The organism is Citrobacter sp. CK198, from assembly GCF_030333295.1.
GTDB lineage: Bacteria > Pseudomonadota > Gammaproteobacteria > Enterobacterales > Enterobacteriaceae > Citrobacter_B > Citrobacter_B koseri.
The window spans coordinates 1-230,686 of sequence record NZ_JAOWGE010000023.1 but is presented as its reverse complement, the minus strand read 5'-3'; the positions used below and the strand labels follow the sequence as shown (position 1 = coordinate 230,686).

At 54.8% G+C, this 230,686-nt stretch carries 201 protein-coding genes, 1 tRNA gene, 1 other RNA gene, 3 pseudogenes and 1 riboswitch (1 of these 207 cut by a window edge); of the genes and pseudogenes, 100 read left to right on the top strand and 106 right to left on the bottom strand.

What is annotated here, in order from left to right; all coding sequences use genetic code 11:
• On the bottom strand, nt 1-1,223 hold the 5' portion of the coding sequence (gene waaA, locus OGY62_RS03540) for a lipid IV(A) 3-deoxy-D-manno-octulosonic acid transferase (protein WP_012135770.1). The gene continues 55 nt to the left of window position 1, outside the view; 1,223 of the gene's 1,278 nt are visible here — the first part of the coding sequence; it begins with the start codon at nt 1,221-1,223; its stop codon lies off the left edge, out of view.
• 422 nt (nt 1,224-1,645) lie between these two features.
• Here waaA and OGY62_RS03535 point away from each other — a divergent pair, with 422 nt between their 5' ends.
• Genes OGY62_RS03535 through OGY62_RS03520 form a run of 4 tightly spaced genes read left to right on the top strand, consistent with a single transcriptional unit; the run spans nt 1,646 to nt 5,641 of the window.
• Nucleotides 1,646-2,770, top strand: a complete 1,125-nt coding sequence (locus OGY62_RS03535; protein WP_047460257.1) for a glycosyltransferase family 4 protein — start codon at nt 1,646-1,648, stop codon at nt 2,768-2,770.
• Nucleotides 2,763-3,560 carry a lipopolysaccharide core heptose(I) kinase RfaP gene (gene rfaP, locus OGY62_RS03530; protein ID WP_071259183.1) on the top strand — a complete coding sequence of 266 codons (798 nt, stop codon included), beginning with the start codon at nt 2,763-2,765 and terminating at the stop codon, nt 3,558-3,560. Before OGY62_RS03535 ends, rfaP begins: the two co-directional genes overlap by 8 nt.
• A gap of 31 nt (nt 3,561-3,591) precedes the next feature.
• Nucleotides 3,592-4,611, top strand: coding sequence for a glycosyltransferase family 8 protein (locus OGY62_RS03525; protein WP_012135766.1), 1,020 nt, complete (start codon nt 3,592-3,594; stop codon nt 4,609-4,611).
• Nucleotides 4,612-4,648: 37 nt separating this feature from the next.
• Complete coding sequence (locus OGY62_RS03520) at nt 4,649-5,641, top strand: glycosyltransferase family 8 protein (RefSeq protein ID WP_047460263.1); 993 nt, start codon at nt 4,649-4,651, stop codon at nt 5,639-5,641.
• Between the two features lie 25 nt (nt 5,642-5,666).
• Here OGY62_RS03520 and OGY62_RS03515 read toward each other — a convergent pair whose 3' ends face one another.
• The 7 genes from OGY62_RS03515 to rfaD are packed head-to-tail and all read right to left on the bottom strand — an operon-like array spanning nt 5,667 to nt 12,936.
• Complete coding sequence (locus tag OGY62_RS03515; RefSeq protein ID WP_286459095.1) at nt 5,667-6,611, bottom strand: glycosyltransferase family 8 protein; 945 nt, start codon at nt 6,609-6,611, stop codon at nt 5,667-5,669.
• A complete protein-coding gene (gene rfaQ / locus OGY62_RS03510) occupies nt 6,612-7,667 on the bottom strand; it encodes a lipopolysaccharide core heptosyltransferase RfaQ (protein ID WP_112001405.1) in 1,056 nt (351 codons plus the stop codon).
• 1 nt (nt 7,668) lies between these two features.
• Nucleotides 7,669-8,682, bottom strand: a complete 1,014-nt coding sequence (locus tag OGY62_RS03505; protein ID WP_101744167.1) for a glycosyltransferase family 2 protein — start codon at nt 8,680-8,682, stop codon at nt 7,669-7,671.
• On the bottom strand, nt 8,675-9,958 hold the full coding sequence (locus OGY62_RS03500) for an O-antigen ligase family protein (protein WP_175479751.1): 1,284 nt from the start codon (nt 9,956-9,958) through the stop codon (nt 8,675-8,677). Before OGY62_RS03500 ends, OGY62_RS03505 begins: the two co-directional genes overlap by 8 nt.
• An 18-nt stretch (nt 9,959-9,976) precedes the next feature.
• On the bottom strand, nt 9,977-10,945 hold the full coding sequence (rfaC, locus tag OGY62_RS03495) for a lipopolysaccharide heptosyltransferase RfaC (protein WP_060815899.1): 969 nt from the start codon (nt 10,943-10,945) through the stop codon (nt 9,977-9,979).
• 3 nt (nt 10,946-10,948) lie between these two features.
• Complete coding sequence (gene rfaF, locus OGY62_RS03490; protein WP_286459093.1) at nt 10,949-11,995, bottom strand: ADP-heptose--LPS heptosyltransferase RfaF; 1,047 nt, start codon at nt 11,993-11,995, stop codon at nt 10,949-10,951.
• Nucleotides 11,996-12,003: 8 nt separating this feature from the next.
• Nucleotides 12,004-12,936: an ADP-glyceromanno-heptose 6-epimerase gene (gene rfaD, locus OGY62_RS03485; protein ID WP_286459091.1), complete on the bottom strand. Its 933-nt coding sequence runs from the start codon at nt 12,934-12,936 to the stop codon at nt 12,004-12,006.
• A gap of 215 nt (nt 12,937-13,151) precedes the next feature.
• On the opposite strand from rfaD, the gene kbl reads away from it, so the two are divergent.
• Nucleotides 13,152-14,348, top strand: a complete 1,197-nt coding sequence (gene kbl, locus OGY62_RS03480) for a glycine C-acetyltransferase (protein WP_071259194.1) — start codon at nt 13,152-13,154, stop codon at nt 14,346-14,348.
• Between the two features lie 9 nt (nt 14,349-14,357).
• Nucleotides 14,358-15,383, top strand: coding sequence for an L-threonine 3-dehydrogenase (gene tdh, locus OGY62_RS03475; protein WP_012135756.1), 1,026 nt, complete (start codon nt 14,358-14,360; stop codon nt 15,381-15,383).
• A gap of 53 nt (nt 15,384-15,436) precedes the next feature.
• Here the strand turns inward: tdh and rfaY are convergent, their stop codons facing one another.
• Entirely contained in the window at nt 15,437-16,123 is a 687-nt protein-coding gene (gene rfaY, locus OGY62_RS03470; protein WP_049011061.1) for a lipopolysaccharide core heptose(II) kinase RfaY, read from the bottom strand.
• Nucleotides 16,124-16,302: 179 nt separating this feature from the next.
• Here rfaY and OGY62_RS03465 point away from each other — a divergent pair, with 179 nt between their 5' ends.
• Complete coding sequence (locus tag OGY62_RS03465; protein ID WP_012135754.1) at nt 16,303-17,337, top strand: glycosyltransferase; 1,035 nt, start codon at nt 16,303-16,305, stop codon at nt 17,335-17,337.
• On the opposite strand, the gene OGY62_RS03460 is transcribed toward OGY62_RS03465, so the two are convergent.
• From OGY62_RS03460 to gpmM, 3 genes are read right to left on the bottom strand one after another with little or no spacing between them, the layout of a single operon-like run.
• Nucleotides 17,324-18,289, bottom strand: a complete 966-nt coding sequence (locus OGY62_RS03460; protein ID WP_047460278.1) for a divergent polysaccharide deacetylase family protein — start codon at nt 18,287-18,289, stop codon at nt 17,324-17,326. The two genes, OGY62_RS03465 and OGY62_RS03460, sit on opposite strands and share 14 nt — an antisense overlap.
• A gap of 3 nt (nt 18,290-18,292) precedes the next feature.
• The gene (gene envC / locus OGY62_RS03455) at nt 18,293-19,552 is read right to left on the bottom strand and encodes a murein hydrolase activator EnvC (RefSeq protein ID WP_230012564.1); all 1,260 of its coding nucleotides are present in this window, start codon (nt 19,550-19,552) and stop codon (nt 18,293-18,295) included.
• Nucleotides 19,553-19,585: 33 nt separating this feature from the next.
• On the bottom strand, nt 19,586-21,130 hold the full coding sequence (gene gpmM, locus OGY62_RS03450; RefSeq protein ID WP_200031400.1) for a 2,3-bisphosphoglycerate-independent phosphoglycerate mutase: 1,545 nt from the start codon (nt 21,128-21,130) through the stop codon (nt 19,586-19,588).
• 247 nt (nt 21,131-21,377) lie between these two features.
• On the opposite strand from gpmM, the gene OGY62_RS03445 reads away from it, so the two are divergent.
• The 5 genes from OGY62_RS03445 to cysE all read left to right on the top strand — a co-directional run bounded on the left by OGY62_RS03445 (nt 21,378) and on the right by cysE (nt 24,521).
• Nucleotides 21,378-21,809, top strand: coding sequence for a rhodanese-like domain-containing protein (locus OGY62_RS03445; protein WP_012135748.1), 432 nt, complete (start codon nt 21,378-21,380; stop codon nt 21,807-21,809).
• Nucleotides 21,810-21,836: 27 nt separating this feature from the next.
• Entirely contained in the window at nt 21,837-22,088 is a 252-nt protein-coding gene (gene grxC, locus OGY62_RS03440) for a glutaredoxin 3 (RefSeq protein ID WP_047358806.1), read from the top strand.
• Between the two features lie 47 nt (nt 22,089-22,135).
• A complete protein-coding gene (secB, locus tag OGY62_RS03435) occupies nt 22,136-22,603 on the top strand; it encodes a protein-export chaperone SecB (protein WP_003024155.1) in 468 nt (155 codons plus the stop codon).
• Nucleotides 22,603-23,622 carry an NAD(P)H-dependent glycerol-3-phosphate dehydrogenase gene (gene gpsA, locus OGY62_RS03430; RefSeq protein WP_012135746.1) on the top strand — a complete coding sequence of 340 codons (1,020 nt, stop codon included), beginning with the start codon at nt 22,603-22,605 and terminating at the stop codon, nt 23,620-23,622. The genes secB and gpsA overlap by 1 nt, the downstream gene beginning before the upstream one ends.
• A 77-nt stretch (nt 23,623-23,699) precedes the next feature.
• Nucleotides 23,700-24,521 (top strand): serine O-acetyltransferase, encoded by an 822-nt coding sequence (cysE, locus tag OGY62_RS03425; RefSeq protein WP_012135745.1) that lies wholly within the window; start codon nt 23,700-23,702, stop codon nt 24,519-24,521.
• A gap of 82 nt (nt 24,522-24,603) precedes the next feature.
• On the opposite strand, the gene trmL is transcribed toward cysE, so the two are convergent.
• The 5 genes from trmL to OGY62_RS03400 form a co-directional block, all read right to left on the bottom strand.
• Nucleotides 24,604-25,077: a tRNA (uridine(34)/cytosine(34)/5-carboxymethylaminomethyluridine(34)-2'-O)-methyltransferase TrmL gene (gene trmL, locus OGY62_RS03420; RefSeq protein WP_286459087.1), complete on the bottom strand. Its 474-nt coding sequence runs from the start codon at nt 25,075-25,077 to the stop codon at nt 24,604-24,606.
• A 140-nt stretch (nt 25,078-25,217) separates the two neighbouring features.
• Nucleotides 25,218-26,408 (bottom strand): quinone-dependent L-lactate dehydrogenase, encoded by a 1,191-nt coding sequence (gene lldD / locus OGY62_RS03415; protein ID WP_047460285.1) that lies wholly within the window; start codon nt 26,406-26,408, stop codon nt 25,218-25,220.
• Entirely contained in the window at nt 26,405-27,181 is a 777-nt protein-coding gene (gene lldR / locus OGY62_RS03410; protein WP_012135741.1) for a transcriptional regulator LldR, read from the bottom strand. Before lldR ends, lldD begins: the two co-directional genes overlap by 4 nt.
• Nucleotides 27,178-28,833, bottom strand: coding sequence for an L-lactate permease (gene lldP / locus OGY62_RS03405; RefSeq protein ID WP_047460287.1), 1,656 nt, complete (start codon nt 28,831-28,833; stop codon nt 27,178-27,180). The genes lldR and lldP overlap by 4 nt, the downstream gene beginning before the upstream one ends.
• A 271-nt stretch (nt 28,834-29,104) precedes the next feature.
• A complete protein-coding gene (locus OGY62_RS03400; RefSeq protein WP_012135739.1) occupies nt 29,105-29,467 on the bottom strand; it encodes a YibL family ribosome-associated protein in 363 nt (120 codons plus the stop codon).
• A gap of 290 nt (nt 29,468-29,757) precedes the next feature.
• On the opposite strand from OGY62_RS03400, the gene OGY62_RS03395 reads away from it, so the two are divergent.
• Nucleotides 29,758-29,967 (top strand): hypothetical protein, encoded by a 210-nt coding sequence (locus tag OGY62_RS03395; RefSeq protein WP_012135738.1) that lies wholly within the window; start codon nt 29,758-29,760, stop codon nt 29,965-29,967.
• 12 nt (nt 29,968-29,979) lie between these two features.
• Here the strand turns inward: OGY62_RS03395 and mtlR are convergent, their stop codons facing one another.
• The 3 genes from mtlR to mtlA all read right to left on the bottom strand — a co-directional run bounded on the left by mtlR (nt 29,980) and on the right by mtlA (nt 33,771).
• Nucleotides 29,980-30,570 carry a mannitol operon repressor MtlR gene (gene mtlR, locus OGY62_RS03390; protein WP_012135737.1) on the bottom strand — a complete coding sequence of 197 codons (591 nt, stop codon included), beginning with the start codon at nt 30,568-30,570 and terminating at the stop codon, nt 29,980-29,982.
• The gene (mtlD, locus tag OGY62_RS03385; RefSeq protein WP_024131058.1) at nt 30,567-31,715 is read right to left on the bottom strand and encodes a mannitol-1-phosphate 5-dehydrogenase; all 1,149 of its coding nucleotides are present in this window, start codon (nt 31,713-31,715) and stop codon (nt 30,567-30,569) included. The genes mtlR and mtlD overlap by 4 nt, the downstream gene beginning before the upstream one ends.
• Before the next feature lie 142 nt (nt 31,716-31,857).
• Nucleotides 31,858-33,771 (bottom strand): PTS mannitol transporter subunit IICBA, encoded by a 1,914-nt coding sequence (gene mtlA / locus OGY62_RS03380; protein ID WP_286459082.1) that lies wholly within the window; start codon nt 33,769-33,771, stop codon nt 31,858-31,860.
• Between the two features lie 531 nt (nt 33,772-34,302).
• On the opposite strand from mtlA, the gene OGY62_RS03375 reads away from it, so the two are divergent.
• From OGY62_RS03375 to OGY62_RS03340, 8 genes and pseudogenes are all read left to right on the top strand, one after another.
• Nucleotides 34,303-34,686: a DUF3302 domain-containing protein gene (locus tag OGY62_RS03375; RefSeq protein ID WP_200093278.1), complete on the top strand. Its 384-nt coding sequence runs from the start codon at nt 34,303-34,305 to the stop codon at nt 34,684-34,686.
• A gap of 2 nt (nt 34,687-34,688) precedes the next feature.
• Complete coding sequence (locus OGY62_RS03370) at nt 34,689-35,825, top strand: HlyD family secretion protein (protein ID WP_012135732.1); 1,137 nt, start codon at nt 34,689-34,691, stop codon at nt 35,823-35,825.
• A gap of 174 nt (nt 35,826-35,999) precedes the next feature.
• Entirely contained in the window at nt 36,000-36,608 is a 609-nt protein-coding gene (locus OGY62_RS03365) for a glutathione S-transferase (protein WP_047460300.1), read from the top strand.
• A gap of 99 nt (nt 36,609-36,707) precedes the next feature.
• The gene (selA, locus tag OGY62_RS03360) at nt 36,708-38,099 is read left to right on the top strand and encodes an L-seryl-tRNA(Sec) selenium transferase (protein ID WP_286459080.1); all 1,392 of its coding nucleotides are present in this window, start codon (nt 36,708-36,710) and stop codon (nt 38,097-38,099) included.
• Nucleotides 38,096-39,943 carry a selenocysteine-specific translation elongation factor gene (gene selB, locus OGY62_RS03355; RefSeq protein WP_286459078.1) on the top strand — a complete coding sequence of 616 codons (1,848 nt, stop codon included), beginning with the start codon at nt 38,096-38,098 and terminating at the stop codon, nt 39,941-39,943. The genes selA and selB overlap by 4 nt, the downstream gene beginning before the upstream one ends.
• Nucleotides 39,944-40,129: 186 nt before the next feature.
• Nucleotides 40,130-41,281: an L-threonine dehydrogenase gene (yiaY, locus tag OGY62_RS03350; protein WP_114848108.1), complete on the top strand. Its 1,152-nt coding sequence runs from the start codon at nt 40,130-40,132 to the stop codon at nt 41,279-41,281.
• Nucleotides 41,282-41,491: 210 nt separating this feature from the next.
• Nucleotides 41,492-43,030, top strand: a pseudogene (aldB, locus tag OGY62_RS03345) (aldehyde dehydrogenase AldB).
• A gap of 579 nt (nt 43,031-43,609) precedes the next feature.
• Entirely contained in the window at nt 43,610-44,023 is a 414-nt protein-coding gene (locus OGY62_RS03340; RefSeq protein ID WP_012135723.1) for a winged helix-turn-helix domain-containing protein, read from the top strand.
• Between the two features lie 85 nt (nt 44,024-44,108).
• On the opposite strand, the gene araD is transcribed toward OGY62_RS03340, so the two are convergent.
• From araD to yiaK, 8 genes are all read right to left on the bottom strand, one after another.
• Entirely contained in the window at nt 44,109-44,804 is a 696-nt protein-coding gene (araD, locus tag OGY62_RS03335) for an L-ribulose-5-phosphate 4-epimerase (RefSeq protein WP_012135722.1), read from the bottom strand.
• Nucleotides 44,798-45,658 carry an L-ribulose-5-phosphate 3-epimerase gene (locus OGY62_RS03330; RefSeq protein ID WP_012135721.1) on the bottom strand — a complete coding sequence of 287 codons (861 nt, stop codon included), beginning with the start codon at nt 45,656-45,658 and terminating at the stop codon, nt 44,798-44,800. The genes araD and OGY62_RS03330 overlap by 7 nt, the downstream gene beginning before the upstream one ends.
• Nucleotides 45,651-46,313 (bottom strand): 3-keto-L-gulonate-6-phosphate decarboxylase UlaD, encoded by a 663-nt coding sequence (ulaD, locus tag OGY62_RS03325; protein WP_058668274.1) that lies wholly within the window; start codon nt 46,311-46,313, stop codon nt 45,651-45,653. Before ulaD ends, OGY62_RS03330 begins: the two co-directional genes overlap by 8 nt.
• Nucleotides 46,310-47,815 carry an FGGY-family carbohydrate kinase gene (locus OGY62_RS03320; RefSeq protein ID WP_110493659.1) on the bottom strand — a complete coding sequence of 502 codons (1,506 nt, stop codon included), beginning with the start codon at nt 47,813-47,815 and terminating at the stop codon, nt 46,310-46,312. Before OGY62_RS03320 ends, ulaD begins: the two co-directional genes overlap by 4 nt.
• 90 nt (nt 47,816-47,905) lie before the next feature.
• Complete coding sequence (locus OGY62_RS03315; protein WP_115626033.1) at nt 47,906-49,225, bottom strand: MFS transporter; 1,320 nt, start codon at nt 49,223-49,225, stop codon at nt 47,906-47,908.
• Between the two features lie 105 nt (nt 49,226-49,330).
• Nucleotides 49,331-50,260, bottom strand: a complete 930-nt coding sequence (locus OGY62_RS03310) for a DUF4862 family protein (protein WP_104868035.1) — start codon at nt 50,258-50,260, stop codon at nt 49,331-49,333.
• A 22-nt stretch (nt 50,261-50,282) separates the two neighbouring features.
• Nucleotides 50,283-50,747 (bottom strand): YhcH/YjgK/YiaL family protein, encoded by a 465-nt coding sequence (locus tag OGY62_RS03305; RefSeq protein ID WP_286459074.1) that lies wholly within the window; start codon nt 50,745-50,747, stop codon nt 50,283-50,285.
• A gap of 11 nt (nt 50,748-50,758) precedes the next feature.
• Entirely contained in the window at nt 50,759-51,757 is a 999-nt protein-coding gene (yiaK, locus tag OGY62_RS03300) for a 3-dehydro-L-gulonate 2-dehydrogenase (RefSeq protein WP_071259234.1), read from the bottom strand.
• Nucleotides 51,758-51,975: 218 nt separating this feature from the next.
• Here yiaK and yiaJ point away from each other — a divergent pair, with 218 nt between their 5' ends.
• Nucleotides 51,976-52,791 carry an IclR family transcriptional regulator YiaJ gene (gene yiaJ, locus OGY62_RS03295; RefSeq protein ID WP_200075943.1) on the top strand — a complete coding sequence of 272 codons (816 nt, stop codon included), beginning with the start codon at nt 51,976-51,978 and terminating at the stop codon, nt 52,789-52,791.
• 117 nt (nt 52,792-52,908) lie between these two features.
• Nucleotides 52,909-53,382: a 4Fe-4S dicluster domain-containing protein gene (locus OGY62_RS03290; RefSeq protein ID WP_114848106.1), complete on the top strand. Its 474-nt coding sequence runs from the start codon at nt 52,909-52,911 to the stop codon at nt 53,380-53,382.
• Between the two features lie 35 nt (nt 53,383-53,417).
• On the opposite strand, the gene avtA is transcribed toward OGY62_RS03290, so the two are convergent.
• On the bottom strand, nt 53,418-54,668 hold the full coding sequence (avtA, locus tag OGY62_RS03285) for a valine--pyruvate transaminase (protein WP_024131054.1): 1,251 nt from the start codon (nt 54,666-54,668) through the stop codon (nt 53,418-53,420).
• Nucleotides 54,669-54,843: 175 nt separating this feature from the next.
• Nucleotides 54,844-56,874: an alpha-amylase gene (gene malS / locus OGY62_RS03280; protein ID WP_286459072.1), complete on the bottom strand. Its 2,031-nt coding sequence runs from the start codon at nt 56,872-56,874 to the stop codon at nt 54,844-54,846.
• Nucleotides 56,875-57,190: 316 nt separating this feature from the next.
• Here malS and OGY62_RS03275 point away from each other — a divergent pair, with 316 nt between their 5' ends.
• Nucleotides 57,191-58,015 carry a protein bax gene (locus OGY62_RS03275; RefSeq protein WP_024131053.1) on the top strand — a complete coding sequence of 275 codons (825 nt, stop codon included), beginning with the start codon at nt 57,191-57,193 and terminating at the stop codon, nt 58,013-58,015.
• A 102-nt stretch (nt 58,016-58,117) separates the two neighbouring features.
• Here the strand turns inward: OGY62_RS03275 and xylR are convergent, their stop codons facing one another.
• The 4 genes from xylR to xylF form a co-directional block, all read right to left on the bottom strand.
• A complete protein-coding gene (xylR, locus tag OGY62_RS03270) occupies nt 58,118-59,296 on the bottom strand; it encodes a D-xylose utilization transcriptional activator XylR (RefSeq protein ID WP_012135707.1) in 1,179 nt (392 codons plus the stop codon).
• 82 nt (nt 59,297-59,378) lie between these two features.
• Complete coding sequence (gene xylH / locus OGY62_RS03265) at nt 59,379-60,560, bottom strand: xylose ABC transporter permease XylH (RefSeq protein ID WP_012135705.1); 1,182 nt, start codon at nt 60,558-60,560, stop codon at nt 59,379-59,381.
• Nucleotides 60,538-62,079 (bottom strand): xylose ABC transporter ATP-binding protein, encoded by a 1,542-nt coding sequence (locus tag OGY62_RS03260; RefSeq protein ID WP_219936434.1) that lies wholly within the window; start codon nt 62,077-62,079, stop codon nt 60,538-60,540. The genes xylH and OGY62_RS03260 overlap by 23 nt, the downstream gene beginning before the upstream one ends.
• 77 nt (nt 62,080-62,156) lie before the next feature.
• Nucleotides 62,157-63,149 (bottom strand): D-xylose ABC transporter substrate-binding protein, encoded by a 993-nt coding sequence (gene xylF / locus OGY62_RS03255; RefSeq protein ID WP_012135703.1) that lies wholly within the window; start codon nt 63,147-63,149, stop codon nt 62,157-62,159.
• A 366-nt stretch (nt 63,150-63,515) separates the two neighbouring features.
• Here xylF and xylA point away from each other — a divergent pair, with 366 nt between their 5' ends.
• The 3 genes from xylA to OGY62_RS03240 all read left to right on the top strand — a co-directional run bounded on the left by xylA (nt 63,516) and on the right by OGY62_RS03240 (nt 66,875).
• A complete protein-coding gene (gene xylA, locus OGY62_RS03250) occupies nt 63,516-64,838 on the top strand; it encodes a xylose isomerase (RefSeq protein WP_110493665.1) in 1,323 nt (440 codons plus the stop codon).
• 54 nt (nt 64,839-64,892) lie between these two features.
• The gene (xylB, locus tag OGY62_RS03245) at nt 64,893-66,347 is read left to right on the top strand and encodes a xylulokinase (protein WP_112001416.1); all 1,455 of its coding nucleotides are present in this window, start codon (nt 64,893-64,895) and stop codon (nt 66,345-66,347) included.
• A 174-nt stretch (nt 66,348-66,521) separates the two neighbouring features.
• Nucleotides 66,522-66,875 carry a YiaA/YiaB family inner membrane protein gene (locus tag OGY62_RS03240; RefSeq protein ID WP_115180989.1) on the top strand — a complete coding sequence of 118 codons (354 nt, stop codon included), beginning with the start codon at nt 66,522-66,524 and terminating at the stop codon, nt 66,873-66,875.
• 7 nt (nt 66,876-66,882) lie between these two features.
• On the opposite strand, the gene OGY62_RS03235 is transcribed toward OGY62_RS03240, so the two are convergent.
• Complete coding sequence (locus tag OGY62_RS03235; RefSeq protein WP_286459068.1) at nt 66,883-67,878, bottom strand: acyltransferase; 996 nt, start codon at nt 67,876-67,878, stop codon at nt 66,883-66,885.
• Between the two features lie 189 nt (nt 67,879-68,067).
• Here OGY62_RS03235 and OGY62_RS03230 point away from each other — a divergent pair, with 189 nt between their 5' ends.
• The 3 genes from OGY62_RS03230 to glyS all read left to right on the top strand — a co-directional run bounded on the left by OGY62_RS03230 (nt 68,068) and on the right by glyS (nt 71,456).
• Nucleotides 68,068-68,370, top strand: coding sequence for a YsaB family lipoprotein (locus tag OGY62_RS03230; RefSeq protein WP_012135698.1), 303 nt, complete (start codon nt 68,068-68,070; stop codon nt 68,368-68,370).
• Between the two features lie 95 nt (nt 68,371-68,465).
• Entirely contained in the window at nt 68,466-69,377 is a 912-nt protein-coding gene (glyQ, locus tag OGY62_RS03225; RefSeq protein WP_001168544.1) for a glycine--tRNA ligase subunit alpha, read from the top strand.
• 9 nt (nt 69,378-69,386) lie between these two features.
• Nucleotides 69,387-71,456 (top strand): glycine--tRNA ligase subunit beta, encoded by a 2,070-nt coding sequence (gene glyS / locus OGY62_RS03220; protein WP_058668264.1) that lies wholly within the window; start codon nt 69,387-69,389, stop codon nt 71,454-71,456.
• Nucleotides 71,457-71,571: 115 nt separating this feature from the next.
• On the opposite strand, the gene cspE is transcribed toward glyS, so the two are convergent.
• Both cspE and OGY62_RS03210 read right to left on the bottom strand, forming a co-directional pair.
• Complete coding sequence (gene cspE, locus OGY62_RS03215; RefSeq protein WP_000014594.1) at nt 71,572-71,784, bottom strand: transcription antiterminator/RNA stability regulator CspE; 213 nt, start codon at nt 71,782-71,784, stop codon at nt 71,572-71,574.
• 280 nt (nt 71,785-72,064) lie between these two features.
• Nucleotides 72,065-72,355, bottom strand: a complete 291-nt coding sequence (locus OGY62_RS03210; RefSeq protein WP_058668263.1) for an HTH-type transcriptional regulator — start codon at nt 72,353-72,355, stop codon at nt 72,065-72,067.
• 356 nt (nt 72,356-72,711) lie between these two features.
• On the opposite strand from OGY62_RS03210, the gene OGY62_RS03205 reads away from it, so the two are divergent.
• Nucleotides 72,712-73,422 carry a DUF3053 domain-containing protein gene (locus tag OGY62_RS03205; protein ID WP_024131051.1) on the top strand — a complete coding sequence of 237 codons (711 nt, stop codon included), beginning with the start codon at nt 72,712-72,714 and terminating at the stop codon, nt 73,420-73,422.
• 93 nt (nt 73,423-73,515) lie between these two features.
• Here the strand turns inward: OGY62_RS03205 and ghrB are convergent, their stop codons facing one another.
• The 6 genes from ghrB to OGY62_RS03175 all read right to left on the bottom strand — a co-directional run bounded on the left by ghrB (nt 73,516) and on the right by OGY62_RS03175 (nt 79,449).
• Nucleotides 73,516-74,490, bottom strand: a complete 975-nt coding sequence (ghrB, locus tag OGY62_RS03200; RefSeq protein ID WP_115180991.1) for a glyoxylate/hydroxypyruvate reductase GhrB — start codon at nt 74,488-74,490, stop codon at nt 73,516-73,518.
• Nucleotides 74,491-74,511: 21 nt separating this feature from the next.
• The gene (locus tag OGY62_RS03195) at nt 74,512-75,792 is read right to left on the bottom strand and encodes an MFS transporter (protein ID WP_286459066.1); all 1,281 of its coding nucleotides are present in this window, start codon (nt 75,790-75,792) and stop codon (nt 74,512-74,514) included.
• Between the two features lie 68 nt (nt 75,793-75,860).
• Entirely contained in the window at nt 75,861-76,799 is a 939-nt protein-coding gene (locus tag OGY62_RS03190; RefSeq protein WP_012135690.1) for a sugar kinase, read from the bottom strand.
• Between the two features lie 3 nt (nt 76,800-76,802).
• On the bottom strand, nt 76,803-77,552 hold the full coding sequence (locus OGY62_RS03185; protein ID WP_286459063.1) for a sugar phosphate isomerase/epimerase family protein: 750 nt from the start codon (nt 77,550-77,552) through the stop codon (nt 76,803-76,805).
• A 100-nt stretch (nt 77,553-77,652) separates the two neighbouring features.
• Nucleotides 77,653-78,669 carry a LacI family DNA-binding transcriptional regulator gene (locus OGY62_RS03180; RefSeq protein ID WP_071259408.1) on the bottom strand — a complete coding sequence of 339 codons (1,017 nt, stop codon included), beginning with the start codon at nt 78,667-78,669 and terminating at the stop codon, nt 77,653-77,655.
• 117 nt (nt 78,670-78,786) lie between these two features.
• Nucleotides 78,787-79,449 carry an OmpA family lipoprotein gene (locus OGY62_RS03175; RefSeq protein WP_049008917.1) on the bottom strand — a complete coding sequence of 221 codons (663 nt, stop codon included), beginning with the start codon at nt 79,447-79,449 and terminating at the stop codon, nt 78,787-78,789.
• A 166-nt stretch (nt 79,450-79,615) separates the two neighbouring features.
• Here OGY62_RS03175 and OGY62_RS03170 point away from each other — a divergent pair, with 166 nt between their 5' ends.
• Nucleotides 79,616-81,949 (top strand): molybdopterin guanine dinucleotide-containing S/N-oxide reductase, encoded by a 2,334-nt coding sequence (locus OGY62_RS03170; RefSeq protein WP_286459062.1) that lies wholly within the window; start codon nt 79,616-79,618, stop codon nt 81,947-81,949.
• On the opposite strand, the gene OGY62_RS03165 is transcribed toward OGY62_RS03170, so the two are convergent.
• Both OGY62_RS03165 and tag read right to left on the bottom strand, forming a co-directional pair.
• On the bottom strand, nt 81,927-82,358 hold the full coding sequence (locus tag OGY62_RS03165) for an N-acetyltransferase (protein WP_200024260.1): 432 nt from the start codon (nt 82,356-82,358) through the stop codon (nt 81,927-81,929). The two genes, OGY62_RS03170 and OGY62_RS03165, sit on opposite strands and share 23 nt — an antisense overlap.
• Complete coding sequence (tag, locus tag OGY62_RS03160; protein ID WP_058668258.1) at nt 82,336-82,917, bottom strand: DNA-3-methyladenine glycosylase I; 582 nt, start codon at nt 82,915-82,917, stop codon at nt 82,336-82,338. The genes OGY62_RS03165 and tag overlap by 23 nt, the downstream gene beginning before the upstream one ends.
• 158 nt (nt 82,918-83,075) lie before the next feature.
• Here tag and OGY62_RS03155 point away from each other — a divergent pair, with 158 nt between their 5' ends.
• The 11 genes from OGY62_RS03155 to OGY62_RS03105 all read left to right on the top strand — a co-directional run bounded on the left by OGY62_RS03155 (nt 83,076) and on the right by OGY62_RS03105 (nt 95,271).
• Nucleotides 83,076-83,780: an autotransporter outer membrane beta-barrel domain-containing protein gene (locus tag OGY62_RS03155; RefSeq protein ID WP_047460372.1), complete on the top strand. Its 705-nt coding sequence runs from the start codon at nt 83,076-83,078 to the stop codon at nt 83,778-83,780.
• Nucleotides 83,781-84,032: 252 nt separating this feature from the next.
• The gene (locus OGY62_RS03150) at nt 84,033-85,235 is read left to right on the top strand and encodes an L-lactate MFS transporter (RefSeq protein WP_071259261.1); all 1,203 of its coding nucleotides are present in this window, start codon (nt 84,033-84,035) and stop codon (nt 85,233-85,235) included.
• A gap of 213 nt (nt 85,236-85,448) precedes the next feature.
• Entirely contained in the window at nt 85,449-87,140 is a 1,692-nt protein-coding gene (gene eptB / locus OGY62_RS03145) for a kdo(2)-lipid A phosphoethanolamine 7''-transferase (protein WP_286459059.1), read from the top strand.
• A 91-nt stretch (nt 87,141-87,231) separates the two neighbouring features.
• A tRNA-Pro gene (locus OGY62_RS03140) sits at nt 87,232-87,308 on the top strand.
• Nucleotides 87,309-87,341: 33 nt separating this feature from the next.
• Nucleotides 87,342-87,475: non-coding RNA, RtT sRNA (locus OGY62_RS03135), on the top strand.
• A 708-nt stretch (nt 87,476-88,183) separates the two neighbouring features.
• The gene (gene dppA, locus OGY62_RS03130; RefSeq protein WP_012135678.1) at nt 88,184-89,791 is read left to right on the top strand and encodes a dipeptide ABC transporter periplasmic-binding protein DppA; all 1,608 of its coding nucleotides are present in this window, start codon (nt 88,184-88,186) and stop codon (nt 89,789-89,791) included.
• A gap of 196 nt (nt 89,792-89,987) precedes the next feature.
• Nucleotides 89,988-91,007 carry a dipeptide ABC transporter permease DppB gene (gene dppB, locus OGY62_RS03125; RefSeq protein ID WP_286459057.1) on the top strand — a complete coding sequence of 340 codons (1,020 nt, stop codon included), beginning with the start codon at nt 89,988-89,990 and terminating at the stop codon, nt 91,005-91,007.
• 9 nt (nt 91,008-91,016) lie between these two features.
• Nucleotides 91,017-91,919 carry a dipeptide ABC transporter permease DppC gene (dppC, locus tag OGY62_RS03120; protein WP_012135676.1) on the top strand — a complete coding sequence of 301 codons (903 nt, stop codon included), beginning with the start codon at nt 91,017-91,019 and terminating at the stop codon, nt 91,917-91,919.
• Nucleotides 91,920-91,929: 10 nt separating this feature from the next.
• Entirely contained in the window at nt 91,930-92,913 is a 984-nt protein-coding gene (dppD, locus tag OGY62_RS03115; RefSeq protein ID WP_012135675.1) for a dipeptide ABC transporter ATP-binding protein, read from the top strand.
• Nucleotides 92,910-93,914: a dipeptide ABC transporter ATP-binding subunit DppF gene (dppF, locus tag OGY62_RS03110; RefSeq protein ID WP_012135673.1), complete on the top strand. Its 1,005-nt coding sequence runs from the start codon at nt 92,910-92,912 to the stop codon at nt 93,912-93,914. The genes dppD and dppF overlap by 4 nt, the downstream gene beginning before the upstream one ends.
• 154 nt (nt 93,915-94,068) lie before the next feature.
• Nucleotides 94,069-95,271 carry a sigma-54 interaction domain-containing protein gene (locus OGY62_RS03105; RefSeq protein WP_049009742.1) on the top strand — a complete coding sequence of 401 codons (1,203 nt, stop codon included), beginning with the start codon at nt 94,069-94,071 and terminating at the stop codon, nt 95,269-95,271.
• Between the two features lie 33 nt (nt 95,272-95,304).
• On the opposite strand, the gene OGY62_RS03100 is transcribed toward OGY62_RS03105, so the two are convergent.
• The 5 genes from OGY62_RS03100 to bcsE form a co-directional block, all read right to left on the bottom strand.
• On the bottom strand, nt 95,305-96,603 hold the full coding sequence (locus OGY62_RS03100) for an aromatic amino acid transport family protein (RefSeq protein WP_110493675.1): 1,299 nt from the start codon (nt 96,601-96,603) through the stop codon (nt 95,305-95,307).
• A gap of 115 nt (nt 96,604-96,718) precedes the next feature.
• Nucleotides 96,719-97,915, bottom strand: a complete 1,197-nt coding sequence (gene megL / locus OGY62_RS03095; RefSeq protein WP_115181000.1) for a methionine gamma-lyase — start codon at nt 97,913-97,915, stop codon at nt 96,719-96,721.
• 282 nt (nt 97,916-98,197) lie between these two features.
• Entirely contained in the window at nt 98,198-99,877 is a 1,680-nt protein-coding gene (gene bcsG / locus OGY62_RS03090; protein ID WP_114647204.1) for a cellulose biosynthesis protein BcsG, read from the bottom strand.
• Nucleotides 99,874-100,065 carry a cellulose biosynthesis protein BcsF gene (bcsF, locus tag OGY62_RS03085; RefSeq protein WP_012135666.1) on the bottom strand — a complete coding sequence of 64 codons (192 nt, stop codon included), beginning with the start codon at nt 100,063-100,065 and terminating at the stop codon, nt 99,874-99,876. The genes bcsG and bcsF overlap by 4 nt, the downstream gene beginning before the upstream one ends.
• Complete coding sequence (gene bcsE / locus OGY62_RS03080) at nt 100,062-101,621, bottom strand: cellulose biosynthesis c-di-GMP-binding protein BcsE (RefSeq protein WP_112001424.1); 1,560 nt, start codon at nt 101,619-101,621, stop codon at nt 100,062-100,064. The genes bcsF and bcsE overlap by 4 nt, the downstream gene beginning before the upstream one ends.
• A gap of 290 nt (nt 101,622-101,911) precedes the next feature.
• Here bcsE and bcsR point away from each other — a divergent pair, with 290 nt between their 5' ends.
• From bcsR to OGY62_RS03035, 9 genes and pseudogenes are all read left to right on the top strand, one after another.
• A complete protein-coding gene (bcsR, locus tag OGY62_RS03075; protein WP_012135663.1) occupies nt 101,912-102,106 on the top strand; it encodes a cellulose biosynthesis protein BcsR in 195 nt (64 codons plus the stop codon).
• 11 nt (nt 102,107-102,117) lie between these two features.
• Nucleotides 102,118-102,870, top strand: a complete 753-nt coding sequence (gene bcsQ / locus OGY62_RS03070; RefSeq protein ID WP_230009620.1) for a cellulose biosynthesis protein BcsQ — start codon at nt 102,118-102,120, stop codon at nt 102,868-102,870.
• On the top strand, nt 102,867-105,473 hold the full coding sequence (gene bcsA, locus OGY62_RS03065) for a UDP-forming cellulose synthase catalytic subunit (protein ID WP_104868057.1): 2,607 nt from the start codon (nt 102,867-102,869) through the stop codon (nt 105,471-105,473). Before bcsQ ends, bcsA begins: the two co-directional genes overlap by 4 nt.
• A gap of 10 nt (nt 105,474-105,483) precedes the next feature.
• Nucleotides 105,484-107,569: pseudogene (gene bcsB / locus OGY62_RS03060) on the top strand (cellulose biosynthesis cyclic di-GMP-binding regulatory protein BcsB).
• A 3-nt stretch (nt 107,570-107,572) separates the two neighbouring features.
• Nucleotides 107,573-108,682, top strand: a complete 1,110-nt coding sequence (gene bcsZ / locus OGY62_RS03055; protein WP_080975444.1) for a cellulose synthase complex periplasmic endoglucanase BcsZ — start codon at nt 107,573-107,575, stop codon at nt 108,680-108,682.
• Nucleotides 108,664-112,248 carry a cellulose synthase complex outer membrane protein BcsC gene (bcsC, locus tag OGY62_RS03050; protein ID WP_286459050.1) on the top strand — a complete coding sequence of 1,195 codons (3,585 nt, stop codon included), beginning with the start codon at nt 108,664-108,666 and terminating at the stop codon, nt 112,246-112,248. Before bcsZ ends, bcsC begins: the two co-directional genes overlap by 19 nt.
• A 196-nt stretch (nt 112,249-112,444) precedes the next feature.
• Nucleotides 112,445-114,451 (top strand): biofilm formation regulator HmsP, encoded by a 2,007-nt coding sequence (hmsP, locus tag OGY62_RS03045; RefSeq protein ID WP_024131042.1) that lies wholly within the window; start codon nt 112,445-112,447, stop codon nt 114,449-114,451.
• A 157-nt stretch (nt 114,452-114,608) separates the two neighbouring features.
• Complete coding sequence (gene dctA, locus OGY62_RS03040) at nt 114,609-115,895, top strand: C4-dicarboxylate transporter DctC (protein WP_012135654.1); 1,287 nt, start codon at nt 114,609-114,611, stop codon at nt 115,893-115,895.
• 219 nt (nt 115,896-116,114) lie between these two features.
• The gene (locus OGY62_RS03035) at nt 116,115-117,608 is read left to right on the top strand and encodes a M16 family metallopeptidase (RefSeq protein ID WP_112001427.1); all 1,494 of its coding nucleotides are present in this window, start codon (nt 116,115-116,117) and stop codon (nt 117,606-117,608) included.
• 86 nt (nt 117,609-117,694) lie between these two features.
• Here the strand turns inward: OGY62_RS03035 and kdgK are convergent, their stop codons facing one another.
• Nucleotides 117,695-118,624 (bottom strand): 2-dehydro-3-deoxygluconokinase, encoded by a 930-nt coding sequence (kdgK, locus tag OGY62_RS03030; RefSeq protein ID WP_012135652.1) that lies wholly within the window; start codon nt 118,622-118,624, stop codon nt 117,695-117,697.
• 232 nt (nt 118,625-118,856) lie between these two features.
• Between kdgK and pdeH the strand changes: the two genes are divergently transcribed.
• Together pdeH and OGY62_RS03020 are read left to right on the top strand one after the other, a co-directional pair.
• On the top strand, nt 118,857-119,624 hold the full coding sequence (pdeH, locus tag OGY62_RS03025; RefSeq protein WP_012135651.1) for a cyclic-guanylate-specific phosphodiesterase: 768 nt from the start codon (nt 118,857-118,859) through the stop codon (nt 119,622-119,624).
• Nucleotides 119,625-119,745: 121 nt separating this feature from the next.
• On the top strand, nt 119,746-121,803 hold the full coding sequence (locus OGY62_RS03020) for an AsmA family protein (RefSeq protein WP_115614330.1): 2,058 nt from the start codon (nt 119,746-119,748) through the stop codon (nt 121,801-121,803).
• Nucleotides 121,804-121,862: 59 nt separating this feature from the next.
• Here the strand turns inward: OGY62_RS03020 and OGY62_RS03015 are convergent, their stop codons facing one another.
• From OGY62_RS03015 to OGY62_RS03005, 3 genes are all read right to left on the bottom strand, one after another.
• Nucleotides 121,863-123,185: an MFS transporter gene (locus OGY62_RS03015; protein ID WP_049011539.1), complete on the bottom strand. Its 1,323-nt coding sequence runs from the start codon at nt 123,183-123,185 to the stop codon at nt 121,863-121,865.
• 302 nt (nt 123,186-123,487) lie between these two features.
• Nucleotides 123,488-124,516 carry an inner membrane protein YhjD gene (gene yhjD, locus OGY62_RS03010; RefSeq protein ID WP_286459048.1) on the bottom strand — a complete coding sequence of 343 codons (1,029 nt, stop codon included), beginning with the start codon at nt 124,514-124,516 and terminating at the stop codon, nt 123,488-123,490.
• Between the two features lie 47 nt (nt 124,517-124,563).
• Complete coding sequence (locus OGY62_RS03005) at nt 124,564-125,463, bottom strand: LysR family transcriptional regulator (RefSeq protein ID WP_012135645.1); 900 nt, start codon at nt 125,461-125,463, stop codon at nt 124,564-124,566.
• Nucleotides 125,464-125,582: 119 nt separating this feature from the next.
• On the opposite strand from OGY62_RS03005, the gene OGY62_RS03000 reads away from it, so the two are divergent.
• Together OGY62_RS03000 and OGY62_RS02995 are read left to right on the top strand one after the other, a co-directional pair.
• On the top strand, nt 125,583-126,341 hold the full coding sequence (locus OGY62_RS03000) for an SDR family NAD(P)-dependent oxidoreductase (RefSeq protein ID WP_286459047.1): 759 nt from the start codon (nt 125,583-125,585) through the stop codon (nt 126,339-126,341).
• A 281-nt stretch (nt 126,342-126,622) separates the two neighbouring features.
• Entirely contained in the window at nt 126,623-128,212 is a 1,590-nt protein-coding gene (locus tag OGY62_RS02995) for an STY4199 family HEPN domain-containing protein (RefSeq protein ID WP_286459046.1), read from the top strand.
• A 5-nt stretch (nt 128,213-128,217) separates the two neighbouring features.
• On the opposite strand, the gene OGY62_RS02990 is transcribed toward OGY62_RS02995, so the two are convergent.
• On the bottom strand, nt 128,218-129,867 hold the full coding sequence (locus OGY62_RS02990) for an alpha,alpha-trehalase (protein ID WP_012135642.1): 1,650 nt from the start codon (nt 129,865-129,867) through the stop codon (nt 128,218-128,220).
• Nucleotides 129,868-130,294: 427 nt separating this feature from the next.
• On the opposite strand from OGY62_RS02990, the gene OGY62_RS02985 reads away from it, so the two are divergent.
• Nucleotides 130,295-131,689, top strand: coding sequence for a cytochrome-c peroxidase (locus tag OGY62_RS02985; RefSeq protein ID WP_286459044.1), 1,395 nt, complete (start codon nt 130,295-130,297; stop codon nt 131,687-131,689).
• Nucleotides 131,690-131,844: 155 nt separating this feature from the next.
• On the opposite strand, the gene gorA is transcribed toward OGY62_RS02985, so the two are convergent.
• Nucleotides 131,845-133,197, bottom strand: a complete 1,353-nt coding sequence (gene gorA / locus OGY62_RS02980; RefSeq protein ID WP_047460436.1) for a glutathione-disulfide reductase — start codon at nt 133,195-133,197, stop codon at nt 131,845-131,847.
• Nucleotides 133,198-133,301: 104 nt separating this feature from the next.
• Nucleotides 133,302-134,144, bottom strand: a complete 843-nt coding sequence (locus OGY62_RS02975; protein WP_012135639.1) for a 23S rRNA (adenine(2030)-N(6))-methyltransferase RlmJ — start codon at nt 134,142-134,144, stop codon at nt 133,302-133,304.
• 206 nt (nt 134,145-134,350) lie between these two features.
• Between OGY62_RS02975 and prlC the strand changes: the two genes are divergently transcribed.
• Both prlC and rsmJ read left to right on the top strand, forming a co-directional pair.
• Nucleotides 134,351-136,393, top strand: coding sequence for an oligopeptidase A (prlC, locus tag OGY62_RS02970; RefSeq protein WP_081353211.1), 2,043 nt, complete (start codon nt 134,351-134,353; stop codon nt 136,391-136,393).
• Nucleotides 136,394-136,401: 8 nt separating this feature from the next.
• Nucleotides 136,402-137,160: a 16S rRNA (guanine(1516)-N(2))-methyltransferase RsmJ gene (gene rsmJ, locus OGY62_RS02965; RefSeq protein WP_286459042.1), complete on the top strand. Its 759-nt coding sequence runs from the start codon at nt 136,402-136,404 to the stop codon at nt 137,158-137,160.
• A 72-nt stretch (nt 137,161-137,232) separates the two neighbouring features.
• Here rsmJ and OGY62_RS02960 read toward each other — a convergent pair whose 3' ends face one another.
• Complete coding sequence (locus OGY62_RS02960) at nt 137,233-138,435, bottom strand: NAD(P)/FAD-dependent oxidoreductase (RefSeq protein ID WP_012135635.1); 1,203 nt, start codon at nt 138,433-138,435, stop codon at nt 137,233-137,235.
• Nucleotides 138,436-138,668: 233 nt separating this feature from the next.
• Here OGY62_RS02960 and OGY62_RS02955 point away from each other — a divergent pair, with 233 nt between their 5' ends.
• A complete protein-coding gene (locus OGY62_RS02955; RefSeq protein ID WP_012135633.1) occupies nt 138,669-139,172 on the top strand; it encodes an RrF2 family transcriptional regulator in 504 nt (167 codons plus the stop codon).
• 65 nt (nt 139,173-139,237) lie between these two features.
• On the opposite strand, the gene nadS is transcribed toward OGY62_RS02955, so the two are convergent.
• The 4 genes from nadS to uspA form a co-directional block, all read right to left on the bottom strand.
• Nucleotides 139,238-139,525, bottom strand: coding sequence for a NadS family protein (gene nadS / locus OGY62_RS02950; protein ID WP_012135632.1), 288 nt, complete (start codon nt 139,523-139,525; stop codon nt 139,238-139,240).
• A complete protein-coding gene (locus OGY62_RS02945) occupies nt 139,522-139,863 on the bottom strand; it encodes a type II toxin-antitoxin system RelE/ParE family toxin (RefSeq protein ID WP_048902455.1) in 342 nt (113 codons plus the stop codon). Before OGY62_RS02945 ends, nadS begins: the two co-directional genes overlap by 4 nt.
• Nucleotides 139,864-139,975: 112 nt before the next feature.
• Nucleotides 139,976-141,448, bottom strand: a complete 1,473-nt coding sequence (gene dtpB / locus OGY62_RS02940) for a dipeptide/tripeptide permease DtpB (protein ID WP_047460450.1) — start codon at nt 141,446-141,448, stop codon at nt 139,976-139,978.
• 299 nt (nt 141,449-141,747) lie between these two features.
• On the bottom strand, nt 141,748-142,182 hold the full coding sequence (gene uspA, locus OGY62_RS02935) for a universal stress protein UspA (protein ID WP_000323571.1): 435 nt from the start codon (nt 142,180-142,182) through the stop codon (nt 141,748-141,750).
• A 391-nt stretch (nt 142,183-142,573) separates the two neighbouring features.
• On the opposite strand from uspA, the gene uspB reads away from it, so the two are divergent.
• On the top strand, nt 142,574-142,909 hold the full coding sequence (gene uspB, locus OGY62_RS02930) for a universal stress protein UspB (protein ID WP_012135627.1): 336 nt from the start codon (nt 142,574-142,576) through the stop codon (nt 142,907-142,909).
• 142 nt (nt 142,910-143,051) lie between these two features.
• Here the strand turns inward: uspB and pitA are convergent, their stop codons facing one another.
• Entirely contained in the window at nt 143,052-144,548 is a 1,497-nt protein-coding gene (gene pitA, locus OGY62_RS02925; RefSeq protein ID WP_012135626.1) for an inorganic phosphate transporter PitA, read from the bottom strand.
• Between the two features lie 230 nt (nt 144,549-144,778).
• On the opposite strand from pitA, the gene OGY62_RS02920 reads away from it, so the two are divergent.
• Entirely contained in the window at nt 144,779-145,972 is a 1,194-nt protein-coding gene (locus tag OGY62_RS02920; RefSeq protein WP_047460455.1) for a BaiN/RdsA family NAD(P)/FAD-dependent oxidoreductase, read from the top strand.
• Between the two features lie 37 nt (nt 145,973-146,009).
• On the opposite strand, the gene OGY62_RS02915 is transcribed toward OGY62_RS02920, so the two are convergent.
• Entirely contained in the window at nt 146,010-147,023 is a 1,014-nt protein-coding gene (locus OGY62_RS02915; RefSeq protein ID WP_049011520.1) for a magnesium transporter, read from the bottom strand.
• A 56-nt stretch (nt 147,024-147,079) separates the two neighbouring features.
• Nucleotides 147,080-147,263, bottom strand: a riboswitch (M-box (ykoK) riboswitch).
• 413 nt (nt 147,264-147,676) lie between these two features.
• Here OGY62_RS02915 and OGY62_RS02910 point away from each other — a divergent pair.
• From OGY62_RS02910 to OGY62_RS02900, 3 genes are read left to right on the top strand one after another with little or no spacing between them, the layout of a single operon-like run.
• Nucleotides 147,677-148,744, top strand: a complete 1,068-nt coding sequence (locus OGY62_RS02910; RefSeq protein WP_012135621.1) for an HlyD family secretion protein — start codon at nt 147,677-147,679, stop codon at nt 148,742-148,744.
• Nucleotides 148,741-151,488, top strand: a complete 2,748-nt coding sequence (rbbA, locus tag OGY62_RS02905) for a ribosome-associated ATPase/putative transporter RbbA (protein ID WP_286459039.1) — start codon at nt 148,741-148,743, stop codon at nt 151,486-151,488. Before OGY62_RS02910 ends, rbbA begins: the two co-directional genes overlap by 4 nt.
• Nucleotides 151,488-152,612 carry an ABC transporter permease gene (locus OGY62_RS02900; protein ID WP_049011518.1) on the top strand — a complete coding sequence of 375 codons (1,125 nt, stop codon included), beginning with the start codon at nt 151,488-151,490 and terminating at the stop codon, nt 152,610-152,612. Before rbbA ends, OGY62_RS02900 begins: the two co-directional genes overlap by 1 nt.
• Before the next feature lie 104 nt (nt 152,613-152,716).
• Here the strand turns inward: OGY62_RS02900 and nikR are convergent, their stop codons facing one another.
• The 26 genes from nikR to OGY62_RS02770 all read right to left on the bottom strand — a co-directional run bounded on the left by nikR (nt 152,717) and on the right by OGY62_RS02770 (nt 175,423).
• A complete protein-coding gene (nikR, locus tag OGY62_RS02895) occupies nt 152,717-153,118 on the bottom strand; it encodes a nickel-responsive transcriptional regulator NikR (RefSeq protein ID WP_012135616.1) in 402 nt (133 codons plus the stop codon).
• Between the two features lie 5 nt (nt 153,119-153,123).
• The gene (gene nikE / locus OGY62_RS02890) at nt 153,124-153,930 is read right to left on the bottom strand and encodes a nickel import ATP-binding protein NikE (RefSeq protein ID WP_012135615.1); all 807 of its coding nucleotides are present in this window, start codon (nt 153,928-153,930) and stop codon (nt 153,124-153,126) included.
• Nucleotides 153,927-154,691 carry a nickel import ATP-binding protein NikD gene (gene nikD, locus OGY62_RS02885; protein WP_012135614.1) on the bottom strand — a complete coding sequence of 255 codons (765 nt, stop codon included), beginning with the start codon at nt 154,689-154,691 and terminating at the stop codon, nt 153,927-153,929. The genes nikE and nikD overlap by 4 nt, the downstream gene beginning before the upstream one ends.
• Nucleotides 154,691-155,524, bottom strand: a complete 834-nt coding sequence (nikC, locus tag OGY62_RS02880) for a nickel ABC transporter permease subunit NikC (RefSeq protein WP_012135613.1) — start codon at nt 155,522-155,524, stop codon at nt 154,691-154,693. Before nikC ends, nikD begins: the two co-directional genes overlap by 1 nt.
• A complete protein-coding gene (gene nikB / locus OGY62_RS02875) occupies nt 155,521-156,465 on the bottom strand; it encodes a nickel ABC transporter permease subunit NikB (protein WP_012135612.1) in 945 nt (314 codons plus the stop codon). Before nikB ends, nikC begins: the two co-directional genes overlap by 4 nt.
• A complete protein-coding gene (gene nikA, locus OGY62_RS02870) occupies nt 156,465-158,039 on the bottom strand; it encodes a nickel ABC transporter substrate-binding protein (RefSeq protein ID WP_286459167.1) in 1,575 nt (524 codons plus the stop codon). The genes nikB and nikA overlap by 1 nt, the downstream gene beginning before the upstream one ends.
• Nucleotides 158,040-158,214: 175 nt before the next feature.
• Nucleotides 158,215-158,802: a 4'-phosphopantetheinyl transferase AcpT gene (gene acpT / locus OGY62_RS02865; protein WP_012135610.1), complete on the bottom strand. Its 588-nt coding sequence runs from the start codon at nt 158,800-158,802 to the stop codon at nt 158,215-158,217.
• 1 nt (nt 158,803) lies between these two features.
• A complete protein-coding gene (locus tag OGY62_RS02860; protein ID WP_047460483.1) occupies nt 158,804-160,033 on the bottom strand; it encodes a beta-ketoacyl-ACP synthase in 1,230 nt (409 codons plus the stop codon).
• Nucleotides 160,030-160,761, bottom strand: coding sequence for a 3-ketoacyl-ACP reductase FabG2 (locus tag OGY62_RS02855; protein WP_012135608.1), 732 nt, complete (start codon nt 160,759-160,761; stop codon nt 160,030-160,032). The genes OGY62_RS02860 and OGY62_RS02855 overlap by 4 nt, the downstream gene beginning before the upstream one ends.
• Nucleotides 160,758-161,234 (bottom strand): hotdog family protein, encoded by a 477-nt coding sequence (locus OGY62_RS02850; RefSeq protein WP_286459035.1) that lies wholly within the window; start codon nt 161,232-161,234, stop codon nt 160,758-160,760. Before OGY62_RS02850 ends, OGY62_RS02855 begins: the two co-directional genes overlap by 4 nt.
• The gene (locus tag OGY62_RS02845) at nt 161,231-162,400 is read right to left on the bottom strand and encodes a beta-ketoacyl-[acyl-carrier-protein] synthase family protein (protein WP_286459034.1); all 1,170 of its coding nucleotides are present in this window, start codon (nt 162,398-162,400) and stop codon (nt 161,231-161,233) included. The genes OGY62_RS02850 and OGY62_RS02845 overlap by 4 nt, the downstream gene beginning before the upstream one ends.
• 1 nt (nt 162,401) lies before the next feature.
• Complete coding sequence (locus OGY62_RS02840; protein ID WP_286459166.1) at nt 162,402-162,953, bottom strand: DUF3261 domain-containing protein; 552 nt, start codon at nt 162,951-162,953, stop codon at nt 162,402-162,404.
• A gap of 122 nt (nt 162,954-163,075) precedes the next feature.
• The gene (locus tag OGY62_RS02835; RefSeq protein WP_286459032.1) at nt 163,076-165,400 is read right to left on the bottom strand and encodes an MMPL family transporter; all 2,325 of its coding nucleotides are present in this window, start codon (nt 165,398-165,400) and stop codon (nt 163,076-163,078) included.
• Nucleotides 165,369-165,974, bottom strand: coding sequence for a LolA family protein (locus tag OGY62_RS02830; RefSeq protein WP_047460500.1), 606 nt, complete (start codon nt 165,972-165,974; stop codon nt 165,369-165,371). Before OGY62_RS02830 ends, OGY62_RS02835 begins: the two co-directional genes overlap by 32 nt.
• Nucleotides 165,971-166,393, bottom strand: a complete 423-nt coding sequence (locus OGY62_RS02825; protein WP_012135602.1) for an acyl-CoA thioesterase — start codon at nt 166,391-166,393, stop codon at nt 165,971-165,973. The genes OGY62_RS02830 and OGY62_RS02825 overlap by 4 nt, the downstream gene beginning before the upstream one ends.
• Before the next feature lie 3 nt (nt 166,394-166,396).
• Nucleotides 166,397-168,088, bottom strand: coding sequence for a glycosyltransferase family 2 protein (locus OGY62_RS02820; RefSeq protein ID WP_286459029.1), 1,692 nt, complete (start codon nt 168,086-168,088; stop codon nt 166,397-166,399).
• Nucleotides 168,079-168,432 (bottom strand): ApeI family dehydratase, encoded by a 354-nt coding sequence (locus tag OGY62_RS02815; RefSeq protein ID WP_049011356.1) that lies wholly within the window; start codon nt 168,430-168,432, stop codon nt 168,079-168,081. The genes OGY62_RS02820 and OGY62_RS02815 overlap by 10 nt, the downstream gene beginning before the upstream one ends.
• The gene (locus OGY62_RS02810) at nt 168,419-169,780 is read right to left on the bottom strand and encodes a class I adenylate-forming enzyme family protein (RefSeq protein WP_286459027.1); all 1,362 of its coding nucleotides are present in this window, start codon (nt 169,778-169,780) and stop codon (nt 168,419-168,421) included. The genes OGY62_RS02815 and OGY62_RS02810 overlap by 14 nt, the downstream gene beginning before the upstream one ends.
• On the bottom strand, nt 169,777-170,358 hold the full coding sequence (locus OGY62_RS02805) for a COG4648 family protein (RefSeq protein WP_024131036.1): 582 nt from the start codon (nt 170,356-170,358) through the stop codon (nt 169,777-169,779). Before OGY62_RS02805 ends, OGY62_RS02810 begins: the two co-directional genes overlap by 4 nt.
• A gap of 6 nt (nt 170,359-170,364) precedes the next feature.
• Nucleotides 170,365-170,616 (bottom strand): acyl carrier protein, encoded by a 252-nt coding sequence (locus tag OGY62_RS02800; protein ID WP_012135597.1) that lies wholly within the window; start codon nt 170,614-170,616, stop codon nt 170,365-170,367.
• Nucleotides 170,617-170,628: 12 nt separating this feature from the next.
• Nucleotides 170,629-170,886: a phosphopantetheine-binding protein gene (locus tag OGY62_RS02795; protein WP_024131035.1), complete on the bottom strand. Its 258-nt coding sequence runs from the start codon at nt 170,884-170,886 to the stop codon at nt 170,629-170,631.
• Nucleotides 170,867-171,637 carry a lysophospholipid acyltransferase family protein gene (locus tag OGY62_RS02790; protein ID WP_228096617.1) on the bottom strand — a complete coding sequence of 257 codons (771 nt, stop codon included), beginning with the start codon at nt 171,635-171,637 and terminating at the stop codon, nt 170,867-170,869. The genes OGY62_RS02795 and OGY62_RS02790 overlap by 20 nt, the downstream gene beginning before the upstream one ends.
• 41 nt (nt 171,638-171,678) lie before the next feature.
• The gene (locus OGY62_RS02785; protein ID WP_114848077.1) at nt 171,679-172,401 is read right to left on the bottom strand and encodes a beta-ketoacyl synthase chain length factor; all 723 of its coding nucleotides are present in this window, start codon (nt 172,399-172,401) and stop codon (nt 171,679-171,681) included.
• 57 nt (nt 172,402-172,458) lie between these two features.
• Nucleotides 172,459-173,520, bottom strand: coding sequence for a class I SAM-dependent methyltransferase (locus OGY62_RS02780; RefSeq protein WP_286459022.1), 1,062 nt, complete (start codon nt 173,518-173,520; stop codon nt 172,459-172,461).
• A gap of 151 nt (nt 173,521-173,671) precedes the next feature.
• The gene (locus tag OGY62_RS02775; protein ID WP_198448758.1) at nt 173,672-174,049 is read right to left on the bottom strand and encodes a hypothetical protein; all 378 of its coding nucleotides are present in this window, start codon (nt 174,047-174,049) and stop codon (nt 173,672-173,674) included.
• 324 nt (nt 174,050-174,373) lie between these two features.
• Nucleotides 174,374-175,423, bottom strand: a complete 1,050-nt coding sequence (locus OGY62_RS02770) for an AI-2E family transporter (protein ID WP_047460519.1) — start codon at nt 175,421-175,423, stop codon at nt 174,374-174,376.
• A 131-nt stretch (nt 175,424-175,554) separates the two neighbouring features.
• Here OGY62_RS02770 and OGY62_RS02765 point away from each other — a divergent pair, with 131 nt between their 5' ends.
• Nucleotides 175,555-176,772: an MFS transporter gene (locus OGY62_RS02765; RefSeq protein WP_012135588.1), complete on the top strand. Its 1,218-nt coding sequence runs from the start codon at nt 175,555-175,557 to the stop codon at nt 176,770-176,772.
• Between the two features lie 3 nt (nt 176,773-176,775).
• Here OGY62_RS02765 and OGY62_RS02760 read toward each other — a convergent pair whose 3' ends face one another.
• Together OGY62_RS02760 and OGY62_RS02755 are read right to left on the bottom strand one after the other, a co-directional pair.
• A complete protein-coding gene (locus OGY62_RS02760) occupies nt 176,776-177,333 on the bottom strand; it encodes a DcrB family lipoprotein (protein WP_286459021.1) in 558 nt (185 codons plus the stop codon).
• A gap of 72 nt (nt 177,334-177,405) precedes the next feature.
• Entirely contained in the window at nt 177,406-178,071 is a 666-nt protein-coding gene (locus OGY62_RS02755) for a 7-cyano-7-deazaguanine/7-aminomethyl-7-deazaguanine transporter (RefSeq protein WP_012135586.1), read from the bottom strand.
• A 170-nt stretch (nt 178,072-178,241) separates the two neighbouring features.
• Here OGY62_RS02755 and tusA point away from each other — a divergent pair, with 170 nt between their 5' ends.
• Nucleotides 178,242-178,487 (top strand): sulfurtransferase TusA, encoded by a 246-nt coding sequence (tusA, locus tag OGY62_RS02750; RefSeq protein WP_012135585.1) that lies wholly within the window; start codon nt 178,242-178,244, stop codon nt 178,485-178,487.
• A 176-nt stretch (nt 178,488-178,663) separates the two neighbouring features.
• Nucleotides 178,664-179,647: a TRAP transporter substrate-binding protein gene (locus OGY62_RS02745; RefSeq protein WP_286459020.1), complete on the top strand. Its 984-nt coding sequence runs from the start codon at nt 178,664-178,666 to the stop codon at nt 179,645-179,647.
• A gap of 90 nt (nt 179,648-179,737) precedes the next feature.
• On the opposite strand, the gene zntA is transcribed toward OGY62_RS02745, so the two are convergent.
• On the bottom strand, nt 179,738-181,936 hold the full coding sequence (gene zntA / locus OGY62_RS02740) for a Zn(II)/Cd(II)/Pb(II) translocating P-type ATPase ZntA (RefSeq protein WP_104868085.1): 2,199 nt from the start codon (nt 181,934-181,936) through the stop codon (nt 179,738-179,740).
• Nucleotides 181,937-182,012: 76 nt separating this feature from the next.
• Nucleotides 182,013-182,639, bottom strand: coding sequence for a lysoplasmalogenase (locus OGY62_RS02735; RefSeq protein WP_286459018.1), 627 nt, complete (start codon nt 182,637-182,639; stop codon nt 182,013-182,015).
• A gap of 141 nt (nt 182,640-182,780) precedes the next feature.
• On the opposite strand from OGY62_RS02735, the gene OGY62_RS02730 reads away from it, so the two are divergent.
• The 4 genes from OGY62_RS02730 (at nt 182,781) to OGY62_RS02715 (ending at nt 185,257) form a co-directional block, all read left to right on the top strand.
• Nucleotides 182,781-183,140 carry a DUF2500 domain-containing protein gene (locus OGY62_RS02730; protein ID WP_286459016.1) on the top strand — a complete coding sequence of 120 codons (360 nt, stop codon included), beginning with the start codon at nt 182,781-182,783 and terminating at the stop codon, nt 183,138-183,140.
• A gap of 238 nt (nt 183,141-183,378) precedes the next feature.
• Nucleotides 183,379-183,858, top strand: coding sequence for an Hcp family type VI secretion system effector (locus tag OGY62_RS02725; RefSeq protein ID WP_047460562.1), 480 nt, complete (start codon nt 183,379-183,381; stop codon nt 183,856-183,858).
• Nucleotides 183,859-183,867: 9 nt separating this feature from the next.
• Nucleotides 183,868-184,746 carry a hypothetical protein gene (locus OGY62_RS02720; RefSeq protein WP_286459014.1) on the top strand — a complete coding sequence of 293 codons (879 nt, stop codon included), beginning with the start codon at nt 183,868-183,870 and terminating at the stop codon, nt 184,744-184,746.
• 1 nt (nt 184,747) lies between these two features.
• On the top strand, nt 184,748-185,257 hold the full coding sequence (locus OGY62_RS02715) for a DUF1240 domain-containing protein (RefSeq protein ID WP_049011344.1): 510 nt from the start codon (nt 184,748-184,750) through the stop codon (nt 185,255-185,257).
• A gap of 47 nt (nt 185,258-185,304) precedes the next feature.
• Here OGY62_RS02715 and OGY62_RS02710 read toward each other — a convergent pair whose 3' ends face one another.
• Entirely contained in the window at nt 185,305-185,580 is a 276-nt protein-coding gene (locus tag OGY62_RS02710; RefSeq protein ID WP_115614344.1) for a DUF1145 family protein, read from the bottom strand.
• Nucleotides 185,570-186,166: a 16S rRNA (guanine(966)-N(2))-methyltransferase gene (gene rsmD / locus OGY62_RS02705; protein WP_012135578.1), complete on the bottom strand. Its 597-nt coding sequence runs from the start codon at nt 186,164-186,166 to the stop codon at nt 185,570-185,572. Before rsmD ends, OGY62_RS02710 begins: the two co-directional genes overlap by 11 nt.
• Before the next feature lie 136 nt (nt 186,167-186,302).
• On the opposite strand from rsmD, the gene ftsY reads away from it, so the two are divergent.
• The 6 genes from ftsY (at nt 186,303) to livJ (ending at nt 193,440) form a co-directional block, all read left to right on the top strand.
• The gene (gene ftsY / locus OGY62_RS02700) at nt 186,303-187,805 is read left to right on the top strand and encodes a signal recognition particle-docking protein FtsY (protein ID WP_286459011.1); all 1,503 of its coding nucleotides are present in this window, start codon (nt 186,303-186,305) and stop codon (nt 187,803-187,805) included.
• Between the two features lie 2 nt (nt 187,806-187,807).
• Nucleotides 187,808-188,476, top strand: coding sequence for a cell division ATP-binding protein FtsE (gene ftsE, locus OGY62_RS02695; RefSeq protein WP_012135575.1), 669 nt, complete (start codon nt 187,808-187,810; stop codon nt 188,474-188,476).
• Nucleotides 188,469-189,527 carry a permease-like cell division protein FtsX gene (gene ftsX, locus OGY62_RS02690; RefSeq protein WP_024131031.1) on the top strand — a complete coding sequence of 353 codons (1,059 nt, stop codon included), beginning with the start codon at nt 188,469-188,471 and terminating at the stop codon, nt 189,525-189,527. The genes ftsE and ftsX overlap by 8 nt, the downstream gene beginning before the upstream one ends.
• A gap of 258 nt (nt 189,528-189,785) precedes the next feature.
• The gene (gene rpoH, locus OGY62_RS02685; RefSeq protein WP_012135571.1) at nt 189,786-190,640 is read left to right on the top strand and encodes an RNA polymerase sigma factor RpoH; all 855 of its coding nucleotides are present in this window, start codon (nt 189,786-189,788) and stop codon (nt 190,638-190,640) included.
• 224 nt (nt 190,641-190,864) lie between these two features.
• Nucleotides 190,865-192,130: a 4-aminobutyrate--2-oxoglutarate transaminase gene (locus OGY62_RS02680; protein WP_286459009.1), complete on the top strand. Its 1,266-nt coding sequence runs from the start codon at nt 190,865-190,867 to the stop codon at nt 192,128-192,130.
• A gap of 206 nt (nt 192,131-192,336) precedes the next feature.
• Complete coding sequence (gene livJ, locus OGY62_RS02675; RefSeq protein WP_024131030.1) at nt 192,337-193,440, top strand: branched chain amino acid ABC transporter substrate-binding protein LivJ; 1,104 nt, start codon at nt 192,337-192,339, stop codon at nt 193,438-193,440.
• 110 nt (nt 193,441-193,550) lie between these two features.
• Here livJ and panM read toward each other — a convergent pair whose 3' ends face one another.
• Nucleotides 193,551-193,934 (bottom strand): aspartate 1-decarboxylase autocleavage activator PanM, encoded by a 384-nt coding sequence (gene panM, locus OGY62_RS02670; RefSeq protein WP_024131029.1) that lies wholly within the window; start codon nt 193,932-193,934, stop codon nt 193,551-193,553.
• Between the two features lie 543 nt (nt 193,935-194,477).
• Between panM and livK the strand changes: the two genes are divergently transcribed.
• The 10 genes from livK (at nt 194,478) to ugpQ (ending at nt 204,522) form a co-directional block, all read left to right on the top strand.
• Nucleotides 194,478-195,587, top strand: a complete 1,110-nt coding sequence (gene livK, locus OGY62_RS02665) for a high-affinity branched-chain amino acid ABC transporter substrate-binding protein LivK (protein ID WP_286459007.1) — start codon at nt 194,478-194,480, stop codon at nt 195,585-195,587.
• Between the two features lie 61 nt (nt 195,588-195,648).
• Nucleotides 195,649-196,575, top strand: coding sequence for a high-affinity branched-chain amino acid ABC transporter permease LivH (gene livH, locus OGY62_RS02660; RefSeq protein WP_012135564.1), 927 nt, complete (start codon nt 195,649-195,651; stop codon nt 196,573-196,575).
• Nucleotides 196,572-197,849 (top strand): branched chain amino acid ABC transporter permease LivM, encoded by a 1,278-nt coding sequence (livM, locus tag OGY62_RS02655; protein ID WP_012135563.1) that lies wholly within the window; start codon nt 196,572-196,574, stop codon nt 197,847-197,849. The genes livH and livM overlap by 4 nt, the downstream gene beginning before the upstream one ends.
• Entirely contained in the window at nt 197,846-198,613 is a 768-nt protein-coding gene (gene livG / locus OGY62_RS02650; protein WP_047460588.1) for a high-affinity branched-chain amino acid ABC transporter ATP-binding protein LivG, read from the top strand. The genes livM and livG overlap by 4 nt, the downstream gene beginning before the upstream one ends.
• Nucleotides 198,614-198,630: 17 nt before the next feature.
• Entirely contained in the window at nt 198,631-199,344 is a 714-nt protein-coding gene (gene livF / locus OGY62_RS02645; RefSeq protein ID WP_047463875.1) for a high-affinity branched-chain amino acid ABC transporter ATP-binding protein LivF, read from the top strand.
• Between the two features lie 206 nt (nt 199,345-199,550).
• Entirely contained in the window at nt 199,551-200,867 is a 1,317-nt protein-coding gene (ugpB, locus tag OGY62_RS02640; protein ID WP_024131025.1) for a sn-glycerol-3-phosphate ABC transporter substrate-binding protein UgpB, read from the top strand.
• A 100-nt stretch (nt 200,868-200,967) separates the two neighbouring features.
• Nucleotides 200,968-201,855, top strand: a complete 888-nt coding sequence (gene ugpA, locus OGY62_RS02635) for a sn-glycerol-3-phosphate ABC transporter permease UgpA (protein ID WP_286459006.1) — start codon at nt 200,968-200,970, stop codon at nt 201,853-201,855.
• A complete protein-coding gene (gene ugpE / locus OGY62_RS02630; protein ID WP_286459005.1) occupies nt 201,852-202,697 on the top strand; it encodes a sn-glycerol-3-phosphate ABC transporter permease UgpE in 846 nt (281 codons plus the stop codon). Before ugpA ends, ugpE begins: the two co-directional genes overlap by 4 nt.
• A gap of 8 nt (nt 202,698-202,705) precedes the next feature.
• Complete coding sequence (locus OGY62_RS02625) at nt 202,706-203,776, top strand: sn-glycerol-3-phosphate import ATP-binding protein UgpC (protein WP_012135556.1); 1,071 nt, start codon at nt 202,706-202,708, stop codon at nt 203,774-203,776.
• Entirely contained in the window at nt 203,773-204,522 is a 750-nt protein-coding gene (gene ugpQ, locus OGY62_RS02620) for a glycerophosphodiester phosphodiesterase (RefSeq protein WP_114848071.1), read from the top strand. Before OGY62_RS02625 ends, ugpQ begins: the two co-directional genes overlap by 4 nt.
• Here the strand turns inward: ugpQ and OGY62_RS02615 are convergent.
• Nucleotides 204,503-204,883 (bottom strand): DUF2756 family protein, encoded by a 381-nt coding sequence (locus OGY62_RS02615; RefSeq protein WP_286459004.1) that lies wholly within the window; start codon nt 204,881-204,883, stop codon nt 204,503-204,505. The genes ugpQ and OGY62_RS02615 overlap by 20 nt on opposite strands.
• Nucleotides 204,884-205,003: 120 nt before the next feature.
• On the opposite strand from OGY62_RS02615, the gene ggt reads away from it, so the two are divergent.
• Nucleotides 205,004-206,749 carry a gamma-glutamyltransferase gene (ggt, locus tag OGY62_RS02610; RefSeq protein ID WP_049009224.1) on the top strand — a complete coding sequence of 582 codons (1,746 nt, stop codon included), beginning with the start codon at nt 205,004-205,006 and terminating at the stop codon, nt 206,747-206,749.
• Nucleotides 206,750-206,824: 75 nt separating this feature from the next.
• On the opposite strand, the gene OGY62_RS02605 is transcribed toward ggt, so the two are convergent.
• From OGY62_RS02605 to yhhY, 4 genes are all read right to left on the bottom strand, one after another.
• Nucleotides 206,825-207,079 (bottom strand): MarR family transcriptional regulator, encoded by a 255-nt coding sequence (locus OGY62_RS02605; protein WP_110493711.1) that lies wholly within the window; start codon nt 207,077-207,079, stop codon nt 206,825-206,827.
• Between the two features lie 63 nt (nt 207,080-207,142).
• Nucleotides 207,143-207,379 (bottom strand): hypothetical protein, encoded by a 237-nt coding sequence (locus tag OGY62_RS02600; protein WP_223849110.1) that lies wholly within the window; start codon nt 207,377-207,379, stop codon nt 207,143-207,145.
• A 1-nt stretch (nt 207,380) separates the two neighbouring features.
• On the bottom strand, nt 207,381-208,481 hold the full coding sequence (gene tssD, locus OGY62_RS02595; RefSeq protein WP_286459001.1) for a type VI secretion system tube protein TssD: 1,101 nt from the start codon (nt 208,479-208,481) through the stop codon (nt 207,381-207,383).
• A gap of 208 nt (nt 208,482-208,689) precedes the next feature.
• On the bottom strand, nt 208,690-209,178 hold the full coding sequence (gene yhhY, locus OGY62_RS02590) for an N-acetyltransferase (protein ID WP_071259337.1): 489 nt from the start codon (nt 209,176-209,178) through the stop codon (nt 208,690-208,692).
• Nucleotides 209,179-209,695: 517 nt separating this feature from the next.
• Here yhhY and OGY62_RS02585 point away from each other — a divergent pair.
• The 5 genes from OGY62_RS02585 (at nt 209,696) to gntU (ending at nt 214,855) form a co-directional block, all read left to right on the top strand.
• A complete protein-coding gene (locus OGY62_RS02585; RefSeq protein WP_049012101.1) occupies nt 209,696-210,733 on the top strand; it encodes an oxidoreductase in 1,038 nt (345 codons plus the stop codon).
• Between the two features lie 124 nt (nt 210,734-210,857).
• On the top strand, nt 210,858-211,553 hold the full coding sequence (gene yhhW, locus OGY62_RS02580; RefSeq protein WP_286458999.1) for a quercetin 2,3-dioxygenase: 696 nt from the start codon (nt 210,858-210,860) through the stop codon (nt 211,551-211,553).
• A gap of 296 nt (nt 211,554-211,849) precedes the next feature.
• On the top strand, nt 211,850-212,845 hold the full coding sequence (gntR, locus tag OGY62_RS02575; protein ID WP_024131020.1) for a gluconate operon transcriptional repressor GntR: 996 nt from the start codon (nt 211,850-211,852) through the stop codon (nt 212,843-212,845).
• A 139-nt stretch (nt 212,846-212,984) separates the two neighbouring features.
• Nucleotides 212,985-213,515 (top strand): gluconokinase, encoded by a 531-nt coding sequence (gene gntK / locus OGY62_RS02570; RefSeq protein WP_024131019.1) that lies wholly within the window; start codon nt 212,985-212,987, stop codon nt 213,513-213,515.
• Nucleotides 213,515-214,855: a gluconate transporter gene (gntU, locus tag OGY62_RS02565; protein WP_047460635.1), complete on the top strand. Its 1,341-nt coding sequence runs from the start codon at nt 213,515-213,517 to the stop codon at nt 214,853-214,855. The genes gntK and gntU overlap by 1 nt, the downstream gene beginning before the upstream one ends.
• 83 nt (nt 214,856-214,938) lie before the next feature.
• Here the strand turns inward: gntU and yhgN are convergent, their stop codons facing one another.
• The gene (gene yhgN / locus OGY62_RS02560) at nt 214,939-215,532 is read right to left on the bottom strand and encodes an NAAT family transporter YhgN (protein WP_012135540.1); all 594 of its coding nucleotides are present in this window, start codon (nt 215,530-215,532) and stop codon (nt 214,939-214,941) included.
• 191 nt (nt 215,533-215,723) lie between these two features.
• Here yhgN and asd point away from each other — a divergent pair, with 191 nt between their 5' ends.
• The 6 genes from asd to glgP all read left to right on the top strand — a co-directional run bounded on the left by asd (nt 215,724) and on the right by glgP (nt 226,563).
• Nucleotides 215,724-216,830 carry an aspartate-semialdehyde dehydrogenase gene (gene asd, locus OGY62_RS02555; RefSeq protein WP_012135538.1) on the top strand — a complete coding sequence of 369 codons (1,107 nt, stop codon included), beginning with the start codon at nt 215,724-215,726 and terminating at the stop codon, nt 216,828-216,830.
• Between the two features lie 363 nt (nt 216,831-217,193).
• Entirely contained in the window at nt 217,194-219,380 is a 2,187-nt protein-coding gene (gene glgB, locus OGY62_RS02550; RefSeq protein WP_012135537.1) for a 1,4-alpha-glucan branching enzyme, read from the top strand.
• A complete protein-coding gene (gene glgX / locus OGY62_RS02545) occupies nt 219,377-221,350 on the top strand; it encodes a glycogen debranching protein GlgX (RefSeq protein WP_286458997.1) in 1,974 nt (657 codons plus the stop codon). Before glgB ends, glgX begins: the two co-directional genes overlap by 4 nt.
• 17 nt (nt 221,351-221,367) lie before the next feature.
• A complete protein-coding gene (glgC, locus tag OGY62_RS02540; RefSeq protein WP_024131017.1) occupies nt 221,368-222,663 on the top strand; it encodes a glucose-1-phosphate adenylyltransferase in 1,296 nt (431 codons plus the stop codon).
• Nucleotides 222,663-224,096, top strand: coding sequence for a glycogen synthase GlgA (gene glgA, locus OGY62_RS02535; RefSeq protein ID WP_012135534.1), 1,434 nt, complete (start codon nt 222,663-222,665; stop codon nt 224,094-224,096). Before glgC ends, glgA begins: the two co-directional genes overlap by 1 nt.
• A 19-nt stretch (nt 224,097-224,115) precedes the next feature.
• A complete protein-coding gene (gene glgP, locus OGY62_RS02530) occupies nt 224,116-226,563 on the top strand; it encodes a glycogen phosphorylase (RefSeq protein WP_049012094.1) in 2,448 nt (815 codons plus the stop codon).
• Nucleotides 226,564-226,770: 207 nt separating this feature from the next.
• On the opposite strand, the gene OGY62_RS02525 is transcribed toward glgP, so the two are convergent.
• The 3 genes and pseudogenes from OGY62_RS02525 to OGY62_RS02515 all read right to left on the bottom strand — a co-directional run.
• Nucleotides 226,771-227,055, bottom strand: a complete 285-nt coding sequence (locus OGY62_RS02525) for a type VI secretion system PAAR protein (protein WP_214319288.1) — start codon at nt 227,053-227,055, stop codon at nt 226,771-226,773.
• A 216-nt stretch (nt 227,056-227,271) separates the two neighbouring features.
• Entirely contained in the window at nt 227,272-227,892 is a 621-nt protein-coding gene (locus OGY62_RS02520) for a hypothetical protein (RefSeq protein WP_214319290.1), read from the bottom strand.
• Nucleotides 227,893-228,724: 832 nt separating this feature from the next.
• Nucleotides 228,725-230,686, bottom strand: a pseudogene (locus tag OGY62_RS02515) (type VI secretion system Vgr family protein); the annotation flags it as partial.

Here is a 230,686-nt window from a genome sequence, read left to right as displayed (position 1 = left end):
GCACCCTGGTTTTGGTACAGCACTTCAACGGCGTGTCGACCGTAGAAATTACGATAATCCGCGTCGGTCAGTAAAGACGAAACCTCTTTTACCAGCGTTGTGGCATCGGTTACGGTAATCAGCCCGCTTGCCTGCTCCAGTCGGGCGCAAATATCTTTGAAGTTAAAGGTATGAGGGCCCATCAATACCGGTATCGCGTGTGCGGCAGCTTCCAGCGGGTTATGTCCTCCGCGTTCAACCAGCGAACCGCCGACAAATGCGAGATCCGCAATACCATACAGTAGCATTAATTCGCCCATTGTATCGCCAATAACAACCTGGGTACTGGCGGACGGCACCTCTCCTGAAGAACGCGTGGTATAGCTGAGCCCTGCCTGGCGCACGAGGTTAATCGCATCCGGGAACCGCTCTGGATGGCGAGGAACCAGAATCAGCAGCAGGTTAGGGAATTGATGCAGCAATGCCTGATGGGCGGCGATAACAATACTCTCTTCGCCGTCATGCGTACTGGTGGCGATCCACACCGGGCGGTGCGGCGCCCACTGGCGACGTAGCGTAACCGCTTTTGCTGCAAGCTGCGGCGTCACGGAAATATCAAATTTCAGACTGCCGGTGACGGTGAGCTGGTTATTTTTCGCACCCAACGCGATAAAACGCGCGCCATCTTCTTCATTTTGCGCAGCGATTAGCGTAATGCGGCGCAGCAGTCTGCGAACAAATTTCCCCAGCTTTGTATAGCCAGCAGCCGACCGGGCGGAAAGGCGCGCGTTGGCGATAACCAACGGAATATGACGTTTATGCAGCGCGGCAATCAGGTTCGGCCAGAGCTCGGTTTCCATAATCAACACCAGTTTAGGGTCAACTTTATTCAGGAAACGGTTGAGCGCATCGGGCAAATCATAAGGAAGATAGACGTGCTGAACATCGCTGCCAAATGCGGACTGTACGCGCTCTGAGCCGGTAGGCGTCATGGTGGTGACGGTAATCGGCAAATCAGGATAACGGTGTCGCAGGGCGCGAACTAAAGGAATTGCCGCCAGTGTTTCACCCACAGAGACGGAATGCAGCATGATCCCGCCAGGTTTAAGCGGATGACGGTAAAAACCGTAACGTTCGCCCCAGCGTTTACGGTAGGCTGGCGCTTTACGTCCACGCACCCAAAGCCGTATCCAGATCAAGGGCTGAATAAGGTAGAGAAGGGCGGTGTAAAGCAATTCGAGCATAGTAAATAGCTGACTGATGGATGTGCTGGGGATTCTATGTATTTAGCCTGGGCTTTACCATCATTTTTATCCTTGTTGCACTAAAACACCTGAATTGACAATACATTATTTGCGGTAGGTGTTTTTCTCCAGATACATCAAAACAGGCTGTTAACGCCGAATAACGCGTGAAATCGTACTCTGTCCTTCAATAGTAATGGTTTACATCTTATTGTTTTGAAATTAAAAATTAACTTTTTGCTTAAAAAACATTCATTTCGGTTCGGGAGCTAATCAATGGTATACTACTGCGCAAATTCAGGCAGCCATCAGCCTTCAGGGCGCCGGGAATATGGAGGGTAGTCTTTGTTTGCAGACAAAGATTACGGCGCTTTTACCTGCCTGGCCTGGGATGTTTGGCGACGTAACGCGGATATTATTGCATGACCATTGCTTTTTGTTTGTACAAATATTTTCCCTATGGCGGGTTGCAGCGTGATTTCCTGCGAATAGCGCATACGGTTGCGGCGCGTGGCCATCATGTTCAGGTATTGACTCAACAGTGGCAGGGCGAACGTCCCTCCGACCTTGAAATTATCCTTGTTCCGGTGACTGCCAGAACTAATCATGGAAAAAATGAGCAGTATTATCAGTGGGTTCAGAGTTACCTGAGCCAACATCCCGTCGATCGCGTCGTTGGGTTTAATAAAATGCCCGGGCTTGATGTCTATTATGCGGCAGATGTGTGCTACGCGGAAAAAGTCGCCCGTGAAAAGGGTTTCTTTTATAAGCTGACCAGTCGTTATAAGCACTATGCAGCTTTTGAAAAAGCGACCTTCCAGCAAGGTGCTCATACCGAGCTTTTAATGTTAACAAATAAGCAAATCGGTGACTTTAAGCATCATTATCATACTGAGGATCGCCGTTTTCATATTTTGCCGCCAGGGATATACCCGGACAGGAAATACAGCCAGCAACCTGAAAACAGCAGACAGATTGTCAGAGAAAAAAATGGCATTGGGTTAGATCAGTTCCTGCTTTTGCAGGTAGGTTCGGATTTTAAACGCAAAGGCGTACCAAGAACGTTACTGGCGGTAGCTTCTTTACCTGAAGCAATACGTCAACGTACGCGATTGATGGTTGTCGGGCAAGACAAGGCCGACCGGTATCAGGCCCAGGCGCGTCAATTAGGGATTGAGAAGCAGGTGCAGTTTTTTTCAGGGCGCGATGATATTTCAGCGCTGATGTCTGCTGCTGATTTGCTGCTTCATCCTGCCGTTCAGGAAGCGGCCGGAATCGTATTATTAGAGGCGATTGTCGCCGGGCTACCCGTGCTGACCACCGAAGTTTGTGGATATGCGCACTATATCAATGCTGCGCAGTGTGGCGTTGTTATACCGGAGCCTTTTGCACAGGAAGTCCTGAATGCTTCCCTCTGCGATGCGCTGGAGAAAGGTGAGCAGCGAAGTGAATGGGCAAGTCATGCAAGACACTTTGCCGATACAGAAGATCTCTACAGTCTGGCTGATAAAGCGGCTGATATCATTTTAGGTTTTGAGAATGATTGAATTAAAAGAGCCATTCACTACGCAGTGGCAAGGTAAAGATCCGTTTGTCGAAGTAACGAAACTGGACGGAGAGGTTTTCCGCGCTCTGGAGACCCGGAGGACGCTGCGTTTTGAGATGATGGGTAAAGGGTATTTCCTGAAATACCATCACGGAACCACGCTGAAAGAAGTGCTAAAAAACCTCATTTCCTTGCGTATGCCCGTTCTTGGCGCGGATCGTGAGTGGCTGGCTATTCACCGTCTGCAATCACTGAATGTTGATACCATGACCGGCGTCGCGTTTGGGCAAAAAGGGTTTAATCCGTTGCAGCGGACATCGTTTATCATCACGGAAGACCTCTCGCCGGCAATAAGCCTTGAAGACTTTTGCGCCAGGTGGAGTGAAGAACGTCCTGACCTCACCTTAAAACGAACCATTATCACCCGACTGGCGGAGATGGTGGGGAAAATGCATCGTGGTGGGGTGAATCATCGGGATTGTTATATTTGCCATTTTTTACTACAGCAACCGTTACCGGCTGATGTGGCTGATATAAAACTTTCCGTGATTGATCTGCATCGCGCGCAAATTCGTCGCCGGGTGCCGCGTCGCTGGCGTGATAAGGATCTGATTGGACTCTATTTCTCCTCACTCGAAATTGGCCTGACCTCGAGAGATATTTATCGTTTTTTACGCGTTTATTTCTCGATGCCACTGCGTGAAATTCTTCGCAAGGAAGCCAGTTTGCTTGAACAAGCGGCGGCGAAAGCACAAAAAATCAAACAAAGAACGATAAGAAAAGCGTTATAAAATCACATACAGGGTTTGAGGTGATCTCATCATGAACATTGATTTTGAAAACGTAATAATTCAAAAAAAGGTTATCGACAACGCTACACACCAGAAAAGCAAAAAGTTGAATATTGCATATGGTGTAGATCGAAATTTTTTATTTGGCTCTGGAATTTCAATGACATCAGTGTTGGTGAACAACCCTGATATTGATATCCATTTCTATGTTGTGACGGACTATGTTGATGATGAGTACCTGGAAAGCGTGGAACGACTCACGCAAATGTATGGTACAACGGTAACGGTCTTAGTTTTTGATAATGAGGCGTTTCGCAAGTTGCCGAGTACTAAAGCATGGACCTATGCGATGTACTATCGCTATTTTGCGTTCGAGTATTTAAGTCGTGAACTGGATTCTGTGCTGTATCTGGATGCCGATATCGTTTGTAAAAATTCGCTGCGGGAACTGACGGATATTCATTTTGCCGGAGAATATGCGGCTGTTGTTAATGATATTGATCGAGTACGTTTAAAATCCGGGCAGAGGCTGGGTATTCCTGAGTTAGCTCGTGACTATTTTAATTCAGGGGTGGTATTCGCTAATCTCCATGTCTGGAGAGAAAAAAAACTGTTATCCAAAGCCTTTGAAGTTTTGCATGAGCGTCAGAAAGAACTGCTTTATTTTGACCAGGATATCCTGAATATCTTATTTGTTGGGCATGTGATCCTGCTGAGGCGTGATTTTAATTGTATTTATGGCGTAGACCAGGAACTGAAGAATAAAAATGAATATCGTTATCAGGACTTTATCACTGAGAGTACGGTATTAATTCATTATGTCGGCGTGACAAAACCGTGGCATACGTGGGCTAACTATCCGGTTTCTAAGTACTTTATTGAGGCTTATAAAAAATCGGCATGGGCCGAAAAATCGTTACTCAATGCAAATACGGCAAAATTATATAAGCGTAAGTCACGCCATGAAAGGATACAGCGAAAATATATTCGTTCTATATTTAGCCATATAATGTATATTAAAAATAAGCTACACGGCGCTAAAGTGCATTGAGTGGCTTGTTGAAAATAAATTTAAATAGGTGTAGTGAATGATTTTTGATTGCCATCAGTCTATAAAAAAGATACTTGATTTTAATCAAGCACCAGCCGGGGAGAGTCCACAGCTCAATATCGCCTGGGGTGTTGATAAAAACTTCATGTTTGGCGCCGCGATTTCGATGACATCAGTGTTGATACATAATAAAGACATCAATATCCATTTCCATCTTTTTACTGATTATGTGGATGATGATTATCAACAGAAAATAAGTATGCTGGCGCAGCAATTCTCTACTAACATCTCAATATATGTTATGGATGCCGAGGGGCTAAAGGTATTGCCCAGCGGTAATGCCTGGTCTCATGCGATGTATTTCCGCTTTATCGCATTTGAATATTTAGGCGAAAAAGTTGATTCACTCCTGTACATTGATGCAGACGTGATATGTAAAGGCTCACTTGTTGAATTGAGTCATCTCAACCTTGATGAGCATGTTGCTGCGGTAGTAAGGGACGTCGATGATAGTCCTGCCAGAGATATTGAGAAAAATAGTGATTATTTTAACTCTGGTGTGATCTATGCGAATCTTAAAAAGTGGAAAGAGCAGAACTTTATTGGTGCTGCATTTGATATCCTCCTGGATAAAAATCAGAAACTCTCTTTCCCCGATCAGGATGTTTTAAATATTCTTTTCTTAAATAAGGTGATCTTTTTACCGCGTATCTACAATGCGATATATGGTATAAAACAAGAGTTAAAAAGCAAAGATATATCACGCTATAAAGAATATATAACGGCGGATACCATTCTTATTCACTATATTGGGGTAACTAAACCCTGGAATTCCTGGGCAAATTATCCGTCTGCACAGTATTTTGTGGAGGCATGGAAGGCTTCACCATGGGCGAATGTGCCGTTGTTGCCTGCCAGAACGCCAAAGCAGTATAAGAAGAAGTCACGTCATGAAAGGCTACAGGGTAAATATATTGCTTCAATTATCAGCTACATAGGCTATCTGGCCGAAAAAGTCAAAGGTAAGTAAAAAAGCTCCCCTCGGGGAGCTTTTTTTAATGAATCTTGGTTTTGAGGTACTTTGCGTACCATTTTATGGAGGTAAAATAATTACCTTTTTTTGCCGCCTGACGGGAGTACACCCGATAATCGGTAGGCCTCATACGAGGGGCATAAGAGCGTAACTCTGCATTCCGCCAGGGCGTGAAATGGTGGTAGAAAACATAAAGCTGTTGCGACAGCCCCGTATGTTCTTTATACCACGGTTTTCTTCCGCCCGTAAAATGAATGATTCTTGGCAGCGTGTCACTGTGATAGAAGAAATTTTCTTTCTGTTCGTCAGTAAACCAGTTAAACAGGAAATTCCAGCGGTTATCAATAAACGTAATATTGCCGTTTATTGCAATGTTGAGGGCATCCTGATCAAAGTAAGGCAATGATTTTCCTTGCTCAAATAACACGGTATTTGCCTTATGTTCAATGTCATGCTTAATCCAGTTCGCGACATTAATATAGAGGAAACCAGCGTTAAAATAGTGATCGATGCTCAGCCCTAATCGCCGGGCGTGTTTATTATCATGAATGTTGAGAGAGTCATGGCTGACGGCGCAAACAACATTATCAATATCAACGCTGTTAATCTCACTGAGTGAATCAAAGCATAGCGTATCGGCATCAAGATAGATAAAACGCTCTACTTTGTCTTTAAGTAAACGGGGCACAGCCAGACGCATATAAGTTGAGCGATTGAGATGTTTTATCGCAAAATCATTGTTATATTTTTCAATATCAGCCTTATCGATCGTGATAACCTGAATTTTATTACTGGTCGACTGTAGCTTTGCAATGTCTTCATCACTGACATCATAGACAAAGACAAAAAATGCGAGAGATTGCTCAGGGTTATTCATTATGACAGACATAATGGATACGGCAACATACTCCAGATAATTAGCATCTGTGCAGTAGGCAATATTAATTACGTTAGTTTTGTTATCCATTTACGCTGTCTCATTTCCTTCAACCGGGTTGCTATCATGGAGCACAGTGTCGATAGCGTCAATAACTGCGTGTTCTGGTATCCAGGTCAGGTATTTCCGGGATCTGTCCAGTTCTGCCCGGGTCGGCATTGGATGATAATCGCCTGCCCAGATCAGCGCAGCTTTATCTGACCAGGGTTTCCACTGTTGATAATTTGTGGCGCCAAACAAACATACCTGCGGCGTACCTAATGCGGCAGCCATATGCATGGGGGCGGAGTCCACGCCGATATACAGTACTGCATGATCGATTAACGCCGCCAGTTGCAGGAAGGTCGTTTTACCTGCCACCGTCAGGTCTGGTGGTGATTGACACAGTCCGGCGATACGCGCTACCTGCTGCTGTTCTTGTACTGCGGGCCCACAGGTCAGGTAAACATGCAGACCGCGTTGCTGCAAATAATCTATGACATGTGCAAATTTCTCGTCATCCCAGCACTTAAAGGACTGTCTTGCAGTGGGTTGAATCACAACGTATTTTTGCGTGGGAAGCGCGGGGAGTTGGGTCAGTAAATATTGATAGTCACTCTCGCGATAGCAGAGCAACATCTCTTTTTTGAGCTCGCTTTCACTAAAGTCGAGGCCTTTTAGAATGGATAAGTTTTGCTCAACAATATGAGTTCCGGTTGTTGGTGTGACTTTTGTAAAAAGGCAATTCCACTGCTTCTTGTCCCTTTTAAAGGCAATAGAGGGGCGGCGTAGGGAAGCGATAAGTGCGCCAATAGGCCATTGCTCGGTTAAGTTGACAATAAGGTCATAGTGGTTTTTTTTCAGCTGGCGGCGTACCGATATATAATTTTTAATGGTTTCCAGCAGACCTTTCTTTTTTTCAATAAGGTAAAAGTTGTTGATTCTCTCATCAGCAGCCAAAATTGCCCTGGTGTCTTTATAAAGAAGAAGATCAATTTTTGCGTGCGGATAACGTGCCTGGAGACTGGCAATAACAGGGGTAATGAGCAGAACATCGCCATAAAACTTAAGCTTGCAAATAAGAATTCTTTCTACTTTATCAAACATATTAACTTTCCTTGCTAACAAATAACATTTTGCAAGCGTTTATGGCTTTAAATCGTATTTTTGAAATAAAACGATCAATGTGTGGGTACTTCATTTTATAAATAACTTTTCTTTTAACGATGCTTGTATCACAGCATGTTAGTGCATCTTGAATGTCACTGATCATATCTTCTTCGTAGCGATAATAACCTTTCTTCTTGCGCAGCAACTTGCGTCCCTCAAGGAAGCAGTTAATGATCATTAATGTGGCTACAGTTCGTTTTTCATCATTTTCTTTTATATAGTCACACATTTTACGCATGGCGAAGAAAATATATTGCGCATCATTTTCAAGAATATTCTCGGTAATGCTCCGATCGTTTATTCGATAATAATATAGCTTGTTATCTATTTTTAAGATCTTATGGCATTTAAAGTATTGAAATGGACAAAAAATAATGTCCTCATAACGATGATGTTCTTCGAAGCGGTCTTGCCCAATAATGTCACGGCGAAAGAATTTTGTTACAAGGTGCCATTGACCCGCACGGAAAGTGGGTAATAACTGCGTTAAATTTTCATCAGTTAACGTAATTTCACTCTGTTTTACCGCATCCGGCTTATCTTTTTTGCATTGATAGAGATTATTAATGTCACGGGTTAAGTTGAATTCAACGATATCATATTTCTCTTCTCTTAATTTAGGGAGAAGAACCGAAAAATAATCCGGGCTAATAATGTCATCGCTGTCAACAAAGCCAATATACTTCCCTGTCGCATGTGACAACCCGACGTTGCGGGCAATCGCAACACCATGATTTTCCTGGTAGATGTATTTCACGTTATTGCAATGATGTTCGCGATAAAACGCATTTATGCGTTCTTCAGTCAAATCCGTTGAGCCATCATTAATAATGATTACTTCTACCTCATTAGTGATGCCCTGATGTAAAGACGCCAGCGTATCCGTAATGAATTCGGCATTGTTGTATGCCGGTATAATAATGCTCAGCAAATAATCTGAAGCGTTAATCATGGCATAACTCTCTCATCGTGCCTGGTGTCAGCATCATCGCCGCGCATAATGCCAGCATACTGCTCAGAGTTTCACCTTTGGCGTATAATAATAAGTCGCTTAAACCATAGATAACTATAGCACTGGAAATGATGAATAACAGAGGGCTACGTTGTGTATAAGCTTTTAAAAACATCGCCAGATACAAAAAGAGCAGAGCGATGACGCCAGAAATCCCTTTAAGAGAAAAAGTATCAATGAATTCGTTATGCAAATGGATGTCGACGAACCCAAGTGCTCCTCTTAACGAGGTATCCTGTCGGGCAAAATCCCGCATTCCAGCATCGCGTTGTTCAAGTGATTGGCCCCAGTAGTGGTTTTTTCCAGCATCAATACCCGCTCGTTGCATCGCGAGTCGGGCGCCAATCGAGGTATTACTGTTATTCTTACTGTAAGAATGCATATCGGTTACGAAGCTGTTATAGCGCTTTTCAATCACCGATTTTAAAGGGATTGCTGCCAGCCCCGCGAGAACAATAAAGGCCAGTAACGTACGCAGCAAAACGGTGCGGTTATGCCGATAGTGTAAGAAAAATAGCCCTATGCTCAGAACCGGATAGACCAGAATGGCGGCGCGGGTTTGCGTTATAGTGATAACCGCCAGTGATACCAAAAAGTGTAATAAATAGAGCAGGATTGTATGCTTCAGCCGCAAGTTGATGATGGCCTGTGACGCGAGCAATGCGACAAACGTCAACGCATAAGCCGCTCCTGTCGGATGTTCAAAACCCAGTTCGACACGGTAGTTAAGCGGATCTGGTGAGGTGAGGAGTTGATAACCCGCAAAAAGATACAAACCAACAGCCGTCGCAATCACCCAGTAGCGGGTTATACGATCTTTCATCGCACATGCGATTGGCGATTGCAGGGCTGTGACAATCAGTGCGGCAAAGATCATCACCTTACCGCCGTTCTGATATGAGCGATAAGCGCCAGTAAAGGATGAGCCCGGTTCTTTAAAGATCTCAACCCAAATAATTTGTACTAAACCGAAGAGCAGCAGCATCACGGGTAACAGCAGGTTTTTCTTATCACTCAGAAGTGACTTGCTGTGTTTACCGATAATCGGTAGCGACAGAACCGCACATGCAATAAAAACTTTTAAAGCTTCGTCTGGATTGATCAGCAGCATCGCCAGGGTCGTCAGGCACCCGGCATAAAATAAAAAATAGATAACGTTAAACGGATTATTTTGCGTGCTGCGGATAAAGCGAGAAAACGTGTGTCCACGAAGCATGATTAATCTCTTTAAAAGTTATAGCAAATTAAAATCAAGCAATGATACTTTGACGGCATCCGCACTCAGAGTTGACATCTTCCCTGAATGACTCTTTTGCGCGCACTGATTCTTCCCATATCCCCCAATCAGTCCCGGATCGGTCGGGCCATACAGCGTGATATTAGGTCGATCAAGGGCGGCGGTTAAATGGCTAAGTCCGGTATCAACGGACACTACAAATTTTGCCCCCGCCAACTCGCGTGCGACCTCTTCCAGACTCATTCGTGGTAAAACATCCACATAATCAAATCCTTCCGCTAATCTTTTTGCCCGTGCTTCTTCATGGGGCGCACCCCAGGGCAGCTTAATGCGTACACCCGCATCACGCAGTTGGCCGATCAGATCTCGCCAGTTTGCTTCCGGCCAGTGCTTATCGTCTCGGGTGGTCGCGTGTAAAAATACCGCATATTGCCCTGCGTCTGCATTCAGATTGCTCAGGAAATGTTGCGCAATCGCATAATCGCCCTGGGACTGTGGCTTGCTGTACCCCAGGCTTTTGGCGAACAGCTCGCGGGTGCGTTCAACAGCATGCTGCGCTTTAGCGATGTGATGCTTTCGGTTGTAAAACAGGCTGGCCAGGGGCTCCCGGGCCGTACTCCAGTCCATGCCGTGCTTTACGCCGCGTCCCAGTCTTGTGACCAGCGCCGCGCTTTTTACCAGCCCCTGGGCATCAATAATCGCATCGTATTGCTGTGCCTGTACGGCATCGCGAAAGGCTTTACGTTCAGCTTTGATGGGCGCGGAAAACCAGGCCTTACGCCAACGGCGAATAGCGACGGGAATCACGCGATCGACAGCATCGTGCCAGGATGGAATTTGCGCGAATCCTTCTTCTACCACCCAATCAAACTGAATACCCGGGATGACTTGCTGTGCGTCAGTCAGTGCGGGCAATGTGTGTAACACATCCCCCATTGATGATGTTTTGACTATCAGAACCCGCATCCGTCAGGCTTCCTCTTGTAATAACAGACTATTGAGTTCTTCCAGGACACGCGTCGGCGTGATGTCAATCAGGCTCTGATGATACCCCTCCGCAGCATCCCCTTTGCGCACCTTGTGATAACCCGTAATCAGACGGATAACCCGCGATTTATGCGAAAGTGGAGGAGTAAAGTCCGGGCTGCTGGGGCCGTACAGCGCGACCAGCGGACGGTTCAGCGCAGCGGCGACGTGCATTAAACCAGAGTCATTCGTGACAACGGCTTTGCAGGCAGATAGAAGGATAACAGCTTGTTCCAGCTGCGTTTCTCCCGCCAGATTGCGGCACCAGGCCTGCTGCTCAGTATTCAGTGTAGCCAGAATTTCATTTCCGGCGTCATGATCTTTTGCTGAGCCAAACAAGACGATCTGGTGGCCTTCATCGATGAGCTGCTTTGCCAGTTCCGCATAGTGATAATGCGGCCAGCGTTTCGCCGGGCCAAATTCCGCGCCGGGGCAAAAACCGATCATCGGACGTTCAGCGGAAAGAGAAAATTCGTTGCAGATGAGGGACTTTTCGCCCTCGCTCACCTGTAGCTGCGGCCATAACAGAGGCTGCGGCAGATCCTGGGCAGTACGCATAACGCCTTTGTCGTAGGCCAGCGCCACATAGCGTTCCACCATTAATGGCCAGGCCTCTTTATCTAATACGCGCGCGTCGTTGAGCAGGCCGTAGCGCATCTCGCCGCGCCAGCCGGTGCGATGCGGAATGCCGGCAAAGAAAGGAACGAGTGCGGATTTAAACGAATTCGGCAAAACATAGGCGCGGTCATAGCGCTTTTCACGCAGACGATGACCGAGCTTGCGCCGCTCGCCAATTTCCAGCGCTCCGTGGCCAAGCGGCATGGGGATCGCGTCGCTGACCTCCGGCATACGCGACAATAACGGGCGGCACCACGCGGGCGCCATCACGTCGATTATCGCCTGGGGATAGCGCGCCTTGAGCGTGCGATAGAGACTTTGCGACATCATCATGTCGCCTACCCAGGACGGACCAATCACCAGTATTTTCATGTTTCTTCTTACGCGTCGCGATTCAGCCAGGCCATATACTCCGTTACGCCTTCGGCAACGGTCTTGAACGGTTTGTCATAGCCTGCGGCGCGCAGATTGGTCAGATCCGCCTGCGTGAACGCCTGGTAACGGCCTTTCAGTTTTTCCGGGAACGGAATGTACTCAAGGTCGCTTTTCTTGTGATAAGCCAGCGCGGCATCCGCCACGGCCTGGAAGGATTCCGCGCGCCCGGTGCCCAGGTTAAAGATGCCGGACACGCCGTTTTCCCAGAACCACAGGTTTACATCAGCCACGTCGCCGACGTAGACAAAATCGCGTTTGAAGTTTTCGCTGCCTTCAAACAGTTTCGGCGTTTCACCGTTGTTGAGCTGAGTATTCAGATGGAAAGCGACGCTCGCCATGCTGCCTTTATGGCCTTCACGCGGTCCGTAAACGTTGAAATAGCGGAAACCTACAATCTGCGAGCTGGCTTCAGGCAGGATCTGGCGTACATACTCGTCGAACAGGAATTTAGAGTAGCCGTAAACGTTTAGCGGTTTCTCATATTCACGAGACTCAATGAAGTCAGAGGTGCGACCGCCGTAAGTTGCCGCAGAGGAGGCATACAGGAACGGAATGTCACGTTCCAGGCAGTAGTGCAGCAGCTCTTTGGAGTATTGATAGTTGTTGTCCATCATATACTTGCCGTCCCACTCGGTGGTGGAAGAGCAGGCGCCTTCGTGGAAAACCGCTTCGATATCGCCGAACTCTTCTCCGGCCATAATCTGGATCAGGAAGTCTTCCTTATCCATATAGTCAGCAATATTCAGGTCCACCAGGTTGACGAACTTGGTGCCGTCTTTCAGGTTGTCTACCACCAGAATATCGGTGATGCCTTTATCATTCATGGACTTAACGATGTTGCTGCCGATAAAGCCCGCGCCGCCGGTAACGATGATCATAACTGTAACCTTCGAATTATGGAGTCAGAGACAATCTCAGACACGAATACTTCTTATCATATCACTACACGGCCCAGGCTTCAGCCATTCACCGATAAGCTGTGCGGGTACGCGTGATTTATGCTGCATTTTCAAGAAGTGATGATGCGTCATCTCGTATCAATGTATAGCTTTGGGTAATATGTGCTGAAATTTGCCCAGTCTGGAGAATCGCAATGCGTGGGGATTTTTATAAGCAGTTAACCAACGATCTGGAAACCGCCCGTGCGGAAGGATTGTTTAAAGAAGAGCGCATTATCACGTCTGCGCAGCAGGCGGACATCACCGTGGCAGACGGAAGCCACGTCATCAACTTTTGCGCCAACAACTATCTGGGGCTAGCTAACCATCCCGAACTGATTGCGGCAGCAAAAGCGGGAATGGATTCTCACGGGTTTGGCATGGCTTCAGTGCGCTTTATCTGCGGCACTCAGGACAGCCATAAACAGCTGGAGCAAAAACTGGCGGACTTCCTCGGTATGGAGGACGCTATTCTGTACTCTTCCTGCTTCGACGCCAACGGCGGCTTGTTCGAAACCCTGCTGGGCGCAGAAGATGCGATTATCTCGGATGCGTTAAACCACGCCTCGATTATTGATGGCGTTCGCCTGTGTAAAGCGAAGCGTTTTCGCTATGCCAACAACGATATGCAGGAGCTGGAAGCGCGTCTGAAAGAGGCCCGTGAAGCTGGCGCTCGTCATGTGCTGATCGCCACCGACGGCGTGTTCTCGATGGACGGCGTTATCGCCAACCTGAAAGGCGTCTGTGACCTGGCAGACCTTTACGGCGCGCTGGTGATGGTTGATGACTCCCATGCTGTCGGTTTTGTCGGGGAGAACGGTCGCGGTTCTCACGAATACTGTGACGTAATGGGACGCGTGGACATCATTACCGGTACGTTAGGCAAAGCGCTGGGTGGGGCATCTGGCGGTTATACGGCGGCGCGTAAAGAGGTGGTGGAGTGGCTGCGTCAGCGTTCCCGTCCGTATCTGTTTTCTAACTCCCTGGCGCCTGCCATTGTTGCGGCCTCCCTTAAAGTGCTGGAGATGGTTGAGGCGGGGAGCGAGCTGCGCGATCGCCTGTGGGCGAATGCGCGTCAGTTCCGTGAGCAAATGTCCGCTGCGGGCTTCACGCTGGCTGGCGCCGATCACGCTATTATTCCAGTGATGCTGGGTGATGCGGTGGTTGCGCAGCAATTTGCCCGCGAGCTGCAAAAAGAGGGGATTTACGTGACCGGATTCTTCTATCCGGTTGTACCGAAAGGTCAGGCGCGTATTCGTACCCAGATGTCTGCGGCGCATACCCCTGAGCAAATCACGCGTGCGGTTGAGGCGTTCACACGTATTGGTAAACAACTGGGCGTTATTGCCTGAGGATGTGAGATGAAAGCGTTATCCAAACTGAAAGCGGAAGAGGGCATCTGGATGACTGACGTTCCGGTACCGGAAGTCGGGCATAACGATCTGCTGATTAAAATCCGTAAAACAGCCATCTGCGGCACTGACGTTCACATCTATAACTGGGATGAATGGTCGCAAAAAACCATCCCGGTTCCGATGGTGGTAGGGCATGAATATGTCGGCGAGGTGGTCGGTATCGGTCAGGAAGTTAAAGGCTTCAGGATTGGCGATCGCGTTTCCGGCGAAGGCCATATTACCTGCGGCCATTGTCGTAACTGTCGCGGTGGCCGTACGCATTTGTGCCGCAATACTCTGGGTGTCGGTGTTAACCGTCCCGGTTGTTTTGCGGAATATCTGGTACTTCCGGCGTTTAACGCCTTTAAGATCCCGGATAACATCTCCGATGATTTAGCCTCTATCTTCGACCCCTTCGGCAATGCTGTACACACGGCGCTGTCGTTCGATCTGGTCGGTGAAGATGTGCTGGTTTCCGGTGCCGGCCCGATCGGCATCATGGCGGCGGCGGTAGCGAAACATGTGGGCGCGCGTCATGTCGTGATCACGGATGTGAATGAGTACCGTCTGGAACTGGCGCGTAAAATGGGCATCATCCACACGGTGAACGTCGCGAAAGAGAACCTGACCGACGTGATGGCTAATCTGGGCATGACCGAAGGGTTTGATGTCGGCCTGGAGATGTCCGGTGCGCCGCCTGCGTTTCGCGCCATGCTGGATACCATGAACCACGGCGGTCGTATCGCGATGCTGGGGATTCCGCCTTCGGATATGTCTATCGACTGGACGAAGGTGATCTTCAAGGGGCTGTTTATTAAAGGTATTTACGGTCGTGAGATGTTTGAAACCTGGTATAAGATGGCGGCGCTGATTCAGTCTGGCCTGGATCTGTCTCCGATCATCACCCACCGTTTCTCCATCGATGAGTTCCAGAAAGGCTTTGATGCAATGCGTTCAGGCCAGTCAGGAAAAGTGATTCTGAGCTGGGACTGACAGCATCCTGCTGGCGGCCAGGTTTTCCCGAACCTGGCCGTAAAATGGCGTTTTTATTTTCCGCGCATCTTGCGGGATAAGCGTCTGAATTTCTCTTTAAGCTGAATAAGTTTATAAACCAGACCCTGACCTTCAATATTCATATGGTATTTATTTTGTAATACTAAAATATCATTTGCCTGGCAAATTTTTAGACTTCCTTTGCAGGATAAGTCGATGATGCGCAATTCCCCGGAAGGTGTGCGGATAAAGTTTCCGGCATGAATATCATTGGAGGCCAGACCTGCCCGGTGCAGTTGCTGAATACACGCCTTAATATCTTCTTTATTGCTTTCATTAATATCATTTAATGGCTCCCCTTCAATATATTCATGAAGGGTATACACATCATAGCACTGGCGAAAACGTGTTTTCTCGGCCACACAGTAGAGATCGGCGGTACAGGCACGCACTTGTGGCGCCAGTCTGTCCAGTTTTTGGATCAGCTGAGAATAAAAAGGCCCGGAGAGAAAATTCTGAATCTTTTTCTCAAATCGTGGGTCTATTTCGCGATCGTTTTTGATGATGAACTTCCGTGACTGGTATTCAACAAGTTCTACGCTGCGGAATTCGTTGCCGCTGTTCAGCGGTTTGCCACTGATTTCGTTATTCATATACTTATCCATCAGGGACTTAAGGTCTTTATTTTCCTCTTTGTAATAGACCGTATAGCCCTTTTCATGTGTCTTACTGATGGTCATCACTTCCCTCAAGATAAGTATTCTAAATACGTATAATACGAAGGCGTAGTATACATGGTGAGGCTTCTCATCTGTAGGGTGTTTTGTGCGCCTTAACCATCATCTCCACTGGACTTAATAATTTCTTAATGAAAGCACGGTAGAAAGGGCCAATGTATTAAAGACTGACGGGCCATTCTATGAAAAGCAGCACAAGTACACTGAGTGTTATTATTCCGTTATACAATGCGGGTAATAGCTTCCAGGCATGCATGGAATCTTTGATTGCACAAACATGGAATGCGCTGGAGATCATCATTGTTAACGACGGGTCTACCGACAACTCCGTTGATATCGCAAGGCATTTTGCCGATACCCATTCACATGTTCACCTGTTGCATCAGGATAATGCAGGCGCGTCCGTGGCCCGCAACCGGGGGTTGGCCGCGGCGACCGGCGACTACGTTGCTTTTGTCGATGCCGATGATTTGGTGTATCCGAACATGTATGAAACGCTGATGACCATGGCGCTACAGGATGACCTGGATGTGGCGCAGTGTAATGCAGACTGGTGCATTCTTGAGACGGGGCATACCTGGCCATCCATCCCCACGGATCGCATTCGGTCGACAGGGGTATTAACCGGCCCGGACTGGCTGCGTATGGGGCTGGCTTCACGCCGCTGGACGCATGTTGTCTGGATGGGCGTTTATCGGCGCGCCCTTATTGAAAAACACGCGATTAGCTTTGTTCCAGGATTACATCATCAGGATATCCTGTGGACCACGGAAGTGATGTTCAATGCCACGCGCGTACGCTATACCGAACAGGTGTTGTATAAATATTTTCTTCACGATCAGTCTGTTAGCCGCCTGAAACGACAAGGTGAGCGTAATCTGCATTACCAGCGACACTACATTAAAATCACGCGTTTATTAGAAAAGTTGAATAGTGATTATGCGGATCGCATTCCCGTCTATCCTGAATTTAAGCAACAAATTACCTGGGAAGCGCTGCGGGTGTGTCATGCGGTGCGTAAGGAGCAGGACACGCTTATTCGCCAGCGGATGATCGCCGAAATATTTGCCTCCGGCATGTATAAGCGCATGATGCTTAACATACGAAGCGCGAAGGCGGCTTATCAGGCGCTGTTGTGGTCGGGTCGGTTATACCGGTGGCGTGATAAAACGGCCTCGCACCACCGCGTTGCCCGTAAAGCGATTAATCCGCGTTAGCGTTCTGGGGGGCAGCGATCTTGCCCCAGCCTTGCCACTGATGCCGGAAGTAGTTCACCATCGTGCTCTGCGTAATGCTTTCGCTTAACACGCTAAAGAACCGGCTGGCGTAGACAGGTTCTAACGGTTTCTTCGATTTACACACCTTCACGCCGCGGAACGGATTTCGCGGCGCATCCGGCGTACCGTTTTTCGGCGGCGTCAGATTTGGCGTAGAGGTATCTGTCTGCGGCTCGTCGAGCAGACTGCTCGGACGCACCAGAGTAATATCCGCAGGCAGGTTATAGACCATCTGCTGAAGGACTCGCACCGTTGATGGATGTGGGTGCCCAATCGCGATAGCTGACCCGTTGCGACGGGCTAACTCAATGGCGCGATTAAACTGGCGACGAATATCCGCTTCGTTCTGCGTATCATCAAGGAACACTTTGCGCTTAATCACCTTCACGCCCGTCCCGGAGGCGGCACGCATCGCCTGACTGTTGCCAATGGTCATGCTGTCGAGGAAGTAAAGATTATAACGCTCCAGCGCCTGCATCACTTTTTGCATACCAAACAGGCTGGAGGTCATCGCGCTGCCCATGTGGTTGTTGAGACCCACGGCATACGGCACCTTATTCACCGCATCGCGAATAATGCGTTCAATTTCGTCGCTGCTCATCTCCGGGCGCAGCGTATCTTTCTCCAGCGGCTGCTTGCTCAGCGGCGCCATCGGCAGATGGATCAGCACCTCATGCCCGCTGTTGTGCGCTTTGGTTGCCATTTCACGGGCATGTGGGGCATTGGGCAGGACGGCAACGGAGAGGGCGGACGGCATCGCCAGCACCTGATTTTCATTGTGCGGACGATAACCAAAATCGTCGATTACGATGGCGAGTTTGCCAGCAAAAACAGGGGAGGCGAATGCCAGCAGGCTGGCGAGTGAGAGTATTGTGCGACGAAAGTGAGGCAAAACTTATCTTCCCAACCACGGCTGTGGATTGACGGCCTGACCCTGGCGACGAATTTCGAAATAGAGTGACGGTCGGCCCTGACCGCCGCTGCTGCCTACAAGCGCAATAGGCTGGCCTGCGCGAACCTGTGTGCCAACGCTGACCAGTGCGCTCTGGTTATACCCGTAAAGGCTCATATCGCCTTTACCGTGTTCCACGACGACGACCAGACCGTAGCCCTGCAACCAGTCCGCCAGAATCACCCTGCCGTCCGCAATTGCTTTGACTTCAGTACCTTCAGACGCACCGATAACCATCCCTTTCCAACGTAGCTCACCTTGCAGCTGTTCGCCATAACGATGCAGCGTTGGGCCGCGAACGGGCCAGAATGCCTGACCGCGCGGTGAACCCAGACCGCCGGTACGGGACATCAACGATTTTTCGCTTTCGGTTGGTTTGTAGGTTGTGCCTTTGCGGGTGGCTTCCTGCTGACGATTGCGCACCGCCTGCGCTTCGCGGGCTTCTCGCTCCGCCCGGGCTTTGGCGGCCGCCTCTGCGCGCGCGATGCTGTTGCGCAGGCGGGATTCGTTCGCTCGCAATTCACTTAACTGCTGTTGCCCCTGCTGGATTGACGACTCAAGACCGGCGATCGTTTTCTGACGCTCATTACGCGCCTGCTCCAGCTTCGCCTGTTGGGCGCGTTGTTCATACAGCAGCGTCTGTTGCTGGCTCTGTTTCTCTTCCAGCGCCGCCTTCTGAGACGCCACCTCTTCACGCGTTTGTTTCAGTTCGGCAATGGTGTCCTGGCGCGCCTGGTTCAGATAACCGAAATAGGCCTGTAAACGCTGCCCGCGCTGGCTCTCTTCACCGCTAAGAATGAGCTGAATCCCCGTATGCTCGCCCTGGCGAAACGCCGCATCCAGCTGCGCGGCAAGGCTGCGTTCCTGAATGGCTTTTTGTTGTTCCAGCTTCGCGATAGACGCGTTCATTGCGTCGATCTGCTTATTCAACTGGGCAAGGGTATTCTGGGTTTCACGCAGTTTACGCGCGGCGGCGGAGATGGCCTCTTCCTGCGTTTTGAGCTGTGCGAGCAAACTGGAGCGTTGCTGCTGTTGCTGGCGTACGGCGCGCTCTTTGGCGGCGATATCCGCCTGGATGGATTTGAGCTGATCGCGGTCATCCGCATGGGCGGAAAAGGCGCACAACAATACGCCAGCGCTCAACACGCTGGCGTAAATCATGGGCCTGACTGAAAACCTGCGTGGTTTCACGGCCCGTGTAATGGAATTAAACGCCTTTCCCCTCATGGGGAAGGATTATTCCACGATGAACAGCGGCTTACCAGTCATCTCTTTCGGGATTTCCATACCCATCAGCGTCAACATCGTCGGTGCGATATCAGAAAGTTTGCCGCCTTCGACCGCTTTTACGCTTTTCGCGCCGACATAAATCAGCGGAACCGGCAGGTTGGTATGCGCGGTGTGCGCCTGGCCGGTGGATGGATCGCGCATCTGCTCGGCGTTGCCGTGGTCTGCGGTGATCAGCAGTTGGCCGCCAACGGACTCAACCGCTTTAGCAACCTGCTCAACGCAGTGATCCAGCGCTTCAACCGCTTTAACCGCCGCTTCCATCACGCCAGTGTGACCGACCATATCACCGTTCGGGTAGTTACAGATGATGGTGTCATACTTGCCGCTCCCGATAGCCGCAACCAGTTTTTCGGTCAGTTCTGCGGAACTCATTTCCGGCTGTAGATCGTAGGTAGCCACTTTAGGCGAGTTGATCAGGATGCGTTCTTCGCCTGCAAACGGTTCTTCTACGCCGCCGTTGAAGAAGAAGGTGACGTGGGCGTATTTTTCCGTTTCGGAAATGCGCAGTTGGGTTTTGTCGTTCTTCGCCATCCACTCGCCGAAAGTGTTTGCCAGCGATGCCGGTGGGTAAGCCACGGCAGTTTTGATATCAGCGGCGTACTCGGTCAGCATGACGAAGTTCAGATTAACCACTTTCTTACGGGCGAAGCCGTCGAAATCAGCATTAACGAACGCACGGGTAATTTCGCGGGCGCGGTCAGCACGGAAGTTCATGAAAATCAGCGTGTCGCCGTCTTCCATCGCGGCATCGGCCTGACCTTCCGCGCGAATGACGGTCGCTTTCACAAATTCGTCGTTTTCGTCGCGCGCGTAAGCGGCCTGCAGGCCAGCAACGGCGGTATCGGCCTGGAATTCACCCTGCGCCAGTGTCATCAGGTCATAGGCCTGCTCAACGCGATCCCAGCGGTTGTCGCGGTCCATTGCATAGTAACGACCAATAATGGACGCTACGCGGCCTTTGCCCAGCGCGGCAAACTTGTCTTCGAATTTTTTCAGCGAGGATTCCGCGCTGCGTGGCGGGGTATCGCGGCCATCAAGGAAGGCGTGCAGATAAATTTTCTCTGCGCCGCGTTCTGCGGCCAGTTCGACCATCGCCATGATGTGATCTTCGTGGCTGTGCACGCCGCCCGCAGACAGCAGGCCCATAATGTGCACGGCTTTACCGGTATTTTTCGCCTGATCGACCGCCGCCGTCAGTACCGGGTTAGCGAAGAAGGTACGTTCTTTAATTTCAACATCCAGGCGCGTCAGATCCTGATACACGATACGGCCCGCGCCCAGGTTAACGTGACCCACTTCGGAGTTGCCCATCTGACGGTCCGGCAGACCCACTTCCAGACCGGAAGCGTCGATCAGGGTATGCGGACGTTTTGCCCACAGAGCATCCATTACCGGGGTTTTGGCATTCAAAATGGCGTTATCCTGGCTGTCTTCACGGTAGCCATAGCCATCCAGAATCACCAGTACCATAGGTTTTTTAGAAACCGACATTGCGACAACCTCACACTCAATAGACAAAATAATTGCGTAATTTTACTACAGCTGAATCGATAAAATAGCCTCAGAAGATCAAAGAATGGGGCAGAGAGCGAGCCGGGGACGGCGCGGATCGACGTTTTTTTTCCGTAGCGCCCCGCAAAAATGCAATCCATTGCACGCTCTGGCTGTATTTGCGCCAACGCGCAGGTATACTCCTTTCCTGGTTTTTTAATCACTGAGTCGGGAGTTGTTACCCCCCATGCAAGAAATTATGCAATTTGTTGGCCGCCATCCCATACTGAGTATCGCCTGGATTGCGTTACTGGTGGCGGTGTTGTTCACCACTTTCAAAGGCCTGATGTCTAAAGTTAAGGTTATTACTCGCGGCGAAGCGACGCGTCTTATCAACAAAGAAGACGCCGTTGTGGTGGATTTACGTCAGCGTGACGACTTCCGCAAAGGCCATATCGCGGGCGCGACTAACCTGCTGCCGAGCGAAATCAAGGCCAACAACGTTGGCGAGCTTGAAAAGCATAAAGATAAGCCTCTGATCGTGGTTGATGGTTCCGGTATGCAGTGTCAGGAATCCGCAAACGCACTGATCAAAGCGGGCTTTGAGAAGGTTTTTGTGCTGAAAGAAGGCGTTGCGGGCTGGAGCGGTGAGAACCTGCCATTAGTGCGCGGGAAATAACGCGTTACTCAACACGGGAGATAAGTCATGGCCAACATCGAGATCTACACCAAAGCAACCTGCCCGTTTTGCCATCGTGCAAAAGCGCTGTTGAGCAGTAAGGGTGTGAGTTTCCAGGAACTTCCGATTGACGGCGATGCCGTAAAACGTGAAGAGATGATCAAGCGTAGTGGCCGCACGACGGTTCCGCAGATTTTTATTGATGCACAGCACATTGGCGGCTGTGACGACTTGTATGCGTTGGATGCGCGTGGTGGACTGGATCCCCTGCTGCGTTAAAACATGCCGCAAGTATTTTAAGGACAACACTAAAGGGTTTTCTACACATGTCAGAACAAAATAACACCGAAATGGCTTTCCAGATCCAACGTATCTACACCAAGGATGTGTCTTTCGAAGCGCCAAATGCGCCGCATGTTTTCCAGAAAGATTGGCAGCCAGAGGTTAAACTTGATCTTGATACGGCGTCTACTCAACTGGCAGATGACGTATACGAAGTGGTACTGCGTGTTACCGTAACGGCTTCCCTGGGCGAAGAGACCGCTTTCCTGTGCGAAGTTCAGCAGGGCGGCATTTTCTCCATCAGTGGTATTGAAGGAACTCAGATGGCGCATTGCCTGGGTGCATACTGCCCGAACATTCTGTTCCCGTATGCCCGCGAATGCATCACCAGCCTGGTTTCACGCGGCACGTTCCCGCAACTGAATCTTGCGCCGGTTAACTTCGATGCGCTGTTCATGAACTATTTACAGCAGCAGGCTGGCGAAGGTACTGAAGAACATCAGGATGCCTGATGAACCAAAGTAATGCTTCAATGACTGTGATCGGTGCTGGCTCGTACGGCACCGCTCTTGCCATCACCCTGGCGAGAAACGGCCACCAGGTTGTCCTGTGGGGCCACGATCCTAAACATGTCGCGACCCTTGAGCGAGACCGCTGCAACGTCGCGTTCCTCCCTGATGTGCCTTTTCCCGATACGCTACGCCTTGAAAGCGACTTAGCCACCGCGCTGGCGGCCAGCCGTAACATTCTGGTGGTGGTGCCAAGCCATGTCTTTGGCGAGGTGCTGCGACAGATTAAACCGCTGATGCGTCCTGATGCGCGCCTGGTCTGGGCGACCAAAGGTCTGGAAGCGGAAACGGGGCGCCTGTTGCAGGATGTCGCCCGTGAAGCGCTGGGCGATGACATCCCGCTGGCGGTGATATCCGGCCCGACGTTCGCTAAAGAACTGGCGGCGGGTTTGCCGACGGCAATTTCTCTGGCGTCGACGGACGAAACCTTCGCGGATGATTTGCAGGAACTTTTGCACTGCGGTAAGAGTTTTCGCGTCTACAGCAACCCCGATTTCATCGGCGTGCAGCTGGGCGGTGCGGTGAAAAACGTGATTGCGATTGGCGCAGGCATGTCTGACGGCATCGGTTTTGGCGCAAACGCACGTACCGCGCTGATCACGCGTGGGCTGACGGAAATGTCGCGTCTTGGCGCGGCGCTGGGGGCCGATCCGACCACCTTTATGGGAATGGCGGGTCTGGGCGACCTGGTTCTGACCTGTACTGACAACCAGTCGCGTAACCGCCGTTTTGGCATGATGCTCGGTCAGGGCATGGATGTTCAGAGCGCGCAGGACAAAATTGGTCAGGTGGTTGAAGGCTACCGTAATACAAAAGAAGTTCGTGAGTTGGCGCACCGTTTTGGTGTCGAAATGCCAATAACCGAGGAAATTTATCAAGTATTGTATTGCGGAAAAAACGCGCGCGAGGCAGCATTGACGTTATTAGGTCGTGCACGCAAGGACGAGCGTAGTCGCCACTAGCCGTAAGGATCTGTTTTATTAAATGACCCGGCCCGCGAAGAACGGGCCGGTCGTTAGCCTGATACCTGGAGTCAGCAATGTCATGTGAAGAACTGGATATCGTCTGGAACAATATTAAAGCCGAAGCCCGGGCTCTGGCGGACTGTGAGCCGATGCTGGCCAGTTTCTACCACGCGACGCTACTCAAGCATGAAAACCTGGGCAGTGCGCTGAGCTATATGCTGGCGAACAAACTCGCATCTCCGATTATGCCTGCCATCGCCATCCGTGAAGTGGTGGAAGAGGCCTACGCCGCCGACCCGGAAATGATCGCCTCTGCTGCCTGTGATATTCAGGCGGTACGCACCCGCGACCCGGCGGTAGACAAATACTCGACGCCGCTTCTGTATCTGAAAGGCTTCCATGCTCTCCAGGCCTACCGTATCGGCCACTGGTTATGGAATGAAGGCCGCCGCGCGCTGGCGATATTCCTGCAAAATCAGGTTTCTGTCACCTTCCAGGTCGATATTCACCCGGCGGCGAAAATTGGACGCGGCATTATGCTCGATCACGCGACGGGGATTGTGGTCGGTGAAACGGCGGTAATCGAAAACGATGTCTCGATCCTGCAATCCGTCACGCTTGGCGGGACCGGGAAAACCAGCGGCGATCGTCATCCCAAAATTCGTGAAGGCGTGATGATTGGCGCCGGGGCGAAGATCCTTGGCAATATCGAAGTGGGGCGCGGCGCGAAGATTGGCGCGGGCTCCGTGGTCTTACAGCCCGTACCGCCACACACCACCGCAGCGGGCGTTCCGGCGCGGATTGTCGGCAAGCCCGACAGCGATAAGCCGTCAATGGATATGGATCAGCATTTTAACGGGATTCACCATACGTTCGAATACGGCGACGGCATCTGACTTTATGCCCGGTGGCGCTACCGCTTACCGGGTCTACCAGTTCCGTAGGTCGGATAAGGCGTCAGCCGCCATCCGACAAAAATCAACGACGCAATACCGCGCCAGGATACCCCAACTGGCGCCATGCCTCATACACCACGACCGACACCGCGTTCGACAGGTTCATGCTGCGGCTGTCCGGCATCATTGGAATACGAATTTTTTGTTCTGCGGGCAGAGCGTCGAGAATGGTCCCCGGTAAACCGCGCGTTTCCGGGCCAAACATCAGGTAGTCCCCATCCTGATAGCTCACCGCGCTATGGGCAGGGGTGCCTTTGGTGGTCAGAGCAAACAGACGCTGTGGGTTTTCGGCGGCGACAAAGGCGGCGTAATCGTGATGGCGCTGTACGGCGGCAAACTCATGATAGTCCAGCCCCGCACGGCGCAGACGTTTATCATCCCATGTGAAGCCCATCGGCTCGATAATATGCAGACGAAAACCGGTATTGGCGCAAAGACGAATAATATTGCCGGTGTTTGGTGGGATTTCTGGTTCGAATAATACGATATTCAACATGCTTAACTGCCCCCTTAAGTGCGGGGGGCAGAATAGCAGAAAATACGTTCACCCTCACCCTGTAGGCCTGATAAGCGTAGCGCCATCAGGCTCCCCGATGCACATTACATTGCCGGATGGCGGCTGACGCCTTATCCAGCCTACGCCGCATCACCCTGCGATAGTGGCGCCAGCGCAGCCGGAACAGACTTACCGAGTTCCTGCACCAGCGAATCACGGCTGATCTCGCTGATTGATTTTGCGCCGGTCAGCGTCATGGCGACCTTCATCTCTTTTTCGATCAGATCCAGCAGGTTCGCCACGCCAGCCTGACCCGCCGTCGCCAGCGCGTACAGATACGCACGGCCAAGCAGTACGCTATCGGCCCCAAGCGCAATCATGCGTACCACGTCCAGACCATTACGAATTCCGCTGTCCGCCAGAATGGCGATATCGCCTTTCACCGCGTCGGCAATGGCGGGCAGGGCGCGGGCGGAGGAGAGTACGCCGTCGAGCTGGCGGCCGCCGTGGTTAGAGACCACGATGCCATCAGCGCCAAAGCGTACCGCGTCGCGGGCGTCTTCGGGATCGAGGATCCCTTTGATCACCATTGGGCCGTCCCAGAATTCACGGATCCACTCCAGGTCTTTCCAGGAAATCGACGGATCGAAGTTGTTCGCCAGCCAGCCGATGTAATCTTCCAGCCCGGTCGGTTTGCCAAGGTAGGCGGAGATATTGCCCAGATCGTGCGGACGACCGTTCAGGCCGACATCCCAGGCCCATTGCGGATGGGTTGCAGCCTGCCAGTAGCGGCGCAGGGCGGCATTCGGGCCGCTCATCCCGGAGTGGGCGTCACGGTAACGCGCGCCAGGCGTTGGCATATCGACGGTAAAGACCAGCGTGGAGCAGCCCGCCGCTTTGGCGCGCTCCAGCGCGTTACGCATAAAACCGCGATCGCGCAGGACGTACAGCTGGAACCACATCGGGCGTTTAATCGTCGGCGCGACTTCCTCGATAGGGCAGACAGAAACGGTGGAGAGGGTAAACGGAATCCCTTTCGCATCGGCGGCGGCGGCGGCCTGAACTTCACCGCGACGCGCATACATTCCGCACAGGCCAACCGGAGCCAGTGCAACCGGCATCGACAGCTTTTCGTTAAACAGGGTGGTTTCCAGGCTCAGGTCGGACATATTCTTCAGCACGCGCTGGCGGAGCGCCACCTCTGACAAGTCTTCCACGTTACGACGCAGGGTGTATTCCGCATAGGCGCCGCCGTCGATGTAGTGGAACAAGAAAGGGGGCAGAATGCGTTGGGCTGCGGCGCGATAATCGCTGGCTGCTGAAATGATCATGCTTTGTTCTCCCTGGAAATCTCATTATGGTCACCGGGCAGGCGGGTAATACGCGCCTGGCGGGCCTGGTCTTCATCAAATCGTTTAATGGTGGTGTGGACGAAACTGAGGTGCGCCATCATGGCTTTACGTGCGCCGTCGGCATCACCGGCCAGAATGGCGTCCATCACCGCCTGATGTTGTTCCGTCAGTTTTGAAAACACCGGCGGAACGAGATACATACGCTGGCGGCTCTGCTTCACGGATGATTGCAGGACATCAAAGAAGCCGCGCATGGTCTGCAACAGCACGACGTTGTGCGAGGCCTCCGCAATCGCGAGATGGAAGCGAACATCCGCCTGAGAGGCGAGGTCCGGGTCTTCACTGAGCGTGGCGTCAAAGCAGAGCTTAATTTTCTCTTTATCAGCGGGTGTGGCGCGCATTGCAGCGTGCCACGCGGTGCTGGCTTCAATGGCGTGGCGGGCTTCCAGAATGTCGAAGCTGTAGTCCGGGTCGTCCGCCATCAGCGTTTTCAACGGCTGAACGATATTCTGTTCGGACCAGGTTTCATGCTGCCAGCGAACGAACGTTCCGCCGCCCCGGCGGCTGATCAGCACGCCTTCACTGACCAGTTTCGCCAGCGCCTCGCGCAGAGAATTGCGCGACACGCCCAGTTGTACGGCCAGCTGGCGCTCGGCGGGCAACTTCATGCCCGCCTCCAGCTGTTGTTCTTCAATCAGCGCCCGCACACGAGAAGCGACCTCGTCTGACAGGCGTTTTGGCATCACAATCACGGAATCATCCAGGTTAAGACATAGGCCTGAAGTGTGGTAATCACACCCACCATGCAGGTGAAAATCAGGCTGTGTTTAACGGTAAAGCGGAACAGGTCGGACTCTTTCCCTACCAGACCCACTGCCGCACAGGCAATGGCGATAGACTGCGGAGAGATCATCTTACCGGTTACGCCGCCGGTGGTATTCGCCGCCACCATCAGCACGTCAGAGACGCCGATTTGCTGGGCGGCCGTCGCCTGCAGGGCGGCAAACAGCGCGTTTGATGAGGTATCAGACCCCGTCAGGAATACGCCCAGCCAGCCAAGGAACGGCGAGAAGAAGGTAAAGGCGCTGCCCGTATGCGCCAGCGCTAACGCCAGCGTAGAGGAGAGCCCGGAGTAGTTAGAGATAAACGCGAATGCCAGCACCATCCCGATGGAGTAAATCGGCAGCGCTAACTCTTTCAGCGTGCTGCCGAATGTCTGGATTGCGGCAGATGGTTTCATTTTCAGCCAGACGACGGACAGCAGCGCAGCGAACAGAATGGCCGTACCGGTAGCGGAGAACCAGTCGAACTTATAGACCGCAGCGTAGGCGGTTGCCTCATGCACCACTGGCGGCATACGGGCAACCAGCTTATCGAGATGCGGAACCGGAATATTAATCACCCAGTCGTACAGCGCGCCGCCTGGGGCAAACATCGCTTTAAACGGCGGAACGCTCCAGAGGGTAACGGTCGCTGTCAGGAACAGGAACGGCGACCATGCGCGAACGATTTGACCAACCGTGTAATGGGTGCGGTCCAGCGTCTGATCGACCTGTGAAGCGCCCATATCGCCAAAGCGGAAAATACGTACCGGCTGCCAGCGTTTCAGGAACAGCGTCAGACAGACCAGCGAGACCAGCGACGAGATGATGTCCGGCAGTTCCGGGCCGATAAAGTTAGAGCTGAGGTACTGGGCGATAGCAAATGAACCACCCGCCACCATCACCGCAGGCCAGGTCTCTTTCACGCCGCGCCAGCCGTCCATAATCGCCATGATCCAGAACAGTACGATAATGGTCAGGAACGGCAGTTGACGGCCGACCATCTGGCCGATCTCAAAGCTGTCCAGCCCGGTGACCTGACCGGCCACCAGAATCGGAATCCCCATCGCGCCAAACGCGACCGGCGCGGTGTTGACGATCAGGCACAAACCCGCCGCATACAGCGGATTAAAGCCCAGGCCGACTAGCAGAGCCGCAGTAATCGCCACTGGCGCGCCAAAGCCCGCTGCCCCTTCAAGGAATGCCCCGAAGGAAAAGCCGACGATCAGCATTTGCAGACGCTGGTCAGGGGTAATCGACAATATTGATGACCGGATGATGTCGAATTGCCCGGTTCTGACAGAGATTTTATAGACAAAGACGGCGGCGATAATGATCCAGGCAATCGGCCACAGACCATAGAAGAAGCCATACACCACCGCAGCCAGAGCGTTATCCACCGGCATTTTGTAAAACAGCAGCGCGACAGCCAGCGCGATTGCGACCGTCCAGGAGGCGGCGATGTAGCCTTTCAGCTTGAGCTTAATCAGCGCGAAGAAAAAGAACAGGATCGGAAGCGATGCGATCAGGCTGGAAATCCAGATGTTACCGGCCGGATCGTAGTTTTGTTGCCAGAGATTCATTGCAGGTCTCCTGAGGGCCACACGCATAATGCAATGAGTCTTTTGCTCATCTCTTTGTCACATTATGTGTAAAAGTGGCCCTGCCAATATTGTGATGTAGGGGTAATGACAATGAATGGTTAATCAAATGTTGCTTATTGGCAACGCTAGTGTAGGTGAATTTTAATGAACTGTGAACCAGTGATCGGATTAAGGGATAATTGGTTGGGCCAATTGAGGGGGGGGGAGGGAAAGGGCGGGCCGGGCAAGCGTGCGCGTACCCGGCAGAAGGTTAAAACTCGGTTTTTGCGAAACCGGTCATCTCTTTCAGGCCCATTTCACGGCCTAACGCCGTCATTGGGTGGACGACAACCAGACCGCGCACGCTTTTCTTCAGCTTGCCCATATCGGCCTGTTCTTTTTTGGTAATCGCGCGGCGAAACGGCAGGTTCATCAGCTTTTGCGCTTCTTTACTCAGCTTCTGGCTGTGAACGTCACGCAGGCGCACGATCTCGGCTTCCAGCGTGGCTTTCTCTTTTTCCAGCTCGGCATATTTGTCAGCGGCATCAACAAGGGATAGCGAGGCCTGCTGGTGGCGGATGGCGTCCAGGCGATCGCTCAGACGTTTAATTTCGTTTTTTTCGACTTCTTTCATGGGATAGCTTCTGATGGAACCAGGATGAATTTTCTATAGTATGCGCGCAGAGCGGGATTATTCACAACTAATGGGATAAAAATAATCAAATAAGGCAAGTATTATAATGCTAATTGATTGTGTAACGTCTTGATTTAATACTTATTTAATAAACAAAACGTGATGTTAACGGTTTCTGCATGGCGGTTTGCGATTAAGCACGTTTTCCCCAATAGAAAACCCTGTCTGAGCCTAAACTAAAATTAGCGGCCGCGCATTCCCCGACGCGGAGAATACATGGAGATATCATCATGGTCAAAATAGGTGACAACGTTCCGCTTCTTATTGATAAGGCTGTAGATTTTATGGCTTCGAGTCAGGCATTTCGGGAGTATCTGAATAAAACGCCGCCGCGCGATATGGTTCCTGATGAGGTGCCGAAGGCAAATGCGCAGATGTACCTGCAACGTCTGGAATATTATCGCCAGCTCTATCAGCCGCAGCCGGAAGAAAAACAGTAAGTGGTTGACGGTCTATTTTTGAAAGGCTTTTTTTAAGCTGATTTTAGAAATCAGCTCGGTCAGGGAAAGCACCATCGTTGAGCGTACCGCTTGCTGGTAGCGCTGAATTTGCATGGCGTATAAACCCGGGTCAGAGGTCTCAAAATGCGGCGGCGGCGGTAACGCCGTCACGCAGTGCAGTTCGCCAAACGGCCCGAGAATTTCGTCGTCGGTGAACGCATATTCATTACCGTCGTGATTCAGTTCTTCACGCAACGCCATCAGCAGTTCCGCATCTTCGTATTCAGGGCGACTGAGTACTCCCAGACCGTAGATCAGTTTCAGACGTACCGAGAGATCGCCCAGCGGTCCATCGCCGTCGAGCAACGGTTCCACTGCGTATTTCACCGCATAATCGTCTTTGCGAAACACCTGAAGTACCAGAATATTCACCGCCTCGGTGAGTAACTCTACGGCGGTGATGAGGAAACTTCGTACGGTTTTGCCAGCATTCAGACGCTCAAGCACGCGGTTTTCAAAGGCCTGGGTTTGTTCCATTATTGCCTGCATATCTGACAATCTGTCATTCGGGCGCAGGATGACCTGCGCCGTATTTTGCCTCATTTGGTCGCGTTGTATGCGTTAACCGCCTCCGCTACCACTTCGCTGTTTACATCCAGCCCGGAAATTTGCGCCAGCGCTTCCTGCGGCCCTTTCTCTGCGATCAGCGCAGCCAGTTCCTGGGCCTGCGGATCGTCTTCGCTGGTAAAGTGCATCGCGGCAGCGATACCGTTGACCAGGTTAACGTGCGGCAGGCCGTATTCCAGCGTGCCCAGCAGCGGTTTGATCAGACGGTCGCCCGCACTCAGTTTACGCAGCGGCTGGCGGCCAACGCGCTCAACGTCATCTTTCAGATACGGGTTTTCAAAACGACCGAGGATTTTCTGAATGTATGCCGCATGTTTGTCGGCATCAAAACCGTAGCGTTTGATCAGTACCGCGCCGCTCTCTTCCATCGCCCCTTTTACCACAGCGCGGATTTTCTCATCGAGAATCGCGTCACGGATGGTCTGATGACCGGTTAATTTTCCGAGGTACGCGGTTATAGCATGCCCGGTGTTCAGCGTGAAGAGTTTACGTTCGACAAATGCCATCAGGTTATCGGTTAATTCCATACCTGGAATATCTGGCAGCGCGCCTTTGAACTGCGTTTTATCGACAATCCACTCGCTGAAGGTTTCCACGGTGACTTCCAGCGGGTCGTTCGTGGCGGAGGCGGAAGGCGGCACGATACGGTCGACGGCGGAATCGACAAAACCGACATGCTGTTCAACCCAGGCTTTGTCTTCATCCGCCAGGGCGTTCATCACATGACCTTTCAATTGCGTGGTGCCGCGCACCATGTTTTCGCAGGCAATGATGTTAAGCGGCGCTTCAATTCCTTGCGTTTTACGTTTAACCAGGCCTTTGGCGATGGCCGGAGCAATGCGTTCCAGTACTACTGGCCCAACGGCGGTCGTGACCAAATCGACATGCGCAATCAGCTCAACCACGTCATCGCTGATGCTGCTCACGGCATTAACGCCGGAAACCGTATCAACCTGCTCATTTTCACCCACCACATGAACCTGATAGCTATGACGGGCATTCAGGGCGTCGAGCACGACCTGGTTTACATCCGCGAACGTCAGTTGTATCCCCGCGTCAGCCAGCAGTTTGCCGATAAATCCACGACCGATATTACCTGCGCCAAAATGTAATGCTTTCATAGTGTTAACCTTCATTAATGTTTTTACCCGAGAGGGCTGGGGTGAGGGACCGCATGGCTTCCCCCCTCACCCAAACCCTCTCCCTTGCGGGAGAGGAAACCGTACACCGCAGGCCCGGTAGCAGCGCCACCGGGCAACGGACTTACTTACGACCGGCCAGCAGTTCCAGCACTTCATCCACGCTGGTGGTATGCGCCAGACGCTCGATCACGGACTCATCATCCAGCGCGTTAGTCAGGCTGGTGATGACCTGGATGTGCTCGTTGTTACGCGCCGCGATACCAATGACCAGGCGGGCGATATCGTCTTCTTCTTCACCGAAGCGAACGCCTTCCGGGTACTGGCAGAAGACCACACCGGTTTTCAGCACACGGTCTTTGGCTTCCACGGTGCCGTGCGGTACGGCGATAGACTCACCCAGATAAGTCGGGGTCAGTTTTTCACGTTCCAGCATGGCGTCGATGTATTCTGGCTCAACATAACCGCCTTTCACCAGTTGCTCGCCCGCAAAGCGAATGGCTTCTTCTTTAGTGGCGGCTTTACGACCCAGGAAGATGTTTTCTGCGCCCAGCTTGAACAGGTTGTTATCCCCTTCATCAAAGCTGTCTTTCAGATGGTCGCGTACTTTCTCTTCGTTGGTGTTGTGGCGCTGTGCGGCAACCAGACGTTCGGTCAGGCTGGTGTACAGCCCGCTATCCAGGAAGTTGGTCAGCGAAATGTGCTGCGCTTGCGGAACCTGGCGCATGGCGCGCTCGGTCAGGTCACGGTGAGTGATGACCAGGTCGACATCCGGCGGCAGGTTGTTGATCGCGCTGTTGGTGACGGAAATCTGGCTCAGACCCGCATCCTGAACTTTTTTACGCAGTACGCCCGCACCCATTGCGCTGGAACCCATACCGGCATCACAGGCAACGATGATTTTACGTACATGGCTCAGGTCGTTGGTCACATCGCCAGCGGACAGCGCGGATGCGCCTTTAGATTCCGCTTTCATGTCCTGCACGCGACGGGTTGCCGCGTCGATATCATCATCTTCTTTCACTTTGCTGGTTTTCAGCAGAATGGAGGCAATGATGAAAGAGACCGCCATAGCAGCGATAATCGCCGTGATGTTAGCGAAGTAGGCGCCTTTTGGCGTCATCGCCAGTACCGCCAGGATAGAACCCGGAGACGCCGGAGAAACCAGACCGCCGTTCAGGATGGTCAGCGTAAACACGCCAGTCATACCGCCGAGGATAACGGCCAGGATCAGACGCGGGTTCATCAGCACGTACGGGAAGTAAATTTCGTGGATACCGCCCAGGAAGTGGATGATTGCCGCACCGCCAGCAGACTGTTTTGCGCTGCCGCGACCGAAGAACATGTACGCCATCAGGATGCCCATACCCGGGCCTGGGTTAGCTTCGATCAGGAAGAAGATGGATTTACCCAGCTCATGGGACTGCTGAATACCCAGCGGCGAGAAGATACCGTGGTTGATCGCGTTGTTAAGGAACAGGATTTTCGCCGGTTCAACGAAGATAGACGCCAGCGGCAGCATGTCATGGACAACCATGAAGTTAACGCCGGCTGCCAGCAGTTTAGACAGGACTTCAACCGCCGGGCCAATGCCGAGGAATGCCAGAATCGCGAGGATCATCCCGATGATGCCAGCGGAGAAGTTATTCACCAGCATTTCGAAACCGGATTTGATCTTACCGTCTACCCAGCTATCGAATTTCTTGATGCAGTAGCCGCCCAGCGGGCCTGCGATCATTGAGCCGAGGAACATCGGCATATCCGCACCGACGATAACGCCCATCGTGGTGATAGCACCGACCACGCCGCCGCGCCCGCCGCCTACCAGCTTACCACCGGTATAACCGATCAGCAGCGGCAGGAGGTAGGTGATCATCGGACCAACGAGCTTTGCCAGCGTTTCGTTAGGCAACCACCCTGTTGGAATAAATAATGCGGTGATAATACCCCACGCGATAAACGCGCCGATATTTGGCATCACCATATTGCTGAGGAAACGACCAAAGCTTTGCACTTTGATCTTAATATCGGATGACATAAAAACACCCCTTCTTATGTTTGCTGTCGCGCAGGCTCGAAGCCCGAGGTTTGTTAATGTAGCGGCAGAGGTAGCCGGACCCTGTAGATAGTGCGAAATCTGGCACTGAATCGTTCAACTGTCCAGTTGCTGGCTTGTTGTGTGATTTAGATCACATGAATATAGGGTAGATGGTGGTTATTGATGTGATATTGATCACAAAACAGCTGTGTAAAAAAACAACAAACCCGGAATCACCGATGGAAATAGCGTTTAAATGTGAACTGTTTCACATTTTTGATTTGAGGGTTTGTTGAATTTTTGTGATCTAAATCACAAGATATTTTCATCCGAAACCTGTGTGGTGTGATCTTAAGCAGATTCCGTCTCATGCTTCATTCTGATGTGTAATTGAGCAACCTCTCGCCGTGCAAAATTATCTTTTGGTTTGATGGCGAAAATGGCGGACTCGAATTATGTTCAAAATATCGGTGGAATCGTAATACGCCGCCTGTCATTTAACACTCTTATTAGCGTGAAGCCGGAGCAGGTATGTTTCTAAATTATTTCGCGTTAGGGGTATTGATCTTTGTTTTTCTGGTGATTTTTTATGGAATCATCATGATTCATGACATCCCTTATCTGATCGCTAAAAAACGAAACCACCCCCATGCTGATGCTATTCATACTGCTGGTTGGGTCAGTCTGTTTACGCTTCATGTTATTTGGCCGTTTCTGTGGATTTGGGCCACGCTTTATCAGCCTGAACGGGGCTGGGGCATGCAAGCGCATGTTTCACCACAGGAAAAGGAGCCTGAGCCGGGGTCAGAACCGGAGCCTGACCCGGAACTTATCGCCTTGTCGAAACGTGTGGAAGCGCTGGAGCGAAAGCTGGCTGAGGTACAGTCCCCTGATATTCCCCCGTCGGAGAGCTAATCATGGATCTGTTGATTGTTTTGACCTACGTAGCATTAGCCTGGGCGGTATTTAAAATATTCAGGATTCCGGTGAATCAATGGACACTTTCCACGGCGGCATTAGGCGGGGTATTTTTAGTTAGCGGACTTATATTATTAATGAACTATAACCACCCCTATACTTTTACGGCGCAGAAAGCGGTTATTTCTATTCCCATTACGCCGCAGGTAACAGGTATTGTGAGTGAGGTAACGGATAAAAATAATCAGCTGATTAAAAAAGGCGATGTTTTATTCAAAATCGATCCCGTGCGGTATCAGGCGCGGGTCGACAGGTTACAGGCTGACCTGGTCACGGCCACGCATAATATACATACCCTGAAGGCGCAATTAGCGGAGGCTCAGGCCAATACCACGCGGGTGTCCGCAGAACGCGACCGCCTCTATAAGGATTATCAGCGCTATCTGAAAGGCAGTCAGGCGAGGGTGAATCCGTTTTCTGAAAGCGATATCGATAACGCGCGGCAAAACTATTTAGCGCAGGATGCGATGGTAAAAGGTTCTGTTGCTGAGCAAACGCAGATCCAGAGCCAACTGGACAGCATGGTCGATGGCGAGCAGTCGCAAATCGTCAGCCTGCGGGCGCAGCTGGCCGAGGCGAAATACAATCTTGAACAGACGGTTATTCGCGCGCCGAGCAATGGCTATGTGACCCAGGTGCTCATCCGGCCCGGTAGCTATGCCGCCGCGCTGCCGCTGCGCCCGGTAATGGTTTTTATTCCCGAACAAAAACGGCAAATTGTCGCCCAGTTCCGGCAGAACTCATTATTACGTCTTGAGGCGGGAGATGAGGCAGAAGTGGTGTTCAATGCGCTGCCCGGCCAGGTATTCCAGGGCAAGTTGTTGAGTATTTTACCGGTTGTGCCCGGCGGTTCTTACCAGGCGCAGGGAACATTACAGTCCTTAAGCGTAACGCCGGGGATGGACGGCGTGCTTGCGTTGATTGAGCTGGAGCCGAATAGTGATGTGGATGCCCTGCCTGACGGCATTTACGCCCAGGTTGCGGTTTACTCCGATCACTTCGCCCATGTCTCCGTGATGCGTAAGGTGCTACTGCGCATGACCAGCTGGATGCACTATCTTTATTTGGATCATTAAGCGGGTCGCCACCTGCTTTTTAGTAAAAATGCCTGATGGCGCTATGCTTATCAGACCGACAGGAACAATGTCTGCAATGTGTAGACCGGATAAGGCGCTTGCGCCGCCATCCGGCAAAACTAAGGCAGGATTTATTGATACCACTTTATTTTTTGTTGGCAAAAAGGACACGGCATGAAACTCATCGGCAGCTATACCAGCCCTTTTGTGCGAAAGATTTCGGTTTTATTGCTGGAAAAGGGCATCACTTTCGAATTTGTGAATGAACTTCCCTACAACGCGGAAAACGGCGTGGCGCAGTACAACCCGCTTGGCAAAGTCCCCGCGCTGGTGACGGATAAGGGAGAGTGCTGGTTCGATTCCCCGATAATCGCCGAATATATTGAGTTACTGGATATTGCTCCGGTGATGATTCCGCGTGAACCGCTGGCCTCACTGAAAGTACGGCAGATTGAAGCGCTGGCGGACGGCATTATGGATGCCGGTCTGGTTTCCGTGCGTGAACAGGCGCGCCCGGCGGCGCAGCAGTCTGAAACGGAACTGTTGCGCCAGCGCGAGAAAATCAACCGTAGTCTGGACGCGCTGGAAGGTTATCTGGTGGACGGGACGATTAAGACCGATACCGTGAATCTGGCAACCATCGCCATTGCCTGCGCCGTGGGCTACCTCAATTTCCGCCGCGTGGCGCCGGGCTGGTGTGTGGACAGACCGCACTTAGTCAAACTGGTGGAAACGCTCTTTCAACGCGAAAGCTTTGCCCGCACGGAACCGCCAAAGGCTTGATGCGCATTATGTCCGCCTGAGCAAACTCACGGTACAATCCCCCTCATGTCGATATCCCTCTCCGCACCGGAGGGGGCCACCAACAGCCAGGCCTTTTTCATGACAACCGAAACGCGTTCACTCTACAGCCAGCTTCCTGCTATCGATCGCTTACTGCGTGACAGCACTTTTCTCTCTTTACGTGATACCCACGGGCATACCAGGGTGGTGGATCTGCTTCGCCAGATGTTGGATGAAGCAAGGGAAGCGATTCGCGATACGCAGGCGCTGCCCGCGTGGTGCGAGAACTGGGCGCAAGAGGTGAATATCCGGCTGGCGAAAGAGGCGCAAAGCGCGCTGCGTCCGGTGATTAACCTGACGGGAACGGTGCTGCACACCAATCTGGGGCGTGCGCAGCAGGCGGAAGAGGCGATTGACGCGGTGGCGCAGGCAATGCGCGCTCCGGTCACACTGGAATATGATCTGGATGGCGCCGGGCGCGGGCACCGCGATCGGGCGCTGGCGGATCTGTTATGTCGCATTACCGGGGCGGAAGACGCCTGTATTGTGAACAACAACGCGGCGGCCGTGTTGCTGATGCTGGCGGCGACGGCGAACGGTAAAGAGGTGGTGGTATCGCGTGGTGAACTGGTGGAGATTGGCGGCGCGTTTCGTATTCCTGATGTGATGCGTCAGGCGGGCTGTACGCTGCATGAAGTAGGCACCACCAACCGGACTCACGCGAAAGATTATCGTCAGGCGGTGAATGAAAACACCGGCCTGTTGATGAAAGTGCATACCAGTAATTACAGTATTGAAGGCTTCACCAAAGCGGTGGATGAGGCAGAGCTGGCCGCTATTGGGCTGGAGCTGGATATCCCGGTGGTGGCGGATCTGGGCAGCGGTTCGCTGGTGGATCTCAGTCAGTACGGCTTGCCGAAAGAACCGATGCCGCAGCAGCTGATTGCCGCAGGCGTCAGCCTGGTCAGCTTCTCTGGCGACAAGCTGCTGGGCGGGCCGCAGGCCGGGATCATTGTCGGCAAGAAAGAGATGATTGCGCAACTGCAAAGCCACCCGCTGAAGCGGGCCCTGCGTGCCGACAAAATGACGCTGGCGGCGCTGGAGGCAACACTGCAACTTTATCTGCACCCGGAAGCGCTGGCGGAGAAACTGCCGACGCTGCGGCTGTTAACCCGCAGTGAAGCGGCGATTCAGGCGCAGGCGCAGCGGCTACAGACGGCGCTTGCCGCACGCTTTAGCGCGGAGTTCGCGGTAAACGTGATGCCTTGCCTGTCGCAGATCGGCAGCGGTTCGCTGCCGGTTGATCGGCTGCCCAGCGTGGCGCTGACCTTTACGCCGCATGACGGGCGCGGAAGCCGTCTTGAGGCGCTGGCGGCTCGCTGGCGCGCGCTGCCGGTCCCGATCATTGGCCGAATTTACGATGGTCGCCTGTGGCTGGATATCCGCTGCCTTGAAGACGAGACCCGGTTTATGGAGATGATGTTGAAATGATTATTGCAACCGCCGGACACGTTGACCACGGAAAAACAACGCTATTACAGGCGATTACCGGCGTGAATGCCGATCGCCTGCCGGAAGAAAAAAAACGCGGCATGACTATCGATCTGGGGTATGCCTACTGGCCGCAGCCGGATGGCCGCGTACTGGGATTTATCGACGTTCCCGGTCATGAAAAGTTTCTCTCCAACATGCTGGCGGGCGTGGGCGGTATCGATCATGCGCTGTTGGTTGTCGCCTGTGATGACGGCGTGATGGCGCAGACCCGCGAGCATCTGCAAATTTTACAACTGACGGGTAATCCGCAGCTTACGGTTGCGCTGACCAAAGCCGACCGCGTGGACGACGCGCGAATCGAAGAGGTGCGGGAAGAGATTCTGGCGACGCTGGGCCATTACGGGTTTGCCGACGCGACGCTGTTTGTCACCGCCGCGAATGAAGGGCGTGGTATTGAGGCATTGCGCGAGCATTTACGGCAGTTGACGGGTCGCGCGCATCCCGGCCATCAGAGCTTTCGCCTGGCGATCGATCGCGCGTTTACGGTGAAAGGCGCAGGGCTGGTGGTGACCGGTACGGCGCTCAGCGGCGAAGTGAACGTCGGTGATACGCTGTGGCTTACCGGTGTGAATAAGCCCATGCGCGTGCGCAGCCTGCATGCGCAGAATCAGGCGACTGAACACGCTCATGCCGGACAGCGTATTGCGCTGAATATCGCGGGTGATGCGGAAAAAGAGCAGCTTAACCGTGGCGACTGGCTTCTCTCTGACGTACCGCCGGATGCCTTTTCACGCGTCATCGTTTCGTTAGAACATGCTGCGCCGCTCGTGCAATGGCAACCGCTGCATATTCACCACGCCGCCAGCCATGTCACCGGACGTATTTCCCTGCTGGAGGGCACGCTGGCGGAACTGGTGTTCGATACGCCGCTATGGCTTGCCGATAACGACCGGCTGGTATTACGCGATATTTCTGCCCGAACCACGCTTGCTGGCGCACGCGTGGTGACGCTCAACTCGCCGCGTCGCGGTAAACGTAAACCGGAATATCTGCAATGGCTGTCGGCGCTGGAAAACGCCAGGGATGACAGCGCCGCGCTGGCGACGCATCTCGAACGCGGCGCGGTGAATATTCCTGATTTCGTGTGGGCACGGCAGCTCAACGGCGACGGTATGCGCCAGCTTATTGAACAGCATGGTTTTATTCAGGCGGGTTACAGCCTGTTGAATGCCCCTGTCGCCGCGCGCTGGCAGCGTAAGATTCTGGATACGCTCGCGATGTACCACGAACATCATCGCGATGAACCCGGCCCAGGGCGCGAGCGTTTGCGGCGCATGGTGCTCCCGATGGAAGACGAAGCGCTGGTGCTGCTGCTCATCGACCGTATGCGTGAAAGCGGCGTGATTCACAGCCACCATGGCTGGTTGCATTTACCGGATCACAAAGCCGGTTTCAGCGACGAGCAGCAGGCCGTCTGGCAAAACATTGAGCCGCTGTTTGGCGACGACCCCTGGTGGGTGCGCGATCTGGCGAAAGAAAAGGGCGTGGACGAGCAGGTTATGCGGCAGGTGCTGCGACAGGCGGCACAGCAGGGCATGATTACCGCGATCGTGAAAGATCGTTATTACCGTAACGATCGGATTGTCGCTTTTGCGAACCTGATCCGCGAACTGGATCAGGAGAGAGGCTCGACCTGCGCCGCTGATTTTCGCGATCGGCTGAATGTTGGACGAAAACTCGCCATTCAGATTCTGGAGTATTTTGACCGGACAGGATTCACGCGCCGTCGCGGAAACGATCATTTATTACGCGATGCGTTATTATTTCCGGCAAAAGAATGATACGAATTATTAAAATAGAAAATGAATTAATACAATTATTTTCTTGAATTATATAAAGCACAGCAGGCGATGAACCTAATGTGCTTTTTTATATTTTATAATGGGAAAATAACAACAGCGATCATATTTTCACGACAGGTTCATCCGTATGCTGCCAGCCTTATTTCAGTAATTAAGGATGGTACAATGGCTGCTTCAACATTTTTTATTCCTTCCGTGAATGTAATCGGCGCTGGTGCATTAAAAGAAGCAATGAATACCATGGCGGAATATGGTTTTCGCCGTACATTAATTGTCACGGATAGCATGTTAACAACATTAGGCATGGCTGGAGATATTCAGAAAGCGTTGCAGGAACGCGATATTTTCAGCGTTATTTATGATGGCACGCAGCCGAACCCGACCACCGAAAACGTGGCTGCCGGGCTGAAACTCCTGAAAGAACACGGGTGCGATAGCGTAATTTCGCTGGGCGGCGGCTCTCCGCACGACTGCGCGAAAGGCATCGCGCTGGTGGCGGCGAACGGCGGCGACATCCGCGACTATGAAGGTGTGGATCGCTCCGCGAAACCTCAGCTACCGATGATTGCCATCAACACGACGGCGGGAACGGCATCAGAAATGACCCGCTTCTGCATCATTACGGATGAGGCGCGCCATATTAAGATGGCGATTGTGGATAAACACGTTACGCCGCTGCTCTCCGTGAATGACTCTTCGTTGATGATGGGGATGCCAAAATCGCTGACCGCCGCGACCGGCATGGATGCGTTAACCCACGCCATTGAAGCCTATGTTTCTATTGCCGCAACGCCGATTACTGATGCGTGCGCGCTGAAAGCCATCTCTATGATTGCGGAAAACCTGGCGATTGCCGTGGAAGAGGGCAGCAACGCGCAGGCGCGCGAAGCGATGGCCTATGCGCAATTCCTGGCTGGTATGGCGTTTAACAATGCTTCTCTGGGCTATGTCCACGCGATGGCGCACCAGCTCGGCGGCTTCTACAATCTGCCGCACGGCGTATGTAATGCGGTGCTGTTGCCGCACGTTCAGGTATTTAACAGCCAGGTCGCGGCAGGCCGTCTGCGCGACTGTGCGGCTGCGATGGGCGCTAATGTAACCGGGATGAGTGAAGCCGACGGTGCGAAAGCGTGCATTGACGCTATCCGTCAGCTGGCGCAGCAGGTCAACATTCCGGCGGGTCTGCGCGACCTGAATGTGAAAGAAGAAGATATTTCGGTGCTGGCGACCAATGCACTGAAAGACGCCTGTGGCCTGACCAACCCTATTCAGGCGACCCACGACGAGATCATGGCGATTTACCACGCGGCGATGTAATTGAGTGATTGCCGGATATACGCATCGTGTCATTCCGGCGTCATGCCCGATGGCGCTGTGCTTATCGGGCCTACACTGTGCGGTAAGGTGAAACGGCTTAAACATCCGCTTGTCTATATCGTGACCGCAGTCGTAAAGCAGTAAAAGGCTGGCGAAGATTTCGCCAGTCCCGTCTAACCTTTGTAGTACCCCTACAGTAAGGAGACGGTCATGACCAATAATCCCCCTTCAACGCGTATTCAGCCCGGCGAGTATGGTTTTCCTCTGAAATTAAAAGCCCGCTACGACAACTTTATCGGCGGAGACTGGGTCGCACCGGTAGACGGCGAGTATTACCAGAATCTGACGCCGGTGACCGGGCAACTGCTGTGTGAAGTCGCCTCTTCCGGCAAAAAAGATATCGATCTGGCGCTGGATGCCGCGCATAACGTGAAAGAACAGTGGGCGCATACGTCCGTGCAGGATCGCGCCGCGATTCTGTTTAAGATTGCCGATCGCATGGAGCAAAACCTGGAACTGCTGGCAACGGCGGAAACCTGGGATAACGGCAAACCCATCCGTGAAACCAGCGCCGCCGACGTGCCGCTGGCGATCGACCATTTCCGCTATTTTGCGTCCTGTATCCGCGCACAAGAGGGCGGTATCAGCGAAGTTGACAGCGAAACAGTGGCCTATCACTTCCATGAACCTCTGGGCGTGGTGGGGCAGATCATCCCGTGGAACTTCCCGCTGCTGATGGCGAGCTGGAAAATGGCCCCGGCGCTGGCGGCGGGGAACTGCGTGGTGCTCAAACCTGCGCGTCTGACGCCGCTTTCGGTTCTGTTGCTGATGGAAATCGTTGGCGACCTGCTCCCGCCGGGCGTGGTCAACGTCGTGAACGGCGCGGGCGGATAGATCGGCGAATATCTGGCGACGTCGAAGCGGATCGCGAAGGTGGCGTTTACCGGTTCGACGGAAGTCGGGCAACAGATCATGCAGTACGCGACACAAAACATTATCCCGGTAACGCTGGAGCTGGGCGGTAAGTCCCCCAATATTTTCTTCGCCGATGTGATGGATGAAGAGGATGCGTTTTTCGACAAGGCGCTGGAGGGCTTTGCGCTGTTTGCCTTTAACCAGGGCGAAGTTTGTACCTGCCCGAGCCGCGCGCTGGTACAGGAGTCCATTTATGAGCGCTTTATGGAGCGGGCCATTCGTCGCGTCGAAAGCATTCGCAGCGGTAACCCGCTCGACAGCGTTACGCAGATGGGCGCGCAGGTCTCCCAGGGTCAACTGGAAACCATCCTCAACTACATTGATATCGGTAAGAAAGAAGGCGCGGATGTGTTAACCGGCGGACGGCGCAAGCAGCTGGAAGGAGAGCTGAAAGAGGGCTATTACCTCGAACCGACCATCCTGTTTGGTAAGAACAATATGCGCGTCTTCCAGGAGGAGATTTTTGGCCCGGTGCTGGCGGTGACGACCTTCAGGACGATGGAGGAAGCGCTGGAACTGGCTAACGACACCCAGTACGGGCTTGGCGCCGGAGTCTGGAGTCGTAACGGCAACCTGGCGTACAAAATGGGGCGCGGTATTCAGGCGGGACGCGTATGGACCAACTGCTATCATGCTTACCCGGCGCATGCTGCGTTCGGCGGCTATAAGCAGTCGGGGATTGGCCGCGAAACCCACAAAATGATGCTGGAGCATTATCAGCAAACCAAATGTCTGCTGGTGAGCTATTCCGATAAACCGCTGGGGCTGTTTTAAGCGCCGTATAACCACGTTGCCGGATGGCGGCTTCGCCTTATCCGGCCTACGGGAAATCGCACATGTAGGCCCGATAAGCATAGCGCCATCGGGCATGAGGTTCGCCTTATCCGGCCTACGGGAAACCGCACATGTAGGCCCGATAAGCATAGCGCCATCGGGCATGAGGTTCGCCTTATCCGGCCTACGGGAAACCGCACTTGTAGGCCCGATAAGCGTAGCGCCATCGGGCAGATTTGCCGGGGAGAGTGAAGCCGCTGTTCGGTCGTTGGGAACCCGGCGCAGCATTATTAACTGTAATTTGAGATAAATATATAATATTTAATTGTCACATGCACCGGCCCTGTCTATTTAGCTTATACTGCTAATCGTTTGTCTTTAGTAATTACATTAATTTATACAAATATGTTTTTCAGCTATTAAACCTATACCCCATCAGAAAGGTGTGGGAAAAGAGTTGTGTCGGTTAACTATTGAAAATAAATTGCTTTTTTTTACACTTGAGGCTTACACAATAATCAAGGAGGAGGTGAACATGAGCAGGTATCTCTGGTTTAGCTCAACGTGAGTATCTAAAGTATGGAATATCAGTTACATGGATTTATGATTGGTAGGGAAATATTCCTTGATATTAACGAAGCTCGAATTTTCCGGCTGCCGGTTAATAAAATGGATAGCGTCATCTCTTTCTGTGGAGTGTTTTTTAATCGGACAATGCTCCATCTGTTTGTTTACCTTTTGGTCAATGCACGTTCTCAATATGTCTCAAAGGATGAATTACTCATCAACGTTTGGGAAAAAAATGAATTATGTGCTTCCACGCAGCGTTTATCTAAAGTCGTCAAAAATCTAAATAATAAATTAAGTCTGCTGGGGCTACCGAAGAATTCAATTGTCTGCGTGAAAGGAAGTGGATACATACTGGCACTGGATGATATTCAACCGCTTTATAGTGTGGTGGACAATGTAGATTATCAATACCGATATCGCTGAGGTCAGTAACCGTTTATTCCGTAGCGTGATGTCGCCTTCGGATTCTTACCCTGGACGTTTTACGCCCAGGGATTTTTTTATTGTCTTACTGCCCGTAATAGGCGTTCGCGCCGTGTTTACGCAGATAATGTTTGTCGAGCAATTCTGGCTGCATATCCGGTAGCTGTGGCGTGAGCTGGCGCGAAAACAGCCCCATATAGGCGCACTCCTCAAGCACCACGGCGTTATGCACGGCGTCAGCGGCGTCTTTCCCCCAGGCGAATGGCCCGTGTGAGTGGACTAATACCGCCGGGATTTGCATTGGGTTCAGACCGCGTTCTTCAAAGGTTTTGATGATTACCTCGCCCGTCTGGTATTCGTATTCCCCTTTAATTTCCTCCACGGTCATCAGCCGGGTACAGGGGATTGCGCCATAGAAATAGTCGGCATGCGTGGTGCCCCAGGCGGGCAGGTCAAGACCCGCCTGTGACCAGATCGTTGCATGGCGGGAATGGGTATGCACAATTCCGCCGATCTGCGGATAACGACGATAGAGCGCCAGATGCGTCGGCGTATCGGATGAGGGCTTTTTGCTGCCTTCAACGACCTTGCCGCTGGCGATCTCCACCACCACCATATCGTCGGCGGTCATGACGTCATATTCAACGCCGGAAGGTTTAATGACCATCAGTTTTCGCGTTTCATCTACGGCGCTGACGTTACCCCAGGTGAATGTCACCAGATGGTGTGCCGGAAGCGCCAGATTGGCTGCCAGCACCTCGGCTTTTAACTGCTCTAACATGTGAATCCTCCTTCCTGCATACGCGCTTCTATCCAGCGCCGCGCCTGGATAATTTCCAGCACCGGCTCTTTGGCCTTTTCCGTCCACATCTCAATCAAAAACGCGCCACGGTAGTTCAGCTCATGCAGCGTTTTGAAGATGCCTACAAAATCCACGCACCCTTCGCCGAACGGCACGTCGCGGAACTGACCGGGGCTGTTCTCTGTCACCGGCTGCGTGTCTTTCAGGTGGATGGCGGCGATGCGGTCAATACCGAGCTTCAGCTCAGCGGCGACGTCGTTGCCCCAGGCGCTGAGATTGCCGACATCCGGGTAAACGCTAAACCACGGCGAGGCGAGCAGCGCGTCCCATTTTTTCCATTTGCTGATGGAGTTCATAAAGGCGGTGTCCATGATCTCCACCGCCAGCATCACCTGCGCCGCTGCGGCTTGCTCCACCGCCCACGCCAGCCCTTCGGCAAAGCGTTGTTGCGTACCTTCGTCATGTTCTTCGTAATAGACGTCATAACCCGCCAGTTGAATGGTGCGGATACCCAGATCGCGCGCCAGGTGAATCGCTTTGGTCATGATGTCGCGCGCCCGCTGGCGTACGGCCTCATCGCGACTGCCGAAGGGAAAGCGACGATGCGCGGACAGGCACATTGACGGGATGGCCACGCCGGTTTCCAGCATGGCGGTCACCAGCGACGCCCGCTGCGTGGGGCTCCAGTCCAGGCGCGACAGGCGTTCGTCGGTCTCATCCACCGACATTTCGACAAAGTCAAAGCCGCAGCTTTTCGCCAGCACCAGGCGCTCCGGCCAACTGAGGTCTTTTGCCAGCGCTTTTTCATAGATACCTAACGGATGATTACGCATGCTGCTCTCCCCAGATGGCGTTAATTTGCGCGTGGAACCCGGCAGCAACCTGTGCCGGATGCGCCGCCCCTGCCAGCGCGCGTCCGGCGATAAATGCTTTGACGCGAATATCTTTAAACAACGGCAGATCGGCAGGCGTAATGCCGCCGGTAATCGACAGCTCCAGGCCAATATCAGAAAGCGCCTTCATCCGTGCCAGATCCGCGTCTCCCCACTGCTGTCCGCTGGCCTGCGCGTCGCGCCCACGGTGGTAAATCGCCTGGCGCACACCGGTGCGATACCAGGCGCGGGCATCGTCCAGCGTCCAGTTGCCGAACAGCTCCATCTGAATTTCACCGCCGCAGGATTGCGCGACGGCATGGCCTTTTTCCACCGTGGCGAGCGGCGCCGCACAGATAATCGTCATCCAGTTGGCGCCGGCGGCAAAAGCCTGCTGCGCGAGCGTTTCACCCGCATCGGCCACCTTCCAGTCGGCAACGATGATTTTATCCGGGCACTGGGCGCGCAGCGCTTTCACCGCGCCAAGCCCCTCGGTTAAACAGAGGATGGTGCCAGCCTCAACGATATCGACGTGGTCCTGTAACAGGGCGACATCGTGAAGCGCCGCCTGAAGGTTGGTGTGGTCGAGCGCCAGTTGCAGTAATGGTCGGCTCATAATGCGTGCTCCTTAATGCGGGCGTGGTAGCCCTGTAATGCCTGAATCAAATCCTGGTATTGGTGGTATTTGCGCTGATAAAGACGGTGCGCGGCCATGTCGGGCATCAGCGTGCGTACCGGGTGCCGTAAGGCGTGCTGAGCCTCGCTGAAACTGCGATATACGCCGGTGCCGACGCGGGCGGCGAGCGCGGCGCCAAAGCAGCCGGTCTCTTCAACCTGCGGCAGTTCGATGCGCAGGCCGCTGACATCCGCCAGCATCTGCATCCAGACGTCGGAGTGCGCCGGGCCGCCGGTTACGCGCAGGGTGTGAGCCTCAGTAAAGCGTTCGCGCATACGGTTGAGATGGGTCATGTGGCTGAACACCACCCCTTCGTAAATGGCCTGTAGCAGATGCGCTCGGGTATGCAGCGCCTGCATGCCGTAAAAGCCGCAGGTCATCTCCAGCCCGGCATTGCTGCCGTACAGAAACGGTAGGAAAAAGAGTTCGCCGCTCGCTTTCGGCAGACTGGCGACGGCCTGGTTGATCTCGTCAAAAGAGAGTTCGCCCCACTGGGCGGTAAACCATTCAAGATTGCCGGATGAGGTAGGGCTGGCTTCGTGAACGATGTACTGCCCGTCGTTGACGTAGCGGCCATAGACATAAGGGTGCGCTTCGTGGTCGCGCAACCCCTCGGTGATCCCGCTGGTCACCGCCCAGGTGCCCATCACCGCGTTGAGGGTGAATTCATCTTCAATACCGGCGCAGAGCGCGGTGGAAACCACGTCAAACAGACCGCCGACGACGGGCGTGCCCGCCTTCAGACCGGTGATGGCGGCTGCCTGAGCAGTGATCTCCCCGCATATTTCGGCTGACCCCATAATGGGGGGCAGCGCATCGTCGATTTCACTGATGCCCAACCATTGGGTCAGGCGCGGGTCATACTGCCCGCTGCTCATGTTGTAGAGGTTGGACTCAGAAATGTTGCTCTCTTCGCACCCTTTTATGCCGGTTAAGCGCCAGCGCAGATAGTCATGCCCCATCATCACGCAGCCAATTTGTGCGTAACGTTGAGGGTCGTTCTCTTTAATCCAGCGCAGCAGAGAGGCGGGATGCCCGGTCCACAGCGTCTGACGGGTAACGGGGTAAAGCTGTTCAGGAATGCCGTCCTGCTGCCAGCGCTGGACAATCTTCAGCGCCCGGCGGTCGGAAGAGAGAATGGCGCTGCCCAGCGGCTGATCCTGCCTGTCGAGCAGAAACAGTCCTTTACCCTGAGCGGAGATACCGACGCCTTTAATTTGCTCGCCGGAGATGCCTGTACGCTGCAAAAGCCCGGCAATGGTGGCTGCACACTGTTGCCAGAGCTGGTGCATGTCGCGTTCGGCGTAACCCGGCAGTGGCGTTGCCGTCTGTAACGACTGCCGGTTGATCCCATGCTCATGACCTTTGGCGTCATACAAACCGGCTTTCAGATAAGTACCGCCACAATCGATGCCCAGCCAGAAGGCCTCTTTCTCTCTCATCTTTCATGTCTCATTTTTGCCGGATGGCGCCACGCTTATCCGGCCTACGGGTTTTGTAGGCCCGGTAAGCGCTGCGCCCCGGGCATGGTGTTACGCGGCGTGTTTACGCTGACTCATTGTCTTTGCCGGTGTCGAACCCGCATCGCATTTCGCGGGCAGCAACAACGCCAGCAGCGCGGCCAGCGCCAGGGAGATTGCCAGGCAATAGACGCCCGCATCTTTGCTGTACAACGTGATCAGTACGCCAACCGCGTAGGGGCCGCAGAAGCCGCCGAGGTTGCCAAGCGCGTTGATAACGCCGCGTGCGCCGCCCGCCATCTCGGCGCTGAACAGACGTGCCGGGATCGTCCAGAAAACGCCCGCCGCCGATTGCAGGAAGAAGCCGCAGCCGACCAGCGCGGCATAGGCCAGCCAGATTTGGTTTTTCAGCGCCACCGACAGGAACATGCACAGGGCGAAGCCAATCAGCGGCAGGCAGACAAACAGTTTGCGTTTACCCGTGCGGTCGGAAAGGAAAGAGAACAGGAACATCCCGGCGATCGCGCCGACGTATGGCAAAATGGCGAGCATGCCGACTTGCCCCATGCTGCTGTGGGTCAGCTCTTTGAGAATGGTTGGCAGCCAGAGGGTGTAACCGTAAATCCCGGTCTGATAGAAGAAGTTCAGGGCGATAAGTTGCCACATGGTTTTGTCGGAAAGGACCGCGCTGAGAGAGGCGTTTTTAACTTCGCTTCCGGCAATGGCTTTCTGTTCTGCGGCGAGGGTTTCCACCAGATAGTTTTTTTCCGCCCCGGAGATCCAGCGGGCTTCCTGCGGCCGGTCATAAATGGTGTACGCCCACAGCACCAGCACGACGAGAGAGAGCAGACCTTCAATAATGAACAGCCAGCGCCAGTCGAGTACGGTGATTATCCAGCCGGAGAGCGGGGCGGTGATAATCCCGGCAATCGGCACAAACATAATCACAATGGCGTTCGCACGACCGCGTTCAGCATCCGGGAACCAGTTGCTGATCATCGTCAGTACGACGGGCAGCATGCCGCCTTCCGCCACACCCAGTAAGAAACGCAGGGCAAGCAATTGATACTGGTTGGTGATTAAGCCTGTGAGGACGGAAATAACCGCCCAGGCAACCAGCGACCAGCCGATAAATTTCTTGCCGCTGCCGTGAACGGCGATTTTGCCGCCGGGAACCTGTAAGAACAGATAGCCGATGAAGAAAATCCCGCCAGCCAGACCGGCCATAGTGGCGGAAATACCTAATTCGGCATCCATTCCGCCGGGCATCGCGAAAGCAATATTCACGCGGTCCATATAAGAAATAATACAGGTAATCAGAATGGGCGGAATAATTCGCAGCCAACGCTGACGAGGTATATCTTTTTCTGTAGGGCGAGAGGTCATATTCATCTTCGTATTCTCGTAAAGTAAGTATTCTGGCGATGAAAAGTAAATTATTTAATGCCTGATGACGTTTTGCTTATCAGACCTACGCCGCCATCCGGCAACGTCTTATTATTTGGCGTTATTTAATGCCGTAATGCCGTCGCGTAATATCGCTACGCGGTGACTGACGTCGGCATTAGCGTTAATTTCCAGTAACTTAATACCCATGAATTGCAGAACGTCTGTTCCTGCGCAGGTCAGTAATTCACGGGCATGTTCTTGCGTCATCATGCTGTCAGGGCAGAAAGGCGCGAAAGGCGCATGTAAATCCTGCCATTCGCCGTATTCACCGCTTTGCGTTGTACCGGAGAACATCAGCGCGCCGAGTTTACCGGCCTGTTTTACCTGCTGCGTATGGGTTAGTGGCAGGGTGGTGTTGCGTCCTTCAATGGCGGAACGCGCCCAGTTAATGCAAACGCTGATGTCGTAGTCGGCAATTACCTCCAGCACGTTGTCCAGAGGCAGGAATCCTTTGCGCGGCGCGGCGCTGGTCATCGCGTCGCAGTGTTCCAGCACCAGGTCGCACGGCCAGTCCCAGCCAGCGATCTCTTTCACTGAACGGGCAAATGCGTCCGTTGCCTGCGCGACGTTTGGGTTATCGGCCAGCGGTGCGGCGTGCAGCTCAAGCGCGATCACTTTCCCGGCGCTTGCCGCGTTGATTGTCGTGATCTTCTGGTAAAGGTGGCGATAGTACGCCACACAGGCCTGACGCTGATCTTCATTGCTGGAGGCCAGCCCAAAGCCGCGGTTTTCACCGCGACGGCGCATGGTTTCCATAATCGCCGTCACGACGATTTGCCAGTTGCCTGGCGTATGGCGCAATAACCACGCGTCGCCGAGTGGGTGAAGATGTTCAAGGCAGGGTTGCTCCAGCCCACGAATATCAGGAGTATCGGAGAGTTGCCGCCAGAATTCCTTCTCTTCCTCTTCACTCTTTTGGTGAAATGAGGGTGCACAGGGATACGCACCGATAATATAACCGGTATTGTTCGTTTTCATGTTGTGCTCCAAAGATAACGTTTTATAAAGCGGATATTGCCACTTTAACGACGATTTTCCGTATGGGTGTCGCGACCGTTTTATTGCAGCCAGGGCGATGAACATCCTGCGGGAAAAAAATAGCGTAGCTTCCCGGAACCATTTCAAAGAAAGATTCATGTTCACTGTCGTGATAGAAAATAATATCGCGCTGTTCTAATAACGATTCGCTGATTTGGTTATTACCGGTGTCGATGGCAACCCCTATTTTTTCTTCACCCCAGGCGAGAAACTGAATATCCAGATAACGGCGATGAACTTCTGGACGGTTTTCAGCCGTAGTGCGGGTGGTTAAATCAATTATCTGGGCAAAAATATTTTTGCCGTCGATTTCCACCACCCCAGGGTCCAGCGTGCGAAAGTCGGTGGTGCGTAAGAAATCGAGCGCCTTTTCAATCGCGTCTGGCAGACGACACGGATTGGGCTGTGCGATATGTCCAAATATCATGCTATGCCTCCTTACAGCGCCTGGATTTTGGCCCATACGCTGTCATCGACGGTGATGCCGTTGCGGCGATTTTCATCCCGCAGCCGGGTAAATTCGTGGCCTGGCAGACGGATTGCCACGTTCTCATCGGCGCGCTCAGCGGTGGTGACGAAATCCATAATGCGCTGGAGTTTGGCATCGCGCGTGGCGCCATCAATCAGCTTATCGACCTCAATAGCGATGAAGATCTGCGAAACGCCGTATTCGTCGCTGTTTTCCTGGGTAACTTCGGCAACGGAAGCGCCGTCGGAAAGCAGGGTGGCGATCATATCCAGCACAATCGACAGACCTGACCCTTTCCAGTAGCCCATCGGCAAAATGCGGCGATTTTTTTCGATCACGCCAGGTTCTTTGGTTAAATTGCCTTCATCGTCGAACCCGCCGTCTACTGGCAGCTCACGTCCCGCCAGCCGGTTCACCTCTAACATGCCGTAGGAGAACATCGACATCGACATATCGATCATGGTGATTGGCGATGAAGGGATGGCGACGATCAGCGGGTTCGTGCCAATGCGGCACTCTTTTGACCCCCACGGCGGCATCACGGCGATAGAGTTGGTCCAGCAGATGCCGATGTAGCCTTTTTCCGCCGCCTGCCAGCCGTAGCTGCCGCCGCGCATCCAGTGGTTGGCATTGCGTAACGCCACCAGGCCGATGCCGTGGTCGGAAGCCAGTTCAATGGCGCGATCCATCATTTTTTTCGCCGTCAGATTGCCGATGGATCGCTGAGCATCCCACTGCTCGATGGCGCCAAGGCTGGTGATGCGCTGCGGTCTGGCATCAGGAATGATGTCGCCATTATCCAGTTGCTGAATGAAACGGGGAAAGCGATTAACGCCATGCGAATAGACGCCGGATTCTGTAGTACGGGCAAACATCTCTGCACAGGCGTCAGCCGTTTCCGCCGCAACGCCGCGCGCCAGCAGCACCCGATTGAACGCCTCTTTTAACTGCTCAAAAGTCACTTTCATTCCTGCTTCTCCCGTTTATTTTTGACCGCTTTTTTATCTTTAAATTTCACTATGCGAAATCTGATTTCAAATATAGCGATCAAATTTTGACAGATCAACGGGGTGGTCTATTTTTTAAAATCATCAAAATCAAATAGTTGTGTTTTTTCGGTTCAGATCGTGAACTGAAACACACTTTGCGCTACCATCAGAGCGCGACGAAAAGGGGAGCGGAAGCGATGGGCATAAAAGAGAGCGAAATGACGCAAGAAAAAGAGAGGCCAGCCGGTAGTCAGAGCCTGTTCCGTGGTTTGATGCTGATTGAGATCCTCAGTAACTACCCGAACGGATGCCCGCTGGCGCACTTGTCTGAACTGGCCGGGCTGAACAAAAGTACCGTGCATCGACTGCTACAGGGATTGCAGTCCTGCGGGTATGTCACCCCCGCGCCTGCCGCCGGAAGCTATCGTCTGACCACTAAATTTATCGCGGTCGGGCAGAAAGCCCTGTCATCGCTGAATATCATTCATGTGGCTGCGCCGCATCTTGAGACGCTGAATATCGCCACTGGCGAGACCGTCAACTTCTCCAGCCGTGAAGACGATCATGCCATCCTGATCTATAAGCTGGAGCCGACCACCGGCATGCTGCGCACCCGCGCCTATATCGGTCAGCATATGCCGCTGTATTGCTCTGCGATGGGGAAGATTTACATGGCGTTCGGCCATCCTGACTATGTGGAAACCTATTGGGAAAGCCACAGGGATCAGATCCAGCCGTTGACCCGTAACACCATTACCGGGTTGCCGGCAATGTATGACGAGCTGGCGCAAATTCGTGAAAGCGGTATGGCGATGGATCGCGAAGAGAATGAGCTGGGCGTTTCCTGCATTGCCGTGCCGGTGTTTGATATTCATCATCGGGTGCCATACGCCATCTCTATTTCGCTTTCGACGTCCCGGCTCAAGCAAATCGGCGAGAAGAATCTGCTCAAGCCCCTGCGTGACACCGCGCAGGCGATCTCGAATGAGTTGGGTTTTACCGTGCGCGATTAAGGCAGGCGCCCGGAAGATGATGGGCATCTGACAAAATTTAATCGTTTCCCTCGTCGGATCAAAGCAGCGATCGCGCCCTCTCTGGCACTCTGGGGTTTTACGCAGGTGGAGAGGGCAATGAACCGATTTATCATGGCGGATGCGGCGAAATGTATCGGCTGTCGTACCTGTGAGGTTGCCTGCGTAGTGGCGCATCAGGAGAACCAGGACTGTGCGGCGGTGTCGTCCGGGGAATTTGTCTCCCGCATCCGGGTCATTAAAGACGATGCGTTTACCACGGCGGCGGCATGTCGCCAGTGTGAAGATGCCCCCTGCGCGAACGTGTGCCCAACGCAGGCAATTCGTCGCGATCATGGGCACATCTTCGTGGAACAAGCGCGCTGTATCGGGTGTAAAAGCTGTATGCTGGCGTGCCCGTTCGGCGCGATGAACGTTGTGTCGCGAACCTCACGCGTACAGGCGATTAAATGCGATCTCTGCTGGCACCGTGAAACGGGCCCGGCATGTGTGGAGGCCTGCCCGACTGACGCGTTGCAGTGCCTTGATGTGGAAAACGTGCAGCGACAACGACTGCACGCGCAACCCGCCTGAGTGTCACCCCGGTCAGGCGATGACCGGGGGGGCTGTCAGCCTTCGCGCCAGGCGCGCTCAACCTCTTCAGCAAGAATTTTCACCCCTGCCTCAATTTTTTGCGGATCGGGAACGTAGTTCATCCGCATGCACTGATGCGTATGCGGCCAGGGTTTGTCCAGCCCCGGGAAGAAGTAGTCGCCGGGAACCATCAATACGCCGCGCGCTTTCAGACGCTGGTACAGCAATTCAGTTGAAATCGGCAAATCTTTGAACCACAGCCAGAGGAAAATAGCGCCTTCCGGCTTATGGATCAGGCAGCGATTTTCCGGTAAATACCGGCGAATGGTCGCGATTGTCTCCAGTACGCGTTGGTAGTAGAACGGTTTTATTACCGTTTCCGACAGGCGCAGCAGGTCGTTACGCTTGATCATTTCGCACATCATTGCCGGGCCAATACCGCCAGGCGACAGGCTGATAATGCCGTTCATATTGGTGATGGCGGTGATGATTTTTTCATTGGCGATAATGATGCCGCAGCGGCTGCCGGGCAGCCCCAGTTTGGAGAGGCTCATGCACAGGATGATATTCGGATTCCACAGCGGGCGTGCTTCGCTGAAAATAATGCCCGGGAAGGGAACGCCGTAGGCGTTATCGATCACCAGCGGGATGCCGTGCTGATTGGCAAGGGTATCCAGCTTCATCAGCTCTTCGTCGGTAATCACATTGCCTGTTGGGTTAGTCGGGCGCGACACGCAGATCATGCCGGTCTCTTCCCCGATGCGCAGATGTTCAAAATCAACGTGGTATTTGAACTGACCTTCCGGCAATAGCTCGATATTCGGGCGAGCGGAAACGAAAAGATCCTCTTCCAGCCCGGAATCGGCATAACCAATGTATTCCGGCGCCAGCGGGAACAGCACTTTTTTAGTCGTCCCGTCGGCGCGGCGTCCGGCGAAGAGATTAAACAAGTAGAAAAACGCGCTCTGACTGCCGTTTGTTAGTGCAATATTCTGTGGTTCGATATCCCAACCCAGATTCTCACGCAGCAGCGACGCGAGCGCTGTCAGTAGCTCCGTTTTTCCCTGCGGACCGTCATAATTACAAAGCGCATCAGTGGCTTTGCCGTTTTCCAGCATTTCGCCCAGTAGCGAATGGAAGTAATTCTGCATTTCCGGGATTTGCGCTGGATTACCCCCGCCGAGCATGATTGCGCCGGGCGTGCGTAAGCCGTCATTGAGGTCTTCCATCAGGCGGGTAATGCCTGAATGGCGGGTAAATTTGTCGCCAAAAAGTGAGAATGTCATAGCAGGTGGTCTGTCGAACTCATTATCAAAGTGGCTAACCATAGCGCTACCTATGACAGGGTGCAAATCAGGCGTTAACGCCGAGGTTGATGCTTTATGCTGAAGATTTTTATCTGGCTGGTGTTTTGTTTTGATGAGCCGTCCGGCGGATGGGCACGCCGGACGTCAGGCAGGATTAAGGGCGACCCGCCCAGACGACCATGACCTTATCGTCGTCGTGCTCGCGCACAAAACCGTACCCCTGCTTCAGTGAGAGCGTGGTTTGCTTACCGGCGCCGATGGCAGGGTGTCTGGCGCGGAACTGGCTGATTCGCTGCCAGTGGGCGACGGTGGCGGCGGATTTACCGTTGATATCCTGCCAGTTCATGTCAGAACGGGTGCCTTGCAGCGGATCGGAACCCGTCGGGCCAAAGGGGCGTGCGGATTCGTCGCCATAAAAGATCTGCACGGCGCCGGGCGCCAGCAGCAGAAGCTCTGCGGCCTTATCGCCGCCTTCCCGAAAGAGGCGCGTGTCGTGCGAGGAGAGATAACTCAGCACGTTGAAATCCTGTAATTTCTCTGCCATTTGCTGCCAGGTGGCGTCCATATCCGCCAGGCAATTGACCGCTTTTGCCGCCTGCTCCTGGTAGTCAAAGTTGATCATCGCATCAAAGCCGTGGCGGTAATAATCACTCTGCATGACACCGTGGCCCCAGGCTTCACCGGTCATCCAGAAAGGCGTGTCGTCCAGCGTCTTCTCCGGGTTGGCCTGTTTCCACTCGGTCAACGCCGCGCTGGCCTGGGTTTTCAACTGCTGCCAGGCAGGAAGTTCGACGTGTTTGGCGGTATCTACGCGGAACCCGTCGATACCGTAATCACGCACCCACTGACTGAGCCAGTGGGTCAGATAATCCCGCGGCGTGTAGCCCTCAATGGCTTTTGCACGGGTATCCGGTTTGTTTTTATAGAACACCGGCAGGCCGGAAGGGGTTGTGGATTCCGTTTTAATATCGGGCAGGAAGGCCAGCGACATGGTCAAATCGTCAAAGCCTGGATTGTCATAATCGCCAATATCCGTGCGAATCCATTCTTTCCCCCACCATGCTTCCCATGCCGCTTTGTCGCTGAAGTTGATGTAGTCATTAAAGCTGTGCCAGCTTTGCCCGGCGGCGGGCTTCCAGTCGGTCCAGCGTTCGCCCAGCGTCTTTTTCAGCTCATCGCCTTGCAGATACAGCGCGCCAAACCGGAATGTCTGCATGTCTGCCAGCGTGGCGTAGCCCGTGTGGTTCATCACCACATCAAACAGAATACGGATGCCGCGCTGGTGTGCGCCATCGACTAACGCGCGAAGGTCGTCCTCGCTGCCCATATTGGCGTCCAGCGTGGTCCAGTCCTGGGTGTAATAGCCGTGGTAGGCATAATGCGGGAAATCCCCTTTCGTACCGCCGCCGACCCAGCCGTGGATTTGCTCGAACGGCGCGCTGATCCACAGGGCATTCACCCCCAGGTGTTGCAGATAGTCCAGCTTGTCTGCCAGCCCGCGTAAATCGCCGCCATGAAAGGTGCCAATCTCCTCCATGCCGTCTTTGTGGCGGCCATAGCTTTGGTCATTCGTCGGATCGCCGTTCTGGAAACGGTCTGTCAGCACAAAGTAGACCGTCGCGTTATGCCAGTTGAATGCGGCGGGCGCGTTGGTTTCCGCGCGTTCAAGCAACAAAAGCCCGTTGCTGGTCGCGCCGGGTTGTAGCGTAATCTGACCGTTTTTAACGGTAGCGGTTTGCTGGCTGTAGTAATCGCGCACGACAGCGCCTTCCGGGAAGGTGTGACTCACCTCCAGGGTCAGCGGCGAGCCGTTCCACGTCGGGCACTGGCGCACCGTGCTGGCGACGGGATCGGCGGTGCTTTTTATCGACAGCGTCAGCGTTGGCGTACCGGAGCGGGTATCAATCTCCAGCGAGTAGTCGCCGTCTTTAAACAGTCGCCACTGTGGCGGCGTGCCTTCACACGGTTTGAGCGACAGCATCTGATTGAGTTTTATGGCATCAGCAGGTTGCCAGCACTGTTGGTCAATATGCAGCGTCAAAGGGCGCGTACCTTTCGTCAACGCGGCATGGCTGACAAACTTACCTGTACCTTCCGCCGTAAAGGGCGGGAATCCCTGAGATGTCCATGATGAGGCGAATACGATGCCGGGCATAAGCGCCAGTGCAAAAGCGGTAAGTTTCATTACGCTTTCCTTATTGCTGCGATTTTAGCCAGTATGCCGTTGAAAGATAGCGGATAACTCATCCCTCTGGCGTATTCCGCCAGGCTGAGGCGCGAGGGTGAGCGATCGTGCGCAGAAAATAGCCATGTTTTGCGATAACCACCACATTTTCTTCGTATTAATAGCGTTCTTCGCCATTATTGCGTGACAGGGTTTCGGAATTGGACTATTCCTTGGGGTGCTCTTGACGGTTATTTTTGATATGATTTGAGATTCATCTCTCATTTTTTTGAAAAATATAAGGCGTTGGAATGTATAAATCCGACCAGGAGACCTAATGATATTGACGCCCATACGACGATATGGGGCAATGATTCTTATGTTACTCACCGTAGTATTTTCGGGTGAGGTGCTGGCGAAGGCGCACACGACAACAACGAGTCAAAAGTCCCACGTAACCAAGACAGGTCATAAACAGGTAAGCAGTAAACAAGAGTATTCTCGCAATAGTGCAAAGAGTAGTTCACTTCCTGATTTGCGAAAATACCCTTCCGGAACACCAAGGAAAAAAGCGTTTCTCCGGACGGTTATGCCTTTTATCACCAGTCAAAATGCTGCGATTACTGCGGATCGTAACTGGCTGATTTCAAAACAGTATCAGAACCGCTGGTCGCCTTCTGAGCGTACGCGTATGAAAGATATCGCGGCGCGCTACAAGGTAAAGTGGTCTGGCAACACGCGTAACATTCCGTGGAATACCTTGCTGGAACGCGTAGACATCATCCCGACCAGTATGGTGGCGACGATGGCGGCGGCGGAAAGCGGCTGGGGAACCTCTAAACTGGCGCGCAACAACAATAACCTGTTCGGCATGAAATGCGGAAAAGGGCGTTGTACCAATGCGCCGGGTAAAGTGAAAGGTTACTCGCAGTTCGGCTCGGTTAAAGAGTCGGTTAACGCGTACGTGATTAACCTGAACACGCATCCTGCTTACTCGTCTTTCCGTAAGTCTCGCGCCCAGTTGCGTAAGGCGGATCAGGAAGTTACCGCAAGCGCGATGATTCATAAGCTGAAGGGTTATTCGACGAAAGGGCAGAGCTACAACAACTATCTGTTCGCGATGTATCAGGATAACCAGCGTTTAATCGCCGCGCATATGTAATGACCCAATTTTGTAGGCCGGATAAGACGCTTGCGCCGCCATCCGGCACAAACGCCCGGTGGCGCTTCGCTTACCGGGCCTACAAACGACCACCTGCCACCGCTACAACAACACTTCACTGTACCGATCGCGGTACTCTTTTGGCGTCGTGTCATACTCCTTTTTGAAAACAGAATAGAAATATTGCAGGGATGGGTAGCCGCACATCTGTGATATTTCGTTAATCGGCAGCGTGGTTGAAATTAACAGGCTGCGCGCTTTTTCCAGTTTTTCAGCATGAATAACGGCGTGAATGGTCTCCCCGACGTCTTCTTTAAACCGTTTCTCCAGGTTCGAGCGGGAGATACCGACCGCGTCCAGCACCTGATCGACTTTAATACCTTTGCAGGCATGGTTACGGATGAAATGCATCGCCTGTATGACGGCCGGGTCGGTCAATGAGCGGTAGTCCGTCGAGCGACGCTCAACGACGCGCACAGGCGGAACCAGAATACGTTGCAGCGGCAGCACTTCCTTATCCAGCAGGCGGTGTAGCAGTTTTGCCGCCTGATAGCCCATCTGCCTGGCTCCCTGAGCGACCGATGACAGCGCGACCCGCGACAGATAGCGGGTCAGTTCTTCGTTATCAATACCGATGACGCACAGCTTTTCGGGAACCGGGATATGCAGATGCTCGCAAACTTGCAGCACATGTCTTGCCCGGGCGTCGGTAACGGCGATAATCCCGGTTTGCGGCGGCAGGGTTTGCAGCCAGTCCGCCAGCCGGTTTTGCGCGTGCTGCCAGTTTTCCGGTGCGGTTTCCAGCCCCTGATAGACCACGCCACGGTATTTTTCTTGCGCAACCAGTTGGCAGAACGCGTATTCACGCTCAGCCGCCCAGCGCTTGCCGCTGGAGGCGGGCAGGCCATAAAAGGCGAAGCGATTGATCCCTTTTTCTTTCAGGTGCAGAAAGGCGCTTTCCACCAGAGCGTAGTTATCGGTGGCGATATAATGGACGGATGGATAGTGTGCAGCAAGGTGGTAAGAACCGCCGACGCCGATAATGGGCACATCCACATCGGCAAGCGCCTGAGCAATGTCATCGTCATCGTAGTCGGCAATGACGCCATCGCCCAACCACTCTTTGATGTTATCAATTCGCGCGCGGAAGTCTTCTTCAATGAAGATATCCCATTCCGATTGCGATGCCTGTAAATATTCACCCACGCCTTCCACTACCTGACGGTCGTAGGCTTTATTTGCATTAAATAACAGTGTGATACGGTGGCGTTTCTCAAACATAGTTCTTTCCCTGCTGAATCAGTCATAAAGGACAATGCCGGTACGTGTTGACCGGCATTGAGCATGACCCCTTTTCTGGAATTCAGGAACGACGTTTAGTTGCTGAGTCCATCCATACTGCCAGTAACAAGATCGCACCTTTCACGATGTACTGCCAGAATGTGGGCACGTCCATCATACTCATTCCGTTATCAAGAGAGGCCATAATAAACGCCCCCATGACGGCGCCCGCGACGCTACCCACGCCACCCGCCAGGCTGGTTCCGCCGATCACGCAGGCGGCAATCGCGTCCAGTTCGGCAATGTTCCCGGCGGAAGGCGATCCGGCGCCGAGGCGCGAACTGAGTATCAGCCCTGCAATCGCCACCATCAGGCCGTTGATGGCGAAAACCGCCAGTTTGGTTCGCTCAACGTTAATGCCGGAGAGACGAGCGGCTTCCAGATTGCCGCCAATCGCATAAATTCTCCGGCCAAACGCCGTTCGCGTCGCCATAAACATACCGCCAAGCAGCAGGAATACCAGCAGCAGTACGGGCGTTGGAACGCCGCGATAATCGTTCAGCAGCCAGATTGCGCCCAGGACAATGACGGCGGTCAGCGCCTGGCGACCAACGACCGCAGTAGAAGCCGGGGTGCTAAGCGCCAGAGCCTGCCGACGCATACGCCCGCGCCATTGCCAGCCGATAAACGCCATTAAGCTGATGGCGCCTATTGTGAAGCCCAGACCGTTGGATAAGTAGCTCTGACCAATCTGCGACATCGCCGAGCTGGTGGGCGAGACGGTCGTACCATTCGTGATGCCAATGAGAATGCCACGGAAAGCCAGCATCCCGGCCAGGGTGACGATAAACGAAGGGACTTTCCGGTAGGCGACCCACCACCCGTTCCAGGCGCCGAGCAGTAAACCCAGCGCCAGCGTGACAACAATCGTAAGCGGCAATGGCCAGCCCAGCCAGACGTCGCAGATTGCCGCGACGCCGCCTAATAGCCCCATCATTGAGCCAACGGAGAGGTCGATTTCCGCAGAGATAATCACGAAAACCATCCCCACGGCCAGAATACCGGTGATCGCCGTCTGACGAAGCAGGTTGGAGACGTTGCGCGCGCTCAGGTATGCGCCTTCCGTGGTCCAGGTAAAGAACAGCATGATCACAATAATCGCCGCGATCATGACGAACACCTGTAGGTTCAGTGATTTTAACCCAGGAAAACCGCCCGTCAGAGGGGCTGAGAGTTTCACTTCAGACGGATTGTTTTTCGACATGATATTCGCTCCTTAATGCGGCTTCCATCACCTGTTCTTGAGTCAGGTTATGATTCACCAGGTTGGCTTTCAGTTTTCCTTCGTGCATCACCAGGATGCGATCGCTTAATCCAAGAACCTCGGGGAGTTCCGACGAGATGACGATGACAGCAATACCTTGCTGAACAAGCTGGTTAATGAGTTTGTAGATTTCATATTTCGCGCCGATATCGATTCCTCGGGTGGGTTCATCGAGGATGAGAATGCGCGGGTTCAGCAGGAGACAGCGCGCCAGTATGGCCTTTTGTTGGTTCCCGCCGCTAAGGCGCCCAATCGCTAAATCAGGCGAGGATGTTTTCACTTTCAGGCGTTGTAGCGATTCCAGAATGCATTTTTGCTCTGCGGCATCGTCAAGATGGCTTATCTTCCCGGTGAACCGATCGAGCGCCGCCAGCGTGATATTTTTCCCGACGGCCATAACCGGCACAATGCCGTCGCGTTTCCTGTCTTCAGGCACCATTGCAATGCCATGAGCGATCGCTTGCTGGCAATGACGAATATCCACGGCCTGATTATCGATCATAACCTTTCCTTCCCAGCGCCCGGGCCAGACGCCGAACAGGCATTGCACTAACTCCGTGCGGCCCGCGCCGACCAGTCCTGCAATGCCGAGAATCTCGCCCCGTTTCAGCGAAAAGGAGACATCATTGACGCGTTTGATGTGACGGTTGACGGGATGCCAGGCGGTAAGGCGCTCAACGCGCAAAATCTCCTCCCCGGTAGCATGTGGTTCATTAGGATAGAGCGCCGTCAGCTCGCGACCGACCATCATGGTGATGATATCGTCTTCTTCCATTCCGGCGGCTGCGCGGGTGCCAATATGTTGGCCGTCGCGGATCACGCAGATTGTGTCCGAGATAGCTTTAACTTCATTGAGCTTGTGTGAGATATAAATACACGCAATATCATGCTGTTGCAGATCGCGAATAATTTCCAGCAGCACGGTGGTTTCTTGTTCCGTGAGGGAGGCCGTCGGCTCATCAAGAATCAGCAGCCGAACTTGTTTATTAAGCGCTTTGGCAATTTCTACCAGCTGTTGTTGCCCCAGGCCCAGGTCGCCCACGCGGGTATCCGGTGAGATAGACAAGCTGACCTGGTCTAACAGCTTCTGGCAGCGTAGCGTCATCATGTCGTAATCAAGAATGCCGTTACGGGTGATTTCGCTGCCCAGGAAGATATTTTCCAGCACGGTTAAGTGCTTAACCAGCGCTAACTCCTGGTGAATAATAGCAATGCCCTTACGTTCGGTATCACGAATATGACCGGCTTGCAGTGTTTCTCCCGCAAACAGAATTTCACCTTCATAAGAGCCATGAGGGTAAATACCGCACAGCACTTTCATTAACGTTGATTTACCCGAACCATTTTCACCGCACAATGAAACGATTTCCCCGGCATTAAGCCTGAGGCTGACGTTATCAACTGCCTTCACTGCGCCGAAGGTCTTGGTAATGTTTTTCATTTCAAGTAGATAGGGCATAACTACTCCACATAAGCCAATGCGAGAACCCGGCATGGAGGGTTTGACGCCCTCCGCTGTTGTAGAGGGCGCAACGTTTACAGATCACTCTTTTTGTGGAACCCGTCTTTAATCACGGTTTCGTCAATATTGGTTTTATTAACATCAATTGGAGTAAGCAGGCGGGAAGGGACATCTTTCAGACCGTTATTCAGCGTGGCGTCGGCCTTAGGTTGTTGCCCGTTACCCAGCTCGACGGCGATCTCGGCGGCGGTATTCGCCAGTAGCGTGATGGGTTTATAAACCGTCATGGTCTGCGTGCCTGCGACAATACGTTTAATGCCCGCAAGGTCGGCATCCTGACCGGAAATAGCGACTTTTCCTGATAATCCCTGAGCGCTGAGCGCCTGAATCGCACCGCCTGCGGTCGCGTCATTGGAAGCGACAACCGCGTCAATTTTGTTATTGTTTGCGGTCAGCGCATTTTCCATAATTTTCAGCGCATTTTCAGGCAACCATCCGTCTACCCATTGATCGCCAACGACGTTAATTTTTCCTGAGTCGATATAAGGTTTTAATACTTTCATTTGCCCGGCGCGGAACAATTTTGCATTATTATCTACCGGCGAACCGCCCATCAGGAAATAATTCCCTTCAGGCACTTTATCGACCAACGCCTGAGCCTGTAATTCACCGACTTTTTCGTTATCAAAAGAAATATAAAAATCGATGTCGGCATCATTTATCATACGGTCGTACGCTAATACTTTTATTCCTTCTTGTTTCGCTTCTTTTACGACATTGCTTAATACTTGTCCGTTATAAGGAATAATGACCAGAACATCAACGCCACGGTTGATCATGTTTTCAATCTGCGACATTTGGGTTTCTTCATTACCATTGGCAGATTGTACAAATACTTTTGCGCCGAGGGATTCGGCCTTGCTCACGAAAATATCGCGATCTTTTTGCCAGCGTTCCAGACGTAAGTCATCGATAGCCATACCAATTTTAACTTCTTTGGCATGTCCCGTTATGCTGGTGAGCAGGAGTGAAGTGCAGACGGTGAGTAAGATGTTTTTTATCTTCATAATCGTGATGCCTTTTGTTAGAGGGAACAGCGGTAAAAGTAACAATCACAGCGTGAGACGTAGCAGATTTTTAGCAGTTAATACGCGGAAGGCAATTATAGATTTTTATCTTGCAGTTACGATTTTTGGTTTATTTCGGGAATTATGACCGAGATCGTACTTTTAATGACGCATTACGCCCGTTACATTTCGTTGTTGATGAATAACCATTTTTTGCAGACGGTTACTTTTATTTTGCGAGGCAGCGCACACTTACGAATTATCTAAATAGCAGAGTGAAATAACATAATTGAGCAATGTGAATCGAGTAACCAATATTACGCCATTACCCATCCCTCGCCGTATTACCTGATTATGGAGTTCATTATGCAGGCTTATTTTGACCAACTCGATCGTGTTCGTTATGAAGGCCCTAAAAGCACTAATCCGTTAGCTTTCCGCCATTATAATCCAGATGAAATCGTACTGGGTAAACGCATGGAAGATCATCTGCGTTTTGCGGCCTGCTACTGGCATACCTTCTGCTGGAACGGCGCGGATATGTTTGGCGTAGGCGCGTTCAGCCGTCCGTGGCAACAGCCCGGCGATGCGCTGGAGCTGGCGAAGCGCAAGGCGGATGTGGCGTTTGAATTTTTCCATAAGCTGAACGTGCCTTACTACTGCTTCCACGATGTGGATGTTTCGCCGGAAGGCGCCTCGCTGAAAGAGTATAAAAACAACTTTGCGCAGATGGTCGATGTGCTGGAGTCGAAGCAAGAACAGAGCGGCGTGAAGCTGTTATGGGGCACCGCGAACTGCTTTACCAACCCGCGTTACGGCGCCGGGGCGGCGACGAACCCGGACCCGGAAGTCTTCAGTTGGGCGGCGACGCAGGTGGTGAACGCGATGAACGCCACGCACAAACTGGGCGGCGAAAACTACGTTCTGTGGGGGGGCCGTGAAGGGTATGAAACCCTGCTGAATACCGATCTGCGCCAGGAACGCGAGCAGATTGGCCGCTTTATGCAGATGGTGGTGGAGCATAAACATAAAACAGGTTTCCAGGGCACGCTGCTGATCGAGCCAAAACCGCAGGAGCCGACAAAACACCAGTATGACTACGATGTGGCAACGGTTTACGGCTTCCTCAAGCAGTTCGGCCTGGAAAAAGAGATCAAGGTGAACATTGAAGCCAACCACGCTACGCTGGCGGGCCACTCTTTCCATCATGAGATTGCGTCCGCCATTGCGCTGGGCATTTTTGGTTCTGTGGATGCCAACCGTGGCGATGCGCAGCTGGGCTGGGATACCGACCAGTTCCCGGTAAGCGTCGAAGAGAACGCGCTGGTGATGTATGAAATCCTGAAAGCGGGCGGTTTCACGACCGGCGGGCTGAACTTTGACGCGAAGGTTCGTCGCCAGAGCACCGACAAATACGATCTGTTCTATGGTCATATTGGCGCGATGGACACGATGGCGCTGTCATTAAAAGTGGCAGCGCGCATGATTGAAGATGGCGAACTGGATAAACGCGTGGCGAAACGTTATTCCGGCTGGAATAGCGAACTGGGCCAGCAAATTTTGAAAGGCCAGTTATCCCTGAGCGACGTCGCGCACTATGCTGAACAGCGTAATCTGGCGCCGGTGCATCAAAGCGGCCATCAGGAACTGCTGGAAAATCTGGTGAATCATTATCTGTTCGACAAGTAATCGCCATTGCGCCGCGTTTAGCCAACGCGGCGCATCGATAAAGGAGTGGTCACGATGTATATCGGGATAGATCTGGGCACGTCCGGTGTGAAAGCCATCCTGCTGAATGAGCAGGGAGACGTGCTGGCCTCGCAGACGGAGAAACTGTCCGTCTCTCGCCCGCATCCATTATGGTCGGAGCAGGATCCCGAACAGTGGTGGCTGGCGACGGATCGCGCCGTAAAAGCGCTGGGGCGAGAGCATTCATTGCGTGATGTAAAGGCGCTGGGGATTGCCGGGCAGATGCACGGCGCCACGTTGCTTGATAAACACCAGAAGGTGCTACGCCCGGCGATTTTATGGAATGACGGACGCTGTGGTGAAGAGTGCGCGCTGCTTGAGCAGCAGGTTCCGCAGTCTCGCGCCATTACCGGCAATCTGATGATGCCCGGCTTTACCGCGCCAAAACTGCTGTGGGTTCAGCGCCATGAGCCGGATATTTTCCGCCAGGTTGCAAAGGTGCTGCTACCTAAAGATTACCTGCGTCTGCGTATGACGGGGGATTTTGCCAGCGATATGTCGGACGCGGCGGGAACGATGTGGCTGGATGTCGCAGCGCGTGACTGGAGCGACATCATGCTCAACGCTTGTCAGCTAACCCGTGAGCACATGCCCGCTTTGTACGAAGGCAGCGACATCACCGGTACGGTGTTGCCTGAGGTGGCGCACTCCTGGGGGATGCCTGCGGTGCCTGTTGTTGCAGGGGGCGGAGATAACGCGGCGGGCGCGGTGGGCGTGGGGATGATCAATGCGGGTCAGGCCATGCTGTCGCTGGGAACATCAGGCGTCTATTTTGCGGTGAGCGACGGTTTTCTCAGTAAACCAGAAAGTGCGGTACACAGTTTTTGCCACGCATTGCCTGAACGCTGGCATTTGATGTCCGTCATGCTGAGCGCGGCATCCTGCCTGGACTGGGCGGCGAAATTAACCGGTCAGGCGTCTGTCCCCGCGCTGATTGACGCGGCACGCCAGGCGGATGATAACGCGGATGCCGTCTGGTTCCTGCCTTATCTTTCCGGCGAACGCACGCCGCATAATAATCCGCAGGCGAAGGGCGTATTCTTTGGCCTTACGCATCAGCATGGCCCCGCAGAGCTGGCGCGGGCGGTGCTGGAAGGCGTCGGTTATGCGCTGGCGGATGGCATGGATGTTGTGCATGCCTGTGGCGTGAAACCCGGCAGCGTGACGCTGATCGGCGGCGGGGCGCGCAGTGAATACTGGCGACAAATGCTGGCGGACATCAGCGGGCTACAGCTTGATTACCGTACCGGCGGCGATGTAGGCCCGGCATTGGGCGCCGCGCGTCTGGCGCAAATTGCGATGAATAAAGAGCAACCATTATCTGATTTATTACCGCAGCTTCCGCTGGAGCAGGCGCATTTCCCTGATGCTGAACGCCATGCGCGTTACCTTGAACGTCGCGAAACGTTCCGCCGCATTTACCAGCAGTTATTACCGCTCATGTCTTAATCCGCTATTCCTTCCGGCAGTGGCCGGAAGGAATTCTTATTTCCTATTGATTGCCTCGATATATATCGAAATCAATATGTGTGTTTTCTGATTTTCACGTTATTGTCCGGTTATCGTCTTTTCCATTCTTATTTCTTGTCTTAATGTGAATCGGCAAAGCATAAGGAGAGTGATATGGACGATAAGGTTGCGCGCAGGAAGCGTCTGGCCGGTTTAATCATGCTGGCGGGCGGTGCGCTGGTCTATCTGACAGGGCTGTGGCCTGCTTGCCACTCGTTGAGCGACAAGGGCTATTTTTTTGCGATAATGGTGATGAGTGGCTTTCCCCTGTTAATACGCCAGGAGCCGACGGGAAATGAGCGTCTGCTCACCCGGTGCAAATATCTGTTACTTCTCGCCGCAGGTATGCTTTTTGTCGGTCTATGGAATATTGATTTACCGGTCGCCGTCAAAGTGATGTGCCTTCTGGGGCTGGGCGTGAGTCTGTTGGGTACGGATATGTACGCCACGTATTCTGATGACGAATAAGGGCCGGTCAACTGACCAGCCTGCGCGTATCAATCTTCTGTAGCAATATCGACAGCAGCAAACTTCCGGCCAGGGTGAGGGTAAAAATCCATACGATATCCAGCGGCGGCCAGCGTTTAAACTCCACGCCATTCGTCCGTAGCGCATGGATTATCAGCGCGTGAAACCCGTAAATACCGAGTGAGTGGCGGGAAATCAGCGCCAGCCCGGGAACCGTGCGCGTATTCAGGGTATTTTTGACCAGCGTGAGCAGCGACGCGGCGCAAATAAACACCATTGGGCCGCAATAGACGTACCAGGTATCGGCAAAATTTCCGCGCCAGTTGAGTTCATGTAACGTTCCGCGCGAAATAATCAATACCGCCGTAATGAAAAGCGCGGCGCTTATCCAGGTCAGTGAATGTTTTTGTGTCTCCATCATGCCAATCGCCCGGCCCAGCATGCCATAGAGGATGTAGTAAAACGTGTCGCCGGTGATATACAGGTTAACGGGGAGCCACTCAAATCCGCCGATTTTTTGCGACACGGTATTGGGGTTGGCGACAACGCCAATGACGATCATCAGCACCAGCAGCATTTTGCCGCTGATATTTTTAACCTGTATTAACGGCGATACCAGGTAGATCACCGCGATCGCGAAGAAAAACCACAGGTGGTAGAACACCGGTTTTTGCAGCAGGTTTTGCAGCGATAGCTCTGCGTTAATCGATGTAAAAAGGGTGATATATACCAACGCGACGGCGCTATAGAACAGCAGGCAGAGCGCAATGCGCAGGAAATGTCGCGGCTGGGCGCTACGTTCGCCAAAAAAGAGATAGCCCGAGATCATAAAAAACAGCGGTACGCTGACGCGTGAGGCGGAGTTCAGGACATTGGCAAAATCCCAGCTAAACGGATTGATGCTTTGCGCATTGGTGACGTACCAGGTGGTGGCGTGGATCATCACGACCATTAAACAGGCGATCCCTCGCAAATTATCAATCCAGTATATTTTGGGTTGCATCAGTGCCTCTGCTTCCGTTTTAAATAGGGTCTGACTTGTTTATTGGCGCGGTATCTCACTGGAATATTCTGAGTTTTTACGCTAAAGCTTGTGATGGCCCAGCGAGATTCGCAAAATGCGCCTGTCTTTTGGGCTAAACCCTAACCTTAATAATAATAAGAGCGACCGGCAAATAAGGCGGTAATAAAAATGATGATGAAGTCTGTTTTTCCGGCGCTGTTAACCCTCCTGCTGGTGGGATGCGCGACGACGGCGCAGCCGGTTCAGAAGGCGCAGAAAGTCAACGTGAACCCGGAACGCTCACTGGATATGGAAGCATTGTGCAAAGCACAGGCGGCGCGGCGTTATAACACCGGCACGCAGAAAATTGATGTGACCGGTTTTGAGCAATACCAGGGTAGCTATGAGATGCGCGGCAATACTTTCCGCAAAGAGAGTTTTGTTTGCTCTTTTGACGCAGAAGGGCAGTTTTTACATCTTTCCATGCGCTAAGTTCCCCCTTTTTCCCGTTTCGTACTGTATATCTTGCGGTCAGCGGGTATACTGATCCCTTCCTTTAAATCCACACGTATCCAGCACGAAATAATATGCAAAAGTTTGATACCAGGACCTTCCAGGGCTTGATCCTGACCTTACAGGATTACTGGGCTCGCCAGGGCTGCACCATTGTTCAACCATTGGACATGGAAGTCGGCGCGGGGACTTCTCACCCAATGACCTGTCTGCGCGCGCTGGGGCCAGAGCCGATGGCGGCTGCCTATGTGCAGCCTTCTCGTCGTCCGACCGATGGTCGCTATGGCGAAAACCCGAACCGTTTACAGCACTACTATCAGTTCCAGGTGGTGATTAAGCCATCGCCGGATAACATCCAGGAGCTGTATCTCGGTTCTCTGAAAGAGCTGGGGATGGACCCGACTATCCACGATATCCGTTTCGTGGAAGATAACTGGGAAAACCCGACGCTGGGCGCCTGGGGGCTGGGTTGGGAAGTGTGGCTGAACGGCATGGAAGTGACTCAGTTCACCTACTTCCAGCAGGTTGGCGGTCTGGAGTGTAAGCCGGTTACCGGTGAGATCACCTACGGCCTGGAACGTCTGGCTATGTACATTCAGGGCGTAGACAGCGTTTACGACCTGGTCTGGAGCGACGGCCCGCTGGGTAAAACCACCTATGGCGACGTGTTCCATCAGAACGAAGTGGAGCAATCCACCTACAACTTCGAATACGCCGATGTGGATTTCCTGTTCACCTGTTTCGAACAGTATGAGAAAGAAGCACAGCAACTGCTGGCGCTGGAAAACCCGCTGCCGCTGCCTGCTTACGAGCGTATTCTGAAAGCCGCCCATAGCTTTAACCTGCTGGATGCGCGTAAAGCCATCTCCGTTACCGAGCGTCAGCGCTACATCCTGCGCATTCGCACCCTGACCAAAGCAGTGGCAGAAGCTTACTACGCTTCCCGTGAAGCCCTTGGCTTCCCGATGTGCAACAAAGACAAATAAGAGGCGGCCATGTCTGAGAAAACTTTTCTGGTGGAAATCGGCACTGAAGAGCTGCCACCAAAAGCCCTGCGCAGCCTGGCGGAGTCCTTTGCTGCGAACGTTACTGCGGAGCTGGATAACGCTGGCCTCGCACACGGCAACGTAGAGTGGTTCGCCGCACCGCGCCGTCTGGCGCTGAAAGTGGCGAATCTTGCTGCTTCTCAACCCGATCGCGAAGTTGAAAAACGCGGCCCGGCGATTGCTCAGGCGTTTGACGCGGAAGGCAAACCGAGCAAAGCGGCGGAAGGCTGGGCGCGTGGTTGCGGCATCACCGTGGACCAGGCTGAACGTCTGACCACTGACAAAGGCGAATGGCTGCTGTATCGCGCGCATGTGAAAGGCGAAAGCGCAGAAGCGCTGCTGCCGAACATGATTGCCACCTCTCTGGCGAAACTGCCGATCCCGAAACTGATGCGCTGGGGCGCGTCTGACGTTCACTTCGTGCGTCCGGTACACACCGTAACGCTGCTGCTGGGCGACAAGCTCATTCCGGCAACGATTCTGGGTATCCAGTCCGATCGCGTCATTCGCGGCCATCGTTTTATGGGCGAGCCGGAAATCACCATCGACACTGCTGACCAGTATCCGCAAATCCTGCTGGAGCGCGGTAAAGTTGTTGCTGATTACGAAGCGCGTAAAGCGAAAATCAAAGCCGATGCAGAAGAAGCGGCGCGTCAGATTGGCGGTAACGCTGACCTGAGCGAGAGCCTGCTGGAAGAGGTCACTTCGCTGGTGGAATGGCCGGTGGTGCTGACGGCGAAATTCGAAGAGAAATTCCTCGCGGTGCCGTCTGAAGCGCTGGTTTACACCATGAAGGGCGACCAGAAATACTTCCCGGTTTACGCCGCAGACGGCAAACTGCTGCCGAACTTTATCTTCGTGGCGAACATCGAATCTAAAGATCCGCAGCAAATCATCTCCGGTAACGAGAAGGTGGTGCGTCCGCGTCTGGCAGATGCCGAGTTCTTCTTCAATACCGACCGTAAAAAACGTCTGGAAGATAACCTGCCGCGTCTGCAAACCGTGCTGTTCCAGCAACAGTTGGGTACGCTGCGCGACAAGACCGACCGTATTCAGGCGCTGGCGGGCTGGATTGCTGAACAAATTGGCGCGGATGTTAACCACGCTACCCGTGCGGGCCTGCTGTCGAAATGTGACCTGATGACCAACATGGTCTTTGAGTTCACCGACACGCAGGGCGTCATGGGGATGCACTACGCGCGCCATGACGGCGAAGCGGAAGATGTGGCTGTCGCGCTGAACGAGCAGTATCAGCCGCGCTTTGCCGGTGACGACCTGCCGTCTAACCCGGTTGCCTGCGCGCTGGCGATTGCCGACAAGATGGACACGCTGGCGGGTATCTTCGGTATCGGTCAGCATCCGAAAGGCGATAAAGACCCGTTCGCGCTGCGTCGTGCCGCGCTGGGCGTGCTGCGTATCATCGTTGAGAAGAACCTGAATCTGGATCTGCAAACGCTGACCGAAGAAGCGGCGCGTCTGTACGGCGACAAGCTGACCAACGCGAATGTGGTTGATGACGTTATCGACTTTATGCTCGGTCGTTTCCGCGCCTGGTATCAGGATGAAGGTTACACCGTGGACACCATTCAGGCGGTTCTGGCGCGTCGTCCGACCCGTCCGGCGGATTTCGATGCCCGTATGAAGGCCGTGTCGCACTTCCGCACGCTGGAAGAAGCCTCCGCGCTGGCGGCGGCGAACAAACGTGTGTCCAACATTCTGGCGAAGTCCGACGAAGTGCTGAACGATCGTGTCAATGCGGCAACGTTGAAGGAACCAGAGGAAATTGCTTTGGCTCTGCAAGTTGTGGTTCTGCGTGACAAACTTGAACCCGTGTTTGCTGAAGGTCGTTACCAGGAAGCGTTAGTCGAACTGGCTGAGCTGCGTGAACCGGTCGATACGTTCTTTGAAAAAGTGATGGTGATGGTTGATGACAAAGATCTGCGCATCAACCGCCTCTCTATGCTGGCGAAACTGCGTGAGCTGTTCCTGCAGGTAGCGGATATTTCCCTGTTGCAGTAAGTTTGTCGCAATAAAATAAAACCTGCCATCTGGCAGGTTTTTTTATGGGGAAAAAGGTAAAAAAAATCCCCGCCGATTGGCAGGGATCTTCAATTCTGAGCTTATAAAGCTAAGATTACAGGCTGGTTACGTTACCAGCTGCCGGGCCTTTAGCGCCGCTTTCGATGGTGAAGGAAACTTTCTGACCTTCATCCAGGGATTTGTAACCGTCGTTCTGGATAGCAGAGAAGTGTACGAACACGTCTTTGGAGCCATCGTCAGGAGTGATGAAGCCGAAGCCTTTATCAGCGTTGAACCATTTTACGATACCAGTCATTTTACCGGACATAGTGTATTACCTTTTAAAAAATAAGTGTGCCTTTCGGCGATATGGCGTGCTTTACAGATTTTTTAAGCGTTAAGGAAATGCGCACTACGAGGGGTATCAACGGATAACTCTTGAAGGGGACTGCCTTACTAAACTGCTTTAATGGTCTGTACGTCAAACCGTTGGACGCATTAACTCATGTAACGCTTGTGGATGCAACTTTTATTTTACTTCTTTCGGGTAAGTCTGTCGGGAAACGGCCCCTTAACAGGACCGTTAAACGAAAAAATCAGGCAATAATCTATTTCATCAACTGCTTACTTAAACCTGGGTTGGCCTGGATCAGGCGCATCAGATTTAACTCGGTACTCGACGGTTTTACCCGTCTGGATTCCCATTCCTGCACCATGGCAACGGTTACGCCCATCGCCCGGGCAAAATCATCTGTTTTTAGCCCGGTTCCTCTTCGTAACTGTTCAAACTCTGTAAAAGGGTTGGGCTTGTTTGTCAGGATAATCGTCTGCGATACATCTTTAAAAACAATTTGTTCCAGACTGCTCAGCAGTTCAAACATAGGATCTTTGTATTCCATTGAGAACTCCTATAAATCACACAGCGGGATCGTGAATTTCATCGAAGCTCATTAAGAATAGTCGGGAAACGTGAAGCCGGTTGGAAGCGGCAAAGAAGTGGATTCGTTTCAGCGCATTCCGGTCAGGATCGCGCGTTGGCTAAGGATCTGAAAAAGGCCGACATATCGGATCGACGGCGCGCAATTGTAAAGATAACAAAAATTTTATCACGTAAAAAAGCTGGCCGTTTCTTCGTATAATATTCCACGGCAAGATTACGCAGAAAGGGTATCTTGCAAGGCTGTCCTGGACTATCCTTGTCAGCGTCAGGCACGCGGCATCGTTGTGCGCATTTTTGGGTGAAAGGAGTATTAAAATGGCGACAGGTAAGTCCTGCTCTCGCTGGTTTGCGCCTGTTATGGCGTTATTAATGGTAGTTAGCCTGAGCGGGTGTTTTGATAAAGAAGGTGATCAGCGTAAAGCGTTTATTGATTTCCTGCAGAATACTGCGATGCGTAGCGGGGAGCGTCTGCCGACGTTGACCGCCGATCAGAAAAAACAATTTGGTCCGTTCGTGTCTGATTATGCGATTCTGTATGGCTATTCGCAGCAGGTGAATCAGGCGATGGATTCCGGTCTGCGTCCGGTTGTGGATAGCGTCAATGCGATCCGCGTTCCTCAGGACTATGTCACTCAGCGCGAGCCGCTGCGTCAGGCAAATGGTTCTCTGGGCGTGCTGGGCCAGCAGTTGCAGAATGCGAAATTGCAGGCAGATGCCGCGCACAGCGCGCTGAAACAGTCCGACGACCTGAAACCGGTCTTTGATCAGGTTTACAGTAAAGTGGTGACGGCGCCTTCGGAGGCGTTACAGCCGCTGATTCCGGCTGCGCAAATTTTCACGCAGCAACTGGTGCAGGTCGGCGACTTTGTGGCGCAGCAGGATACGCAGGTGAGCTTTGTCGCGAACGGCATTCAGTTCCCGACGTCACAGCAGGCCAGCCAGTACAACACGCTGATTGGGCCGCTGGCGTCTCAGCACCAGGCATTTAATCAGGCCTGGACCACTGCGGTAAACGCGATCCAGTAACGCTGTTAATGCCCGATGGCGCTGGCGTCGATCGGGCATACGGCTAAGCAACGTTGTAGGCCGGGCAGGGCAACGCCGCCGCCCGGCCATTTATTATCCTGCGACCTGCGGGTTCACGCAGTTCTTCTCCACCTTGCCTTGTAACGCATCAATTAAGTTATCCACCGCGCAGGCGGCCATGTTGTAGCGCGTCTCATGGGTGGCGGAGCCGATGTGCGGCAGCGCCACAACGTTCGGCAGCGACAGCAGCGGCGAATCGACCGGCAGCGGTTCTTGTTCAAACACATCCAGACCCGCCGCATGAATTTCACCGCTTTGCAGGGCGGCAATCAGCGCGTTTTCATCCACGACCGGGCCGCGCCCTGCGTTAATGAAAATGGCGGAGGACTTCATTTTGGCAAACTGCGCCGCGCCAAACAGGTGATGCGTCTCTTCCGTCAGCGGCAGGATCAGGCAGACAAAATCCGCCGCCTGTAACAGGGTGTCCAGATCGCAGTACCGGGCGTTGAAGCGTTCTTCCGCCTCAGGATGATGGCGGCGGGCGTTGTAGAGAATCGGCATGTTAAAGCCGAAGTGAGCGCGTTGCGCCAGCGCAAGACCAATGCGCCCCATCCCGACAATCCCCAGCGTTTTGTGGTGTACATCAGTGCCAAACCAGTCTGGCCCGATGCTTTTTGTCCATTCCCCCACTTTGACGCGTTCGGCCACTTCCACCACGCGGCGGGCGGTGCTCAGCACCAGCGCCATTACCGTATCCGCAACGGTTTCCGTCAGCACGGTCGGCGTGTGCATCAGCAATACGCTGCGCGCGTTGAGGGCAGCCACATCAAAATTGTCATAACCCACGGAGACGGTCGATGCCGCGCGTAGTTTCGGCATCTTCTCCAGCAGCGCGCTATTGACGGTTTCGCTGGAGCCCAACAAACCTTCCGCGCTGGCGAAAGCCTGGGCGTGTTGTTCTACCGTTTCCGGGCGAAGATTTGGCACCTGCGTGACGGTGAAATGCTCTTCCAGGCGATGCAGTAAATCGTCAGGTAACGCTTTGTAGAGAATAATGGACGGCTTCATGCGGATCTCCGTGATTAAGGTTTAAGCGTGGCGTGCGCCAATCGGTAATTGCTGACTGTTAGCAGGCTTAACAATTAAAGTTAGCCATACTGAGGCGAAAAGCGCCACCCCCATAAAAATGTACGAGGCGGCCGGGCTGCCGGTTGCGCCGTTGAGATAGCCGACGAACCATGAACCAAAGAAAGAGCCCAGAGCGCCCATACTGTTGATCAGCGCCATTGCGCCGCCCGCGACGTTACGCGGCAGCATTTCAGGAATAATGGCGAAGAACGGGCCATAAGGGGCATACATCGCCGCACCGGCGATAACCAGCAGGGTATAAGAGAGCCAGAAGTTGTTCGCGCCAACGGCCCATGAGCCGATAAAGGCAAAGGCGGCAATCAACAGCAGCGGCCAGACGAACAGTTTACGGTTTTGCAGTTTATCGGATGCCCAGGAGACAACGATCATCGCGATTGTCGCCGCCAGGTACGGCACTGAAGAGAGCCAGCCGACTTCCACCATACCCATATTCGCGCTGCCGCTACGGATGATGGACGGCAGCCACAGAACAAACCCGTACACTCCGATACTCCAGGTGAAATACTGCATGCACAGCAGGATGACGTTGCGTGAGCGGAATGCCTCGCTGTAATTGCGTACCGCTTTGATGCCCTGCTGCTCTTTTTCCAACTGCGCCTGAAGCGCGGCTTTTTCTGACTCCGTCAGCCATCCAGCTTGTGACGGTTTGTCTTTCACCAGCACCCACCAGAAGAACGCCCAGATGATGGCGGGGAAACCTTCAATAATGAACATTTCACGCCAGCCGAGCGCCTGAATCAGGTAGCCTGAAACTACGGACATCCACAGCACCGTCACCGGGTTGCCGAGAATCAGGAACGTATTGGCGCGCGAACGCTCTGACTTCGTGAACCAGTTGCTGATGTAAATCAGCATGGCGGGCATAACGGCCGCTTCCACGACGCCGAGAATAAAGCGGATGGCGGCAAGCATTGGGATATTACTCACCATCCCGGTCAGCGATGCGCATGCTCCCCATAAAATCAGGCAGATGAAGATCAGCTTACGTACGCTGCGACGCTCGGCGTACACCGCGCCTGGGATCTGGAAGAAGAAATAGCCGAGGAAGAACAGGGCGCCCAGCAGGGAGGAGATCCCTTTCGTGATGCCGAGGTCTTCGTTAATCCCCGCTGCGGAAGCGAAGCTGAAGTTTGCGCGATCCAGGTACGCCAGGCTGTACGTGATGAACACGATAGGCATGATGTACCACCAGCGTTTTGCTGCATTTGTTGAGCTTGTCATAGGCCTGCCTCTGTCACTATGCCGCCGCTGTATGTAGGGTACAGGGGGCTGTTATCATTGCGTGAAGTTTATTCGCCTAACGCTTCACGTGTGGGTAATCCTTCGCTGTCGCCCTGAACCTGAATCGCCAGCGCGCCAATTTTATTGCCTCGCGTCACTGCCTGATGCAGCGTGCGGCCTTCCAGCAGGGCGCTGATCACGCCCACGGCAAAGCCATCGCCCGCACCAACCGTATCGACCACGTTGTCCACTTTCACCGGTGCGACGCAGCCTTGCTCGCCCTCAGCGGTTTTGTACCAGGCGCCATCCGCGCCGGTTTTCAGCACCACCGCTTTCACGCCGTGGCGCAGATAAAAATCGGCAATGCCCTCAGGCGTTTGCTGTCCGGTTAATATCATTCCCTCTTTCAGACCGGGCAGCACCCAGTCGGCCTGGAAGGCGAGGCGGTTAAGTTTTTCCACCATTTCGGCTTCGCTTTTCCACAGCACCGGGCGCAGATTCGGATCGAATGAAATCGTTTTGCCCTGCGCTTTCATGGTGCGGGCGGTATGCGCCAGCAGTTCATAAGAGCTGGCGGAAAGCGCCGCCGCAACGCCGCTTAAGTGCAGATGACGCGCGCCGGAGAAGTACGCATCGTGGTAATCGTCCACGGAAAGGTGGCTTGCAGCGGAACCTTTACGGAAATATTCCACAATGGGATCGGTTCCATTTTCGACTTTAGATTTAAGCTGAAAGCCGGTGGCGTAACGTCCGTCCAGCGTGACGCCCTGCGCATCAATCCCTTCTTTTTCAAGCGACTTAAGGACAAAACGGCCAAAACTGTCATCACCGACGCGGCTTACCCAGCCGACGTTTAACCCCAGGCGCGCCAGGCCGGTCGCTACGTTAAGTTCGGCCCCGGCGACGCGTTTGATAAACGCGTCTACGTCTGCGAGATCGCCCGTTTGCGTGGCGACGAACATCGCCATTGCTTCACCAATCGTGATGACATCCAGAGAATTTTTCATGCGTTACTCCTCACGTAACAAATCGACGTAGCGACGAGTCACCGCCGTCAAATCTTGCCCTTCCAGTGGGAACTCAATACCGCGCGGTACATCAACAGGCAGCGCGTTCAGCAGCGCCAGCCAGCGGGGATCGGCGTCATCCGGCTCAACGGCGCGGAAACTGTCGTGATGGGGCGTGGCGGCTTTAACGTGGATATAGCCGACGGCGGGCGCCAGGTAGCGTGCGGCGTCTTCCGGCGAGTCGCCTACCCACAGCCAGTTCCCCATATCAAACGTCAGTCTGATGGGCAGGTTCTGTACCTGACAGGCGGCATTGAAGCGTTGCATCGGGCGCAATTTCCCGCAGGCGGTTTGATCATTTTCCACCACCAGCGCCATGCCGCTGCTCTCCAGCCAGTCACGCAGGGTGTCGAGCTGATCCTGGCGTTCAAAATGACCCAGCGACACTTTCAGCCACAGCGCTTGCAGCGTACAGGCTTCCTGTAACAGGTCGGGAAGGTGGGGGTTGAGGCTGCCATCCTCCAGGAACAGCGGTTCCGGCGCGGAATAGCAGGCCAGCAGGCCGAAAATGTCAATGGCGGCCGCCAGCAGCGGGAGCGCGTTAAGCTCGGCGTCAGTGAACATTTCACGGCGAATCTCGACGCCATCCGCCCCCGCTCCGGCAATGATGGGCAGCATCGCGGTTTGCCCGCCTGCGGCACGCACCTGGTCGTAGCCATAGGCGGCGGTGACCACCATAATTTTTCTTTGCATGGGAACTCCAAATCTATCGCTCTTGCTATTACGCTAGATGGAACCGGTTCCAAAGAAAAGTGCAGTGTGTCGAAATTATGATCACCATCACGAAGGAAAATTAGCGGGCGGTGGAGCCGCGAACGATCAGCTCGCCGGAGAAAACCTGCTCGTGAATCGCGTCGCTGCCCCCTTCAATGCGGCGTACAACCTGCTCGACAGCGGCAAAACCAATTTGCCAGGTCGGCTGTTTCAGCGTGGTGATGCCGACGCCTGCCAGTTCTGCCCATTCCAGTTCGTCAAAACCGAGCAGGCCGATGTCGCTGCCCCAGTTAAGACCAATGCGTTTGAGCGAACGGGCGACCTGCAATGTGAGCGCGCCGTTAGCGGAGATCACGGCTTTGCGCATCCCCCGGTGCTGCTGGTGAAACTGGCGCAGGGTGTTATCCAGTTGCGTATTTTCCGCCAGCGGCACCTCGGCGTTTTCCGCCACCACGCCAGGGTAACGCGCCAGCGTCGCACGAAATGCGTTCAGGCGCTCGCGGCGGGTATTGACCATACCGAGCGGTTCGCTGAGAAACAGGATCGCCTCGAACCCTTGCTCAATGAGATGTTCGGTGGCGGTTGTTGCCGCCTGGGTGTTATCCAGACCGACGACATCGCAGGCGAAATCAGGGATTTTACGGTCAATCAGAACCATCGGCAGCGCCGACTGTTGCAGGCGGTTCAGCCCCTCCTCGCGCATCCCGACGGCGTTCACCACGATGCCTTCCACCTGGTAGCTGCGCAGCAGATCCAGATAGTGCAGTTCCTGATCCACCTCATTGTTGGTGTTACAGACCAGGGGAGTGAACCCTTTCTCGCGGCAGGCGGCTTCAATGCCGCTCAACACGTTAACGGAATAGGGGTTGGTAATATCGGCGATGATCAGGCCAATCAGGCGGGTACGGCCGCGTTTCAGACCTCTGGCCATCAGGCTTGGGCGATAGTCGAGTTCGGCAATGGCTTTTTCAATGCGCGCCAGCAGGGCATCGGACAGCAAATGCTTCTCACCGTTGAGATAGCGTGAAATGCTGGTTTTTCCGGTTTTAGCGGCTTTCGCCACATCGCTGATGGTTGCCCGTGTTGATTTGCTCATCGCTGATTTCCCTGAATTTGGTGACAACACCTTAACGCGAAAATCAACGATGGCAAGCGCTTCATGCCGGATAAGAATGTAGGCCGGATAAGGCGAAGCCGCCACCCGGCACAACGATTACTGCAACGGACTTAAGGTGATTTCCACGCGGCGGTTTTGCGCTTTACCTTCGGCGGTGCTGTTGCTGGCGATCGGGTTCGCCGGGCCCATGCCGCTGGTGCGGATGCGGTTGGCGGCAACGCCCTGGGTGATCAGCGCGCTGGCCACGGAGTCCGCGCGCTGCTGCGACAGACGCATGTTCAGATCCTGCCCGCCGGTACTGTCGGTGTAGCCCACTACGTTAACGGCGGTTTTGTTGTACTCTTTCAGCACCATCGCCACGCCGGTCAGCGTGTTGGCGCCTGCCGGTTTCAGGGTTGCGCTGCTGCTGTCGAAGGTGACGTTATTCGGCATATTCAGGATGATGTTATCGCCACTTCGCGTCACGCTCACGCCCGTTCCCTGCATTTTGTCACGCAGTTTCGCTTCCTGTACGTCCATGTAATAGCCAACGCCGCCGCCCAGCGCCGCGCCTGCCGCTGCGCCAATCAGCGCGCCTTTGCCGCGATCTTTCTTGGAAGAGGAGAGTGCGCCGACGCCTGCGCCGACCAGAGAACCAATGCCCGCGCCAATGCCGGATTTACCCGCTTCGCGCTCGCCGGTGTAAGGGTTTGTTGTGCAGCCAGATACTGCCAGGGCGCCGCTCACGATAGCAGCAATGACCAAAACACGTTTTTTCATCTTAGTTCCTTAATGACTTTTTTATTTTTTCGCCACAGCGACGGTGGCGGTTGATTATGACGTGCGAACATGAAGAAAATTCCAGGGAAGACTCTTAAATTTGTAAGTAACATTGAGCGGCATAATAAATAAGCCGTCACACCTGCATCGCATTCAGGAGCGCATTTTGATCAACGCACCATCGCACTATTCGGTATTAACCGCCGCCCACTGGGGACCTGTCCGGGTCGACACTGACGGCGAGACGATTCTCGCGTCTCGCGGGGCGCTGCCCACTTCGCATCTCAATTCCCTGCAAACCGTCGTACGCGACCAGGTTCACAGCCCTACCCGGGTGCGTTTCCCGATGGTGCGTAAAGGATTTCTCGCCTCGCCAGAGAAGCCACAGGGCGTGCGCGGTCAGGATGAATTTGTGCGGGTGAGTTGGGATGAGGCGTTGGATCTGATCCATACCCAGCACAAACGTATTCGTGAAACATATGGGCCGTCCTCGATTTTTGCCGGTTCTTATGGCTGGCGCTCGAATGGCGTACTGCATAAAGCTTCCACCCTGTTGCAGCGTTATATGGCGCTGGCGGGCGGGTATACCGGGCATCTGGGGGATTACTCTACGGGGGCGGCGCAGGCCATCATGCCGTATGTGGTGGGCGGAAACGAAGTTTACCAGCAGCAGACCAGCTGGCCGGTTGTGCTGGAACACAGTGACGTGGTGGTGCTATGGAGCGCCAACCCTTTGAATACGCTAAAAATTGCCTGGAATGCGTCGGATGAGCAGGGCATTGCTTACTTTGCCGCGCTGCGCAACAGCGGGAAACGACTGATCTGCATCGATCCAATGCGATCGGAAAGCGCGGCGTTCTTTGGCGATAAGATGGAGTGGATCGCCCCGCATATGGGGACTGACGTGGCGCTGATGCTGGGGATTGCGCATACGCTGGTGAAAAACGGCTGGCATGATGACGCGTTTCTGGCGCGCTGCACGACCGGTTACGAGACATTCGCCGACTATCTGCTGGGCGTGAGCGACGGCGTGGCGAAAACGGCGGAATGGGCCGCAGATATTTGCGGCGTATCCGCCGCTAAAATTCACGAACTGGCGGAACTCTTCCATAAAAACACCACTATGTTGATGTCTGGCTGGGGGATGCAGCGTCAGCAGTTCGGCGAGCAAAAACACTGGATGCTGGTAACGCTTGCCGCCATGTTAGGGCAAATTGGCACGCCCGGCGGCGGTTTTGGCCTCTCGTACCATTTCGCCAACGGGGGAAACCCGACGCGCCGCGCCGCTGTACTGGCTTCAATGCAGGGCAGTCTGCCAGGCGGCACCGATGCGGTAGATAAAATTCCGGTGGCGCGTATTGTCGAGGCGCTGGAGAATCCCGGCGCGCCCTATCAGCACAACGGTATGAACCGCCATTTCCCGGATATCCGCTTCGTCTGGTGGGCCGGTGGCGCGAACTTTACGCATCATCAGGATACCAACCGTCTGATTCGCGCCTGGCAAAAGCCGGAACTGGTGGTGATCTCCGAATGTTTCTGGACCGCTGCGGCGAAACATGCCGATATCGTGTTACCTGCCACGACCTCTTATGAACGTAACGATTTAACCATGACCGGCGACTACAGCAACCAGCATCTGGTGCCGATGAAGCAGGTTGTGCCGCCGCGTGATGAGGCCCGTAATGACTTTGACGTGTTTGCCGAACTGAGCGAGTGCTGGGAAACGGGCGGCCATGCGCGCTTCACCGAAGGGAAAAGCGAACTTGAGTGGCTGGAAACCTTCTACAACATCGCCGGGCAACGCGGCGCCAGCCAGCAGGTGACGCTGCCGCCGTTTGCACAGTTCTGGGAAGCCAACGATCTGATTGAAATGCCGGAGAATGCGGCCAACGCGCAGTTTATCCGCTTTGCGGATTTCCGCCGCGACCCCGACGCGCATCCACTGAAAACGGACAGCGGCAAGATAGAGATCTACTCCCGGCGAATTGCGGACTACGGCTATGCGGACTGCCCAGGACACCCAATGTGGCTGGAGCCAGACGAATGGCACGGCAATGCCGAACCCGGTCAGCTACAGGTGCTGTCCGCCCATCCGGCGCATCGTCTGCACAGCCAGCTTAACTACAGCCAGCTTCGTGAACAGTATGCGGTGGCGGGGCGCGAACCGGTTACTCTGCATCCGCAGGATGCGCAGACGCGGGGCATTGCCGACGGCGACACGGTGCGGGTCTGGAATCACCGAGGACAAATTCTGGCGGGCGCGGTGGTGACGGAGGGCATTAGACCCGGCGTTATCTGCATTCATGAAGGGGCATGGCCGGATTTAGAGGTGTCGGCTGGCGGCATCTGTAAAAATGGCGCGGTAAACGTGTTGACCAAAGATCTCCCCAGTTCGCGACTGGGGAACGGCTGTGCGGGCAACACCGCGCTGGCGTGGATTGAAAAGTATACCGGCCCTTCGCTGACGCTTACGGCGTTTAATCCGCCTGCCAGCCCATAATCCATGTCGGATGCTGTGTATCTTCCTGCCATGCGCTGTCTTCGATACGAAAACCCAGCGCATGGTAGAAATTCACCGCCGACTGATTTTTCTGGTAAACCTCCAGGCTGAGCGCGGTAAAGCGCTGCTGAACATGCTGCACCAGCGCCTTGCCAATCCCGCTGCGGATCGCGTCCGGCGTGACAAACAGCGCGCCCAAAAAGCGCGCTTCCATCACGCTGGCAAAGCCCTTCAGTGAACCTGCTTCTTCCCACACCCAGGTCTGCGCGGCGGGCAGGTACACGTCACGCACTATCGGTTCGCTTTCGCGCCAGTAGCGCGCTTCGATAAACGGGTGGGCATAGATCGTGCTTTCCATCCAGAGCGTCAAAATTGACGCCATATCGTCAGTCCGGGATTCGCGAATCATGCTGACCTCCAGGATGGCAGAAACAGCCCGTGATATGGTCGTTGACCAGCCCGCACGCCTGCATAAAGGAGTAGCAAATGGTGGTGCCGACGAACTTGAAGCCGCGTTTTTTCAGCGCTTTTGCCAGCGCATCCGACGCGGGGGTTGAGGTGGGGATCTCGCTCAGGCTGGCGGCGCGCGTTACCTGCGGCTGGTTTTCGACAAAAGACCAGACGAATTCAGCAAACGGTTCGCCATTTTGCGCCATTGCGAGATATGCCCTGGCATTGCCGATGATGGCCTGAATTTTCCCCCGATGGCGAATAATGCCCGCATCCTGCAACAGACGCTCAACGTCGTCTTCCTGCATCGCCGCGACGCGGACGGGATCAAAGTGGTGGAAGTTTGCGCGATAGTTTTCCCGTTTCTTCAGCACGGTGATCCAGGAAAGCCCCGCCTGCTGGCCTTCAAGGCAGATCATCTCAAACAGCTTTTTGCCGTCGGTTTCGGGAATGCCCCACTCCTTGTCGTGATAGGCGATGTATAGTGGGTCCTGACTGACCCATCCGCAACGCTGCATACTCTTCCTCGCTGTTTTGACTACCGCAAAAATTTCATTCGGCCCGCCTTGACGCGCCAGCTAAAAAGACAATATTTAATACAGGGCTAATAAGCCCTGGAACCGCCAAACAATGACAATAATATCGCCGAATTCGGCTCTTCTCTGGAGTCGCGTTGATGATTATAAAAAAATGCAGTGGTCGCCAGGTGTGGTGCTGCCTGGCGAGCGTTATCGTCTGTGCAATTTTCACTAACACAGCATATGCCTGGCAACAAGAATATATCGCTGATGCCGTATCGGGTCATACGACAGAACGCTATACATGGGACAGCGATCACCAACCAAGTTACAACGATATTCTGGCGGAGCGGATTCGGTCCAGCCAGAATGCGCCTGGCCCTGTGCTGAGTCTGGCCGATCAAACGCCACTGGATGCGACCAGCGGCATGAGCATGGGCTGGAATTTTCCGCTTGCCGGGCGCGTGACGACCGGGCCGGTCGCCAGCCTGCATTACGACGGCTCAACCACCTCGATGTTTAATGAATTTGGCGACAGCGTGACGGCGCAGGCGCTGACCGACCCTCTGTGGCATGCCAGCGTCAGTACGTTGGGCTGGCGGGTGAATTCGCAGTTTGGCGATATCCGTCCCTGGGCGCAAATCAGCTATAACCAGCAATACGGCGAGAACATCTGGAAAGCGCAGTCGGGGCTGAGTCGAATGACGGCGGCGGATCAGAATGGCAACTGGCTGGATGTGACGGTGGGGGCGGATATGCTACTGAACCCGCATATCGCGGCGTATGCGGCGCTCTCTCAGGCAGATAACAGCGCAAGCAATAGCGACTATCTGTACACCCTGGGCGTTAGCGCCAGATTTTAACGAGAATACGCACGTAATAAAAACAAGTTTTTTACAATTAGGTCTCTTTAATAACAAGACGTACAGCGATAGTAGGTACTAACTGACCTTAAAAAAATCACGCCGCGCAGTCTTTGTCTCGTCATTCATTCCGCAATCCAGGCATTTCATTCCGCTCTGATGGCATTTCATGCCGTTTTTCCCCTGCATAAAAAGCACTTCGTTATTGTTATCAGCAGTGAATTTCTCCTTTGTTTATGCAGGAAGACTGCCATGAAAACTTCTGATTATCAGCGTACCCGTTGGCTGACGCTTATCGGCACCATCATCACGCAATTTGCGTTAGGTTCTGTTTACACCTGGAGCCTGTTTAATGGCGCGCTCTCTGCGAAACTGGATGAACCCGTCAGCCAGGTGGCCTTTTCATTTGGCTTGTTGAGCCTGGGACTGGCGATCTCCTCTTCCGTGGCGGGTAAATTACAGGAACGTTTCGGCGTAAAACGCGTCACGATGGCGTCAGGTGTTTTACTGGGCATCGGCTTCTTTTTAACGGCGCATTCCAACAACCTTATGATGCTGTGGCTGAGCGCCGGGGTGCTGGTTGGCCTGGCGGACGGGGCGGGATATCTGTTAACGCTGTCTAACTGCGTAAAATGGTTCCCGGAACGTAAAGGGCTGATTTCCGCCTTCGCGATTGGTTCTTATGGCCTCGGTAGCCTCGGCTTCAAATTCATCGACAGCCAGCTGCTGGCGACGGTCGGTCTGGAAAAGACATTTATGATCTGGGGCGCGATTGTGCTGGTGATGATTGTCTTTGGTTCAACGCTGATGAAAGACGCGCCGAATCAGGATGTTAAAGCGGTAAACGGGGTGGTGGAAAACGACTTCACCCTGGCGCAGTCCATGCGTAAACCGCAGTACTGGATGCTGGCGGTGATGTTCCTGACGGCCTGCATGAGCGGTCTGTATGTCATCGGCGTGGCGAAAGACATTGCTCAGGGGCTGGCGCATATGGATGTTGCTTCGGCGGCCAACGCGGTCACGGTGATTTCCATCGCTAACCTGTCAGGCCGCCTGGTGCTGGGCATTCTGTCTGACAAAATCGCCCGTATCCGCGTGATTACTATCGGTCAGGTTGTCTCGCTGGTCGGGATGGCAGCATTACTGTTCGCGCCGCTGAGTGATGTGACGTTCTTCGCCGCGATTGCCTGCGTCGCCTTTAACTTCGGCGGTACGATCACGGTGTTCCCGTCGCTGGTGAGCGAGTTCTTCGGCCTGAATAACCTGGCGAAAAACTACGGCGTGATTTACCTGGGCTTTGGGATTGGCAGTATTTGCGGGTCGATTATCGCCTCGCTGTTCGGTGGGTTCTACGTCACCTTCTGCGTTATTTTCGCTCTGCTGATCCTCTCTCTGGCGCTCTCGACCACGATTCGCCAGCCTCAGCGCCGCGTCTTTAAAGAGGCTCACGCCTGATTTTATTCATCATTTAACCACTTCCCGGCCCGGATATTTTTGTAAATATCCGGGCCGCTTGCTTATTCTTCCGACACTTTTACGCTTCCCTGTGGTCTACATACCCGCGCGTGTAGACTGTCTGACATCTGCTGTTACCGCATTTATCCACCTGCCCGGTCTGGAATGGCCTTTTGCGGGTGGTTTTTATCCCGATTTCCAGGGTTTGCTTGCATGAAATACATTAAATCGATGACGCAGCAGAAGCTGAGCTTCTTGCTTGCGCTCTATATCGGCCTGTTTATGAATTGCGCAGTGTTTTACCGCCGGTTCGGCAGCTATGCGCAGGAATTTACCGTCTGGAAAGGCCTCTCGGCAGTGGTTGAACTTGGGGCCACGGTTCTCGCCACGTTCTTCTTACTCCGTCTGCTTTCCCTGTTTGGTCGCCGCGCCTGGCGGGTTCTGGCTACGCTGGTGGTGCTGTTCTCCGCGAGCGCCAGCTATTACATGACCCTCCTGAACGTGGTGATCGGCTACGGCATTATTGCCTCCGTGATGACCACGGATATCGATTTATCGAAAGAGGTCGTCGGCTGGCACTTCATTTTGTGGCTGGTGGCGGTGAGCATTCTGCCGCTGGTCTTTATCTGGAGTAACCGCTGTCGTTACACCCTGCTGCGGCAGTTACGCACGCCGGGCCAGCGCGTTCGCAGCGTGGCGGCGGTGGTTCTGGCTGGGGTGATGGTGTGGGCGCCGATTCGCCTGCTCGACGTTCAGCAAAAGAATGTTGAACGAACAACGGGTATCGATTTGCCGAGCTATGGCGGCGTGGTGGCGAACTCTTATTTACCGTCGAACTGGCTATCGGCTTTAGGGCTGTACGCCTGGGCGCAGGTGGATGAGTCGTCGGATAATAACTCGCTGATGAACCCGGCGAAGAAGTTTACCTATGTTGCGCCAGAAGGCATTGATGACACGTACGTTGTGTTTATCATCGGCGAAACCACGCGTTGGGATCATATGGGCATCTTCGGCTACGAGCGGAATACGACGCCGAAGTTGGCGCAGGAAAAAAATCTCGCGGCGTTCCGGGGTGAGTCGTGTGATACCGCGACCAAACTTTCGCTGCGCTGTATGTTTGTGCGCGAGGGGGGCGCGTCGGAGAATCCGCAGCGTATGCTGAAAGAGCAAAACATTTTTGCGGTGCTGAAGCAGTTAGGGTTTAGCGCCGATCTGTATGCGATGCAGAGCGAAATGTGGTTCTACAGCAATACGATGGCGGATAACATTGCCTACCGTGAGCAAATCGGCGCGGAGCCGCGCAACCGGGGTAAGACGGTTGATGATATGTTGCTGGTGGATGAAATGCAGCGTTCGTTAGCGCAAACCCCTGACGGGAAACACCTGATCGTGATGCATACCAAAGGGTCGCATTATAACTATACGCAGCGGTATCCCCGCAGCTTTGCGCAGTGGACGCCGGAGTGTGTCGGCGTTGACGATGGTTGCACAAAAGCGGAGATGATCAACTCTTACGATAACTCGGTGAGCTATGTTGATCACTTTATTACCCGCGTGTTCGATCAGCTGCGCGATAAGAAAGCCATTGTGTTTTACGCCGCCGATCACGGCGAGTCGATCAATGAGCGCGAGCATTTGCACGGCACGCCGCGCAAGATGGCGCCGCCAGAACAGTTCCGGGTGCCAATGCTGGTGTGGATGTCGGATAAGTATCTGGAGAACCCGCAGCATGCGCAGATGCTTGCGCGCCTGCAACAGGCGGCGGCGATGAAAACGCCGCGCCGTCATGTGGAGCTGTATGACACGGTGATGGGATGTCTCGGCTACACCTCGCCAGATGGCGGAATTAACGAAAACAACGACTGGTGCCATATTCCGGCTGAACAGAATGCAGCGGTGCAGTAAGCGGTCTGCTGACTTTCTCGCCGATTGAATGGCATTTTCAAACTAAGGGATTGACGGGCGCGCACCTGAGCAGTAAGATGCGCCCCGCATTCGGTGATTGGCGCAGCCTGGTAGCGCACTTCGTTCGGGACGAAGGGGTCGGAGGTTCGAATCCTCTATCACCGACCAATTCAGAAAAGCCAGCCTACGGGCTGGCTTTTTGCTGCCCGGAATTTAACGAGGATGAGAACCTCCGGGGGCAAGAGGTTCGACTCGAGCGTAGCGAGAGAACGTTGCGCGAGCAACGGCCCGAAGGGCGAGCCACGCAGTGGCGAGTAATCCTCTATCACCGACCAATTCAGAAAAGCCAGCCTACGGGCTGGCTTTTTGCTGTCTGGAATTCAGCATTGTAGGCCTGATAAGCGAAGCGCCATCAGGCAGGATCGGTCGCCCACTTTCGGCAACGCCGGATGGCGGCGCAGGCGCCTTATCCGGCCTACGGCGATTTCGCCATTGGCAAAAAATGTGCATCACTTCTCACTGTTTGTTCACGTTTTTGTGACATATTCCATTGTCTTTTTTTATCTTTGCTTAAATTTTTTTTTGCGTTACTTATGGCTGAGCCCAGCATTTTCCGCTGTGCGTTTTAGCGTTCGTGATATTAATCGCTCAGATATGCAGCATTTCGTCAGAAATTTTTCACAATCTGCACAAACGTTAATCACCAAATGTTGCGAAATATGAAGCGATTAATTCTGGTGTTAACGGAGTAGCACAAATTTCCCTGCTGAAAATAGTCGTTTGAAGTTTTTTTAATCTTTGTTTGTGAATTCTCACCGTTGTTGTAAATCATGGTTGCCTGTATTGACGTTTTCACATTCTGTTGACAGATTGTAGGGCATGAGGGGCATTTCATGGAGAATCCGCACTGCAACTCAGGCGCTTATGTGAACGGAATCCCCATCCTCTTAACGCCGACCCGGCCGGGTAAAAAACAAAAAAGGCCAGGCGGTGCAAACCCACTGCAAAGGGTAAAACAACAACATCACATTTGGAGCAGAAGAATGAGTATTTCCTTGAAGAAGTCAGGGATGCTGAAGCTTGGTCTGAGCCTGGTGGCCATGACCGTCGCAGCAAGTGTACAGGCTAAAACTCTGGTTTATTGTTCAGAAGGTTCTCCAGAAGGCTTCAACCCGCAGCTGTTTACCTCCGGCACCACCTATGACGCCAGCTCAGTACCTATCTATAACCGTCTGGTGGAATTTAAAATCGGTACAACCGAAGTTATTCCAGGTCTCGCTGAAAAGTGGGATGTCAGCGAAGACGGCAAAACCTACACCTTCCACCTGCGTCAGGGCGTGAAGTGGCAGGACAGCAAAGACTTTAAACCGACGCGCGATTTCAACGCCGATGACGTGGTGTTCTCGTTCGATCGTCAGAAAAATGCCGAAAACCCGTACCACAAAGTGTCTGGCGGCAGCTATGAATACTTCGAAGGGATGGGTCTGCCAGACCTGATAAGCGAAGTGAAGAAAGTGGACGATAGCACCGTTCAGTTCGTGCTGACCCGTCCAGAAGCGCCGTTCCTCGCTGACCTGGCGATGGACTTCGCCTCCATCCTCTCTAAAGAATATGCTGACAACATGCTGAAAGCCGGTACGCCGGAGAAAGTGGATCTGAACCCAATCGGTACGGGGCCGTTCCAGCTGTTGCAGTACCAGAAAGACTCCCGCATTCTGTATAAAGCGTTTGATGGTTTCTGGGGCACCAAGCCGCAGATCGACCGTCTGGTGTTCTCCATTACGCCTGACGCGTCCGTGCGTTACGCCAAACTACAGAAAAATGAGTGCCAGGTGATGCCGTACCCGAACCCGGCGGACATCGCGCGCATGAAGCAGGACAAAAACATCAACCTGATGGAGCAGGCGGGTCTGAACGTCGGCTACCTCTCTTTCAACACCGAGAAGAAACCGTTTGATGACGTGAAAGTCCGTCAGGCGCTGACCTACGCGGTGAACAAAGAGGCGATCATTAAAGCGGTTTATCAGGGCGCGGGCGTTGAAGCCAAGAACCTGATTCCGCCGACCATGTGGGGCTATAACGACGACGTTAAAGACTACAACTACGATCCAGAAAAAGCCAAAGCGCTGCTGAAAGAAGCGGGCCAGGATAAAGGCTTCACCGTTGAACTGTGGGCGATGCCGGTACAGCGTCCGTACAACCCGAACGCTCGCCGTATGGCTGAGATGATTCAGGCTGACTGGGCGAAGATTGGCGTACAGGCCAAGATTGTCACCTACGAGTGGGGTGAATACCTCAAGCGTGCGAAGTCAGGTGAACATCAGGCGGTGATGATGGGCTGGACCGGTGATAACGGGGACCCGGATAACTTCTTCGCGACCCTGTTTAGCTGCGCTGCGGCGAAAGACGGTTCCAACTACTCTCGCTGGTGCTACAAGCCGTTTGAAGACTTGATTCAACCGGCGCGCGCCACTGACGACCACAACAAGCGTGTTGAACTCTACAAACAGGCTCAGGTGGTGATGCATGACCAGGCGCCTGCGCTGATCATCGCTCACTCCACCGTGTACGAACCTGTGCGTAAAGAAGTCAAAGGCTATGTGGTTGATCCTCTGGGCAAACACCACTTTGAAAACGTCTCTGTCGAATAATTAAAAGCCAGGGGTGCCTGAGCACCCCATGCCCGGCGGCGCTGCGTTTGCACGAACCTACGATCGTAGGCCGGGTAAGCGCAGCGCCACCCGGCGTAATGCTTTACCCCACGGCGGCGTATGCCGTGGGATAAGATTTGTGAGCAATACAGACGCACTGTCACCAGGCGGCGCGTCATTAGAGAGAATCCGGGTTATGTTGCAGTTCATCCTCCGACGTTTGGGACTCGTCATCCCCACGTTTATCGGTATCACCCTTCTCACCTTTGCCTTCGTCCATATGATCCCGGGCGATCCGGTCATGATCATGGCAGGTGAGCGTGGTATCTCTCCTGAGCGTCATGCTCAACTGCTGGCTGAACTCGGTCTGGATAAACCGATGTGGCAGCAGTACCTCCATTACATCTGGGGGGTGATGCATGGCGATTTGGGCATCTCGCTGAAAAGCCGTTTGCCGGTGTGGGACGAGTTCGTGCCTCGCTTTAAAGCGACGCTGGAACTTGGCGTCTGCGCCATGATTTTCGCCACCGCAGTAGGGATTCCGGTCGGCGTGCTGGCCGCCGTGAAGCGCGGTTCCATTTTCGATCATACCGCTGTTGGCCTGGCGCTGACCGGTTACTCTATGCCTATCTTCTGGTGGGGCATGATGCTGATCATGCTGGTATCGGTGCAATGGAACCTGACGCCGGTTTCCGGGCGCGTCAGCGATATGGTGTTCCTTGATGACTCCAATCCGTTAACCGGCTTTATGCTGATTGACACGGCTATCTGGGGCGAAGAGGGCAACTTTATTGATGCTGTCGCGCACATGATCCTGCCTGCGATGGTGCTCGGTACGATACCGCTGGCGGTTATCGTGCGTATGACCCGCTCCTCCATGCTGGAAGTGCTGGGTGAAGATTATATCCGTACCGCGCGCGCCAAAGGTCTCGCAAGGATGCGCGTCATCATCGTACACGCGCTGCGTAACGCGATGCTGCCGGTCGTGACCGTTATCGGTTTGCAGGTAGGGACGCTGCTGGCAGGGGCGATCCTGACCGAAACCATCTTCTCGTGGCCTGGCCTTGGCCGTTGGCTGATTGATGCGCTGCAACGACGCGATTATCCGGTTGTACAGGGCGGGGTGTTACTGGTAGCGACGATGATTATTCTCGTCAACCTGCTGGTCGACCTGCTGTACGGCGTGGTGAACCCGCGTATTCGTCATAAGAAGTAAGGGGCCATCATGTCACAGGTTACTGAAAATAAAGTTATCTCTGCACCGGTGCCGATGACCCCGTTGCAGGAGTTCTGGCACTATTTTAAACGCAACAAGGGTGCGGTTGTCGGTCTGGCGTATGTCGTCATCATGATCCTGATTGCGGTGTTCGCGAACGTCATCGCGCCGTATAACCCGGCAGATCAGTTCCGCGATGTGCTGCTGGCGCCGCCTGCGTGGCAGGAAGGCGGCAGTATCGCGCACCTGCTGGGAACGGATGATGTCGGTCGCGATGTGCTGTCGCGCCTGATGTATGGCGCACGTCTGTCGCTGCTGGTGGGCTGCCTGGTGGTGGTGCTGTCGCTGGTGATGGGGATTGTGCTCGGCCTGGTTGCGGGTTACTTCGGCGGCATTGTTGATAACATCATCATGCGCGTCGTCGATATCATGCTGGCGCTGCCAAGCCTGCTGCTGGCGCTGGTGCTGGTGGCGATCTTTGGCCCCTCTATCGGTAACGCCGCGCTGGCGCTGACCTTTGTGGCGCTCCCGCACTATGTGCGTCTGACCCGCGCCGCCGTGCTGGTGGAGGTGAACCGCGATTACGTTACCGCTTCCCGCGTGGCGGGCGCAGGCGCGATGCGCCAGATGTTCGTCAATATCTTCCCGAACTGCCTTGCGCCGCTGATCGTTCAGGCGTCGCTCGGTTTCTCTAACGCCATTCTCGATATGGCCGCCCTGGGCTTCCTCGGCATGGGTGCGCAGCCGCCGACACCGGAGTGGGGCACCATGCTCTCCGACGTGTTGCAGTTCGCACAAAGTGCCTGGTGGGTCGTGACCTTCCCGGGTCTGGCGATCCTGCTAACGGTGCTGGCATTTAACCTGATGGGTGACGGTCTGCGTGACGCGCTCGATCCCAAACTGAAGCAGTAAGAGGTTCGAGATGGCGTTATTAAACGTAGATAAATTATCGGTGCACTTCGGTGACGAAGGTACGCCGTTTCGCGCGGTAGACCGCGTAAGCTACAGCGTAAATCAGGGCGAAGTCGTTGGTATTGTCGGTGAGTCCGGCTCCGGTAAATCGGTTAGCTCGCTGGCGATTATGGGGTTGATTGACTTCCCGGGCCGCGTGATGGCGGAAAAACTGGAATTCAACGGCCAGGACTTGCAGCGCATCTCTGAGAAAGAGCGCCGCAACCTGGTGGGCGCGGAAGTGGCGATGATCTTCCAGGACCCGATGACCAGCCTGAACCCGTGCTACACCGTAGGTTTCCAGATTATGGAAGCGATTAAGGTGCATCAGGGCGGCAACAGGAAAACCCGTCGGCAGCGGGCGATTGACCTGCTGACTCAGGTGGGGATTCCCGATCCGGCGTCGCGTCTGGATGTCTATCCGCACCAGTTGTCCGGTGGGATGAGCCAGCGCGTGATGATTGCAATGGCGATTGCCTGTCGTCCGAAACTGCTGATTGCCGATGAACCAACCACTGCGCTGGACGTGACCATCCAGGCGCAAATCATCGAACTGCTGCTGGAATTGCAGCAGAAAGAAAATATGGCGCTGGTGCTGATTACTCACGATCTGGCGCTGGTGGCGGAAGCCGCGCATAAAATCATCGTAATGTATGCCGGACAGGTGGTAGAGACAGGGGCGGCGCACGATATCTTCCGTGCGCCGCGTCATCCGTATACGCAGGCGTTGCTGCGCGCACTGCCGGAATTCGCGCAGGATAAAGCGCGTCTGGCGTCGCTGCCGGGCGTGGTGCCGGGAAAATATGACCGCCCGAACGGTTGTCTGTTGAACCCGCGCTGCCCGTATGCCACGGATAAATGCCGTAGCGAAGAGCCGGATCTGAATCTGCTCGGCGACGGCCGCCAGTCCAAATGCCACTATCCACTCGATGATGCCGGGAGGCCCACACTATGAGTACGCACGAGGCCACCTTGCAACAGCCGCTGTTGCAGGCTATCGACCTGAAAAAACACTACCCGGTGAAGAAGGGGCTGTTTGCGCCCGAGCGCCTGGTAAAAGCGCTGGATGGCGTATCGTTCACCCTTGAGCGCGGCAAAACGCTGGCGGTCGTGGGCGAGTCCGGCTGCGGGAAATCCACGCTGGGCCGCCTGCTGACGATGATTGAAACGCCGACCGGCGGAGAACTGTATTATCAGGGGCAGGATCTGCTCAGGCACGATCCGCAGGCGCAAAAACTGCGTCGGCAGAAAATCCAGATTGTGTTCCAGAACCCGTATGGTTCGCTGAACCCGCGTAAGAAAGTGGGGCAGATTCTGGAAGAGCCACTGCTGATCAACACCTCGCTCAGCAAAGAGCAGCGTCGTGAAAAAGCGCTGGCGATGATGGCGAAAGTCGGCCTTAAAACCGAGCATTACGATCGCTACCCGCACATGTTTTCCGGCGGCCAGCGTCAACGTATTGCTATCGCCCGCGGTCTGATGCTTGACCCGGACGTGGTGATCGCCGATGAACCGGTCTCCGCGCTGGACGTTTCCGTGCGCGCGCAGGTGTTGAACCTGATGATGGATTTGCAGCAGGAACTGGGGCTGTCTTACGTCTTTATCTCGCACGACCTGTCGGTGGTCGAACACATTGCCGATGAGGTGATGGTGATGTATCTCGGCCGCTGCGTGGAGAAAGGGACGAAGGAGCAGATCTTTACCAACCCGCGCCATCCGTATACGCAGGCGCTGCTCTCCGCGACGCCGCGTTTGAACCCGGATGACCGCCGCGAGCGCATCAAGCTGACCGGCGAGCTGCCAAGCCCGCTGAATCCGCCGCCGGGCTGCGCCTTCAACGCCCGTTGCCGTCGTCGCTTTGGCCCCTGCACCCAGTTGCAGCCGCAGCTTAAAGATTACGGCGGTCAACTGGTGGCCTGTTTCGCCGTCGATCAGGATGAGAACCGACAGCAATAACTGTTGGTTATTGCCTCATAACCGGAGCCTTGTGCTCCGGTTTTTTTATATTCCATTTTTGGCTCCACAATGTGAGTCCATCGGCAGAACATTATCCCATAGCGACTAGAATGTAAGCAGATTTCTGATTGCCACAGAAATATCTGGAGCCAACGTGGTCACGATACGCTGGGATATTAAAACAATCGATCGTCTGTCTATGGTTGAGGATGTCCTCAAGGAGTTTTCCTGCCGCGATATTAATATTATCTCCATGAAGGTCACGCCGGGTCGGATTCTGATTAAATCCTGGTGCCGCCATTTGCAGGATATTTCCAGCGTCCAGACCTGCCTCAATCAACATGCCGACATTATTAATGTCGCTTATCTCTCAGAGAATCTTTCTGAACTGACCACGCCCGAACTGACGCGACCGCGCTATTTCTCCGACATTATCTGTAGCAGCCAGAGTATGCAGGTGCTGATTGAAAAAGCGCTAAAAATCGCTGACAGCAAATATACCGTCCTGATCCGTGGTGAGACCGGCACGGGTAAAGAGTTGCTGGCGCGCGCCATTCATAATTCCGGGCAGCGGCGCTTTTATCCGTTTATCCCCGTCAACTGCTCAACGCTGCCTGAGGCATTGATGGAGAGCGAACTTTTTGGTTATGAAAAAGGGGCGTTCAGCGGTGCGGACGGCAGAGGGAAAAAAGGGTTGTTTGAAATGGCGGATAAGGGAACGCTGTTTCTTGATGAATTTGGCGAAATGCCGCTGAATTTACAGGCCAAGCTGCTGCGGGTGCTTCAGGACGGCGGCATCCGCCGCGTCGGCGGGGCGCAGGTGATCCCGGTTAACGCGCGTATTATTGTCGCCACCAACGCGAACCTGGAAGAGATGGTCGAACAGCGCCTGCTGCGCGCCGATCTCTGGTATCGCATTAACGTACTGACGCTCACGATTCCGCCGTTGCGCGAGCGCCCTTCGGATATCACTTTACTGATCCGCCATTTTGTACAGAAATATGCCAAAGAGTTTCAACGGCGGCTGATACTGGACAAAGCCTGTTTTGAGTCACTGCGTCACCACCACTGGCCGGGCAACGTTCGCGAACTGGAGAACACCATTATCCGTCTGATGCTGATGTCAGAAAGTGATGTCATCACCTGCGATGATTTGGGGCTTTCAACGGTGTCACAAGCGTTGCCGGGGCATCCCGACCGTCCCTTCAAAGAGCAGGTGCAACATGCTGAGCGACAGCTGATTGAGCAGATGGTGGAAGAGAATGTCTCCTCCCGGCATATCGCGAAAGCGTTGGGGGTTTCGCACACGACGGTGCTGAATAAAATACGCAGCTACCAACTGGAAGGGGTGAGTTAAGCGCCGCCAGGAATCGACGGCGCACAGAACGCGTTATTCAATCAGCTTCAGGAGCGGAGACAGGCACAGCAAAATCCCATACAGCAGAATCAGCCAGGTTTTCAGGCCGCGCAGTTTTTCCAGTTGCGTGACTTTATAGATCAGGAAAAAAGGGATGATGCACGACACAATGCCGTACAGCGGGCTACCCAACTGGAAGAACACCAGCACCGAGACGCGGAACGATACCCAAATGACCAGCGTGATAACGATAAAGGTACAGATGCCAAGCGTCAGCGCCAGCGGATTGATCTTCTCCACGTCGATAACCCGACTCAGCACGTTGAGAATGATGCCCTTAATCGCTTCATGAAAACCCAGGTAAATACCGAAGAAGGCGGTGAGAACCGCAAAGATATTCAGTACCGTTGAGGTGAAATGAATGATCTGTCCGGGAATGACCTGCGCAGCCAATGCCAGCGCGGAGATATTCTGCTCAAAGGCGGAAACGGCTTCTTCGTGGCTGATGGAGAAGGTAAACGAAAACGAGAAGAACAGGATCACGGCAATCAGCGTGATATAGCTGATGCGGTGGGTACGGATGGCCATGCGCGTCGCCAGCACCCTGTCGGCTTCTCGTTTGCGGTAGGCAATGTTCATTGGGTTCAGCACCTGAATAAACACCGCCGAGAAAAAACAGAAGGGGACGGTGAGCAGCACATCGCGGAAGAAGACCGACGCCTGCGGGAAGGCCGTAATATTGCTGAAGTTCCAGTGCGGAATCATCGCGAAACCGAAGATCAGGATGATGCCTACCTTCACCACCACCATAGGGCCGGAGATTTTAAACAGCAGCTTTTCTCCACCGGAGGCGATAGCGACCAGTACGGCGAAGATCGCCACTTTATAGAGGATGGACTGCGAGAGATCGGCATCGGTCAGACCGAAGGTTTTAATGTACGACGCGCTGTCGAAAACCACGGATAAAGAGTAGATAAAAATGCCGTGGATAATCATCAAAAAGTAGATCACGCCGAGGAAGACGCCCCAGTTTTTCCCCAGGTAATGACTGATAATATCGGTGTAGTCATTACAGGTTTCACTTTCTGATAACGTCTTTAAGTAAATATCCTGCACGATATAGGTTGCGGGGTAGGCGATAATAAACGCGGTGATAAAGACCCAAATTCCTTTTAGCCCAATCTGTACCGGCATCAGCACCGTTCCGGCGCCAATGGCCATGCCGATACATAACAGCACCCAGCCAAAATCGTATTTCGTAAACGGTAGTTTTCCTGAGAACGCTGCGGTGGTCGCTTTACTGTTGCTTAATTGTAATGTGTTGTCCTGCATAGAGCCCCCTGCCCAAAATACGCGTCACCCCGGGAAGGATGATGCGTATAGCCAGGCCGTTGTGCCTTGATTCTCAACAGCCGGAGCCGACGCAGGCCAGCTCCGACCGTAATGGTCAGAATGTCGCCTTTCTGATGGCGTGTTCAAGGTCGTTAATAATATCTTCTGGATCTTCAAGACCCACAGAAAGACGGATTAGCCCGTCGGTAATACCTGCTTTAAGCCGTTCCTCTGGCGCAACAGGCGAATGTGTCATAGACGCAGGGTGCTGAATGAGGGTTTCGGTATCACCGAGACTGACCGCGAGGAGGCATAATTCTACCGAATTGATCATGCGTCTGCCAGCCTCCAGGCCACCCGCGATTTCGAAGCTGATAATGCCGCCGGGCAGGCTCATCTGGCGTCTGCCAAGTTCATACTGCGGGTGCGAAGGAAGCCCCGGATACCAGACGTGGGTAATCTTCGGATGGCTTTCCAGGAAACGGGCGATTTTCAGCGCGTTCTCGCAGTGGCGTTCCATGCGAATCCCCAGCGTCTTCACGCCGCGTAGCGTCAGCCAGGCGTTAAAGGGGCTCATGCAGCCGCCGGTGATATCCTTCAGCCCGATAAACCGCGCCTGATCGACAAACTCCTGCTTGCCGACGATGACCCCGCCAATAACATCCCCGTGTCCGTTGATGTATTTCGTGACGCTGTGAACCACGATATCGGCTCCCTGGAGCAGGGGTTGCTGGCAGTACGGCGACATAAAGGTGTTATCCACAACCAACAGCACGCCCCGCTGATGGGCGATCCCGGCGACTGTTTCGATATCGACCAGGGAGAGCGTTGGGTTGGCGGGCGTTTCGATGTACACCACTTTGGTTTCCGGGCGGATGGCTTCGCGGATCTCATCCGGGTTGGCGGCATTAACGAAACTCACGTCAATACCGAACTTCGGTATGCTGTGCGACAAAAATGCGTGCGTGCAGCCATAAATCGCGCTGGCTGAGACAATGTGATCGCCCTGCTCACAGAGCGTCAGCAGCGTGGTGGTGATGGCGGAAATACCGGACGCGGTCGCCAGCGCCGCTTCGCCTCTTTCCAGTACCGCCAGCTTTTTCTCCAGCGCGTCCGTCGTGGGGTTGCCCAGGCGGGTGTAAATGTACCCGGACTCTTCGAGCGCAAAGCGGGCGGCCCCCTGTTCGGCGCTGTCGAAAACAAACGTCGACGTCTGGAAGATTGGCGTACTGAGCGCGCCAGTTGAAGGATCGGGTTGTTGCCCCGCGTGAACGATCTGGGTGTTGAATCCGTAAGTACGACAGTCAGACATGATATCTCCTTTGATTCGGAACAGAACAGCTCACACTCAAATAGCAATCGCTGTGCCAGAAAAGGAGTTTTTATATATCAAAGAGTTAGTGGGTTTCGTTTTTTACGGGTCGTCAGAAAAGTTGCCAGCTGGCAAGAATCTTTCCAGCGTGTTGCGGCGCTTGCGCGAGTTTTGCCGGATGGCGACGAAAGCGTCTTATCCGGCCTACAAATCGGCATAATTTCAGGAGATTGTGCCTGACCTGTAGGCCTGATAAGCGTAGCGCCATCAGGCCTTTTTCGTTTACTGCGGATAAGGCACCCAGTCGCCGCCGTTCAGACGCACATACGGTTTACCCTGATACTGGATAACCACCGCGTTGGCGTTTTCAGCGACCGGCGCGGTCTGCGGTAACCCACGGGTGAGCTGATCCCAGTTGACGTTGTCTTCGACAAACAGTTTGCCGTCAAGGGCGCGCACCACCAGTTCGGAAATCGCCAGGTAGCTGCTCGGCTGGTCAATCTCAATCGATGCGCCCTGATGAGGCGCTTTCATGCCGAAGAATTTCACCGCTGCCGGTACGTTGGTGATCGACGGGCTGGGGATGTCGCGTAGCCCGGAAACCTGCATTCTGTCGCCTTTGAGCGCGCCGCCGTGTTCCGGGACCATCACCACCATCACTTTACGGCCTGATTTCTCCAGTTCGGTAAAGAAGGCGTCCAGCTCATCGAACAGCTTTTGCGCGCGAATTTTGTAATCCGCCGTTTTGCTGACGCCAGGGAAGTGGTTTCCGTCGTGCAGCGGCAGCGTGTTATAGAACGTTGCGCTACGCGAGTTCTGATCTTTCTCGGTGGTTTCCAGCCAGCGGTTGAGCACGGCGGTGTCGTCATAAACCGGAGAACCGTCAAAGCCCAGCAGCGTGACGGGCAGCCCTTTTTGATCCATCAGCTCCGTCTGCATACCGCCATTCTCACGCACTTCTTTCAGGAAGCCGCCGAATTCGCCGTTATGACCCATCATCAAATGCTGCGTGAAGCCCAGCTTCGACAGGTTATCAAACAGGTAGCAGTCGTTGCCTGCCGGTTGATACAGATTCGTGTGCGACGACTGGCCGCAGCTGGCGCGCAGCAGGCGGATCGCCGCCGGGCCGCTGTAGGAGGTGGCGGAGTTAAAGTGCTTAAACAGAATATCGAAATGCGACCATAACGGATGTGACATCAGGCCTGCGGCTTCAACATCAGACCACGAGAGGGAACAGATGTTGATCACCAGCAGTTCAAACGGCTGCGCATCGGCCGGCAGCGCCGTCGGGAACGGCGTTTTTCGTTTTTCTTCCGCGTTATAGAAGGTGTTCAGCCACGCGTTCAGATTGGCTGAGGTCGGAGGCGCGGTCTGCGCCGGGATATCGCCGACCACCGGGGTGTCTCCTGCCGTTGCGACCGTCGCCGCCGCAGAGCCGCCGGTGGTCGTCACCGTGTCGGTCGGCTGGCCGCCAGGCCACAGCGTAAAGACTGGCCCTGTCAGCGTCAGCACGTTCAGCCAGATCATAATGGCGACAACAAAAAGAGTGACCCGAATCCACTGCGATAAAAACAGCCAGGCGACGAGCAGCACAAACACGGCGCCGATCATCTGCCAGTTGATAAAGCGAGTCACCAGATCGAGCATATAGTCCGCGCTAAAACCCGCGACCTGCGAGCCCTGACTGATAATGCTTTGTGGGCCAGGCAGCCAGGTGTCATGCCAGAAAAGCGCAAAGCCGATTGGGATAGCGACCCAATGGCGCAGGCGGTGCAGGCTGAGTTTGGGGACTGGCATTAACAAAAAGGCCATGAAGACCAGGTTCTGCAACGGATGGAAGTTGAGATATCCCGCCCAGAGCAGGCCAAACTTTACCAGAAAGTAGAAATTCCAGCCTGCAAGGCCGCGCCAGTATTGCCAGAGAGGTGAAGGCATGGATGAGGTTTGAGTATGCTGAGTCATTTTTTGTCTGCCTTGACGTTTGTTGCACGGCGCAAGGTTCCGGCGGGTTTTACATAACGGGGTCTGGCGAATAACAGTCGGGCTGTGTTACGGATGCGGCGAAGCGAATGGCGCGCCAGATAGCCCAGAGGAAAAAAGATCAGCGCGCAAAAGACGATGATCTGGATGATATCGTTGACGTTCATCATTGTGGGCGCTCCACGCTGTCATCCAGCAGTCGTAAGGGTTCGGGAATACGTCGCCAGACCCGCCCGTCATGCTCGGCATTGAGCACAGGGTTCGGCCCCTGGGTCAGCGGCAGCGGTGTGCCCCACAGTTCAGGCGACAGCAGGCGCATTTGCACGAGTTCAGCGCTGATTTGGTTATCTTCGAACCAGACCATGCGGTTGGAAAAGATATCGCCGGTCGGCAGCGGGAAGATATGGTTCAGCGCCGTGTCCAGATCGTTGACCCGACAGAATGATAAAAACAGCACCAGCCGGTTGCCGCCGATAGTCATGATATCGCCGGTACGGTTTGGGCGGCAGAGCGTCAGCGCCTGCTCGATGCGGATACCCGGCACCGGGCGCAATGCGACCATCACGCCTTTCCCGTCAGCGGGCAGCAGCGTGTTGCTCATCATGTTATGTACGGCTTCGCAGAAGACGTCCCATGTCTGGAAACCGCGCAGCTTCATGGGCTGCGTCATCGACAGGAGTGTGGCGATCTCTTCCGGGACGTAGCGGCTGAATTGCTGTCCCTGCACGCTTTCAATCAGCGTCAGGCAGCGGGAAAGCGGCGCATTCCACGGAATAACCATATTCGCGCCGCAGCCTAACAGCAGTCGCTCGTCGGTCGCTCGCAAACTGGCGAGATTTTCGCGGACGATAATTTTCAGCGCGCTTCCGCGCTGGCGGCGCAGCGTATGGATATTTCGCGCCATGGGTTCGATTTGGCTATTTTGCGTCAGGGAGAAGATGATCGTCGCCGCCTGTGCAGTTCGCGCTTCGTTGAACAAGGTTTGGTTATTATCAAAAAGCGCCCAGTGTTCCGACAGCGGCGGAGCGCCTTCAAGAACGGCGATATTGCTGAGGATGCGTTTTTCGTCGCTGCGCGGCTGGATGTTCGCCTCTTCCTTGTGGGCCAGCTCCCAGTGCGCATCTTTATGGCGCAGCGTCAGTTGTTGCCGGGCGCTGACCCCTTTTTCGCTGCACCAGAACGCGATGTCGAACAGATGCTGGTCGCCCTGAAAACGTAAGCTGGCAAGGCCGAAAAGCGAACGATACTCCCCCATCAACAGGGAGAACTGTTTGTCATTATTATTTCCAGGGTTAATAACCAGAAGCGAACAGTGATGGAACCGGGTCCATTTATTCATTTTTTCCAGCCACTGATGAAGGCGTTCCCCTGATATATTTTGCCAGGCGTTATTCGCGCAAAGAAGAATGAAAAAGTAATGTGTAGGATCAACAGAACAAAGCAAATCGCGGGGCAAGAAGTATAACCCCTTTTCAGAATCCGGCATTGAAAATAACTGGATTTTTTCCGGGCCGTGAGATTCATCTAATTTGATTAATTCACCCGGATCGCTGCCCATACAAATGACCGCGACTTTCGCGTTCCCTGCCTGCGAGGCAATCGTTTGATTCACCAGGCTGATGGCATCTTCATTGCGATCAGCGTCAACCCACCAGACACCGCCGGCAGGCATGTGGCGTAGTTCATCCCATAATGATGAGATGCCGATAGAAAATACGGGGTCCACAGCGTCCCTCTTGTCGCTATTTTATCTGTTTATCAGTTTACTAGCGAAAGCTCAGAAATAAACCTAACATTGAAATTAAAACACATCAGATTTAGCATATGAATCAATTCGGCGGGCAGGAAGCCTTGCGACCTCGGTCATGGTGTTTTCTTTACTCTTACAGTTTGCGTAACGGAAAGGCGAGAAATGAACGATCCCCTGCATTGAAGATTAACAGTGAAGAGGGGGGGATGCTGCCAGAAAAATTGTCTGAAGCATGGTGAGTATATTCAAAAGGGACACAATACAGAATGTATAACAACAACGAACCTGACTCTCAGTTTGATTCAGCATTGGGCTATACCTTTCAAAATGATTTTCTGGCGTTAAGTCAGGCTTTCTCCTTGCCCGAAATAGACTATACCGATATTTCCCAACGCGAACAGCTGGCTGCGGCGATTAAACGTTGGCCTTTATTGGCTGAATTTGCGCAACAACCATCATAAGGGAGTCAGGGATGTCCATTCTGGGATTGCAGGGCGTGCGCGGCGGTGTAGGCACCACATCAATCACTTCGGCGCTCGCCTGGGCGCTGCAAATACTCGGGGAAAATGTGCTGGTCGTTGATGCCAGCCCCGATAACCTGCTGCGTATGTCATTCAATGTCGATTTTGCCCATCGCGACGGCTGGGCCAGGGCGCTACTGGACGGTAAAGACTGGCGCGATGCCGGACTGCGTTATACCACCCAGCTCGATCTGCTGCCGTTCGGACAGCTTACGGTGGAAGAACGGGAGAATCCTCAGGAATGGGCGGAAAAGCTGGGAGCTATTTGCGCTGGCCTGCGCGAACTGAAAGAGAGCCGACGCTATTCGTGGATTTTGCTGGATCTTCCCCACGGCGTCTCACCGCTGACGCAACAGTTGGTCAGTCTCTGCGATCATACGCTGGCGGTGGTAAAAGCGGACACCAATTGCCATATCCGGCTGCATCAACAGGGGCTGCCCACGGGCGCGCATATCCTGATTAACGATTTACGCATTGCCAGCCAGTTGCAGGACGATCTGTACCAGGTCTGGCTGCAAAGCCAGCGTCGTTTGCTGCCGATGGTGATCCATCGCGATGAAGCGATGGCGGAGTGTATGGCTTCGAAACAGCCGCTGGGCGAGTACCGTGGCGATTCGCTGGCGGCAGAAGAGGTGCTGACGCTGGCGAACTGGTGTTTGCTGCACTATGCGGGCAATCGCGCCCCTGCCGGGAGCGCATCATGAACATCCTGACCCGGTGGCTTCTCATTCCGCCGGTCGGCGCACGCCTGAGCGAGCGCTATCAGGGGTATCGCCGTCATGGCGCGTCGCCGTTCAGTGCGATGCTGGGCTGCCTGTGGGTGATTCTGGCGTGGATTTTTATTCCGCTTGAGCATCCGCGCTGGCAGCGCATTCGCGCGCAGCATAAAGCGCTCTATCCGCACATTAACGCCAACCGACCGCGTCCGCTGGACCCGGCCCGCTATGCCATTCAAACGCTCTGGTTGATGGCCTTCTCGCCGCGTAAAGAGAAGAAGGTCGAACCGCGCTGGCGGTCGCTCTCCCGCCTGCTGGGCGTGCGCGGTCGCTATCATCAGTGGATGGACACGCTGCCCGACCGCGTCAGTAAAAAGACCACGCATCTGGAAAGCGAAAAAGAGCTAGGCCATCTTAGCAACGGGGTGCGCCGCTTTATCCTCGGCGTCATCGTCACTTTTTCCCTGATTCTGGCGATCATCTGTATTACCCAGCCGTTTAACCCGCTGTCGCAGTTTATCTTCCTGATACTGCTGTGGGGCGTCGCGCTACTGGTGCGGCGGATACCGGGGCGTTTCTCCGCCCTGATGCTGATCGTGCTGTCGCTGACGGTGTCATGCCGTTATATCTGGTGGCGCTATACCTCGACGTTAAACTGGGATGACCCGCTGAGCCTGGTTTGCGGGCTGATTTTGCTGTTTGCGGAAACCTACGCCTGGATTGTCCTGGTGCTGGGGTATTTCCAGGTCGTCTGGCCGCTTAACCGCCAGCCCGTGCCGCTACCGAAAGAGATGGCGCAGTGGCCGACGGTGGACATTTTTATTCCGACTTACAACGAAGACCTCAGCGTGGTGAAAAACACCGTTTACGCCTCGTTGGGCATCGACTGGCCGAAAGACAAGCTGAGCATCTGGATTCTTGACGACGGTGGGCGCGAAGAGTTCCGCCAGTTTGCCCAGACCGTTGGCGTACAGTACATCGCCCGTACCACGCATGAACACGCCAAGGCCGGCAACATCAATAACGCGCTGAAATACGCGAAAGGCGAGTTTGTCTCGATCTTTGACTGCGACCATGTCCCGACACGCTCGTTCCTGCAAATGACGATGGGCTGGTTCCTGAAAGAGAAAAAGCTCGCCATGATGCAGACGCCGCACCACTTTTTCTCGCCGGACCCGTTTGAACGCAACCTCGGTCGTTTCCGTAAAACGCCGAACGAAGGCACGCTGTTTTATGGGCTGGTGCAGGATGGCAACGACATGTGGGATGCGACGTTCTTCTGCGGATCGTGCGCGGTGATTCGCCGTAAACCGCTGGATGAGATTGGCGGCATTGCCGTTGAGACCGTGACCGAAGATGCGCATACCTCGCTGCGCCTGCACCGTCGCGGCTACACCTCGGCCTATATGCGCATTCCACAGGCGGCAGGTCTGGCGACGGAAAGCCTGTCCGCACACATCGGGCAGCGTATTCGCTGGGCGCGCGGCATGGTGCAAATCTTCCGTCTGGATAACCCGCTGTTCGGCAAAGGCTTAAAGCTGGCGCAGCGTCTGTGTTACGTCAACGCCATGTTCCACTTTTTATCGGGTATTCCACGGCTCATCTTCCTGACGGCGCCGCTGGCTTTCCTGCTGCTGCACGCCTATATCATCTATGCGCCCGCGCTGATGATTGCGCTGTTTGTGTTGCCGCACATGATTCACGCCAGCCTCACCAACTCGAAGATTCAGGGGAAATACCGCCACTCCTTCTGGAGTGAAATCTACGAAACGGTGCTGGCCTGGTATATCGCGCCGCCGACGATGGTGGCGCTGATCAACCCGCATAAAGGGAAATTCAACGTTACCGCGAAAGGCGGGCTGGTAGAGGAAGAGTATGTCGACTGGGTGATTTCCCGGCCCTATATCTTCCTGGTACTGCTCAACCTGCTGGGGGTCGTGGTGGGCGTCTGGCGTTACTACTACGGCCCCGCCAACGAAATACTTACGGTGATCGTCAGTCTGGTGTGGGTTTTCTATAACCTGATCATTCTGGGCGGCGCGGTGGCGGTCTCTGTGGAAAGTAAGCAGGTACGCCGGGCGCACCGCGTTGAAATCTCCATGCCGGCGGCCATTGCCCGTGAAGATGGCCACCTGTTCTCATGCACCGTGCATGACTTCTCCGACGGCGGCCTGGGGATTCGGATCAACGGGCAGGCGCAGGTGCTGGAAGGGCAAAAGGTTAATTTATTGCTTAAACGCGGCCAGCAAGAGTACGTCTTTCCTACTCAGGTCGTGCGCGTGCTGGGCAATGAGGTCGGGCTGCAATTGCTGCCGATGACCACGAAACAACATATCGACTTTGTGCAGTGCACATTTGCCCGCGCGGATACGTGGGCGCTCTGGCAGGACAGCTTCCCGGAAGACAAACCGCTGGAAAGCCTGCTGGATATTCTGAAGCTGGGCTTCCGTGGCTACCGCCATCTTGCGGAATTTGCTCCGTCTTCCGTCAAAGTAATTTTCCGTTCTCTGACGACGCTGGTTTCCTGGATTGTGTCGTTTATTCCGCGTCGCCCGGAGCGGCAGCCGGATCAGGTGATGGCTCAACAATGATGATAACGCGATGAAAAGAAAACTTTCCTGGGTTTATGCAGTGGCTATGGGGATAAGCGCTTTCCCCACTTTCATGACGAATGCGACGCCTGCAACGCAACCATTGATCAATGCTGAGCCAGCGCAAGCGCCGACAGCGCCTGCGCCAGAAACGCCGGAGCAGCCGGTCGGCCAGGTAATGCCGGGCGTGCCGGGCGCCGATGCGCCCGTGGTGGCGCAAAACGGGCCTTCCCGCGATGTGAAGCTGACCTTCGCGCAAATCGCGCCGCCGCCGGGCAGCATGGTGCTGCGTGGTGTGAACCCGAATGGCAGCATTGAGTTCGGTATGCGCAGCGATGAGGTGGTGTCGAAAGCGATGCTGAACCTGGAATACACCCCGTCGCCGTCGTTGCTGCCGATCCAGTCGCAGCTGAAGGTCTACCTCAATGATGAGCTGATGGGCGTGTTGCCGGTCACGAAAGAGCAACTGGGCAAAAAGACGCTGGCCCAGATGCCGATCAACCCGCTCTTTATCACCGATTTTAACCGCGTGCGGCTGGAGTTCGTCGGGCACTATCGTGATGTCTGCGAAAACCCGGCCAGCAGTACGCTCTGGCTGGATGTTGGCCGCAGCAGCGTGCTGGATCTGACGTACCAGACCCTGCCGGTGAAAAACGATCTGTCGCACTTCCCGGTGCCATTCTTTGATCCGCGGGACAACCGCCAGGTTACGCTGCCTGTGGTCTTTGCCGGTTCGCCGGATCTGATGCAGCAGCAGGCGGCATCCATTGTCTCTTCATGGTTCGGTTCGCGCGCAGGCTGGCGCGGCCAGCATTTCCCGGTGATGTACAACACGCTGCCGGATCGTAATGCCATCGTCTTTGCCACGAACGACAAGCGCCCTGATTTCCTGCGCGATCATCCGCCGGTAAAAGCGCCGGTGATTGAGATGATCAGCCACCCGGACAACCCATATGTGAAGCTGCTGGTGGTCTTTGGCCGCGACGATAACGATCTGTTGCAGGCGGCGAAAGGCATTGCGCAAGGGAATATTCTGTTCCGTGGCGACAGCGTGGTGGTGGATGAGGTGAAGCCTCTGCTGGCGCGTAAACCTTATGATGCGCCGAACTGGGTACGTACTGACCGTGCGGTGACGTTCGGCGAGCTGAAAACCTATAAAGAGCAGCTCCAGTCCACCGGGCTGGAACCTGCGGCGATTTCGCTGTCGCTGAATCTGCCGCCGGATCTCTATCTGCTGCGCAGCAACGGTATTGATATGAACCTCAACTACCGTTACACCACGCCGCCGAGCAAAGACAGCTCGCGTATGGATATCAGCCTGAACGATCAGTTCCTGCAAGCGTTCAGCCTGAACAGCACCCAGGAAAGCAATCGCCTGCTGCTGCGTTTGCCGGTCTTGCAGGGGCTGATTGACGGTAAAACGGACGTGTCGATCCCGGCGCTGAAGCTGGGGGCGATGAACCAGCTGCGCTTTGACTTCCAGTACATGAACCCGATGCCGGGCGGCTCGGTGGATAACTGCGTGACGTTCCAGCCGGTACAAAACCATGTGGTGATTGGCGACGACTCCACCATTGATTTCTCGAAATATTATCACTTTATCGCGATGCCGGACCTGCGCGCCTTCGCCAACGCGGGCTTCCCGTTCAGCCGGATGGCTGACCTTTCAGAAACCATTGCCGTGATGCCGAAAAACCCGAACGAAGCGCAGATGGAAACGCTGCTGGATGTGACCGGAACGATTGGCGCGCAGACCGGTTTCCCGTCGATTAACCTGAATATCACCGACGATAGCCGCCAGATTCAGGGTAAAGACGCGGATATTATGGTGATCGGGACAATCCCCGACGCACTGAAAGATGACAAACGCATCGACCTGCTGGTACAGGCGACGCAAAGCTGGGTGAACACGCCGATGCGCCAGACGACCTTCCCGAGCATCATGCCGGATGAGGCCGACCGCGCGCCGGATGCGAAATCCACCATCACCTCTGCTGGCGGTACTGGCGGCGGTTAGCGTCGTGCTGTTGGCCTGGGTTCTGTGGCGTCTGCTGCGCATTATCAGCCGTCGTCGACTCGATCCCGATAACGAGTAATCGATGATGAACGCGCTGCGTGGATGGATGTTAACTGCCCTGATGCTGGCGACCGTCAGCGTACAGGCGGCCTGTACGTGGCCGGCATGGATACAGTTCAAAAAGGACTATATCAGTCAGGAAGGACGGGTGATTGACCCCAGCGACGCGCGCAAAATCACGACGTCGGAAGGGCAAAGCTATGCGCTGTTCTTTGCCCTCGCCGCCAACGATCGGCCGGCATTTGACCTGATCCTCGACTGGACGCAAAACAACCTGGCGCAGGGTTCCTTACAGGCGCATCTGCCTGCCTGGTTGTGGGGGCAGAAAGACCCCTCGACCTGGGCGGTGCTGGATGCAAACTCCGCTTCCGACGGCGATATCTGGATGGCCTGGTCGCTGCTGGAAGCCGGGCGCTTATGGAAAACGTCGCGCTATACCGACACTGGCGCCGCGCTGCTAAAACGCATTGCGCGTGAAGAGGTGGTAACGGTGCCGGGGCTGGGTTCAATGCTGCTGCCGGGGAACGTGGGTTTTGCGGAAAAGACGCGCTGGCGCTTTAACCCGAGCTATTTACCCCCGCAGCTGGCGCAATATTTTACCCGCTTTGGCGCGCCCTGGACCACGCTGCGTGAAACCAATATGCGTTTGCTGATGGAAACCGCCCCGAAAGGGTTCTCGCCGGACTGGGTGCGCTATGAAAAAGACAAAGGCTGGCAGCTGAAACCGGAAAAAACGCTGGTCAGCAGTTACGATGCCATCCGCGTTTATTTATGGGCGGGGATGATGCACGACGGCGATCCGCAAAAAGCGCGGCTGCTGACGCGCCTGAAACCGATGGCGACGCTGACGACAAAAAACGGCGTTCCGCCAGAGAAGGTGGATGTCGCCAGTGGTAAAGCCCAGGGCGACGGGCCGGTGGGCTTTTCGGCTTCTTTATTGCCTTTCCTGCAAAACCGTGATGCTCAGGCGGTGCAGCGACAGCGCGTGGCGGACAATTTTCCCGGTAGCGATGCCTACTATAGCTATGTGCTAACGCTTTTCGGACAAGGATGGGATCAGCATCGTTTTCGCTTCACCGCTAAAGGTGAATTACTACCTGACTGGGGCCAGGAATGCGCAAGTTCAAATTAAGTCTCATCCATCTCCTTTTGCCGGGTGGCGGTAACGCCTTATCCGGCCTACGGGATGCCGCTGATTGTAGGCCGGATAAGACGCTAAAGCGTCGTCATCGGGCAGTGCTCGGCCTGACGCTCGGCATCGCCTGGATGCCGTTCGCTGAGGCGGCGCCTTCCGCGCAACAGCAGTTGCTGCAACAGGTTCGGTTAGGCGAAGCCTCGCACCGTGAGGATTTGGTGCGCCAGTCGCTTTATCGCCTGGAACTGATCGACCCGAACAACCCGGAAGTGGTCGCCGCCCGGTTTCGCTACCTGCTGCGCCAGGGCGACAATGACGGGGCGCAGAAACAGCTCGACAGACTTTCCCAGCTCGCGCCGAGTTCCAGCGCGTATCAGTCCTCCCGCACGACGATGATGCTTTCCACGCCGGAAGGGCGCCAGTCCTTGCAGGAGGCGCGTTTACAGGCGACCACCGGTCATACCGAAGAAGCGATTGCCGCTTACGACGCGCTGTTTAAAGGTCATCCGCCGCAAGGCGATCTGGCGGTGGAATACTGGACGACGGTGGCAAAATCTCCCGCGAGACGTAACGAGGCGATTAATCAGCTTAAAAGAATTAACGCCAGTACGCCGGGCAATACCGCCCTGCAAAACACGCTGGCGCAGTTGCTGTTTGACGGCGGGCGACGCGATGAGGGATTTGCCGTATTAGAGCAGATGGCGAAATCCAGCGCCGGGCGCACGACGGCTTCCGCTCTCTGGTATCAGCAGATTAAAGATCTGCCTGCCAGCGACGCCAGCGTAAAAGCGCTGCAAAAATACCTGACGGTGTTTAGCGAAGGCGACAGCGTCAATGCTGCGCGCAGCAAGTTGAGTGAACAGCAGCAACAGCTTTCCGACCCGGCGTTCAGAGCCAGAGCGCAAGGCCTGGCAGCGGTGGAGGCCGGACAGGGCGGCAAAGCCGTAACGGAATTGCAGCAGGCGGTAAGCGCGGATCACCGCGACAGCGAAGCCGTCGGCGCGCTGGGGCAGGCCTATTCGCAGCGCGGCGATCGTGCCCGCGCGGTGGCGCAGTTCCAGAAAGCGCTTGCGATGGACCCGAACAGCAGCAGTCGCGGCAAATGGGAAAGCCTGCTGAAGGTAAACCGCTACTGGCTGGCGATTCAGCAGGGCGACGCCGCGCTGAAAGCGAATAACCCGGACCAGGCGGAACGCCTCTACCGGCAGGCCAGGAGCATCGACAATACCGACAGCTATGCCGTGCTGGGGCTGGGCGACGTGGCGATGGCGCGTAAAGATTATCCTGCCGCCGAGCGCTACTATCAGCAGACGCTGCGAATGGACAGCGGCAACAGCAACGCCGTGCGCGGCCTGGCGAATATCTATCGTCAGCAGTCCCCGGAGAAAGCCTCGGCGTTTATCGCGTCGCTCTCCAGTCGTCAGCGGCAAAGTATTGATGATATTGAGCGTAGCCTTGAAAACGACCGGCTGGCGCAGCAGGCCGAAGCGCTGGAAAACCAGGGGAACTGGGCGCAGGCGGCGGAACTGCATCGTCGCAGGCTGGCGCTGGACCCCGGCAGCGTCTGGGTAACGTATCGTTTGTCCCGCGATCTGTGGAACGCCGGGCAGCGCAGCCAGGCCGATGCGCAAATGCGCGCGCTGGCGCGTCAGAAACCGAACGACCCGGATCAGGTGTATGCCTATGGGCTGTACCTCGCGGGCAACGATCAGGATCGCGCGGCGATGGCGCATATCAATAATCTGCCGCGTAGCCAGTGGAACAGCAACATTCAGGAACTGGCGGACAGGCTGCAAAATAATCAGGTGCTGGAAACCGCCAGCCGCCTGCGTGATAGCGGCAAAGAGCGGGAAGCGGAAACGCTGCTTCGCCAACAGCCCGCCTCTACGCGCATTGATTTAACCCTTGCCGACTGGGCGCAGCAGCGGCGCGATTATTCTTCGGCGCGCGCCGCCTATGATGCGGTTCTGGCGCGGGAGCCGGGTAATGTCGATGCCCGACTTGGCCTGACGGAAGTCTATATTGCGCAGGGCGATAACGCGGCGGCGCGGGCGGAACTGGCGAAACTTCCCGCCCCGGCGACCGGGGAGCCGCTGTCCATCAATATGCAGCGCCGTATAGCGCGGGCCCAGGCGCAACTGGGCGATACCGTCGCGGCGCAGCAGACCTTCAACACGATTGTGCCGCAGGCGAAGTCACAGCCGCCTTCTATGGAAACTGCGATGGTGCTGCGCGACGCGGCGGGTTTTCAGGCGCAAAACGGCGAACCGCAGCAGGCGCTTGAGACGTACAAAGACGCGATGGTGGCTTCCGGCATTACGCCGACCCGCCCGCAGGATAATGACACCTTTACTCGCCTGACCCGTAATGACGCGAAAGATGACTGGTTAAAACGCGGCGTGCGCAGCGATGCGGCGGATTTATATCGACAGCAGGATCTGAACGTCACGCTGGAGCATGATTACTGGGGATCGAGCGGCACCGGCGGCTACTCCGATCTGAAAGCGCATACCACCATGTTCCAGGTTGACGCGCCGTTGTCAGATGGCCGGATGTTCTTCCGTGCTGACCTGGTGAACGTGGATGTCGGCAGTTTCTCGACCCATGCGGACGGCACCTGGGACAAGAACTGGGGCACCTGTTCGCTGCATGACTGTAGCGGCAACCGCAGCCAGTCTGATACCGGCACGAGCGTGGCGGTCGGCTGGAAAAACAAGACCTGGAGCTGGGATATCGGGACCACGCCGATGGGCTTTAACGTTGTCGATGTGGTTGGCGGCGTGAGCTACAGCAATGATATCGGGCCGCTGGGCTATACGCTGAACGCGCACCGTCGGCCAATCTCCAGCTCTCTGCTGGCCTTCGGCGGGCAGAAAGACGCGCCGAGCAACACGGGCACAAAATGGGGCGGCGTGCGTGCGGACGGCGGCGGTGTGAGTCTGAGCTATGACAAAGGTGAAGCCAACGGCGTCTGGGCTTCGCTGAGCGGCGATCAACTGACTGGTAAGAACGTCGCGGATAACTGGCGCATGCGCTGGATGACGGGCTATTACTATAAAATCATCAATGAGAATAACCGTCGCGTCACCGTCGGCCTGAACAATATGATCTGGCACTACGACAAAGACCTGAGCGGGTATTCGCTGGGGCATGGCGGTTATTACAGTCCGCAGGAGTATGTGTCGTTCGCCGTGCCGGTGATGTGGCGGCAGCGTACGGAAAACTGGTCGTGGGAGCTGGGCGGTTCGGTATCCTGGTCGCATTCACGCACCAAAACCATGCCGCGTTATCCGCTGATGAATCTGATCCCGACGGATTACCGCGAAGAGGCGGCCACGCAGACGAATGGCGGCAGCAGCAGTCAGGGCTTTGGTTATACGGCGCGGGCGCTGATCGAGCGACGGGTGACGTCTAACTGGTTCCTCGGAACGGCAATTGATATTCAGGAAGCGAAGGATTATACGCCGAGCCATTTCCTGCTGTATGTGCGTTATTCCGCTGCGGGATGGCAGGGCGATATGGATTTACCGCCGCAGCCGCTGGTGCCGTACGCGGACTGGTAAGCGCCGAACGCCTGATGGCGACGCGTTCGCGTCTTATCAGGCCTACAACTCGCTCTTTCGTAGGCCGGATAAGGCGGTTACGCCGCCATCCGGCACTGATGATTCAGAAAAGTCCTTTTCAGATACGGCCTCTCTTTATGTCTGCGCGATCGGGTATACTCTGGCGGCAGCCTGGGGATAGTCATGGAGAGTCAATTTGCGCGTCAGCCGCTCGTTAACAATTAAGCAGATGGCAATGGTTGCGGCCGTTGTCCTGGTGTTTGTATTTATTTTTTGCACCGTTTTGCTGTTTCATTTAGTACAGCAGAACCGCTATAACACGGCTACGCAACTGGAAAGTATCGCCCGTTCTGTCCGCGAACCGCTGTCTGCCGCAATCCTGAAAGCGGATATCCCTGAAGCGGAAACCATCCTGGCGCGCATTCAGCCTGCGGGCGTGGTCAGCCGCGCCGACGTGGTGCTGCCGAACCAATTCCAGGCGCTACGAATGAGTTTTATTCCTGAGCGCTCCGTCCCGGTGACGGTGACGCGTCTGTTTGAACTGCCGGTGCAGATCTCGCTGCCGGTCTATTCCCTTGAGCGGCCAGCCAACCCACAGCCGCTGGCGTATCTGGTGCTCCAGGCGGACTCGTTCCGCATGTATAAGTTCGTGATGAGCACGCTCTCGACGTTAGTGACCATTTACTTACTTTTATCGCTGATGCTGACGGTGGCGATAACCTGGTGTATGAACCGCCTGATTGTGCATCCTCTACGCAAAATCGCCCGGGAGCTTAACGATATCCCGCCGCAGGAGCTGACAGGCCATCAGCTGGCGCTACCGCGTCTGCATCATGACGATGAGATTGGTATGCTGGTGCGTAGCTACAACCTGAATCAGCAGATTGCCCAGCGTCACAGCATTGAGCAAAACGATCATGCGATGCGCTTTCCGGTTTCCGAGCTTCCCAACAAGGCTTTCCTGATGGGGCTTCTGGAACAGGTTGTGACGCGTCAGCAGACGACGGCGTTAATGATTGTCACCTGTGAAACGCTGCGCGATACCGCAGGCGTGCTCAAAGAGACGCAGCGGGAAATCCTGTTGCTTACGCTGGTGGAAAAACTGAAATCGGTGCTGGCGCCGCGAATGGTGCTGACGCAGGTGAGCGGCTTTGATTTCGCCATCATCGCGCACGGCGTAAAAGAACCGTGGCACGCGATTACGTTAGGTCAGCAAGTGCTCACTGTCATTAATGAACGGCTGCCGATCGAAAGCATCCAGCTGCGCCCCAGTTGCAGCATCGGGGTGGCGATGTTTTACGGCGACCTGACGGCCGAGGCGCTTTATGGTCGCGCCGTCTCCGCCGCCTTTACCGCCCGCCGCAAAGGTAAAAATCAGATTCAGTTCTTTGACCCGGCGCAGATGGAAGCCGCGCAGCAGAGATTGACGGAAGAGAGCGATATTCTCAACGCGCTGGATAACCACCAGTTCGCTATCTGGCTGCAACCGCAGGTGGAGATGTCCAGCGGTAAGGTCCTGAGCGCAGAAGCATTATTACGCGTGCAGCAGCCGGATGGCAGTTGGGAACTCCCGGAAGGGTTAATTGACCGTATCGAATCCTGCGGTCTGATGGTGACGGTCGGGTACTGGGTGCTGGAAGAGTCCTGTCGCCAGCTTTCCGCCTGGCAGGAGCGTGGCGTGATGATGCCGCTCTCGGTGAATCTTTCCGCATTGCAGCTCATGCACCCGAATATGGTGTCGGATCTGCTGGAGCTGCTAAGCCGCTATCGTATTCAGCCGGATACATTGATTCTGGAAGTGACGGAAAGCCGACGTATCGACGACCCGCATGCCGCCGTCGCCATCCTGCGCCCGCTGCGCAGCGCGGGCGTACGCATCGCGCTGGATGACTTTGGTATGGGATACGCAGGGTTGCGTCAGCTTCAGCACATGAAATCGCTGCCGGTCGATATACTAAAAATCGACAAAATGTTTGTTGAGGGATTGCCGGAGGATGACAGCATGGTTACGGCGATTATCCTGATGGCGCGCAGCCTTAACCTGAAAATGATTGCGGAAGGCGTGGAGACCGAAGCGCAGCGCGACTGGCTGGCGCAGGCAGGGGTGGACGTGGCGCAAGGTTTCTTGTTTGCCCGCGCGGTTCCGCCGGATGTGTTTGAAGAACGTTACCTGAAGAACGCGCAGCCTGATTACAAAACTTAAAAAAGGTCAGACTTGTGCGAGCCAGCTCAAAGTTTTTAACATTTTTGTTTCAATTATGATCCAGGTGCATTTCTGTCATGTTGTGTGGGTGTTATTTTAAGGCCGCAGGTTAACCATAACCTTACAAGACCTGTGGTTTTTACTTCAAGGACACCCTATGAAAACCTCTCTGTTCAAAAGCCTTTACTTTCAGGTCCTGACAGCAATTGCCATTGGTATCCTCCTTGGCCATTACTACCCTGAATTAGGCGCACAAATGAAACCGCTTGGCGACGCGTTCGTTAAGCTGATTAAGATGGTCATCGCACCGGTTATCTTCTGTACTGTCGTTACTGGCATTGCAGGTATGGAAAGCATGAAAGCGGTGGGCCGCACCGGTGCGGTTGCGCTGCTTTACTTTGAGATTGTCAGTACGATTGCGCTGATCATTGGTCTCATTATCGTCAACGTCGTTCAGCCTGGCTCCGGGATGAACGTCGATCCGGCGACGCTGGATGCTAAAGCGGTGGCGATCTACGCCGAACAAGCAAAAGACCAGGGAATCGTGGGCTTCCTGATGGATATCATCCCGGGCAGCGTCATCGGCGCGTTCGCCAGCGGTAATATCCTACAGGTTCTGCTGTTTGCGGTGATGTTCGGCTTTGCGCTGCATCGTCTGGGCAGCAAAGGCCAGCTGATTTTCAACGTGATTGAAAGTTTCTCGCAGGTCATTTTCGGCATCATCAACATGATCATGCGCCTGGCGCCTATCGGTGCTTTCGGTGCGATGGCCTTTACTATCGGTAAATACGGCGTGGGTACGCTGGTGCAGTTGGGGCAGCTGATTGTCTGCTTCTACATCACCTGTATTCTGTTCGTGGTGGTGGTGCTTGGCTCGATTGCCCGCGCAGCTGGCTTCAGCATTTTTAAATTTATCCGCTACATCCGTGAAGAACTGCTGATTGTGCTGGGGACGTCCTCCTCCGAATCCGTGCTGCCGCGTATGCTGGATAAGATGGAAAAGCTGGGCTGCCGTAAGTCGGTGGTGGGGCTGGTTATTCCCACAGGCTACTCGTTTAACCTGGACGGAACCTCGATCTATCTGACGATGGCGGCGGTGTTTATCGCCCAGGCGACCAACAGTCATATGGATATCTTCCATCAGGTAACTCTGCTGGTGGTGCTGCTGCTCTCCTCGAAAGGGGCGGCCGGGGTAACGGGGAGCGGATTTATCGTGCTGGCTGCGACGATCTCTGCGGTGGGCCACTTACCGGTTGCGGGTCTGGCGCTGATCCTCGGTATCGACCGCTTTATGTCTGAAGCCCGCGCGCTGACCAACCTGGTCGGTAACGGCGTGGCAACGGTCGTTGTGGCGAAGTGGGTGAAAGAACTGGACCACAAAAAGCTGGATGATGTGCTGAATAATCGTGCGCCTGATGGCAAAACGCACGAATTATCCTCTTAATCTCACCTCTTATGCCCGCAGTCCCTTCCAGGACTGCGGGTGTTTGCGCATAATTGACCCCTGCACCCGAATCACTCAACATGTGGCTTCGGGATTTTTTCACTTCTGGCGTGACATTTTTATGTTCGCGCGGTCTAACACGAAGTGTTTTTAACGTCATATTCAGATAAGCCTTCCAGGCTGTCTTTTTATTACCAGGATTGTTGATCAGGGGTTTACATGCAGGGCACAAAAATTCGACTCTTAGCGGGCAGTCTGCTGATGATGGCTACTGTCGGCTATGTGCAGGCAGATGCGCTCCAGCCTGACCCGGCATGGCAACAGGGGACGCTGGCAAATGGATTACAGTGGCAAGTATTAGCTACCCCGCAGCGCCCAAGCGATCGTATTGAGGTTCGTCTGCTGGTCAATACCGGTTCGCTCACCGAAAGTACGCAACAGAGCGGTTTCAGCCACGCCATTCCCCGTATCGCGCTGACGCAAAGCGGCGGCCTTGACGCCGCGCAAGCACGTTCACTCTGGCAGCAGGGCTTTGACCCCAAACGCCCTGTGCCGCCCGTTATCGTTTCTTATGATTCCACGTTATATAACCTCAGCCTGCCCAACACCCGTAACGATCTGCTAAAAGAGGCACTCTCTTATCTGGCGCATACCTCCGGCAAACTGTCCATCACGCCAGAGACGGTTGCGCATGCAGTCAATAGTGAAGATATGGTTACCACCTGGCCTATGGACACCAAAGAGGGCTGGTGGCGCTATCGTCTGAAAGGGTCTGCGCTGTTAGGCCACGATCCGGCCGAGCCGCTGAAACAGCCTGTGGATGTGGAGAAACTTAACGCGTTTTACCAGAAATGGTACACCCCGGACGCGATGACGCTGATTATCGTCGGCAACGTGGATGCGCGTTCGGTTTCTGAGCAGATCAACAAAACCTTCGGCGAGTTGCAAGGCAAACGTGAAACGCCTGCGCCGGTGCCGACGCTTTCCCCTCTGCGCGCCGAAGCGGTCAGCATTATGACTGACGCCGTGCGCCAGGATCGTCTCTCCATCATGTGGGATACACCGTGGCAGCCCATTCGCGAGTCCGCCGCGCTGCTGCGCTACTGGCAGGCGGATTTAGCCCGTGAAGCCCTGTTCTGGCATGTTCAGCAGGCGCTCAGCAAGAACAACGCCAAAGAGATTGGTCTCGGCTTTGACTGCCGGGTGCTGTTCCTGCGTGCGCAGTGCGCGATCAACGTTGAATCCCCCGGCGATAAGCTGAATCTGAACCTGGGGCTGGTGGCGCGTGAACTGGCGAAAGTCCGTGATAACGGCTTGCCGGAAGAGGAGTTTAACGCGCTGGTGGCGCAGAAGAATCTGGAGTTGCAAAAGCTGTTCGCCACTTATGCGCGTACCGATACCGATATCTTGATCAGCCAACGGATGCGCTCGTTGCAAAATCAGGTGGTCGATATTGCCCCGGAACAGTACCAGCGTTTACGGCAGAACTTCCTGAATAACCTGACCGTTGAGATGTTGAATCAAAACCTGCGTCAGCAGCTATCGCAAGATATGGCGTTGATTCTGCTTCAGCCGAAGGGCGAACCGGAGCTGAATATGAAGGACCTACAGGCAACGTGGGATCAAATCATGGCGCCAGTGACAGCAGCAGCAACAAGCGCAGAAACCGATGATGTCCACCCGGAAGTCACGGATATCCCGGCTGCGCAGTAGCAGTAGGCCGGATAAGGCGGTCACGGCCGCCATCCGGCGAGAATGTCATGCCCGATGGCGCTACGCTTATCCGGCCTACAGTGCGGTTATTGCGGCATCGCATCGCGCGGGATAATCGCCCCGCGATGCTGAATGACCGTGCTGGCGGTCAGGTGCCCGCGCTGTGCGGCCCCGGCAGCGTCGCCGCCGGTTAAACGTATTGCCAGATACCCGGCGCTAAAGGAGTCGCCCGCTGCGGTGGTGTCGATCACTTTCTCTTTTGGCAATTTCACCGCCGGAACGTCAATCACCTCTTCGCCTTTGATGGAAACCAGGCAGGAATCTGCGCCGCGTTTCACCACCACTTCCTGGACGCCTGCGTCGTGCGTGCGGGCAATGACCTCGGCAACCGGCTTTTCACCCCACAACGCGTCTTCATCATCCAGCGTCAGGAACGCGATATCCGTGCATTCCAGCATCTGCTGATATACCTGCTGCGTCTCTTCTTTGCTTGCCCACAGGCGCGGGCGATAGTTGTTGTCAAAAATGACTTTCCCGCCGTTGGCGCGGCATTCGCGCAGCAGCGACAGTAATTTATCGCGGCTGGACGGGCTTAAAATGGCAAGGCTGATCCCGCTCAGGTAGAGGTAGTCGAAGGTCGCCAGCTCTTCGCAGATTGCCGCAGACTGCTCGCTCTCCAGCCAGAATTTCGCTGCCGCCTCGTTGCGCCAGTAATAGAAAGTGCGTTCGCCAGTGCTGTCCGTCTCGATGTAATAGAGGCCCGGTAGACGGTTTTCCATGCGCTGCGTGAGGGAGGTATCGACATTTTCACCTTGCCATGAATCCAGCATTTGCTGGCTGAAGCTGTCAGTGCCCAGCGCCGTCACGTAGTGTACGGACAAGGCCGCAGAATCGACCTGACGGGCGATGTAAACGGATGTATTCAACGTGTCGCCACCGAAACCGCGCTGAACGTCTGCGCCTTTCTGTGACAGCTCAATCATGCATTCGCCAATCACGGCAATCTTTTTGGACATAGTCGTGAACCTGCTCTGAAAAAAATTAGCGTTAGTGTGCGCTGTGGTGTATTCAGCGGTCAACTATATTAAAACATCGTTCCATTATTTTTTTGAGCCAACGCGTATTCTGTGTTGATTTTTGTCATGCTGTTTCTATTTTGCGGGACGCTGAACATAAAGTTCTTTGCCAGAGCGCCGATAACCTTTGACGAGTCCGGGCAGTCACACTCTCATTAACAGGACATCTGAGATGATAAAGCAGGTTATCCAGCAGCTAAGCATTCCTGAGGCAAGCATTGAAAGCTTGCAGGAGCGGCGCTTTTGGTTGCAGTGCGAACGTGCTTACACTTATCAGCCAATCTACCAGACCAACGGGCGATTGATGGCCGTGGAGCTGCTGACGGTTGTGGTACACCCGGATAACCCTTCCCGGCGCGTTGCCCCGGATCGCTATTTTGCCGAGCTGGCGGTAAGACACCGCGTGGATGTGGTGAAAGAACAGCTCCAGTTTCTGGAGCAGAAAGCCGATTTTTTCATGCGTCATGACCTGCTGGCCTCGGTCAATGTCGATGGCCCGACGCTGATCGCGATGCGTCAGCAGCCAGAGGTATTGAAAACGATTGAGCGCCTGCCCTGGCTGCGATTCGAACTGGTGGAACATATTCGTTTACCGAAAGACTCTTCGTTCGCCTCAATGTGTGAATTCGGCCCGCTCTGGCTGGATGATTTCGGCACCGGCATGGCGAATTTCTCTGCCCTGAGCGAAGTGCGTTACGACTACATCAAAGTGGCGCGGGATCTGTTTGTGATGCTGCGCCAGACGCCGGAAGGGCGAAACCTCTTTACGCTGCTGCTGCAACTGATGAACCGCTATTGCCGCGGCGTTATCGTCGAAGGCGTGGAAACGCTGGAAGAGTGGCGCGATGTACAACGTTCGCCCGCTTTCGCGGCGCAGGGGTATTTTCTGTCGCGTCCTGTTCCGCTGGAGAACCTTGAACAGGTGATCCTGATGCTGTAATACCCGCTGTTTCCCGGAATGGCGCGTCTTTCACGCGGTATTCCAGGACGCAGCCTGCCTCCCTTTTCCGTCTGCTGGACTATCTTTAGGACTGGCAAGGAAAGAAGTGAGGAAGTAAAACATGACGAAAGCAGGCAAAATAACCGCTGCCGTATCAGGGACTTTGTTGTTGTTGATCGTCGTACTCATCGTCCTGATTGCGACATTTGACTGGAATCGCCTCAAACCGACCATCAACCAGAAAGTCTCTACAGAACTCAACCGGCCATTCGCCATTCGCGGCGATCTGGGCGTGGTGTGGGAACGTCAAAAACAGGAAACCGGCTGGCGAAGCTGGGTGCCCTGGCCGCACGTTCATGCCGAAGACATTATCCTCGGCAATCCGCCGGATATCCCCGAAGTCACGATGGTGCATCTCCCGCGCGTTGAAGCCACGCTGGCGCCGCTGGCGTTGCTGACCAAAACCGTCTGGCTGCCGTGGATCAAACTGGTGAAGCCTGACGCCCGCCTTATCCGCCTCTCGGAGAAAAACAATAACTGGACCTTCACTCTTGCGGCTGACGAGAAAAACGATCCCAATGCGCAGCCGTCCGCCTGGTCGTTCCGTCTGGATACGATTTTGTTCGATCAGGGGCGTATCGCCATTGACGATAAGGTCAGCAAAGCCGATATCGAGATCCTGGTTGATCCGCTGGGTAAACCACTGCCTTTTAGCGAAGTCACGGGAGCCAAAAGCAACAACGACAACAACGTGGGGGATTATGTTTTCGGCCTTAAGGCGCAGGGGCGTTATAACGGGGAACCGCTGACCGGCACGGGCAAAATTGGCGGTATGCTGGCGTTACGCAGCGAAGGCGCGCCTTTCCCGGTGCAGGCTGACTTCCGCTCGGGCAATACTCGCGTGGCCTTTGCCGGGGTGGTCAACGATCCGCTGAACATGGGCGGCGTCGATCTCCAGCTTAAGTTTTCCGGCGACTCGCTGGGCGAATTGTACGACCTGACCGGCGTACTGCTGCCGGACACGCCGCCGTTTGAAACGGACGGTCGCCTGGTGGCGAAAATCGATACGGAGACATCCTCAGTTTTTGACTACCGCAATTTTAATGGCCGCATCGGCGACAGCGATATTCACGGCTCTCTTGCTTACACCACCGGCAAGCCGCGCCCCAAACTGGAAGGGGATGTGGAGTCGCGCCAGCTTCGCCTGGCTGACCTGGGGCCGCTGATCGGCGTGGATTCCGGGAAGGGGGCGCAACAGTCGAAACGCGCCGAGCAAAGCAAGGGCGAAAAGAGCATCCAGCCTGCCGACAAAGTGCTGCCTTATGACCGCTTTGAAACCGATAAATGGGACGTGATGGATGCCGACGTGCGCTTTAAGGGCGGGCGCATTGAGCACGGCAGCAGCCTGCCGGTCAGCGATCTCTCTACCCATATCATCCTGAAAAATGCCGATTTACGTTTGCAGCCGCTGAAGTTTGGCCTGGCTGGCGGCAGCATTGTCTCCAGCATTCATCTGGAAGGGGATAAAAAGCCGATGCAGGGAAGGGCGAATATCCAGGCGCGTCGTCTTAAACTGAAAGCGCTGATGCCGGATGTCGAACTGATGCAGAAAACATTGGGCGAAATGAACGGCGACGCGGATATCCGGGGAAGCGGCAATTCAGTGGCGGCGCTGTTAGGTAACAGTAATGGCAACCTGAAGCTGCTGATGAACGATGGCGTGATCAGCCGCAACCTGATGGAGATTGTCGGCCTGAACGTGGGCAACTTTATTGTCGGGCAGATATTTGGCGACGATGAGGTACGGGTCAACTGCGCGGCGGCTAATCTTGACATCGTTAATGGCGTTGCGCGCCCGCAAATCTTTGCTTTTGATACGGAAAATGCGCTGGTTAACGTCACCGGAACCGCGAGTTTCGCCTCTGAGCAACTGGATTTAACCATCGATCCAGAGAGCAAAGGGATTCGCATTATTACGCTGCGTTCGCCGCTGTATGTGCGCGGGTCGTTTAAAAACCCGCAGGCGGGGGTGAAAGCCGGGCCGTTGATCGCGCGAGGCGCGGTCGCTGCGGCGCTGGCGACGTTAGTCACGCCTGCCGCCGCGCTTCTGGCGTTGATTTCCCCGTCAGAAGGCGATGCGAATCAGTGTCGGATGATTTTGTCGCAGATGAAGAAATGATGATAGTGCCGGATAGCGGTGTAAACACCTTATCCGGCCTACGGGTGATGGCGGTCAAATCACAACGACTGGTGGCGCGTCTCGTGGGTCAACAGCAGCGCAATCAGCGTCAGGGCGGCCATTGACGCCAGATAGGTGCCGACCGCCGCCAGACCGTAGTTCCCCTGCAACCATGCGGCAATATACGGCGCTACGGACGCGCCAAGAATTGACGACACGTTATACGAGAAGGACGCGCCGGTATAGCGAACCTCTGTCGGGAACAGCTCCGGCAGCAGCGCGCCCATCGGGCCGAAGGTCAGCCCCATCAGACTCAGCCCCAGCAGCAGGAAAACGAATATCAATGCCGGATTACCGGAACCGAGCAACGGTTTAAAGGCAAACAGCGCGAACAGAATGATCATTGTCGTGATAATGACCATGCTCTTACGGCGACCAAAAGCGTCTGCCAGCAGGCCCGCAACCGGCACCATCACGCCAAAGCCGATCACCGCCAGCATCAACATCCACAACACCTCGTTACGCGGTAAACCGAGCCCCGCAGGGGCGGCTGCGGTACTGTACGTCATGGAATAGACCGTCATGATGTAGAACAGCGTATAGGTCGCCAGCATGATGAATGTCCCGAGTACTGTTACGCGTACGTGCCGGGTCAGCAGGGTACCCAGCGGGATTTTCACCTGCTTTTTCGCCGCGGCGACCTTAGCGAATACCGGTGTTTCATGCAGCGAGACGCGGACGTACAGGCCGATAATGACCAGCACCGCAGAGAAAATGAACGGTAAACGCCAGCCCCAGGTCATGAACTGCTCATCGGTCAGCAGCCAGGAGAGGAGCAGGAACGTGCCGTTGGCGAAGAAGAAGCCGATAGGCGCGCCAAGCTGCGGGAAAGAGCCGTACAGCGCGCGCTTGCGCGGCGGGGCGTTTTCGGTCGCCAGCAGCGCCGCGCCGCCCCATTCTCCGCCGAGACCCAGACCCTGGCCAAAGCGCGCCAGCGCCAGTAGCAGCGGGGCGAAAATGCCAATGGTGGCATAGCCCGGCAGCAGGCCGATCACGACGGTGGAGATCCCCATCGTCAGCAATGACGCCACCAGCGTCACTTTACGCCCGACGCGGTCGCCGAAGTGGCCGAATAGCGCAGAGCCAATTGGACGCGCGACAAAGGCGATGGCGAAGGTGGCGAGGGACTGAAGCGTTGCCGCTGCCGGATCGCCCTGCGGGAAGAAAATATGGGGGAACACGATTACTGCGGCAGTCGCGTAAATGTAGAAGTCGAAGAACTCAATGGCGGTGCCGATGAGGGAGGCAACGACGACTTTATTGCGCGAGTTTACTGGAACGTGTTCCTGTTCGTTGTCGAGTGTGGTGGCGGTTGCTTGCATAGTATTTTCTTATTTTTTGGCGAACGAACGGCCATATTACGCACAGCAAAAGCGACATTTCAATCTGTAACAAAGCGGGGTTTTGCTCAAATAATGGTCAAAAAGGGGATAATGTTTAGACCTGCGATTTCACGTCTATGAAATGCTTCACACAATTTTAAACTTAGAGGATAAAACTGGTTTTAGGTTAAATAAAAGTTACGGTCTGGATTTATATGCTGCAATGCGTGCCGTATAAGGCGTAGCGACCTGCCGGGCGGTAGGCCGGATAAGCATCGCGCCATCCGGCATCAAATGATGAACTAGCGGTGGGTTTTCCCTGGCATACGTGGGTCGTCTTTGTATTCGGCGGTGGCTATCCAGGCCGCGCAAAACAGCGTCAGGCGGGCAAAGAAGTAGAAGAACGCCATCAGGCCAAGCACGGAACCGAATGCGGCGCCGGACGGGGATTTCACCAGGGAAGGCAGCGTGTAGGTCATGATGATTTTGATCACCTCAAAACCGATCGCGGCGATAAACGTACCGCGAATCAATGCCTTCTTGCGCGGTCGATGGCGCGGTAGCCGCCAGAAAATCCAGAAGAACAGCAGGTAGTTGGCGAAAATCGAAATGGCCAGCCCAATCAACCGCCAGGCGGGTTTTAGCCACTCAATGCTGTCGAGATACAGCGCGGAGATAATCATCTGCTGCGCAGAACCGGCAATCGAGGTAATAGACAGCGTGATAATCAGCGCAACCAACAGCCCAATCAGCGAGACAAAATCGCGCAGGTATTTTATCCAGATTTTTTCCTGATCCTGCGGGGTGCGCTCCCACACGTCCCGAGACTGGGCGCGAATCGCTTCACGCAGGTTGCCCATCCAGTTGATCCCGGAATAGAGCGCAATGCCCAGCCCCACCAGGCCGACGGTGGTGCGCTGCTGAACGGCGGTGTTGATGGTGCTTTTCAGCGTGGACGCCAGCGTAGGATCGCTGACGTTCATCAGGATTTTATTGAAAATGTCCTCTAATAGCGTGGGATGCGACGCGAGAATAAAACCGGCGGCGGCAAACGACACCATCAGGACAGGGATCATCGACAGAAACGAGAAATAGGTGATAGCGGCGCCAAACTGGTTGCCCAGCCGATCGTTAAAACGCTCTGCGGCGCGGATCAGGTGGGCAATCACCGGCTGACGCTGGATTCTCGCTGCCGTCGTGGAGACCGTTTTGAGCGCCTGGGTGGCCTTGTTGTTTGTTTCTGGTTCGTCATGATCGTGCGTCTCCACTTTGGGCACCGGCGCATGGTCGAGTTCCTGAATAGGGCGTTTTACGTCTTTTTCCTGCGTCATCAGGTCGATAGTCCTTCTTTTGTTAACTCTCAGAACAGTATAGCGTGTCAGTCCACGTAGTCTTTCATTACGCCGGTCAGCCACTCCATAAACAGGTGCACCCGGCGGGAGAGGTTGCGGCGATGCGGGTAGAGCAGGGACACCGGCATTGGGTCAGCGCGATACTGCGGCAGGATCTCGATGAGCGTCCCGGCGCGCAATGCTTCGCGAACGCCGATGCGCGGCACCTGAATGATTCCCAGCCCCGCCAGACAGGCGGCATGGTAGGTCTCGGTGCTGTTGACCGTCAGAATGCCGCCGGTTTTAATCCACTGCGTGCCGTTTGCCGTTGCCACTTCGAATCCTTGCGGACGCGTGCCCAGATTGACGGAATAATGAACCACCGCATGCGAAGCCAGATCGTCCAGACCTTCTGGGTAGCCAAAACGCGCCAGATACTGCGGGCTGGCGCAGTTAATGACCGACAGCTTTCCCAACGGGCGGGCGATCAACCCGGAATCCTTTAGCGCCCCGACCCGCACCACGCAGTCGAACCCTTCCCGTATCAAATCCACCAGGCGATCGCTGCTGCTGAGTTCCAGCTCAATACCCGGATACTGCTGTAAAAACGCGGGCAGGCGCGGTATCACCAGGTTCTTGGCGACCCCAACCGGCATATCGACCCGCAGCTTGCCGCTGATGCTGGCCGGGTCGTGCTGGAATAAACCGTCCAGCTCGTCCAGGTTCGTCAGCAGATCTTTCGCACGTTCGTAATACACCATTCCGTCCTGAGTAAGCTGAACCCGCCGGGTGGTGCGGTGCAGCAACTGCGTGCCGAGGTGGTTTTCCAGCGCCTGTATCTGGCGGGATACGCTACCTTTAGGAAGGCCTGATGTTTCGGCGGCGCGGGAAAAACTCTCCAGTTCAGCGACGCGAATGAACAACTGCATTGCGTGAATTTTATCCATCGCGAGGTCCCGGTGTTGTTCTGAATGAAACAGTGAAGCGCATTTCGCTACATTTATTGTTTTTCTAACACCTAATAAGCTCTTTCTCAATCTTCACAACACCTGAAATGAGGTTTCTTATGACGCAACGTATCGCATTAGTGACCGGCGGCAGCCGAGGGCTCGGTAAAAACGCGGCGCTTAAGCTGGCGAGCAAAGGAATCGGGATCATTCTGACGTGGAACAGCAATGAAAAAGAGGCGCAGCAGGTCGTGCATGAAATTACGCAATCAGGCGGTAAAGCCGCAGCATTGCAGTTGAATGTCGGGGATATTTCGGGATTCCCGGCGTTTGTTGAAAAGGTGCGGGAAACCCTGAAAACGGAGTGGCAGCGTGATTCATTTGATTATTTATTGAACAATGCCGGAATCGGCATCAACGCGCCGTATTCGACCTTCACTGAAGCGCAGTTTGACCAGCTTTTGAACATTCAGTTTAAAGGGCCGTTTTTCCTGACTCAGGGGCTGTTATCCCTGCTGAAGAATGGCGGCAGGATCCTCAATGTGTCGACGGGGCTGGCCCGTTTTGCGTTGCCTGGCTACAGCGCTTATGCCGCGATGAAGGGGGCGATGGAAGTGCTGACGCGTTATCAGGCAAAAGAGCTGGGCGAACGCGGCATCACCGTGAACATCATTGCGCCGGGAGCCATTGAAACTGATTTTGGCGGCGGCAATGTGCGGGACAATGAACAACTGAATGCGTATATCGCGTCACAAACCGCCCTGGGACGGGTTGGTTTGCCGGACGATATTGGTGATGCCATCGCCGCGTTGCTCAGCGATGAACTGGGCTGGATGACCGCGCAGCGTATCGAAGTGTCGGGCGGCATGTTCTTATAATCAGGATGATAATATTAAGCGGGTGGTTTACACCCGCAACATTAATTTAGATTAAGGATAAACTTATTTCAGGAACGCTGTTTTATTCCTGACGTTAATTTTAATATTCCGCGATGACTGTTCATCGACTTCTCTTTATTTCCCTCGCCGCCCAAAATAAATTTCTCAACCTTTGCGTTATAGTCACTGTAATGCCAAAAAAATCTGTTATATCTATCAAAACAGATAATTAAAATAATATTAAAAGCCTTCTTTATGGAGGGGCTTTTTTAGGGACGATCATGACGAATAACGCTTCGCAGGCGATGCATTCGCCTTTTGAACACTGTCTGGGCATCATCCGTCAGGCGTCAGTGGAGATCCTGCTGCTGCTGGGCGTACATGTTGCGGAAGGAAAAGAGCCGCGCTGGTTTATGGAACAACTGGATCAAGCCCGCCTTAATTTAGGCGGCTGGAGCGTGGTGGCAAAAAAATTACATATAAACGATGTGCAACTGAGCCAGTTTATGCTGCATTTGCGACATCTCCAGCAGTATGTTCCGCAATATGACAGCGGGAAGGATGTCAGTGAAAACCAACTGCTTGCCGCCCTGCGTTTTGTGGCGTCGTTGGAACAACTGCGCCAGCGGCAGCCGCTTCTCACTTATCAGACTGATATTGATGCAGGCAATCAGGACGCGCAAATACAGGCCCGGCGTCAGCTGCGGGCGATTGAACTCACGCTGAAAGCGCTTATTTCGCAGGTGTGGCCGGATCGTCACCAGCTGAATAGCTACCTGAAGCTGCATTTTGGCGCCGATCGTCTGCGACGCTGGTTAAAACTCAGCGAAGGACAGGATGCGCTCAGCGCGATGCTGTTCAGCGAGCTGGCATTGATGGTGGTCGATAAAAAGTCGTTTGCCCGTCACTATTCCGCATTTTTCAAAGACGCGTCTGCGCTGACGCTGTTTGTTGAGCCGCGTACGACCCTGCGTATGTTCCTTGAGGATTGCCGTCAGGCGCGTAACAGCATCATCGCCGGGCAGCCGCTCAGTTCCGTACAGTTGTCGCTACTGGATTGTCAGTTCCGGCAGATCACCCGCTCGGTACAGCGGGCGTTTAATGAAAAACGCACTCGCATAAACCCGGCTTCGTTTATGGCGTCCGATGAGGGCGTGGTGGAGAAATTCTGGGAAGAGGCGCGAGAAAAAGACGCGCTGGCGGGGGGAGATAACCAGGAAATTGGCGAGAGTATTGAACCGCCTCACAAGCGACAGCAGCGGACGGCTGAAGAGCGTGAGCAGCTGATTTCCGGGGTGTTGTGGGGCGGGGTTGGCGCAATGGTGTTGGCGATCCTGGTGGGGGCGTTTTGGTTGTTCAGCTCGCCGCCTCCTTCTGCCGCGCCCGTACAACGCGACGAGGTCATGCAGGATGACGCCCGGCTTGAGGCGCCCTCCGCGCGGGAAACCATGAGCCGCATGGGGATCACCTGGGACCCGTTTAATATGCGCTCGGCGATCGACCGTAATGATACGCGCGTTACGGCGTTGTTCTTACAGGGCGGGATGAACTGGCAGCTGGCCTGGACCGAACAGGCGTTTTCGACGGGCAACGCCGATGTGCTGCAACTGCTGCTACGCTACCCTTCGCTGATGGATGAGGTAAAACCCTGCCGACGCTTCCTGACGTCGCTGAGCCACGCCATGCTGAACGGAGCGTCGCTGACGTCGCTGCATAAAAAGTATCTGCAAAGTTTTTGTACCGTTCCGGCGGTGGTGATGCGCCAGCAGCATGATATGGAGCAGGCCCGGCTGCGTGTTCAGGCCGAGCCCAGCGTGGAAAACAAAAAATGGTTAAAGATTCAGACCGCCATTTATAATGTGATTCGGTAACGCCGCTATGGTTCGCCGTATAAACCAATCAAACGGCGAACCACGCCATTGGTCCAGCCAAACCCATCCTGCAACGGATATTCCCCGCCGCCCCCTTCACGCGGCGTGCCGCAGGCAATATGGTACTTTTCGATCAGTTTATGGTGCTGCTGGTAAAAAATATTGACGGTTTTTAACCAGTTGCGGGCAATTTCATCCCCCAGCATATCGTCGCCGTACAGCTTGAATCCCTGGATTGCCATCCACTGTAGCGGCGCCCAGCCGTTAGGCTTATCCCATTGCTCGCCGGTTTCATACTCCGTCGCCATGATCCCGCCAGGCGTCAGCAGACGGCTGCGAACGGCGTTAGCGAGGCGGTCTGCCTGCTCGTGAGTCGCCATGCCGACATACAGCGGCACGATACTGGCGGCGGAAAAGAGCGCCATTTGCTCGCGCCGCCAGTCGTAATCCCGATAGCAGCCATTCTCGTCATCCCACAGATAGCGGTTTACGGCGGCGCGGCGATCGCTGGCTTTCTGGCGAAATGCCGCTTCGGTTTCACGGTCGCCTTTCAGGGCGGAAATGTTGGCAATCGCGCTCTCCAGTTTGTAGAGGAAAGCGTTCAGGTCGATGGGGATGAACTGGGTTGTGCGGATGCTGGCCAGCCGGCTTGCATCGCGCAGCCAGCGTGATGAGTAATCCCAGCCGGAGGCCGCACCGGCACGGAGATCCCGGTATACCTCATTGGCCGGGCGACCCGAATGTTTGGCGGTTTCCACATCCTCCAGCCACGATTCGTCGCGGGGGGTGTCGCGATCGTCCCAGTAGCGGTTGAGCAGGGAACCGTCCGGCATTCTGATGACATGGCGATAGGCCTGGTTGAGCACCAGAGATTCCGCGCCGTCCATCCAGAAGGCGTACTCCATTTTCAGATGATCCAGATAGCGCCGCGCCCCGCGCACGCCATCCTCTTCGAACAGTTCGACCATCAGCGCAAAGACCGGTGGCTGCGAGCGGCTCAAATAATATGTGCGGTTTCCGTTGGGGATGTGGCCGTAATTCTCAATCATCCACGCGAAGTTGTCCGCCATACATTTCAGCAGGTCTTCCCGGCCGCTTTCCGCCAGGCCCAGCATGGTGAAATAGGAGTCCCAGTAGTAGGTTTCGCTAAAACGTCCGCCCGGCACGATATAGGATTGCGGCAGCGCCAGCAGCGAGGACCAGGGAATGTGATCCTGCGGCTCACGCGTCAGCACCGGCCAGAGCTGATCAATATGCTCTTTCAGTGAGTTTTCCGGGTTGGAGACATATTCACTGGACCAGGTTTCCGGTAGCCAGAAGTGATTTTCAACAAAGCGCAGCAGGTCAAAGTCGCGGTGTCGTCTGACCTTACGGTAGCGGATCAGAATATCCAGCGGGTCCATTTTCGGCGCGCAGTCGGGGAAAGTTTTACTGTCGGCAAAAAGCCGGGATGATTGCACATGCTCGAACAGCTCAAGATAGCGATCGGCTGGGGTAAGGGCGTCGGAGGCGGGTAGCCCCTCAATCATCTCAGGTTCCGGTTCTGCCTCGATCATTTCATCCAGCTTTAACTCGCACGGATCCGTTTCATAAAGCAGATCGATTTCGATCGTTAATTCGTCGGATGGGGCGGGGTGTAATTTCTGGTTGAGCATAATGAGAAGGACCTCCGGATTGCGTCGTAAATGATACGGGTGTTGCCCGGCTGTCTATTAAGCGTAGACATTCGCTTCGGTATATGAGGTGCAAACTGTGCGATAGATCACGCTTTGTTAATGCGTGAAAAAGAGTCTTTAAATATAGATTACTGATAATAATATAAAAAATATGGAATAGCCGTAACAGGAAGATTTTCACTTTCAGAACATTCGATTGCAACGAGTTATGAATACCGACGCCGAAAGACCCTGATTATAATAGGGATAAGCTATCTTATCGATAGTTTATCCCCATGTAATTGCTTGATACTTATCAAAAACCCTTCGCCTGTATTTCCTATGATGGCTATGTCTAATAAAGACATACGCCTGATTTATGTTCATCTTCTGGGTCAGAATATCTCACTATAGTGAGGGTAAAATAATGAAAATCATTACCCGTCTTACCGCGATAGCCATAGCAGGCATTGCGATTTGTTATTTAGGATTATCTGGTTACGTCTGGTATCACGATAATCAACGTAGTAAAGAAGCTGATGTGCAAGCCTCAACGCTGGAAGACAATAATAAAATCCTGGGTTTTTTGCGGGAAAAGGGATGCGATTATTGTCATACCCCCTCTGCTGAACTGCCTTTTTATTCCTCTTTTCCCGTTGCTAAGCAGTTGATGAATTATGACATTCAACTGGGCTATAAATCTTTCAACCTTGAAGCAGTACGCGCCGCGTTGGTCGCGGATAAACCCGTCACGCAAAGCGATCTGAATAAGATTGAATGGGTGATGCAGTACGAAACAATGCCGCCAACGCGCTATACCGCGCTGCACTGGGCCGGTAAGGTCAGTGATACAGCGCGGGAGGAGATTCTCGGCTGGATCGCTAAACAGCGCGAGCGTTACTACGCCAGCGCGGATACGGCGGCGGCGCATCGCAATGAGCCGGTTCAGCCTGTCCCCGAAAAACTGCCGGTTGACGATCAAAAAGTCGCACTGGGTTTTACCCTCTACCACGATGCCCGTTTATCGGGTGACAGCACCATCTCCTGCGCGCATTGCCATGCGCTGAACGCGGGCGGTGTGGACGGCAGGAAAACCTCCATCGGCGTGGGCGGCGCGGTAGGGCCAATCAACGCGCCAACGGTGTTCAACTCGATCTTTAACGTTGAGCAATTCTGGGATGGTCGCGCGCCGACGTTGCAGGCGCAGGCTGGTGGGCCGCCGTTAAACCCGATTGAAATGGCCTCTAAATCCTGGGATGAAATCATTGGGAAACTCGATAAAGATCCGGTGCTAAAACAGCAGTTCACGGCGATATATCCGCAGGGCTTCAGCGGAGAAACGATTACGGATGCCATTGCCGAGTTTGAGAAGACGCTGATTACGCCAAATTCGCCTTTCGATAAGTGGTTACGAGGGGATGAAAATGCGCTGACGGCGCAGCAGAAACATGGCTATGAGCTGTTCAAAGAGAATAAATGCGCGACCTGTCACGGCGGTATTATTCTCGGTGGGCGTTCCTTCGAGCCGTTGGGTCTGAAGAAAGACTTTAATTTCGGCGAAATTACCGCTGCGGACATTGGACGTATGAACGTCACCAATGAAGTTCGCGATAAATTGCGTCAGAAAGTGCCCGGATTACGTAACGTTGCGCTGACCGCGCCGTATTTCCACCGGGGGGATGTGCCAACCCTCGACGGAGCGGTGAAACTGATGTTGCGTTATCAGGTGGGGAAAGAGATTCCGCAGAAAGATATTGATGATATCGTCGCATTCCTGGAAAGCCTGAACGGGGTGTATACGCCGTATATGCAAGGAAAATAAAAAAATGCCGGATGACGGCTGAGGTTTTATCGGGCCTACGAAAACCGCACGCGTAGGCCCGATAAGCATAGCGCCATCGGGCATGGCGCCGGATGGCGACGTAAACGCCTTATCCGGCCGACAGGATCGTCACACCATCCGGCGCTTATCGACGATTAACGCATTGTCACGAACTCTTCCGCTGCCGTTGGGTGAATCGCCACGGTGTTGTCGAAGTCTTTCTTGGTGGCGCCCATTTTCAGCGCGACCGCGAAGCCCTGCAACATTTCATCCATCCCGAAGCCGATGCCGTGAATACCGACAATCTTCTCGTCTTCGCCGACGCACACCAGCTTCATTCGGCAGGGCTGACGGTGAGACGTCACCGCAGTGTACATGGCTGTGAACGATGATTTGTACACTTTCACCTGGTCGTCGCCGTACTGTTCGCGCGCCTGCGGTTCGGTCAGGCCCACGGTGCCAATCGGCGGGTGGCTAAAGACCACGGTCGGAATATTGCTGTAGTCCAGATGTTCGTTCGGCTTGTTGTTGAACAAACGTTCGGAGAGACGACGACCCGCCGCCACGGCGACTGGCGTCAGCTCAACCGCTCCGGTGTTATCGCCCACCGCATAAATACCTTCCACGCTGGTATTCTGGAATTTATCGACGACGATGTACCCTTTTTCGTTGGTTTTCACGCCGGTGGCGGCAAGGTTAACGTTGTCTGTTGCCGGTTCGCGGCCAATCGCCCAAATCAGGCAATCCACCGTTTCGCTGCGACCGTCTTCCAGTTGCAGGGTCAGGCTGCCGTCGGCGTTTTTCACCACCGCTTTCGGGATCGCGTGGGTGTGAAGCGTCGGGCCTTCTGTGTTCATCACTTCAACCAGCGTTTCGGTGATCATCGGGTCAAAGCTGCGCAGCGGCGCGTGTTTACGCACGAACAGGTGCGTTTGGGCGCCCAGGCCGTTAATCACGCCAGCCAGTTCTACGGCGATGTAACCCGCGCCGACCACCGCAACGCGCTCCGGCAGCGCAGGCAGCGCAAAGAAACCGTCGGAGTCGATACCGTATTCCGTACCCGGAATGGACGGATGGCTCGGGCGACCGCCGGTGGCGATCAGAATGTGATCGGCGGTGATCGTTTCCCCATTCACTTCAAGGGTTCTGGCATCCACGAAGCGGGCGAAGCCTTTGATCACATCCACGTTATTTTTACCCAGCACGTTGTCGTACGAGGTGTGAATACGGTCGATATAGGCCGTTCGGCTGGCAATCAGCGTGTCCCAGTTGAACGCGTTGATGGTGGTGTCAAAGCCGTAGTCCGGGCCGTACATATGGATCGCTTCGCGAATCTGCGCGGCATGCCACATCACTTTTTTAGGGACGCAACCGACGTTGACGCAGGTGCCGCCCAGCTCTTTGGCTTCAATCAACGCACATTTCTGACCGTACATAGCGGCACGGTTAATCGAGGCAATGCCGCCGCTTCCGCCGCCGATCGCGATGTAATCATAGTGTTTGGTCATGACCGCTCCTTCATGTTCATTGTAGGGCGAATGAGCGCAATGCCATTCGCCAAAATATTCGCGATTGTATACCTGGAATTAAAAGGTTCCACCGATGGCTGTGATTACTCTGGCACGATCCAGCTGACGGAAGCGTGCCCGGTGCCCGCTGGAACCAGCTTGCTGTGCAGCCACGGCAGCACGTTGTTCATCTGCTGTTCCAGCTTCCACGGCGGGTTAATGACGATCATGCCAGAGGCGGTCATGCCGCGCTGGTCGCTGTCCGGGCGTACTGCCAGCTCAATTTGCAGGATTTTGCGGATTCCGGTGTCTTCCAGGTCGTGAATCATGCGTTTAATTTGCTGGCGTAACACCACCGGATACCACAGCGCATAGGTGCCGGTGGCAAAGCGCTTATACCCTTCGCTGATGCCGCTGACGACCGCCTGATAATCGGTTTTCATTTCGTAAGGCGGGTCGATGAGGATCAGGCCGCGACGCGAAACCGGCGGCAGTTTGGACTTCAACTGCATATAGCCGTCGGCACGCTCCACGCGGGCGCGGCTGTCTTTTTGAAACTCAGAACGCAGCAGCGGAAAATCGCTTGAATGCAGCTCCGTCAGTTGCAGGCTGTCCTGCTCACGCAGCAGCTGGCGGGCGATGAGCGGGGAACCCGGGTAGTAACGCAGTTGCCCGTTACGGTTAAAGTGCTCTACCACGCCGATATAAGGCTCCAGCTCGGCCGGTAAATCGTCCTGCTGCCAGATGCGGGCGATCCCTTCCATATATTCACCGGTGCGCTCGGCGTGCTCGCCGCTCAGCTGATAACGGCCAGCGCCAGCGTGCGTGTCCAGATAAAGAAACGGTTTCTCTTTCTCTTTGAGCGACTCGATAATCAGGCTCTGAACAGTGTGTTTGAGGACGTCGGCGTGGTTGCCAGCGTGAAAGCTGTGGCGATAACTGAGCATGGGTAATTAAATTCCGCTGAAATAGACGATTTGTCACAGTTTACAGCAGAAAAGGGCAGATTACCCGTAGGCCGGTAAGCGCAGCGCTACCGGGTATTTTTCCGCTACGCTCGCCATTGAAATTCACTACACTTACCCCCATCTGAAACAAATATGCACAGCGCCGGATGCGCGCTTCATTCACCTCATTCAACAGGACAGCGCTTATGACCAATCCATTACTGACGCCTTTCTCGCTACCGCCGTTTTCCCAAATCCAGCCTGAGCATGTGGTGCCTGCCGTGACAAAGGCGCTGAATGACTGCCGTGAAAACGTGGAGCGGGTAGTGGCGCAGGGCGCGCCGTACACCTGGGAAAATCTCTGCCAGCCGCTGGCGGAAGTGGACGACGTGCTGGGGCGCATTTTCTCTCCGGTCAGCCACCTGAATTCCGTTAAAAACAGCCCGGAACTGCGCGAAGCCTATGAGCAGACGCTGCCGCTGCTGTCTGAATACAGCACCTGGGTTGGTCAGCACGAGGGTCTGTACAATGCGTACCGCGACCTGCGCGATGGCGACCATTACGCGACCCTGAACCTCGCGCAGAAAAAAGCGGTTGATAACGCGCTGCGCGATTTTGAGCTTTCCGGTATTGGTCTGCCGAAGGAAAAACAGCAGCGCTATGGTGAAATCGCCACTCGCCTGTCCGAGCTGGGTAATCAGTACAGCAACAACGTGCTCGACGCCACGATGGGCTGGACGAAGTTAGTGACTGACGACGCGGAACTGGCGGGCATGCCGGAAAGCGCTCTGGCCGCCGCGAAAGCGCAGGCGGAAGCGAAAGAACAGGAAGGCTGGCTGCTGACGCTGGATATTCCAAGCTATCTGCCGGTGATGACCTACTGCGACAACCCGGCATTGCGTGAAGAGATGTACCGCGCCTATGTGACGCGCGCCTCCGATCAGGGGCCGAACGCGGGTAAATGGGACAACAGCCCGGTGATGGAAGAGATCCTCGCGCTGCGTCATGAACTGGCGCAGTTGCTGGGTTTCGACAGCTATGCCTTTAAATCGCTCGCCACCAAAATGGCGGAAAACCCGCAGCAGGTACTGGATTTCTTAACCGATCTGGCGAAACGCGCGCGTCCGCAGGGCGAGAAAGAGCTGGCGCAACTGCGCGCCTTCGCGAAAGCGACGTTCGGCGTCGATGAACTGCAACCGTGGGATATCGCGTACTACAGCGAGAAACAAAAGCAGCACCTTTACAGCATCAGCGATGAGCAACTGCGCCCGTACTTCCCGGAAAACAAAGCTGTGAACGGCCTGTTTGAAGTGGTACAACGCATTTACGGCATTACGGCCAGAGAGCGTAACGATGTGGATGTCTGGCATCCCGACGTGCGCTTCTTCGAGCTGTATGACGAAAACAACGAACTGCGTGGCAGTTTCTACCTCGATCTGTATGCGCGTGAGCACAAGCGTGGCGGGGCGTGGATGGATGACTGCGTCGGCCAGATGCGCAAAGCCGATGGCTCGCTGCAAAAACCGGTCGCCTACCTGACCTGTAACTTTAACCGTCCGGTTAACGGTAAACCGGCGCTGTTCACGCATGATGAAGTGATCACCCTGTTCCACGAGTTCGGCCACGGTCTGCACCACATGCTGACCCGCATCGAAACGGCGGGCGTTTCCGGCATCAGCGGCGTGCCGTGGGATGCGGTCGAACTGCCGAGCCAGTTTATGGAAAACTGGTGCTGGGAGCCGGACGCGCTGGCGTTTATCTCCGGTCACTACGAGACCGGCGAACCGCTGCCGAAGGAACTGCTGGATAAAATGCTGGCGGCGAAGAACTACCAGGCGGCGCTGTTTATTCTGCGTCAGCTGGAGTTTGGCCTGTTCGACTTCCGTCTGCATGCGGAATTTAACCCGGAACAAGGGGCGAAAATTCTGGAAACGCTTTCTGAAATCAAAAAACAGGTCGCCGTGGTGCCGGGGCCGTCATGGGGTCGCTTCCCGCACGCCTTCAGCCATATTTTCGCTGGGGGGTATGCGGCAGGTTACTACAGCTATCTGTGGGCCGATGTACTGGCGGCGGATGCCTTCTCGCGCTTTGAGGAAGAAGGCATTTTCAACCGCGATACCGGGCAGTCGTTCCTCGACAACATCCTGACTCGCGGCGGTTCGGAAGAGCCGATGGAGCTGTTCAAGCGCTTCCGTGGTCGTGAACCGCAGCTGGACGCGATGCTGACGCACTACGGCATTAAAGGCTGATAGCGTACGTGAAGATCTGCTTAGTTGATGAAACAGGCGCCGGAGACGGCGCCTTATCTGTTCTTGCCGCCCGCTGGGGGTTAGAGCATGACGAAAACAACCCGATGGCGCTGGTGCTGACGACTGCGCATCTGGAACTGCGTAAGCGCGATGAGCCGAAGCTTGGCGGCATCTTTGTCGATTTTGTCGGCGGGGCGATGGCCCATCGCCGCAAGTTCGGCGGCGGTCGCGGCGAAGCGGTCGCGAAAGCGGTCGGCATTAAAGGCGATTACCTGCCGGATGTGGTCGATGCGACGGCGGGACTGGGGCGCGATGCTTTTGTGCTGGCTTCCGTGGGGTGTCGAGTGCGCATGCTGGAGCGCAACCCGGTGGTCGCGGCGTTGCTGGATGACGGTCTGGCGCGCGGGTATGCCGACCCGGAAATCGGCCCGTGGTTGCAGGAGCGCTTGCAGTTGATCCATGCCTCCAGCCTGACGACGCTGACGGATATCACGCCGCGCCCGCAGGTGGTTTATCTCGATCCGATGTTCCCGCATAAGCAGAAAAGCGCATTGGTGAAAAAAGAGATGCGGGTGTTTCAGTCGCTGGTCGGGCCGGATCTTGATGCCGATGGTTTGCTGGCGCCAGCGCGCCAGCTGGCGACCAAACGGGTCGTGGTGAAGCGCCCGGATTACGCGCCGCCGTTAGCGGATGTCGCCACGCCGAACGCGGTTGTCACCAAAGGCCACCGGTTTGATATTTATGCCGGTACGGCGTTGGTGGAGTAACGAATTGCCCGATGGCGCTTCGCTTATCGGGCCTACGGTTCATGCAGGGTACGCCGCCATCCGGCAGGCTGACTAAACAAACGGCGCCAGCGGATCGGCAATCTCAAACGCCACGGCTCTGTCGGCCTTCGGTGGATAGATCAGCTCGCTGACAATCGACAGCTTGAGTTTTTTCGCTTCCGCACGCGTCAGTTTTACCTGCTGATCCCAGCCTTCGGTGTAGACCGCGCCCCATGCGCCAAGATCCAGACAGGTGACATAGTTTTCCTGACGATACGGCAGAGGAGCGACCTCCAGCAGGTCAGCGGCCGCGTTATTCCCGGCAAACTTGCCCAGCAGAATAGCGTGCTGGCAGGTCATTAACGCATGGTTGCCTTTGTCATCGGTTGCGGCGTACGCCACATCGCCAGTGGCATAAATGTCATCGTGACCCACCACCTGAAGCTGAGCGTTCACATGTAAACGCCCCTGACGGTCGCGCGGAGCGTCAATCTGCCCGGTCAGATCGTTCGCCTGAACGCCGACGGTCCAGATGACGGTTTGCGACGCGATGGTTTGCCCGTCTTTCAGCGTGATGCCCGTTGCGTCTACGCTTTCCACTTCTGTATTCACCAGCCACTCCACGCCCAGCTCTGCCGACGCTTCGATAATCACGTTGCGCAGTTCTTCGCTGTAGCGAGCGCCAGGCTGCGGGCCGCGTTCAACTACGACTACTCTGGTCTTAGCATCAGCGCCGAGAATATCACGTAAACGGCCAGGCAACTCCAGCGCCATCTCGATCCCGGTAAAGCCGCCGCCGCAAACAACAACGGTATTGCGCGCGTCGCTTTCTTCTTTGTTCGCCAGATCCTTCAGGTGCTGCTCCAGTACGGCGGCGCTTTCCAGTTGATCCAGATCGAACGCATGCGCATCTGCGCCCGTTACGAGTGAACGGTTAACGTGGCTGCCGCTTGCCAGAATCAAACGGTCGTAGCGATGCAAGTGCGTTTTGCCAGAGGCATCCGCCCAGCTCACCTCTTTTGAGTCGGGAAGGATCTGCGCAACCGTCCCGCGCAGGAAGTTGACGCCGGTTTCGTCGAACAGCGGTTGCAGGGGAGCGACCAGCGTCTGGACGGCATTTTCATAAAAGCGAGGGCGTACGCGAAGTTCGGGTTGTGGGGCGATAACGGTGATATCAATTGTGTCATTCTGGTGTTTATCTGCCAGACGGGCGGCGCTCAGTGCGGCCCACATCCCGGAAAAACCTGCACCAACGATCAGAATTTGTTTACGCATTTAGGTTGCACTCAATGTTAACGATGAAGTTATTTACTCGGATTTTATTGGTCGTAGTTAATGAATGCAATGTCATTTGTGCGATCCAGTGGAAAATGATCCAGATCTGTTGGTTATCATTATGATAAATAATGAATTAAATTTTAATTCCTGATGTGCTGTGGTTCTCTGTCTGGCAAGCGCCTGTCGAAAAAGCTACAATAACTCAGAATTATTTTGGCTGAGATAAGAGCATGGCATTCTACAGTTCCGGGGTTGAGTACGGCATCCATAGCCTGATGTGTATGGTGGACAGCAAAGGCGACGCCCGCGATATGAGCGTTCGCGAAATTGCTGACCTGCAAAGCGTGCCCTACGACTATCTGGCCAAGATTTTTACCCGTCTGTCGAAAGCGGGCCTGGTGCGCAGCATCGAAGGCAAAGGCGGTGGTTTTCAGCTCGCCAGGCCTGCTGAACACATCACGGTGCTGGATGTGGTCAACGCCATTGACGGTGACAAGCGCATCTTTGAATGCCGCGAAATTCGCCAGCGTCTGGCTGTTTTTGATGAGCAGCCTCCGGCGTGGGCCTGCGAAGGTATCTGCGGCGTGCGCTCGGTAATGGACATGGCGCAGCAGCGTATGGAAGAAGCGTTAGGGCAGCATACCATTCTCGATCTGGCGCGTAAGATGTACCGTAAAGCGCCAGAGACCTTTGTGGTTGAAGTGCAGGAATGGATTGACGCGCGTAAAGGGTAAATGCCCGAACGCAGGCCGGATGCGGCTATGTCCGATAGCGCTGTGCTTATCGGACTATGTTGCGATTAGACTGTTTTGAAAAGATTAACCATCTCTGGATTACGCTCTATCACCCGAAGAACCTTAAGATAAGTTCCGGTAGGGATACGCCTTTTCTGCTCCCAGGCCTGAATCAGGGAAGATGAGACGCCTATTGCCTGTGCAAACTCATTCTGCTTCATATTGGCTTTCTTCCTGATAGCTTTGACATCTGGAAGTTCATATCGGGTGATTCGGGCAGCAGGTTTGCGACCCTGGCTGATTTCAACGGCCTCGCTTGCAGATTCCATCAGCTCTTTAAAGAAATCGTTCATAACGAGCCCTCTTTTAGTTGGTGAATGATGGATTTGAGGGCGTTTTTTTCTTCGCCGCTCAGACTATCCTTTTTGTTCTTAGGGTAAGCCATGAAAAGCCAGATACGCCCTTCGCTATTTTGAAAATAGTAAATACTACGAATCCCGCCGCTTTTTCCCTTACAGTGGCTCGCTGGAGCAAAACGAACTTTCCTGCAACCACCTGTACCCTGAATTAAATCACCTTCCAGCGGGTTTATAATGAGCATTTCCTGAAATGCGCGATATTCATCCTCGGTGAGCAGGGCTTCCCGCTGGCGGGCAAAGACAGAAGTCTCAATAAATTCAATGTAGTTCATGGTCATGTCCGTCCATGATGACCTGTTTGTTCAAATTATACTCTTACATTGTAAGAGTTAACAGATAAAAAAAACCGCGATGTTACTCGCGGTCAGAACTAAAAGTTGACGCTTATTTACTGCTATCCGGCGTATTAATCATCCGGTTCAACCACGGCACCATAATTGCCATCACAACGGTGACCGCCAGTGTGACGAGGCCTATTTTGCTGAACACGCCGGTGTAGATAGGCAGCGTCTGGAGCGGGTCGGTGATGTTTTCCGGTACGGCGGTGAAGGTTGCGACATAGCCGCCCAGCAGGAAAGCCGCCGCCTGCGTCAGGAACCACATCCCGAGAATAAAGCCCATCAGGTGCTGAGGCACCAGCGCGGCAACCATTGCCAGCCCCAGGGCGCTAATCAGCAACTCACCCAGACTCTGGAACAGGTACACCAGCACGATAAACCACGGTGAAGTCAGCCCCTGCGCATCGGCGAACCACATGCCTGCGGCGGCGGCGGTCAAAAAACCCAGCGAACAGAGGAACATGCCCAGCGTAAACTTCATCGGCATGGTCAGATCTTTGCCTTTGCTCCCCAGACGCGTGTAAATCGCCGCCAGTACCGGACTGGCCACCACCACCCAGAACGGGTTCAGCGCCTGGAAGCTGACCGGGTTAATGGTAAAACCGAGAATATCGTGATGTACGTTATTGATTGCGAAGAAATTCAGCGATGTAGGCATCTGTGCGTACAGAATATAAAACAGCACCGCTTCAAGCATCAGGATAAAAGCGACGAACATTTTGTTGCGTCCGGTTTTATCCAGACGAAACGCTTCACGGAAGAAGAAAATGATGACCACAATCGACAGGACGATCAGCACCAGGTTGGCGATTTTTACGTTATGCATCAGCCAGGCGCAGAGGAAAATCATGGCGACGGTGCCGATCAGTACGGCGAGCAGATTACGGAAGCTCAGCGGCTTATGGTCTGGCTCTGAACCGATATCTTTCACCATGCCGCGACAGGCGAAGTAGACCAGCAGCGCGACAATCAGCCCTGCGCCGCACAGGTTATAGGTAACGGCATAGCCGAATTTGTCGGCGATGACCGGGGCGAGGGAGAGCGACAGCAGCGACCCGATGTTAATCGACATATAAAACAGGGTGAACGCGCCGTCCAGACGGGGGTCTTTGGGCAGGTAACACTTGGACAGCAGGCTCGCAGGGTTGGCTTTAAATAGCCCGTTACCGACGGCAATCGTCCCCAGCGCGATAAAAATCAGGTTCGGTTTCAGTAACGATAACCCGGTCATGAAGTAGCCGATCGCCAGGACAATCGCCCCCAGTACCAGGGTACGCTTAGTTCCCAGCAGGTGATCGCCAACGTAGCCGCCAATGGATATCAGGCCGTACACCAGTGCGGCAAATGCGCCAAAGGTGATAAATGCCTGTTCCTGAGAGAAGCCAAGCTGTTTAACAAAGAAAACCGCCAGGATGCCCTGGACGCCGTAATAGCCGAATCGCTCCCATAATTCTACAAAAAAGATCATGAAGAACGGACGGGGTTGCTGTAGCAAGCCCGTAGGTGCAGTTGTATTCATATTCCTTCGCCTTTCAATGCCATCCCGAAAAGTATGAACGCGTATGCCAAAACGCGCCGAAAAAGTCTGACTCTGTTATAGACTGCGGTCATTAACCGAATGAATAGATTATTATAGAGATGGTTTTCGATCTAATTAGTTGATCACACTAATTATGATTTGTGGTCTGGAATGTTGTACTGGAATGTGTTCGAGGGAAGGCATAAACAAAAACGCCCGCATTGGCGGGCGCTGTGTATATCGGGCTGATGAATGCCAGGCCGGATAAGGCGTCAGCCGCCATCCGGCACAACAGGAACTTACTCTTCTTCGTCGCGCAGCGGAACAATCAGCATGTCGACATGCACGGTATTAATCAGCTGGCGTGCTGAAGACATCAGTTTGCTCCAGAAGTCCTGATGATGACCACAAACGACCAGATCCATATCGTATTTTTTGATCGCGTCAACCAGTACCTGACCCAGATCGCCGCTGCCGCTCAGGGTTTCGGTGATAGGGTAACCGGCATTGGTGGAAAGTTCGGTCAGCGCATGGTGTGTTTCTTCAGAGATGCGTTTTTGCATATCACCCAGATTCACGTCGATCAGGCCGGTGTACAGGTCAGAGTAATTGACATCAACGTGGATAAGAGAGACTTTCGCGTTGTAAGGACGCGCCATTGAAACCGCTTTTTCTACCAGAACTTTACTTTCCGGGGAAAGGTCAACCGCGATGAGAATGTGTTTGTAAGCCATAGTGTTACTCCTTCCATAAGTTGTCGATGACTAGCCAGCTAGCGTTTCTTGTGCCGCCGCGTCACCCGCGTCCTGCGAACTACAGCGCGGGGCTAGCCCAGCCGAGAAGTGAATGTAAAGACTATCCTTACATTATAGCGACCTGGATAATCCGTCAATCCGCCTTGCTTGCCAATCAGTTAAACAAAATTTTCAGTTAATTGCATTGATAGCGGTTAACCTTCTGGCAAAAAAATTAACTGATCTCCTACACTATTTAATAGAGCCGTTCGGATGCAGGGCACTGGCGTGAACGGTTTAGCAGGACTCTTTCACTGAACTGTCTGGCTGAGTATCGGGGGAGCGGTAGTCCCGGAGAGGAGCTCCGTGGGCGGGTCGCCGGGGAGGAGGTATGATAAGCACCGTCGCATTATTCTGGGCTTTATGTGTCGTTTGCATTGTTAATATGGCGCGCTATTTCTCATCGTTACGCGCGCTGTTAGTGGTACTGCGTGGTTGCGATCCATTGCTCTACCAATATGTGGATGGAGGTGGCTTCTTTACCTCGCATGGTCAACCCAACAAACAGATGCGTCTGGTGTGGTATATCTACGCGCAACGTTATCGCGATCACCACGATGATGAATTCATCCGCCGTTGTGAACGCGTTCGCGGCCAGTTCATCCTCACCAGCGCATTATGCGGTCTGGTGCTGATCAGTATGGTTGCGCTGTTGATTTGGCACTGAGCAAAAAAAGCGGGTCAGTTTCCTGACCCGCTCAATACGGTTGATTCTGCATTCCTTTGCCTGATGGCGCGTCGCTTTAAGGCCTACGTGCTGCGTTTTTGTAGGCCGGATAAGGCATCGCCGCCATCCGGCACGGTCGCGCTTAGATAATCTTCAGCGAGATCCAGTACAGCACGCCGGACAGAATAATCGCCGCTGGCAGGGTAAACACCCAGGCCATCAGAATGCTGGTGACCGTTTTGCGCTGTAGACCGCCACCGTCCACAACCATTGTCCCCGCGACGGAGGAAGAAAGGACGTGCGTGGTGGATACCGGCATACCGGTGTAGCTGGCGAGACCGATAGAGACTGCGGCCGTCATCTGCGCCGACATCCCTTGCGCATAGGTCATGCCTTTCTTACCAATCTTCTCACCGATGGTGGTCGCCACGCGGCGCCAGCCGATCATGGTGCCAATACCCAGCGCCAGCGCGACGGCCATGATTATCCAGATCGGCGCGTACTCAATGGTGCTCAGCATATCGGTTTTCAGTTTTTTCAGCAGACGCTGGTCGTCATTGCTTACGCCAGGCAGCTTCACGACTTTATCGGTCGTGTCGGAGATGCACAGCATAATGCGACGCAGCTGGCTACGCTGGTCAACGCTTAACGTGTCGTAGCTTTCCAGATTCGCCAGCATACCTTTCGCGCGATCAAGCGCATTGATGGTATTCGCCGGGTGGCAATGGAACTCTGCGGGTTCTGTCGCGCCCGGTTCCGGTGCGGGAATCAGCTGATCCACGCCGGTGACTTTTTTCAGCAGATCAGGGTGCTGCTGGAAGTACGTTTCGACGTTGTTGATGGCGTCGCGGGTACGGGTAATTTCATAGCCGGATGCGTTCATATTGACGACGAAGCCCGCAGGCGCCACGCCAATCAGAACCAGCATGACCAGACCAATGCCTTTCTGACCATCGTTAGCGCCATGAGAGAACGCCACGCCGATAGCCGAGAGGATAAGTGCGATACGCGTCCAGAATGGCGGCTTTTTCTTACCGTCTTTCTTTTCACGTTCAGCAGGGGTCAGGTGGATACGTGCGCGCTTTTTAGTGCCGCTCCAGTAGCGACGCAGCAAAAAGATCAGACCGCCAGCAAACACCAGGCCTACGATAGGGGAGACAATCAGTGACCCAAAGATATTGATAACTTTAGGTATATTTAGCGCATCCACCACTGAAGTGCCGGTCATCATTGCATTGGTTAAACCGATACCAATGATGGCGCCAATCAGCGTATGGGAACTGGAGGCAGGCAGACCAAAGTACCATGTACCGAGGTTCCAGATAATGGCCGCCAGCAACATAGAGAACACCATAGCGAGGCCATGTGCGGAACCCATGTTAAGCAGCAAATCCGTAGGCAACATATGCACGATGGCATAGGCTACACTCAGACCGCCCAGTAGAACGCCAAAGAAGTTAAAGACCGCAGCCATAACAACCGCCAGTTGCGAACGCATCGCACGGGTATAAATCACGGTTGCCACTGCGTTGGCTGTATCATGGAAGCCGTTAATCGCTTCGTAGAACAGCACAAAAGCCAGAGCAAGCAATAATAAAAGCCCGGTATGTAAATCCAGGCCAGCAAACAAATGTAGCATAGGACGTTACGCCATTTTGAGGACATGAACGCGGCGCATTATCAGTGACTTTCGCGGCGCGGGCAAAGTGAAATATAGACTTTTTTTGATATAACGCCTGCTTAATGTCATGCCACTAAAGAATTATCTTATAGAATTCAATTAAATACTCATATCCATCGATTTTGGCGCTGGTGCGACCACTGAGGAATCTTTACAATTCACGCCCTGTTTTCAGAGAGGATCGCAAAGTGGAAAGGTTTGATGCCGTTATTATAGGCGCTGGCGCGGCGGGTATGTTCTGTGCGGCGCAGGCCGGTCAGGCGGGGCGCCGCGTGCTGCTCATCGATAATGGTAAAAAACCGGGGCGTAAGATCCTGATGTCCGGCGGCGGGCGCTGCAACTTCACGAATCTGTATGTCGAACCTGCTGCCTATCTGAGCCAGAACCCCCATTTCTGCAAATCGGCGCTGGCGCGTTACACCCAGTGGGACTTTATCGATCTGGTGGGCAAACACGGCATCGCCTGGCATGAAAAGACGCTCGGCCAGCTGTTCTGCGACGACTCTGCGCAGCAAATTGTCGATATGCTGGTGGCGGAATGCGCAAAGGGCAACGTGACGATGCGTCTGCGCAGCGAAGTACTCAGCATTGCGCGTGATGACGAAGGGTTTACCCTGGAACTGAACGGCATGACGGTCGCGGCGAAAAAAGTGGTGATCGCCACGGGCGGTCTCTCCATGCCGGGTCTGGGCGCGTCGCCGTTGGGTTATAAAATTGCTGAACAGTTTGGTCTGGATGTCCTGCCGACCCGCGCCGGGCTGGTGCCCTTCACGTTGCATAAACCGCTGCTGGAGCAGCTTCAGGTGTTATCCGGCGTTTCGGTGCCTGCGGTGATCGCGGCGCAGGACGGTACGGTATTCCGTGAAAATCTGCTCTTTACCCACCGTGGGCTGTCAGGCCCGGCGGTTTTACAGATTTCGAGTTTCTGGCAGCCCGGCGAATTTGTCAGCATCAATTTGCTGCCGGAGGTCGATCCTGATGATTTCCTCAATGAACAACGTTGCGCGCACCCGAATCAAAGCCTGAAAAATACGCTGGCGATGCAGTTGCCGAAGCGCCTGGTGGAATGTTTACAGCAGCTTGGGCAGATCCCGGATGTTTCCCTGAAACAGTTGAACGCACGCGAGCAGCAGGCGCTGATTGAAACGCTGACCGAATGGCGCGTACAGCCTAACGGTACGGAAGGCTATCGCACGGCGGAAGTGACGCTTGGCGGCGTGAACACCGATGAACTTTCTTCGCGCACGATGGAGGCCCGAAAAGTGCCGGGGCTTTATTTTATCGGCGAGGTGATGGATGTCACCGGTTGGCTGGGGGGCTATAACTTCCAGTGGGCCTGGTCGAGCGCGTGGGCATGCGCGCAGGCGCTGAGCGAAGGATAACGGGTTTGCCCGACCAGAGAGCGGTCGGGCGAAATTGTCAGTTCAGGCCAAGAAAATACTGGGCGATTTTAAAGTAGATAATCAGTCCGGTGCCGTCGATCAGCGTGGCGATAAACGGCGCGGAGACCACCGCAGGGTCGATGCCGATGCGCTTGAGCACCATCGGGATCACCGATGACACCACCGCGCTCCACAGCGTAATGCATACCAGCGTCAGGCTGACGATCAGCGTGATTTCCACGCCGATACCCATCATCCAGGCGCGCAGACAACCCGCCAGGCCCAGCGTTATGGCGATCAGCAGCGAGGTCGATGCCTCTTTGCGAATGACCCGCCCCATGTCGCGCAGTCGCACTTCGCCCAGTGCCATTGCGCGCACCAGCGTAGAGGTTATTTGCGTGCCGCTGTTGCCGCCGGTGCCAATCAGCAGGGGAATGAAGAAGGCCAGCGCAATCGCTGACTCCAGCGCCTCTTCGAAATGTTGCAGTACGCTACTGGTATAGGCTTCCGCTACAAACAGCAACAGCAGCCACACAGAACGTTTCTTCCACAGCGTCCACGGGCTGATGTCCAGATACGGTTTCTCCAGCGGCAGCGTCGCCCCCTGGCGCTGCACGTCTTCAGTGACGTCATCTTCCAGAAGATGGGCAATCTCTTTTTCCATCAGGCAGCCGACCAGCTCGCCTTTATCGACGACCGGCACCAGATCGAGCTGGCGTTCGGTCAGCTCGGCAATGATGTGTGGACGTTCGTCGTCGGGTTTGACGCGAAACAGGCAACTGTCCATTAAGGCGCGGATAGATTGCGCCGTGTCGCTTGCCTGCAAAAGTTTCTTGATGGATAAAACCCCGCGCAGCTGTTTTTCCGCAACCACAAACACCTGGCCGGGAATATCATCTGAGGTGAGTTGCGACACAAAGAATTCACGCGCCTCATGAACGCTGAGATGATCCGGCAGCGTAATAAAATCGGTACGCATATATTGCGCGATAGCATCGCCGTCAAAAGCCGGAGCCGGGTGATGTGCGTTGCAAACGTGGATGGATGACATTGATGTAATTCCCTATAAAAAGCTCTCATAGGGGCGAACAAGACAGGATGAGCACAGGCAGATCCCTACGTCCTGGTTTTAGCACTGCACAACGTATCTGCCCGATAGTGATATCGTCAGAAGTTACCTTGGCAACACCTTGATTCGATGGATGCCTGTATTTCCCTGAGTGGTCTCTCTCGATACCAGCAGGGCGGTAACTTATATTTGTGCAGGAGCCTCGCCATAACGAGATCGATAAAATGAGCCGCCAGTATAGAGAATGTTAACCATTCACAATGTTTATAATTTAGATGGTTTATCAACGGTTGATATACCACATTGTCTCTCTGCCAATAAAAGCCAGCGAAACCCATTAAAGAATGAAGTGAATAGACATCACGGGTATTGGTGTTAGTATTTCATTGATAGTACATATGAGTATGCGTGTTTCATTTACGGCCAGGAACGCTGATGATGACAACATTAGTACCCGTTTTTCGAGCATTTCCGTCATTCACTTTCCTTTACGGCGAGCGCCGCGCTGACGCCTGCATGCCGTCTGGCCATTTTCTTTTTTTCCTTCTTATCCCGGATGGAATATCCCGCTGAACATGTGTTCGGGGGTGTTGTGACACGCATTGTTGGCTAACAGGGATCACGGCGGGTCGGATATGGACAAAATAAAGCGTCATCTGGTGTGGTGGAGTGTTGGCATCCTGGTGGCAATAGCAGCCGTAGCGTGGTGGATGCTACGTCCTGCTGGCGTACCGGATGGCTTTGCCGCCAGCAACGGCAGAATTGAGGCAACAGAAGTCGATATTGCCACCAAAATCGCCGGTCGAATTGACACCATTCTGGTGTCGGAAGGGCAGTTTGTGCGCCAGGGCGAGGTGCTGGCGAAGATGGACACCCGCGTGTTGCAGGAACAGCGGCTGGAAGCCATCGCGCAAATCAAAGAGGCTGAAAGCGCGGTTGCCGCCGCGCGCGCCCTGCTGGAGCAACGCCAGAGCGAAACGCGCGCCGCCCAGTCGGTGGTGAAGCAGCGTGAAGCCGAGCTGGATTCGGTCTCCAAACGTCATGTGCGTTCCCGCTCGCTGTCGCAGCGCGGTGCGGTTTCCGCTCAACAGCTGGATGACGATCGCGCCGCTGCCGAAAGCGCTCGCGCCGCGCTGGAATCCGCCAAAGCCCAGGTCTCTGCGACGAAAGCGGCGATTGAAGCGGCCCGCACCAGCATTATTCAGGCGCAGACCCGCGTAGACGCGGCGCAGGCTACCGAGCGACGCATTGTGGCGGACATCGATGACAGTGAATTAAAAGCGCCGCGAGATGGCCGCGTCCAGTACCGCGTTGCCGAACCGGGAGAGGTGCTGTCTGCGGGCGGCCGGGTGCTGAATATGGTCGATCTCAGCGATGTCTACATGACCTTCTTCCTGCCGACCGAGCAGGCCGGCCTGCTGAAAATTGGCGGAGAAGCGCGCCTGGTGCTGGATGCCGCGCCCAGCCTGCGCATTCCGGCTACCATCAGTTTTGTCGCCAGCGTCGCGCAGTTCACGCCGAAAACCGTCGAAACCAGCGATGAACGGCTGAAGCTGATGTTCCGCGTGAAGGCGCGTATCCCGCCAGCGCTGTTACAGCAGCATCTGGAATACGTTAAAACCGGTTTGCCGGGTATGGCATGGGTGCGGCTGGATGAACAGCGCCCCTGGCCTGACGATCTGGCGGTGAGGCTGCCGCAATGACGAACCTGGCGCGTCTTCCCGTTCCTCCCGTGGCGCACCTTGACGGCGTGAGTCAGCATTACGGGGCAACGGTGGCGCTGAACAACATCACGCTGGATATCCCCGCTCGCTGTATGGTGGGGCTGATTGGCCCGGATGGCGTCGGTAAGTCGAGCCTGCTGTCGCTTATCTCCGGCGCGCGCGTTATCGAGCAGGGCAATGTGCGGGTGCTGGGCGGCGACATGCGCGACGCGACGCACCGCCGCGATGTCTGCCCACGGATAGCCTGGATGCCGCAGGGGCTGGGAAAGAACCTCTACCATACGCTGTCGGTGTATGAGAACGTCGATTTCTTCGCGCGTCTCTTCGGGCATGATAAAGCGGAGCGTGAAGCGCGAATTACCGATCTGCTGAACAGCACCGGGCTGGCGCCGTTTCGCGATCGCCCGGCGGGGAAGCTCTCGGGCGGCATGAAACAAAAACTGGGGCTGTGCTGCGCGCTGATCCATGACCCGGAACTGCTGATTCTTGACGAGCCTACCACCGGGGTTGACCCGCTTTCCCGCGCCCAGTTCTGGGCGTTGATCGACAGCATTCGTCAGCGGCAGACTAACATGAGCGTGCTGGTCGCCACGGCCTATATGGAAGAAGCCGAGCGTTTCGACTGGCTGGTGGCGATGAACGCAGGTGAAGTGATGGCGACGGGTAGTGCGCAAGAACTGCGGGACAAAACCGGCAGCGCCACGCTGGAGCAGGCGTTTATCGCCCTGTTGCCAGAGGCGCAGCGCCAGGCGCACAAACCCGTTGTTATCCCGCCTTATGATGCGACGCAGGAAGAGATCGCCATTGAGGCGAAAGATCTGACCATGCGGTTTGGCAATTTCGTCGCCGTCGATCACGTCAATTTCCGCATCCCGCGCGGAGAGATTTTTGGTTTTCTGGGATCGAACGGCTGCGGCAAGTCCACCACCATGAAAATGCTCACCGGGCTGCTGCCTGCCAGCGAAGGGGAAGCCTGGCTGTTCGGGCAAGCGGTTGACCCGAAGGATATCGAAACCCGCCGCCGGGTGGGTTACATGTCGCAGGCGTTTTCACTCTACAGCGAGCTGACCGTGCGGCAAAACCTGGAGCTACATGCCCGCCTGTTCCACATCCCGGACGCAGAGATTCCGCAGCGCGTAGCGCAGATGAGCGAGCGTTTTATGCTCTCTGACGTCGAAGATATGCTGCCGGAGGCGCTGCCGCTCGGTATTCGCCAGCGCTTGTCGCTGGCGGTGGCGGTGATCCATCGCCCGGAAATGCTGATTCTGGATGAGCCGACCTCCGGCGTGGACCCGGTCGCCAGGGATATGTTCTGGCAGTTGATGGTGGATCTGTCGCGCCAGGATAAGGTGACCATTTTTATCTCCACCCACTTTATGAACGAAGCGGAACGCTGTGACCGCATGTCGCTGATGCACGCCGGAAAGGTGCTTGCCAGCGGCACGCCGCAGGAACTGGTAGAGCGGCGGGGCACAGCCAGTCTTGAAGAGGCGTTTATCTCCTGGTTACAGGAAGCCGCAGGGCCAGCGCCAGTATCACCGCTGCCGCCAGCGGACGCGCCAGACGTACATAAAACGAGTAAACCGCCGCGCCAGGGCTTTAGTCTGCGACGCCTGTTTAGCTACAGCCGTCGTGAAGCGCTGGAGCTGCGCCGCGATCCGGTGCGGTCAACGCTGGCCTTGCTGGGGACGGTCATTTTGATGCTGATCATGGGCTACGGTATTAGCATGGATGTGGAAAACCTGCGCTTTGCCGTGCTCGATCGCGATCGGACCGTCAGCAGCCAGGCCTGGTCGTTGAACCTGGCGGGGTCTCGCTATTTTATCGAGCAGTCGCCGCTCACCAGCTATGACGATCTTGACCGGCGTATGCGCTCGGGCGAGGTGGCGGTCGCGATAGAACTTCCGCCCAATTTTGGACGGGATATCGCCCGCGGCACGCCGGTGCAGATTGGCGTGTGGGTGGATGGCGCAATGCCCAGTCGTGCGGAAACGGTGAGGGGATACGTACAGGCGATGCACCAGAGCTGGCTACAGGATGTGGCGAGCCGTCAGCCGAATGCCAGCAGCCAGGGCGGGCTGATGACCATTGAAACGCGCTATCGCTACAACCCGGATGTGAAAAGCCTGCCAGCGATTGTGCCGGCGGTGATTCCGCTGCTGTTGATGATGATCCCGTCGATGCTCAGCGCCCTGAGCGTGGTGCGTGAAAAAGAGCTGGGATCGATTATCAACTTGTATGTGACGCCGACCACCCGCAGCGAATTTTTACTCGGTAAACAGTTGCCGTACATCGCGCTGGGGATGCTGAACTTCCTGTTGCTCTGTGCGCTGTCGGTGTTTGTTTTTGGCGTGCCGCATAAGGGCAGCTTCCTGACGCTCACCCTGGCGGCGCTGCTTTACGTCACCATCGCCACCGGGATGGGGCTGCTGATTTCGACGTTTATGAAAAGCCAGATCGCCGCGATTTTCGGCACCTCGATCATTACGCTGATCCCGGCGACCCAGTTCTCCGGGATGATCGACCCGGTGGCGTCGCTGGAAGGGCCGGGGAGATGGATCGGCGAGATCTACCCGACCAGCCATTTTCTGACGATCGCGCGCGGTACGTTCTCGAAAGCGCTGGATCTGATGGATCTCTGGCCGCTGTTCGTGCCGTTGGCGATCGCCATTCCGCTGGTGATTGGCCTGAGCGTATTGCTGCTGAAAAAACAGGAGGGGTGATGCGCCGATTACGCAATATTTATAACCTCGGCATCAAAGAGTTACGCAGCCTGCTGGGGGATAAGGCAATGCTGACGCTGATTGTTTTTGCCTTTACGATTTCGGTGTACTCCTCCGCCACCGTTCTGCCGGGCTCGCTGCACCTTGCGCCAATCGCGATTGCCGATATGGACCAGTCTCAGCTGTCGAATCGCATTGTGAACAGCTTCTATCGCCCGTGGTTCCTGCCGCCGGAGATGATCACCGCCGATGAGATGGACGCCGGACTGGATGCCGGACGTTACACCTTTGCTGTCAATATTCCGCCCAATTTCCAACGGGATGTGCTGGCGGGGCGGCAGCCGGATATTCAGGTGAACGTCGATGCGACGCGCATGAGTCAGGCGTTTACCGGCAACAGCTATATCCAGAACATCATCAGCGGCGAGGTGAACAGCTTTGTGGCGCGTTACCGCGACAATAGCGAGCCGCTGGTCTCACTGGAAACCCGGATGCGCTTCAACCCGAATCTGGACCCGGCATGGTTCGGCGGCGTAATGGCGATTATTAATAACATCACCATGCTGGCGATTGTGCTGACCGGCTCGGCGCTGATCCGCGAGCGGGAGCACGGGACAATTGAACACCTGCTGGTGATGCCGATCACCCCGTTTGAGATCATGATGGCGAAGGTCTGGTCGATGGGGCTGGTGGTGCTGGTGGTTTCCGGGCTGTCGCTGATGCTGATGGTGAAGGGGGCACTCGGCGTGCCGATTGAGGGCTCCATTCCGCTGTTTATGCTGGGGGTCGCGTTAAGCCTGTTCGCCACCACGTCTATCGGGATTTTTATGGGCACCCTGGCGCGTTCAATGCCGCAACTGGGGCTGCTGATGATTCTGGTGCTGCTGCCGTTGCAGATGCTCTCCGGCGGTTCCACGCCGCGTGAAAGTATGCCGCAGATGGTGCAGGACATCATGCTGACGATGCCGACCACTCACTTTGTCAGCCTCGCGCAGGCGATACTTTATCGCGGCGCCGGGTTTGGCATCGTCTGGCCGCAGTTTCTGACTCTGCTGGCGATCGGCAGCGCTTTCTTCCTGATAGCGCTACTGCGTTTCAGAAAGACGATTGGCACGATGGCGTAAACATTATTGCCGGATGGCGGCTGCGCCTTATCCGGCCTGTGAACTACCAACGGAAACGGACGTAGGCCGGGCAAGCGAAGCGCCCCCGGCAACGAAACAGGCAATCACTCTTCCTTCGGCAAACACTGCAAATGACCGTGGCGCACGCCGCGCTGGGCGATGACGTCATCGGCAAAATGCTGAACGTCGCCCATATCGCCTTTCAGTACGGCGATCTCCAGACAGTCGTCGTGATTAATGTGTACATGCAGCGTCGCCACCGACAAATCATGGTGATGATGCTGAGTGGAAACGATGCGGCTGGCTAAATCGCGTTTCTCATGCTCATAAACATACGAGAGCACCGCGAAACCCTGGGTGCCGTGCTCCTGCGTGGCCTCCTGCGCCAGCGCGCCGCGCAGAATGTCACGAATCGCTTCGGAGCGGTTGTTGTAACCCCGACGCTGGCTCAGGCTATCCAGCGTTTCGAGTAAATCGTCATCGAGAGTAATAGTGACACGTTGCATCTGAATTAAACCTTTTCTGTTGCGCGACGGCGCACGGGAAATGCGGGAAGTACCGCATTTTGTAACACACGCCCGGCGTCAGAGGAAAAGGTTAATGTGTCACCTACGGTTCGCGTCTCAACAATCTGCCCTTCATCCATCACCATTACCCGGTGGCAAAAACGTTCCACCAGACGTAAATCGTGGGTGATAAACAGACAGGCGGTGCCGAACTGCTGTTGCAGCTTTTTGAGCAGACGAATGACGCCCGCCTGCAATACCAGATCGAGGTTGGAGACCGCTTCATCCAGAATCAGTAATTTGGGTTCGACCGCCAGCGCCCGCGCCAGGCAGACGCGCTGTAATTGCCCGCCGCTCAGCTGTGGCGGACGTTTATCCAGAAGCGTGTCGTCCAGATCCACCGCCCGCAGCATCTCGCTGGCGCGCGCGATTTGCTCGGCTCTGGAAAGCGACAGCAAATGGCGCATCGGTTCACGCAGGATCTCGCGTACGGTTTTACGCGGGTTTACCGCGCTGATTGAGTCCTGAAACACCATCTGGATATCACGGCGAAACGCTTTTTGTCTGGCCCGGTTAAGCGTGGAGAGTGGCTCGTCCTGCCAGCAGACGCGGCCCTGCGTCGGCGATTCCAGCCCGACCAGCAGGCGGGCAAGCGTGCTTTTCCCGCAGCCGCTACGCCCCAATAACGCCACGGTTTCGCCGCTTTTCAGGCTTAATGACACCTCTTTCAGCACCGTGTGATGCTGATGTTTGCCGCTGAGGTTAGCGTGCGCGTATTGATGGGAAATACCGCTTACCGTCAGTAACGTCATGAGGCTAACTCCATACCGTACAGCGCGAGATGCGCCGAAACCAGATTACGCGTCACGCTATGCTGCGGGGTGCGGAATAACGTTTCAACGTCACCCAGTTCTACGATCTTGCCGTTGTCCATTACTGCCACATCGTCCGCCAGTCGCGCGACGACGCCCATATCATGAGTGACCAGCAGCATACCGGGCGCGCGGCTGCGCATAATGCTTTCCAGGAGATCGAGGATTCGTGCCTGGGCGACCACGTCCAGGTCGGTTGTTGGTTCGTCCGCGATGATGAACGGCGCGTCACACAGCAGCGCCATCGCAATCATCATGCGTTGCAGCATGCCGCCGCTCATCTCGAACGGGTAAAGCTTCAGTACCCGCGCGGCATTTTCCAGACCTACCGCCTCCAGTGCCGCGATAAGCGTGGCGTCATCCGCCGGTTTACCTGACGCCAGGCAGGTTTCTTTTGCGTGGGCCGCCATCGTGTGCAGCGGATTAAAGGCGCTGCGCGGGTTCTGCATGATGGTCGCGACCTTAATTCCACGCAGCTTGCAGGGGGAAATCGGCTGACCATCGGCCAGAATGGCGCCCGCTGTCTGACGCACGCCTGCGGGCAGGATGCCCAGCGCCGCCGCGCAGGTCAGCGATTTACCGCTGCCGCTGCCGCCCACCAGCGCCAGTACGCGCCCACGCCTGAGCGCTAACGACACGCCGTGCACCAACGGTCTGTCTGCTTGCAACACAATGTTTTGTAATTCAATTTGTTGTGGCATCAGTGGGCATGCTCCGTCACCAGATGAGGGTCGAGGTGATCGCGCAGGGCGTCACCCACCATGTTAAAGGCCATCACGCTGATAAACAGCGCCAGTCCCGGCCAGAACATCTGTAGCGGCTGAGTCCAGATATACTGGCGCGCATCGTTAATCATTACGCCCCATTCCGGCGTTGGCGCAGTGACGCCGAGGCCGAGGAACGACATCCCGGCGACGTGCAGCATCATATGGCCGATATCCAGCGTCGCCAGCACGAGCAGGGAGGGGATCACCGCCCCGGCCAGATGGTCGATAAACACGCGCACATGCCCGGCGCCGGAAAGGCGCGAGGCGAGCACAAATTCACGCTGGCGCAGGGAGATCACCAGGCTGCGCACCATCCGCGCATACCAGGCCCAGTGCGACAGGGCGATTGCGATGATGACGTTGGTCAACCCCGTCCCCAACACGCCCACGAGGAAAAAAGAGAGGATGGAGGTCGGGAACGTCATAAAGATATCCGCGACGCGCATGGTGAACTGATCGACGCGACCGCCCATCAGTCCGGCGCTGCCGCCGACGATCAGCCCCAGCGCTAACACCAGCAACAAACAGGCGATTACGGAACCGAGCGAGACGCGGGTTGCCGCCAGCAGGCGGGAGAAAATATCGCGTCCCAGATGGTCGGTGCCCAGCCAGTGCTGGCTGTCCGGCGACAGTAAACGTGACGGTAAATCAATCGCCTGCGGATCGTACGGCAACCACCACTGGCTGGTGAGCGCGATGATCGCCAGCAAAGCGATAATGAGGAGCGCCAGGCGCACCGGCCAGCGTGCAGAGAGAAAAAAATTCACGAATGCGCTCCTTCATGGCGACGAATGCGCGGGTCCAGCGCGGCGTTCAGCAGGTCAACAATCAGGTTACAGACCACGAAAACCACCACCATAATGAGCGTAAAGCACTGAATGACCGGGTAGTCGCGGTTAAAAATGGCTGACACCGCATAGCGCCCGACGCCCGGCCAGGCGAAGATGTTTTCGATAATCATCGTGCCGCCAATCAGTTCGCCAATGTGCATCCCGACGGCGGTAATCATGGGTAGCGACGCGTTACGCAGAATATGGCGGCGCTCGGTTTGTTTCGCGTTCAGGCCGCGCAGACGCGCCCATGTGACGTGGCGCTGACCGGCGACTTCCAGCATGCTGGCGCGCAGCAGGCGGGCGTTAATCGCCAGCGACATAAACGCAATCGACACCGCAGGCAGAATGATGTGCTGCCAGCCGCCGTAGCCCATTGCCGGTAGCCACTTTAAATACACCGAGAAGAACATCACCAGCAGGAAGGCGAGCCAGAAGTTGGGCATTGATACGCCGAGAAACGCGATCAGCCGCACGATGAAGTCCGGCAGACGGTCACGATGGCGCGCCGCCCAGATCCCCAGCGGTACAGACGTGAGCAGGATCAGCACCAGCGCCGCACCCGCCAGCTGTAGCGTGGCGGGCAGAAAGTTCAGTACGTCCTCCAGCACCGGGCGCTGAGTAGCGAAAGAGATGCCAAAATCCAGATGCAGCGCTTTCCACAGCCAGGAGCCGTACTGTACGACCAGCGGTTGATCCAACCCCAGCATAACCCGCGTGGAGGCGACCATCTCTGGCGTTGGCGGTAAGTTAGAGAGCCGCAGATAGTCGAGCGCCGGGTCGCCGGTGCCCATGCGCAGCATCAAAAAGATAATCACCGACGCGGCGAAAATCATCGGGATCAGCAGCAAAATGCGCCGCACAATATAACGCAGCATCAGGGTTTCACCGGGTTGATCTGTTCAAATGGGATCTCGGAGGTGATGGGCGCATAAGGAATTTTCCCCAGCTCGGGTTTCGCCACCACCATCATCGACATATAGCTGATGGGCAGATACACCGCATCGTTATGCAGACGCGTCAGGATGTCGCGATACAGAGACTTACGCTGCGCCTCATCGGTGGTGGTGAGCACCTCGCCAATTTCTTTATCAATTTGCGCTTTGTCCGGCAGCCCAAGCTGCGCCTGATAATCGGCGTGGGACGGTACGCGCATCGAGCTCATAAACGCATGCGGATCGTACGGCGCGCCCCAGGTGCGGGAGAAAATCATCCCGAAACGGCCATCGCGCATACGGGCATAAATACTGCTCTCTTCCTCGCCTATCAGCGACACATCGACGCCCACTTTGCGCATATCGGCCTGGATGATTTCCGCCATTGATTTGCTCAGCGCGTCGGTGCCGATATAGGCCAGCTCAACGTGCAGCGGCTGACCGGCTTTTTCACGAATGGTTTTCCCGGCAGGCAATGTCCAGCCCGCTTTTTCCAGCAGCGCGTTAGCCTGTTGGGGATCGTACTGGCGTGGTTTCAGGCCAATGTCGGCGTAAGGCACGGAGGGGGCAAACAGCGTATCGGCGATCTGCTGGGTGCCGTACAGGGCATTATCGATCAGCGATTTTTTATTTACCGCATAGTTCAGCGCTTCACGCACCGCCAGCTCGTTGGTTGGCGCTTTGGCGGAGTTCAGCGCCAGCATGACGGTCTCAACCGGCGCGGAAAGCTGGGTACGGTATTCCGGCGTCTGGCTGAAACGGGCGAAGGTATCGAGCGGCAGCAGTCCTTCATTGCCATACAGCAGGTCAATGTCGCCGGTCTCAAAGGCCACCGCGCGGGTCGTCGGGTCCGGGATTACTTTAATCGTTATCTGGCGGATCGCAGGTTTTTCGCCCCAGTAGTGGTCATTGCGTACCAGCACGTCGTACTGGTTGAGCTTCGACGCTTTCAGAACCCACGGCCCGGTTCCGACAGGCGCTTTAATGCCGTTCATCGTTTCGTTGTTTTTAAACTGGGACGGGGCGATAAAGCGGAAAGGGCGCGGCAGGGCGAGTTCTTGCAGGAAAGGATAATAGGCGCTTTTCAGGGTGATTTGCAGTTCGGTTTTACTCAGCGCTTTGACGTCGGTGATTTGGTTCGTCAGCTCCAGCCAGGCATGGCGCTGGCGGTTATCAAGCACCGCGCGGAAGTTCTCTGCTGCGGCCTGGGCGTTAAATGCTTCGCCGTTAGAGAAGGTTACGTCATCGCGCAGCGTAAACACCCAGGTTTTGCCATCTGCCGAGTGGGTCCAGCTTTTTGCCAGCCAGGGTTTTACTGAACCATCCGCCTGATACTTCACCAGCGGTTCATACACCATGCTCTGGGCGAACATCTGGTTAGGCGTATAAAGGTGCGGGTTTAGCGGCCCTACGTTTACCGGCCATGCGGTGGTGATCTCGTCAGGTGCGGCGGCATGCGCGAGGAATGACGCACAGGCCAGCAGCGCAAAAAGTGTGCGGCGTAGTCTGGACAAAATGGTGGCCCCGATTAAAAAGAGGTACGACTAAATGAGTATGACGATTCTAAAGATTCATCATACTTTTGACGTGTTCTGGATCAATAGTTGGGCGGTCAAAGGGGGAAGGTATACGAAAATCATATGGTAGCGGCGGCGGAAGGGACACCGGGTGCGCCCCTTTTCCGCAACAAATTTACGCGATGGATTCCAGGCGCTGCACGCAATCAGCGGTCAGCGTGAACGGTGTCGGCGTGCAGACCGCCAGACTCAGGGTATCGAGCTGGCACTGGCTGACCGACAACGCCGAGTTGAGCGTGCTGTCCACGCTGACGATTTGCCAGGCGCTGCCGCCGCGCTGTTTTACGATAGCCTCTTTGCGCGTCCAGATGCGCCAGAACGCCGTCAGCTGTTGTTCGGGATGTTCGGCTTCCACTTCCGCATGTTCGCCAAGGCTGAACACCGCGTTGGCCAGCGACCGCCAGTTATCTCGCGGGCGGATCACTTCAATGTCGCAGCCGACTTCGCCCTCGTCGCTCAGCAGCAGGGCGATATCGTCCCCGCTATGACTCAGGTTAAACCAGAGCCGGGTGTCAGGAGAAAAAGCAGGTTTTCCCTGTTCGCCATACACAATCTCCGGCAATGGCGAAAGGGCATGGGAAAGCAGCACGCGACCGGCCAGCCAGCGCGCGCGGCGAGCGCCCTGCGGCGCCTGTGCGTACAGTGGCGACGGCAGCGCGCCTGTGCTCAGTGTCGAAACTTTTCCCAGAACAATCCGGTACATATCAGGGCCAACGTTTAATAATGATAGAAGTATTGATGCCGCCAAACGCAAAGTTGTTGCTTTGCAAAAATTCACAATCAATCTTGCGGGCTTCACCCATGATGTAATCCAGCGCGCCGCATTGGGTATCCGGCTGACTCAAGTTTAGCGTAGGTGCAAACCAACCTTCACGCATCATTTGCAGACTCATCCAGGCTTCCAGTGCCCCGCAGGCGCCAAGGGTATGCCCAAAGTAGCTTTTTAGCGAGGAGATCGGCACATTATCGCTATAAATTGCGGCCGTTGCCTGACTTTCTGCGATATCGCCCCGATCGGTCGCCGTGCCGTGGGCAGAAATGTACCCTATATCCCGTGCGCTTAAGCCTGCTATTTTCAGCGATTGTTCCATGCAAATCTGCATGGTTTCACGCTGTGGCTGGGTGATATGCGCGGCGTCGCAGTTAGTGGCAAAGCCGATGATTTCGCCGTAAATGGTCGCCCCTCGGGCTTTGGCATGTTCCAGCTCTTCGAGAATCAGCGTTCCTGCGCCTTCGCCAATCACCAGCCCATCGCGCTTTTCATCGAACGGCGAAGGCGTCGTTTTCGGTTCGTCATTGCGCTGGCTGGTGGCAAACAGCGTGTCAAAAACCGCCGCTTCAGACGGGCATAACTCTTCTGCGCCGCCGGCGACCATCACCGTCTGGTAGCCGTGACGAATCGCTTCCCAGGCATAACCAATCGCCTGACTGCCGGAGGTGCAGGCGCTGGATGTCGGGATCACGCGGCCCCGCAGGCCAAAGAACAGCCCGGTGTTGACGGCGGTGGTGTGCGGCATCATCTGCACGTAAGTGGTGCCGGTGATGTTGTTGGTGTGTTTTTCCGTCAGCATGGTGGCGAATTCGCTCACCGGGCCGGTACTGCCGGTAGAAGAACCATAGGCAATTCCGGTTTCGCCGTTGGTCAGCACCGCATCGTCGATAAGCCCTGCCTGTTCCAGCGCCAGTTCGGTGGCGCGGGTGGACATGAGCGACACGCGGCCCATCGCCCGAATACGCTTGCGGGTATAGTGTGCCGGTAGGGTGAAATCATCGACTGGCGCGCCAAGCAGCGTATGCAGTCCGTCATAAACCTGCCATTCCGGCATCTGGCGCACGGCGTTTTCGTAAGCGTTCAGTCTGGTGGAAACGTCCTGCCAGTTCTCGCCAAACGCGGTGACGCCGCCCATGCCTGTAATCACAACGCGACGCGTCATAACATCCCTCCATTGATGGATATGACCTGGCGGGTAACGTAACCCGCAATATCCGACATTAAATAACTGGCCAGCCCTGCCACTTCATCTGCCTGGCCCATACGTTTCATTGGGATGATGGACATCGCCTCTTTCAGCGCGGCCTCTTCCATTGCGATCATGCCGGTGTCAATCAGCCCCGGCGCGATGCAGTTGACGGTGATTTTACGTTTTGCCAGCTCAATCGCCAGCGCTTTTGTCGCACCGATAATGCCCGCTTTTGCGGCGCTGTAGTTAACCTGGCCACGGTTGCCCATCACGCCGGAAACGGATGACAGGGTAATGATCCGTCCACCCTGACGTGCGCTAATCATCGGCATGATGCACGGCTGAATCACATTGTAAAAGCTGTCGAGATTGGTGTGGATCACGGCATCCCAGTCGTCGTCGCTCAGCGCCGGAAAGGCGGCGTCGCGGGTGATCCCGGCGTTGCTGACTACGCCATACCACGGGCCATGCGCGTCGATATCCTGCTCCAGCACCTCGCGGCATTGCTCGCGACTGGCGACGTCAAAACTGAGCAGACGGCCTGCGCCGCCGACGGCGAGAATGGCATCCAGCGTTTCTTGCGCGCCCTGTGCGTCACGGTGATAGTGAACCCCGACAACAAAGCCGTCAGCCGCCAGTTGACGGGCGATGGCGCGACCGATGCCTTTGCTGGCCCCGGTAACCAGAACGGAACGACTCATGTTGCAGCTCCCTGTTGAAATAGCGTGGTGAGTTCTTCCTGCGTGGGCTGGAACGTATTTACGCGGCCTGTCGCCAGCGTGTCATCCCCCACGTCGATTGTGCATTCAAAGCTGCCGAAACGCTCATCCTGCATGAGTAATGTGGCCCTGATGGTCAGCGTTTCCCCGGCGGGGAGGGCGCCTGCGGCGCAGACGAGTTCACGCGCGCCGAGCACCATGCCCAAAGAGATGACGCTCTGACCCTGTTGATGACGATGCCAGCCTGACCAGACGCCGACGGTTTGCGCCATCAGTTCCAGCGCGAACCAGCCGGGCAGATTGCCCTGCGGGTCAAGAAACGGGGCCAGCACGCCGCCTGGCGCCACGGTGACGCGGCAGGCGGCGGACTCGTCCGTGACGCACTCGACGTCTTCGAGCAGCAACATGGGGGCGTCATGCGGCAGATACTCGCCGGGTGATAAATAGCGACTCATGAAACCCTCCCGAGCAGAATGCTGGCGTTGTTGCCGCCAAAGGCGAACGAGTTAGATAAGATCACCGGGCGTTCAAGCGCGCGCGGTTGTTCGATGATGCCGCAGCGCGGCAACGCCGGGTCACGCGGAGAATCGCTGAAATCCTGCGGCGGCAGCGGCAAGTCGCGTTGCAGAATCAACATGCTGAGGGCGGCTTCGGTGATTCCCGCTGCGCCCAGTGTGTGCCCGGTCAGATGTTTGGTGGAGCTACAGGGCACGTTCTCGCCAAACAGTTCACTCACGACTTTCGATTCGATCTGGTCGTTGAGCGGCGTGGCGGTGCCGTGCAGGTTGATATAACCCACCTGCGTCGGCGTGATGCCTGCGTCATTGAGCGCCTGGGTAATCGCGCGAATCGCGCCTTCACCTTGCGGATGCGGCGCGGAAATATGGTACGCGTCGCTGGACTCGCCGACGCCCAGCAGCGCGACAGGCTGCGGTTCGCAGGTTAATAGCATTAGCGCGGCCCCTTCGCCGATGGTAATGCCGCTGCGATCCCGGCCGAACGGCAGGCATCGCGTTGGAGAGAGCGACTCCAGGCTGTGGAAGCCGTTAATCGGCATCCGGCTTAAGGTGTCCGCGCCGCCGACAATCGCCACGTCCGCCAGACCAGCTTCGATCAGTCGGCGTCCGCTGATGATCGCTCTGGCGCTGGAGGAACAGGCGGTGGAAAGGGTGAACGCCGGGCCATCAAGCGCCAGCCAGTGGCTGAGAAAGCGCGACGGATCGCCCAGCTCCTGCTGCGGGTACTGCCAGGAGAGGCTTTCCTGGCCGTTTAGCGTCAGGTTGACATGGGTATCACCCTCGTCGAGGCCGGAGGTGCTGGTGCCGAGCACCACGGCGACGCGATCGCGGCCATACTGCGCGATGGCTTCATCCACCCGGGGCTGGATCTGCGCGAGCGCGGCCAGCAGCAGCTGATTGTTGCGCGAACGGTGAGCGGCAAAGTCATCGGGGATGGCGGGCAGTTCGCCGTCAACACCGGCTAACACAGCCTGCGGATGCCCTTGTAGCCAGCCGGAACGAGGGCGCATGCCAGGCGCCACGCCGCGCGTCAGGTTCGTGGCGATCTCATCCGTATCGTTGCCCAGCGCGTTGATCATACCGATCGCAGAAATATAGATCATATCAGTCACCCAGATATTGAATGGTGATGTGGTATTTGAACACATGCTGCTCAATGCTGATTGGCTCGCGTTTGCCTTTGCGGTTCAGATAGATAATTTCCGTCACCAGCTTACCGCTGGCATTGCGCAGCTCGCGTTTGTCGCCGTTGTCGGTGAGCGTCCAGCCCGTCGGCAACGGCGGCTGCCAGGCGCTAATCGGCCAGTGGCTGAGCATTACGTCGGCCAGAACCTGGCTGGCGGGCGGCAACTGCGGCACCACGATGGACTGCTCGGTGTGCAACCCTTTCTCATCATAGGTGACAAGGAACAGGCGGATGCCAACCGACGACAGTCCGGCAAGGGTGATTTTTTGCTCGTCGGCATTGAGCATCACCAGCAGCGACTGGGTTTTGCCGTTAAAGCTGCCGGTGAGCAGTTGTTGCGAACTGACCGCCGGAGAGATGCCCGGCGCAGGCAGCGTGACGCGCGCGCCGGGTTCCAGCCACGCCTGCGGGCGGCCTTCCGGCGCTTTCTGCGAGTGGCTGCATCCGGTCAGAATGAGCGCCGCGGTCATCAGCAGAAACTGCCGGATGGCACTACGCTTATCCGGCCTGCGGTTTGTGCGCTGGCGTAGGCCGGATAAGGCAAAGCCGCCATCCGGCAAAAGGTGTCTCAACCAGCGCGCTGTTTGTTTGATCATCTTCTTTTTTTCTCTTTTTTACCGGGCATTGCCAGAGGCGATAACAGAAATGCGGTGAAAATCCCGCTGACCAGTACGATACCGAAACTGCTGATGGCCTGGGTGGCGCTAAAGACCAGCATGCCGAGGGTCAGCAGCGTGGTCATCATCGCCAGCGTAATCGCCAGCAGCGAGGTCAACGGCGTTCCGCGTGGGTTGCTGAAAAACAGCGTATAGTTGATGCCAATCCCCAGCACCAGCACCAGCGCTAATAGCGAGAACAGATTGACCGCATGGCCGCTCAATGTCAGCGCCGCCAGACCGCAGCCCAGCGACAGCACTGACGGCACCAGGCTTACCAGCCCTTTGCGCCAGCCAAGCCTGATCATCGCGCCGCAGGCAATGACCGCCAGCGCCACAAACAGCAGTCCCGTCAGCACATTGCGATAGAGGGCGAACAGCGTGTCGAAGGTGCTTTTTCGGTCAACCCACGCCACGCCGGAATATTGCGTGGCGAGGGCGTTCAGCGCGGCGCTCCGCTTCACGCCGTCTACCGGCACCAGCACGCCGCTTTCGCCATTCTCCCGCGTCAGCCACAGCAGCCGCCAGCCTTCGCTGGCCGGGCTGGCAAGCCAGGCGTCCACCGTTACCGGCATGGCGTTCAGATCCGGGTTAACCGTGGAAAGCCCGGCATTCTGTAGCGTGCGGCTCACCGCCGGAGTGGCGTTTTTCAGTAGCTTCAGATCCTGCTGCTGACGGGTGAGCGAGTTGATCGGAAGCGTGCGATAGCCGCTGAGCAGCCCGTTGCGCTTTGCCTGTTCCAGCGCTGGGGTAAAGGCTTCCAGCCGCTCCAGCGTTTGCTGTGCGGACTGACCGTAAACCACAAACCATTTCTGATCGACGCTCTGCCCGGTCAGGGCAGTGATCGCTTTTTCCTGCGCCAGAATCTGCTGCGGCAGCGCCTGTAGCTGTGAAATATCGTCATCCACATGCAGCGTTGCGATGCCCGCCAGCGAGAAGATCGCCAGCGCCACGGGCAGGCCGATGGACAGTTTTTTATTGCGCCGCCACGCGGCCAGCCAGCGCAACATCAGCACCATTGCCGGAACGGGGCGTACAGGCAGCCCGCGACACAGCCACGGATGCCAGAAAATGACCGTCAAGCAGGAGGCGCTTAATCCCACGGCGGCAAATACCGCCATCTGGCGAATGCCGGGGAAAGGGGCGAGCATCATGATCAGATACGCCGCGACGGTGGTCAGCAGCGCCAGCAGCAGGGCGTTACGCACTTTGGCGAGGCTCTGCCACGGCGACGCGTCGTTGCCGTGCACCATGCGCTCGGTCAGGTAATAAAGCGTATAGTCGGCCGAAATACCGATGATGCTCATGCTCATCACCAGCGTCATCAGGTGCAGCTCGCCGAAAATCAGCAGGGTGACGACGGTTCCGGCCAGCGCGCCGACGCCAATTGATATCAGGCACAGCAGCAGCGGGCGAAGCGAGCGAAAGACCGCCACGATCAGCAGAATCACGCCCAGAACCGTCGCCACGCCAAGGGTGGAGATATCCTGTTTCGCCTGCTGGCTGGCGTAATCACTGTAAAAAACCGTACCGCGCGACAGCAGCTGCGCCTGCGGATAACGCGTTTTTAGTTCACCTTCCAGCGCGCTGAGCGTGGTGACGAGCTGGTGCGTTTGCTGCATATCAAACGACGAACCGGCCAGCTCGCCGTGCAGCAGATACCAGTAGTGCCCCTGCTCATCCTGAGTGACCAGCCAGCCGTCCATCAGCCGCAGACGCTGGCCGTTTTTCGCCATCGCCAGCTGCGAACCGCGCATCAGCATCAGCGGATCGTTTTGCAGCTCTTTACCGCTCACCCCGGAGAAGGCGGAATACAGCTGAGACAGAATCCACTGCGCCTGCGCGTCGCCGCCGTTTTGCAGACGAGCGCGGGTGGCCTCATCGATCAGGCCGTTGCGATGCTGCCAGAAAAAGGCGCCCCATGCCTGCTGGCTGTCGGCGTCCATCGGGCCTTTGACGTCCGCCAGCGCGTGGGATTTTTGCAACAGCGCGAGCCAGTCGCGCGCCACCTGCGGATCGGCCTGTTTACCCGGGCTTACCAGCCAGACCAACTGTTGGTCGAGGCGCTGCATGAAACCGTCGTTCAGGCCAGGCGGAATGTCCCCTAAAGCCTGTTTTGGCAGCATTGCCAGCACGCTGCTGTTCAGCCGTGACTGGGGCAGCAGCGTCAGCAATGCGCCCAACATAATCAGGCAGGCGACACCCCATAGCAGCGCGAGGCTTTTACGGTTATTGCGCGGTAAAACGTTGGCGTTCGTCATCAGTCAGTTGAGCGGGCGTCAGTTGGTGTTGAGTGAGTGCGATATCCGTGCGATCGCCTTGTTTATCATTCAGTTGGATTGACTCCAGATACGTTTGTCCGGCCAGGTCAATCGTGGCGAAAATCTTGTCCAGCGGCGTGGTGATCGGCGTCAGCCGCAGCGCCCAGCGCCCCTCGCCTTTATCGGCGAAATCAACGCGGAAGTTCTGCTCCAGCACGCTGCGGTCAGCCTGGAACAGCGCGCGCAGCAGGTGGTTAAACTGGAACATCTGCGGGTTGTTTTCGGCGGTGATGACCTGCGGCGGCTGGCCGTTGATCACCTGCACCATCCGTTTGTCGTCCAGCAGCAGCTGCATCGGGAACGGGGCGGTTTGATCCCACAGCAGCCCCTGGTCGCGAGCGATCAGCATCCTGCCCTGGGATCGCAGCGGCTGCGGCAGATCCTTAATCGTCCGGGTTTGATCGAAGTGGGCGCGGACAACCGGCTGTTCGGTAAAGCGCTGTTGCAGATCGTCGAGCGTCAGAGCGCTCACGAACGGGCTGATGATCAGCGCCAGCAGCGGCAGGAATCTCATGGCGTTACTCCCATACGTTCAAACAAAATATCCGGGCTGACGAAGCACATCTCGCGGCTTTTCTCTTCTACCGCTACCTGGATGGTGTAACCCGTCGTGGCGCGTTTTCCCGTCTGCGCATCAAAAATTTCGTAGCCGATGCGCAGGCGGTTTTCGTACTCTTCAAGACGGGCGCGCACCCGAATGCGTTGTTCGAATGTCAGCGCGTTGCGGTACTTCACGCGGGTATCGACCACGGGCCACAGGTAGCCGGACGCTTTCATCTGGCGGTAGCCATAGTCGAACTGGTTGAGCAGCGCCTCACGGGCAATCTCGAAGTAGCGGAAATAGTTGCCGTGCCACGCGACGCCCATCATATCGACGTCGTGGAACGGAATGGTCAGCTCTACTTCAGCAGTAAAACGGGGATCGTTAAGCACCCTTTACTCCTTGTTTTTGGCATCCGGCAGTTGCCAGAAATCGAAAAAATTAAACCAGTCGAGCGGCGACTGTAGCGCGTAGTGCTCAAGGCGTTCGGCGTAGCGGTCGATGGCCTGCTGTAATGCCTGCTGGCGTTCGGCGCGCGGCAACAGCAGCGGGTCGGCGAACGGTTCACAGTGGATATGCCGTTTCCCGTTCTGGCGCAGAGCGAAAATAAGCTGAACCGGGCAGCGCAGGATGGAGGCCAGAATAAATGGCCCCTGCGGAAACGGCGCGGGCTGACCCATAAAACGACTCCAGCAGACGCGCCACTCGCCGCCACGCTGTGGGTTAACCGCAATACGGTCGCCAACAATGGCGATCCACTCGCCGCGTTCCAGCTTCTCTTTCAGCAGGATGGCGGTGTCCGGGCCGATGTCGGTGATGGGCATCAGGTTCAGCCCGGCCTGCGGCGCCATCTCGTCCATGATCTGCTTAAAACGTTGGGCATTGTCGCTGAACACCAGAGCGTTGATGGTTTTGCTGCCCTGCAATTGCGCCAGCGCGCGGCAGGCTTCGACATCGCCCAGATGCGAGGCCAGCAACAGTTTGCCCGTTGGCGCCGTGATGTTGAGCGTCTCTTCTGCGCCCGGCGCAAAGACCACATCGCGGCCAAACTGTAGCTCCCCGCGCCAGCTGGCGATTTTATCCAGCATCGCCTCGCCAAAACGCAGAAAGTGGTGGAAGCTGGTCAGCCGGGACGGAACGGGGCGCTGGCGTGACGTCAGTTGCGTTCGCACGCGGGCTAGCCAGTGTTGCGACGCGTTGCGGGCGTGCGCTGCCGTCAGCCAGTAGACGCCGACCACCGGATAAAGCAGCAGCGAGAACGCCTTACGCCCAAGCAGACGCCAGACCAGCAGCATCAGACGCATTCCCCACAGCCCTTTAACTTCCTGCTGGCGCGCCCAGTGCGGCGACGAGCGGCGAAACAGCAAAGACGGGATGCGCGGCAGCATGCCGAAGAACAAACGGGTGTGCATCAGTGAAATTCGGCAGTTGTCTTTTAGCGCGTCAAAATGGGACAGTCCATCCAGCGGATAGGTCACGCGGGTCGGGAAAAAATAGCTGGTGTTGCCCTGCCAGTAGAGGCGCACCATGACTTCGGTGTCGAAGTCCATCCGTTTGCCGAGCGTGACGCGCTGCGCCAGTTGCAGCACAGGGGCGACCGGATACACGCGAAACCCGCACATGCTGTCTTTCAACTGGAATGAAAGCGTTTCAATCCATACCCAGACGTGGGTTATCCAGCGACCGTACAGGCGCGAACGGGGAATGGAATCGTCATAGATCGGCTGCCCGGAGATCAGCGCGGCTGGGTTTTCCTGCGCCAGTTCGAGCAGCTTCGGAATATCCTCAATGGCATGCTGGCCGTCGGCGTCCACCTGCACCGCGTGGGTAAATCCCGCGTCTGAGGCTGCCTGTAGCCCACGAATCACCGCAGCGCCTTTGCCCGCGTTTTCCGGCAGGCGGATCAGCGTCAGGTTCGGTTCCTGAGCCGCCAGCTGTGCTAATCGCTGACGTGTTGTTTCGTCACTGCCGTCATCCACCACAATGCAGGGCAGATTAAACGGCTGTAGCCGCGCCAGCACCCGCGCCATCATCGCGCCGTGGTTGTAGCAGGGGATGAGCACGCAGGGAGTGAAGGTCAACGGCATAACCGGATCTTCCCGCTGCTGGCGGTATGCCGCGCGTCGCCATCGTGGCGCTGATAGCTAAACGTCAGGAGCTGGCGGGTTTCCTGCCAGCTCAGGGTCAGCGTCACCGTGGTTTCAGGCAGCAGCGGCGCCTGGAATTTGACGTTCTGGATGCTGTGAAAACGCCAGCCGGGCGTGAGCAGCGTGGTGGCGTAATGCATCACCCAGTCCAGCTGCGCGACGCCGGGCAACAGCGGTTGCACGGTAAAGTGGCCGCTGAACCAGAACAGGGAAGGGTCGAGATGCAGGACGATCTCAAGCTGTTGGGGTTGTGCCTGATGGCGCTCAATTTCATGGGGTATCATGAAATAACTCCTGTAATTGCGCATAGACACGCTTGTTCATACTGTTGACCGGGATCTCGTCGATCACGCGCCAGTAGCGAGGTACGGCAACCGGCTCCAGCCACGGCAGCAGCGAACGACGCCAGGTCAGCTCCTGGGCTTTGCCGCCGCAGCGCTGCCATTGTTGGCGGGTTTCGTCATCCAGCACCAGCAGAACGCCAATGCCCTGACGACCGCCGCGTGAAACAGGCAGCGCGACCGCCTCGCGGATGCCCTTCAGCTCCAGTAGCCGCTGTTCAACTTCGCTGAGCGAGATCCGTTTCTCTTCAATTTTGACGACGCGCCCCCGGCGTCCCATCAGGCGGAACTGGCCGTTCTCATCAAACTGGAGGATATCGTCGAGCAACAGGCCGTCCTGCTGCACGATCAGCGGCGAAAAGGCGCGAAATGCTTCGCCCTCCGGCTGAAAATGTACGCCGGGGAAGGGGAGCCAGGCGATCTCCTCCTGCTGGCGGTAGCGCCAGGCGAGAATGCCGGTTTCGGTGCTGCCATAGATTTCATCCGGCCAGATATTGAGCCAGGCGGCAGTTTGCGTGACATCGCCCCAGGGCAGCATACCGCCTGCGGAAAGGATCATGTTGACCGGCGGCGGCGTGAGCCGGTGGTCGAGGCGTTTCAGGAACGCCGGACTGCTGATAAACGCATAGCGGTGGTCGTGGCTTAGCGCGGCAAGCTGCTCTGCGTAGTAGAGCATTGCGGCATGAAGCGGCAGGCCGAGCGCCATCGGCAGGAAAATACGGAAAGTCAGACCGTACAGATGCTGAGGAACGACTGACGCCACGACGCGACAGCCTGCCAGGCGGTCGGCAAAACGCATCGCCAGCAGTTCGGCCTCGCAATCCAGCCGCGCGATGGGTTTGATGATGCGCTTGGGCTGACCGGTGGAGCCAGAGGTAAACAATTCAACGAAGGCATTGGCGTCAATATCGTCGAATGTGAAGGCTTCTGCGCTGAACTGTCGTGATGTATTGACCACCAGCAGCGGGCCGTGCCAGCCAGACGTCTTATCGCTGAGCACGCCGTTGAACAGCGCGCGCTGCTCATCCAGCAGAGAGACGCGGTTATGCCCCGGAATAACGGGCGTTTTTCCGCTATGCAGCGTTGCCAGCAGCGCAACAATAAACAGATAGCTGTTCTCAAAACACAGCGCCCAGCGCTCGCCCTCCTGCTGTTGCAGGTGTTTCACCAGCTGCGCGACGTCATGGCGCAGGTGGCCCAGCGTCCAGGTGTCCTCACCCAGCCAGGCAACAGGCGTTTCATCCGGGCGTGGCGCGGTGAGCCAGCGGGAGAGCGGAAGGGTCTGCTTCATTGTGTTTCTCGTTTAATCACCTGGCGGCGCACCAGCCACTCGCCCGCCATCAACGCGCCCATCAGCAGATAGGCAATCATGCCGTTCCAGGCGGTCCATAGCGCCATGTCGCCGTGTAGCGCGGTAAAGAGCGCAATACCGCCGTTGCCGATGAAAAAGGCGCACCAGATTTGTGTTACGCGACGGGTGTAGCGCACTGCGGCTTCCGGCAGCGCAGGTTCACGCAGTCGCGCCAGACGTTCGACAATCGGCATGGATGTCCACAGCGAGCCGCCAAAAACGGCAAGCATGACGCCGTTAACAACGACCGGGTAAAACAGCAGCAGTTGATGTGTTTTAAGCAGATAGCTGGCGACGCAAAGCGCTATGCCCGCCACCGCCGCCACCTGAGTGACGACGCGCAGCGGCCCCGCCTGTCGCCGGGTCTGACGAAAGCGTAAAAAGAGCAGCAACGCCATCAGCGGCAGCAGCCAGTGGAGGCTGTTATGCGTCAGCCCAAACCAGATCAAAAATGGCCAGGCCAGCAGCATCAGGCCGGTCAGCAACTGAATACCCATACGCGCGTGAGCGCCTGACATGGCGTATTACGCTTCTTTCAGCAGGCGTTCTACGGCGTCGACGACATCCTGCACGGTACGCACCGCTTTGAACTCTTCCGGCTTGATTTTCTTACCGGTTTTCTTTTGCAGATGCACGATCATGTCGACGGCGTCGATGCTGTCCAGCTCCAGATCTTCATACAGGCGCGCCTCAGGTTTGATGTCCTGAGGGTCGATTTCAAACAGTTTGACCAGCAGCGCGGAGACTTCTTCATAAATGGCATGTTGTTCTGTCATAACGGACTCGCCTCAGGCACGTTGAGCGTGAATGAAAGATGCCAGCGTGGCGACGGAAAAGAAGTGCTGACGCATCTCTTCGCTCTCTGCGGAGAGCACCACGCCATACTGGTTTTTCACCGCCAGCCCCAGCTCAAGGGCATCGATCGAATCCAGTCCTAAACCATCACCAAAGAGCGCCGCCTCGGTATCGATATCGTCAGCGGACAGCTCGTCCAGATTCAGCGTATTTATTATGAGATTTTTAATTTCAAGGTAGAGCGCTTGCATCATTAATTCCTGAAAGAGGTGTAGCACCTGGTTGTAATTGAAGCAAAAGATGCCGGTTCAACTGCCTTGCCGCCAGCGCCGGTTCTTGTAAATTTGCATCGTTAAACGGGTCGATCGCGATCCGCTCGCGCACCTCTACGGTAAACAGAGGTTTCGCGGGAGGCACGTCATACCATTTGCTCTGCTTATCCAGCAGATGCTCGCTACAGTGGATAGTCACTACGCGTAAATCGCTGCCGCAGCGCACGGCGATATTGGCCGCGCCGCGTTGCAGCGTCATTTTTTCACCGGGTCGCGTTCGCGTCCCTTCGGGGAAAATCAATATTGTGTCGCCCTGATCCAGACGCTGCTGGCAGGCCGGTAACAGCGCGTCGGCCTGGCTGTTGATCAGGTAATCCGCCGCGCGAATAACGCCGCTGACAAACGGGTTTTTCAGCAGTGCGCTCTTCACCAGGCAGTCGGTTTCGGGCATGACGGAAGCCAGCAGCACGTAATCGATAAGCGTGGGATGGTTCGCCACCACCAGACACCCTTTCTCCTGTCGCAGCACGTCACTCCCCTCAATGCGGTAGTCCAGAACGCCAAGCGTTTTCGCTACCGTTAAAAAGGCGCGAAAACTGGCCGCAATGCTGCGACGGGCCAGGCGGCGGCGTCTGACGGGGTTCCATACCAATAGTAACAATAAGTTGAACCACACGACAGAAAGCAACAGCCCGCCGATGCCGAACAGGGCAAAACAAAAACCGGTCATCACCAGTCGCCATGCCCAATCCAGGCGCGCCAGAAGCGTATTCACGCGCGGCTCCACTGCCACTCTACCCGCTCGCCCGGCAGCGTAAAGGCGTCGGCGTTTTGTAAGTAACGCTGTAAAAACAGCAGGCTTTGCGGAAGCGGCGTTTCATCCTGAGGCGCGCCGGGACGCGTGGCGCAGGACAGCGAATTCCCCGCTTCAATGACAAAGGCGACGGCGTAAGGCCAGGTCGGCATCTGCGGCGGTAATCGCGGATGGTAAAACTCGGGCAGGAAGCCGTCGAAATCGACCATCAGTACCCGCTGATAACCCGCCTGAAGCAGGCACATCACTTCGCACAATCCTTGCTGGAAGGTGTCTCTCCCGGCGGAAAGCGAGGATGAGACAACTGGCTGTTTTGCGGCAATGGTCAGATTACCAACCGCGGAATTGTGTACTGACAGGGCGAAATCGGTGGGAGAGAGCGCCTGTTCCATCGCCAGCGCGTGCAGGATGCGGTAGTTACGCTCCAGTTCGCCGTGGCGGCTGGTATAGAGCACCGCGTCGATATCGTGGCGACGCAGCATGGCCAGCCCGCACTCCACCGCCAGTTTGCTGCCGGAACTGAGCCGCCGGGCGGTCATCATCGGGAGTTCGTGCAGTTTTGCCTGCGGCGCGGCGGGATCGATGGCGTACGGCTCCCGCGACCACTGCTGCCAGTGGGTCGCTTCGCTAAGTCCTGGGGCTCTGGCCTGCCAGTCTGTTATGTTTAGTGCAAATTTCATCAACGCGCGTCCGCGGTAATCCGGTGATACCAGTGACGTTTTTTTAACGTCACTTTGTTATTTTTTCTTTTGGCATATCAATAAAGTATGCCCAACGCCCAGGTTGTCATGGCGTTCATCCACCTGGAACCCTGCCATGTCCAGATAGTGATAAAACTTCTCTACGCTGTAGAAACGGCTGTTGCCATTTGCCATACAGGTAAAATAAAGCGAAGACGCATTCAGGCTAAAAGAGGCCGCTTCAAATTTCTGCGCATCCCAGAACAGCTCCATAATGCATAGCCTTGCGCCGGGTTTCATCACGCGGGCAACGTTACTGAGCATGGTGATAATCTGTTCCGGTGAAAAGCAGTCCAGAAATTGGCTCATCCACCAGATATCGGCCTCTCCAGGTAAAGGCGTATCACCCAGCATATCCACTGCATGGAAATCTATGCGATGAGATAATCCTGCATTTTCGATATTTTTACGGGCAAGTGCAATTTGTTGTGGCAAATCTAATAAAGTGACCGCGATATTTTCATCGTACTGGCAGCAGCGTAATGCCCATTTCCCGGTATTTCCGCCCACATCGTACAGGGTTGCCGGGCGACTGGCGAATACATAAGGCAGCGCGGCGTCCAATGCGCCGTCGGAATAGTAATGATCGAAGGCGAACCAGCTGTCACGCGCCGCCTGCGGTAATTGCGACAGCGCGGGATAAATCGTTGGCCAGTCGCCGAATATTTTCAGTCCTGACGGTTTGCCTTCCTTTAGCGCATTTTCCAGATAAAACAGCCCCTGATAGCAAACATCCTGGGTGAAATCCATATTTATGCGGGTCATGGCGTCATGCAGAAGAAAATGCCCCACCTTCGCGAGATAATAATGCCCCTCTTTGTGAGTAATAATACGTCCGCTTAATCCCATATCCAGCAGTACGCTGGCGGCATATTCATTGATGCTGCTGTTTTCAGTGATATCGTCGAGCGTTGCGCCGCGTTTACCCTGCCGATCCAGATATGTCAGCACACCCGCGTTACGCAGACACAATGCGGCCTGGAAAAGCATGGGGGCGAAGGCGATACGTTGTGCTTCCGTGATGGCATCCAGTGCGCTGAGCGAGTCCTGTTCGTACATAATGGGGACAACCTGTTAAGAGGGGGTAAAAGCGAGTTATCGGGTCGTCTTCGACCCGACTTTAATAATCCGCGTCATCTTTCAGGCCGCCGCTTTTGACGCGTGAACGTTCAGCTCAATGCCGCCTGAATGAAAGTGCGTACCGCCTGAATTACAGACCCGCGCCTGCGGACAAGTTAACCTGGATGTCTTTGTCCAGGTTATGTACCCAGCGGTTGTAGTTTTTGTGAATTTTGCCGCCGGAAGCCTGCAAATTGAGGCTGCTGTCGTATTTGATGTCGTAGCGGGTGGCGGAGTAGGTAATGCGCACTTCAGCGACGTGGTTGCGCGTCTGCTGACGTCCTTTGATAACGCCAGGCCCGACTTCAGACATGATCCATTGACGTTGAACGCCGGCCTTCAGAATGGCGTTTTTGACCTGCTCCTGAGTATGGCCCGCGCTCACGCTGGAGTGAACCTGATCGATAGGCGCAGTACGCGCGCAACCCGCCAGAGCACCCACAACCGCAATAGCGGCAAACCATTTAATGAATTGTTTCATGAAAACTCCCTATCAATTAACTAGTTGACTAATAATGTGCTTATTAATTTATTAATAACGAACGCCAGCCATAATGGCGTCGGTTTTTATTTTATGCATTTTTCATTTCACGCGAAAACCGACTGAATGCGGTATTGTTATATCTGTTTGAGTTAAGTCGCTTTATTCCGGTGAATGCTGTTTCTTATTTATTAAATAACGGGCGGCAGGACATATTTCATTTAAGGTAAACTGCCACATATATTTAAAACGCATGACAGTTTACCGGGCAGGTGCGTAGATAAAAACTACCCTGGTTGGTAGGTAAATTAATTATCCGGGCAACCGACTTTTCGGGCGACCCGGCCCCAGTAAAATCGCCAGCTTGCTGCCGCCTTTGGTGGTCTCCATCCAGATTTTACAGACGCTGGTAAGCGGAACGGAAAGCAGCATTCCTACCGGGCCTAATAACCATCCCCACACCAGTAAAGAGAGGAACACCACCAGCGTGGACATTCCCAGGCGGTGGCCCATCATGCGCGGTTCCAGGATATTGCCGATGATCATGTGCACCACCAGAAAGAGCGCGCCGACCAGAACGCATTCGTAGAAACCGTTGAACAGCAGCGCCTGAATCATCGGCGGCACTGCTGAAATGACCGAACCAATATTAGGGACATAGTTGAGTAAAAACGCCAGCACGCCCCACATCAGCGCAAACTGGATGTCCATCAGCGCCAGCCCCAGCCAGACAATCACGCCGGTCCACAGGCTCAGCAGCGTTTTCAGCGCCAGATAGTGCGACACGCCTTTGAGCGCCCGGTGTAAACCTGCAATGTGAATTTGCGGGTTGTTCAGCGCGAAACGCAGTTTGTAGGGAACGTGGCGAACTTCGAACAGCATAAACACCACCGTCATCACCAGCAGGACTACGCTTGCCATCGCCCCGGAAAGGCCGGTCATCAGTGTGGTGGTGAAGGTCATCAGTTTATCGGAGTCGATGCGTTGCAGCAGGCGTTCCGGCGACATGTGCAGGTTGAGGAAGGGCAGCATCTCCTGCAAATGCAGAACCTTACGCGTCAGCTCCTTGTTGTATTTCGGCAGCATGGCGACGAATTCATTGATTGACGCAGCCAGCACGCCGATCAGCGCCGTCAGCACGATAAGCATCACGACCACCACGAGGGTAATCGCCACCGGGCGGTTAACGCCGCGACGAATAAACCAGGTTACCAGCGGGTTGAGGACAATGGCGAAAAAGAGCGCCAGTAAGAGCTGCACAATAATATCTGCTGCGGCATGGAGCCCTGCCAGTATGACGACCAACGACGCCAGTTTGAGCAGAATATGCATCCCCGTTTTGTCGGGTTGAGGGGTTGTCATGTCATCTTCCTTTTTGCATTTTTTCTAAGTGTAGCGCCTGGCCTGAGACCAATATTCTTAATCTTGCTACTGATTTTCGCGACTCAGCATGATAAAAATGAAACACTGTTGTAAAAACGTGGTGACCTCCCATGCCCGAACCCGTCGCTGAACCGGCGCTTAGCGGATTGCGCCTCAATCTGCGTATCGTTTCTGTTGTGATTTTTAACTTCGCCAGTTATCTGACGATCGGTTTGCCACTCGCAGTCCTGCCGGGCTATGTCCATGATGTGATGGGGTTTAGCGCCTTCTGGGCGGGGCTGGTCATAAGCTTACAATATTTTGCGACGCTCGTGAGCCGCCCTCATGCGGGGCGCTACGCTGACCTGCTGGGGCCGAAAAAGGTTGTCGTCTTTGGTTTGTGCGGCTGCTTTCTGAGCGGCCTGAGCTATCTCCTGGCGGGATTCGCCAGCGGCTGGCCGATTGCAAGCCTGCTGCTGTTATGCCTGGGGCGTGTCATTCTGGGCATTGGACAAAGCTTCGCCGGAACCGGATCAACGCTCTGGGGCGTAGGCGTGGTGGGGTCGCTGCATATTGGCCGGGTGATTTCGTGGAACGGTATTGTCACGTATGGCGCGATGGCGATGGGCGCCCCGCTTGGCGTGCTGTTTTACGCCTGGGGCGGGTTACAGGGGCTGGCGTTGACGATCATGGGCGTGGCGCTGCTGGCCGTGCTGTTTGCGCTCCCGCGCCCGGCGGTGAAAGCCAGTAAGGGCAAACCGCTGCCGTTTCGCGCCGTGCTTGGGCGCGTCTGGCTGTATGGAATGGCGCTGGCGCTGGCATCCGCGGGATTCGGCGTTATCGCCACCTTCATCACGCTGTTTTATGACGCGAAAGGGTGGGATGGCGCCGCCTTCGCGCTCACGCTGTTTAGCTGTGCGTTTGTGGGCGCCCGTTTATTGTTCCCCAATGGCATCAATCGGTTAGGCGGCTTAAACGTGGCGATGATCTGCTTTAGCGTGGAGATTATCGGGCTGTTGCTGGTGGGCGTTGCGCTGATGCCGTGGATGGCGAAAATTGGCGTGTTACTGGCGGGGGCAGGGTTCTCGCTGGTCTTCCCGGCGCTGGGCGTGGTGGCGGTAAAGGCGGTGCCGCAGCAGAATCAAGGGGCGGCGCTGGCGACCTATACGGTGTTTATGGATTTATCGTTGGGCGTGACCGGGCCGCTGGCGGGGCTGCTCATGACCTGGGCGGGCGTGCCGGTTATCTATCTGGCGGCGGCGGGTCTGGTGGCGATCGCGCTGTTGCTGACCTGGCGGTTAAAAAAACGGCCTCCGGCGGTATCGCAGGAGGCCGTGTCATCGTCTTAACCGTTACTGGATGACCAGCGTGTTAATGATGTTTTCAGCGGCGGTTTGCGCCTTCTGCTGATCGTCTGCTGGCAGCGTGATTTGCAGGGTCAGCAGTTGGTTATCCACTTTGCCCAGCAGTACGGAAGAGTACGCGGTCTGGCCTTTCGCAGAGATAATGCTGTCCAGCTGTTGCAGCGTGTGGCCTTTCAGCTCGATGGCTTTATTGGTCACGACCTGCAACTGCGGGTCGCGGCTGCGCTGTTGGTCTTCCAGACGTTTCGCCAGCACGGCGAGGTCTTCATTGGTGTTATCGCCAACAATCACGATCACCGCTTTCTGGCCTGTCGCGTCAGAGTAGACGTGCATATTATTGGCCTGAGTGCCCAGCTTGCCGCTCTGGTCGGTCATATCCGCTGGCAGTGAGAACGTCAGCTTACCGTCCAGCAGGCTGACAGGTTGTCCGGTTGCGTTGCTTTCCGTAGAGGTTCCCTCTGCCGGAGCATTGGCATCGTTGTTATCACAGGCCGCAAGCCCCATAACCAGCAGGCCAATACCGACATATTTAACCAGATTGCGCATTGACTTCTTCCTTTCGATAAACGGCCATAACGGCTCATTCATCCATCTTATCACAACTCGGAAAATGAACCTTTAACTCGTCTGCAATGCCGAGATTTCAGATTTATCTGCCAGCCTTTTCAGCAACATATTCAGCAATACGCCATACATCGGCAGGAAGAAAATAATGCTGATGAGCACCTTGAAGCAGTAATCGACAAGGGCGATTTCCATCCAGTGCTCGGCCATAAAGGCATCGGGGCTGCGCCAGAAAGCGATGAAGAAGAAGGCGAGGGTATCGCTGACGTTGCCAAACAGCGTGGAGGCTGTGGGGGCCATCCACCAGCGGCGGTTCTGGCGCAGGCGGTTAAAGACGTGTACATCCAGAATCTGGCCCAGCGCATACGCCATAAAGCTGGCGGTGGCGATACGCGCGACAAACAGGTTGAAGTGCAGCAACGCGCCAAATCCCTGCCAGGAGCCCATATAAAACAGCGATGAGATGACATAGGAGATGAGCAGCGCCGGGATCATCACCGCAAAGATTATCCGTCGTGCCAGCGGCGCGCCAAAAATGCGCACGGTCAGGTCGGTCGCGAGAAAAATAAAGGGAAAGCTAAAGGCGCCCCACGTCGTGTGGAACCCGAAAACAGAGATCGGAAGCTGTACCAGATAGTTACTGGAGGTGATCACCAGTAGGTGGAATAGCGATAGCCAGAACAACGCTTTTACGCGCTGTATTTGAGTAAAGGAGTTCATATTGTACCTTTTTGATCGATATTTGGGGTGAGGGAACCCAATAAAACCGCCGCATCATACTGCTTTGAAAACGTATTGCAATGGTTGTTTTTCACGCAATCGTTAACTTGATTTGCTTACGGGCAAACAGGGCGTAAACTACAGCCGTTTTTTTAGTGAATGAGACGAAGATGACCGATCTGTTTTCCTCCCCCGACCATACGCTTGATGCCCAGGGGCTACGCTGCCCGGAACCGGTAATGATGGTGCGTAAAACCGTGCGTAACATGCAAACGGGCGAAACGCTGCTGATTATTGCCGACGATCCGGCGACAACCCGCGATATTCCTGGCTTTTGTACGTTTATGGAACATGAGCTGATGGCGAAAGAGACGGATTCGCTGCCGTATCGTTATTTGCTGCGTAAAAAGCATTGAGTCTCAGCCGGATAAAACCGGCGTGACCGCTGCGACATTTTTAAACCATCGTTTCAATTTTTCCTGCTTTTTTGTGAAGCACTTCACCTTCATCTTTCAGGGCATCGGCTACGGTTTAAGCGTAAAAACTAAAACAATGTTTTAACGCTACCCTCTCAACCTCTGGAGCTGACCCGATGAAAGTGACTCTCAAGCCGCTCGCGGCTTCCCTGTGCCTGGCTACCGCGTCAATACTGTTTTCCCATTCCGTTTTCGCGCAGGTCATTAAAGCGGCGGATGTCCATCCGCAGGGCTATCCGAATGTCGTCGCCGTGCAGAAAATGGGCGAAAAACTCAAACAACAAACCGACGGCAAACTGGAAATTAAAGTGTTCCCGGGCGGCGTGCTGGGCGATGAAAAACAGATGATCGAACAGGCGCAAATCGGCGCGATTGATATGATTCGCGTATCGATGGCGCCGGTGGCGGCTATTCTGCCGGATATCGAAGTCTTTACGCTGCCCTATGTGTTTCGCGACGAAGACCACATGCACAAAATTATTGATGGCGATATCGGGAAAAGCATTGGCGATAAGCTGACGAACAACCCGAAATCACGTCTGGTGTTTCTTGGCTGGATGGACTCCGGGACGCGCAACCTGATTACCAAAAACCCGGTGGAAAAGCCGGAAGATCTCTACGGTATGAAGATTCGCGTGCAGGGAAGCCCGGTGGCGCTGGATACACTGAAAGACATGGGGGCGAACTCGGTGGCGATGGGGGTGAGCGAGGTGTTTAGCGGTATGCAGACCGGCGTGATTGACGGTGCGGAAAACAACCCGCCGACTTTTGTCGCGCATAACTACATGCCGGTTGCGAAGAATTACACCCTCAGCGGGCACTTTATCACCCCGGAAATGCTGCTCTATTCCAAAGTGAAGTGGGACAAGCTGACTGCGGATGAGCAGCAGAAGATCCTGACGCTGGCGCGCGAAGCGCAGTTTGAGCAGCGTAAATTGTGGGATGCCTATAATCAGGAGGCATTAGCGAAGATGAAGGCTGGCGGCGTGCAGTTCCACGAAATTGATAAAGCGTATTTCGTGAAGGCCACCGAGCCGGTGCGCGCGCAGTATGGCGAAAAACACCAGGCGTTGATGAAGGCGATTGCCGACGTGCAGTAAGCGCCTTCGCTTCGCCGGATGAGCAGGCCTGTGTGGGTTCGTGCCATGATCCCCGTAGGCCTGATAAGTCTGGCGCCATCAGGCGACAATCTACCCTTTACGCAACAGCCGCAGCGCGTTGGCAGTCACCAGCACCGTCGCCCCGGTATCCGCCAGCACGGCCAGCCACAGACCGGTTATGCCGAGCAGCGTGGTGATGAGGAAGATCCCTTTCAGCCCCAGGGCAATCGCGATGTTCTGACGAATATTGGCGTGGGTGGCGCGCGCCAGCTGGATCATCTGTACCAGCCCGCGCAGGCGGTTATGCGTCAGGGCGGCGTCTGCCGTTTCCAGCGCGACATCCGTTCCGCTTCCCATCGCAATACCTATCGCGGCGGCCTTCATTGCGGGGGCGTCGTTAATGCCGTCACCCACCATCGCCAGCGGGGCGTGCTGATTGAGCGCCGTCACCGCCCGGACTTTATCTTCCGGCAGCAGGCCCGCTTTAAACGTCAGGCCCAGCTCTCCGGCAATGGCCGCTGCCGCGCGTGGGTTATCGCCGGTCAGGATCACGCCTTTCACCCCTAACTGATTAAGCTCGCCGATCGCGGTGCGGGCGTCATCGCGCAGCGTATCCTGTAGGGCGAGCACGCCGATTACGTCGTCGTTGCGCAGCACCAGCACGACCGTCTGTCCGGCGCTTTCCAGTTCGCTGATTTGCCCGGCAAAGGCTTCCGCCGGGCGTTTGCCTGCGGCGCAAATCAGGATGCGCTCGCCATTAACCTGAGCTTCGATACCCGAACCGACCAGCGCGCGCTGCTCCAGCGCTGGCGGAATGGTCAGTTCACGCGTCTGCGCTTCACGCACAATGGCCTGCGCCAGTGGGTGCGTCGCGCCTTGTTCCACCGCCGCCGCCAGCGCCAGCAGCTCCGCTTCGCCGATCCCGCTTGCCGGATGGATGGCGGTGACGCGTGGTTTCCCTACGGTCAGGGTACCGGTTTTATCGAACGCCACCTGAGTGACTCGGCCTAGCTGCTCCAGCGCTGCGCCGCCTTTAATCAACGCCCCGCGACGTGCCGCCGCCGCCAGCCCGGAGGTGATGGCCGCCGGGGTGGAAATGACCAGCGCACACGGGCAGCCAATCAGTAACAGCGTGAGTCCCTTATAAATCCACTCTTGCCAGGACGCGGCAAACAGCAGCGGCGGCACCAGCGTGACCAGCAGCGCGACGGCCATAATCACCGGGGTGTAAATCCGGCTGAAGCGGTCAATAAAACGCTCAATGGGCGCGCGGCGTTCTTCGGCTTCTTCAATCAGCTTCAGGATACGGTCAATCGCGCTGGCGCCCGGTTCTGACAGCACCTCCAGCGTAACGAGCCGATCCACGCTGGTGGCGCCGGCGGGGACTTTCTCGCCCGTTGAGCGCTCGACCGGAATCGACTCGCCGGTGAGCGCGCTCTCATCAAAACTGGCGAAACCGGAGACCAGCCTGCCGTCGGCGGGTAAGCGCCCGCCTGCCGCCACCTCGATAATGTCGCCGGGTTGCAGGGTGTTGATCGCCACCTCTTCGCGCACGCCATCGCGCAGGCGCGTGGCGGTTTCCGGTTTGAGGGCCATCAGCGCGCTGACCCCTTTGCGGGCGCGGCTGGCGGCCCACCCTTCGAGGCGTTCGCCGATCAGAAATAACAGCAGCACCATCGCCGCTTCCGCCGTCGCGCCAATAAACAGCGCGCCAATCGCCGCTACGCTCATCAGCGTTTCGATGGCGAACCAGCTACCGGTTTTCATCAGGCGCAGCGCCTGACGGGCAATGGGATACAGGCCGACCAGCGTGGTGGCGATAAACGCCAGTTGGCCGAACGGATGGTTGAATTGCTCCAGCCCCCAGCTAATCGCCATCATAATGATGAGCGTGATCAGCGGCAGGTTTTCTTGCAGCCGGGATTCGCGCGCCTCTGCTGTGGCCTGTTCATCACGCAGGGTATAACCCGCCTTTTGTACGGCGCGTTCAACGTGTTGGCGGATATCGGCATTCGCATCCACCACCAGTTTCTCGGTGGCGAACAGCACCTGTACCTGATTGACGCCCCCGACCTGGCGCACGGCGTTTTCGACTTTACGGGCGCAGGCGGCGCAGTCCATACCGGCGACTTTCCAGGTGTAACGCGTCCCTTCGATGGTGTCGGGGACGAGAGCTTCCGTTGCGCAGGCGCCCTCACAGCAGCAGTCATCTACCTTCCGGGGGGCTGGCGCCAGTTTGAAGGATGAAAATTGTGGGACTTTTTTGCCATCAGTATCGGGTGTCAACATGGCATCCTCCGGTTGATGATAATTTTCTCATTAACCGGAGGATACACTCTGGAGTCGACTCCAGAGTCAAGCGTTATTAAAGATAAAGTGAGCGGACAATCAGGAAGTGCCCGGCGAAGTAGCAGGCGGCGGAAATAGCGTTATCCGCGCGGAAGCGGCAGCGGTAATGGCTGCCCAGCCAGACGATATTGCCGAGGAATAACAACGATGCGCCCATAAAAGCAGAGAGCGCCGGGGCGGTCGGGCGGAAGAACCACAGTTCACCGGCCAGCCAGACCATCATGAGCGTCATGGCGATAAAGGTGCATATCGGCCAGCGCAGCTCTTCCAGACGCGTCCAGATCACCGCAATCAGCAACCCGCCCAACACCAGCAGCACTAACGGCAATGGCCAGAAGAACGACAGCGTCATCTGGCTGGCGAAATAGAGGGTGTACAGCAGGTGCGACAGGAAGAATGCGCCAATGGCGTACAGCAGACGTTGGCGCGGCAACAGCGTCAACGCATCGCCCAGCAACGAGGCGCACAGGCCCGCCAGCACAAGGTAGCTGATCGCGTCGAACATCGGCGCTTGCCGGGCGAGTAAAAGAAGGAGAATCAGGGTGAGAGGTTTAAAGACCCAGCGCTGCCACGCTGGCCCACGATACGATGCGTCCACAAATAGCCATGCGGAAAGACAGACAGCGATAAACGACCAAAGCATCTTAGTTCCTTGAATTCGTTATTTTTTCGCGAGCGGTATGCTCACGGCCCTGTTGTCCAGTGTAGAGGTCGGCGCAGGCAGATGACAACACCATAACGGGCAGGGTATGCTTATTTCCGCATTTTCTGATGGGTTAAAATGATGAGTAAACCACCACTTTTTTTCATTGTTATCATTGGCTTGATTGTTATCGCCGCGTCGTTTCGCTTTGTTTCGCAGCGGCGAGAAAAAGCCGATAACGATGCCGCGCCATTGCAGCAAAAGCAGGTAGTGGTGAGCAATAAGCGCGAAAAGCCGATCAACGATCGGCGCTCGCGTCAGCAGCAGGTGACGCCAGCGGGCACCAGTATGCGCTATGAAGTTAGCTTTAAACCGCAACGCGGCGGGCTTGAGCAGACGTTCCGGCTGGATGCTCAACAGTACCATGCGTTAACGGTCGGGGATAAAGGCACGCTGAGCTACAAAGGTTCGCGGTTTGAGGGCTTTAAGCCTGAGCAATAACGCCGTTCGGCACTGTGTTTATAGCGCCAGTGCCGACAATAAATTCAACTGAAATATATAATGCCTTTCAAATATGGCTGCTATTTATTTTTCTGTGGTAATACCTTTGGTGTTATATTTTTTTGTGTGACTAAAATATCGGTCATATCACTATTCTGCTATCCGCTTTTCACTATCCTGCTATTGCAACGTTATCGCAGATATATATGAATATAATTTAAAAAGCTAAGGGATTTATATGGCGAATACAATGTGGTTGGCCTTGAATGGGCAGGCGCAGGGGTTGATTTCTGCTGGATGTGCCTCGGTAAATTCGATAGGAAATAAATCACAATCCGCCCATCGTGATCAGATAATGGTAATGACAGTTAATCATGGCATGAGTCGGGCACAAAATGTGAACCATCAATGTTTGACGTTTATTAAGCCAGTAGATAAATCCTCGCCGTTATTAGGGAAAGCCATAACTGACAATGAAACATTGAACTGTGAATTTAGTTTCTATCGCACGAGTCCGGCGGGTTTAAATGAGTGTTATTACGCGATAAAACTTATCAATGCCAGAATATCCAGCATCCATTTACAGGTGCCTCATACTATCGATGACAGTGCGGGTCAGCCAGAAGAAGTCATTGAGCTGTCGTATGAGTCAATTACCTGGGAGCACATTATGACGGGAACCAGCGCATACAGCCTTTGGGATGAGCGAATTTATTAAGGGATAATGATGGAAAAGTATTATGACTGGATAGGAAATCACCGTGAAGATATTCTTAGAGGAAATAACTGGCAACGTAATCAGCGTGTCGAGAATGAAATCAGAACGCTAAAAAATAACCTGAACAACAATCCTCAACACATCATGCTGCTGACGCCTGAGGAGGCTCAGGGCGTAATTGACGATTTGCTGGGCAGTAAACCCGTCAGTTTTTCGACGAATTATGCCGGTAACATTAAAGATACGGTTTCTGCTACTAAAAACCTGTCAAAGCTTTTTTCTTATCAGCAAGCCGGGAAGATTGTCTTCACCTTAAAAGGCCTTGGGATTAAAGCAACGCAGTATGCTTATCAGGGAAAGCTGTATGTGAAGATTACAGGTTACCCTTCTTTGCGACGCATCCTTAATGGAACCCGTTACCGGATTAATCATCCTAAGGTACTTGAAGTGGGCATTGGCCGCGCCGGATTTCGAAATGGCATAATGTCAGGGGCCAGATTCTGCATCTGGTTTTCCGCATGCTGGCGGTTGATTGAGTTGATCTTTAAATCCGACCATGACGTCGCCGCACTGCTGGGGAACGTGACGATGGATGTGACGAAAGTGATTGTGAGTGTATTTACAGAAAAGTGTTTGGGACAATTTGCTTCATGGCTCACATCTCCATTTATTGCGAGTGCAGCTTTTCCGGTTTGGGGTGAAATCATCGGTGTTGTGGCGTTAGGTTTTTTCATAGCCTGGTCTCTGAATGAAGTGGACAAAAAATATGAGCTCTCAGACAAACTTATAGCGTTTATTCGTCAGGGACTTAAAGAACGGCAAAGAATTGAAGAGTGGAACGCCCAGCGCCTGGGGTACAGAAGCTCCCTTTACGGCGGAATTTATTGATATGAACTTTAATATTAATCTGGAGAATATTAAAAAAAGATGTGGTTTGCTTCTGGGTATATTTGTTTTTGGAGGGGTTACCTGGGGGTTTTATCTTGCCAGTGTGCCGGACATCACCGATCTGATTGAATCCAGAAGCATCGTTTATTTTTTCTGGGGTTCATTTTGCCTGTTATTGATGTTTCCGGTGGGGTGTTGCTTTGTTTTAGCTATTGCCTACGTGACCTTTACGAAAAGCATGCAGCCGCCCAGGTTCTTCGACAGGGCTTTTACCATTGGTATCCATGTTGCGGGGGTAGGGTTTGTTGTTGGCAATATCCTCTCTTTTATTGTTCTTTTTTATCCCCTCGGCACTAATTATGTCTTATGTGAGCGCTCAGGCCCGACGTCTGGCACCTATTACACCCGGACCGAAGAGATTTGCGAGCAGGTGAAATATCTGCTCAAAACAAAATACAGCGATATTGAAAAACTGAACGACACACTGGACGGCAAACCAAAGCAGCAATAGCGTTTTTGGCCCGGCTCGCCACGCGCCGCCGGGCGAAAAGATCACGGTTACTTCTTCAACTGATCTTTAATCTTCTTCTGCCACACCAGCAGCTCAAACACGCCGAACAGGAAAATGCGGATTTTCTCGCCGGTGGTCATCTGCGGGCCATCTTTAGGCATGGTGCTTTTTAACAGCGCCAGCTGCATACCGTGCATCAGCACCATAAAGACCAGCGCGACGTTGACGAAAATATTCAGCGGGCGCGGGAAAGGCTGTACCAGATTAAGAATTAAAAATGCCCAGACGCACAGCATCAGCAGACGTCCCAGATTAATCAGCATCGCTTTCTCCTTGTGCTTCCCGTTGATACAGGCGGTATGCGACCTGCCCGGCCACTTTTTCACGATACAACGACCAGTTTGCCGGGACGGGCGGCAGACCGTTTTCGACTTCGCTTTCGACGTAAATATACGCGTCATCAGCCAGCCAGCCGTGCGTTTCCAGCAGGCTTAACGTCTCTTCCAGCAGCCCTTTGCGAAACGGGGGATCGACAAACACCACGTTGTGCGGCGTACCGGTCTGCGCCAGAAAGGCCAGCGTATTGGCGTTGACCACGCGGGCGTTGCCTGCCTTTAGCGTAGCAAGATTCTTTTGTAACTGCTGTGACACGGCGCGATCCATCTCCAGCAACGTCGCGCCCGCCGCATAGCGGGAAAGCGCTTCCAGCCCCAGCGCGCCGCTTCCGGCGAAACAATCCAGACAGTGGGCGTCTACCATGACCGGCGCCAGCCAGTTAAACAGCGTCTCGCGAACCCGGTCGGTTGTCGGGCGCAGCCCTGGGCTGTCGGGAACCGGAAGTTTACGGCCCCGCCACTGTCCGCCAATAATGCGGATTTGACCGCTGCCAGAGTGATTCGGTTTTTTCATTTCTATTGCTCAATCCGCTGCTGACGTGTCATTCCAGGCGGTGATGTGAATTAAGTTAAGTGGTAGACTATTTCATCATTTTTTTAGCTTCCATGTATATAGCGCCAGATATTAACCGCGAGGAGTACAGTCGCAGATGGCAAAACAGAAAAAACGTGGCTTCTTTTCCTGGCTGGGCTTTGGTGAAAAAGAGCAGGAACAGGAACAAAAAACCGAAGAACAACAGCGTGTTGAAGAACAGTTAGCGCCAGAAACGCCGGTTGAGACGGCGGCAGAGGCCGACGCGGAAACGCACGCCCACGGCAAGGCGGAGACCGACGCTTTCGCCGAAGCCGTGGTGAACGTCACCGAACAGGTTCAGGAAAGCGAAAAACCGCAGCCGGTTGAGCCAGAGCCTGTCGTAGAGCCTGTTGTTGACCCCGTGGTTGAAGAAGACATCGTTGAGCCGCAGGCGGTGGTGGAACATGAAGAACTGCCGCTGCCGGAAGAGGTGAACGTCGAAGAGACGTCGCCTGAAGAGTGGCAGGCCGAAGCGGAAACGGTAGAGATCGTGGAGGCGGTAGAAGAAGAGGCGCAAAACGAACCGCAACTGACCGACGAAGAACGGGAAGCGCAGGCGCTGGTGGTGGAAGCGGCGGAAGACGCGGTGGTTGTCGTGCCGGCGGCAGAAGAAGAGACGCCAGTTGAGGAGGTGATTCAGGAACAAGAGAAGCCGACAAAAGAGGGGTTCTTTGCGCGCCTGAAACGTAGTCTTCTGAAAACAAAAGAAAATCTCGGTTCAGGATTTATCAGTCTGTTCCGTGGTAAGAAAATCGACGATGATCTGTTTGAAGAACTGGAAGAGCAGTTACTGATTGCCGATGTGGGCGTGGAAACCACCCGCAAGATCATCGCTAACCTGACAGAGGGCGCCAGCCGCAAACAGCTGCATGACGCCGAAGCGCTGTATGGCCTGCTGAAAGACGAGATGGGCGATATCCTCGCAAAAGTTGACGAACCGCTTAATATTGAAGGCAAAACGCCATTTGTTGTTCTGATGGTTGGCGTTAACGGCGTGGGGAAAACCACCACGATCGGTAAGCTGGCGCGTCAGTTCGAGCAGCAGGGCAAATCCGTGATGCTGGCGGCGGGGGATACCTTCCGTGCGGCGGCGGTAGAGCAGTTGCAGGTCTGGGGCCAGCGTAACAACATTCCGGTTATCGCCCAGCATACCGGCGCGGATTCCGCTTCCGTTATCTTTGACGCCATCCAGGCGGCGAAAGCGCGTAATGTGGATGTGCTGATTGCCGATACCGCAGGTCGCTTGCAGAACAAAGCGCACCTGATGGAAGAACTGAAAAAAATCGTTCGCGTGATGAAGAAACTCGACGAAGATGCGCCGCATGAAGTGATGCTGACCATCGACGCCAGCACCGGGCAGAATGCGATAAGCCAGGCCAAACTGTTCCATGAAGCGGTTGGCCTGACCGGTATCACCCTGACCAAGCTGGATGGCACGGCGAAGGGTGGGGTTATCTTCTCGGTTGCCGATCAGTTTGGCATTCCTATCCGCTATATTGGTGTGGGCGAACGTATCGAGGATTTACGTCCGTTTAAGGCGGACGATTTTATAGAGGCACTTTTTGCCCGAGAGGATTAACAATGATTCGCTTTGAACATGTCAGCAAGGCCTATCTCGGTGGGAGACAAGCGCTGCAAGGAGTCACATTCCACATGCAGCCAGGCGAGATGGCGTTTCTGACCGGTCACTCAGGCGCGGGGAAAAGTACCCTGCTGAAGCTTATCTGTGGGATTGAACGGCCGAGCGCCGGGAAAATCTTCTTCAGCGGGCATGACATTACGCGCCTGAAAAACCGTGAAGTGCCGTTTCTGCGTCGTCAGATCGGAATGATTTTCCAGGATCACCACCTGCTGATGGATCGTACGGTCTATGACAACGTGGCGATCCCGTTGATTATCGCTGGCGCCAGCGGGGACGACATCCGTCGTCGTGTGTCGGCGGCGCTGGATAAAGTCGGGCTGCTGGACAAAGCGAGGAATTTTCCCATTCAACTCTCTGGCGGTGAGCAGCAGCGCGTGGGGATTGCCCGTGCGGTGGTGAACAAGCCTGCGGTGCTGCTGGCGGATGAACCGACCGGGAACCTGGATGATGCCTTATCGGAAGGGATTTTACGTCTGTTTGAAGAGTTTAACCGCGTTGGGGTGACGGTATTGATGGCGACGCACGACATCGGGCTTATCTCCCGTCGTTCGTACCGTATGCTCACCCTGAGCGAAGGTCATTTGCATGGAGGCCTGGTCAGTGAATAAGCGTGACGCTATCAACCAAATCAGGCAGTTTGGCGGCAGACTGGACCGTTTTCGTAAATCTGGCGGTTCGTCCGGCGACGGCGGCCGCAATGCGCCGAGACGCGCAAAACCCTCGCCAAAGCCGAACTCGCGTAAAACCAACGTCTTTAACGAGCAGGTGCGCTATGCGTTCCAGGGCGCGTTACAGGATCTGAAAAGCAAGCCGCTGGCGACGTTTCTGACGGTGATGGTGATTGCCATCTCTCTGACGCTGCCAAGCGTCTGCTACATGGTCTATAAGAACGTCAACCAGGCGGCGACGCAGTACTATCCGTCCCCGCAGATCACCGTTTACCTGCAAAAGACGCTGGATGACGACGCGGCCGCCGGGGTGGTCGCACAGCTCCAGGCCGAGCAGGGGGTGGAGAAGGTCAACTATCTCTCCCGCGACGATGCGCTTGGCGAGTTCCGCAACTGGTCCGGCTTTGGCGGCGCGCTGGACATGCTGGAAGAGAATCCGCTTCCGGCAGTGGCGGTGGTGATCCCGAAACTGGATTTCCAGGGAACGGAGTCGCTGAATACGCTACGCGATCGCATCTCGCAGATTAACGGCATTGATGAAGTGCGTATGGATGACAGCTGGTTTGCCCGTCTGGCGGCGCTGACCGGGCTGGTAGGGCGCGTTTCCGCGATGATCGGCGTGCTGATGGTGGCGGCGGTGTTCCTCGTCATCGGCAACAGCGTGCGCCTGAGCATTTTCGCCCGCCGTGACACCATCAACGTGCAGAAACTGATTGGCGCGACGGATGGATTTATCCTGCGACCGTTCCTGTACGGCGGCGCGCTGCTCGGCTTTTCAGGGGCATTTCTTTCACTGATTTTGTCAGAAATTTTGGTGATGCGCTTGTCGTCAGCGGTGACGGAAGTGGCGCAGGTTTTCGGCACGAAGTTTGATATCAATGGCTTATCGTTCGATGAGTGCCTGTTGCTGCTGCTGGTGTGCTCGATGATCGGCTGGGTTGCGGCGTGGCTTGCCACTGTGCAACATTTACGTCACTTTACTCCCGATTAATAAAAGCGTGGTATACTCTTTCCCTGCAATGAGTTCCCGTTCGCAGGGAAAGAGCATCAAAACATCTCATCCCCCTGCCCACAGTGTTTTTTCATAGCGGTGTCACATTTTGTGCGTAATTTATTCACAACGTTGCATTGAACTTGTGGATAAAATCACTGTCTGATAAAAGAGTGAGTGCTATTCTCGTTGCTCATAAACGCTGGCACGTTTGTTGCTCATTTGCAGTGCCAGACGATATAAATTGAGAGGATTTGAATGACCAAAGAAATGCAAAATTTAGCTTTAGCCCCTGTTGGTAACCTGGAATCTTACATCCGGGCTGCAAACGCGTGGCCGATGTTATCGGCTGACGAAGAACGGGCACTGGCTGAAAAGCTGCATTACCAGGGCGATCTGGAAGCAGCTAAGACGCTGATTCTGTCTCACCTGCGCTTTGTTGTTCATGTTGCTCGTAACTATGCGGGCTATGGCCTGCCGCAGGCGGATCTGATTCAGGAAGGTAACATCGGCCTGATGAAAGCCGTGCGCCGTTTTAACCCGGAAGTGGGTGTGCGCCTGGTTTCTTTCGCCGTGCACTGGATCAAAGCGGAGATCCACGAATACGTATTGCGTAACTGGCGTATCGTTAAAGTCGCAACCACCAAAGCACAGCGTAAGCTGTTCTTTAACCTGCGTAAAACCAAGCAGCGTCTGGGCTGGTTTAATCAGGATGAAGTGGAAATGGTGGCGCGCGAACTGGGCGTAACCAGCAAAGACGTTCGCGAGATGGAATCCCGTATGGCGGCGCAGGACATGACGTTTGACATGTCTTCGGACGACGAGTCTGACAGCCAGCCGATGGCGCCAGTGCTGTATTTGCAGGATAAAACCTCTAACTTTGCCGACGGCATTGAAGAGGATAACTGGGAAGATCAGGCGGCAAACAAACTGACCCACGCAATGGAAGGTCTGGACGAGCGTAGCCAGGACATCATTCGCGCCCGTTGGCTGGACGAAGATAATAAGTCCACGCTACAGGAACTGGCCGACCGCTATGGCGTTTCTGCTGAACGTGTACGTCAGCTTGAAAAGAACGCGATGAAGAAACTGCGCGCCGCTATCGAAGCGTAATTTCCGCGAAGTGCCCGAAAAACCCTGGATGAGAATCCGGGGTTTTTTGTTTTACAGGCCGGATAAAGCACCGCCGCCATCCGGCAAACAGGCAAACATAAATGCCCGATGGCGTTTCGCTTATCAGGCTACGGGGATAACGCTTTTTTTCTCCCCCGCTCTGGCGAATTCTTCCCCCCTGGCAAACACTTACCGATGGGTTGTGCGCATCTTAGGGGGAGAAGGTGAAAAATAACGAACTGAATGAAAGACGGTTGCAGGCGACGCCGCGCGGCATCGGGGTGATGTGCGGTTTCTATGCCGACAGAGCGGAAAACGCCACGCTGTGGGATATTGAAGGCAATGAGGTGATTGATTTCGCCGCCGGAATTGCCGTGTTGAACACCGGGCACCGTCATCCAAAAGTCATCGCGGCAATTGAAAAACAGCTCCAGTCATTTACCCATACCGCGTATCAAATCGTGCCTTATGCAAGCTACGTTACGCTTGCCGAGCGTATTAACGAGCGCGTGCCGGTCAACGGCCCGGCGAAAACGGCTTTCTTCTCCACCGGCGCGGAGGCGGTCGAAAACGCGGTGAAAATTGCGCGCGCCTGTACCCGACGACCGGGGCTGATTACCTTTGGCGGCGCGTTTCACGGGCGAACCTTTATGACGATGGCGCTCACCGGTAAGGTCGCGCCTTACAAAATTGGCTTTGGGCCGTTCCCGGGATCGGTCTATCACGCGCAATATCCGAATCCTTTGCATGGCGTTACCACGGCGGATGCGCTGAACAGTCTCGAACGGATTTTTAAAGCCGATATTGCGCCGGACCAGGTGGCGGCCATTATCCTGGAGCCGGTGCAGGGGGAAGGGGGCTTTAACGTCGCGCCAACGGATTTCATGCAGGCGCTGCGTACGTTATGCGATACCCACGGCATTTTGCTGATTGCCGATGAAGTGCAGACCGGTTTTGCCCGTACAGGCAAACTGTTTGCGATGGAGCACCACGGCGTTCAGCCGGATCTCATCACGATGGCCAAAAGTCTGGCCGGCGGTATGCCGCTGTCGGCGGTATCCGGTCGCGCCGAGGTGATGGATGCGCCTGCTCCGGGCGGTCTTGGCGGCACCTATGCCGGAAACCCGCTGGCGGTGGCCGCCGCGCATGCGGTGCTTGATGTGATTGAAGAAGACGATCTCTGCACTCGCGCCACGCAGCTTGGTCAGCATCTGGTTGGGGTGTTGAACAAAGCGAAAGCCGCCTGCCCGTTCATTGCCGAGATCCGCGCGCAGGGCTCGATGGTGGCGGTAGAGTTTACCGATCCGCAAACCGGCCAGCCGTCCCCGGAATTTACCCGGCAGGTGCAGGATCGCGCATTGCAGGAGGGTCTGCTGCTGCTCAGTTGCGGTGTTTATGGCAACGTGATCCGCTTCCTCTATCCGCTGACGATCCCTGATGCGCAGTTCCGTAAAGCGCTGGAGATCATTACGCGTTCGCTGACACGATAAACCGACGCCGCCCGTTGCGGCGGCGCCCCGTTTTGTCATCAACTTGTTATCTGACTGTCAAATTAGCTATTCCAAAATCATAAAAATCGGGTATGTTTTAGCAGAGTATGCTGCTAAAGCACGGGTGGCTTACCATTAATTGAAATAAAGTGCTGAACAACAACATCACAACATACGTAATAACCACAATAATGGGGATTCTCAGGATGAATATGAAGGGTAAAGCGTTATTGGCAGGATGTATCGCCCTGTCTTTGAGCAATATGGCGTTTGCTAAGGATATCAAAGTGGCCGTTGTCGGCGCGATGTCCGGCCCGGTAGCGCAGTACGGCGATCAGGAATTTACCGGCGCGGAGCAGGCGATTGCCGATATCAACGCGAAAGGCGGCATCAAGGGCGATAAGCTGGTTGCCGTGAAATATGATGATGCCTGCGACCCGAAACAAGCGGTAGCAGTAGCCAACAAAGTGGTCAATGACGGCATTAAATATGTTATCGGCCACCTGTGCTCCTCATCCACGCAGCCTGCGTCCGATATCTATGAAGACGAAGGCATTCTGATGATTACTCCGGCTGCGACCGCACCGGAACTGACCGCGCGCGGTTATCAGCTGATCCTGCGCACCACCGGTCTGGACTCCGATCAGGGGCCGACGGCGGCGAAATATATTCTGGAAAGCGTGAAGCCGCAGCGCATCGCCATTATTCACGATAAGCAGCAGTACGGTGAAGGCCTGGCGCGCGCGGTGCAGGATGGCCTGAAAAAAGGCAACGCCAACGTGGTGTTCTTCGACGGGATTACCGCCGGCGAGAAAGATTTCTCCACCCTGGTGGCGCGCCTGAAGAAAGAGAACATCGACTTTGTGTATTACGGCGGCTACCACCCTGAGATGGGGCAGATCCTGCGCCAGGCTCGCGCTGCTGGCCTGAAAACGAAGTTTATGGGGCCGGAAGGGGTAGCGAACGTGTCGCTGTCTAACATTGCCGGTGAGTCTGCCGAGGGGATGCTGGTCACCAAGCCGAAGAACTACGATCAGGTTCCGGCGAACAAACCGATCGTAGACGCTATCAAAGCGAAGAAACAGGACCCAAGCGGCGCGTTTGTGTGGACCACCTACGCGGCGTTGCAGTCATTGCAGGCGGGTCTGAATCAGTCCGACGATCCGGCTGAAATCGCCAAATACCTGAAAGCGAATACCGTGGAAACCGTTATGGGGCCGTTGTCCTGGGATGAGAAGGGCGATCTGAAAGGCTTTGAGTTCGGCGTCTTTACTTGGCATGCCGACGGTACGGCAACCGACGCCAGGTAATTGAGTGCCGGGTGGCGGCTTCGTCTTACCCGGCCTGCATGCCTGGAAAATTGCGTGAGAGTTGCAAAACACGTAGGCCGGATAAGTGTTAGCGCCATCCGGCTTTTTTATTACCGTTTTTCCCAGCCGTCCGCCTGCGCCGTAAACCCTAATGCCTGCATAAACGCCGCCATTACGCCTCGCTCTTCGACGCCGACATCTGCCATCCACCAGGCTGAAACGCCCGGATTATTGCGGATCACCTCTTCCACCAGATACTGCCCCACGCCGCGACGACGCGTGATCTCGCGAACCCGCAATGAGTCCAGCGCGCCTTGCGTACCGCTTAGCGTTACCCGCACAGCGCCCAACAGACGCTCATTGAAACGTGCCGCGTAGATCCGGTGAGTATCATCTACGCTTAAAGACGAGGCGGAGTATTCCGGCCAGATTTTACCCAGATCGATGAGATCCTGGGCGCTAAAGTTTTCTAAACGAACGATGGTCAGCTTCATCGACAGCATGTCCAAATCACCAAAGAGAGAACCAGTGTACCGAAATAATGTGTTCCGACACTTTCTCTTTTTTATTTCATTTACCAGGCGATTAGTTTTTTGGCAACGATAAGTACAGTTTGAAACATCAGAGAATGAAAAACAGGCAGGATAATCCCCTGGGAGGCAGTGTTTTATTCCGCTCTTTGTACCGTTATTTTATGCTGACAAGTGCGCTTTTTTTTGTTTATCTATAGCTGAAATCAGAATATTATCTTTTCTTAATCGACTGAAAAATAGAGTGTTTGCTCTGATTTTGCATAAAAAGCTGTGCTAAACCATTAATGCAACAGGTAAAAATAGCATAGTTCAAAAAAAGCACAGTCTGCTTTTTAACCACATAAATACAAAATATATACACAAAATCATTCAAGGTGCATCAAGGCGGCAAGAGCGTGAATCCCCGGAGCTTACATAAGTAAGTGACTGGGGGAACGCACGTAGCCAACACCGAAGCAGCGTGAAGGATGAAGTGTAATAACGTCACGAATGGGGATTCAGTAAATGAAACGGAATGCGAAAACGATCATCGCAGGAGTGGTTGCACTGGCGATGTCGCATACGGCAATGGCGGACGATATTAAAGTCGCCGTTGTCGGGGCGATGTCCGGCCCGATAGCGCAGTGGGGCGATATGGAATTTAACGGCGCGCGTCAGGCCATTAAAGACATCAACGCCAAAGGCGGCATCAGAGGCGATAAGCTGGTGGGCGTTGAGTATGACGACGCCTGTGACCCGAAACAGGCTGTCGCGGTGGCGAACAAAATCGTCAACGACGGCATTCAGTACGTTATCGGCCACCTGTGCTCCTCTTCCACACAGCCCGCGTCTGATATCTATGAAGATGAAGGCATCCTGATGATCTCCCCGGGCGCCACAAACCCGGAGCTGACGCAGCGCGGCTACGAACACATCATGCGTACGGCGGGCCTGGACTCCTCCCAGGGGCCGACGGCGGCGAAATACATTCTTGAGAAAGTGAAGCCGCAGCGTATCGCCATTATTCACGATAAGCAGCAGTACGGTGAAGGTCTGGCGCGTTCCGTACAGGACAGCCTGAAATCGGGCAACGCCAATATCGTGTTCTTTGACGGGATTACCGCTGGCGAGAAAGACTTTTCCGCGCTGATTGCCCGCCTGCAAAAAGAGAATATCGACTTCGTTTATTACGGCGGTTACTACCCGGAAATGGGCCAGATGCTGCGCCAGGCGCGCGCTATCGGCCTGAAAACCCAGTTTATGGGGCCAGAGGGCGTGGGCAATGCCTCACTGTCCAACATCGCTGGCGCGGCGGCAGAAGGCATGCTGGTGACGATGCCAAAACGCTATGACCAGGACCCGGCGAACAAAGGCATTGTCGATGCCCTTAAAGCCGACAAAAAAGATCCTACCGGCCCTTACGTGTGGATCACCTACGCTGCGGTGCAGTCGCTGGCAACCGCAATGGATCGTACCGGCAGCAAAGCGCCGCTCGATCTGGTGAAAGATCTGAAAGCACACGGGGCTGATACCGTGATTGGGCCGCTGAACTGGGATGAAAAAGGCGATCTGAAGGGATTTGAGTTTGGTGTCTTCCAGTGGCATGCCGACGGCTCATCGACCGTTGCCAAATAACGCCTGAAGACAAGTTATCCCTCCGCCCGCGCAAAACGGGCGGGTTGAGAAAGGTTACCTTATGTCCGAGCAGTTTCTCTATTTCTTGCAGCAGATGTTTAACGGCGTCACGCTGGGAAGCACCTATGCGCTGATCGCTATCGGCTATACGATGGTTTACGGCATTATCGGCATGATCAACTTCGCCCACGGCGAGGTCTATATGATCGGCAGCTATGTCTCTTTCATGATCATCGCCGCGCTCATGATGATGGGCATTGATACCAGCTGGCTGCTGGTCGCCGCCGGGTTCGTCGGGGCTATCATTATCGCCAGCGCCTATGGCTGGAGTATTGAACGGGTGGCCTATCGGCCAGTGCGCAGTTCCAAGCGACTGATTGCGCTCATCTCCGCGATCGGGATGTCTATTTTCCTGCAAAACTACGTCAGTCTTACCGAAGGTTCGCGTGACGTGGCGCTCCCCAGTTTGTTTAACGGCCAGTGGATTATCGGCAGCAGTGAGAACTTCGCCGCCAGCATTACCACCATGCAGTTGGTCATCTGGATTGTCACTTTCCTGGCGATGCTGGCGCTGACGCTGTTCATCCGTTACTCCCGTATGGGACGCGCCTGCCGCGCCTGTGCGGAAGACCTGAAAATGGCGAGTCTGCTGGGCATTAATACCGACCGCGTGATTGCGCTGACCTTTGTGATTGGCGCGGCGATGGCGGCGGTGGCGGGCGTGCTGCTCGGTCAGTTCTATGGCGTTATCAACCCGTATATTGGCTTTATGGCCGGGATGAAGGCCTTCACCGCCGCGGTGCTTGGCGGCATCGGCAGCATTCCTGGCGCGATGATTGGCGGCCTGATTCTGGGCGTCGCCGAAGCGCTCTCCTCTGCGTATCTGAGTACCGAATATAAAGATGTGGTGTCGTTTGCGCTGCTGATTCTGGTGCTGCTGGTCATGCCGACCGGTATCCTGGGCCGCCCGGAGGTAGAGAAAGTATGAAACCGATGCATTTTGCGATGGCGCTGCTCTCTGCCGCCATGTTCTTCGTACTGGCGGGCGTCTTTATGGGCGTTCAACTGGAACTCGATGGCACCAAACTGGTGGTGGGGACTGCTGCGGATATTCGCTGGCAGTGGGTGTTTATCGGTACTGCTGTGGTCTTTTTCTTCCAGTTGCTGCGACCGATTTTCCAGAAAAGCCTGAAGGGCATTTCCGGGCCTAAATTTGTTCTGCCAGCGATTGATGGCTCAACCGTGAAACAGAAGCTGTTCCTGATTGCGCTGCTGGTCATCGCCGTTGTGTGGCCGTTTATGGTGTCGCGCGGCACCGTTGATATCGCCACGCTGACCATGATTTATATCATCCTCGGTCTTGGGCTGAACGTGGTGGTGGGGTTGTCTGGTCTGCTGGTGCTGGGCTACGGCGGTTTCTACGCCATTGGCGCGTATACCTTCGCGTTGCTGAACCACTATTACGGTCTGGGGTTCTGGACCTGCCTGCCGCTGGCGGGGCTGGTTGCAGCGGCGGCGGGATTCCTGCTCGGCTTCCCGGTATTGCGCCTGCGCGGCGACTACCTGGCGATTGTGACCTTAGGCTTTGGCGAGATTGTGCGCATCCTGCTGCTCAATAACACCGAAGTGACCGGCGGGCCGAACGGTATCAGCCAGATCCCGAAACCGACATTCTTCGGCCTGGAGTTCAGCCGTACCGCCCGTGAAGGCGGCTGGGATACCTTCAGTAACTTCTTCGGCGTGAAATACGATCCATCCGACCGCGTGATTTGGCTCTACCTGGTGGCGTTGCTGCTGGTCGTCTTCTCGCTGTTTGTGATCAACCGTCTGCTGCGTATGCCGCTGGGGCGGGCATGGGAAGCGCTGCGTGAAGATGAAATTGCCTGCCGTTCATTAGGCTTAAGCCCGACGCGCATTAAGCTGACGGCGTTTACCATCAGCGCCGCGTTTGCGGGATTCGCCGGAACGCTGTTCGCTGCGCGCCAGGGCTTTGTCAGCCCGGAGTCGTTCACCTTCGCCGAATCCGCTTTTGTACTGGCGATTGTGGTGCTTGGCGGCATGGGTTCGCAGTTCGCGGTTATTCTCGCCGCTATTCTGCTGGTGGTATCGCGCGAGCTGATGCGTGACTTCAACGAATACAGCATGTTGATGCTCGGTGGTTTGATGGTACTGATGATGATCTGGCGTCCGCAGGGCTTGCTGCCGATGACCCGTCCGCAGTTGAAACTGAAAAACGGGGAAGCGAAAGGAGAGCAGGCATGAGTCAGCCATTATTATCCGTTAACGGCCTGATGATGCGCTTTGGCGGTCTGCTGGCGGTAAACAACGTTGAACTGGAGTTGCATCCACGCGAAATCGTCTCATTGATCGGGCCAAACGGCGCCGGGAAAACCACGGTCTTTAACTGCCTGACCGGTTTCTATAAACCGACCGGCGGCACCATTATGCTGCGCGATCAGCATCTGGAAGGGCTGCCGGGTCAGCAGATTGCCCGTATGGGCGTGGTGCGTACCTTCCAGCACGTCCGCCTGTTCCGTGAGATGACGGTGATTGAAAACCTGCTGGTGGCGCAACATCAGCAGTTGAAAACCGGCGTCTTTTCGGGTCTGTTGAAGACTCCGGCGTTCCGTCGGGCGCAGAGTGAAGCGCTCGATCGCGCCGCCACCTGGCTGGAGCGTATCGGCCTGCTGGAGCACGCCAATCGCCAGGCCAGCAACCTGGCCTACGGCGACCAGCGTCGTCTGGAGATCGCCCGCTGCATGGTGACGCAGCCGGAGATCCTGATGCTGGATGAACCGGCGGCGGGTCTGAACCCGAAAGAGACCAAAGAGCTGGACGAATTAATTGCGGAGCTGCGTAATCATCACAACACCACCATTCTGCTGATTGAGCATGATATGAAGCTGGTGATGGGGATTTCCGATCGCATTTACGTGGTGAACCAGGGAACGCCGCTGGCGAACGGGACGCCGGAAGAAGTTCGCAACAACCCGGACGTGATCCGCGCCTATTTAGGTGAAGCATAATGGTGGTGACGCATAAGATGGAAAAAGTCATGTTGTCCTTTGACAAAGTCAGTGCCCACTACGGCAAAATCCAGGCGCTGCACGAGGTGAGCCTGCATATTCGTCAGGGAGAAATCGTCACCCTGATTGGCGCCAACGGCGCGGGTAAAACCACGCTGCTCGGCACGTTATGCGGCGATCCGCGCGCCACCAGTGGTCGGATTGTGTTTGATGGTAAAGACATTACCGACTGGCAGACGGCGAAAATCATGCGTGAAGCGGTGGCGATTGTCCCAGAAGGGCGTCGCGTCTTTTCCCGTATGACGGTAGAAGAGAACCTGGCGATGGGCGGTTTTTTCGCCGAGCGCGACCAGTTTCAGGAGCGCATTAAGTGGGTTTACGCGCTGTTCCCGCGCTTGCATGAGCGTCGTATCCAGCGTGCGGGCACTATGTCCGGCGGTGAACAGCAGATGCTGGCGATTGGTCGTGCATTGATGAGCCAGCCGCGTTTGCTGCTGCTGGATGAACCGTCCCTGGGTCTGGCGCCGATCATTATCCAGCAGATTTTCGATACCATCGAACAGCTGCGCGAGCAGGGAATGACCATCTTCCTCGTCGAGCAGAACGCGAATCAGGCGCTGAAGCTGGCGGATCGCGGCTATGTGCTGGAAAACGGTCATGTGGTGCTGGAAGATACCGGCGATGCGTTGCTGGCCAACGAAGCGGTGCGCAGCGCATACCTCGGAGGCTAAACCGTCTGTGTGCCCGGTGGCGCTACGCTTACCGGGCCTACATATTATCTTCACCATTCCATCATCTTCTTATCATCCTGCTGACGTTTGGCTGTCATTTATTTGTAACTAAAAAGTTATTTTTCTGTCATTCGCGCATGTCATGTTACCTCGCGAGCATAAAACGCGTGATATCGCGCATCCGGCACAACAAGAGAGATAAGCGAATGACATCGTTACGACATACAGCGTTAGGACTGGCGTTAAGCCTGGCATTCGTGGGAAACGCCATGGCTGTTACCACCATTCCATTCTGGCATTCTATGGAAGGCGAGCTGGGGAAAGAGGTTGATTCTCTGGCGCAACGTTTCAATGCGGCCAATCCTGATTACAAGATTGTGCCGGTGTATAAGGGCAACTATGAACAGAGCCTGAGCGCGGGTATCGCCGCGTTTCGTACCGGCAACGCTCCGGCGCTGTTGCAGGTTTATGAAGTCGGCACCGCGACTATGATGGCGTCGAAAGCGATTAAACCGGTCTATGAAGTGTTCAGCGACGCGGGCATCAGTTTCGATGAGTCGCAGTTTGTACCGACGGTGTCCGGTTACTACACCGATTCCAAAAGCGGACATCTGTTGTCCCAGCCGTTTAACAGCTCCACACCGGTGCTGTACTACAACAAAGACGCTTTCAAAAAAGCCGGTTTAGATCCAGAGCAGCCGCCGAAAACCTGGCAGGATCTGGCGGAGTACACCGCGAAGCTGAAGGCGGCGGGAATGAAGTGCGGCTACGCCAGCGGCTGGCAGGGCTGGATTCAGATTGAAAACTTCAGCGCCTGGCACGGCCTGCCGGTCGCTACCCAAAATAACGGCTTTGACGGTACTGACGCGGTGCTGGAATTTAACAAGCCGGAGCAGGTGAAACATATCGCGCTGCTGGAAGAACTGAACAAGAAGGGTGATTTCAGCTACTTCGGGCGTAAAGACGAATCCACTGAGAAGTTCTACAACGGCGATTGCGCCATCACCACTGCCTCTTCCGGTTCTCTGGCGGATATCCGCCACTACGCCAAATTTAATTACGGCGTAGGCATGATGCCTTATGACGCGGATGCCAAAGATGCGCCGCAAAACGCCATTATCGGCGGGGCGAGCCTGTGGGTGATGCAGGGTAAAGACAAAGAGACCTACACCGGCGTGGCGAAATTCCTCGACTTCCTGGCGAAGCCGGAAAATGCCGCTGAATGGCATCAGAAAACCGGCTATCTGCCGATCACCAAAGCGGCTTACGACCTGACCCGCGAGCAGGGATTCTATGACAAGAACCCCGGTGCGGATATTGCCACGCGCCAGATGCTGAACAAGCCGCCGTTGCCGTTCACCAAAGGTCTGCGTCTGGGCAACATGCCGCAGATCCGCACCATTGTGGATGAGGAACTGGAAAGCGTGTGGACCGGGAAGAAATCCCCGCAGCAGGCGCTGGATGCCGCCGTTGAGCGTGGTAATCAGCTGCTGCGTCGCTTTGAGCAGTCAACGAAATCGTAACGCATGATATGCCCGGAGGCGCTGCGCTTACCGGGCCTACAAGACCGTAGGCCGGGTAAGGCGAAGCCGCTACCCGGCACTGTTCAGGAATCAAATCTTCATGTCATCATCCCGTCCGGTGTTTCGCTCGCGTTGGCTGCCGTATTTGCTGGTTGCGCCGCAACTGGCGATCACCGTCATTTTCTTTATCTGGCCTGCGGGCGAAGCGCTGTGGTATTCGCTGCAAAGCGTCGATCCGTTTGGGCTGTCCAGCCAGTTTGTCGGTCTGGATAACTTTGTCGCCTTATTCCATGACAGCTACTACCTCGACTCCTTCTGGACGACGATGAAATTCAGTGCGCTGGTGACGGTAAGCGGCCTGTTGGTCTCGCTGTTTTTCGCCGCGCTGGTGGATTACGTGGTACGCGCAAGCCGCCTGTATCAAACGCTGATGCTGCTGCCTTACGCCGTTGCGCCAGCGGTGGCCGCCGTACTGTGGATCTTCCTGTTCAACCCTGGGCGAGGGCTAATCACCCATTTTCTTGCCGGGTTCGGCTATGACTGGAACCATGCGCAACACAGCGGCCAGGCCATATTTTTGGTGGTGTTCGCTTCAGTCTGGAAGCAGATTAGTTACAACTTCCTGTTCTTTTTTGCCGCGTTGCAATCCATTCCCCGCTCGCTGACGGAAGCGGCAGCGATTGATGGGGCGGGGCCGGTTCGGCGCTTCTTTAAACTTTCGCTACCGCTGATTGCGCCGGTGAGTTTCTTCCTGCTGGTGGTCAATCTGGTGTATGCCTTCTTCGACACCTTCCCGGTGATTGACGCCGCTACCGCAGGCGGACCGGTACAGGCGACGACCACGCTGATTTATAAGATTTACCGCGAAGGCTTTGCCGGGCTGGATCTCTCCGCCTCTGCCGCACAGTCGGTGGTGCTGATGTTCCTCGTCATCATTCTGACGGTTATCCAGTTCCGCTATGTGGAAAGTAAGGTGCGTTACCAATGATTGAGAACCGTCGCGGGCTGACGATATTCAGCCACACTATGTTGATTCTGGGGATTGTGGTGATCCTGTTTCCCTTGTACGTCGCCTTTGTGGCGGCGACGCTGGACAACCGCGCGGTGTTCGATACGCCGATGACGCTCATCCCCGGAACGCATCTGCTGGAAAACATGGCAACGATCTGGGTTAACGGCGTGGGCGTGAACAGCGCGCCGTTCTGGCTGATGATGCTTAACAGTTTCATCATGGCTTTTGGCATTACGGTGGGGAAAATTACCGTTTCTATGCTGTCGGCGTTTGCCATTGTCTGGTTTCGTTTTCCGCTGCGTAATCTGTTTTTCTGGATGATCTTTATCACCCTGATGCTGCCGGTTGAGGTGCGTATTTTCCCGACGGTGGAAGTGATCGCCAATCTGAAAATGCTCGACAGCTACGCGGGTCTGACCCTGCCGCTAATGGCCTCAGCGACCGCCACCTTTCTGTTTCGCCAGTTCTTCATGACGCTGCCGGACGAGCTGATCGAAGCGGCGCGCATCGACGGCGCTTCACCGATGCGCTTTTTCCGCGACATCGTGCTGCCGCTGTCGAAAACCAATCTCGCGGCGCTGTTCGTCATCACCTTCATCTACGGCTGGAACCAGTACCTGTGGCCGTTGCTGATTATTACCGACGTTGATCTCGGCACCGCCGTTGCGGGGATTAAAGGCATGATCGCCACTGGGGAAGGCACCACTCAGTGGAATCAGGTGATGGCGGCGATGCTGCTGACCCTGATTCCCCCCGTCGTTATCGTTTTAGCCATGCAGCGCGCGTTTGTACGCGGCCTGGTGGACCGTGAGAAGTAGGAAATTTTATGGCTGGTTTGAAATTACAGGCAGTAACCAAAAGCTGGGACGGCAAAACCCAGGTCATACAGCCGTTAACGCTGGATGTGGCGGATGGCGAGTTTATTGTGATGGTTGGGCCGTCCGGCTGCGGTAAATCGACGCTGCTGCGTATGGTGGCCGGGCTTGAGCGGGTAACGAGCGGCGATATCTGGATTGACCGCCAGCGCGTTACGGAGATGGAGCCGAAAGACAGGGGCATTGCGATGGTGTTCCAGAACTACGCGCTCTACCCACACATGAGCGTAGAGGAGAACATGGCGTGGGGGCTGAAGATTCGCGGCATGGGCAAAGGGCATATTGCTGAACGGGTGAAAGAGGCGGCGCGGATTCTGGAGCTGGACGGTTTGCTCAAACGCCGTCCACGCGAGCTTTCCGGCGGCCAGCGCCAGCGTGTGGCAATGGGGCGTGCGATTGTGCGCGATCCGGCCGTCTTCCTGTTTGATGAGCCGTTGTCCAACCTTGACGCTAAATTGCGCGTCCAGATGCGCCTTGAGTTACAACATCTGCATCGCCGCCTGAAAACCACCTCGCTGTACGTGACGCACGATCAGGTCGAAGCGATGACGCTCGCCCAGCGGGTGATGGTGATGAACAAAGGCGTGGCGGAGCAAATCGGTACGCCGGTAGAGGTGTATGAGAAGCCCGCCAGCCGCTTTGTGGCGAGCTTTATCGGCAGCCCGGCGATGAATCTGCTGGAGGGGCGCATCAGCGCCGCAGGCACCCATTTTGAGCTGGAGAGCGGGATGGCGCTGCCCGTTAACTGGAACTATCGCCGCTATGCCGGGCGGAAAATGACGCTGGGTATCCGTCCTGAGCATATTGCGCTAAGCTCGCAGGCGGAAGGCGGCGTACCGCTGGTGATGGACACGCTGGAGATGCTGGGGGCGGATAACCTGGCGCACGGACGCTGGGGCGATCAAAAAATGGTCGTGCGGCTGGCGCATCAGCAACGCCCGACGGCAGGCGGCACGCTATGGCTGCATTTGCCGGAAAATCATCTGCATCTTTTCGATGGCGAAACAGGACAACGAGTATGAGTAACTGGCCTTATCCCCACATCGTCGCGCATCGCGGTGGCGGAAAACTCGCACCGGAAAACACGCTGGCGGCGATTGACGTGGGGGCGCGGTGCGGACACACGATGATTGAGTTTGACGTGAAGCTGTCGAAAGACGGCGAGATCTTTCTGCTGCATGACGACAACCTGGAGCGCACCAGTAACGGCTGGGGCGTGGCGGGGGAAGTCAACTGGCAGGATCTGCTGCGCGTTGATGCCGGGAGCTGGTTTAGCGGCAAGTTTAAAGGCGAGCCGTTGCCGCTGTTGTCTCAGGTAGCGGAACGCTGCCGCGAGCACGGCATGATGGCGAATATTGAAATTAAACCGACGACCGGCACCGGGCCATTGACGGGGAGAGTGGTGGCGTTGGCGGCGCGGGAGCTGTGGTCTGGAATGACAGCGCCTTTGCTTTCATCGTTTGAAATTGATGCGCTGGAAGCGGCGCAACAGGCGGCACCAGAGCTACCGCGCGGTTTACTGCTGGATGACTGGCGTGACGACTGGCATGCGCTGACGACCCGACTGGGCTGCGTCTCTGTTCATCTCAACCATAAATTGCTCGATGAAGCGCGGGTAAAAGCGCTCAGGGCGGCGGGACTGCGCATTCTGGTTTACACCGTCAACAAACCCCAGCGCGCGGCGGAACTGCTGCGCTGGGGCGTGGACTGCATCTGTACCGATGCCATTGATGTGATTGGGCCGGATTTTACTGCGGCGAGTTATTGAGCATATCGCCACTCTGTCGCAGGGGCAGCAGATGTTGCTGACCGCTGCTCTGGCGGGTTCCATCGCTTAACATCCCGCCATTGTTGTTTGGTAAAACCTGCTCACGCACCTGGCCCTGCTGGACCCGCTGCGCGTTATTGTTCATCTGCGTTTGCAGATGCTGTTGCTGAAGCTGGGTCTGCGTTTTTAACTGCTGGTTAAGCATTCCTTTCTGCTGGGTCTGCTGCGTCTGCATTTGGGTTTGCATCCGCTGTTGACTCGGGATCTGATACCCCGGCTGATTCGGGTTATTCATGGTGTTGATGGGCTGCGCAAAGCCGGAAAACGGCAGTAGCGCCGCTAAAATTAAGAGTCGTTTCATCGTCTTTCCTCCTCTGGGGGGATCTATTAAGTTTACTCCTTTCCCGCCGCAACGATGATTATTTCAGAGTTATGCACCAGGCTTAGTGGGGGGCTGACCCCGTATCTCTGGAGAATAACGATGATGAAACCGACGTTTTTGCGCCGGGTAGCCATTGCTGCTCTGCTCTCAGGAAGTTGTTTTAGTGTTGTTGCCGCGCCGCCTGCGCCACCTCCGGTGTCATACGGTGTTGAAGAGGATGTTTTCCACCCTGTTCGTGCGAAGCAGGGGATGGTGGCATCCGTGGATGCGATGGCGACCCAGGTCGGCGTCGATATCCTTAAGCAAGGGGGAAATGCCGTCGATGCGGCGGTTGCCGTTGGCTATGCGCTGGCGGTGACGCATCCGCAGGCGGGGAACCTCGGCGGCGGGGGTTTTATGCTGCTGCGCACCAAAGACGGGAACACCACGGCGATCGACTTCCGCGAAATGGCGCCAGCCAATGCCACCCGCGATATGTTCCTGGACGATCAGGGCAATCCTGACAGTAAAAAATCGCTGACGTCGCACCTGGCGACCGGTACGCCGGGCACCGTGGCCGGATTCTCGCTGGCGCTGGAGAAATACGGCACCCTGCCGCTCAACAAAGTGATACGCCCGGCGATGAAACTTGCGGATGAGGGATTCGTCGTCAACGATGCGCTGGCGGATGACCTGAAAACCTACGGTAGTGAGGTGCTGCCGAATTATGAAAACAGCAAGGCTATTTTCTGGAAAGACGGCGAACCGCTGAAGAAGGGCGACAAGCTGGTGCAGAAAAACCTGGCGAAAAGTCTGGAGATGATTGCTGAGAATGGCCCGGATGCCTTCTACAAAGGGGCAATAGCCGACCAGATCGCACAGGAGATGCAGAAGAACGGGGGGCTTATCACCAAAGAGGATCTGGCGGCTTACAAAGCGGTAGAACGCACGCCGATTAGCGGCGACTATCGCGGGTATCAGGTCTTTTCGATGCCGCCTCCGTCCTCCGGCGGCATTCATATCGTGCAGATCCTCAATATCCTTGAAAACTTCGACATGAAGAAATACGGGTTTGGCAGCGCCGATGCCATGCAGATAATGGCTGAAGCGGAGAAATATGCCTATGCCGATCGGTCGGAGTATCTCGGCGACCCGGATTTTGTGAAGGTGCCGTGGCAGGCGCTGACCAGTAAAGCGTATGCGAAATCCATTGCCGATCAGATAGATATCAATAAAGCCAAACCGTCCAGCGAGATTCGCCCCGGTAAACTGGCGCCGTATGAAAGCAATCAGACCACCCACTTCTCGGTGGTGGATAAAGACGGCAACGCGGTGGCCGTTACCTACACCCTGAACACCACGTTTGGTACCGGGATTGTGGCGGGAAACACCGGAATTCTGCTCAACAATGAGATGGATGACTTCTCCGCGAAACCTGGCGTACCAAACGTTTACGGTCTGGTGGGCGGCGATGCTAACGCCGTAGGGCCGAAGAAACGTCCGCTGTCGTCAATGTCGCCGACCATTGTGGTGAAAGACGGCAAAACCTGGCTGGTGACAGGCAGCCCTGGCGGTAGCCGGATTATTACTACCGTGCTGCAAATGGTGGTCAACAGTATCGATTTCGGGATGAATGTCGCTGAGGCGACCAACGCACCGCGTTTCCATCATCAGTGGCTGCCGGATGAGCTGCGCGTGGAAAAGGGCTTTAGCCCGGATACGCTGAAACTCCTGGAACAGCGTGGGCAAAAAGTCGCGCTGAAAGAGGCGATGGGCAGCACCCAGAGCATCATGGTCGGGCCGGATGGTTCGCTGTACGGCGCGTCTGACCCGCGCTCAGTCGATGATCTAACGGCGGGATACTAAGGATAACGGCCCTCTTCGGTGGAAGGGGGCTTGACTTATTAGACATAATTTTGGGAAGGATTATAAAATTCAAGGCTAAAGAAGTTGTTGTTGATTTTTAAGGAAGTCAAAACCATTTTGGGAAACTCTGTAGCGTGGTCTTGATTTGTCCTTACCGTATACGACATCAACTAATCCGTGATTAACCAGAATAGTTACGATATTAGCAACGTTACTAAATCCAGGAATGTTTCTGGTAGCAAGGGTACGATCCAGAACCATCCAGTTCCAGTTAATGTCTTTTTCTGCCATAACTTTCAATACGTTAAACTCAATTATAGTTATTGTCATATATAACTATTTGATTTTTATTTATTGCTCTTTACCTTTTCAAAGGTGTTTTTTTGTGATGCATTAGATAATTCCCAATGATTCTGGAAGGTTTCTAACATATTCTGCTTTATCACTTGTATATTTTTTTGATAAATTTTTAAATATATTAGCCATGTTGTCTCTATCTTCATGGTTTAAGGATTGCAGTTCAGCTGAAATACCTTCCATTGCTTCTACAGCGCAGTCAGGATCAAGCAAATCAGGGCTGGTAAACTCCAAAAATATAGCCAGATCGACAATGATTTTTGCAAGTTTCACTTCACTGTTCTTTAACAATTTTCACCTCTATATTTTTGATTCCCAATTCATCAAACATCTTTTGTGCGCGACTTGCTTGAGTTTGATTTGGTACTTCCCAACGTCCTGTCATTTTGTTATTGTTCAATGCCTCGGACTGTCTTATTGCTTGATCTTTAGCTTTTTGAGTTGTAACTACAGATATCTTCCTGTCTATCATTACATTTCCATCAACTCCATCAAAGCGAACCGGCCTGCTATTATTTTTTGTATCGGTTCTATCTATGGTTGGTGCTTGACCTTTTTGAGTATTAATGTTTGAACGAGCACCAGTAGCTGAATCGTTATAATTTCTTGCTCTTTGACTCATTCCTGCATTTTCATCAACCCATTTAACCTTTTTTAATTCCTCTAACTGCCTTAGGTTGGGTTGTTTTCTTGCAAAGAGTATAGATGCAGCAGCAATACCCAGTCCAATTGTTTTTTCATTAAGCACCTGCTCGTAACCAGCAGGTGCATCGCCACCTAATTTATCCGCAGTGGCCCTGAACCCCTCTATATTCCCATTGTAAACGCCGCCTGCGGCAAGCAGTCGGCCGACAGCTTTACTGTTGAGGGTTTTCAATCCTGGATTGACCGGGGGGATAAACAGGCGGTTGTAGTTCTCGGGCAACGCCAGGTAGCTAAACTCAGTGTTGGCAATAAGGTGTTTGCAGAGGATATATTCATAGCTGATGGTTATTGTTTCTGTATCTAAATTATTTTCGCTGAATTGGTGTTGAATACCTGATAGAAATGCTCCCCGCAGTTGAATATAATAATACTTCTCCCATCTACCGAATCTATTGATGCGGTAGAAATAAAACTCCATATACAACTGCTCGTTGTTGTTAATAGCATTAACAAACAATGGCGTGCTTTTATCGATCAGTTTACAAAATCGCAGTCCATGCAGTTGAGAACCTTTACCAGTGCTAGTTATGCTATTCGAGAGTGAAAATACGAAAATTTCATCCTCGTGTCCGGTTTGCCATCGGTTGCCCACTGAGGCTATCGTTCCACATCTATCGGAAATAGCACCTTGCAGCTCCCCTGCAATTGTCAGGTAGACAATATTTCCCATTATTACCTTATCCTTTAATAACGGCATGCTAAATGTATTAGCCGTGAATCCTTTCTTTATTATCTGTTTACGCTCTATTCTCAGATTCGTATACAGAGTTAATAAATGTTTTCACTTTAGCCAAATATTATTGAGGATATTCTGAATTGGGCAGGACTACTTTTAATTACGGGATATTCCCCCCTCCAGGAGAGAGGGGAGGCGAAAATTACTTCATCCGCGCCATAAAGTATGCGTCGACATACTCACCGTTACGCAGTGCGTACTTCTTGCCGGTGCCTTCAATCTCAAAACCATGCTTCTTGTAGACCGCCACGGCGGGTTCATTATCGACAAATACCGTTAGCTCGATACGCTCCACGCGCAGCCAGTTATCGCACATGTCGATCATGGTACGGAGCAGCGCGCTGGCGACCCCACGGTTTTGCCACTGCGCATCAACGCTGATGCCAAAATCGGCGACATGGCTGCGGCGCGGACGCTGGATGACCGCAATGGTGAGATGTCCAACGACAGTATCGTCAATACAGGCGACCAGCTGTTTGATGCCGGGCTGGTCGGCTAGCCGCTCCTGCCACATCGCACTGGAAGGGTGAGGAACCTGTAGCGTGTTGTGATACACCTCCGGCTGGGCATGGATCTGACGAATTGCGTCGTAATCTTTTGATTCCGCGTGGCGTATCACTATCTCACTCATTTCTGTGTCCTTAGCAGGTTAAAAGTCCTTTTAAACATCATTGACTTTAAAAACGGAGTCAACTGCATTTTTTGTAAAAAGTATTGGACAAGTGCGAATGAGAATGATTATTATTGCTCTGCGTTCAGGGAGACCCTTGCGGAGAACCTGAAAGCACGACATTGCTCACATTGCTTCCAGTATTACTTTAGCCAGCCGGGTGCTGGCTTTTTTTTTGGCTCAGTTTCGGGCTGGTTTGCTGGTCAGTTTTGTAGGCCGGATAAGGCAAAGCCGTCATCCGGCAATGGCGCTTGTGATGCCGGATGGCGCTTATGCTTATCCGGCCTACGATCTGACCGCGACGCCGACGACCGATCTTGAGGCTGTAGGCCGGATAAGGCAACGCCGTCATCCGGCAATGGCTCTTGTGACGCCGGATGGCGCTTATGCTTATCCAGCCTACGATCGTTTCACCGCTATTTCCCACATGTTGTTTGCGCTATGGTGTATGCAATCACCTTTCAAAAAGGACACTCCCATGACCTTACACTGCGCATTTATTGGCTTTGGTAAAAGCACCACCCGCTACCATCTGCCGTATGTTCTTAACCGTAAAGGCAGCTGGCATGTTGCGCATATCTTCCGCCGTCACGCGAAGCCGGAGGAGCAGGCGCCGATCTACTCGCATATTCACTTCACCAGCGATCTTGATGAAGTGCTGAACGATCCGCAGGTAAAACTGGTGATCGTCTGTACCCATGCGGACAGCCATTTTGACTACGCCCGGCGCGCGCTGGAGGCGGGAAAAAACGTGCTGGTGGAAAAACCGTTTACGCCAACGCTTGCCGAGGCGAAAGTGTTGTTCGAACTGGCGCGGAGCAAAGGGCTGACCGTCACGCCGTACCAGAACCGCCGCTTTGACTCCTGTTTCCTGACCGCCAAAAAAGCGATTGAGAGCGGCAAACTGGGCGAGATTGTTGAAGTTGAAAGCCACTTTGATTACTACCGACCGGTTGCGGAAACCAAACCTGGCCTGCCGCAGGACGGCGCGTTTTATGGCCTCGGCGTGCATACGATGGATCAAATTATTTCGCTGTTCGGACGCCCGGACCATGTGGCTTATGACATCCGCAGCCTGCGCAATAAAGCCAACCCGGATGATACGTTCGAAGCGCAGCTGTTTTACGGCGATCTGAAAGCCATCGTTAAAACCAGCCATTTAGTGAAGATCGATTACCCGAAATTTATCGTTCACGGCACCAGAGGCTCGTTTGTGAAGTACGGCATCGACCAGCAGGAAACCAGCCTGAAGGCCAATATCATGCCCGGTGAACCGGGGTTTGCGGCGGATGATTCTGTCGGCCTGCTGGAATACGTTAATGACGAAGGCGTGACGGTGAAAGAAGAGATGAAACCGGAGGTCGGCGACTATGGCCGCGTTTATGACGCCCTGTTCGAGACCATTACGCATGGCGTGCCGAATTACGTCAAGGAATCTGACGTTCTCACCAACCTTGAGATCCTTGAGCGGGCGTTTGAACAGGCGTCTCCGGCCACAGTAACCCTTGCGAAATAAACAAAATCAACGCCTCTGGGCTTGTTCATAATTTTTGAACAGAGGAGTCAATTTTCACCCTCTATGATCCCGTCTGGATTGGGTTCACACTTACTCCATCGAAAACATCTGGGGGGTGAATACAATGATCTACTTACGCAAAGCAAACGACCGTGGTCATGCGAATCATGGCTGGCTGGATTCCTGGCATACTTTCTCTTTTGCAAACTACTATGACCCTAACTTTATGGGCTTCTCGGCACTGCGCGTGATTAACGATGACGTTATTGAAGCAGGTCAGGGCTTTGGGACGCACCCGCATAAAGACATGGAAATCCTGACCTATGTGCTGGAAGGCGCAGTGGAACACCAGGACAGCATGGGTAACAAAGAGCAGGTTCCTGCCGGTGAGTTCCAGATAATGAGCGCCGGGACGGGCATTCGTCACTCGGAATACAACCCGAGCAATACCGACCGCCTGCGTTTGTATCAGATTTGGATTATGCCGCAGGAAAACGGGATTACGCCGCGTTACGAGCAGCGTCGTTTTGACGCCGTACAGGGCAAACAGCTGGTGCTGTCGCCGGATGCGCGCGACGGTTCGCTGAAAGTGAATCAGGACATGGAACTGTACCGTTGGGCGCTGCTGAAAGACGAACAGTCTGTACACCAGATCTCCGCCGAACGCCGCATCTGGATTCAGGTGGTGAAAGGTAACGTCACCATTAACGGCACCAAAGCGTCTACCAGCGATGGTCCGGCGATTTGGGATGAGCAGGCGATCTCCATCCATGCCGACAGCGATAGCGAAGTGTTACTGTTCGACCTGCCGCCAGTTTAAAAATACACGTCATCCTTCAAGCCGCATCTTTGTTGGCTTCCTGGCTTACTCCGGTCGCGTACTCGATGTACGCTTCCGGGGATTTAATGAGGGACATCCTTGTCCCTCACCAGAGGCAACCTTCGGTTGTTCAAATTCGTTCCTGACGAATTTGTCACTGCGTCGCCGCCTTGATGCAACTCGAATGATTTAGTGTATTTCTCACAATACAAAAACAACCTTAGTTTTCTCTGCGAAGGTTCATGCACGTCCGTGGTAAACTGGGGAAATCTATCCCTTTTATGCCTTTCAGGACGATGAAAAAGAAAAGACCCGTACTTCAGGATGTGGCTGACCGCGTAGGCGTGACCAAAATGACGGTCAGCCGTTTTCTGCGTAACCCGGAGCAGGTCTCCGTCGCGCTGCGGGGCAAGATCGCTGCTGCACTTGATGAACTGGGTTACATTCCCAATCGTGCTCCCGATATTCTTTCTAACGCGACCAGCCGTGCGGTGGGCGTTCTGCTGCCGTCGTTAACCAACCAGGTTTTCGCCGAGGTGTTACGCGGAATTGAGACCGTCACCGATGCCCACGGCTACCAGACGATGCTGGCGCACTACGGCTATAAGCCGGAAATGGAACAGGAACGTCTGGAGTCGATGCTGTCATGGAACATTGACGGGCTAATCCTCACTGAACGTACCCATACGCCGCGCACGCTCAAAATGATTGAAGTCGCGGGCATTCCGGTGGTGGAGCTGATGGACAGCAAATCTCCATGCCTCGATATCGCCGTCGGTTTTGACAACTTTGAAGCCGCGCGTCAGATGACCGCCGCGATTATCGCGCGCGGCCATCGTCATATCGCCTATCTGGGGGCGCGCCTCGACGAACGTACTATCATCAAACAGAAGGGCTATGAACAGGCCATGCTGGACGCCGGACTGGTGCCCTACAGCGTGATGGTGGAGCAATCGTCGTCTTACTCTTCCGGGATTGAGTTAATCCGCCAGGCAAGACGTGAATACCCACAACTGGACGGTATTTTCTGTACCAACGATGACCTTGCCGTCGGGGCGGCGTTCGAATGCCAGCGTTTAGGGCTCAAAATTCCTGATGATATGGCGATTGCCGGTTTCCACGGCCACGACATTGGTCAGGTGATGGAACCGCGTCTGGCCAGCGTACTCACGCCGCGTGAGCGGATGGGCAGTATCGGCGCAGAGCGCCTGCTGGCGCGCATACGCGGTGAAGCGGTGACGCCTAAAATGTTAGATTTAGGTTTCACCTTGTCACCGGGTGGATCTATTTAGTCCAACAAATTTGAAGTAGCTCACACTTATTCACTTCTGCCACGAATGGATATTGCTTCTATTCTGGTCCGGTCGGACAATGTTACCGATAACAGTTACCCGTAACAATTCCTGATCCTTGTACTGTGGGGGCACCACTTTGAGCACGACTAACCATGATCACCACATTTACGTTCTGATGGGCGTATCAGGCAGTGGCAAATCCGCTGTCGCCAGCGAAGTGGCGCATCAGCTGCATGCCGCGTTTCTTGATGGCGATTTTCTCCATCCGCGTTGCAACATCATGAAAATGGCCTCCGGCGAGCCGTTGAATGACGACGACCGCAAGCCGTGGTTACAGGCGCTGAACGATGCGGCGTTTGCGATGCAGCGAACCAATAAGGTATCGCTGATTGTCTGTTCCGCACTGAAAAAACACTATCGCGACCTGCTGCGCGACGGTAACCCAAACCTGTCTTTCATCTACCTGAAAGGGGATTTTGACGTTATCGAAAGCCGCCTGAAGGCACGTAAAGGCCACTTCTTTAAAACGCAGATGCTGGTAACTCAGTTTGACACGCTGGAAGAGCCGGGCGCTGACGAGAGCGATGTACTGGTGGTGAATATCGATCAGCCGCTGGAAGGTGTCGTGGCAAGCACCATTGAGGTCATTAACAAAGGCAGTAAGTAGTGAGTACATTAACGCTTGTTTTAACAGCAGTAGGTTCTGTTTTACTGCTGCTGTTTTTAGTGATGAAGGCGCGTATGCACGCCTTCGTTGCTTTGATGGTGGTGTCTATTGGCGCAGGTCTCTTTTCCGGTATGCCGCTCGATAAAATCGCGGCGACGATGGAAAAAGGGATGGGCGGTACGCTTGGCTTCCTGGCGATTGTCGTCGCACTGGGCGCCATGTTCGGCAAAATTTTGCATGAGACGGGTGCAGTCGATCAGATTGCTGTCAAAATGCTCAAATCTTTCGGCCACAGCCGCGCGCATTACGCGATTGGTCTGGCGGGGCTGATTTGCGCGCTGCCGCTGTTCTTTGAAGTCGCCATTGTGCTGCTGATCAGCGTCGCATTCTCTATGGCGCGCCATACCGGAACAAACCTTGTGAAACTGGTCATTCCGCTGTTTGCGGGCGTGGCGGCGGCTGCGGCGTTTCTGCTGCCCGGGCCTGCGCCGATGCTGCTGGCGTCCCAAATGCACGCTGATTTTGGCTGGATGATCCTGATTGGCCTGTGCGCGGCAATCCCTGGCATGATCATCGCCGGGCCGCTGTTTGGTAATTTCATTGGCCGCTATGTGGAACTGCACGTCCCGGACGACATTACCGAACCGCATCTGGGCGAAGGTAAAATGCCGTCGTTTGGCTTCAGCCTCTCGCTGATCCTGCTGCCGCTGGTGCTGGTAGGGCTGAAAACGATCGCCGCGCGCTTTGTCGCGGAAGGTTCCAGCGCTTACGAATGGTTTGAGTTTATCGGCCACCCGTTCACCGCGATTCTGGTGGCGTGCCTGGTGGCAATCTATGGCCTGGCGGTGCGTCAGGGGATGGCGAAAGATAAAGTCATGGCGATCTGCGGTCAGGCGCTGCAACCGGCGGGCATTATTCTGTTGGTGATTGGCGCAGGCGGCGTGTTCAAGCAGGTTCTGGTGGATTCCGGCGTTGGCCCGGCGCTGGGCGAAGCGTTAACCGGTATGGGCTTGCCGATTGCTATCACCTGCTTCGTGCTGGCGGCAGCGGTGCGTATCATTCAGGGTTCCGCGACCGTCGCGTGCTTAACGGCGGTGGGGCTGGTGATGCCAGTGGTGGAACAACTGAACTTCTCCGGCGCGCAGATGGCGGCATTGTCTATCTGTATCGCGGGCGGTTCTATCGTGGTCAGCCACGTAAACGACGCCGGTTTCTGGCTGTTCGGTAAATTCACTGGCGCGACCGAAGCGCAAACGCTGAAGACCTGGACGATGATGGAAACCATTCTCGGCACCGTCGGCGCGATTGTCGGTATGATTGCGTTCCAGCTTCTGAGCTGAGTCTTGTTGCCCGGTGGCGCGCTGCTTACCGGGCCTGCAAGTGAGCACATATCCACACCGTAGGCCGGGTAAGCGCCACCCGGCTAGCCTTTCATCCACATCCGAATGCCGTCCAGGAACATTTGGGTCGCCATCATCACCAGAATCAACCCCATCAGACGTTCCAGCGCGTTAACCCCTTTCTCGCCCAGCAGACGCAGGAACAGCGACGATTGCAGCAGAATCACAAACGTGCCGCCCCAGGCGATCAGCAGAGCGATGACCAGATGCCCCATCTGGTTCGGATACTGATGCGATAACAGCATCAGCGTCGCCAGGATAGTCGGGCCCGCCACCAGAGGGATAGCCAGCGGTACGATAAACGGTTCTTCGCCCGCCGGGAGTCCGGCGCTGTTGCCTGATGCGCTGGGGAAAATCATCTTAATGGCGATCAGGAACAGAATAATCCCCCCGGAGATCGACACGGTTTCCGCCCGCAGGTTGAGAAAGGCCAAAATTTTCTCGCCCGCAAACAGGAAAATGAGCATCAGTAAAAGCGCAATAAACAGCTCGCGAACCATAATCGCCCGGCGGCGCTTTGGTTCGGTATGTTTCAGTACGGACATGAAAATGGGCAGGTTTCCGAGTGGATCCATAATCAGGATCAATAAAACTGCCGCTGAAATGATTTCATTCATAACTCAAATTCCCTGATAATTACTGCGGACTTTCTGCTTGCTTAGGAAGCGGGATAAGTCGCATTACTGATGGCTTCGCTATCATTGATTAATTTCACTTGCGACTTTGGCTGCTTTTTGTATGGTGAAGGAAGAACCAGTAGGACACTGGTTTGCATACACAGCACACATCTTTGCAGGAAAAAAACGCTATGAAAAATGTTGGTTTTATCGGCTGGCGCGGTATGGTCGGCTCTGTACTCATGCAACGCATGGTTGAAGAGCGCGACTTCGATGCCATTCGCCCTGTTTTCTTTTCTACTTCCCAGCTTGGGCAGGCAGCGCCGACGTTCGGCGGTACGCCCGGCGGCACACTTCAGGATGCCTTTGATCTCGACGCGCTGAAGGCGCTTGATATCATTGTGACCTGTCAGGGCGGCGATTATACCAACGAAATCTATCCAAAGCTCCGTGAAAGCGGCTGGCAGGGCTACTGGATTGACGCGGCATCCTCGCTGCGCATGAAAGACGACGCCATCATTATTCTTGATCCGGTTAACCAGGATGTCATTACCGACGGCCTGAACAACGGCATTAAAACCTTCGTCGGCGGTAACTGTACCGTCAGCCTGATGCTGATGTCGCTGGGCGGTCTGTTTGCTAATGACCTGGTGGACTGGGTTTCTGTTGCGACTTACCAGGCGGCGTCCGGCGGCGGCGCGCGTCATATGCGCGAACTGCTGGCGCAGATGGGCCACTTGTACGGTCACGTAGCCGATGAGCTGGCGACGCCTTCTTCCGCGATCCTCGACATTGAGCGCAAAGTGACGACCCTGACCCGCAGTGGCGACCTGCCGGTTGATAACTTTGGCGTACCGCTGGCGGGCAGCCTGATTCCGTGGATCGACAAACAGCTCGATAACGGCCAGAGCCGCGAAGAGTGGAAAGGCCAGGCGGAAACCAACAAAATTCTCAACACCTCTTCCGTGATCCCGGTGGATGGTCTGTGCGTGCGCGTCGGCGCGCTGCGCTGCCACAGCCAGGCGTTCACCATTAAACTGAAAAAAGACGTGTCTGTTCCGACCGTGGAAGAACTGCTGGCCGCGCACAACCCGTGGGCGAAAGTGGTACCCAACGATCGTGACATTACCCTGCGTGAGTTAACCCCGGCTGCCGTTACCGGCACGCTCACCACGCCGGTTGGCCGCCTGCGTAAGCTGAACATGGGGCCGGAGTTCCTCTCCGCCTTTACCGTTGGCGACCAGCTGCTTTGGGGCGCGGCAGAACCGCTGCGCCGTATGCTGCGTCAGCTGGCGTAATTGTGGTGGGCTTGGTGGCGCGATGCTTATCAGGCCCACCAATAACGTGAATCATCAGGCCGGATAACGCATCGCCGCCATCCGGCAAAAAAAAACAGAGTTTAAATGTTGGGTGCTGAGTCACCCTTTTTTTTGCGTAATACAGGAGTAAGCGCAGATGTTCCAATATTTACCAGGAGTAAGATAAAGCATTGGCTATTCTTTAAGGGTGTCTTAATACCGGAGGTATTAAGCCTTAGCCTGAAGGTGGGACGGGGCAGAGAGGATGCACATTGGTGCTGCGCCGTTCAGGTCAAAGAAGTGTCACAACCTGATGTCGAAGATCAGTTGGAAGGGGTGACACCATAAAACAGGAAGACAGCCATGTCCGATCGTATCGATAGAGACGTGATTAATGCGCTAATTGCGGGCCATTTTGCGGACCCTTTTTCCGTACTTGGTATGCACCAAACCACCGCGGGACTGGAAGTCCGCGCCCTATTGCCTGATGCCACCGAAGTGTGGGTGATTGAACCGAAAACCGGACGTAAAGTCGGCAAACTGGAATGTATCGACTCACGCGGTTTTTTTAGCGGTGTGCTCCCCCGACGCAAAAATTTCTTTCGCTATCAGCTCGCTGTTGTCTGGCATGGACAGCAGAATCTGATTGACGATCCTTACCGTTTTGGCCCGCTGATCCAGGAAATGGATGCCTGGTTACTGTCTGAAGGCACGCATTTACGCCCGTATGAAACGCTGGGCGCACATGCCGACACAATGGACGGCGTTACTGGAACCCGTTTTTCCGTCTGGGCGCCGAATGCCCAGCGCGTCTCCGTCGTTGGGCAATTCAACTACTGGGATGGTCGCCGCCACCCGATGCGCCTGCGCAAAGAGAGCGGTATCTGGGAGCTGTTTATTCCCGGCGCGCAACACGGTCAGTTGTACAAGTTCGAGATGATCGATGCGCATGGCAAGCTGAGAATCAAAGCCGACCCGTATGCATTTGAAGCGCAAATGCGCCCGGAAACGGCCTCGCTGATCTGCGGTCTACCGGAAAAAGTGGTGCAGACGGAAGAGCGCAAACAAGCCAACCGGTTCGATGCGCCTGTCTCCATCTATGAAGTGCATCTGGGCTCGTGGCGTCGTCATACCGATAACAATTTCTGGCTGAGCTACCGCGAACTGGCGGATCAGCTTATTCCATACGTAAAATGGATGGGCTTTACCCACCTCGAACTGCTTCCTGTTAATGAACATCCCTTTGATGGCAGTTGGGGCTACCAGCCGACCGGGCTGTATGCGCCGACCCGCCGTTTCGGCACGCGCGATGACTTCCGCTATTTCATCAATGCCGCTCATCAGGCGGGTCTGAACGTCATTCTTGACTGGGTGCCGGGCCACTTCCCGTCGGATGATTTTGGTCTGGCGGATTTCGACGGCACCAAACTGTATGAGCACAGCGACCCGCGTGAAGGGTATCACCAGGACTGGAACACGCTTATCTATAACTACGGGCGCCGTGAAGTCAGCAACTATCTGGTCGGGAACGCGCTTTACTGGATTGAGCGTTTCGGCATTGATGCGCTGCGTGTAGACGCCGTGGCGTCGATGATTTACCGCGACTACAGCCGCAAAGAAGGTGAGTGGATCCCCAACGAGTTCGGCGGGCGTGAGAACCTGGAAGCCATTGAGTTCTTACGCAATACCAACCGTATTCTGGGCGAGCAGGTGTCTGGCGCGGTGAGCATGGCCGAGGAGTCCACTGACTTCGCTGGCGTGTCCCGACCACAGGATATGGGCGGACTGGGTTTCTGGTACAAATGGAACCTGGGCTGGATGCATGACACGCTGGACTACATGAAGCTGGACCCGGTTCATCGCCAGTATCATCACGATAAGCTGACCTTCGGCATGCTCTACAACTACACCGAAAACTTTGTCCTGCCGCTGTCGCATGACGAAGTGGTGCATGGCAAAAAATCGATTCTCGACCGTATGCCTGGCGACGCCTGGCAGAAATTCGCCAACCTGCGCGCCTATTACGGCTGGATGTGGGCGTTCCCCGGTAAGAAACTGCTGTTTATGGGCAACGAGTTCGCCCAGGGGCGCGAGTGGAACCACGATGCCAGCCTTGACTGGCATCTGCTGGAAGGCGGCGACAACTGGCACCACGGCGTACAGCGGCTGGTGCGCGATCTCAACCATACCTATCGCCACCATAAAGCGCTGCATGAACTTGATTTTGACGCTTACGGTTTTGAATGGCTGGTGGTGGATGATAACGAACGTTCGGTGCTGATTTTTGTCCGCCGCGATAAAGTCGGCAATGAAATCATCGTCGCCAGCAACTTTACCCCGGTGCCGCGCCATGACTATCGTTTTGGCATCAATCAGCCAGGGAAATGGCGGGAGATTGTGAATACCGATTCCATGCACTACCACGGCAGCAATACCGGCAACGGCGGGGTGGTGCACAGCGACGAGATCGCCAGCCACGGCCGCCAGCACTCATTGAGTCTGACGCTGCCGCCGCTGGCCACCATCTGGCTTGTGCGGGAGGGTGAATGACGCAACTGGCAACCGGCAAAGCGACACCGCATGGCGCGACGTATGACGGTCATGGCGTCAACTTCACGCTTTTTTCGGCACATGCAGAGCGCGTTGAACTGTGCGTGTTTGATGCGCTCGGCAATGAGCAGCGGTATGACCTGCCGGGGCGCAGCGGCGATGTCTGGCACGGCTACCTTGCCGACGCCAGACCCGGCCTGCGCTACGGGTATCGCGTACACGGCCCGTGGCAACCCGCGCAAGGGCACCGCTTTAACCCGGCAAAACTGCTTATCGATCCCTGCGCTCGCCGCGTTGAAGGGGAGCTGAAGGATAACCCGCTGCTGCACGGCGGGTACGACGAGCCGGACCATCGTGATAATGCCGCTGTTGCCCTGAAATGCGTTGTCACCGTCGACCGCTATGACTGGGAAGATGACGCCCCGCCGCGCACGCCGTGGGGCAACACGGTCATCTACGAAGCGCATGTGAAGGGGCTGACGTACCTGCATCCGGCGATCCCGTCAGAGATTCGCGGCACCTGGAAGGCGCTGGGCCATCCGGTGATGATCGCGTATTTCAAGCAGTTGGGCATTACCGCGCTGGAGCTGTTGCCGGTGGCGCATTTTGCCAGTGAACCGCGCTTACAGCGCCTGGGGCTGTCGAATTACTGGGGCTATAACCCGGTGGCGATGTTCGCGCTGCATCCGGCTTATGCCTGCTCCCCGGAAACGGCGCTGGATGAGTTTCGCGATGCCATCAAAGCGCTGCATAAAGCCGGTATTGAAGTCATTCTTGATATTGTGCTGAACCATAGCGCGGAGCTGGATCTCGACGGGCCGCTCTTCTCCCTGCGCGGAATCGACAACCGTAGCTATTATTGGATCAAGGAGGATGGCGACTATCACAACTGGACCGGCTGCGGCAACACCCTCAATCTGAGCCATCCCGGTGTGGTGGAGTTTGCGTGCGAGTGCCTGCGCTACTGGGTTGAAACATGCCATGTGGACGGTTTTCGTTTTGATCTGGCCTCCGTGATGGGGCGCACCCCGGCGTTCCGTCAGGATGCGCCGCTGTTTACCGCCATCAACAATTGCCCGGTATTGTCGAGCGTGAAGCTCATTGCTGAGCCCTGGGATATCGGCGAAGGCGGCTATCAGGTGGGGAATTTCCCGCCGCCGTTTGCCGAGTGGAACGACCATTTCCGTGACGCGGCCCGCCGCTTCTGGTTGCAACGCAATCTGCCCCTCGGTGAGTTTGCCGGACGTTTCGCCGGTTCCAGCGATGTGTTTAAACGCCACGATCGCCTGCCCAATGCGTCCGTCAATCTGATCACCGCGCATGACGGTTTTACGCTGCGCGACTGTGTTTGTTTCAATCAGAAACACAATGAGGCGAACGGTGAGGAAAATCGGGACGGCACCAACAACAATTACAGTGATAATCATGGTAAAGAGGGATTAGGCGGCACGCTGGATCTGATTGAACGGCGGCGCGACAGCATTCACGCCCTGCTGACCACGTTGTTGCTCTCTCAGGGAACGCCGATGCTGCTGGCGGGCGATGAACACGGCCATAGCCAGCACGGCAACAATAACGCTTACTGCCAGGATAACGCATTAACCTGGCTGGACTGGCAGCAGGCAAACAGTGGGCTAACCACCTTTACCGCTGCATTGATTCATCTTCGCCAGCAGATACCGGCATTAGTGGGAAATCGCTGGTGGGAAGAAAATGACGGCAATGTTCGTTGGCTGAATAAAAATGCAGAGCCCTTAAGCGCGGGCGAGTGGGAAAACGGGCCGAAACAGATGCAGATCCTGCTTTCAGACCGCTTCCTTATCGCGATAAACGCCACGCTTGAGGTGACAGATATCGTTTTACCTGAAGGGGAGTGGCACGCTATTCCCCCATTCGCTGGAGAGGATAATCCGGTGATTACGGCTGTCTGGCAGGGACCTGCGCACGGACTGTGTGTGTTCCAGAGATGATAAAAAAGGAGTTAGTCATGGTGAGTTTAGAGAAGAACGATCGTGTAATGTTGGCGCGCCAGCTGCCATTAAAATCTGTTGCCCTGATCCTGGCCGGTGGCCGTGGTACACGCCTGAAAGATTTAACCAACAAACGTGCCAAACCTGCCGTGCACTTTGGCGGTAAGTTCCGCATCATCGATTTTGCCTTATCCAACTGTATTAACTCCGGGATCCGCCGTATTGGCGTGATCACGCAATACCAGTCTCATACTCTGGTACAGCATATTCAGCGCGGCTGGTCATTCTTCAGCGAAGAGATGAACGAATTCGTCGACCTGCTTCCCGCCCAGCAAAGGATGCAGGGTGAAAACTGGTATCGTGGAACGGCGGATGCCGTGACCCAGAACCTGGACATCATTCGTCGCTATAAAGCGGAATATGTGGTGATCCTCGCGGGCGATCATATCTACAAGCAGGACTACTCGCGCATGCTGATCGACCACTTCGAAAAAGGAGCGCGCTGCACCGTGGCGTGTATGCCGGTGCCGATTGAAGAGGCCACCGCGTTTGGCGTGATGGCGGTGGACGAGAGCGATAAGATCATCGAGTTTGTTGAAAAACCGGCGAATCCGCCAGCCATGCCTGGCGACGCGACGAAATCTCTCGCCAGCATGGGGATCTACATTTTCAACGCCGATTATCTGTATGAGTTGCTGGAGGAGGACGACAAAGACGACACCTCCAGCCACGATTTCGGTAAAGATATCATCCCAAAAATCACCAAAGCCGGTATGGCGTATGCGCATCCATTCCCGCTGTCCTGCGTGCAGTCCGATCCCGAATCTGAACCTTACTGGCGCGATGTGGGCACGCTGGAAGCCTACTGGAAAGCCAACCTCGACCTGGCCTCGGTGACGCCGGAACTCGACATGTATGATCAGGACTGGCCGATCCGCACGCACATGGAGTCTCTGCCGCCTGCGAAATTTGTTCAGGATCGCTCCGGCAGCCACGGCATGACGCTCAACTCGCTGGTCTCCGGCGGGTGCATTATATCCGGTTCGGTGGTGGTGCAGTCCGTCCTGTTCCCGCGTGTGAGGGTGAATTCATTCTGTAACATCGATTCGGCAGTCCTGCTGCCAGAGGTCTGGGTTGGACGCTCATGCCGCTTGCGTCGTTGCATCATCGATCGCGCCTGCGTAATCCCGGAAGGTATGGTGATTGGTGAAAACGCGGAAGAAGATGCCCGTCGTTTCTACCGTTCAGAGGAAGGCATTGTGCTGGTCACGCGTGAAATGCTGCGCAAATTGCAGGTCAAACAGGAGCGATAATGCAGGTTTTACATGTATGTTCAGAGATGTTCCCCCTGCTCAAAACAGGTGGTCTGGCGGATGTGATTGGCGCGTTGCCTGCGGCACAGATTGCGGATGGTGTGGATGCTCGTGTGCTGCTTCCTGCATTTCCTGATATTCGTCGGGGCATCCCGGATGCGCAGGTAGTGACCCGGCGCGATACCTTTGCGGGAAGAATTACGCTCCTGTTCGGGCATTATAACGGCGTGGGAATCTACCTGATTGATGCGCCGCATCTGTATGACCGTCCGGGAAGCCCTTATCACGATACAAATTTATTCGCCTATACCGATAACGTCCTGCGGTTTGCGCTGTTGGGATGGGTGGGATGTGAAATGGCCTGCGGGCTTGATCCATTCTGGCGCCCGGATGTGGTGCATGCGCACGACTGGCACGCAGGCCTGGCGCCTGCGTATCTGGCCGCGCGCGGGCGTCCGGCGAAATCGGTGTTTACCGTACACAACCTGGCCTATCAAGGCATGTTTTATGCACATCACATGGATGACATCCAACTGCCATGGTCGTTCTATAACATGCATGGTCTGGAGTTTAACGGGCAGATTTCATTCCTGAAGGCGGGGTTGTATTACGCCGACCATATTACGGCGGTGAGCCCGACCTATGCGCGTGAAATTACCGAGCCGCAGTTCGCGTACGGGATGGAAGGCCTGCTGCGTCAGCGTCATCAGGAAGGGCGTCTGTCCGGCGTGCTGAATGGCGTGGATGAGAAAATCTGGAGCCCGGAAACGGATCTGCTGCTGGCGGCGCGCTATACGCGTGATTCGCTGGAGGAGAAAGCGGAGAACAAGCGCCAGCTACAGATTGCGATGGGGCTGAAAGTGGATGACAAAGCGCCGCTGTTCGCCGTGGTCAGCCGTCTGACCAGCCAGAAAGGGCTGGATCTGGTGCTGGAGGCGTTGCCGGGATTGCTGGAGCAGGGCGGGCAACTGGCGCTGCTGGGCGCGGGCGATCCGGTATTGCAGGAAGGATTTTTAGCGGCGGCGGCGGAACACCCAGGCCAGGTGGGCGTGCAGATCGGCTATCACGAAGCCTTCTCTCACCGCATCATGGGCGGGGCGGATGTCATTCTGGTGCCCAGCCGCTTTGAGCCGTGCGGCTTAACGCAGTTATACGGACTGAAGTACGGCACGCTGCCGCTGGTGCGGCGTACCGGTGGGCTTGCTGATACGGTGTCGGACAGTTCGCTGGAAAACCTGGCGGACGGCATCGCCAGTGGGTTTGTATTTGAAGATAGTAATGCCTGGTCTCTGTTACGGGCGATCCGGCGTGCTTTCGTGTTGTGGTCCCGACCTTCGCTCTGGCGGTTTGTGCAACGGCAGGCTATGGCCATGGATTTTAGCTGGCAAGTCGCGGCGAAGTCTTACCGCGAGCTTTACTATCGCTTGAAATAGTTATCCAGGAATCACCTATATGAATGCTCCATTTACTTATGCATCGCCCACTCTTAGCGTAGAAGCGCTTAAGCATTCTATTGCCTACAAACTGATGTTCACGATTGGTAAAGATCCGGTCATTGCCAATAAACATGAATGGCTGAACGCCACGCTGTTCGCGGTGCGCGATCGCCTCGTGGAACGCTGGCTGCGTTCTAACCGTGCTCAACTGTCGCAGGAAACCCGTCAGGTCTATTACCTGTCGATGGAATTTTTGATTGGCCGAACCCTCTCCAATGCCTTGTTATCGTTGGGTATTTACGACGATGTTAAAGGGGCGCTGGAAGCGATGGGGCTGGATCTCGAAGAACTGATTGATGAAGAGAACGACCCCGGTCTTGGCAACGGCGGTCTTGGCCGTCTGGCGGCGTGCTTCCTTGATTCGCTGGCGACCCTGGGCCTGCCGGGGCGCGGCTATGGAATTCGCTACGACTACGGCATGTTCAAGCAGAACATTGTCGAGGGGCGGCAGAAAGAGTCCCCGGACTATTGGCTGGAATACGGCAATCCGTGGGAGTTCAAACGCCATAATACGCGCTACAAAGTGCGTTTCGGCGGGCGAATTCAGCAGGAAGGCAAGAAAGCCCGCTGGATTGAAACCGAAGAGATTCTGGCGGTGGCCTATGACCAGATTATCCCGGGTTATGATACCGACGCCACCAACACGCTGCGCCTGTGGAGCGCTCAGGCCAGTAGCGAAATCAACCTTGGTAAATTTAACCAGGGCGACTATTTCGCGGCGGTAGAAGACAAAAACCACTCTGAAAACGTATCCCGCGTGCTTTACCCGGATGACTCCACCTATTCGGGACGCGAGCTGCGCCTGCGTCAGGAGTACTTCCTGGTTTCCTCAACGGTACAGGACATTCTGAGCCGCCACTACCAGCTGCATAAAACCTATGACAACCTGGCGGATAAAATCGCCATTCACCTCAATGATACCCACCCGGTGCTGTCGATCCCGGAACTGATGCGCTTGTTGATTGATGAGCACAAATTCAGCTGGGACGATGCGTTTGAGGTGTGCTGCCAGGTCTTCTCCTACACCAACCACACGCTGATGAGCGAAGCGCTGGAAACCTGGCCGGTGGATATGCTGGGTAAAATCCTGCCGCGTCATTTGCAGATCATCTTTGAGATTAACGACTACTTCCTGAAAACGTTGCAGGAGCAGTATCCCAACGATACTGCTCTGCTGGGGCGGGCGTCGATTATCGATGAGTCCAACGGTCGTCGCGTCCGTATGGCGTGGCTGGCGGTGGTGGTGAGCCATAAAGTGAATGGCGTATCGGAGCTGCACTCTAACCTGATGGTGCAGTCGCTGTTTGCTGATTTTGCGAGTATCTTCCCGACCCGCTTCTGCAACGTGACCAACGGCGTGACGCCGCGCCGCTGGCTGGCGCTGGCGAACCCGTCGCTTTCTGAGGTGCTGGACGAAAATATCGGGCGCACCTGGCGTACGGATCTCAGCCAGCTAAGCGAACTACAGCAGCATTGCGATTTCCCGCTGGTGAATCACGCGGTGCGCCAGGCGAAGCTGGAAAACAAAAAACGGCTGGCAATACTCATCGCTCAGCAGTTGAATGTGGTGGTCAATCCGAAGGCGTTGTTTGATGTGCAGATTAAACGTATTCACGAGTACAAACGTCAGTTGATGAATGTGCTGCATGTGATTACGCGTTATAACCGCATCAAGGAAGATCCTGAGGCGGAATGGGTGCCGCGCGTGAATATCTTTGCCGGTAAGGCGGCTTCGGCCTATTACATGGCGAAGCACATTATTCACCTGATCAATGACGTTGCTAAGGTGATCAACAACGATCCGCAGATTGGCGATAAGCTGAAAGTGGTGTTTATCCCGAACTACAGCGTGAGCCTGGCGCAGGTCATTATTCCTGCCGCCGACCTGTCTGAGCAGATTTCGCTGGCGGGTACGGAGGCGTCCGGCACCAGTAACATGAAGTTTGCGCTCAACGGCGCGCTGACCATCGGTACGCTGGACGGCGCAAACGTCGAGATGCTGGAGCATGTGGGGGCGGAGAATATCTTTATCTTTGGCAATACGGCGGAAGAGGTGGAAGAACTGCGCAAGCAGGGCTATAAACCGCGCGAGTATTACGAAAAAGATGCGGAGCTACACCAGGTGCTGACGCAGATCGGCAGCGGCGTGTTCAGCCCGGAAGAGCCGGGGCGCTACCGTGATCTGGTGGATTCGTTGATTAACTTTGGCGACCACTATCAGGTGCTGGCGGATTATCGTAGCTATGTTGATTGCCAGGATAAGGTGGATGAATTGTATCGTCATCCCGAAGAGTGGACCGCGAAAGCGATGCTCAATATCGCCAATATGGGGTATTTCTCTTCCGACAGGACGATCAAGGAGTATGCCGAAAATATCTGGCACATTGATTCGGTAAGGCTGTAACAAGGGACAGGACTAGCTGTAGGCCGGATAAGACGTTAGCCGCCATCCGGCAAAAGGCCCGGTGGCGCTGATGCTTACCGGGCCTACAGTTTAGGAGAGTGACTCACGCAGACTGTTGTTTTTGCATGATGCCGTATATTGGCTTCCTTAATAGAGCATTGCTTGTTTGTATTCGAGAGTAATATTTCATTACCTTTGCCTTGTATATCAGCCAATATTGACTGTACCGTTGCCGATAACCACGCCACCGCAGTCAATGGCATCACCGGTTCTGGCGGCAGGCAGGCCGTCAATAAATACGGTACCTGAACCACTGGCTATTTTTCGTGGGTGAGGAGGATGTTTGGGTTTGTCGTGGGGCGTCAGCGGGTCACCCATACGGGCAGCGGGTAGCCCGTCGATAGAAACTGTTGGCGAACCCGCAGTAATGACGGTTTCGTGATAACCATCGTGCTGGATGCCTTTGTCTGAAAGTTTAGCAGCTAATGACATATCAACTCCTTAAGAACTTAAAAGTTTATAAAGTATTTAGTTTGGAATAGTATCAAACGATTTTAAGTGACTTCCTGTTTTTATATATACACCTGTTTTGGGTCTGTCGCATCCTCAAAGTACCATTCGTTAAATTTACCGATCTGAATTATTATTCCAACCAAGGAAAATGAATGTTGGATTATATAATGATTAGTATTGTTTGGCGTATTTATTCTATTGGTTGGAATTTTTATGTCCAATTGTGTCATCAAGAATTTTATTCTTAATATGAGGCTCTAGTTTTGATTCATTAATGGATTTTTTTATTTCAATTATATCAAATGAGTCGTTTGTATAATTGTTTTTGATGAAAAGTTCAATTGTGGCAATACTACCAATTTTGATGTTTGGAGCTTCAAGAGCATATTTTAGCTTGGTTAGTTCTCCCTGGAATGCAATTTCTTTTCCAATTTTATTATTTTCTTCGAGATCTGATTTATACTGTTCCCTGGTTTTTTTATTTTTAATTATAGCTGGATCTACAGTGCCAAATATAGGTCCATCTACTGCGCCTTGAGGAGGCATGACATTCATGTAATAAGGTTTACTTGATCTATAGTTTTTAATGTAGTGTTTTTCAAACAACTCAATAATTTCAATATGATATTTTAACTCATCTAATCTATATTTTTTAAATTCAGATGGTGTTAAATCAAATTTCAAAACATTTGTATTGTTCAGTATAGAAATTGCACCTCGCAAGTTGGCATTATTAGCTTCAAGTGCAGGATTTTCTTTGAATGCTGATATTTTGTTTTTGACGTTATTTAGATTTGAATCGATATTATCCACCATATTATTCTCACTATCCATTGCGGTTATACTAACGATGCATAAACTGAAGACCACTATCTGGATCAGTATATATTGTAGTTTCATGATGTACTGTTTTAGTCGTTGTACAACGGCCATCTGTGGAAATTTCATGTCTTTGCTCTGTTTGAGGAAAACTATAAATCTTCGTTTTATCAATAGTCCACTCCCATTGTATGGGCATAGAAAGAACACAAGGGGTAAATGGCGGTTTGGTTCCTGCATTAGAGCCTATAGTAGCAAAAATCTTATCAAAAACACTTGGATCCAAGGTGCTTCCGAAGTAAGGAGAGTATTCTTGAGCATCAATTAGGAACCAATCAGAAGTACCTGTAGCATAATTTCCATGCCACCGTCCCGTCAAACTACTGTAAGGCCCAGTCCCTGTAGCCTGAGAATCTCTTTCCCTTATAAAAATAGCATAAAAGTTAACATCTACAGGTTCAACATATGGCCTGCCTAACCATCCACAATCAGGGTATCCATAGTGATGAAGTAATGGCGATCCTGATTTTCGATTCATCACAAAGGCAGATGGTTCTACAACAGTGAATTGAATATCAATCGTCCCAGTGGCTGTAGTCGCGGTCACTGTAACCACAACTGCTTTATCAGAGGCAGTAAAACTAGCAGTATTGCTACCTGTTTTTGTCAACTCTCCGCTCTCATTTGGTGACATAGACCAATTAGAAACTTCGTTATTACATGTCAAGTTAACTTGTTCGCCTACACCAATCTTTCTCCTGGCACGATCAGCAGGCATAGCAACCATTGTTTCTGTTGTAATTACATCTGGATTAACCTCTTTTGGATTTTCTGGATTGTTGGAGTTACTCGTTTCACTATCTCCCCCCGAGTTTCCTCCGCTTCCGGCTCCACTATCACTGCCGGAGTTTCCACTAATCTGTCCGGATACCATATCGTCCCCTTCATCCGCCAGCACTGTCGATTGCAGTGTCCCCACCGGCGTTCCCGGACTGCCTCCACTGTTAAGATTAATTTTCGGTCCCATGACATCCACGCCGCCCGCATGTATCACCACAAACGAACCACCTACCCGCAGACTGATTTTGCTGTCGCTTTGCAAAACAATATCGCCCTGAACTTTGATACCGAGAGCACCAGCAATCTTCTGCGCCAGATCACCTTTTACTTCCAGACCGTGGCTACCTTCCACTAAACTGACATGGTCTTTTGTTGTTTTGTGATCCTGCTTCCCGTCAACGGTCACTTTCCGGTCATTGGCCACCACCAGCGATTCGTCATGACCAATGCTGACAGTACGGTCATAATTAACCCGCACGTCCTTACTATTGAGTACCTTCACCTGCATGTTTTTCTGCGCATGCAGGAAAATTTCTTCATTATCAGTCGCATCCTCAAACCGCAGCTCATTAAATCCACCGCCTTTGTAGGTTTTTGAGCGGATGGTCATCTGCGTTTTCGTGCCCGGCAGACTGCCCGGCGAGCGGTTGTCCTGGTGGTAGGTGCGTCCCATGATGATGGGCTGGTCCGGGTCGCCGTTGAGGAAGTCCACTATCACTTCCTGGCCCACGCGCGGAATGGCGAGGTTACCAAATCCGGCCCCGGCCCACGCCTGTGACACCCGTATCCAGCAGGAGCTGTCTTCGTTTCCCGGACAATAGCGGTCCCAGTGAAAACGTACCCGGACACGACCATGCTCATCGCAGAAGATTTCCTCGCCAGCCGGGCCGGTAACAATGGCGCTCTGCGGGCCGTCAACGGAGGGTTTGGGCAACGGGGAGGAGCGCCATGTCCGGTCTGCCGGGATGACGTCCAGGCTGTTACTGAGCGTGGTGCCTTCACCCTGGTGGCCATGCTGTGCCTGTGGCTGTTTCCCTTTCAGCACACTGCCTGTCACCTGCCACTCCCGGTTCAGTGTGGATGAAGGGTGGCCGGTGAGGGTGAAACGTTTTCCGGGCCACAGTTTCGGGGAGTTGCTCACACAGGCTGCGGTTTCAGCATCATGCCGGTGGCCTTCAGCCTGGTAGCGGGCGAAAGCCTGACCGTGCTGCTCGTCCTTGAAGCGTCCCGGCCAGTCGAAGATTTCATACTGCGTGCGCTGGCCGTTCAGGTTCGTGGCCTGGTGGCTGAACCAGCCGGGCCATCCGGGTGTTTTAAAGGTGTAATCCTGGTTTTCCACCGATGAAGGACGCACCTGCGCCCGGTAGTGGAACTCGCTGATGCATTCCGTGGAGATTTCGCGGGTATTCGGGTTAAAGGGCAGGGAGCCGAGGGTGGAGACACCGGCGACGTCATCACAGAGCACCAGTTTTTGTTCCGGCCCCACAGGGTGGAACCAGTCAAAGAAGAAAATGCCCTCTTCAGCCCACAGCCGGGTGAGAAAGCCGAGGTCGGTTTCCCCATACTGAACGCAGAACTCCCGCGCCGGGTGAGGCTCATAAAAGGAAGGCACCCATCCGGTGACGCCGTTTTCAGTGAGCAGGGTGGCGGAAATGGCCTGAATATCCTGCTGCTGAAAGATGCGGAAGTTCTGGCGCAGGCCACAGCGCCAGAGCGGGGGAGAAAGGGTCAGGGTGTAATTCATCTGCCAGTTGTTGTTTTCCCCGGTTTCCATGCCCGTAATGATGCCGTGAAGGTGGCGCTGCGGGATATCACCCAGCCAGATGGTCAGGGTGGCGTTTTTTTCGAGGAAACTGACGGCGGTGAGGTCAGGCAGACTGCTGGCAATATCGACACTGAGTAAAAAGGGCGTGGAGAGACTCTGGTGGAGAGTGAAGCTGACGACAGCGGT

What these genes read in the sequence shown, in the direction of transcription:
- OGY62_RS03015 (WP_049011539.1), bottom strand. Translation starts at nt 123,185, where the DNA reads ATGCAAGCAACCGCCACCACACTCGACAACGAACAGGAACACGTTCCA.
- OGY62_RS02720 (WP_286459014.1), top strand. Translation starts at nt 183,868, where the DNA reads ATGGAAAAGTATTATGACTGGATAGGAAATCACCGTGAAGATATTCTT.
- ghrB (WP_115180991.1), bottom strand. Translation starts at nt 74,490, where the DNA reads ATGAAGCCGTCCATTATTCTCTACAAAGCGTTACCTGACGATTTACTG.
- livJ (WP_024131030.1), top strand. Translation starts at nt 192,337, where the DNA reads ATGAATATGAAGGGTAAAGCGTTATTGGCAGGATGTATCGCCCTGTCT.
- gpmM (WP_200031400.1), bottom strand. Translation starts at nt 21,130, where the DNA reads ATGTCGGTTTCTAAAAAACCTATGGTACTGGTGATTCTGGATGGCTAT.
- asd (WP_012135538.1), top strand. Translation starts at nt 215,724, where the DNA reads ATGAAAAATGTTGGTTTTATCGGCTGGCGCGGTATGGTCGGCTCTGTA.
- xylB (WP_112001416.1), top strand. Translation starts at nt 64,893, where the DNA reads ATGTATATCGGGATAGATCTGGGCACGTCCGGTGTGAAAGCCATCCTG.
- kdgK (WP_012135652.1), bottom strand. Translation starts at nt 118,624, where the DNA reads ATGTCCAAAAAGATTGCCGTGATTGGCGAATGCATGATTGAGCTGTCA.
- avtA (WP_024131054.1), bottom strand. Translation starts at nt 54,668, where the DNA reads ATGACATTCTCACTTTTTGGCGACAAATTTACCCGCCATTCAGGCATT.
- dppB (WP_286459057.1), top strand. Translation starts at nt 89,988, where the DNA reads ATGTTGCAGTTCATCCTCCGACGTTTGGGACTCGTCATCCCCACGTTT.
- OGY62_RS02945 (WP_048902455.1), bottom strand. Translation starts at nt 139,863, where the DNA reads ATGAACTACATTGAATTTATTGAGACTTCTGTCTTTGCCCGCCAGCGG.
- glgA (WP_012135534.1), top strand. Translation starts at nt 222,663, where the DNA reads ATGCAGGTTTTACATGTATGTTCAGAGATGTTCCCCCTGCTCAAAACA.
- OGY62_RS03180 (WP_071259408.1), bottom strand. Translation starts at nt 78,669, where the DNA reads ATGAGCAAATCAACACGGGCAACCATCAGCGATGTGGCGAAAGCCGCT.
- OGY62_RS03525 (WP_012135766.1), top strand. Translation starts at nt 3,592, where the DNA reads ATGAACATTGATTTTGAAAACGTAATAATTCAAAAAAAGGTTATCGAC.
- livH (WP_012135564.1), top strand. Translation starts at nt 195,649, where the DNA reads ATGTCCGAGCAGTTTCTCTATTTCTTGCAGCAGATGTTTAACGGCGTC.
- OGY62_RS02845 (WP_286459034.1), bottom strand. Translation starts at nt 162,400, where the DNA reads ATGATCTATATTTCTGCGATCGGTATGATCAACGCGCTGGGCAACGAT.
- OGY62_RS03000 (WP_286459047.1), top strand. Translation starts at nt 125,583, where the DNA reads ATGACGCAACGTATCGCATTAGTGACCGGCGGCAGCCGAGGGCTCGGT.
- mtlA (WP_286459082.1), bottom strand. Translation starts at nt 33,771, where the DNA reads ATGTCATCCGATATTAAGATCAAAGTGCAAAGCTTTGGTCGTTTCCTC.
- ugpA (WP_286459006.1), top strand. Translation starts at nt 200,968, where the DNA reads ATGTCATCATCCCGTCCGGTGTTTCGCTCGCGTTGGCTGCCGTATTTG.
- selA (WP_286459080.1), top strand. Translation starts at nt 36,708, where the DNA reads ATGACAACCGAAACGCGTTCACTCTACAGCCAGCTTCCTGCTATCGAT.
- nikR (WP_012135616.1), bottom strand. Translation starts at nt 153,118, where the DNA reads ATGCAACGTGTCACTATTACTCTCGATGACGATTTACTCGAAACGCTG.
- dtpB (WP_047460450.1), bottom strand. Translation starts at nt 141,448, where the DNA reads ATGAATACAACTGCACCTACGGGCTTGCTACAGCAACCCCGTCCGTTC.
- nadS (WP_012135632.1), bottom strand. Translation starts at nt 139,525, where the DNA reads ATGAACGATTTCTTTAAAGAGCTGATGGAATCTGCAAGCGAGGCCGTT.
- OGY62_RS02860 (WP_047460483.1), bottom strand. Translation starts at nt 160,033, where the DNA reads ATGACGCGTCGCGTTGTGATTACAGGCATGGGCGGCGTCACCGCGTTT.
- OGY62_RS03210 (WP_058668263.1), bottom strand. Translation starts at nt 72,355, where the DNA reads ATGGAATACAAAGATCCTATGTTTGAACTGCTGAGCAGTCTGGAACAA.
- OGY62_RS02725 (WP_047460562.1), top strand. Translation starts at nt 183,379, where the DNA reads ATGGCGAATACAATGTGGTTGGCCTTGAATGGGCAGGCGCAGGGGTTG.
- eptB (WP_286459059.1), top strand. Translation starts at nt 85,449, where the DNA reads ATGAAATACATTAAATCGATGACGCAGCAGAAGCTGAGCTTCTTGCTT.
- rsmD (WP_012135578.1), bottom strand. Translation starts at nt 186,166, where the DNA reads ATGAAAAAACCGAATCACTCTGGCAGCGGTCAAATCCGCATTATTGGC.
- OGY62_RS03165 (WP_200024260.1), bottom strand. Translation starts at nt 82,358, where the DNA reads ATGATTCGCGAATCCCGGACTGACGATATGGCGTCAATTTTGACGCTC.
- OGY62_RS02915 (WP_049011520.1), bottom strand. Translation starts at nt 147,023, where the DNA reads ATGTCATCCATCCACGTTTGCAACGCACATCACCCGGCTCCGGCTTTT.
- yiaJ (WP_200075943.1), top strand. Translation starts at nt 51,976, where the DNA reads ATGGGCATAAAAGAGAGCGAAATGACGCAAGAAAAAGAGAGGCCAGCC.
- mtlD (WP_024131058.1), bottom strand. Translation starts at nt 31,715, where the DNA reads ATGAAAGCATTACATTTTGGCGCAGGTAATATCGGTCGTGGATTTATC.
- OGY62_RS02615 (WP_286459004.1), bottom strand. Translation starts at nt 204,883, where the DNA reads ATGAAACGACTCTTAATTTTAGCGGCGCTACTGCCGTTTTCCGGCTTT.
- dctA (WP_012135654.1), top strand. Translation starts at nt 114,609, where the DNA reads ATGAAAACCTCTCTGTTCAAAAGCCTTTACTTTCAGGTCCTGACAGCA.
- OGY62_RS02910 (WP_012135621.1), top strand. Translation starts at nt 147,677, where the DNA reads ATGGACAAAATAAAGCGTCATCTGGTGTGGTGGAGTGTTGGCATCCTG.
- bcsC (WP_286459050.1), top strand. Translation starts at nt 108,664, where the DNA reads ATGCGCAAGTTCAAATTAAGTCTCATCCATCTCCTTTTGCCGGGTGGC.
- ulaD (WP_058668274.1), bottom strand. Translation starts at nt 46,313, where the DNA reads ATGAGCCGACCATTACTGCAACTGGCGCTCGACCACACCAACCTTCAG.
- yiaK (WP_071259234.1), bottom strand. Translation starts at nt 51,757, where the DNA reads ATGAAAGTGACTTTTGAGCAGTTAAAAGAGGCGTTCAATCGGGTGCTG.
- bcsZ (WP_080975444.1), top strand. Translation starts at nt 107,573, where the DNA reads ATGATGAACGCGCTGCGTGGATGGATGTTAACTGCCCTGATGCTGGCG.
- selB (WP_286459078.1), top strand. Translation starts at nt 38,096, where the DNA reads ATGATTATTGCAACCGCCGGACACGTTGACCACGGAAAAACAACGCTA.
- OGY62_RS02990 (WP_012135642.1), bottom strand. Translation starts at nt 129,867, where the DNA reads ATGCTCAACCAGAAATTACACCCCGCCCCATCCGACGAATTAACGATC.
- uspB (WP_012135627.1), top strand. Translation starts at nt 142,574, where the DNA reads ATGATAAGCACCGTCGCATTATTCTGGGCTTTATGTGTCGTTTGCATT.
- yiaY (WP_114848108.1), top strand. Translation starts at nt 40,130, where the DNA reads ATGGCTGCTTCAACATTTTTTATTCCTTCCGTGAATGTAATCGGCGCT.
- OGY62_RS02900 (WP_049011518.1), top strand. Translation starts at nt 151,488, where the DNA reads ATGCGCCGATTACGCAATATTTATAACCTCGGCATCAAAGAGTTACGC.
- OGY62_RS03400 (WP_012135739.1), bottom strand. Translation starts at nt 29,467, where the DNA reads ATGAAAGAAGTCGAAAAAAACGAAATTAAACGTCTGAGCGATCGCCTG.
- OGY62_RS02760 (WP_286459021.1), bottom strand. Translation starts at nt 177,333, where the DNA reads ATGCGCAATCTGGTTAAATATGTCGGTATTGGCCTGCTGGTTATGGGG.
- gorA (WP_047460436.1), bottom strand. Translation starts at nt 133,197, where the DNA reads ATGACCAAACACTATGATTACATCGCGATCGGCGGCGGAAGCGGCGGC.
- OGY62_RS02605 (WP_110493711.1), bottom strand. Translation starts at nt 207,079, where the DNA reads ATGACAATAACTATAATTGAGTTTAACGTATTGAAAGTTATGGCAGAA.
- glgP (WP_049012094.1), top strand. Translation starts at nt 224,116, where the DNA reads ATGAATGCTCCATTTACTTATGCATCGCCCACTCTTAGCGTAGAAGCG.
- OGY62_RS03100 (WP_110493675.1), bottom strand. Translation starts at nt 96,603, where the DNA reads ATGCAGGACAACACATTACAATTAAGCAACAGTAAAGCGACCACCGCA.
- OGY62_RS02715 (WP_049011344.1), top strand. Translation starts at nt 184,748, where the DNA reads ATGAACTTTAATATTAATCTGGAGAATATTAAAAAAAGATGTGGTTTG.
- OGY62_RS02585 (WP_049012101.1), top strand. Translation starts at nt 209,696, where the DNA reads ATGACCTTACACTGCGCATTTATTGGCTTTGGTAAAAGCACCACCCGC.
- glyS (WP_058668264.1), top strand. Translation starts at nt 69,387, where the DNA reads ATGTCTGAGAAAACTTTTCTGGTGGAAATCGGCACTGAAGAGCTGCCA.
- OGY62_RS02805 (WP_024131036.1), bottom strand. Translation starts at nt 170,358, where the DNA reads ATGTCAGGCGCTCACGCGCGTATGGGTATTCAGTTGCTGACCGGCCTG.
- OGY62_RS02820 (WP_286459029.1), bottom strand. Translation starts at nt 168,088, where the DNA reads ATGCCGTTGACCTTCACTCCCTGCGTGCTCATCCCCTGCTACAACCAC.
- OGY62_RS03235 (WP_286459068.1), bottom strand. Translation starts at nt 67,878, where the DNA reads ATGCAACCCAAAATATACTGGATTGATAATTTGCGAGGGATCGCCTGT.
- OGY62_RS02985 (WP_286459044.1), top strand. Translation starts at nt 130,295, where the DNA reads ATGAAAATCATTACCCGTCTTACCGCGATAGCCATAGCAGGCATTGCG.
- xylR (WP_012135707.1), bottom strand. Translation starts at nt 59,296, where the DNA reads ATGTTTGAGAAACGCCACCGTATCACACTGTTATTTAATGCAAATAAA.
- livK (WP_286459007.1), top strand. Translation starts at nt 194,478, where the DNA reads ATGAAACGGAATGCGAAAACGATCATCGCAGGAGTGGTTGCACTGGCG.
- OGY62_RS03020 (WP_115614330.1), top strand. Translation starts at nt 119,746, where the DNA reads ATGACGAAAGCAGGCAAAATAACCGCTGCCGTATCAGGGACTTTGTTG.
- kbl (WP_071259194.1), top strand. Translation starts at nt 13,152, where the DNA reads ATGCGTGGGGATTTTTATAAGCAGTTAACCAACGATCTGGAAACCGCC.
- OGY62_RS02790 (WP_228096617.1), bottom strand. Translation starts at nt 171,637, where the DNA reads ATGACCGGTTTTTGTTTTGCCCTGTTCGGCATCGGCGGGCTGTTGCTT.
- uspA (WP_000323571.1), bottom strand. Translation starts at nt 142,182, where the DNA reads ATGGCTTACAAACACATTCTCATCGCGGTTGACCTTTCCCCGGAAAGT.
- OGY62_RS03290 (WP_114848106.1), top strand. Translation starts at nt 52,909, where the DNA reads ATGAACCGATTTATCATGGCGGATGCGGCGAAATGTATCGGCTGTCGT.
- OGY62_RS03260 (WP_219936434.1), bottom strand. Translation starts at nt 62,079, where the DNA reads ATGCCCTATCTACTTGAAATGAAAAACATTACCAAGACCTTCGGCGCA.
- nikD (WP_012135614.1), bottom strand. Translation starts at nt 154,691, where the DNA reads ATGCCACAACAAATTGAATTACAAAACATTGTGTTGCAAGCAGACAGA.
- OGY62_RS03155 (WP_047460372.1), top strand. Translation starts at nt 83,076, where the DNA reads ATGATTATAAAAAAATGCAGTGGTCGCCAGGTGTGGTGCTGCCTGGCG.
- OGY62_RS03320 (WP_110493659.1), bottom strand. Translation starts at nt 47,815, where the DNA reads ATGAGAGAGAAAGAGGCCTTCTGGCTGGGCATCGATTGTGGCGGTACT.
- OGY62_RS03535 (WP_047460257.1), top strand. Translation starts at nt 1,646, where the DNA reads ATGACCATTGCTTTTTGTTTGTACAAATATTTTCCCTATGGCGGGTTG.
- dppC (WP_012135676.1), top strand. Translation starts at nt 91,017, where the DNA reads ATGTCACAGGTTACTGAAAATAAAGTTATCTCTGCACCGGTGCCGATG.
- OGY62_RS03370 (WP_012135732.1), top strand. Translation starts at nt 34,689, where the DNA reads ATGGATCTGTTGATTGTTTTGACCTACGTAGCATTAGCCTGGGCGGTA.
- OGY62_RS03330 (WP_012135721.1), bottom strand. Translation starts at nt 45,658, where the DNA reads ATGCGTAATCATCCGTTAGGTATCTATGAAAAAGCGCTGGCAAAAGAC.
- dppD (WP_012135675.1), top strand. Translation starts at nt 91,930, where the DNA reads ATGGCGTTATTAAACGTAGATAAATTATCGGTGCACTTCGGTGACGAA.
- dppA (WP_012135678.1), top strand. Translation starts at nt 88,184, where the DNA reads ATGAGTATTTCCTTGAAGAAGTCAGGGATGCTGAAGCTTGGTCTGAGC.
- cysE (WP_012135745.1), top strand. Translation starts at nt 23,700, where the DNA reads ATGTCATGTGAAGAACTGGATATCGTCTGGAACAATATTAAAGCCGAA.
- OGY62_RS02810 (WP_286459027.1), bottom strand. Translation starts at nt 169,780, where the DNA reads ATGAAGCAGACCCTTCCGCTCTCCCGCTGGCTCACCGCGCCACGCCCG.
- mtlR (WP_012135737.1), bottom strand. Translation starts at nt 30,570, where the DNA reads ATGAGGCAAAATACGGCGCAGGTCATCCTGCGCCCGAATGACAGATTG.
- cspE (WP_000014594.1), bottom strand. Translation starts at nt 71,784, where the DNA reads ATGTCCGGTAAAATGACTGGTATCGTAAAATGGTTCAACGCTGATAAA.
- OGY62_RS02625 (WP_012135556.1), top strand. Translation starts at nt 202,706, where the DNA reads ATGGCTGGTTTGAAATTACAGGCAGTAACCAAAAGCTGGGACGGCAAA.
- secB (WP_003024155.1), top strand. Translation starts at nt 22,136, where the DNA reads ATGTCAGAACAAAATAACACCGAAATGGCTTTCCAGATCCAACGTATC.
- OGY62_RS03365 (WP_047460300.1), top strand. Translation starts at nt 36,000, where the DNA reads ATGAAACTCATCGGCAGCTATACCAGCCCTTTTGTGCGAAAGATTTCG.
- OGY62_RS02730 (WP_286459016.1), top strand. Translation starts at nt 182,781, where the DNA reads ATGAGTAAACCACCACTTTTTTTCATTGTTATCATTGGCTTGATTGTT.
- OGY62_RS03175 (WP_049008917.1), bottom strand. Translation starts at nt 79,449, where the DNA reads ATGAAAAAACGTGTTTTGGTCATTGCTGCTATCGTGAGCGGCGCCCTG.
- OGY62_RS03500 (WP_175479751.1), bottom strand. Translation starts at nt 9,958, where the DNA reads ATGCTTCGTGGACACACGTTTTCTCGCTTTATCCGCAGCACGCAAAAT.
- rfaQ (WP_112001405.1), bottom strand. Translation starts at nt 7,667, where the DNA reads ATGTTTGATAAAGTAGAAAGAATTCTTATTTGCAAGCTTAAGTTTTAT.
- OGY62_RS03275 (WP_024131053.1), top strand. Translation starts at nt 57,191, where the DNA reads ATGATATTGACGCCCATACGACGATATGGGGCAATGATTCTTATGTTA.
- pdeH (WP_012135651.1), top strand. Translation starts at nt 118,857, where the DNA reads ATGATAAAGCAGGTTATCCAGCAGCTAAGCATTCCTGAGGCAAGCATT.
- lldP (WP_047460287.1), bottom strand. Translation starts at nt 28,833, where the DNA reads ATGAATCTCTGGCAACAAAACTACGATCCGGCCGGTAACATCTGGATT.
- gpsA (WP_012135746.1), top strand. Translation starts at nt 22,603, where the DNA reads ATGAACCAAAGTAATGCTTCAATGACTGTGATCGGTGCTGGCTCGTAC.
- OGY62_RS03035 (WP_112001427.1), top strand. Translation starts at nt 116,115, where the DNA reads ATGCAGGGCACAAAAATTCGACTCTTAGCGGGCAGTCTGCTGATGATG.
- OGY62_RS02710 (WP_115614344.1), bottom strand. Translation starts at nt 185,580, where the DNA reads ATGCTGATTAATCTGGGACGTCTGCTGATGCTGTGCGTCTGGGCATTT.
- bcsR (WP_012135663.1), top strand. Translation starts at nt 101,912, where the DNA reads ATGTATAACAACAACGAACCTGACTCTCAGTTTGATTCAGCATTGGGC.
- OGY62_RS02735 (WP_286459018.1), bottom strand. Translation starts at nt 182,639, where the DNA reads ATGCTTTGGTCGTTTATCGCTGTCTGTCTTTCCGCATGGCTATTTGTG.
- livM (WP_012135563.1), top strand. Translation starts at nt 196,572, where the DNA reads ATGAAACCGATGCATTTTGCGATGGCGCTGCTCTCTGCCGCCATGTTC.
- panM (WP_024131029.1), bottom strand. Translation starts at nt 193,934, where the DNA reads ATGAAGCTGACCATCGTTCGTTTAGAAAACTTTAGCGCCCAGGATCTC.
- malS (WP_286459072.1), bottom strand. Translation starts at nt 56,874, where the DNA reads ATGAAACTTACCGCTTTTGCACTGGCGCTTATGCCCGGCATCGTATTC.
- OGY62_RS03395 (WP_012135738.1), top strand. Translation starts at nt 29,758, where the DNA reads ATGGTCAAAATAGGTGACAACGTTCCGCTTCTTATTGATAAGGCTGTA.
- yhgN (WP_012135540.1), bottom strand. Translation starts at nt 215,532, where the DNA reads ATGAATGAAATCATTTCAGCGGCAGTTTTATTGATCCTGATTATGGAT.
- araD (WP_012135722.1), bottom strand. Translation starts at nt 44,804, where the DNA reads ATGTTAGAGCAGTTAAAAGCCGAGGTGCTGGCAGCCAATCTGGCGCTT.
- OGY62_RS03305 (WP_286459074.1), bottom strand. Translation starts at nt 50,747, where the DNA reads ATGATATTTGGACATATCGCACAGCCCAATCCGTGTCGTCTGCCAGAC.
- glgX (WP_286458997.1), top strand. Translation starts at nt 219,377, where the DNA reads ATGACGCAACTGGCAACCGGCAAAGCGACACCGCATGGCGCGACGTAT.
- ftsY (WP_286459011.1), top strand. Translation starts at nt 186,303, where the DNA reads ATGGCAAAACAGAAAAAACGTGGCTTCTTTTCCTGGCTGGGCTTTGGT.
- OGY62_RS03375 (WP_200093278.1), top strand. Translation starts at nt 34,303, where the DNA reads ATGTTTCTAAATTATTTCGCGTTAGGGGTATTGATCTTTGTTTTTCTG.
- OGY62_RS03005 (WP_012135645.1), bottom strand. Translation starts at nt 125,463, where the DNA reads ATGGATAAAATTCACGCAATGCAGTTGTTCATTCGCGTCGCTGAACTG.
- tssD (WP_286459001.1), bottom strand. Translation starts at nt 208,481, where the DNA reads ATGGGAAATATTGTCTACCTGACAATTGCAGGGGAGCTGCAAGGTGCT.
- OGY62_RS02995 (WP_286459046.1), top strand. Translation starts at nt 126,623, where the DNA reads ATGACGAATAACGCTTCGCAGGCGATGCATTCGCCTTTTGAACACTGT.
- ugpQ (WP_114848071.1), top strand. Translation starts at nt 203,773, where the DNA reads ATGAGTAACTGGCCTTATCCCCACATCGTCGCGCATCGCGGTGGCGGA.
- OGY62_RS02855 (WP_012135608.1), bottom strand. Translation starts at nt 160,761, where the DNA reads ATGAGTCGTTCCGTTCTGGTTACCGGGGCCAGCAAAGGCATCGGTCGC.
- OGY62_RS02830 (WP_047460500.1), bottom strand. Translation starts at nt 165,974, where the DNA reads ATGAGATTCCTGCCGCTGCTGGCGCTGATCATCAGCCCGTTCGTGAGC.
- xylA (WP_110493665.1), top strand. Translation starts at nt 63,516, where the DNA reads ATGCAGGCTTATTTTGACCAACTCGATCGTGTTCGTTATGAAGGCCCT.
- grxC (WP_047358806.1), top strand. Translation starts at nt 21,837, where the DNA reads ATGGCCAACATCGAGATCTACACCAAAGCAACCTGCCCGTTTTGCCAT.
- OGY62_RS03205 (WP_024131051.1), top strand. Translation starts at nt 72,712, where the DNA reads ATGGCGACAGGTAAGTCCTGCTCTCGCTGGTTTGCGCCTGTTATGGCG.
- tag (WP_058668258.1), bottom strand. Translation starts at nt 82,917, where the DNA reads ATGCAGCGTTGCGGATGGGTCAGTCAGGACCCACTATACATCGCCTAT.
- OGY62_RS03240 (WP_115180989.1), top strand. Translation starts at nt 66,522, where the DNA reads ATGGACGATAAGGTTGCGCGCAGGAAGCGTCTGGCCGGTTTAATCATG.
- OGY62_RS02755 (WP_012135586.1), bottom strand. Translation starts at nt 178,071, where the DNA reads ATGAACTCCTTTACTCAAATACAGCGCGTAAAAGCGTTGTTCTGGCTA.
- prlC (WP_081353211.1), top strand. Translation starts at nt 134,351, where the DNA reads ATGACCAATCCATTACTGACGCCTTTCTCGCTACCGCCGTTTTCCCAA.
- OGY62_RS02975 (WP_012135639.1), bottom strand. Translation starts at nt 134,144, where the DNA reads ATGCTCAGTTATCGCCACAGCTTTCACGCTGGCAACCACGCCGACGTC.
- bcsQ (WP_230009620.1), top strand. Translation starts at nt 102,118, where the DNA reads ATGTCCATTCTGGGATTGCAGGGCGTGCGCGGCGGTGTAGGCACCACA.
- zntA (WP_104868085.1), bottom strand. Translation starts at nt 181,936, where the DNA reads ATGTTGACACCCGATACTGATGGCAAAAAAGTCCCACAATTTTCATCC.
- OGY62_RS03520 (WP_047460263.1), top strand. Translation starts at nt 4,649, where the DNA reads ATGATTTTTGATTGCCATCAGTCTATAAAAAAGATACTTGATTTTAAT.
- OGY62_RS03310 (WP_104868035.1), bottom strand. Translation starts at nt 50,260, where the DNA reads ATGAAAACGAACAATACCGGTTATATTATCGGTGCGTATCCCTGTGCA.
- livF (WP_047463875.1), top strand. Translation starts at nt 198,631, where the DNA reads ATGGAAAAAGTCATGTTGTCCTTTGACAAAGTCAGTGCCCACTACGGC.
- ugpE (WP_286459005.1), top strand. Translation starts at nt 201,852, where the DNA reads ATGATTGAGAACCGTCGCGGGCTGACGATATTCAGCCACACTATGTTG.
- bcsF (WP_012135666.1), bottom strand. Translation starts at nt 100,065, where the DNA reads ATGATGAACGTCAACGATATCATCCAGATCATCGTCTTTTGCGCGCTG.
- OGY62_RS02520 (WP_214319290.1), bottom strand. Translation starts at nt 227,892, where the DNA reads ATGGTGGATAATATCGATTCAAATCTAAATAACGTCAAAAACAAAATA.
- OGY62_RS03150 (WP_071259261.1), top strand. Translation starts at nt 84,033, where the DNA reads ATGAAAACTTCTGATTATCAGCGTACCCGTTGGCTGACGCTTATCGGC.
- OGY62_RS03230 (WP_012135698.1), top strand. Translation starts at nt 68,068, where the DNA reads ATGATGATGAAGTCTGTTTTTCCGGCGCTGTTAACCCTCCTGCTGGTG.
- rfaC (WP_060815899.1), bottom strand. Translation starts at nt 10,945, where the DNA reads ATGCGGGTTCTGATAGTCAAAACATCATCAATGGGGGATGTGTTACAC.
- tdh (WP_012135756.1), top strand. Translation starts at nt 14,358, where the DNA reads ATGAAAGCGTTATCCAAACTGAAAGCGGAAGAGGGCATCTGGATGACT.
- OGY62_RS02800 (WP_012135597.1), bottom strand. Translation starts at nt 170,616, where the DNA reads ATGACAGAACAACATGCCATTTATGAAGAAGTCTCCGCGCTGCTGGTC.
- gntR (WP_024131020.1), top strand. Translation starts at nt 211,850, where the DNA reads ATGAAAAAGAAAAGACCCGTACTTCAGGATGTGGCTGACCGCGTAGGC.
- ftsE (WP_012135575.1), top strand. Translation starts at nt 187,808, where the DNA reads ATGATTCGCTTTGAACATGTCAGCAAGGCCTATCTCGGTGGGAGACAA.
- OGY62_RS02765 (WP_012135588.1), top strand. Translation starts at nt 175,555, where the DNA reads ATGCCCGAACCCGTCGCTGAACCGGCGCTTAGCGGATTGCGCCTCAAT.
- rfaP (WP_071259183.1), top strand. Translation starts at nt 2,763, where the DNA reads ATGATTGAATTAAAAGAGCCATTCACTACGCAGTGGCAAGGTAAAGAT.
- rfaY (WP_049011061.1), bottom strand. Translation starts at nt 16,123, where the DNA reads ATGACCATCAGTAAGACACATGAAAAGGGCTATACGGTCTATTACAAA.
- ugpB (WP_024131025.1), top strand. Translation starts at nt 199,551, where the DNA reads ATGACATCGTTACGACATACAGCGTTAGGACTGGCGTTAAGCCTGGCA.
- yhhY (WP_071259337.1), bottom strand. Translation starts at nt 209,178, where the DNA reads ATGAGTGAGATAGTGATACGCCACGCGGAATCAAAAGATTACGACGCA.
- trmL (WP_286459087.1), bottom strand. Translation starts at nt 25,077, where the DNA reads ATGTTGAATATCGTATTATTCGAACCAGAAATCCCACCAAACACCGGC.
- OGY62_RS03515 (WP_286459095.1), bottom strand. Translation starts at nt 6,611, where the DNA reads ATGGATAACAAAACTAACGTAATTAATATTGCCTACTGCACAGATGCT.
- rbbA (WP_286459039.1), top strand. Translation starts at nt 148,741, where the DNA reads ATGACGAACCTGGCGCGTCTTCCCGTTCCTCCCGTGGCGCACCTTGAC.
- OGY62_RS03505 (WP_101744167.1), bottom strand. Translation starts at nt 8,682, where the DNA reads ATGATTAACGCTTCAGATTATTTGCTGAGCATTATTATACCGGCATAC.
- OGY62_RS02525 (WP_214319288.1), bottom strand. Translation starts at nt 227,055, where the DNA reads ATGTCATTAGCTGCTAAACTTTCAGACAAAGGCATCCAGCACGATGGT.
- OGY62_RS02815 (WP_049011356.1), bottom strand. Translation starts at nt 168,432, where the DNA reads ATGATACCCCATGAAATTGAGCGCCATCAGGCACAACCCCAACAGCTT.
- tusA (WP_012135585.1), top strand. Translation starts at nt 178,242, where the DNA reads ATGACCGATCTGTTTTCCTCCCCCGACCATACGCTTGATGCCCAGGGG.
- OGY62_RS02780 (WP_286459022.1), bottom strand. Translation starts at nt 173,520, where the DNA reads ATGTACGAACAGGACTCGCTCAGCGCACTGGATGCCATCACGGAAGCA.
- OGY62_RS02770 (WP_047460519.1), bottom strand. Translation starts at nt 175,423, where the DNA reads ATGACAACCCCTCAACCCGACAAAACGGGGATGCATATTCTGCTCAAA.
- OGY62_RS03190 (WP_012135690.1), bottom strand. Translation starts at nt 76,799, where the DNA reads ATGAAAAATTCTCTGGATGTCATCACGATTGGTGAAGCAATGGCGATG.
- nikB (WP_012135612.1), bottom strand. Translation starts at nt 156,465, where the DNA reads ATGCTGCGTTATATTGTGCGGCGCATTTTGCTGCTGATCCCGATGATT.
- rpoH (WP_012135571.1), top strand. Translation starts at nt 189,786, where the DNA reads ATGACCAAAGAAATGCAAAATTTAGCTTTAGCCCCTGTTGGTAACCTG.
- rfaF (WP_286459093.1), bottom strand. Translation starts at nt 11,995, where the DNA reads ATGAAAATACTGGTGATTGGTCCGTCCTGGGTAGGCGACATGATGATG.
- nikE (WP_012135615.1), bottom strand. Translation starts at nt 153,930, where the DNA reads ATGACGTTACTGACGGTAAGCGGTATTTCCCATCAATACGCGCACGCT.
- glgC (WP_024131017.1), top strand. Translation starts at nt 221,368, where the DNA reads ATGGTGAGTTTAGAGAAGAACGATCGTGTAATGTTGGCGCGCCAGCTG.
- rfaD (WP_286459091.1), bottom strand. Translation starts at nt 12,936, where the DNA reads ATGATCATCGTTACCGGCGGCGCGGGCTTTATCGGCAGCAACATCGTT.
- glgB (WP_012135537.1), top strand. Translation starts at nt 217,194, where the DNA reads ATGTCCGATCGTATCGATAGAGACGTGATTAATGCGCTAATTGCGGGC.
- OGY62_RS02785 (WP_114848077.1), bottom strand. Translation starts at nt 172,401, where the DNA reads ATGAAATTTGCACTAAACATAACAGACTGGCAGGCCAGAGCCCCAGGA.
- OGY62_RS02835 (WP_286459032.1), bottom strand. Translation starts at nt 165,400, where the DNA reads ATGACGAACGCCAACGTTTTACCGCGCAATAACCGTAAAAGCCTCGCG.
- OGY62_RS02960 (WP_012135635.1), bottom strand. Translation starts at nt 138,435, where the DNA reads ATGCGTAAACAAATTCTGATCGTTGGTGCAGGTTTTTCCGGGATGTGG.
- xylH (WP_012135705.1), bottom strand. Translation starts at nt 60,560, where the DNA reads ATGTCGAAAAACAATCCGTCTGAAGTGAAACTCTCAGCCCCTCTGACG.
- OGY62_RS03340 (WP_012135723.1), top strand. Translation starts at nt 43,610, where the DNA reads ATGGAATATCAGTTACATGGATTTATGATTGGTAGGGAAATATTCCTT.
- OGY62_RS02795 (WP_024131035.1), bottom strand. Translation starts at nt 170,886, where the DNA reads ATGCAAGCGCTCTACCTTGAAATTAAAAATCTCATAATAAATACGCTG.
- OGY62_RS02840 (WP_286459166.1), bottom strand. Translation starts at nt 162,953, where the DNA reads ATGACCGCGGCGCTCATTCTGACCGGATGCAGCCACTCGCAGAAAGCG.
- OGY62_RS03185 (WP_286459063.1), bottom strand. Translation starts at nt 77,552, where the DNA reads ATGCAAAGAAAAATTATGGTGGTCACCGCCGCCTATGGCTACGACCAG.
- megL (WP_115181000.1), bottom strand. Translation starts at nt 97,915, where the DNA reads ATGTCTGACTGTCGTACTTACGGATTCAACACCCAGATCGTTCACGCG.
- livG (WP_047460588.1), top strand. Translation starts at nt 197,846, where the DNA reads ATGAGTCAGCCATTATTATCCGTTAACGGCCTGATGATGCGCTTTGGC.
- yhjD (WP_286459048.1), bottom strand. Translation starts at nt 124,516, where the DNA reads ATGACGCAGGAAAAAGACGTAAAACGCCCTATTCAGGAACTCGACCAT.
- OGY62_RS03465 (WP_012135754.1), top strand. Translation starts at nt 16,303, where the DNA reads ATGAAAAGCAGCACAAGTACACTGAGTGTTATTATTCCGTTATACAAT.
- glyQ (WP_001168544.1), top strand. Translation starts at nt 68,466, where the DNA reads ATGCAAAAGTTTGATACCAGGACCTTCCAGGGCTTGATCCTGACCTTA.
- OGY62_RS03315 (WP_115626033.1), bottom strand. Translation starts at nt 49,225, where the DNA reads ATGAATATGACCTCTCGCCCTACAGAAAAAGATATACCTCGTCAGCGT.
- acpT (WP_012135610.1), bottom strand. Translation starts at nt 158,802, where the DNA reads ATGTACCGGATTGTTCTGGGAAAAGTTTCGACACTGAGCACAGGCGCG.
- dppF (WP_012135673.1), top strand. Translation starts at nt 92,910, where the DNA reads ATGAGTACGCACGAGGCCACCTTGCAACAGCCGCTGTTGCAGGCTATC.
- OGY62_RS03195 (WP_286459066.1), bottom strand. Translation starts at nt 75,792, where the DNA reads ATGACAAGCTCAACAAATGCAGCAAAACGCTGGTGGTACATCATGCCT.
- yhhW (WP_286458999.1), top strand. Translation starts at nt 210,858, where the DNA reads ATGATCTACTTACGCAAAGCAAACGACCGTGGTCATGCGAATCATGGC.
- OGY62_RS02955 (WP_012135633.1), top strand. Translation starts at nt 138,669, where the DNA reads ATGGCATTCTACAGTTCCGGGGTTGAGTACGGCATCCATAGCCTGATG.
- OGY62_RS02850 (WP_286459035.1), bottom strand. Translation starts at nt 161,234, where the DNA reads ATGAGTCGCTATTTATCACCCGGCGAGTATCTGCCGCATGACGCCCCC.
- ggt (WP_049009224.1), top strand. Translation starts at nt 205,004, where the DNA reads ATGATGAAACCGACGTTTTTGCGCCGGGTAGCCATTGCTGCTCTGCTC.
- bcsG (WP_114647204.1), bottom strand. Translation starts at nt 99,877, where the DNA reads ATGACTCAGCATACTCAAACCTCATCCATGCCTTCACCTCTCTGGCAA.
- xylF (WP_012135703.1), bottom strand. Translation starts at nt 63,149, where the DNA reads ATGAAGATAAAAAACATCTTACTCACCGTCTGCACTTCACTCCTGCTC.
- OGY62_RS02745 (WP_286459020.1), top strand. Translation starts at nt 178,664, where the DNA reads ATGAAAGTGACTCTCAAGCCGCTCGCGGCTTCCCTGTGCCTGGCTACC.
- pitA (WP_012135626.1), bottom strand. Translation starts at nt 144,548, where the DNA reads ATGCTACATTTGTTTGCTGGCCTGGATTTACATACCGGGCTTTTATTA.
- bcsA (WP_104868057.1), top strand. Translation starts at nt 102,867, where the DNA reads ATGAACATCCTGACCCGGTGGCTTCTCATTCCGCCGGTCGGCGCACGC.
- OGY62_RS03445 (WP_012135748.1), top strand. Translation starts at nt 21,378, where the DNA reads ATGCAAGAAATTATGCAATTTGTTGGCCGCCATCCCATACTGAGTATC.
- lldD (WP_047460285.1), bottom strand. Translation starts at nt 26,408, where the DNA reads ATGATCATTTCAGCAGCCAGCGATTATCGCGCCGCAGCCCAACGCATT.